The organism is Saccharicrinis aurantiacus (assembly GCF_947489045.1).
Lineage (GTDB): Bacteria > Bacteroidota > Bacteroidia > Bacteroidales > Marinilabiliaceae > Saccharicrinis > Saccharicrinis aurantiacus.
In genome coordinates this window covers 1-200,990 of sequence record NZ_CANLCN010000011.1, presented here as the reverse complement: position 1 = coordinate 200,990, position 200,990 = coordinate 1, and the positions used below count along the sequence as shown (strand labels likewise).

General features: G+C 35.0%; 147 protein-coding genes, 3 tRNA genes and 1 riboswitch. Of the genes, 80 read left to right on the top strand and 70 right to left on the bottom strand.

All coding sequences use genetic code 11. The annotated features are described in order from the left end of the window. The first annotated feature begins 410 nt into the window (after positions 1-410). Entirely contained in the window at positions 411-3,218 is a 2,808-nt protein-coding gene (locus tag QMO11_RS14085) for a VPS10 domain-containing protein (RefSeq protein ID WP_282037872.1), read from the top strand. Positions 3,219-3,646: 428 nt separating this feature from the next. After that, entirely contained in the window at positions 3,647-5,275 is a 1,629-nt protein-coding gene (locus QMO11_RS14080) for a sulfatase family protein (protein WP_282037871.1), read from the top strand. Positions 5,276-5,606: 331 nt separating this feature from the next. Here QMO11_RS14080 and QMO11_RS14075 read toward each other — a convergent pair whose 3' ends face one another. After that, complete coding sequence (locus tag QMO11_RS14075) at positions 5,607-7,127, bottom strand: tetratricopeptide repeat protein (protein WP_282037870.1); 1,521 nt, start codon at positions 7,125-7,127, stop codon at positions 5,607-5,609. 489 nt (positions 7,128-7,616) lie between these two features. Continuing rightward, positions 7,617-8,906: a tetratricopeptide repeat protein gene (locus QMO11_RS14070; RefSeq protein WP_282037869.1), complete on the bottom strand. Its 1,290-nt coding sequence runs from the start codon at positions 8,904-8,906 to the stop codon at positions 7,617-7,619. 281 nt (positions 8,907-9,187) lie between these two features. Here QMO11_RS14070 and QMO11_RS14065 point away from each other — a divergent pair, with 281 nt between their 5' ends. The 8 genes from QMO11_RS14065 (at position 9,188) to QMO11_RS14030 (ending at position 17,961) form a co-directional block, all read left to right on the top strand. Next, complete coding sequence (locus tag QMO11_RS14065; RefSeq protein WP_282037868.1) at positions 9,188-10,549, top strand: MATE family efflux transporter; 1,362 nt, start codon at positions 9,188-9,190, stop codon at positions 10,547-10,549. Between the two features lie 10 nt (positions 10,550-10,559). Further along, on the top strand, positions 10,560-12,878 hold the full coding sequence (gene gshAB / locus QMO11_RS14060; RefSeq protein ID WP_282037867.1) for a bifunctional glutamate--cysteine ligase GshA/glutathione synthetase GshB: 2,319 nt from the start codon (positions 10,560-10,562) through the stop codon (positions 12,876-12,878). A gap of 122 nt (positions 12,879-13,000) precedes the next feature. After that, positions 13,001-14,065, top strand: a complete 1,065-nt coding sequence (locus QMO11_RS14055) for a DUF3626 domain-containing protein (RefSeq protein ID WP_282037866.1) — start codon at positions 13,001-13,003, stop codon at positions 14,063-14,065. A 135-nt stretch (positions 14,066-14,200) separates the two neighbouring features. Continuing rightward, entirely contained in the window at positions 14,201-14,785 is a 585-nt protein-coding gene (locus QMO11_RS14050) for a Crp/Fnr family transcriptional regulator (RefSeq protein ID WP_282037865.1), read from the top strand. Between the two features lie 85 nt (positions 14,786-14,870). Then, entirely contained in the window at positions 14,871-15,392 is a 522-nt protein-coding gene (locus tag QMO11_RS14045) for a YceI family protein (RefSeq protein WP_282037864.1), read from the top strand. A gap of 363 nt (positions 15,393-15,755) precedes the next feature. After that, positions 15,756-16,781, top strand: coding sequence for a serine hydrolase domain-containing protein (locus tag QMO11_RS14040; RefSeq protein WP_282037863.1), 1,026 nt, complete (start codon positions 15,756-15,758; stop codon positions 16,779-16,781). 55 nt (positions 16,782-16,836) lie between these two features. Beyond that, positions 16,837-17,499 carry a hypothetical protein gene (locus tag QMO11_RS14035; RefSeq protein WP_282037862.1) on the top strand — a complete coding sequence of 221 codons (663 nt, stop codon included), beginning with the start codon at positions 16,837-16,839 and terminating at the stop codon, positions 17,497-17,499. Positions 17,500-17,550: 51 nt separating this feature from the next. After that, positions 17,551-17,961: a GNAT family N-acetyltransferase gene (locus QMO11_RS14030; RefSeq protein WP_282037861.1), complete on the top strand. Its 411-nt coding sequence runs from the start codon at positions 17,551-17,553 to the stop codon at positions 17,959-17,961. On the opposite strand, the gene QMO11_RS14025 is transcribed toward QMO11_RS14030, so the two are convergent. Further along, on the bottom strand, positions 17,958-18,716 hold the full coding sequence (locus QMO11_RS14025; protein ID WP_282037860.1) for a hypothetical protein: 759 nt from the start codon (positions 18,714-18,716) through the stop codon (positions 17,958-17,960). The two genes, QMO11_RS14030 and QMO11_RS14025, sit on opposite strands and share 4 nt — an antisense overlap. 346 nt (positions 18,717-19,062) lie before the next feature. Here QMO11_RS14025 and QMO11_RS14020 point away from each other — a divergent pair, with 346 nt between their 5' ends. The 8 genes from QMO11_RS14020 (at position 19,063) to QMO11_RS13985 (ending at position 27,565) form a co-directional block, all read left to right on the top strand. Further along, entirely contained in the window at positions 19,063-20,283 is a 1,221-nt protein-coding gene (locus QMO11_RS14020) for an ROK family transcriptional regulator (RefSeq protein ID WP_282037859.1), read from the top strand. Between the two features lie 64 nt (positions 20,284-20,347). After that, positions 20,348-20,782, top strand: coding sequence for an L-fucose mutarotase (gene fucU, locus QMO11_RS14015; RefSeq protein ID WP_282037858.1), 435 nt, complete (start codon positions 20,348-20,350; stop codon positions 20,780-20,782). Between the two features lie 26 nt (positions 20,783-20,808). After that, positions 20,809-22,134 carry an L-fucose:H+ symporter permease gene (fucP, locus tag QMO11_RS14010; RefSeq protein ID WP_282037857.1) on the top strand — a complete coding sequence of 442 codons (1,326 nt, stop codon included), beginning with the start codon at positions 20,809-20,811 and terminating at the stop codon, positions 22,132-22,134. An 82-nt stretch (positions 22,135-22,216) separates the two neighbouring features. Beyond that, the gene (locus QMO11_RS14005; protein WP_282037856.1) at positions 22,217-23,287 is read left to right on the top strand and encodes a zinc-dependent alcohol dehydrogenase family protein; all 1,071 of its coding nucleotides are present in this window, start codon (positions 22,217-22,219) and stop codon (positions 23,285-23,287) included. Positions 23,288-23,360: 73 nt separating this feature from the next. After that, entirely contained in the window at positions 23,361-23,861 is a 501-nt protein-coding gene (locus tag QMO11_RS14000) for an ureidoglycolate lyase (protein ID WP_282037855.1), read from the top strand. A gap of 94 nt (positions 23,862-23,955) precedes the next feature. Continuing rightward, positions 23,956-24,981, top strand: coding sequence for an aldo/keto reductase family protein (locus QMO11_RS13995; protein ID WP_282037854.1), 1,026 nt, complete (start codon positions 23,956-23,958; stop codon positions 24,979-24,981). 84 nt (positions 24,982-25,065) lie between these two features. Then, the gene (locus QMO11_RS13990) at positions 25,066-25,659 is read left to right on the top strand and encodes a LysE family translocator (protein WP_282037853.1); all 594 of its coding nucleotides are present in this window, start codon (positions 25,066-25,068) and stop codon (positions 25,657-25,659) included. Positions 25,660-25,984: 325 nt separating this feature from the next. After that, on the top strand, positions 25,985-27,565 hold the full coding sequence (locus QMO11_RS13985; protein WP_282037852.1) for a Na/Pi cotransporter family protein: 1,581 nt from the start codon (positions 25,985-25,987) through the stop codon (positions 27,563-27,565). An 89-nt stretch (positions 27,566-27,654) separates the two neighbouring features. On the opposite strand, the gene QMO11_RS13980 is transcribed toward QMO11_RS13985, so the two are convergent. Then, complete coding sequence (locus QMO11_RS13980; RefSeq protein WP_282037851.1) at positions 27,655-28,515, bottom strand: hypothetical protein; 861 nt, start codon at positions 28,513-28,515, stop codon at positions 27,655-27,657. Between the two features lie 91 nt (positions 28,516-28,606). Between QMO11_RS13980 and QMO11_RS13975 the strand changes: the two genes are divergently transcribed. Next, positions 28,607-29,437: an ATPase gene (locus QMO11_RS13975; protein ID WP_282037850.1), complete on the top strand. Its 831-nt coding sequence runs from the start codon at positions 28,607-28,609 to the stop codon at positions 29,435-29,437. Between the two features lie 59 nt (positions 29,438-29,496). Here QMO11_RS13975 and QMO11_RS13970 read toward each other — a convergent pair whose 3' ends face one another. The 8 genes from QMO11_RS13970 to QMO11_RS13935 form a co-directional block, all read right to left on the bottom strand. Further along, positions 29,497-31,266, bottom strand: coding sequence for a hypothetical protein (locus tag QMO11_RS13970; protein WP_282037849.1), 1,770 nt, complete (start codon positions 31,264-31,266; stop codon positions 29,497-29,499). Between the two features lie 99 nt (positions 31,267-31,365). Beyond that, complete coding sequence (locus QMO11_RS13965; RefSeq protein ID WP_282037848.1) at positions 31,366-32,100, bottom strand: lysophospholipid acyltransferase family protein; 735 nt, start codon at positions 32,098-32,100, stop codon at positions 31,366-31,368. 151 nt (positions 32,101-32,251) lie between these two features. Beyond that, positions 32,252-33,250, bottom strand: coding sequence for a thioredoxin-disulfide reductase (gene trxB, locus QMO11_RS13960; protein WP_282037847.1), 999 nt, complete (start codon positions 33,248-33,250; stop codon positions 32,252-32,254). A 150-nt stretch (positions 33,251-33,400) separates the two neighbouring features. Next, positions 33,401-34,327, bottom strand: coding sequence for a DUF4249 domain-containing protein (locus tag QMO11_RS13955; protein WP_282037846.1), 927 nt, complete (start codon positions 34,325-34,327; stop codon positions 33,401-33,403). A 3-nt stretch (positions 34,328-34,330) separates the two neighbouring features. After that, complete coding sequence (locus QMO11_RS13950) at positions 34,331-36,973, bottom strand: TonB-dependent receptor (RefSeq protein ID WP_282037845.1); 2,643 nt, start codon at positions 36,971-36,973, stop codon at positions 34,331-34,333. Positions 36,974-37,012: 39 nt separating this feature from the next. Further along, the gene (locus QMO11_RS13945; protein ID WP_282037844.1) at positions 37,013-37,987 is read right to left on the bottom strand and encodes a FecR family protein; all 975 of its coding nucleotides are present in this window, start codon (positions 37,985-37,987) and stop codon (positions 37,013-37,015) included. 27 nt (positions 37,988-38,014) lie between these two features. Next, positions 38,015-38,158 (bottom strand): hypothetical protein, encoded by a 144-nt coding sequence (locus QMO11_RS13940; protein ID WP_282037843.1) that lies wholly within the window; start codon positions 38,156-38,158, stop codon positions 38,015-38,017. Between the two features lie 108 nt (positions 38,159-38,266). Beyond that, entirely contained in the window at positions 38,267-38,836 is a 570-nt protein-coding gene (locus QMO11_RS13935; RefSeq protein ID WP_282037842.1) for an RNA polymerase sigma-70 factor, read from the bottom strand. 255 nt (positions 38,837-39,091) lie between these two features. Here QMO11_RS13935 and QMO11_RS13930 point away from each other — a divergent pair, with 255 nt between their 5' ends. Beyond that, a complete protein-coding gene (locus QMO11_RS13930) occupies positions 39,092-39,865 on the top strand; it encodes a S1/P1 nuclease (RefSeq protein WP_282037841.1) in 774 nt (257 codons plus the stop codon). A gap of 103 nt (positions 39,866-39,968) precedes the next feature. On the opposite strand, the gene QMO11_RS13925 is transcribed toward QMO11_RS13930, so the two are convergent. The 4 genes from QMO11_RS13925 to lacZ form a co-directional block, all read right to left on the bottom strand. After that, positions 39,969-42,254 carry a TonB-dependent receptor plug domain-containing protein gene (locus QMO11_RS13925; RefSeq protein WP_282037840.1) on the bottom strand — a complete coding sequence of 762 codons (2,286 nt, stop codon included), beginning with the start codon at positions 42,252-42,254 and terminating at the stop codon, positions 39,969-39,971. Positions 42,255-42,546: 292 nt separating this feature from the next. Further along, positions 42,547-43,734 (bottom strand): DUF4861 family protein, encoded by a 1,188-nt coding sequence (locus QMO11_RS13920; RefSeq protein WP_282037839.1) that lies wholly within the window; start codon positions 43,732-43,734, stop codon positions 42,547-42,549. 74 nt (positions 43,735-43,808) lie between these two features. Continuing rightward, positions 43,809-44,645, bottom strand: coding sequence for a 5-dehydro-4-deoxy-D-glucuronate isomerase (gene kduI / locus QMO11_RS13915; RefSeq protein WP_282037838.1), 837 nt, complete (start codon positions 44,643-44,645; stop codon positions 43,809-43,811). Between the two features lie 266 nt (positions 44,646-44,911). Beyond that, positions 44,912-48,088, bottom strand: coding sequence for a beta-galactosidase, LacZ type (gene lacZ, locus QMO11_RS13910; protein WP_282037837.1), 3,177 nt, complete (start codon positions 48,086-48,088; stop codon positions 44,912-44,914). A gap of 329 nt (positions 48,089-48,417) precedes the next feature. Here lacZ and QMO11_RS13905 point away from each other — a divergent pair, with 329 nt between their 5' ends. The 4 genes from QMO11_RS13905 (at position 48,418) to QMO11_RS13890 (ending at position 55,257) form a co-directional block, all read left to right on the top strand. Continuing rightward, complete coding sequence (locus QMO11_RS13905; protein ID WP_282037836.1) at positions 48,418-49,590, top strand: LamG domain-containing protein; 1,173 nt, start codon at positions 48,418-48,420, stop codon at positions 49,588-49,590. Between the two features lie 2 nt (positions 49,591-49,592). After that, positions 49,593-51,335, top strand: coding sequence for a sulfatase-like hydrolase/transferase (locus tag QMO11_RS13900; RefSeq protein ID WP_282037835.1), 1,743 nt, complete (start codon positions 49,593-49,595; stop codon positions 51,333-51,335). A 177-nt stretch (positions 51,336-51,512) separates the two neighbouring features. Beyond that, positions 51,513-53,015 carry a sulfatase family protein gene (locus QMO11_RS13895; protein ID WP_282037834.1) on the top strand — a complete coding sequence of 501 codons (1,503 nt, stop codon included), beginning with the start codon at positions 51,513-51,515 and terminating at the stop codon, positions 53,013-53,015. A gap of 412 nt (positions 53,016-53,427) precedes the next feature. Beyond that, entirely contained in the window at positions 53,428-55,257 is a 1,830-nt protein-coding gene (locus tag QMO11_RS13890; protein WP_282037833.1) for an arylsulfatase, read from the top strand. 840 nt (positions 55,258-56,097) lie between these two features. Here the strand turns inward: QMO11_RS13890 and QMO11_RS13885 are convergent. Then, complete coding sequence (locus QMO11_RS13885; protein WP_282037832.1) at positions 56,098-56,676, bottom strand: carboxypeptidase-like regulatory domain-containing protein; 579 nt, start codon at positions 56,674-56,676, stop codon at positions 56,098-56,100. 743 nt (positions 56,677-57,419) lie between these two features. Here QMO11_RS13885 and QMO11_RS13880 point away from each other — a divergent pair. Beyond that, positions 57,420-58,076 (top strand): PQLLE family protein, encoded by a 657-nt coding sequence (locus QMO11_RS13880; RefSeq protein ID WP_282037831.1) that lies wholly within the window; start codon positions 57,420-57,422, stop codon positions 58,074-58,076. A 175-nt stretch (positions 58,077-58,251) separates the two neighbouring features. Here QMO11_RS13880 and QMO11_RS13875 read toward each other — a convergent pair whose 3' ends face one another. Continuing rightward, positions 58,252-61,053 (bottom strand): carbohydrate binding domain-containing protein, encoded by a 2,802-nt coding sequence (locus tag QMO11_RS13875; protein ID WP_282037830.1) that lies wholly within the window; start codon positions 61,051-61,053, stop codon positions 58,252-58,254. Between the two features lie 539 nt (positions 61,054-61,592). Between QMO11_RS13875 and QMO11_RS13870 the strand changes: the two genes are divergently transcribed. The 8 genes from QMO11_RS13870 (at position 61,593) to QMO11_RS13835 (ending at position 70,611) form a co-directional block, all read left to right on the top strand. Further along, entirely contained in the window at positions 61,593-61,805 is a 213-nt protein-coding gene (locus tag QMO11_RS13870; protein ID WP_075603740.1) for a 4Fe-4S dicluster domain-containing protein, read from the top strand. 2 nt (positions 61,806-61,807) lie between these two features. Further along, positions 61,808-62,443: a ferric reductase-like transmembrane domain-containing protein gene (locus QMO11_RS13865; RefSeq protein WP_282037829.1), complete on the top strand. Its 636-nt coding sequence runs from the start codon at positions 61,808-61,810 to the stop codon at positions 62,441-62,443. A gap of 3 nt (positions 62,444-62,446) precedes the next feature. After that, positions 62,447-64,174, top strand: a complete 1,728-nt coding sequence (locus QMO11_RS13860; protein WP_282037828.1) for an FAD-binding protein — start codon at positions 62,447-62,449, stop codon at positions 64,172-64,174. 515 nt (positions 64,175-64,689) lie between these two features. Continuing rightward, on the top strand, positions 64,690-65,829 hold the full coding sequence (locus QMO11_RS13855; RefSeq protein ID WP_282037827.1) for a hypothetical protein: 1,140 nt from the start codon (positions 64,690-64,692) through the stop codon (positions 65,827-65,829). A 44-nt stretch (positions 65,830-65,873) separates the two neighbouring features. Further along, positions 65,874-66,671: an SDR family oxidoreductase gene (locus QMO11_RS13850; RefSeq protein ID WP_282037826.1), complete on the top strand. Its 798-nt coding sequence runs from the start codon at positions 65,874-65,876 to the stop codon at positions 66,669-66,671. Positions 66,672-66,784: 113 nt separating this feature from the next. Next, the gene (locus QMO11_RS13845; RefSeq protein ID WP_282037825.1) at positions 66,785-68,140 is read left to right on the top strand and encodes a TlpA family protein disulfide reductase; all 1,356 of its coding nucleotides are present in this window, start codon (positions 66,785-66,787) and stop codon (positions 68,138-68,140) included. Between the two features lie 653 nt (positions 68,141-68,793). Further along, positions 68,794-69,171 carry a cupin domain-containing protein gene (locus QMO11_RS13840; RefSeq protein WP_282037824.1) on the top strand — a complete coding sequence of 126 codons (378 nt, stop codon included), beginning with the start codon at positions 68,794-68,796 and terminating at the stop codon, positions 69,169-69,171. Positions 69,172-69,291: 120 nt separating this feature from the next. Then, on the top strand, positions 69,292-70,611 hold the full coding sequence (locus QMO11_RS13835) for a sigma-54-dependent transcriptional regulator (RefSeq protein WP_282037823.1): 1,320 nt from the start codon (positions 69,292-69,294) through the stop codon (positions 70,609-70,611). A 20-nt stretch (positions 70,612-70,631) separates the two neighbouring features. Here the strand turns inward: QMO11_RS13835 and QMO11_RS13830 are convergent, their stop codons facing one another. The 3 genes from QMO11_RS13830 to QMO11_RS13820 form a co-directional block, all read right to left on the bottom strand. After that, positions 70,632-73,097: an ATP-binding response regulator gene (locus QMO11_RS13830; protein ID WP_282037822.1), complete on the bottom strand. Its 2,466-nt coding sequence runs from the start codon at positions 73,095-73,097 to the stop codon at positions 70,632-70,634. A gap of 200 nt (positions 73,098-73,297) precedes the next feature. Then, positions 73,298-74,743, bottom strand: coding sequence for a RagB/SusD family nutrient uptake outer membrane protein (locus QMO11_RS13825; protein WP_282037821.1), 1,446 nt, complete (start codon positions 74,741-74,743; stop codon positions 73,298-73,300). A gap of 65 nt (positions 74,744-74,808) precedes the next feature. Then, entirely contained in the window at positions 74,809-77,943 is a 3,135-nt protein-coding gene (locus QMO11_RS13820; RefSeq protein ID WP_282037820.1) for a SusC/RagA family TonB-linked outer membrane protein, read from the bottom strand. A 279-nt stretch (positions 77,944-78,222) separates the two neighbouring features. Between QMO11_RS13820 and QMO11_RS13815 the strand changes: the two genes are divergently transcribed. Together QMO11_RS13815 and QMO11_RS13810 are read left to right on the top strand one after the other, a co-directional pair. Continuing rightward, positions 78,223-78,903, top strand: coding sequence for a pseudouridine synthase (locus tag QMO11_RS13815; RefSeq protein WP_282037819.1), 681 nt, complete (start codon positions 78,223-78,225; stop codon positions 78,901-78,903). 20 nt (positions 78,904-78,923) lie between these two features. Then, positions 78,924-79,652, top strand: a complete 729-nt coding sequence (locus tag QMO11_RS13810) for a nitroreductase family protein (protein ID WP_282037818.1) — start codon at positions 78,924-78,926, stop codon at positions 79,650-79,652. A gap of 81 nt (positions 79,653-79,733) precedes the next feature. Here the strand turns inward: QMO11_RS13810 and QMO11_RS13805 are convergent, their stop codons facing one another. Together QMO11_RS13805 and QMO11_RS13800 are read right to left on the bottom strand one after the other, a co-directional pair. Continuing rightward, positions 79,734-80,582 carry a response regulator gene (locus tag QMO11_RS13805; protein WP_282037817.1) on the bottom strand — a complete coding sequence of 283 codons (849 nt, stop codon included), beginning with the start codon at positions 80,580-80,582 and terminating at the stop codon, positions 79,734-79,736. After that, complete coding sequence (locus tag QMO11_RS13800; protein WP_282037816.1) at positions 80,557-82,689, bottom strand: sensor histidine kinase; 2,133 nt, start codon at positions 82,687-82,689, stop codon at positions 80,557-80,559. The genes QMO11_RS13805 and QMO11_RS13800 overlap by 26 nt, the downstream gene beginning before the upstream one ends. Positions 82,690-83,185: 496 nt before the next feature. On the opposite strand from QMO11_RS13800, the gene QMO11_RS13795 reads away from it, so the two are divergent. Continuing rightward, entirely contained in the window at positions 83,186-92,065 is an 8,880-nt protein-coding gene (locus QMO11_RS13795) for an autotransporter outer membrane beta-barrel domain-containing protein (RefSeq protein ID WP_282037815.1), read from the top strand. Positions 92,066-92,104: 39 nt separating this feature from the next. Next, positions 92,105-92,491, top strand: a complete 387-nt coding sequence (locus QMO11_RS13790; protein WP_282037814.1) for a hypothetical protein — start codon at positions 92,105-92,107, stop codon at positions 92,489-92,491. Between the two features lie 11 nt (positions 92,492-92,502). Here the strand turns inward: QMO11_RS13790 and QMO11_RS13785 are convergent, their stop codons facing one another. Further along, positions 92,503-92,715, bottom strand: a complete 213-nt coding sequence (locus QMO11_RS13785) for a hypothetical protein (protein WP_282037813.1) — start codon at positions 92,713-92,715, stop codon at positions 92,503-92,505. Positions 92,716-93,103: 388 nt separating this feature from the next. Between QMO11_RS13785 and QMO11_RS13780 the strand changes: the two genes are divergently transcribed. Then, a complete protein-coding gene (locus QMO11_RS13780; RefSeq protein ID WP_282037812.1) occupies positions 93,104-93,838 on the top strand; it encodes a carboxypeptidase regulatory-like domain-containing protein in 735 nt (244 codons plus the stop codon). Positions 93,839-93,910: 72 nt separating this feature from the next. Then, positions 93,911-95,182, top strand: a complete 1,272-nt coding sequence (eno, locus tag QMO11_RS13775) for a phosphopyruvate hydratase (RefSeq protein WP_282037811.1) — start codon at positions 93,911-93,913, stop codon at positions 95,180-95,182. A 132-nt stretch (positions 95,183-95,314) separates the two neighbouring features. Here the strand turns inward: eno and QMO11_RS13770 are convergent, their stop codons facing one another. The 4 genes from QMO11_RS13770 to QMO11_RS13755 all read right to left on the bottom strand — a co-directional run bounded on the left by QMO11_RS13770 (position 95,315) and on the right by QMO11_RS13755 (position 101,193). Then, complete coding sequence (locus tag QMO11_RS13770) at positions 95,315-95,542, bottom strand: VF530 family protein (RefSeq protein ID WP_282037810.1); 228 nt, start codon at positions 95,540-95,542, stop codon at positions 95,315-95,317. A gap of 100 nt (positions 95,543-95,642) precedes the next feature. Continuing rightward, complete coding sequence (locus QMO11_RS13765) at positions 95,643-96,992, bottom strand: TolC family protein (RefSeq protein WP_282037809.1); 1,350 nt, start codon at positions 96,990-96,992, stop codon at positions 95,643-95,645. 3 nt (positions 96,993-96,995) lie between these two features. Continuing rightward, the gene (locus QMO11_RS13760) at positions 96,996-100,073 is read right to left on the bottom strand and encodes an efflux RND transporter permease subunit (protein WP_282037808.1); all 3,078 of its coding nucleotides are present in this window, start codon (positions 100,071-100,073) and stop codon (positions 96,996-96,998) included. 19 nt (positions 100,074-100,092) lie between these two features. Next, a complete protein-coding gene (locus QMO11_RS13755; protein ID WP_282037807.1) occupies positions 100,093-101,193 on the bottom strand; it encodes an efflux RND transporter periplasmic adaptor subunit in 1,101 nt (366 codons plus the stop codon). 288 nt (positions 101,194-101,481) lie between these two features. Between QMO11_RS13755 and QMO11_RS13750 the strand changes: the two genes are divergently transcribed. Further along, the gene (locus QMO11_RS13750; protein ID WP_282037806.1) at positions 101,482-103,797 is read left to right on the top strand and encodes a TonB-dependent receptor; all 2,316 of its coding nucleotides are present in this window, start codon (positions 101,482-101,484) and stop codon (positions 103,795-103,797) included. An 11-nt stretch (positions 103,798-103,808) separates the two neighbouring features. Beyond that, positions 103,809-104,630 (top strand): DUF4249 domain-containing protein, encoded by an 822-nt coding sequence (locus QMO11_RS13745; protein WP_282037805.1) that lies wholly within the window; start codon positions 103,809-103,811, stop codon positions 104,628-104,630. Between the two features lies 1 nt (position 104,631). Here QMO11_RS13745 and QMO11_RS13740 read toward each other — a convergent pair whose 3' ends face one another. After that, entirely contained in the window at positions 104,632-105,582 is a 951-nt protein-coding gene (locus QMO11_RS13740; protein WP_282037804.1) for a helix-turn-helix domain-containing protein, read from the bottom strand. 182 nt (positions 105,583-105,764) lie between these two features. Here QMO11_RS13740 and QMO11_RS13735 point away from each other — a divergent pair, with 182 nt between their 5' ends. Continuing rightward, the gene (locus QMO11_RS13735; RefSeq protein WP_282037803.1) at positions 105,765-106,241 is read left to right on the top strand and encodes a hypothetical protein; all 477 of its coding nucleotides are present in this window, start codon (positions 105,765-105,767) and stop codon (positions 106,239-106,241) included. 64 nt (positions 106,242-106,305) lie between these two features. Here the strand turns inward: QMO11_RS13735 and QMO11_RS13730 are convergent, their stop codons facing one another. Next, the gene (locus QMO11_RS13730) at positions 106,306-107,415 is read right to left on the bottom strand and encodes a BamA/TamA family outer membrane protein (protein WP_282037802.1); all 1,110 of its coding nucleotides are present in this window, start codon (positions 107,413-107,415) and stop codon (positions 106,306-106,308) included. A gap of 142 nt (positions 107,416-107,557) precedes the next feature. Here QMO11_RS13730 and QMO11_RS21985 point away from each other — a divergent pair, with 142 nt between their 5' ends. Further along, positions 107,558-107,707 (top strand): DUF4469 domain-containing protein, encoded by a 150-nt coding sequence (locus QMO11_RS21985; protein WP_486660040.1) that lies wholly within the window; start codon positions 107,558-107,560, stop codon positions 107,705-107,707. Positions 107,708-107,999: 292 nt separating this feature from the next. Here QMO11_RS21985 and QMO11_RS13725 read toward each other — a convergent pair whose 3' ends face one another. From QMO11_RS13725 to QMO11_RS13660, 14 genes are all read right to left on the bottom strand, one after another. Continuing rightward, positions 108,000-108,383 (bottom strand): hypothetical protein, encoded by a 384-nt coding sequence (locus QMO11_RS13725; protein ID WP_282037801.1) that lies wholly within the window; start codon positions 108,381-108,383, stop codon positions 108,000-108,002. Positions 108,384-108,851: 468 nt separating this feature from the next. Further along, complete coding sequence (locus tag QMO11_RS13720) at positions 108,852-111,944, bottom strand: efflux RND transporter permease subunit (RefSeq protein WP_282037800.1); 3,093 nt, start codon at positions 111,942-111,944, stop codon at positions 108,852-108,854. A 115-nt stretch (positions 111,945-112,059) separates the two neighbouring features. Continuing rightward, entirely contained in the window at positions 112,060-113,154 is a 1,095-nt protein-coding gene (locus QMO11_RS13715; protein WP_282037799.1) for an efflux RND transporter periplasmic adaptor subunit, read from the bottom strand. Positions 113,155-113,274: 120 nt separating this feature from the next. Further along, entirely contained in the window at positions 113,275-114,543 is a 1,269-nt protein-coding gene (locus QMO11_RS13710; RefSeq protein WP_282037798.1) for a TolC family protein, read from the bottom strand. Between the two features lie 231 nt (positions 114,544-114,774). Further along, a complete protein-coding gene (locus QMO11_RS13705) occupies positions 114,775-115,140 on the bottom strand; it encodes a hypothetical protein (RefSeq protein WP_282037797.1) in 366 nt (121 codons plus the stop codon). Positions 115,141-115,412: 272 nt separating this feature from the next. Beyond that, positions 115,413-116,006: an alpha-ketoglutarate-dependent dioxygenase AlkB family protein gene (locus QMO11_RS13700; protein WP_282037796.1), complete on the bottom strand. Its 594-nt coding sequence runs from the start codon at positions 116,004-116,006 to the stop codon at positions 115,413-115,415. A gap of 127 nt (positions 116,007-116,133) precedes the next feature. Beyond that, positions 116,134-117,636: a methyl-accepting chemotaxis protein gene (locus QMO11_RS13695; protein ID WP_282037795.1), complete on the bottom strand. Its 1,503-nt coding sequence runs from the start codon at positions 117,634-117,636 to the stop codon at positions 116,134-116,136. Positions 117,637-118,856: 1,220 nt separating this feature from the next. Then, entirely contained in the window at positions 118,857-119,609 is a 753-nt protein-coding gene (locus QMO11_RS13690) for a hypothetical protein (RefSeq protein WP_282037794.1), read from the bottom strand. Between the two features lie 445 nt (positions 119,610-120,054). Continuing rightward, positions 120,055-120,528, bottom strand: coding sequence for a hypothetical protein (locus QMO11_RS13685; RefSeq protein ID WP_282037793.1), 474 nt, complete (start codon positions 120,526-120,528; stop codon positions 120,055-120,057). 225 nt (positions 120,529-120,753) lie between these two features. Then, positions 120,754-121,620, bottom strand: coding sequence for a hypothetical protein (locus tag QMO11_RS13680; RefSeq protein ID WP_282037792.1), 867 nt, complete (start codon positions 121,618-121,620; stop codon positions 120,754-120,756). A 176-nt stretch (positions 121,621-121,796) separates the two neighbouring features. Next, positions 121,797-122,735, bottom strand: a complete 939-nt coding sequence (locus QMO11_RS13675; RefSeq protein WP_282037791.1) for an alpha/beta fold hydrolase — start codon at positions 122,733-122,735, stop codon at positions 121,797-121,799. Positions 122,736-123,287: 552 nt separating this feature from the next. Beyond that, positions 123,288-124,973 (bottom strand): mechanosensitive ion channel family protein, encoded by a 1,686-nt coding sequence (locus QMO11_RS13670; protein ID WP_282037790.1) that lies wholly within the window; start codon positions 124,971-124,973, stop codon positions 123,288-123,290. 170 nt (positions 124,974-125,143) lie between these two features. After that, positions 125,144-125,797, bottom strand: a complete 654-nt coding sequence (locus tag QMO11_RS13665; protein ID WP_075603628.1) for a tetratricopeptide repeat protein — start codon at positions 125,795-125,797, stop codon at positions 125,144-125,146. A 236-nt stretch (positions 125,798-126,033) separates the two neighbouring features. Next, entirely contained in the window at positions 126,034-127,026 is a 993-nt protein-coding gene (locus QMO11_RS13660; protein WP_282037789.1) for a sugar ABC transporter substrate-binding protein, read from the bottom strand. Positions 127,027-127,341: 315 nt separating this feature from the next. Between QMO11_RS13660 and QMO11_RS13655 the strand changes: the two genes are divergently transcribed. The 3 genes from QMO11_RS13655 (at position 127,342) to QMO11_RS13645 (ending at position 131,784) form a co-directional block, all read left to right on the top strand. Further along, complete coding sequence (locus tag QMO11_RS13655) at positions 127,342-129,222, top strand: alpha-1,3-galactosidase-related protein (RefSeq protein ID WP_282037788.1); 1,881 nt, start codon at positions 127,342-127,344, stop codon at positions 129,220-129,222. A 792-nt stretch (positions 129,223-130,014) separates the two neighbouring features. Further along, positions 130,015-130,461, top strand: coding sequence for a hypothetical protein (locus QMO11_RS13650; RefSeq protein WP_282037787.1), 447 nt, complete (start codon positions 130,015-130,017; stop codon positions 130,459-130,461). 141 nt (positions 130,462-130,602) lie between these two features. Next, a complete protein-coding gene (locus QMO11_RS13645) occupies positions 130,603-131,784 on the top strand; it encodes a MalY/PatB family protein (protein ID WP_282037786.1) in 1,182 nt (393 codons plus the stop codon). 89 nt (positions 131,785-131,873) lie between these two features. Here the strand turns inward: QMO11_RS13645 and QMO11_RS13640 are convergent, their stop codons facing one another. Next, the gene (locus QMO11_RS13640) at positions 131,874-132,758 is read right to left on the bottom strand and encodes a DMT family transporter (protein WP_282037785.1); all 885 of its coding nucleotides are present in this window, start codon (positions 132,756-132,758) and stop codon (positions 131,874-131,876) included. Between the two features lie 392 nt (positions 132,759-133,150). Here QMO11_RS13640 and pyrB point away from each other — a divergent pair, with 392 nt between their 5' ends. The 6 genes from pyrB (at position 133,151) to QMO11_RS13610 (ending at position 138,738) form a co-directional block, all read left to right on the top strand. Next, complete coding sequence (gene pyrB / locus QMO11_RS13635) at positions 133,151-134,059, top strand: aspartate carbamoyltransferase (RefSeq protein WP_075603634.1); 909 nt, start codon at positions 133,151-133,153, stop codon at positions 134,057-134,059. Between the two features lie 16 nt (positions 134,060-134,075). After that, positions 134,076-134,534: an aspartate carbamoyltransferase regulatory subunit gene (gene pyrI, locus QMO11_RS13630; protein WP_083634517.1), complete on the top strand. Its 459-nt coding sequence runs from the start codon at positions 134,076-134,078 to the stop codon at positions 134,532-134,534. A gap of 112 nt (positions 134,535-134,646) precedes the next feature. Further along, positions 134,647-135,234, top strand: coding sequence for a flavin reductase family protein (locus QMO11_RS13625; protein WP_075603636.1), 588 nt, complete (start codon positions 134,647-134,649; stop codon positions 135,232-135,234). A 79-nt stretch (positions 135,235-135,313) separates the two neighbouring features. After that, positions 135,314-135,518: riboswitch (cobalamin riboswitch) on the top strand. Between the two features lie 24 nt (positions 135,519-135,542). Beyond that, positions 135,543-136,676: an ABC transporter substrate-binding protein gene (locus tag QMO11_RS13620; protein WP_282037784.1), complete on the top strand. Its 1,134-nt coding sequence runs from the start codon at positions 135,543-135,545 to the stop codon at positions 136,674-136,676. 1 nt (position 136,677) lies between these two features. Further along, positions 136,678-137,724: an iron chelate uptake ABC transporter family permease subunit gene (locus QMO11_RS13615; protein WP_282037783.1), complete on the top strand. Its 1,047-nt coding sequence runs from the start codon at positions 136,678-136,680 to the stop codon at positions 137,722-137,724. 12 nt (positions 137,725-137,736) lie between these two features. Further along, positions 137,737-138,738, top strand: a complete 1,002-nt coding sequence (locus QMO11_RS13610; RefSeq protein ID WP_282037782.1) for an ABC transporter ATP-binding protein — start codon at positions 137,737-137,739, stop codon at positions 138,736-138,738. A gap of 88 nt (positions 138,739-138,826) precedes the next feature. Here the strand turns inward: QMO11_RS13610 and QMO11_RS13605 are convergent, their stop codons facing one another. After that, a complete protein-coding gene (locus tag QMO11_RS13605) occupies positions 138,827-139,261 on the bottom strand; it encodes an FKBP-type peptidyl-prolyl cis-trans isomerase (RefSeq protein WP_282037781.1) in 435 nt (144 codons plus the stop codon). Positions 139,262-139,432: 171 nt separating this feature from the next. Here QMO11_RS13605 and QMO11_RS13600 point away from each other — a divergent pair, with 171 nt between their 5' ends. Further along, a complete protein-coding gene (locus QMO11_RS13600) occupies positions 139,433-139,984 on the top strand; it encodes a glutathione peroxidase (protein WP_282037780.1) in 552 nt (183 codons plus the stop codon). Positions 139,985-139,999: 15 nt separating this feature from the next. Beyond that, on the top strand, positions 140,000-141,277 hold the full coding sequence (locus QMO11_RS13595; RefSeq protein WP_282037779.1) for a cryptochrome/photolyase family protein: 1,278 nt from the start codon (positions 140,000-140,002) through the stop codon (positions 141,275-141,277). On the opposite strand, the gene QMO11_RS13590 is transcribed toward QMO11_RS13595, so the two are convergent. Continuing rightward, entirely contained in the window at positions 141,274-144,336 is a 3,063-nt protein-coding gene (locus QMO11_RS13590; protein ID WP_282037778.1) for an ATP-binding cassette domain-containing protein, read from the bottom strand. The genes QMO11_RS13595 and QMO11_RS13590 overlap by 4 nt on opposite strands. 54 nt (positions 144,337-144,390) lie before the next feature. Beyond that, positions 144,391-144,822: a hypothetical protein gene (locus QMO11_RS13585; RefSeq protein ID WP_282037777.1), complete on the bottom strand. Its 432-nt coding sequence runs from the start codon at positions 144,820-144,822 to the stop codon at positions 144,391-144,393. Between the two features lie 269 nt (positions 144,823-145,091). On the opposite strand from QMO11_RS13585, the gene QMO11_RS13580 reads away from it, so the two are divergent. The 8 genes from QMO11_RS13580 to QMO11_RS13545 all read left to right on the top strand — a co-directional run bounded on the left by QMO11_RS13580 (position 145,092) and on the right by QMO11_RS13545 (position 157,081). Then, positions 145,092-147,224: a S9 family peptidase gene (locus tag QMO11_RS13580; RefSeq protein WP_282037776.1), complete on the top strand. Its 2,133-nt coding sequence runs from the start codon at positions 145,092-145,094 to the stop codon at positions 147,222-147,224. Positions 147,225-147,317: 93 nt separating this feature from the next. Further along, positions 147,318-148,130: a hypothetical protein gene (locus tag QMO11_RS13575; RefSeq protein ID WP_282037775.1), complete on the top strand. Its 813-nt coding sequence runs from the start codon at positions 147,318-147,320 to the stop codon at positions 148,128-148,130. Positions 148,131-148,242: 112 nt separating this feature from the next. After that, the gene (locus QMO11_RS13570) at positions 148,243-149,226 is read left to right on the top strand and encodes a T9SS type B sorting domain-containing protein (protein ID WP_282037774.1); all 984 of its coding nucleotides are present in this window, start codon (positions 148,243-148,245) and stop codon (positions 149,224-149,226) included. A 5-nt stretch (positions 149,227-149,231) separates the two neighbouring features. After that, on the top strand, positions 149,232-150,158 hold the full coding sequence (locus tag QMO11_RS13565; protein ID WP_282037773.1) for a PorP/SprF family type IX secretion system membrane protein: 927 nt from the start codon (positions 149,232-149,234) through the stop codon (positions 150,156-150,158). A 94-nt stretch (positions 150,159-150,252) separates the two neighbouring features. Continuing rightward, positions 150,253-151,758, top strand: a complete 1,506-nt coding sequence (locus QMO11_RS13560) for a tetratricopeptide repeat protein (protein WP_282037772.1) — start codon at positions 150,253-150,255, stop codon at positions 151,756-151,758. Positions 151,759-151,862: 104 nt separating this feature from the next. After that, entirely contained in the window at positions 151,863-155,804 is a 3,942-nt protein-coding gene (locus QMO11_RS13555; RefSeq protein WP_282037771.1) for a T9SS type A sorting domain-containing protein, read from the top strand. A gap of 250 nt (positions 155,805-156,054) precedes the next feature. Next, on the top strand, positions 156,055-156,552 hold the full coding sequence (locus tag QMO11_RS13550) for an RNA polymerase sigma factor (RefSeq protein ID WP_075603651.1): 498 nt from the start codon (positions 156,055-156,057) through the stop codon (positions 156,550-156,552). A 76-nt stretch (positions 156,553-156,628) separates the two neighbouring features. Beyond that, positions 156,629-157,081 (top strand): GAF domain-containing protein, encoded by a 453-nt coding sequence (locus QMO11_RS13545; protein WP_075603652.1) that lies wholly within the window; start codon positions 156,629-156,631, stop codon positions 157,079-157,081. 18 nt (positions 157,082-157,099) lie between these two features. Here the strand turns inward: QMO11_RS13545 and QMO11_RS13540 are convergent, their stop codons facing one another. Continuing rightward, a complete protein-coding gene (locus QMO11_RS13540) occupies positions 157,100-157,498 on the bottom strand; it encodes a NifB/NifX family molybdenum-iron cluster-binding protein (protein ID WP_282037770.1) in 399 nt (132 codons plus the stop codon). 258 nt (positions 157,499-157,756) lie between these two features. On the opposite strand from QMO11_RS13540, the gene QMO11_RS13535 reads away from it, so the two are divergent. Together QMO11_RS13535 and QMO11_RS13530 are read left to right on the top strand one after the other, a co-directional pair. After that, on the top strand, positions 157,757-159,049 hold the full coding sequence (locus QMO11_RS13535) for a carboxypeptidase-like regulatory domain-containing protein (RefSeq protein ID WP_282037769.1): 1,293 nt from the start codon (positions 157,757-157,759) through the stop codon (positions 159,047-159,049). Positions 159,050-159,125: 76 nt separating this feature from the next. Next, positions 159,126-160,154, top strand: a complete 1,029-nt coding sequence (locus tag QMO11_RS13530) for a threonine aldolase family protein (protein WP_282037768.1) — start codon at positions 159,126-159,128, stop codon at positions 160,152-160,154. 258 nt (positions 160,155-160,412) lie between these two features. Here QMO11_RS13530 and QMO11_RS13525 read toward each other — a convergent pair whose 3' ends face one another. The 5 genes from QMO11_RS13525 to QMO11_RS13505 all read right to left on the bottom strand — a co-directional run bounded on the left by QMO11_RS13525 (position 160,413) and on the right by QMO11_RS13505 (position 164,971). Next, positions 160,413-161,063: a hypothetical protein gene (locus QMO11_RS13525; protein ID WP_282037767.1), complete on the bottom strand. Its 651-nt coding sequence runs from the start codon at positions 161,061-161,063 to the stop codon at positions 160,413-160,415. Continuing rightward, on the bottom strand, positions 161,047-161,553 hold the full coding sequence (locus tag QMO11_RS13520) for an RNA polymerase sigma factor (RefSeq protein ID WP_075603657.1): 507 nt from the start codon (positions 161,551-161,553) through the stop codon (positions 161,047-161,049). The genes QMO11_RS13525 and QMO11_RS13520 overlap by 17 nt, the downstream gene beginning before the upstream one ends. Before the next feature lie 14 nt (positions 161,554-161,567). Then, a complete protein-coding gene (locus QMO11_RS13515) occupies positions 161,568-162,461 on the bottom strand; it encodes a TraB/GumN family protein (protein WP_282037766.1) in 894 nt (297 codons plus the stop codon). 257 nt (positions 162,462-162,718) lie between these two features. Further along, positions 162,719-163,870: a BamA/TamA family outer membrane protein gene (locus QMO11_RS13510; protein ID WP_282037765.1), complete on the bottom strand. Its 1,152-nt coding sequence runs from the start codon at positions 163,868-163,870 to the stop codon at positions 162,719-162,721. Between the two features lie 219 nt (positions 163,871-164,089). Next, entirely contained in the window at positions 164,090-164,971 is an 882-nt protein-coding gene (locus QMO11_RS13505; protein WP_282037764.1) for a D-hexose-6-phosphate mutarotase, read from the bottom strand. Positions 164,972-165,426: 455 nt separating this feature from the next. Here QMO11_RS13505 and QMO11_RS13500 point away from each other — a divergent pair, with 455 nt between their 5' ends. The 4 genes from QMO11_RS13500 (at position 165,427) to QMO11_RS13485 (ending at position 172,838) form a co-directional block, all read left to right on the top strand. After that, positions 165,427-168,201: a TonB-dependent receptor gene (locus tag QMO11_RS13500; protein ID WP_282037763.1), complete on the top strand. Its 2,775-nt coding sequence runs from the start codon at positions 165,427-165,429 to the stop codon at positions 168,199-168,201. A 34-nt stretch (positions 168,202-168,235) separates the two neighbouring features. Beyond that, entirely contained in the window at positions 168,236-169,666 is a 1,431-nt protein-coding gene (locus tag QMO11_RS13495) for a right-handed parallel beta-helix repeat-containing protein (RefSeq protein WP_282037762.1), read from the top strand. A 128-nt stretch (positions 169,667-169,794) separates the two neighbouring features. Further along, positions 169,795-171,159: a purple acid phosphatase family protein gene (locus QMO11_RS13490; protein WP_282037761.1), complete on the top strand. Its 1,365-nt coding sequence runs from the start codon at positions 169,795-169,797 to the stop codon at positions 171,157-171,159. 956 nt (positions 171,160-172,115) lie between these two features. Further along, complete coding sequence (locus QMO11_RS13485; protein WP_282037760.1) at positions 172,116-172,838, top strand: DNA-binding domain-containing protein; 723 nt, start codon at positions 172,116-172,118, stop codon at positions 172,836-172,838. A 312-nt stretch (positions 172,839-173,150) separates the two neighbouring features. Here QMO11_RS13485 and QMO11_RS13480 read toward each other — a convergent pair whose 3' ends face one another. The 7 genes from QMO11_RS13480 to QMO11_RS13450 form a co-directional block, all read right to left on the bottom strand. Then, a complete protein-coding gene (locus tag QMO11_RS13480) occupies positions 173,151-173,816 on the bottom strand; it encodes a hypothetical protein (RefSeq protein WP_282037759.1) in 666 nt (221 codons plus the stop codon). Positions 173,817-173,956: 140 nt separating this feature from the next. Beyond that, a complete protein-coding gene (locus tag QMO11_RS13475; protein WP_282037758.1) occupies positions 173,957-174,505 on the bottom strand; it encodes a toxin-antitoxin system YwqK family antitoxin in 549 nt (182 codons plus the stop codon). 376 nt (positions 174,506-174,881) lie between these two features. After that, the gene (locus QMO11_RS13470) at positions 174,882-175,343 is read right to left on the bottom strand and encodes a leucine-rich repeat domain-containing protein (RefSeq protein ID WP_282037757.1); all 462 of its coding nucleotides are present in this window, start codon (positions 175,341-175,343) and stop codon (positions 174,882-174,884) included. A gap of 206 nt (positions 175,344-175,549) precedes the next feature. After that, on the bottom strand, positions 175,550-176,152 hold the full coding sequence (locus QMO11_RS13465) for a hypothetical protein (protein ID WP_282037756.1): 603 nt from the start codon (positions 176,150-176,152) through the stop codon (positions 175,550-175,552). Positions 176,153-176,398: 246 nt separating this feature from the next. Next, positions 176,399-176,845, bottom strand: a complete 447-nt coding sequence (locus QMO11_RS13460; protein WP_282037755.1) for a WapI family immunity protein — start codon at positions 176,843-176,845, stop codon at positions 176,399-176,401. A gap of 165 nt (positions 176,846-177,010) precedes the next feature. Beyond that, entirely contained in the window at positions 177,011-178,090 is a 1,080-nt protein-coding gene (locus QMO11_RS13455; RefSeq protein WP_282037754.1) for a Fic family protein, read from the bottom strand. Positions 178,091-178,370: 280 nt separating this feature from the next. Next, on the bottom strand, positions 178,371-180,014 hold the full coding sequence (locus QMO11_RS13450; protein WP_282037753.1) for a SulP family inorganic anion transporter: 1,644 nt from the start codon (positions 180,012-180,014) through the stop codon (positions 178,371-178,373). A 289-nt stretch (positions 180,015-180,303) separates the two neighbouring features. Between QMO11_RS13450 and QMO11_RS13445 the strand changes: the two genes are divergently transcribed. The 6 genes from QMO11_RS13445 to QMO11_RS13420 all read left to right on the top strand — a co-directional run bounded on the left by QMO11_RS13445 (position 180,304) and on the right by QMO11_RS13420 (position 188,932). Further along, positions 180,304-181,110 (top strand): helix-turn-helix domain-containing protein, encoded by an 807-nt coding sequence (locus QMO11_RS13445; protein WP_282037752.1) that lies wholly within the window; start codon positions 180,304-180,306, stop codon positions 181,108-181,110. Between the two features lie 111 nt (positions 181,111-181,221). After that, positions 181,222-183,813 (top strand): outer membrane beta-barrel protein, encoded by a 2,592-nt coding sequence (locus tag QMO11_RS13440; protein WP_282037751.1) that lies wholly within the window; start codon positions 181,222-181,224, stop codon positions 183,811-183,813. A gap of 446 nt (positions 183,814-184,259) precedes the next feature. After that, positions 184,260-184,619, top strand: coding sequence for a NifB/NifX family molybdenum-iron cluster-binding protein (locus QMO11_RS13435; protein WP_282037750.1), 360 nt, complete (start codon positions 184,260-184,262; stop codon positions 184,617-184,619). A 211-nt stretch (positions 184,620-184,830) separates the two neighbouring features. Further along, positions 184,831-185,427, top strand: coding sequence for an NAD(P)H-dependent oxidoreductase (locus QMO11_RS13430; protein ID WP_083634519.1), 597 nt, complete (start codon positions 184,831-184,833; stop codon positions 185,425-185,427). A 1-nt stretch (position 185,428) separates the two neighbouring features. Next, the gene (locus tag QMO11_RS13425) at positions 185,429-187,372 is read left to right on the top strand and encodes a monovalent cation:proton antiporter-2 (CPA2) family protein (protein WP_282037749.1); all 1,944 of its coding nucleotides are present in this window, start codon (positions 185,429-185,431) and stop codon (positions 187,370-187,372) included. Positions 187,373-187,522: 150 nt separating this feature from the next. Next, positions 187,523-188,932 (top strand): family 16 glycosylhydrolase, encoded by a 1,410-nt coding sequence (locus QMO11_RS13420; RefSeq protein ID WP_282037748.1) that lies wholly within the window; start codon positions 187,523-187,525, stop codon positions 188,930-188,932. A gap of 125 nt (positions 188,933-189,057) precedes the next feature. On the opposite strand, the gene QMO11_RS13415 is transcribed toward QMO11_RS13420, so the two are convergent. From QMO11_RS13415 to QMO11_RS13395, 5 genes are all read right to left on the bottom strand, one after another. Further along, positions 189,058-189,130: transfer RNA gene (locus tag QMO11_RS13415), tRNA-Gly, on the bottom strand. A gap of 14 nt (positions 189,131-189,144) precedes the next feature. Continuing rightward, a tRNA-Thr gene (locus QMO11_RS13410) sits at positions 189,145-189,221 on the bottom strand. 18 nt (positions 189,222-189,239) lie between these two features. After that, a tRNA-Tyr gene (locus QMO11_RS13405) sits at positions 189,240-189,322 on the bottom strand. Between the two features lie 23 nt (positions 189,323-189,345). After that, positions 189,346-189,840 carry a 6,7-dimethyl-8-ribityllumazine synthase gene (ribH, locus tag QMO11_RS13400; protein WP_075603678.1) on the bottom strand — a complete coding sequence of 165 codons (495 nt, stop codon included), beginning with the start codon at positions 189,838-189,840 and terminating at the stop codon, positions 189,346-189,348. Positions 189,841-189,919: 79 nt separating this feature from the next. Then, complete coding sequence (locus QMO11_RS13395) at positions 189,920-190,609, bottom strand: tetratricopeptide repeat protein (RefSeq protein ID WP_075603773.1); 690 nt, start codon at positions 190,607-190,609, stop codon at positions 189,920-189,922. A 336-nt stretch (positions 190,610-190,945) separates the two neighbouring features. Here QMO11_RS13395 and recF point away from each other — a divergent pair, with 336 nt between their 5' ends. Both recF and QMO11_RS13385 read left to right on the top strand, forming a co-directional pair. After that, a complete protein-coding gene (gene recF, locus QMO11_RS13390) occupies positions 190,946-192,055 on the top strand; it encodes a DNA replication/repair protein RecF (protein WP_282037747.1) in 1,110 nt (369 codons plus the stop codon). Positions 192,056-192,150: 95 nt separating this feature from the next. Continuing rightward, positions 192,151-192,441 carry a DciA family protein gene (locus tag QMO11_RS13385; protein ID WP_075603680.1) on the top strand — a complete coding sequence of 97 codons (291 nt, stop codon included), beginning with the start codon at positions 192,151-192,153 and terminating at the stop codon, positions 192,439-192,441. An 87-nt stretch (positions 192,442-192,528) separates the two neighbouring features. On the opposite strand, the gene ndk is transcribed toward QMO11_RS13385, so the two are convergent. Then, complete coding sequence (gene ndk / locus QMO11_RS13380) at positions 192,529-192,948, bottom strand: nucleoside-diphosphate kinase (protein WP_075603681.1); 420 nt, start codon at positions 192,946-192,948, stop codon at positions 192,529-192,531. Between the two features lie 261 nt (positions 192,949-193,209). On the opposite strand from ndk, the gene QMO11_RS13375 reads away from it, so the two are divergent. The 3 genes from QMO11_RS13375 to QMO11_RS13365 all read left to right on the top strand — a co-directional run bounded on the left by QMO11_RS13375 (position 193,210) and on the right by QMO11_RS13365 (position 195,581). Then, on the top strand, positions 193,210-194,232 hold the full coding sequence (locus tag QMO11_RS13375; protein WP_282037746.1) for a DHH family phosphoesterase: 1,023 nt from the start codon (positions 193,210-193,212) through the stop codon (positions 194,230-194,232). Positions 194,233-194,403: 171 nt separating this feature from the next. After that, on the top strand, positions 194,404-194,925 hold the full coding sequence (locus QMO11_RS13370) for an FKBP-type peptidyl-prolyl cis-trans isomerase (protein WP_282037745.1): 522 nt from the start codon (positions 194,404-194,406) through the stop codon (positions 194,923-194,925). Between the two features lie 62 nt (positions 194,926-194,987). Next, on the top strand, positions 194,988-195,581 hold the full coding sequence (locus QMO11_RS13365; RefSeq protein ID WP_282037744.1) for a hypothetical protein: 594 nt from the start codon (positions 194,988-194,990) through the stop codon (positions 195,579-195,581). Positions 195,582-195,769: 188 nt separating this feature from the next. On the opposite strand, the gene QMO11_RS13360 is transcribed toward QMO11_RS13365, so the two are convergent. Next, positions 195,770-196,273 (bottom strand): UpxY family transcription antiterminator, encoded by a 504-nt coding sequence (locus QMO11_RS13360; protein ID WP_282037743.1) that lies wholly within the window; start codon positions 196,271-196,273, stop codon positions 195,770-195,772. A 308-nt stretch (positions 196,274-196,581) separates the two neighbouring features. Between QMO11_RS13360 and QMO11_RS13355 the strand changes: the two genes are divergently transcribed. After that, on the top strand, positions 196,582-197,733 hold the full coding sequence (locus QMO11_RS13355) for a THUMP domain-containing class I SAM-dependent RNA methyltransferase (RefSeq protein WP_282037742.1): 1,152 nt from the start codon (positions 196,582-196,584) through the stop codon (positions 197,731-197,733). Positions 197,734-197,870: 137 nt separating this feature from the next. Here QMO11_RS13355 and serB read toward each other — a convergent pair whose 3' ends face one another. Continuing rightward, a complete protein-coding gene (serB, locus tag QMO11_RS13350; protein ID WP_075603687.1) occupies positions 197,871-199,094 on the bottom strand; it encodes a phosphoserine phosphatase SerB in 1,224 nt (407 codons plus the stop codon). Between the two features lie 304 nt (positions 199,095-199,398). Next, complete coding sequence (locus tag QMO11_RS13345; RefSeq protein WP_282037741.1) at positions 199,399-200,505, bottom strand: hypothetical protein; 1,107 nt, start codon at positions 200,503-200,505, stop codon at positions 199,399-199,401. Positions 200,506-200,990 lie beyond the last annotated feature (485 nt).

Genomic DNA, 200,990 nt, shown 5'->3' with positions numbered 1-200,990 from the left:
ATACGAGAGGTCGGCTACAACTGTGTAGATTGAATAACTAAGGTAAATTATTTTCACCCTGTCATCAATTCATTATGCCCATTTTTTTTGGGTGGTGGCTCGGAATGACGAGGTGCAAAAAGTACATCATTGCTATATGGTATTGTGTCCTTGGTGCGCAGGAAGCAATCTCAAGGCGAGCTGTAAATCATTAGTAACAATAAAAGCTTTCCATTTATCCACCTCCATCAAGGTTTTTATCCACCCTATAGAGTTTCAATTTGTCAGCTATTTAAATTACCTCCTACATCTAGCACAATATCATCTCTTCGTAGTACGGTTCTTTTTACATATTGCATCATCATAAATAAAAATAAAAAACCGGCTACAGTATGTAATTATTTAACACTGTCCGCTATAATATTTACAAAATGGTTAATAAGAATCAACTAAAGCAAAAGGCATTTTTGCTAGTGGCAATGGCGCTTTTACAATTCTCAAGTTTGAGTGCGCAGTTTCAAAAGAAACTCAATACAGAACGTGTAGAATCTGATCATATCTTAACATGGGAACAAGTGGGCCCCGGTAATGCCGGATATGCCAATTTATTGCGTTTTCATCCAACCATACCTGGTAAAATTGTTCAGGTGCCTGATATGTGGAATGCCTACCAATCGGACGATTATGGCAAAAATTGGTATAGTATTAAAGATTACGATGGAGATGGATCTTTTTACCACTTGCGCGATATTTATTATTCGCCAAAGAACCCCGATTTTGGTTTAGCCATTGGTACCTCAGAGTTGTTCCGAACCACCAATGGTGGCAAAAATTGGAGTGTAGTACCCAATTGCCCGTGGTATAAAAAGGATGTTGATGGTACTGATAAAGATGCCTGGCGTAAAAAAGTAGGTTCATTGGCTATCGATCCTAATAACCCAAATGTATGGTTTGTTGGCGGAGGTCAGAATGTACGCGGACAAATGTGGATGTCGATATACAAACATGTAACTGCCGAAAATCCGCATGGAAGAAAAGAACTAAACGAAGGAAAACTGTGGCGTACTGCCGATGGAGGTAAAAGCTGGCAGTTGGTGAACAATGGTATCCACCAAAAAGCGCAAGTAGGCCGAATTATTGTAAATCCGAATAACTCAAAAGAAGTATTTGCAGCATCAAACTTTGGTATGTATCGCTCAAGCAACGGTGGTAAAAGCTGGAAGCAGGTAGGCAAAAACCAGTTTGATAATAACATTATTATGGATATGGATGCCTATTATAACAAGCAAACAGGCAAGTTCACAATATATGCTATTGATCAAACGCAATATTTTGCCGATGGTAAAACTACCAAGTGTAGCGGCGGTATTTTCAAGTCAGATGATGCCGGAAAATCATGGGTAAATATAACTGGCAATTTGGGTTTAGATATCAATAGATTAACAGGAGGTGTGCCTGCTAATTACTACCAATACATTGCGCATTGGTTCGGAATTAAAAAACAAGAAGCTAAAACAAAATATCCTGAGTTACCCAAAGCTGCGCTTCAAAATTTTAACATGATAAGTGCCGATCCAAGCAGAGAAGGTGCAGTATATATAGGATTCACCGATCCGCAAACCAAGCAATCCATCACTCCTGGTCGACTATGGGTAACTACCAACGATGGCGAAAAGTGGATTAGTACGGCGCGTTTGTACGAAGAAACATGGGAAAAAGACAAGGCCTATTGGGAAGAGCGTGGTAATCCTTGGCATACCAATATGAAAGTGGGTCATCAGTCTCCGCACATGCGCTTTAAAAAGGATTATCCTTTACGATCGATGCGTGCACTAGATGTGGGTGTTGATGGAGCCGTTATGATTGTATCAGATCATAGTTCGATGTTGAGTAAAGATCACGGAAAAACATGGCAACAGATGGATGAGGTTTACACGCCTTCTGGTGCCATTGTGGGTAACGGAAATAGTAACCTACCAGGTTTAGTAATTGCTCAGGATAAAAGAAAAGAAACCACTTTGTTAGGTTCAGGAGAGCATTATGTTTGGATTCCGTCTGACGATAGTCCTAATGATCGTATTGCTGCCCGATATATCGAAAGCAGTCAGCCAACAGTTAGTAATATTGTTTACGACCCCTACAATGTTGATGAGGTTTATAATACTTCAAACCGCCAGGAAGACAAGCAGTATATGTTTAAAAGTAGCGATAGGGGAGAGCATTGGGCAAAGCATGGAACCGCTACACCGGCAACTAATAAATGGTTAGATGATTATTATACAAACGGCTTGGCCATCGACCCAATTAATCCAGAGTATATGTATTTTGGAATCACCAAAATTGTAAAGGAACCCAACGGCAAAAAAGGCGGATTCTTTCGTTCAGAAGATGGTGGCAAAACCTTTACACAAAGCAACAAGGGCTTACCATCGCCAGCTCGTATTAATGATGTACAGTTCGACCCGCGCGATAATAGCATGAAATCATTGTTTATAGCTGCCGAAAAGAATATACACAGCTATCACCTTCCATTATCCGAAGGAGGATTGTATCACTCAACAAATAGAGGCGAAAGCTGGAAGAAAGTAAATACACCAGCTGCCGTTGAGGGGGTTCAGTTTGTAAAATTTGATCATACCAACCGTATGTACATAACCACGGGATACCGAGGCGGAGGTGCTGGCGTGTGGTATTCTGACGATTTTGGTAAAAACTGGACGCAAATATTTGAGCATGCACCTACCGAGTGTATCGATATTTGCCCCTTCGATAATAATTTAATTGCCATAACAACACGGTTTATGTCGCCAAATCCAGGACTTTACATTAGTCGAGATAGAGGCCAAACTTGGGTGAAAGCCAATAAAGGTTTAGGCACACCGCATCAAATTGAAGATGTGAAATTCGATATTTTTGAACCTAGTAAAATGTGGTTGGCCACTTTAGGTTGCGGTTTTTATAGAGGAGAAATTGAAGGTGGCGATCAAATTAAGGTTGTAGATATGAGTACCGATGGTGTTGAGTTAAACAAAGGAGATCAATTGCAATTAAAAGCCTCTATTATTCAAGATAAATTTAAGGGCGAAAAGCTAGTATGGAAATCAGAAAATACTGCTGTAGCCAAGGTGAATAAAAAAGGAGAAGTAACTGCTGTGTCAAACGGATTAGTAAAAATATGGGCCACAACTAAAGATGGCAGATATGCTGACTATGCAATGGTTACCGTTAAACGAAACTAAGCCTTTATGATTATATTACAATAGCGTCTTAAATAATTTATAAATTCAAGCCTAAACTATTAACAAATGTTTTGTTTTCGGAATGTTTCTTTTCGCCAGTTTGTATTTAAGCGCCTTGTTGGGCTGGCCTCTTTACAAAAGGCTTTTGTTTTAGTTGGAGCTTTAGTAAGACTGGCTAGCTGAGAGCTTTGCTCTTAGATCCGCCAGCCGCACTTAAGCTACAGCTAAATAAGAAAGATTTTTGTAAAGCAGCCTTGAATTTTTTTGCTTCCGTTTCTTGCTTCAAGGCAAGAAATGAAGTTGGGTCTGCCGGCAGGCAGGTTTGGGCAAACAGCCCAATACGTAATATTATTTAATACAACATTGATTAAATTAAGATAAAGTTAGATACAGATAAATCAGTATAATTTAAATATCAAGCATAGTCTATGAAAAATTTATCTATTGTAGTTGTTCTAATGCTGTTACTTACAGTATCGTGTACAACTAAAAAAGCAAGTATTACAAAGCCCAATATCATCTACATTATGTCTGATGATCATTGCGCCCAAGCCATTGGTGCTTATAAAATGCGCCTGGCAGAATTAAACCCAACACCAACCATTGATCGCATTGCAAAGGAGGGGATACTGTTTCAAAATGCCTTTTGCACAAATGCCATTTGTACGCCATCGCGGGCAAGCATTTTAACCGGGCAGTACAGCCAAACCAATGGTGTAATGGATTTGAGCGGAAGAATAGGAGCCGATAAGCAATATCTGCCCAAAGAACTAAAAAAGTTAGGCTACGAAACTGCTATGGTTGGCAAATGGCACCTTAAGGAAGCCCCCGAAGCATTTGATTATTACAACGTACTTCCGGGTCAGGGCGATTACCATAACCCTACCTTATACGCCCGCACAGGCAATTCGCTTTCTACCATTCGTTTCGAAGAGGATTTGGTGCGTGATGTATATGCTACAAAATACGAAGGGCACTCATCTGATGTAATAACCAATTTATCTATAGATTGGTTAAAGAATAAGCGTGATAAATCAAAACCGTTTTTCTTGATGCATCATTTTAAAGCGCCTCACGATTTTTTTGAATATGCCGATCGTTACAATAGTTATCTAGAGGATACTTTTATTCCCGAACCCGAAAGTATGTGGGATAATAAAAATAATGGATCGCTTGCTACCAGAGGAATTAACGATTGTTGGATAGATACCATAGGTTCATCAATAGGGCATCGAAATGTGATTAGAAACATGGGCATGCACATGGAAATTGACCCAACTATTCCCGATCCCGAGTATAAACACCTGGCATATCAAGAGTATTTAAAACGTTATTTACGATGTGTTAAGGGTGTTGATGATAATGTAAGTCGCTTATTTCAGTATTTAGAGGAAAATGATTTAATGGATAATACCATTATTATTTATACCGGCGATCAAGGTTTTATGTTGGGTGAGCACGATTATATTGATAAACGATGGATGTACGAAGAATCAATGCGAATGCCATTTTTGGTGCGCTATCCCGAAAAAATTAAAGCCGGAACCAGCACCGATGCCATCATTAATAATGTTGATTTTGCACCAACTATTATCGATTTAGCCGGAGGTGAAACACCAGAGTATATGCAAGGCGATAGCTTTAAGGAGATATTGTTATCAGGCAAAGAACCCGAAGCTTGGAAGCAGGCCACCTATTATAGATATTGGATGCACATGGCCCACAAGCACAACAACCCAGCTCACTTCGGAATTAGAACCAAGCAATACAAACTGATTTTCTTTTATGGGCGAGATTATAAAGCGCGTAATACCGCTGCACAAAAGTGGGCACATAACCCCGAATCAATGTCCGATTTTGAAACCATCCCAGCATGGGAGTTTTACGATTTAGCAAACGATCCGCATGAGATGAATAACCTTTATGGCAATGAAACCTTTAAGGATGTTATTGCCGATCTTAAAACTCAATTAAAAGATATGCGTGCATCCATAAACGAGGAAGATGGCAATTACCCCGCCATACAACAAATTATTGACGCACATTGGAATGATTAAACTCTAATAGTCCGCATAAAAACAGGCCCCAAATCCGATAACAGATTTGGGGCTTTTTTTTTAGGATTACATATGCTTTAATTAACTAACAAGCCCAAAATTCAAGGCTTATATCTTAAACCAAAAAGATAATTTTTAAAATTAGGGCGTTACCCTGGGTATGTTAAAACAACTCTGAAAGCATAAATTTACTCGGGTCGTGCTTTTCGTTCATACTCCTCGCTGCGCTGTGGGGTATCCACTACAATCACTAACGCACACCACAATACCAATAATATAGTTCTAGCTGGCTGGTATTTTAAATCAAACACACCTTCAATTGGCTAAATAATTAGATTCCTGCAATAAAGTGTTCCAAATTATCCTCTCGGCTTAATCCTAATTTTTTACGTATTCTATGCCTCGAAATATGTGTGCTGTTGAGCGAAATATTCAGCAAGCGCGACATCTCCTTGCTCGAGAAGTTTAGTTTTATTAATGCGCAATGCTTTAATTCAGTAGGACTCAATTTGGGGAACTGAGCGGTTAAATTATCATAGAACTCGTTGTGTACTTCCACAAAACGTTTGTTAAACTCCTCCCAAAGGTCATCCTCGGTTTTTACCTGTTTTAGTAAGGTGCGTTTTTCAGCACTGTCTTTCACCTTGTCTTTTATAAAATCAATCAGTGTATTAATATGCGTTTCCTTGTCAATCAACTGAAGGGTGTATGAGGTAATTTCTTTGTCTTTAAACTCTTTTATGGCATCGGCTCTTTCTCTTTCAACAGCTGCTTTTAGTTCGCCTTGCTCTTTTTGGTGGGCATGCTTTTTCTTTTGGTAACTGCTCTTAATAATTAGTATTACAATAAACGCCAGCAGAATAACTATTAGTAACGAAAACTGAAGCTTCGTATTAGATTGCTTCTCTTTTTCAAGCATGGTATTCTGAGTTTTCAAAGCCTCGTTCTGAACTCGTATCTTTTCATTGTATCCATTCTTGAGTTGAAAAAGCTTACCCGAAGCACTGTTCTTTATATTAAACAAACTATCGGCCTCGGCTTTGCCTGCTTTTAAATATTTATAGGCCAGTTTAGCCTGGTTGGTTTGTATATAGGCCAACGATAGGTTTTCGAGAATATATATGCGGTGATCATTGTGCGTTTTAAATTTCTCAATTTTAGACAGAGCGTTTAAGTAATATTGTATGGCCTTTGAAGGTTCATTTTTTGCCAATGATAAATCGCCTAGGTATTTATTAATAATGGCTAAAAAGTTATTGTCGTTATTTTCAAAGTGTTTATATGCTTTTAGCAACAGTTTTTCAGCTTCCTTTATGCGTCCCATTTTTAATAAAACAGAACCACGCTCAACCATTAAGAAATAATTGTTTCTGCTAGCTGAGGCTTGTTTGCGTATTATCTCACACGAGTCGAGATATTGCATTGCAACCTCTAGTTTATTATGGTCTCTTTTTCTTAATCCGTACGAATAATAGGTGCTAGATAGGTTTCTATAATCTTTACTTTGCTTACACAGTTCTATGGATTTTTCATAAAGTTCGTTCGACTCTTTAGGCTGGTTAAAAATGGAATACATTAAGCCTAACTCGTTGTTAACCTTAATAAGCAGACTAGTATCCTTAAACTGTTCGGCTAAATAAAGGGCCTCCCATAAAATATCAAACGATTGGTAATATTGGCTCTTATTTTTTAGTAAATCTGCATTTAAATGCATGCACTTTAATAAGCCACTTGTATCGTTAATACTCACAAAAGCCTTTTGCGCCGTAGTTACTAATTTAAGGCTCGAATCGGGATTTTCGTTTAGCATCTCAAATGCCCCCGAGTATAATTCGTTGGCTATTTTGTTCAAGTCTTCCTTTTGGCAAAAGCTCGAAATATTAAAACAAAAAATGAGGCTAAAAATAAGTATACTTCTGTGCATGCGTAACTATAAATAAATATATACAGCAAGTTTAATTAATTATTAAGATAATTAAAGCCTAAGTCCTAAGATTTATTTAATAACTGTTTAAAGGAGGAGGTGCGTATTTGTTTGGCCGATAGTGTGTAAAGTGTAGTTGTAAAGTGTTTGAAAGAGAAAAATAATTACTGTAAAAATATTGCTAAGCTATTATGCTTGGTAAAACATGCTTGAGTAGATATTTTTGAGTAATTGAAAAAGGAGATAACACTTGAGGAAGTAGAAAAGTAAGCATGCCCATAAACCATAGATTCTCCCAAAGTAACTAGTTAGACCTATGGAGTAACGCAGTAGCTTAGTAACTAAATTTGCAATTAAGTCACCAAGTGTATTTAATTATAGGCTTGGTGACTTTTAAATGTTTTAGGGCTTAGGATGCTAAATTCCATTCTCAAAAAACGCATTTTCTTTCAGACTAATTAATCTGTTGTTTACAATTTCCTTAAGTTTTAAGGTGTATAGCTCATTTCCTTTCTTTGTGTCTTCATCTAAAGAATCAGGAAGGGCAGTCAAAAACGCTTCATATAATTCCATAGCCTTGCCTTTATTCTCAAGGTCATAATCGTAAATAGTGGCTTGTCGGTATAAATATTGAGCATTTTTAGGGGCATATTTATAAGCGTTTTGGTAATGTTTAATGGCAAATGCATAGTTTTTATTATCGAGATAAATATCTGCAATTTTATTATGTGATTTTTCCATTAATGAAGGTGATGGTTTTACCAGATCCTGCGCCAAAAATAAATATTGTAAGCCTTCAAGAGCTTGATTGGTTTTTCCATAAGAGGCTCCTAAAAAGTAGGCTACTTCAGGGTCGTTATCTTTATAATCCATGGCTGAATGTAAATAATCGATAGCCTTTTCATAATTATCGGTACGATAGTAGGTAAAACCTAAATGCTTTTTAGTTAAAAATGAACTATCTCCGCGTACTTCTAATCGTTTGAACATAACGAGTACATTGTGGTACGATCCATTTTTGAAGTTTGCCAAACCAGCTAACAACAAGAAATTCTTGTTATTTTCTATTTTATCGATAAAGGGCACACACAAATCGTGGCACTTAACATACTTTTTCTGGTTATAATAAAGCTGACCTAATTTTAGGGCAATTTTTTCGTTATCCGGATATTGCTCCATAATCATAGAATAGATCTCCATTGCTTCCACGTGCATTTTCGATTTCTGATAAGTCTCAGCCAATAGTAAATTAACGCTATAGTTTGTAGAGTCATTGATTACAAAATCGTTTAAAAGCTTAATATTACCTTCGTAGCTTTTATAATGATTATTAATCTCAGCAAGGCGAATGATATTGCTCACTTCATTAGGGTTTGCTTTGTAAATACTTTTACAAATAGGAAGTGCCTTACTATAATTACCTGTTGTTAAATAAGCTTTGCACAATAAATCTTTCTGTACTTTGTTTAAACTTGCGCTATCTCTCAACAGGCATGTAATTGCTTTATCGGGGTATCCACATTTGTGGTAAGCTATGGCCAAATGGTAGCGTTGCGTATTACTAAGCCCGTGTTCATCAGTTCCCAATTGTTTGATTACTTCCTGAAAGTTCCCTTGCGTTAATAATAGCCCGGATGAGCTTTGTCCGATTATAGAAAATTGAAAAAAAGCGAAGAGTACAAATACTAATGTTACTTTAAGATTCATAAGAATTAGGTTTTATGCCTATCAAAAATAGGGTAGATAGACTTTGTTTATTATTGTCTCCTTCAAATGTAACTAAAGTTTTAGTTGAATAATAGTTAAATTAGTTTAAATCATTTCACAAGTACTTGTGTTATAGAATGTGTGCATTGTTTGTTAGAACCTTTAACATCTCAATAACATCTTTTTGTTCGTAATTTTACGAAATTGGCATAATTAATGAAATAAAAAGTTTATCTAGATTTTTAGATATGTACTGACAGAAATGTCAAATTTTACAATTAATGGATAAAGATTTAACCCAAGGAAGGGTAATACAAAAGATAGTACAGCTGGCTTTGCCTATAATAGGCACTTCGTTTATGCAATTAGCCTATAGTTTTACCGATATGCTTTGGGTAGGTAAATTGGGCAGCGAAGCGGTTGCTGCAGTGGGTACTTCGGGTTTTTTCCTTCATTTAGGATGGGCATTGGTCTCTATTGTATTGGTAGGTTGTGGTATATCAGTATCGCAAGCTATAGGTAAAAAAGACGAGAGCAAAGCTAAATTTCTTTCAATTAATGCATTGGTAGGGGTTATTTCAATAACAGCCATTTATGTTTTTATTTTACAAATAGCACATGAGTACTTTGTAGGTTTCTTCGATTTAAATAATATCCAAACTGAGCAAATGGCATTTAGCTATTTACGTTGGTCATCAGTTGGGTTATTTTTCTTGTTTATTAGTCGTTTATTTTCAGGAATAAGTAATGCAAGGGGCGATTCAAAGTTGCCATTTAAAATTGCATCAATCGGAATAGTGGTAAACATCGTACTAGACCCAATATTTATATTTGTATTAGATTTTGGTGTTGTAGGGGCAGCCTGGGCAACTATACTAGCACAAATATTGGTAGCTACCTTATACTGGCAAAAGCGTTCGTTGGCCTTTTTAGGAAAACGCTCCACATGGAATTTATCGTTTCTTCCTATTCAAAAGATGATAAAGTTAGGCTTTCCGCCTTCTACTCAGTATATTATTTTTTCCTTGGTAGCTATTGTAATGGGGAAAATTGTATCAGGTTTTGGAAGCGACGCCATAGCAGCTCAGAAAATAGGACTTCAAATTGAATCCATGACTTTTATGACTATAGGTGGTATTAATGGTGCCATACTGTCATTTACCGGACAAAATTTCGGGGCTAAGTTGTATCATAGGGTTCGTCAGGGCTTTAATGCCGGAATAAAAGTTGCCTTTGTATTCGGAGGGGTAATGACCGCATTGTTTTTATTATTCCCAGAGAGTATGGTGCGATGGTTTGTTAACGATCCGGAAACAGTTACTATTGGTGCCAATTATTTACGTATTGTTGGTTTATCACAAATTTTTATGTGTATTGATATGATATCCACAGGAGTGATAAACGGCATAGGAAAAACTAAGCTACCCGCAAGCAGTAATATAGTAATGATATTAATAAGGATACCGTTAGCACTATGGTTATCGCAGCCTCAAAATTTTGGTGTAAATGGAATTTGGATGGCTATTTTAATAAGTAGTGTGCTCAGAGGACTTATCAATACCTCTATTTATTTGTATCTTAAGACTAAACTATTACCTATTATAAAAACGCAAAAAACAACTACCTTAATTGCGGAGGTTTAATATATATAGAATGAGTAATTCAGTAATAAACATCGACGCTATTTTAGCACAAAATAAATCCAGTCGTTTATTCGAAGGCGGCTTTGGTTTCGAAAAAGAAAATGTGAGAGTTACGCCCGAAGGTCGCTTGGCTCAAACGCCTCACCCTGCAGTTTTAGGAAATAAATTAAAGCACCCATACATCACAACTGATTTTTCCGAAAGTCAGATTGAGATGATTACCCCAGTTAGGCATAGTATTACAGAAGCACTTGGCTTTTTAGAAACCCTGCACGATGAAGTAAGCATGCATTTAGATGAAGAGCTTTTATGGCCGCAAAGTGCTCCACCTGAATTGCCTGATTCTGAATTAGAAATACCAATTGCTAAATTTGATGCTGAAGGTGCCGATTTAGAGGAGTATCGTCGCTATTTAGCCGACAATTACGGACGTAAAAAGCAAATGCTTTCAGGGGTTCACGTTAATGTTTCGTTCAACGAGGCTTTGCTCGAACATATGTATAAAAATTCTGGCGAAACATCGTTTAGCTATGATGCTTTTAGAGAACAAGTATACTTAAAAACCTTACGCAATTTTAAACGATATCGCTGGTTTTTAATTGCTCTTTTAAGCAATAGTCCTGCAGTTCATGCATCTTATGTAAGTGATTGTGTAAAGCATCTGTCGCCAATCAATACCGATGCTTATCATTTGCCTCATGCCGTTTCAATGCGCAATAGCATGTGTGGATATCGCAATAAGCAAAACCTGTTTTTAAATTACAATACCATTGCCGAATACAATAAAAGTATTAACGATGTTATTGATAGGGGAGTGGTTAAGCATGTAAAAGAAAACTATGCGAGTGTTCGCATTAAATCGGCTGATGCCGATAAAGATATCACTCATCTTGAAGTGCGCTTGCTTGATCTAAATCCCTTTGAAAAGATTGGTGTTAATGCCGATCATGTTCAGGTTATACATCAGTTTTTAGTGTATTGTTTGTTAAAACCAGAGTTGAATACTTTTGATAAAGCTGTACAAGAACGTGCCTGGGCAAATCACGAACAAGCTGCATCGTTCAGTTTGAAAAATGATGTGTCTATTATTGACGATAACGATGCATTAAAATCCATCAATGAGGCCATGTCTGAGTTGCTTAACGATGTATTAAAATATACTGCCGATATTTTACCAAAATCATACGAGAAGAGTTCTAGTATTCTGGGTTCCTTGGTGTATCATCCAAGTGAGCGACCGGCGTTTAAAATGATGAAGCAGTTACAGCAAACTACTTTTATTGATTGGAATTTGAATAAGGCCAAGGAATATTTAGAGCTAGGTAAACAGAAAACTTATAATTTTTATGGGCTTGAGGATATGGAGCTTTCAACTCAATTATTAATGCGAGAAGCTATTTTTAGAGGCGTTCAGGTGGATGTGATGGACAGAACTGAGAACTTCATAAAATTGAGCAAGGCCAATAAAACTGAGTATGTAATGCAGGCTACGCGCACTTCGCTTGATAATTATGCCAGTGTGCTGTTAATGGAGAATAAGGTAATGACAAAGAAGGTATTGCACTCGGCTAATATAACCGTTCCGCAGGGTTCAGAATATGATAGTCCATTGCAGGCGCTTAACGATTTTAGTTTCTATAAAAATCAAGCAATTGTTATAAAACCGAAGTCAACTAACTTTGGTTTGGGTATCACAATTATAAAGAATAATGATACCGAGGCCGTTTTTGAACGTGCCATACATATGGCTTTTGAGCATGACTCAACCGTTCTTATTGAATCATTTGTAAGCGGTAAAGAATATCGTTTTTTTGTGATTAAGGATAAAGTAGAGGGCATTTTGCATCGAGTTCCTGCCAATGTAAAAGGCGATGGAACAGCTACCATTGCTGAGTTAGTTAAAGAAAAAAATAAAAGTGCCTTGCGTGGTAAAGGATACAAAACACCGCTAGAGAAAATTGCCATGGGTGAGCCCGAGGAAATGTTTCTAGAGTCGCAGAACCTTGCATTCGATTCGGTTCCGGAGGCCAATGAAATTGTTTACTTACGCGAAAATTCTAATATAAGCACAGGTGGTGATAGCATTGATTTTACAGATGATATTCACCCTTCGTACAAGCAAATTGCGGTAGATGCTTCTAAAGCTTTAAATGTGCAAATAACAGGTTTAGATATGATGATTGATGATATTGCAGCGCCTGCTACTGCCGATAATTATTCTATTATTGAGATGAATTTTAATCCAGCAATTCATATTCATTGTCATCCCTTTAAAGGAGAAAATAGAAAGTTAAATGTAAAGTTATTGCAGGCTTTAGAATTGGTTTAATCGGGATATTTTATCTTTCGTGTTTGAATAAAAAAAGGCTTCTGATTGTAGCTGTCATTTGATTTTGAAGAAATAATTGATTGGCTAGATAAGAGAATTATCCAAATGAGATTATAAGCTTAATGGAATTAACAGCACCACAAAATATTGCAATTAAAAACGTTTCTGAATATATCAGTAAGAGAAAGAATAAATACATTGATATGATAGAAATGATTCTGCATCAAGCCAACATTGATGTAGAGGTGTATCAGGAATATTGTAAAAATGTGAAGAAGTATTCACAAATTGCCTTACATTTTCATCCTGACCGTATATTCTCAGAGGGTTTCAATGTAATTGATGGAATGCTTAAATCAGGGAAATACAAGAATCAGTTTGAAACGAATATATCTTCTGGGAGTGTTACTGCATTTAGTGGTGGAAATCGCGATAACTGGGAAAAAGATATTTTTAGTGATGCCTATCAATTTGCAAAACCATCAGAGCGTCCAAAATATGGTTCTCTCAATCTAACAATGACGGAAGACGGGTCTTCCCCTAGGTTTGGTTCGTGCTATTTTTTAGTAAAACCAGAGGTGAAGGAAAGAGCAACTTTTACCTACGGAGATACTTATGAATCACCCCGAGAGTTAGGAACAATCGATAATTTTGAATTAATAAATGCAGCAATATTAAAGGATTTGTTTACACGAGGAACAGCCTTAGGCGAAAAAGATACGAATGTAAATGACTTTCTGAAGTTAACGAACAGACTCCTTCCTCAAACTTTGGATTCCCGTGATTATAGAAGAGCGTCAAAAAATCTTGATTTTTACATAGAAGCACAGATTCATGGAGACATCTCATTATACAATGATATTGATAGCTTAGTAGTTGAATTTTCGTATTGGGGAACAGATATGGCGATTCAATTTGAAGCTCTGTGTGCAAAATATGATATTGAGCTAATTTGGAATTCAGGCCGTGAACTTAAGGTTTCAGAATTCCCAAATAACTTTAGAGGAGCTGAAGTTCCATCTTATGCCAAGAAGCTTGGAGTTGATGGGAAGTTGAATGCATTCTTAATTGGTAAAGCAGCAACGCAAATGAATAATGAGCATGATAATTTGCAAATGTTGAAATATCTGTGGCATTGTATTGTAAAGTTTGGGACTGAGATTAATATGTCAACTTCTAATAAATGATTGTAATTTAGGGTAATGGACAATGTATAAATCTAACGATGAGAATATTTGAGTTGTTACATATAAATAACAGTCTGTTATGTAACTATATTCTGTATTTTCACCATTTCTATAATTTTTAAGTAAATACCAAAAATGCCTGAAAAATTTAATATTATAACTCTCTTTAGTAGGAATTTCCAGCGCAAATTTACCACAGAAGAAGAACAGCTGATTTTAAGTTCTTTCTCGAAAGAAACCTTTACTAGAAAAGAACGAGTATTTATGAATGGTGATGCAAATACAAAACACTTTTTTATTGAGAGTGGTTTAATGAGGTTGTTTTTAATTGATAAATCAGGTCGTGAGTTTAATATCTTATTTGCCAAAGAGCACCAAGTTATTGGAGATTTGATTACACCTGAACCTACTAATTTTAACTTAGAAGCTATTGAAAAAACTACAGCTTATTCAATTAGCGAGAATAATCTATCTGTGCTCATGAACTCATTGAGCTTATCGCAAAAAACGAATCCCAACAGTTCTATCCGAAAATCATATATTAATATTCAAAAACGTTTGGTTTCTATTTTAACGAATACTGCCGAAGAAAATTATATTCTATTTAAGGAGAGATATCCTGATCTAATTCAAAGATTACCGCAGTATCACGTAGCTTCCTATTTAGGGATTACTGCTGAATTCTTAAGTAAGATAATTGCAAAAAGCATAAAAAAATAACTTTTCTCTATTTTCTTGTACTAGTTCAATTTTTCTCAATTTAGAAGGTTCTATTTTTGAGCCAATACAAATAAAAATTGAAACTATGAAACGATTAAGTATTCTATTAAGCTTTTTGATAATAACATTTTTAATTAATGCACAATCCATTAAAAGTGATGGTTCGTTGGTGAAATTTAAGGTTAGCAATATGAAATGGAAGACTGTTGAAGGGATGTTTACCGGAATGGATGGTAAGGTTATTTTTGATGCACAAAACCTTTCAGATGCAAATTTTGATGTATCTATTAATCCCGCCACTGTAAACACCGAAAACGAAAAACGAGATAACCATCTGAGAAATGAAGATTTCTTTCATGTTGATAAATATCCTAAAATCGGGTTTAAATCAACTTCTATTATCAAAACAGCAAAAGCATATAAAGCCATAGGAAACCTAACTATGCACGGGATTACCAAACCTGTTGAAATAAACTTCACTTATTCAAACAATAGCCTCGTTGGCAAGTTGCTTGTTAATCGATTAGATTATGAAATAGGTACTGATACAGGTACATTTATGGTTGGTGATGAAATAGAATTAGAGATTTTATGTAAGCTTCTCTAACTCACTATAACTGCACTGCTATTAACTTTCAGTTCATGGTGGTGTAGTTACAATATATGTGTTGTTACCCTTTAATTAAGCACACTTGTTGATAATATAGCCTTGAAATATTGAGAATGAATTGAGTTCTTATTTTAGATTTATAACTGTATAAATTATTTTCAGTCCTGCATTGGTATGGTTAATTCAAAAAGGCCATAAAAAGTCACTGAAACAATTTTTATTAAGCGTTTGTTTTCTATTGGATGATATAGAGTTGATTACCACTTTATAAATCCTTAAACTTACAATTGCCGATTATTTGAAAGAATGAGTCCGTAATAGTCTGTTTAAAGATAGTATAACTTCAAGAAGCGAAAATCTATGAGAAATAAAAAGTTACTCGTAATCAGGATACTTTTGGCAATTGGAACTGTAGTCTCTCTTTATTTTGTTCCTTGGATATTGGTATGGACTTGGTTACAACCGCTTCCGAATACCATACAGGAGCAGGTGGAGGAAACTTTAGGATATGGGTTTGGCGGTGCAATTGTGTATGTGGATAAAGCAGGAGAGGAGCCCGCTTTATATTCAGCAGGCTTTAAGGATAGTTATAATAATGTGCCAGTCGATCCTAACGCGTTGTTTAAAATTGCTAGCATCAGCAAACTATATGTGGCGGTTGCCATTACTAAGCTAGTAAATGAAAACCGCCTAAACCTAGATACCACACTTGCTTATTATTTTCCCGAGCTAGTCGGAAGAATTGAATATGCCGATAGAATAACACTTCGTTTAATGGTTCAGCATCGAAGCGGGATTCCTAATTTCACTGATCAGCCAAGGTTTTGGGAGGATCCGCCAAGTAGTACTCAAGGTGCTCTTGAGTTGGTTTTCGATTTGCCAGGAGAGTTTGAACCAGGTGAGGGTTATGTATATTCAAATACTAATTACTTATTACTAAAGGAGTTAATAAGTAAGACTATAGGCTATAATTATTTCCAGTACATTAAAGAGGAAATACTTACGCCACTTAAGCTTACTAATACCTTTGGGTCGTTAAGTGAAGTCAATCTTGATGATGTGATGAGTGGTTATTACGTTGGTTACGAATCGGATTTAAAAACAGAAGATCAAGGTATGCTTGCCACAGCTCAAGATGTAGGCATTTTTCTAAGGGCACTAAATGATGGTTCCATGTTTAAAAAAGGAGAGCAAGAAATATATTCCTCTATATATGTTTATGAGCACACTGGCCTTGTCCCCGGATATCAAAGTATCGCAAAATATCATAAAGATATAGATGCTGTTGTTATTCAATTTACAAATACAACTAATTTTAGTGGATATAACTGGAATCTTTCAGAGATTTCCTATAGCCGTGTTGTTAAAATCCTTCGTAAAAATTAGTATTACATCATATTGCCATATATTTAGTTTGTATTAACGCCTGAATTTTAACATTATGAAAACAGTATTTAAAACGTTAAAACTAGTACTTGTACTATGCCTACTTCCAATCGTTCCTAAGGTAACAGCTCAGCAAATACATGGGATAGTAAAATCTAAAACATCAACAATTCACTTTGAAGAATTTAGCTATGGAGAAAATCAACTACAAGGTGATATTCACTCTAATTTATCAGGAACTAAGTATACTGTAAATATGCATAATGGCTCAAAGAAGTTAGATGGGGTAATAAAAGATAAATACGCAAAGTTTAGTGTCGATCTAAGTTATAATGATAGCAAGATTGAAGGTGAAATTAAACGAAGTACGAATGGTACCAAGGATATTTGGGATGTTAATGTTCTAAATAAAAAGCTAAGTGGCAAGGTTGTCCATAATGTATTGAATACAGTGGATACTTACCAGTTGACTTATGGCAATAAAAATATATCAGGCAGAACTTATAAAGAACTGAATAAGCATGTTTACGAGTTACAATTTGGAGAAAAAACGATAATAGGGGATATGGCCTATAACGTAACTACAGTAAAACATACTTATAACCTAAACGGAGATGGTTTAACTGATGACGAATTTATTGTATTTGTGTTTATTGAATCTATCAAATTAATAAACGAAAGAATTGCTGAAATAGAAGGATTTCAGGGAGAAGAATAATTACGGGAATCCGTAATTGCAGGAAAGTGTAAACTAGGTTATTAATTGTATATGAGCATTGTTTTATCAGATAGTAAAGAATTAGATTCAGTTCAGGTAATTGAATTATATAAGAAAAATAACTGGTCGTCAGCAGATAAACCAAATGAGTTACTAAATGCTCTTAAAAATTCTCATGGTTTAATAAGTGCATGGGATAAGGATAAATTAGTTGGTTTAGCTAATGCAGTTTCCGATGGTTTCTTGGTAGTGTATTATCCGCACTTATTGATTTTACCAGATTATCAGGGAATGGGAATTGGTAGGATGATTATGGTTAAGTTTCAAGAAAAGTACAAGAATTTTCATCAACAAATATTAGTTGCAGATGGGAATTCAATTGATTTTTATGCTAAGTGTGGATTCGAACAGGCAGGCAAGTGTACCCCAATGTGGATATACAAAGGGGCTGAGCATGACTAAAAAAGCTTTGCCAATTCTTTTCTAATTGCTTTTCGTTCTTTTAAATCGGTTTGGTTATGAATTACTTTGTAGAACTGATAAAATTCACTGGCTAAATTTTGTCTAATTCTATTTTGATTATCGTATACAGTTCTTAACTCTTCTTTTGACGAATACTGTTTTTTTAGAATTTCGTTAGTCTCATAATTAATTCTTAATCCATCCTTAACAAGTACTCCAAGAGATTGCTTAAAACTTCTAAAAGCATCAATCAATATTTTCTGTTTTTCTTCATCTTCAATTTCTTTCTGGATAGATTCTTCTGTATTATCCATCACCTTTTTTACGGCTTCCTTAGTTTTTAAATCCTGTTTAGTAGTTTTTTCTTTTATTTTATCAGAGGGAGAAACTGCATTTTCTAATATGTAAACCCATTCTTCGGGTTTAATTAATTTCTCCATTTCTAGCCGTTTTGTAATATGGTAGTTCTGAAGTTCTATTCTTTTTTGCATATTATCCTTGAAGATCTGCTTGATTTCTTCCGATTGGTTAATATCATCCGACATTAGTTTCTTGATCTCAGAGTAGTTCTTATCTTCTATTTTATAAAAGCTTTTGGTTTCCTTTTCAGCATCTTTCAATAATATTAATAAAGAATCCTTGCGCACATCGTCTGAAACATGTGCCTTTATTTCTTTCTCTAGTTTTGGGATGGTAAAAGTTTCTTCACTACCAATCAGCTTCATCAGGGTAGTAAATAATAAGAATAATAGCATATGTTTAAATTTTAGGTACGATAGTAATCATCAAACTCGATGTAAACTACAATTAATTAAATTAACAATAAAATTAAACTTAGGTTTATTCGAAGTGGTGAATTAGTTTTTCATCTAATAGTGTTGTGATAGTTAATTATACTTCTCAGTACCGATTAATATAATTTATTAAATGCATTGTTTACATCTTTATTAATATAGATGTCCAGTAGTTTAGGCTAATACGCTAAATTTAATCTATTCTTAATCATTCTAAATAATTCGAAGTCATAAAAATTTGTTAATTATTGTTTGGAAATATCATAACCACCCCTTATTTTCGCAACGTTAGAAAGTAGCAACAATTATGACAGTAACACACCCAAAAGGAAATGCAGAATATATCAATCGCCTCAACAAGATTAAGGTTTTAAACCTGATCCGTGAGAGTGATAAGATATCAAGAGCTGAGATTGTGAAAACAACCGGCTTGAGTGCTCCTACGGTTACGCGTATTGTTGATAGCTTAATAAATGTTGAAAAATTGGCTGTTCAGGTTGGAGTAGGAGAGTCAAAAGGAGGGAGGCCTCCGGTAATTGTTAAGTTCAATGGAGCTGATGGTTACGTAATAGGAATTGACTGGGGTAGAACACATATTTACGGCGTACTATCAAATTTAAATGGCGAGATCTTGGTGAAAAAAGATATTGCTACCGATGCAGCTGATGATTTTGATAAAGATTTAGCTATAGTAGTTACTCTAGTAGAAACTTTAATTGCCAAATCAGGAGTTAGTCTTGATAATATATATGGTATTGGACTTGCAGCTTCTGGCTTTATAAACAGACACAGTGGTATAGTAGAATATTCGCCCAATTTTAATTGGAAGAATGTTGATATAAAGAAACCTTTGGTCGATCGTTTTAAAGTTCCGGTTATCGTAGATAATGTGTCACGTGTGATGGCACAGGGTGAGTTGCTATATGGCGTTGGTGAAAATTGCAAGGATTTTATTTTTGTTAATGTTGGATATGGAATAGGCTCTGGTGTTATTATTAATGGTCAACCTTTTTACGGTTTTGATGGGTTAGCAGGAGAAATTGGGCACAATAGAATTATTGGTTCGGTTGCGGCGGGTAAAGTTTGTAACTGCGGTAAGCTCGACTGTTTAGAATGTTATTCATCCGGACGTGGTATAAGTGCCACAGCACAAGAGCAGATTCAGTTTTATAGCGATTCATCCTTAGCTAAGTATGATACTATTGATACTCAAATAATAGCCGAAGAGGCAGCAAATGACGATTCCTTTTGTAAGGAGATTATGAGCCAAGCTGCAGAATATCTTGGTATTGCAATAGCTTCAATGGCCAATGTGTTTAATCCAGAGGCAATTGTATTAGGAGGTAAGGTAATGCGAAAAGATGGTTTCTATACCGAAAAAGTGAAACGTGTTTTTCAGCGAGAAACCTTGCAACAATCCAATAGAAAAATAAAGATTACAGAAAGTGTATTAAAAGATGAAGCTGCCGTTTTAGGTGCCGTATCATTAGTACTTCAGGAGGTTTTAAATTTTAGAGAGCCTCAATAATTTTTTTTGAATAGTTAATTTCAAACAGTTAGAAAGTAATTGTAAACTTAAAATATATAGAATTATGCTTAAAGGAATATCACCACTTATTAGTCCTGAATTATTAGAAGTACTTGCCCGCATGGGACATGGCGACGAAATAATCTTAGCAGATGCTCATTTTCCTGCAGAGTCTTTTAACGGGAGAGTATTAAGAGCCGATGGCTTACGTATTCCTGATTTATTAGCAGCGATTCTACCTTTGTTTGAGTTAGACTCTTATGTTTCAGCTCCATTAACTATGATGGCTGCCGTTGAAGGTGATGAGTTAGATCCAACAGTAGAGGAGGCTTATTTAAAAAGCATTCATATCACAAACCCTAATGTTGCTCCTATTGAGCGTATCGGTCGCTTCGATTTTTATGATAAAGCGCGTGGTGCATTTGCTGTGTTAATGACAGGTGAAACTGCCAAGTATGGTAATATTTTACTTAAAAAAGGGGTAACACCTAGTATATAATCTTAATCAAACAAAAAATCTACAATATGAATAAAATTGCAGCAAGAGTTGTCGAAAAGAAATATATAGTTCCATTTATACTACTTACAAGTTTATTTTTTCTTTGGGGTATTGCAAATGACTTAACAAACCCTATGGTATCTGCATTCAAAAAGGTGATGCCTGAGCTTTCAAATATGGAAGCAGCTTTGGTTCAAATGGCGTTTTATGGTGGTTATGCAACTATGGCCATTCCTGCAGCTTTATTTATACGTAAATTTTCGTATAAATCAGGAATCTTATTAGGTTTAGCACTGTATGCAACAGGCGCCTTATTATTTATTCCGGCAGCAAAACTTGAAATTTTTGGTTTTTACTTGGCATCGCTTTATATATTAACATTCGGGTTGGCGTTTTTAGAAACGACTTCTAATCCATATGTGCTTTCAATGGGAGCTAAGGAAACGTCAACACGACGATTAAATTTGGCGCAAACATTTAACCCATTAGGTTCTCTTTTAGGAATGTTAGGAGCACAAATTTTAGTAATCAAAGCATTGAAATCAGCAGATTATACGCCGGAGGCCTACAATGCACTTTCTGCAGCGCAGCAAGCAGATATTAGAACAAACGATTTGGGAGTTATTAGTACTCCTTATATCATTCTAGGGGTGTTTGTTTTAGTAATGTTTGTTGTAATTGCACTTTATAAAATGCCGAAAAAAGCTGAAGACCATGATGCCTTAAAGATTGGTGCAACTTTTAAAAAGCTATTCAAAAATAGAAGGTACCGTGAAGGTGTTATCACACAAGCTTTTTATGTAGCAGCACAAATTATGTGTTGGACATTTATTTATCAGTATGTTGATAATGTAAACGCCTCAAGACCTGCCGATGCCCAATTAACGGCCACTTGGTTTAATATGGCGGCAATGATTGCCTTTTTGGTTGGACGTAGTGCAGGTACTTACTTACTTAAGTATATTAGTCCGGGTAAATTAATGTTGAATTTTGCGATCGCAGGAATGACATTTACATTAGGGGCAATATTTATTGAAGGTATTGTTGGGTTATATTCTTTAGTAGGTATTTCTATTGCAATGTCAATTATGTTCCCAACTATATACGGAATCGCCCTAAAAGATATGGGAGATGAAGCAAAGCTTGGTTCAGCTGGGCTTGTTATGGCAATTGTAGGTGGAGCATTAATGCCCCCAATTCAAGGTTCGATTTTAGATTTAGGAGGACCAGGTTTCTCTGATATTAAAATTTTAGGGGTTTCGGAAGTTAATTTCTCGTTCATCCTACCATTGTTATGTTTGATAATAGTAGCTATTTATAGCTATCGTGCCGAGAAGGTACATTTAAAATAAAGAAAAAAATGGAGCAGACATCTGCTCCAATAAAATATAGAGTTTAAAAAATTAATCATTAATTATCTAAATAGTAAAACAAATGTGTAATTCATGTAGAACTTCAAAAGGTGCTTTCTTACCAGGTAACAGCACAGTAGTAATGAAAGATATTGAAATCCCAGCTCCAGGTCACGGACAAGTGGTTTTAAAAACTAAATCTTCAACTATTTGCGGATCAGATATCCGTGCTATCTACAACGAGCATTTAGGTAAAGGTCCTGAGGCTTATCAAAACAAAGTAGCTGGTCACGAGCCATGTGGTCAAATTATTGAGTGTGGTCCAGGAATGAAAAGATTTAAAGAAGGTGATCGTGTTGTAGTATATCATATCTCAGGTTGTGGTGTATGTAACGATTGTCGTCGTGGTTATATGATTTCTTGTACCTCTGAGCACCGTGCTGCTTACGGATGGCAAAGAGATGGTGGTATGGCTGAGTACATTATCGCTGATGAGAAAGATTTAGTATTACTTCCTGATTCATTAACTTATACTGATGGTGCGCAAATTGCTTGTGGGTTCGGTACAGTTTACGAAGGATTAGAGAAAATTGGTATTTCAGGTAATGACCAAGTATTAGTAACAGGTTTAGGTCCTGTTGGTTTAGCAGCTTGTATGTTAGCTAAGGCTATGGGAGCACAAAAAATTGTAGCTACAGATATCAGCGAAGAGCGTTGTCAAATTGCTTTAGATAAAGGTTTAGCTGACGAAGTATTTGTATCAGGTCCTGATTCATTAGAAAAAGCAATGGCTGCTTCAGATGGTTATGGTTACGAGAGAACTGTTGACTGTTCAGGTCATACAACTGCACGTCAGTTATGTATCCGTGCTAACCGCAAGTGGGGTAAAATGGTATTAATTGGTGAAGGTGGTACTTTAGAAATCAACCCTTCTCCGGATATGATTCACGACCAAAAAACTGTTTTCGGATCATGGGTAACTTCAATCTGGAAAATGGAAGAGTTAGTTGAGCGTATCGAGCGTTGGGGAATTCACCCAGAAGACTTAGTAACACACCGTTTCACTTTAGACCAAGCTGATAAAGCTTACGAGCTAATGGCTTCAGGTAAGTGTGGTAAAGTTGCTGTTGTATTCGACGAAGAAGTTAAGTAAGACTTATTAGATAAAAGATAAGAGACTTTAGTAATCTAGATGTCTCTTATCTTATCTCTAAAAATCTATTAAGATGAGAGAAGTAAAAGTAGAGCAATTAACGCTTGAGGCATATAAACCATTTGGAACTTACGCGAATTTAATAAATCCAACTGATGAAAAGTTAGGAGCTGCACCAGTTGAGTTTTTTCGCGATCAGTTACAAATGGAAGTTAGTGGTAACAATTCATATAGTTACTCATGCTGCCGTGTTCAAAAGCGCGAAAATATCATCGATGTATTAGAGTATCATACAGGATGTGGCGAAGTAGTGCTACCTCTTGATCAAGATATCCTTTTACAAGTAGCACCAGCTACAGCAAGCGAAAACGATATTCCTCTTGATAAAATGCGTGTGTTTTATGTGCCAAAAGGAACAGCAATCACCATTAAAGCAGGAGTATGGCATTGGGGTCCATTCGCAACAGAAGACACTCCGGCTAATATTCTTATCAATCTTCCTGAAAGAACTTATGCAAACGACTGTGTTGTAAAAGAGCTTGCAGCAGAAGATTATATTAAAATTAATTTTTAAAAATTAGTATAAAGACATAAGACAAAAGTATTAAGACAAAAAGTAAGTCTTTATACTTTATACTTTATACTTTATACTTCAATCTTTTTATAAAATGTCAGATATTTCAAGTCAATATACAGCTGTTAATCCAGCTGATGTTCCTGCGAAAATTCTTCGTTCAGGAGATAAGCTTCCAACTGTAGGTTTGGGAACTTTCGGATCAGACCGTTTTACTCATGATGAGATTGCGGATGCCGTAAAAAATGCCATTCGTTTAGGATACCGTCACATTGATTGTGCTGCTGTATACGGAAACGAAAAGCAAATTGGTCAGGCTATCGCTGATGTAATTGCTGAAGGAGTTTGTACGCGTGAAGAGCTTTTCATTACTGGTAAAGTATGGAACGATCGTCACCGCGAAACAGAAAAAGCATGTCAGGAAACTTTAGATGATCTTCAATTAGATTATTTAGATCTTTACTTAATTCACTGGCCATTCCCTAACTACCATGCACCTGGTTGTGATGGCGATTCTCGTAATCCTGATTCTAAACCATTCTCTGTAGAGGAGTTTATGGATACTTGGAAGCAGTGTGAGTCTTTAGTTGAAGCTGGTAAAGTACGTAACATCGGTACTTCAAACATGACTATTGCTAAATTCGATGCTGTTTGGGACAAAATGACTATTTACCCAGCAGTAAACGAAATGGAAATGCACCCATGTTTCCAACAAACAGAGTTATTTAACTACTGTATGAAGAATCAAATTCAGCCTATCGGTTTTATGCCTATTGGTTCTCCAACACGTCCTGATCGTGATGTAGCTGAAGGTGATGCAGTAGACATTGAAACTCCAGAGATTCAAGCTATCGCTAAAGCTCGTGGTGTTCACCCAGCTGTTATTTGTATTAAGTGGGCTATTAAAAACGGACAGGTAACTATTCCTTTCTCTGTTCACCCAGTTGAGTACTTAAGTAACTTAACTTCATCATTCCAAGATCCATTGACTGACGAAGAATTTGCTTCAATCAAAAACTGTGAGTGTGGTTCTCGTTTAGTAAAAGGTCAAGTATTCCTTTGGGAAGGTGCTAAGCACTGGAAAGATCTTTGGGACGAGGATGGCGTAATTGCTCAATAGTAAAAAGATATTTTTTAGTTTGTAAACAAGTCATCCTAATTCGTTGGGGTGGCTTGTTTTAGTATTACATTAAATCCAATTCGCATGCAAGTAGATTTATTCGCCTTTTTAACTTTTGCTGTTATCACATCAACTTCACCCGGACCTAATAATATTTCGGCCATGGCTTTTAGTATGAGTATGGGATATAAGCGAACACTTCAGTACATATTGGGTATCGTTTTGGGTACATTTACGGTAATGTTTTTATGTGCATGGATGTCGTTTGCATTGAATGAATTTGTGCCTAGTATTACCAAATACTTAAAATATATAGGTGCCGCTTACATATTGTATCTAGCTTATAAAACCTATCGTGTAAACTATAACGCTGATGCGGATGATTCTGTAAAGCCACAGTTTAAAGATGGAATGTTGTTGCAATTGGTTAACCCAAAGGCAATTTTTTATGGGATGACGGTTTACTCAACCTTTTTTGCATCTTTAGTCGATCATAAATTATGGTTAACCATTTCTGTTTTAGGACTGGCAACATTCACATTTATTACTGTATCTGTTTGGGCCGGCTTTGGTACCGTTATTAAGCATTACATGACAAATGAACGTATCAAACGCGCTTTCTCTATAGTAATGGTGCTTGGTTTAATTTATGCTGCGTATAAAATTTTGATGGTGTAATTTTCTTGCCATACAGTTCTTCATATTTAGAACGCTATTCCAGCTATCCGCTATAGCCTTTATAATTATATCTAATTATTGCTAAACAGTGCGTGTGCTCCTCTGGTCGCATCCACCTGTCAAGCATTAATAAGCTCTAATTTCAAAGGGCTGCCACTTCTATCTGGGCGCAATACTTCAGCAATAAACACTATTCTTTAAAAGGGTATTTGTTAATAATAAATAACAATATTTTTTCATTTATTTAACTGTCAATTAGTTTAATTTACTTTTAAATGCTAGCTATTTAATTACATTTGCAGCAATAACTATTACAGTATTTCAAATGGAATTAAATTGGGGATCGTTGTTGATCCAGACAATCGGAGGGTTAGCCATTTTCCTATACGGAATGGGCATCATGACAGATGGTTTAAAGCTAGTAGCAGGAAATAGGCTAAGAACTTTTTTAGCTAAAATGACCTCGAATAAGTGGAAGGGAATGTTCGCCGGGGCAAGTATAACAGCCGTTATTCAATCATCATCAATTACCACAGTTTTAGTGGTGGGTTTTGTTTCTGCCGGACTCATATCTTTTCAAAATACCTTAGGAATTATTTTAGGTGCCAATATTGGAACAACCATAACAGCACAAATTATCGCTTTTAAAGTTACAAAGGCTACCTTTGTTTTAATAGCAGCTGGTTTTCTTATGAATGCAATGGCCACGCGTAAAGCATTAAAAGACGGTGGTTTAATTGTTTTAGGTCTTGGTTTCGTATTTTTAGGTATGACCTTAATGTCTGAAGGAACTAATCCCCTTAGGACTTATGAGCCATTTATTGCTTTAATGCAAGATTTAGGTAATCCGTTTTGGGGTATTTTAATAGGTACCATATTTACAGCTGCAGTACAAAGCTCCTCGGCCACCACGGGTATTGTTATTGTTATGGCATCCCAAGGTTTAATAGATATTGATGGCGGAATTGCCTTAATCTTAGGTGCTAATATTGGTACTTGTGTTACCGCAGTATTATCTGCCATAGGTAAACCAAAAGTAGCACAACAAGTTGCCTTATCTCATATTCTATTTAATGTAATTGGAGCTTTGTTATGGATTTGGTTTATTCCACATTTAGGATCCTTGGTTGAACAATTCTCGCCTGATGATGTGCCACGTCAGATTGCCAATGCACACACTATATTTAATATATCAAACGCTCTAATTTTTATTGGATTTACGAGTCAACTGGCCAGACTAGTGGAGTATCTAATCCCTCTTGAAGATAAGAAAAAGAAAAAAGTAGGTGATTTGGATACTTATTTCTTAAATGACAGTACCACAGCCTTCGAAATGGCGCATAAAGAATTACATAAATTAGGAGTATTGTTGATAAAAATGATTGATACTGCGCCTAGTATTGTATTAGCTGGAGATGTTAAAAACCTAAAGCAACTTCGTAAAAAGGGGCAAGCAATAATAAATGGGCACTCTCGAATATTAGGTTATTTAGGAGAGTTACAAAAGCTAAATTTAAATGATGATGAACTAGATGAATTACAGCATCAATTGAATGTAGCATATGCCATTGAAGGAGCTGCAAGTACTATCTCAAGTCAGTTGGTTGAAGCTACAGAGAATAGGCTTAAAAAAGGGTTTGAGATGAATGATGAAACCAGTAAGTTATTCCTTGATTTATACGGTAATTTATCATTAATAGCGAAGGTGAAGCTAGTTGATAAAACGTTAGAGGAAAAAGCGACTATACCAACCAAAGCAGCCTTTACTAAGCAAATGAAGCAAGCGCAAAAACATTTGGTTCGTCAATTGGTAAATGAAAGTAAAGATAGGGTAGCTATTTATCGATTTGAAACCGATTTAATTGAAACAGCGGATAGATTATATACTCTAATTAATAAGATGTAAGTAGGGTATTAATTTGGGATAAAATAGAAAGAGGATGTTCATTATTGAACATCCTCTTTTGTTTTTTTGTCCTATCCTAAATGGGATCATTACTTCTGATCAACATGCGCAATAATCTCTTTTATGTGCTCATCATTGAATGAAACTTCATCACAGAGCTTTTTTAGGAAGTCTGCTGATGTATGCATAAATTCATCATGATTTTTCATGATAAATAATCCTCCCATTTCAAGTACACCTATAGGTATATCCCAAGCATTATTCTCGTCGTAATATTCCGAAGGTTTGTATACAGCTCGGGGTACTAATGCAATACAGAATTGATCATCCTCCATCCAAAGATACAGGTTAATAAAAGGGTGTTTGTTGTTGGCGTAATTAACCCCAATATGTTTTTCTAGCTCGTATAATTGCTCGGTTAGCTTTTCTTCATTATTACTTTTCAGAACCACAGCTCCACGTCCATAATGCTCTAGTTCTCCTATTTCAATGCCCTTTTTATTACTTATGGTTTTATAAAAATCAGGATTCGAACAACTATCCTTTAAAGGTAACTCCACCTGTTCGTTTAAAACATGGCAAGTAAAATGGAAATTTTTTATAGTAGAATTCTTGCTACCTCCGTATGCAAGTGTATGTTTATTGTGGTCTGCCAGAAAATCAAGTAAAAAACGAACTCGACCGGTTAAAAATTCCTCAGCATGTTTCTTCGCAAATAAAAGTTGATGACCTTCAAATAGAGAATGTGTAGTATCATCTAAAACATAATGGGGGTGGTCAAGTGTACTATTTATTTTATTGTCGATATCCTTACAAAGTAAACAGTCCTTTCTTGCAAATTCTTGCTGATGATAGCCTTTGATTTGAGCTTCGTTGCTATAGTATTGTAGTATGAAATTAATACCAGATTCTGTTACAACATTTCGTGTTGTCACTTTATTATTATCCATTTTATTGTTGTTATAGGTATTTCAAAGTAAAAAAACAGATTGTATGTCTGAAAAGTTTAATTTTGACTAAATATAATAATAAAACAACAAGATGATAGTAATTGCAGACAGCGGATCGAGCAAAACGCATTGGAGCTTTTTAAATGATGCTTATGCTGATATTTTCACTAAGGGTATAAATCCTTATTATATAAATAGTAAGGAAATTTATGAGGTTCTAGAGGGTGCGTTTAAAAATAAATTTGATTCAATAACTGAAGTTTATTTTTTTTCGGCAGGCTGCAATACCCAAGTCCATAAAAAGACTGTTGAAGATGCTGTATTACAAATGTGGCCCAATGCTATTGTACATGTTGAGTCTGATATATTAGCCGCCTGCTATGCAACCAGCATGCAAAATAAAGGTATATCATGTATATTGGGTACGGGTGCAAATTCTTGTTATTTCGATGGAGTAACAGTGCAGCAAAATATACCTCCGTTGGGATTCATATTAGGCGATGAAGGGAGTGGGGCATATCTTGGTAAGCAATTGGTAAATGCGATCTATAAAGGTAAGTTATCCGATGAAATAAAGGCACGATTTGAAGCTGAGTACGATTGTGATATGGCAGATATTTTAAATAAGGTATATAAACAAAGTTTCCCTAATCGGTATTTGGCGTCCTTCGTTCCTTTTATTAAAAGTAACATTAGCATCCCTGAATTTCGACTAATTGTTGAGAAAGGTTTCCGTCAGTTCTTAAAAAACAATGTGCTTCAATATCCCGAGGCAGCTTCATTACCCATTCATTTTGTAGGAAGTGTTGCTTATTACTTTAAAGATATTTTGGAAGCTCAAATAGAAAAAAAAGGCTTAATAATGGGTAAGGTACTTCGCTCTCCAATGGAAGGATTAAAGCTTTATTACAACTCAAAATAGCTGTATAAAAAACGCCTCAGTAATTAAACTGAAGCGTTTTAATAAATATATCTTTCTTATTAGGCAATTTCCTTTTCTAACTCAGGATACTTACTTAATAATTCATCTAATTCGGCAATAATAGCAGTATTGTTAGCCGCAAATAATTCTTTATAATAAGCTACTCCATCAAAAACGTTCTTTTTAAAAGCAATAAGTTGCTTTTTCTCTTTCGCGTTTTCAAGGTCTACCTCTTCAAGGCGCTCTTTATAAATATCAAGATACATATGCATCTCTTTAAGGAACATGTGCGGACGCGGACGATCATCTAACTGATTGGCTCTACCATAAATGTGATCCACCATTTCTTCCAAGCTCATTTCTTTAGAGAAATACGCCAAGTTAGGACCAGGGCAAACAGTAACTTTATCAGTAGCACTTCCCATGATGCCCTTAGATTCTAATAAGGAAACACCTAAACCAACACACAAACATTCTTTTTCAATAATTTTGGCGTATTGTTTATTATAAGCTGCTTCAGTAAGATCTAAAGATTTTATTTCTTCAAGCTTTTGCTTTTGGTATTGTTTTGATGCAGTACAGATTGGTTTATCAGTATACTCAGTGTTATACTGTAAGAATTTTTTAGTACAAGCTGCACCATGTTTCCCTGCCTCAGCATTTGCCAAACGAAGTTCGCTCATTGAAGCGCCGTAAACACTATTAAAAGGTACACCAAGAGGAGATAATCCACTAAAGTATAAATCCTTTTCTTTAGCATCAGCTAAAAGCTTTAAAGTAGTGTTATCAATACTAACCGCTTCAGGTACTAGCATAAATGGAGTTCCCCAACCAACACTATCCATGTTGTAGTGATCCATTAAAAAGTTGTGTTCTTCAGTTGTTCCAACACCACCTTGAGCAGTAATTAAAATTTCAGGCTCACTAGCCGGCTTATTTAATTCTTTTTTCTCAATAGCTGCTTCGTAAGCTGCTTTACAAGTATCAACTAAACGATCTTTGCTTTGTCTGAACTCCTCTAAGATAGGACCGAATAAAACACCGTTAGTAGGGAAGGCGTGTCCTCCACAATTAACGCCGCTTTCAATTCTGTATTCAGAAACCCAAAGACCTTTTGCAGCTAACATTTTACCTTGCACAAGTGCCGAACGAAAATCACTTACTTTAAGAATAATATTCTTTTTGATGATTCCATTTTCATCAGGATAAAAATCCTTGAAATTCTCAAGGTAACTATACAAACGCGGGCTCATACCTGCAGATAGTACCAATGAAGAATTTAGTTTGCTATTTGCAAAGCCTCTTAAAGCCGCATGCGCATCGTTAAACTCAATTGGTAGTTGCTCACCATCCTTATAGTTTACCTTATCTAATTTAGTCATGATGTTAACATCAATGCTTCCCACAGGTAAATGATCTTGAACCCAATTGATTAGTTCGTCTTTTAGCTGCTTGCTTTTTTGACTAAGATTAAATTTTTCTTTCAACGATGATACATCAGGTAAAAGTCTGAAATACTTTTCAAGTTCGCTTCCTTTTTCAAGAGTCGATTTTTTAAGTTCAGCAACTTTTTGGCTAACAACATCGTCAATCATATTAAGATATGATGTAACTCTTTCAGCTCTATAATCTTCAACTTTATCAGAAACAGCCTTAAATGGCATGTTGAATTTTTTGCAATAAACCTCTCTAACTTGTTCCATTAGTTTATCATCAACTAATGATATAACGGATGATATTCCGTAAGGAGCAACTTTAACAGGAGTATCTAGAGTATACCCCAAACCTAATACGGGTATGTGAAATGAATGTCTCTTTAAAATATCCATCTATTCTATTTTTTATTTTTGAGTTACCGAAGATACGTTAAAAAAGTAACAGTATACCTCGATATATTTAAATGTTCGTATTCGTTAAAATTATTTGGTTTATTGACCGAGCGAAGTTTTGATATTTTGCTCAATCTCAGCCACTAGTTCTTCAACATCTCTTCCTTTCGGATCAATAGCATCAAGTGCTGTATAGGTAATCTTTTCGCCACAGCTTAGCGGAAACATTCCATTTTTAATCACCTTGCTATGTCCATCTATGGCAAACGGAATAATAATGGCATCAGGCGCTGCTCTTAAAAGCGTATTAATACCAGGAACTTTAAACTTCTTTACTTTTCCATTTTTACTTCTTGTTCCTTCCGGGAATATGCAGGCAGCTTCGTTTGTTGATTGAATGAGCTTACCTAATTTGAAAATTTCTTTTATGGCTTGTGCAGGGTTCTTTCTGTCAATTAAGGCAGATTTACCTTTAGTTAAATTATAAGATATACTTGGTAAGCCTTTGCCAAGCTCTATTTTTGAAATAAACTTAGGTGTGTACTTTTTGAATCCTAAAATAATGGCAGGGATATCATACAAGCTTTGGTGATTGGATACAATTATAACAGGTCTGCCTTCTGGTAAATTTTCAAAGCCTTTAAATGTAATTGAGCTTCCCATAATACGCAAGCTGTATACCAAGAACCAATTAAGAACGTTTACTACCTTTTGACGCGCATTTTCGCCAAATATGTTTAACGAAATAACCTGTAATGCGTGAAAAATAACTAATAATAAGCCAAAGGCTAGATGACATAATGGGGTTAATAGATAATTTAGTAATGTTTTCATTGTTGGATATGCTTATTTATTTCGGTGGCAAAGAAAGATAAAATACCGCAAAAATCCTTGAGAGGGAAGGGATATATATAGGTATAAAATAAAAAAAGCACCTAGATAATCTATCTAGATGCTTTCTGTTAATCGTTTGTATTATAATGAATTATTGTTCACTTAAAAAGCGCTCAGCATCCATCGCAGCTTTACATCCTGAACCTGCAGCTGTAATTGCCTGACGGTATTGATTATCCATTACATCGCCACAAGCAAAAACACCCTCTACATTAGTTTTAGAAGTGTTAGCTTCGGTTTGAATATAACCTACATCATCAGTGTTAAGGTAATCTTTAAAGATATCAGAGTTTGGAGAATGACCAATAGCTAAGAAAAATCCATCCATCTCAACTTTTACTTCCTCTTCATCTTCTTCACCTTTGTTTTTCACAAGAGTAGCACCTTCAACCACTCCATTACCGAATAAACCTAAAGTTTGATGTTTCCATAGGATTTCAATATTTGGCGTATCAATAACGCGTTGCTGCATGACCTTAGAAGCACGTAACTCGTCTCTTCTAACAATTAAATATACTTTTTCAGCTAAACCAGCCAAGTACATTGCTTCTTCAGCGGCAGTATCACCACCTCCTACAACACCAACAGTTTTGCCTCTATAGAAGAAACCATCACATGTTGCACAGGCAGAAACTCCTGAACCAGCATATTTTTGTTCATCTTCTAACCCAAGGTATTTGGCTGTAGCACCTGTAGCAATAATTACCGATTCAGCCTCAATTACTTTGTTCGCATCAACAGTAACTTTAAATGGACGCTGAGAAAAATCGGCTCCGCTGGCATATCCAAAACGAATATCTGTACCAAAACGAGCAGCTTGTTCTTTTAAGTCTGTCATCATCTCAGGTCCTGTAATTCCTTTAGGGTATCCTGGGAAGTTCTCAACTTCTGTTGTAGTTGTTAATTGTCCACCAGGTTGCATGCCTTCGTACATCACGGGGCTTAAGTTAGCTCTGGCTGCATATATTGCAGCTGTATATCCTGCAGGACCCGATCCAATAATCAGTACTTTTACTTTTTCAGTTTCCATATCTTCTTTTATATTGTCACCTGGGGTTTCCAAGTTTTCTATTTTACCAAATAATGCCATAATTTTAAGCTTACATCTATTTATTTAGACTGTTTTGAGTCAAAAATTATACCTTTTGCTTAAGAGTACAAAAAAAGCAAATTTTGTCATAATAACAACTGACAAATTATCCTGTTCATCTACTTTGTTATAATATTTTTGTCTTAATGATTATTCGTTTAATATTATTCTCATTTTTGAGACAGATAGTCCGGCAACAGCACCGATTCCACCATCTACATTAGAATAAATATTGCTTGGTTCGTAAAATATATTATTCCGATTAGCTTCTTCAGCAATGCTAGATCTGAGATACGAATAGTATTCTTTACTAATCGAATATAAATGAAACTCTAACTCAGTATTAATAGATCCATCTTCATTTGTTAATTCACTTTTAGGAATTGACAATTTTAGCTCATAATCCATACCATCGATTAGTGCATCGTTAAAGCTTCCTTGATAATCGATACCTGCTAGCAAATCACTCTCGTTTTCTAGGTATATAAATACAGGATCGTCTTTAATGTAGTTTATAGTATAGGCGCTTGGAGAAGGAATATTGTTTTTAAATGCATCAACCCTAAGTTGGTAATAATTTTGTTCGTATTTAGGGTCAGAAAAATGACAGATGAATTTATAGTTAAGCTCATAAATGTCATCTTGTAATACTGTTTTAGAATTACCCTGTTCCAACTTAACTATTGGTGTAGCCTTTGGAATGGTTGTGTTTGAGCTTAGGCTATCTCCATCATTAGTTACTACTATTAGTTTGTAATTATTAAAAGCTTCACCCTTAATAGATGGGATAGTGAACCATTCTCTATTTTGCGGGTACGGACTAGTAAAAATGAGTGTGTCGTTTATATAGGCATCTAGTTGTGCGTTATTTAAATAGCTAAAAGAATTATTGTCGAGTATATCAGTTGTAAGACTAAGATGAACTTTTAATATACTATCCGGCATTGGAAATGAAAACAGAACAGGTTTAGCAGGTTGGTTATTTACCTGATAATCTAAACTTTTTTCGCAGGCACTAGATATCAGCACGAGAAGAATGAGCTTTAACCAATATATTATATACTTACTATTACACATGGTTTAAAATTTTATGGTGTATCTAATGTAAGGTAGAGGAAATGGAAAAATACTCAGTTGGTTTAGTTGGCGATCGACCAAATTACCCTCAGAATCATAATTAGAATCGAAATATAATGAGAAGGCATTTTGTCTACCATAAGCATTGTATAAACCCATACTCCAAGTTTGTTGTCCCCATCGAATTTCTTTGGTCATGTTAATACCAATGTCGAGGCGGTGGTAAACAGGCATTCTGTAGCCATGTATCTCGTCGATGTGTTCAGAGTAATCACCATTTTCAAGCGTTCCATTACTAGGTAATTGTGGTTTGTAATATTTTTGAGAAGGAAGTGTAACTGCGTTCCCCGAACTAAAGGCCCATGTTGCTGAAATACTCATGCGAGGATTTATTTTATAGTTACTGTAAATACCAACATCATGCCTTCTATCATTTAGCGTGGGGAAGTATTCACCTTTATTTAGTTCGCTAAATCTATTCATGGATTTAGACCAAGTATATCCGAACCAACCGGTTAGTTTATCGGTCTTTTTATGTACTAGAAACTCTATTCCGTGGGCATACCCATCACCAAAAATTGCACCTTCTTCAATAGATGAATAGCTATTTTCGGGGTTAATCATTAAAAGTTGCTGATTATCTTTATAATAAGCTTCTACGGTTAAGTCGAAACCATTTTGAATTTGCCAAGTTGAACTTAATGTATATTGATTAGAGTGCTGCGGTTTAATTTTATCTGTTACTGGGATCCAAATATCAGTTGGTAATGCAAGAGAGCCTGATGTAACCAAATGCATAAATTGCGTCATCCTTGAGAAAGAGGTTTTAAAAGCTAATTTGGGGGTGAGCAAGTAACGAGCAGAGAACCTTGGTTGTAATGAATGATAAGCTTGACTAGATGTGAAATAACTAGCAGAATGCAAGCCTACATTCATTTTTAGTTTTGGGGTTAAATGAAAATCATCTTCAACATATAAATAGAATTCATTACCATAAATATTATCGCCACCAATGGTTGAATCAATCACTGTTTCAATATTCTGTACCCGTTTAACAATGTCAATTCCAGGTTTAAAAGTGTGATAAGTATAGTTGCCACCAAATTTAATATGATGGTTGTTATTTAAGAAGTAATCAAAATCTACTTTGCTCAACAAATCGGTAATTCCGCTATTATACTTTTGCTCATAATAATTCCAAGTATTGGTTTCTATTTCATTTTGCTCAAATCCTATAAAGTAGCTGTATTGACTATAGGCAACTGTGATATTTGAGAATAATTTATTGTTGTATAGTTTGTTCCATCTTAAAGCAGCCATTTGATTAATCCAGCCTGAATTACTTTCATCATTAATATTTAAGGTTTCAGTACCTTCAGGAGGTTGATTTGGATTACGAACAGTGTTGTAATTGTATTTGGTAAAGAATTTATCTTTTCCGGCATAGAAACTTGCATAAACTTTATTTTTTGGTGAAAATTCATGACTCAACTTTAGGTTTGTATCATAAAAAAAGAAGGAGGATTTAGCTTCTGAGCCACTTTGGAATAAGGATGAGAATAAATCAAAGTAAGACCTTCGTGCAGAGAAATTAAAGGTTGTTTTTTCTGATTTAATAGGGCCATCTAAAGCTATTTTTGATGAGATAGCACCTATGCTAGCTGTACCCTTAATCTTTTCTTTATTGCCATCTTTCATTCGAATATCTAGTACCGATGATAACCGGCCTCCGTACCTAGCCGGAAAACCCGCTTTTGTAATATTAACACTGTTAATGGCATCTGCATTAAAAATAGAGAAGAAACCTAATAGGTGAGATATATTATAAATGGGTACATCATCAAGAAGAAATAGATTTTGATCAGATCCACCACCTCTAACATAGAAACCATTTAAACCTTCGCTACCACTATTAATTCCGGGTAATAGTTGTAAGGATTTGATAACATCTACTTCGCCCATGAATAAAGGCATCTCGGTTATTTGCTCAATTGGTACAGTTATAGTGCTGCTTCTTGTGGTGTTTATTTCTTCAGCACTCATGTTCTGAATAACCTTCACTTCTTCGAGGTTGTAGTTTAGTTCTAAGAAAAAGTTTATTGTAGTATCTTTATAGGCATTGATATGAATGTTTTCGGTTCTAAACCCAATAAATGATGAGAGAATTGAAGTTTCCCCTTTAGGAATTTCAAAGCTATAATATCCAAAAGAATTACTGCTTGTACCTAAAGTTTTATTATTGTGATATACCGAGGCTCCTATTAGAGCTTCTTTGCTTTTTCTGCTTTTTACAAATCCACTTACCCTAATATTATTACTTACTTCAGGGGGTGGTTTAGGTAGTAGAATAATTTTTCGAGATCTTATTTTATACTCTACTGGGCATTCAGAAAATATTTCCGATAAAAAATGGTCGATTGTATTGGTGCTTTCTGAGAGTAGTATATTTTCATTTAAGCATATTTTATTACTGTAGCTGAAAAGAATTTCTGCTTGTAGTTCAATCTCTTGAAGTAATTCTTTTGCAGATCCTTCTGTTTTTGTTAATGTGATTTGCCGATTAAGTACATCTTGGGCATTGGTGTTTATGGATAAACACAATAGGATGATAAACAGAAGGGTAGATGTAATCGGTTTTATGTGCATTAAAGTATTGACAAATAAAAGCGCTATAAGAAAGCGAATTTAATCAGAGATTGTCAAAACTTTACCATTGAAAGTGAATTTTTTTCCGAAATGAATGTGTAATTCTTCAATAACTTCCTTAAGAGTTTGTTGATTAAACGAAGTAGTTATTTTAATATCCGACTTCTTTGCATTAAATTTTATCGATTTAATTTCAGGATAAGCCTTTTGCAATGATTTGCATATTTCACTTAATGTTGCCTCTTCAAATATAAGTTTCTGGGTAAGCCAATATATGTCGTTTGTTGTATTGTTGTCTGCCTCGGTTAATTTACCATTATTATAAATGGCACTTTCGCCTTTAATAAGAATAAGGCTATTGTTATCAGGATCAGATACTTTTACCTTTCCTTTTGTTACCGATACTGTTGCAATATTACGTTTGTCGTTCACATTAAACTCTGTTCCTAATACTGAAACCAAAATATTATCGGTTTTTACAGTGAAAGGCTTTTGTTTATTATGGCTTACCTTAAAATAAGCTTCTCCATTGAGTTTAATCTCACGAGAATCTGTTTGATTAAATTTTTTAAGGTATATAATTTTACTATTTCTATTTAGAATAATTGTGCTCGAATCGGGCAGTGTTATTTCTTTTTTATTTTGATCTGTACTTGCAGTATCCCATCTTCCAAAACCGGGGGTAGTCCAATATAGACCAACTCCTGTTAAAATAATAGCAGGTAGTAAAACGGCTGCAACTTTTGAAAAGAATCGGTAGGGGCGATTAATTTTAGGAGTTTTTTTATTAGTAAGTTTGGCTTTAACCTTGCACCAGTCCTCAGAAGCATTAATCTGCTGAAACAGCTTTAAACCGCAAGATCTTTCCCATGTATCCACATATAGCTTAAATTCCTGTTCATTCTCAGAATTCTCATTCTTCCAATGGTTAAGGATCTCAAGCTCTTTATCAGATATACTCTTTGAGAGATAAGCTGCAATTAAATGCTCTATATTTTGTTCTGGTTTATTCAATGTGTACCCCTTATAATATTGTAACTTTTAATGAAAATGCATCATGCTAAAAAATTCTTCAGCTTCTGAATTTTCAAGGCTATCGTTTACTTCTGCAGTATTTTCTGATATTATCTCACCGTCTTCCTTATTGATAACTAATTCTGCAAATAATTGTAATAAAAACTCCATAAGATTTGATTTTTGTTTCTGTTAGACAATCCTAAAATATATAACACGTATAGAAATTGCAAAAAAATGCAATTACTTCAATTAAAGGTTGAGCAATTAGCTCATAATTTAAATAAAAACATGTAACACAAGCATTAGTATTTTAAGGTATGGAAGTAATTTTACCTTTAATTTTTTTAATGCATTGCTAATTTGTGTTTCAACTGTTCTTTTTGAAATAGATAACTCATCCGCAATTTCTTGGTTAGATTTACCCTGAAATCGGCTCATCTCAAAAATACGTTGGCATTGTTTAGGTAAGGTTTGAATTATTTTATTTAATTGATTTTCGAGCTCGGTTTCTTCCAATAAATCATTAAAAATTTCTTCTTGCGCTTTTTTTTCAACGAATATTGAAGAGTGGTGTGTTCTAATTATTTTTTCTCTTTTGAGGTGGTTTAAGCATTTGTTTTTTACCGATTGATACAAATGCGCTTTTAAAGAAGTATGAATGTTAAGTTCGTTATGCTTTTCGAAGAAATGAACAAGAACATCTTGTACAATGTCTTTGGCTAAATCTAAATCGCCAACAAGTTTGCATGCGAAAACTGATAATGGTTGATAATAAACCATAAATACGTGTTCAAATGCATCGGAAGACCCAGAGTGGATTTTATCAATTAATAACTTATCATCCATGTGATGCAAAACTATTAAAAAATGCTGTACGCTATTGTAAAAAGTAGTTAAACGTGATAATTGTTATATGAGTGGTTATTTTTTCTACATGAAATAACAGAACTTTATTTATAATCTGCTTATTGTTTATGTAAAGAGGGCAACTCCTTTTCTTAGTAGAACAAACTTTTTGTATACAGATTTAAAATTAAGATAAAATGCGATATTTTGTGTTGGCATAATTGTTGATATTTGAGCTGAAAAATACTATTTAAAATGAAGACTTTAAAGATTAGCCTCCTATTTTTATGTATATCCCTCTTAACGCAACAGGTTAGAGCATGGGGTAGCACAGGGCACAGAGCTATAGCAGAAGTTGCATATCAACAACTTAGTGAAAAAACGAAAGCTGAAATTGCAGCATTATTGGGAAACGATTATATTCCTATTGTGGCTAATTGGGCTGATGAAATACGTTCTGAAAAAGATAATAAACTGGGTAAACTTCCGCATTATGTAAATATGCCTTTGGATAAAGATTATCAGTCTTCGGAGAAAAATAGTAGTGGAGATATTGTTACTATTATTGAGGATATGAAGCAAACATTGCAAAGCGATAACTCTTCTGTTGAGGATAAAATAATTGCTCTTAAGATGCTTGTTCATTTAGTTGGCGATGCACACCAGCCGATGCACGTTGGTTTATCTGAAGATTTAGGAGGTAATAAAGTAGAAGTAAATTGGTTTGGTAAAATGACTAACCTTCATAAACTTTGGGACGAAGAAATAATTGATTATTCTCGCCTTAGTTATACCGAACTAGCCACTTTTGCATGTCAATCTAATATAGAATCAAAATCTGATTTAAAGCTTTTAAATACGGTTGATTGGGTTAATGAAACACATGAGATAACACGCCAAATATACAACTATCCTGGTGACAAAAATTATAGCTATGCCTATGTTCATAGTTTTAACCCTGTTGTGTTAGAACAAATACAAAAGGCAGGATATAGATTAGGTATTTTATTAAATAGCTTACTAGAGTAAATCGCTTGTGATTAATATATCCATTATAGTAATTACAGATCCGACAAAAAAAAGAAAGAGGGAATCCGAATTCGAATTCCCTCTTTACTATTAGATTCATTTTTTAATGTAAGGTATATGTAATACCTGCTCCAAACATATTTCCTACTTGTCGAGGATAAACGGTTTGTAACTGATTAACCGACTCTACAAATGGAGAAGAGAATACATCATTTCCGAAAATAAATAGGTTTAATGAATTATTCATAAATGACCTATCTATCCTGAAATTAAATACTGTTCTATTATCATTGGCACCAATTTCATTACCTGTTTTGTAGCCTTGTTGGTATAGAGGTTCAAACCTTTCCATATCTTCTTGATATGGAGACTCGATTCCGCCAAATCGGTTTCTGTAAGCTGTTGCATATAATCCGGTTAAGGTAACTTTAAAGTCGTATGGTAAATCAATATATGCTTTTGCTCTGAATACATTTTCAGGTACTGTAGGGTATTCATTGTCATCAATTCTATCATCTTTGAAATCGTCAATTTCAAAGTCATCATTATTTTGATAATATAATTCATCAATATATAATGAGTGAGATAACTCAAACAATAATTTACTATTGGCTTGATATTTAATAATGGATTCAGCTCCCCAGTTGTTACCTTTCATATAATTACCGTAGTAAAATGGCATTATATATAAGTCATCATAGTTGTTAGATTGAGTTAATCCAAAGCCAACAGGACTATTTATTAATCCATTTTTAATCCAAGTATAATATGCATTGGTTTCAAAGTGTAAATTATCAAGTATTTGCCACCTTACACCAAGTTCGGCAGTTCTGAAGCTTGATGGATCTGTATGAGATGAAGGTATAGCAGCAACACCTAAATCAGTTGACTCTAATACAGCTTGATAATATTCAATGTTTTCTTCTGTTATTTCAATTTTGTTTTCTTGTAGATACTGATAAAATAGCAGGTCATTCATTTCTGCTCTAAACATGTTGAGTTCAATATTTGTTTGATTATAGCCAGGAGTAGTGTATGATAGTGAATAGCCTCCCCAGGCAGTGAATTTGTTATTTGGCATGTAAACTATTTTAGCCATTGGAGAAAAGTAATATTTACTATTTAGTAGAGAGAAGTTCTCAAACTTAGCACCAATATAAAGTGAGAACTGATCATCCCAAAAAGTCATCTTATCTTGAGCAAAGAACGATGTCAGCGTCTCGGTATTTTCTTTATCAGTGTAGGCAATTGAATGCTCATGTGTAATATTATTAATGTCGTAATTTACCGATCTATAATTGACTCCAACAGAGAAATTATTAAAGGCTAGTTTAAAATTATCTTGTACTTCAACATCTATAATACCGTTATTGGTTGTGAAGCCACCTGCTGAAGGTTGATCAACATTTTGCCTATCTGTAGATACTCTCACAAATAAACTGTGATAATCAGAGAATTCATAATCAGCTCTTATGTTACCGATTAGATGGCTGTTATTTCTTTCGCCAAAAAATGCTACATCTTCTGAGGATAGTTGAAATTCACCAGTTGAAGGATCAACATCAATAACTGAACTTTCTATTGGAGAATAGGAATAATAATGATTTGATTGATATCCACTATAGTGAAACGCAGCAGATAAGTTTAATTTTTCGTTTGCTTTATAGGCAAGGTTAAAACCGGCAGAATACGTTTTAGTTGTATTGTCATCTTCGGTATACTTACTACCTTCAAAACCAGAATAGGCTTGATCGTACCCTCCAAAATGTTTGTAGTTTCCGTAATAAGCAATCTTTGTTCTTCCTCCAAATTGCTTTCCTCCGTTTACAGAACCTTCAGCATAGCTTGGCGATGCCATTTTTGCTGTAGCAGATATTGGAGTTAAGTTATCTGCATTTTTAGTTACAATACTTATTACACCTGTAGCAGAGTTAGCTCCATATACAGTACCACCTGAACCCTTAATAATTTCAATACGCTCAATCTGACTTAAGGGTAATTCAAAATTGTCGTAGTTAAATGACGAGTACATTAAGTCATTCATAGGTGTACCATCTAAAAGAACAAGTACTGATCCGCTGTAATCATTTCGCATAAAAGCAGAGGTGTTCATGTATTCATTCTGCACCCCCCAATAACCAGGTACTTCTCTGAGTAGTTCTGTTAAATTGGTTGCTGGAGATCTTTCAATGTCTGTTGCAGATATTACGTAAACAGAAGAGGGTAATCCTTTGATACTTTCCGATTTCTTTGAGGCTACAGAAACCTCCATATTCATTAATTGTTCTAGGGTGAGGTCAAATAGGTCTTCGCTTTGCTCTTGAGCAAATATGTTTTGAGCAAGCGATAGTAGCATTAGCATTGCTACCATTAAATTGTTTTTCTTCATTCCGTGTATTAATTATTCGTTTTATTCGTAAAGTTGAGATATAAAGTTAATTGTGGACCTATTCTCAACTTGCAGCTGTTACGGCATGATTAATGGCAGGTTATGTATTTAACTATCATTAACGATTCTGTTTTTCGTTTTAACAATTGAATGATGATTCATACTATATTACAGGTTATTGATGTAAAAAGTGTTTTTTATTTGCTTAGTGTGTAGGTTGATAATAGCAAAAGCGAAGGAGGCTGTTTTGATTATTAAAACAGCCTCCTTCGCTTTTTATTAATGACTTCGTTTAATCGAGTTTATATTTTAGTTGCTCCATAAAATATTCCGGTTTTTTAAACTTTGGGTCTTGTACTTCCCATCCAACATGGAAACTAAATTCAGTTGGTTGTTCTAACTTTAAATGGGTACAGAAAGTATGCGTAATCCCGTTCCCTTTTTTAGGAGCAGGTTTATTTTTAATAAACACATTTTTATCTACAGTTAAGGCCATACCTAATATTTCATCTTCGTAACCTTGGTTGCCATGTGTCATGAATATATGGTTTGTTTGGGTTTCATCAGCAATTAGTGGCAGATTGTGCAAATCTACAATACCTGTTACTAATTCCTCATCACCTTTTAAGCCTTCAACCCATACCTTGCTTTCATAACCATACTCACCAGCATAAATACTGATTTGATGTTTTATATTATAAACTCTATCTAATATTTGAACACTTTCATAATTTAATTCAAATATTGCTCTAACAGGGCCTTCGCAAATAAAACGATAAGATCCTTCTTTACAAGGACCTACTCGGTATATAGAGTCGTTTATTGCAATTGCAATAGCACCTGCTCCAAGAGAATTTCCTACTTTCAGAATATCCATTCCCCACCAATCTAAGGAGTGGTACTTTTGGCCTTTAATACCTACGCTATCCAATGCCATTATAGAGGTTCTTTTACCAAAAATGTCGATTCCATTTCTTGCATCGTAATAGTTTCTGAAACCTACAATATCATTTTCCCAGGCAGGACCTTCCATCTGAAAAATAGGTTGAATTAACTTACTCTCTGTAGAGTGCAATCTTTTAGCACTAGTAATCTCATTAAAGGGAGCTTTCTTATTCCCGAATCGAATGTTGGTTCTTTGAGGAAATAAGGCGAGTTCATCAGGTGTGGCAATTTTAAAATGGATTTGCTTTGTTTCATCAGCTTTGAGGTTGATTAAGAAAGTAATTTCGTCAATGTTTCCATCGCCGTTGATATCATCGTTTTGCGTTGCTAAAAAAACGCCATCAGAGTCAATAGCAATTATTTCATCTCCATTGGGATTGTTTAAATACTTTAAAGACTCATTAAAGCTCAAGGTAACTGCTTTATCTGTGATAGGATGGTTGTTGGAGTTTTTAACAGTTAGTGTTTGTGTTTTATCTGCGCAGCCATATATTATAATAGTGCATAATAATATTAAAAAGCTTATTATTCTCATCGTTTATTGTTTTTAAGATTATAATTGACCGTTTAAAAAGAAAGCCAGTTACTTAAATAACTGGCTTAAATCTATTATTTTAATTCATTAGGTTGGTGTGTGTCCATGTCAGTATAGTCCATATTTTCGCCTGCCATTCCCCAAATAAATATATAATTTGAGGTTCCTGCAGCACTGTGTATGCTCCAAGCTGGTGATAATACGGCTTGTTCATTTTGCATCCAAATATGGCGTGTTTCATCGGGTTGACCCATAAAGTGACAAATAGCTTGTTGGTCTGGAACTTCAAAATAGAAGTATGCTTCCATTCTTCTGTTATGCGTGTGAGCAGGCATGGTGTTCCATACGCTACCTGGTTTTAACTCAGTCATCCCCATTTGAAGCTGACAAGTTTCGATAACTTCTTTTACTAATAACTGGTTAATTTGTCGAGCATTAGATGTTTCTAAAGAACCTAATTGTAATACATTAGCATCCCCAAGGGTAATATGTTTTGATGGCAATTCTTTATGAGCAGGAGAGGAGTTGATGTATAAGCGAGCAGGGTTTTTAGCATCTACCGATTCAAAAACAACATCTTCGTTTCCTTTACCTAAATATAATGCTTCCTTATATTTTAAAGTGTAACTAGTACCTCCTGCACTAATCTTAGCATCGCCACCAACGTTAATTACACCCAGCTCTCTTCGATATAAGAAATAAGGAGCCTTTAACTCGTCATATGCCTCTAGTACAATTGGTTTATCTGTAGGAACAGCACCACCAAGAATGTATCTATCGTAAAAAGAATAAACCAAGTTAATTTCTCCCGGAACCATTACCTTTTCAACTAAGAACTCTTTGCGAATACGGTTGGTATCATAACTTTTTACATCTTCTGGGTGAACGGCATATCTTACTTCTAAACTCATAATAATATTTTTTTTAAAACTTGAATACTTAATTATTTACACGCTATTGCAATATAATACATAAACTTTTAATTCTCTGTAACTAAAGAATATGCTCTGTCGAATGCAAAAATACAAACGTTTGCACAAATATATGATTTACTTTGAAATTATAAGAAATCAGCGTTAATTTTTATAGAAATAAGGCACAAAAAAAGACAGTCTGCATAAAGCAAACTGTCTTAAGTTTTTGACTTACAATAAATCTATTTGAAATAGAGTAGGTCTTATTTTATTGTGATGCTATACTCGTATTTACCAGATAATAATTGGTATGGAGTAATTGGTTCTGCTTTAGGCGACCATGTATCGCAACCACCTACACCAGTTTGTACCATATCAATATTAAGGGTGTAGAAATCTTCTACTTTAACTTCGTTAGTATGTCTGGCGTTGAATAATGATTCAGCCGTCCAAGGCCATACAGAAACACTTAAAGGCTTATCTCCACTAAAGTGGATACCTTTACCTTTGCTGTTATTTAGTTGCATCCATCTTACTTCAGTATGGTTACTACACTCTTGTGGTTGTGCATACTCAAACACAAAATCGGTAACCGAACCAGAGAATACATTAACTTCAGCAGCAGTGTTTCTATCGCTATAGTTTTCCCACGGACCTTTACCATAGAAGCTCATTTTATTAAGCTGATTTGGTACTGTTGTAGTAAGTCCAACTCTAATTAATTTAGGTAATGATGTGTCGGCATCAAGTGCATAATCGACTTTCACTTCACCTTTACCATTAACCGTGTAGTTAATATTTAATTTAACCTTACCATCAATAGCATGTGTTGTTTTAATAACTGTTACACCCGCTTTTGGCTCTTCAATATTAAAAGAAGTAAGTTTTAAGTTGTTAGCCGCATCTTTCCAAAATGCTGAAACTTTTTGTGGTTTCCATCCTCTTTCATCATTATCAGTTAAAGGTCTCCAAAAGTTAGGCTTTAAAGCACTATTAATAGTTTCAACACCACCTTTTGTAAGCGCAGTAATATAACCCGATTTAGAATCGATTGTTAGCTTAAAAGCTTTATTTGATAATGTAACTGTATTACCAGATTCAGCTTTAGTAATTGCTGAATACTTAGCGTTGGCATTCACTACAGCTGGCTTTCCGATAGGTAGTTTAAGCTGCTCTTTAGCAATTTCGTATCCTTTAGGAGCCCAGAATTCATCTTTGGTGCTATGTGCGCTCACTCTTAACCAATACTCAGCACCTGCAACAATTTTTGGTTGCTTAAACGGAATTGTTACTTGAGCAAAATCTTCAGTACCAATATTTGGCTGAGCAATATTTCCTTTTTGTAAAAGCTTTCCATCTTGCCATAGCTCCCACTTAAAGTTGGTGCTGATAGAAGTGCTAAACCACTGACGGTTATTGATTGTAATAATACCTTTTTCAAGATTAACGGCATTAAATGTATAAGGCTGATACACATATTTACACTCAATAATTTGAGGTTTAGCCGTTCTGTCTGATGCAATAATACCATTTAAACAGAAGTTACCTGCGTTTTGCTTGTCGCCAAAATCACCACCAACAGCATAGTACTCTTTACCATTTTCGTCTGTTTGCAGGATACCTTGATCAATCCAATCCCAAATAAATCCACCAAGGATATTATCATAGCTATGAATCATATCCCAATATTCTTTCATGTTACCCAATGAGTTACCCATAGCGTGTGCATATTCACACATCATCACCGGGCGTTTAATATTTGGGTTATTAGCCATATCCTCTAATACCTCAAGCGATGGATACATTCTGCTTAAAACATCAACGTAAGCCGGATCTGTTGGATTTGCAGCATGGATGGCCTCACTGGCTTTCCATTCTTTTGAAAATACCTTTAAGTATTGCTTGTGGTTAGGATCGCCTTGCGCTCCCTCATAGTGCATAAAACGAGTAGCATCATAATCTTTTATCCAAGCGGCCATAGCAGCGTGGTTTGGACCAGTACCAGACTCATTACCTAAACTCCAGCTAATGATACTAGCGTGGTTTTTATCACGTTCAACCATTCTGATGGCTCTATCAACATAAGCTCCCGACCAGGTAGGTTGGTTACTCAATAAACCACGAACAGCATGTGTTTCGAGGTTGGCTTCATCCATTACATAAATTCCGTACTTATCGCAAAGGTCATATACATAAGGATCGTTAGGGTAGTGTGAAGTACGGATGGCATTTAAATTATATTGTTTCAATAATTTAATATCTTCTTCCATTGCTTCACGAGTCATTACTTTACCACCCACTTCGTCATGATCGTGGCGGTTTACACCGTATAGCTTAACTTTTTTACCATTAATAAGCATTACATTTCCATCGATGGTAACATCTCTAAATCCAACTTTTTGAGAGCGGATATCTACAGTTTCGCCTTTTTCATCTTCTAAAGAAAGAATCATAGTATATAAATATGGCTTCTCAGCAGACCATTTATGCGGGTTAACCACATTTTGCTCCATCAAGCCAAAATATACGTTATCGCGCTGTGGGTAGTATTCGTTAACTACTTTGTTTGCGCTTAGTTTTATCGGAGAAATAACTTCATTGCCATCAGCATCAAACAATTGAGCTACAACATTCATTTTATTACATGCTTTACCCGAAATGTTTGTAATGCGTGGGCGAACTTGAAATAATGCATCTTTGTATTGTTCATCAAACTTAGTGCGAACAAAAAAGTCGTTAAGTGATACTTTTGGTTGCGCTAAAATCATTACTTCACGGTGGATACCGCTTAAACGCCAATGATCCTGATCTTCTAAAAATGCACCAGTAGTCCATCTGTAAGCTTCAACAGAAACTGTATTCTCACCTTCATTTAAGTATTCTGTGATGTCGAATTCAGCAGGTAAGCAACTATCTTCGCTATAACCTACTTTAACACCATTTATCCATACATAGAATGCAGAGGTAACACCACCGAAATGCAAAATCACTTGTTTGTTTTCCCAAGAAGATTTCCAGTTAAAAGTTGTTCTGTATTGACCAACCTCATTTTCCCATGGATAGTGTGGTGGTTTTAATGATAAACCAAAATCTGAATTTACGTAAACAGGTTTTCCATAACCTTTCAGTTCCCAATTGGATGGTACTGCAATATTATCCCAAGCGCTTACATCAAAATCAGATTTATAAAAATCGGTAACTCTTTCATCTACTTTTTCAGAATAATTGAATTTCCAATCGCCGTTTAAAAACGTAATATCCGTTTTATTACGGTCTCCGTTTTTCGCATCTTCAATGTTTGAGAAAGAGTACGAGGTTGCTCTTCCGTTCATTTTGTTAATGCCAAAAACAGCTTCGTTAAGCCATTCTTTCTTTTCGAATTGAGCATAGCTACTACTGATAAAAAGTAGGCATGCTAAAACAATAGTTAGTTTCTTCATTATCTATGTTTGTTTGAATTTTCAGAAAGTGAATATACTGCGATATTGCTAGTTAAAACAGTCTTTTTAAGCTAAAAATAGGGTGTTTATTGAAATTGTAAGATCCTACCATGAGTTTCCTGAAATCTTCAGCAATTATAGTAGTGGTATATAAACTATAAAAAAGGGGTAAACTCAATATTAAGCAAATTGGCTCAATGTATCCCCAAAGGCTCAATGTATTCCTGAATAACTTACTTTTTATTTCACCCCCCATTTATCTACCTATAATCTCCTCACATACGCTTATGAGAATGATATCTTAGAGGTTCAAATTTAAGTACTATATCATGACAAGAATAACAAGTATCATTCTATTTTTTTGCATCAGTTTTGTTACAATTTCTGCTAAGCCTCCAAAACCACCTAAAGGTTACAGGTGGGTAATTAATGCGCAATTCTCCGATGAGTTTGATGGCAATGAATTAGATCAAAGCAAATGGATGAATGAATTTAATGGTGGATGGAAAGGAAGACAGCCTGCTTGGTTTAATCCCGAAGCTGTATCTGTATCTGATGGTAATTTGAAAATTAAGAGTGGGGCTTTAAGTAAAACTAAAAAGTTTGGCAAAGCAGAATATACTATGTACGGAGGTGCTGTTTCGTCAATAACAAAAGAGGCTCATTTTGGATATTATGAGTGTAAAGCCAAGGCATCAAAAATTGCGATGTCAACTACGTTTTGGATGTCGAACGATAAAGTACCGTTTACCGAGAATGACGATTGCGAAACAGATTCATACAGTCAAGAGCTCGATATACAAGAAGCCGTTGGAGGAAGTACAACTTTTGAAAAATTCCGTAACGGGATGAATTCAAATACCCATTACAGATATGTAAAGTGTGGAGAGAAAAAAGAAACTTTTATTTCAAAGGGATCTGATGTAAAACTAAAAAGCAATGTATACGATGCGTATCATATTTATGCTGCTTGGTGGAAAGACGCCCACGAAGTAACCTTTTATGCAAATGATGAGGAGTCGGAAACGGTTCAGTTTAGAACTGACATTTCAAAGAAACCTTTTGATAGACCAATGCAAATAAACATGGTTACTGAAACCTACAATTGGCAACCTGCACCAAGTGTAGCTGATTTAGAAAACCCAGAAATCAATACCGCTTATTACGATTGGGTTAGAAGTTATAGCCTAGTGCCAATTAATAAAAAAACAAAATGTAGCTATGCAGCCCAAGTTTTTGAAGCCAATGTTGAGGCTAAAACGCAATTGCAAGATGCTACTTTAAAATTAGATTATACCTACGAAGCTAACGAAGATTGTAAGCTGTATATCTCAGTAAATAATGGAGATGCTACACTTAAAAGCATAAAACTTAAAGCCTATAAAGGTTTGGGGAACGATGAATTAGAGTTAAAGCTAAAATCATCATCAGCAAAGCAAGTAGCAATTAAACTAGTATCGAATTCAGGTAAGGTATTAATCGAAAAAGACTTTAATATTTAACAATGTTGAGAGCTATAACAATTGTTTTGGTTTTATTGTTGGCACTACCTCTTAGTGCAGGCAACAAGAAAAAGCCCAATGTGGTATTCATATTAATTGACGATTTGAGTCATTTGGGTGTTAGTGCCTACGGGTGTAATAAAGTTGGCTCCCTATTGGGGCGTTTTGAAGATACTGAGACATCTACGCCCAATATAGATCAATTGGCCAACGATGGCATGTTGTGTAATAATGCCTTTGCCTATCCGCTTTGCGAGCCCACACGTATTGCTTTAATGAGCGGTAAGTATAACCAACGGAACTTTTTACGTTGTAAGTCGCAGCATAAGTCGGATGTTACTTTTGGCGATGTTTTTCAAAAGAATGGCTACAAAACGGGTATCTATGGCAAATGGAAACAAACTCGCGGAACCAAAGAAATTCCAGCTAAGGACTATATATTTGAGTTTGGTTGGGACGACTTCTGTTGTTTTGATGTAATTACCGAAGGCAAGCGATTCATTAATCCGAACTTAATTATCAATGGTGAGGTAAACGACTATCAAATGCGTACTGATTTAGATCCGGAAACGGGTAGACGATGGTACGGGCCAGATATCTGCAACCGCAAGGCATTACAGTTTATCGATGATAATAAAGAAGATCCCTTCTTTTTATATTACCCCATGTTATTGGTGCACGATGAGCATCAGCCTACGCCGGCAACCATGCCTCATAGTGTGTTTGATACCTATAACGAAGGGCGTAACGCCAAAACTACCAAAAAAGGAGACGACCATAAGTACTTTCCGGATATGATTGCATATATGGATATACTGATTGGTAGGGTAGTGGATAAGCTTGATGAGCACGGTTTAAGGGAGAATACCTTAATTGTGGTTATGGGCGATAATGGCACCAAAGAATCGTTTAAGCATATTTTGCCCAACGATTCTATTTACCCGGGACGTAAAGGTGGCACTAGCGATAATGGTTTGCATGTGCCTTTGGTACTCAATTATCCGAAGCATATTAAAAAATCAGAGCGTTACGATGGTATGATTGACATAACGGATATATACCCAACTATTGCTGAGGCGGCCGGTATTGACATTCCCAAAAGCGACGAGTTAGATGGCATCAGTTTTTGGCCACAGATGCTAGGAGAGAAGGAAGAAGCCCGAGAAGTTATATATACTTGGTACAATAATAATCAGCCTTATACCAGTGATGATGAGTTGCTAATTTATGCTTTTAATAAAGAGTTTAAACGTTATGCTCCATGCCCCGAGTATCCCGAAGGAAGGTTCTTTGATTTAAGGACTGATCCTTTAGAATTGGCAGGAGATAGGGTGTTTGAGCGCAGGTTTAAAATTAAATTGCACAGCGGACTTGATGTTAATAAACTAAGCAAGGAGCAACAAGAGGCCTACGATTATTTAGGCAGTGTAATTGATTCGTATGCCGAGGTTGATGTAAAAACTTTAGAGTTGAGTGGCATAAAAAAACCATTAAACGTTGGGGAAACCATTAGCCTTAATTGCGAGGTGTTACCCCATAATGCCACTCGTAAAAATATTATTTATGAGTCGAGCGATGAATCTGTGGCAAGCATCAATAAGTTTGGCGAATTAAGCGCTTTGAAGAAAGGTGTGTGTACTATATCTGTATATTCGTGGAGCGATGCTTTTCCCGTAGCTGCTAATGCAAAGGTTACGTATAGCAAAACTGGTATTTCCAATAGTATTATTATTGAGGTGAAGTAAATAAACATACAATTTAACTGGTATACTATTTAGTATGCAGTAAAATAAAACTATAATTAAATGAATCAATCATGATGAAGTTTTAAACACACAAGACTCTGATAAAGAAACTTTTTATAAGTTCTGTAAATGAGTCTTGTGTCTTGATACTTGTGTCTTGATACTAATTTTAAACACATGAAAAATTACTTGTCAATATGTGCTTTGGCTGTTTTAGCAGCATTCACATCGTGCCAACCAAAAACAGAAAAGGTGGTACTTCCTGAGAAACCAAATATTATATTTCTGTTTGCCGATGATCAGTGTCATAATACCATTAATGCACTAGGGAATAAAGAAGTAATAACACCTAACCTAGATAAAATGGTGGCCGAAGGGGTTACTTTTACCAATGCCTATAATATGGGTTCGTGGAGTGGTGCGGTTTGTTTGGCATCGCGTACCATGATGAATTCGGGTAAAAGTGTATGGCAAGCCAAAAATTATTTTAATAAGAAAAACGCGCCTGCTAAAACTTGGGGACAACGTATGCAAGAGCAAGGCTACGAAACCTATATGACGGGTAAATGGCATGTACATACCCCTTCAAAACAAAGCTTTAATCATGTGGTGCACGAGCGTCCGGGTATGCCTAGCGATTTTTGGGATCATGCCACAATGGTTCAAAACTTTAAGGATTTAAAAGCAGGTAAATACAAAAGTTACCTAGAGTTTATGCCTCAAGGCTATAACCGTCCGCTTAGTGTTGATGATCACTCGTGGTCGCCAACAGATTCTACCATGGGTGGTTTCTGGAAAGGCGGACAGCATTGGTCTGAAGTATTACGCGACGATGCCATTCAGTTTATTGATGCAGCATCAAAAAAGGACAATCCATTTTTTATGTACTTGGCATTTAACGCACCACACGATCCGCGCCAGGCGCCACAAGAATACCAGGACATGTATAATGTGGATGATATATCAGTACCGGCAAGCTTTCAAGCTTTGTATCCCGACTGTGAGAAAATAGGAAACGGTCCTGCTTTGCGCGATGCTATGTTAGCGCCATTCCCGCGTACCGAATTGGCAGCAAAAGTGCATACTAAAGAATACTATGCGAGTATCACGCATCTTGATGCCCAAATTGGTAAAATTATGGAAGCGCTTAAAAAGAGTGGTAAGGCCGATAATACCTATATTATTTATTCTGCCGATCATGGTTTAGCTGTTGGTAACCACGGTTTATTTGGCAAGCAAAATATGTACGATCATAGTATGCGTATGCCATTTATAGTGCTAGGGCCTAAGTTGCCTAAAAACACTAAAGTAAATGCAGATATCTACTTGCAAGATGCCATGGCAACAGCATTAGATTTGGCTGGCTTTAAAAACGATGGTTCAGTATTCTTTAATAGTGTTGTGCCACTACTAACGGGCGAAACTAAAGAAAGCGTTTATCCTGCTATTTATGGATGTTATCTTGATTTACAAAGAATGATTCGTAAAGATGGATATAAGCTAATTGTGTATCCCGAGGCTAACACCATCAAGTTATTCGATTTAAATAGCGATCCACTAGAAATCAATAATATTGCTGATGCAAAGCCTGAAATGGTTAAAACAATGTTTGCCGAATTAGTAGAACTGCAAAAAGAGTATCACGATCATCTTGATTTAACGCAGGTGTTTCATTTGTAGGGTAAGAGGGAAGAGAAAGAAGGCTGAAGACAGAAGGCAGAAGTGTGAAAAAATATAGTGTAGCTATGGTTTTTATTAAGCGCCTCGTAAAACGGCCTCTTTAAAAATGGCTTTTGTTTTATTTAAAGCTTTAGTAAGACCAAGAAGTTGAGAGCTGTGCTCGAAAATCACTTGGCCGCGCTTAAGCTTTAAATAAATAAGAAAGTTATTTGTAAAGCAGCCTTGATTTTCTTTTGCTTCTGTTTTCTTGCATCAAGGCAAGAAAATGAAGTCGGGCCTACCTGACGGCAGGCAGGTTTGGGATGAAATCCCAATACGTAATATTGTATATGACATAATAACTGTAACAAATAAATTAAGTGGATAGACTCATTATACTCTATCCATAAAAAAAGTAATAAAAATTACTCTTATGAATAAACTATCAATTCTATTCGCTTTTGTGGCACTAGTAGCGCTACAAGCCTGTAATAGTAAACCCAAAGAAGCTGAGAAACCAGCAAAACCAAACGTAATAGTTGTCATTACCGATGACCAAGGTTACGGCGATTTGGCCTGTAATGGCAACCCAATTATTCAAACACCACATATTGATAAATTCAATGGTGAAAGTGCCCGTTTTACCAACTTCCATGTGGGTACAACATGTGCACCAACTCGTGCCGGATTAATGACAGGGCGCAATGCTAACAGAGTAAATACTTGGCACACCATTGGCGGCTGTTCTTTATTAAATGAAGAAGAGGTAACCATTGCCGATGTATTTCAGCAAAACGGTTACGAAACAGCCATGGTAGGTAAATGGCACTTGGGCGATAATTACCCATTCCGTCCGCAAGATCGCGGGTTTACGCAAGCCTTTTACCACGGTGGCGGTGGAGTAGGACAAACGCCTGATTACTGGTTGAACGACTACATTGACGATACCTATTTCAGAAACGGTGTGCCCGAGCAAACCAAAGGACATTGTACCGATGTTTGGTTTAACGAAGCACAACGTTTTGTTGAAGCCCACCAAAAAGATCCTTTCTTTTTATACCTATCGTTAAATGCGCCACACGGACCTTATAATGTGCCCGAAAAGTATTTTAATATGTACAAAGATCGTACTGACTTGGCACCACATCAAAAGCGTTTTTATGGTATGATTACGCAAGTAGATGAACAATTTGGTAAGCTCGATGCGAAACTACAAGAATTGGGTATTGCCGATAATACCATTCTTATTTTTATGACTGACAACGGAAGTTCAGCCGCCTTAGCAGGAGGTAAAAAAGGGAAAAAGAATAAGGTAGCAGCAAAAACAACAGGCTATAATGCCGGATTAAGAGGCATGAAAGGTAGCCAGTACGATGGCGGACACCGTGTGCCATTTATTATGCGTTGGCCTAAGGGTGGTATAAACAAAGGAACCGATATTAACGAACTAACTGCTCATGTTGATGTTCTGCCAACCTTATCAGAGCTTTGTGGATTAGAGCTACCCGCGACAAAACCATTAGATGGTATGTCGGTAGTGCCATTAATTACAGGCAAAAAATCAAATACCGATTTTAATAAACGTATGTTGGTTACCGATACACAGCGTATTCAATGGCCAGTAAAAGGGCGTAACAGTTGTGTTATGACCAGCCAATGGCGTTTGGTTAATGGCGATGAGTTATATGATATTAATGCCGACCGTGGACAAACCAATAATATTGCAGCCGATCATCCGCAGATAGTTAAAGAAATGACTGCCTTTTACGATCAATGGTGGGCTAGTGCGGTTAAGGATATGCGTTACGCTAAAATTAAATTGGGTAGCGATGCTGAAAATCCAATGCAAATTACTTGTCACGATATGCATACCGATGCCGCTATTCCATGGAACCAAAGCTATATACGTAAAGGTATTGAGCTAACAGATGGCTATTTATTATGCGATGTAACAAAAGCCGGTAAATACAAATTTACAGTGGCACGTTACCCTAAAGAAAGTGGCTTGGCAATTGATGCTACCGTTGAAGATATAAAAGGATCAAAATGGTTCGATTATATTCCGGCAGGTAAATCCTTAAGTTTAAGCAAGCCATCTATTACCATTAACAATAAAGAATACCCTTGTAAGTTTAATGCCGACAGAACAGAAGCTATTGTTGAGCTAGACTTACCTGCAGGCGAAATTAAATATTACGGAGAATTTACAAACGCTGAAAAACAACGCGTACGCGGATACTATTATACCGTAGAAAGATTGTAACGCTCTTTTAGAGTGATAAAATAAAAGAATCCGAGCTGTCTGTATTGATGGCTCGGATTTTTTTATCCACAAAACCCCAAACAAATTCCATTACGGTATAGGGTACTTGTACGGGCCAAGCCATCTTATTTAGTTTGAATACAAATTAACTTAAGTAATTAAAGCATAATATAATTTTTGCTAGCTTCACAAGCCGAATAAACACCACTTATAAACTTATATTGACACCTTAGGTGAGTATACATAACATACGTTAGGATGATATACAGATATATGGTGAGTATATAAGTTAGTTGGCATTCATTTAGACCCGTCCTGAATAAAGGCTACATAATTTCAAACATCATGTACAAAAATGGCAAAGTAATCAGACGGTATTCAGAACCTTTTAAACTGGAAATTTTAGACGAACTTACAACTGGAAAACACACATAAAGCGAACTTTATAAACTTTACAATATTGCATCTACAACGTTGAATGGGTGGATTAAAAAGTATAATCGTAAAGACTTAATGAACACCAGAGTATAAGTGGGAACAAAAGACGAAACATATAGAATTAAAGCACTTCAAAAAGAAATATTTCAACATCATATGTAAAATCTTCTTCGAGAAACAATCTTGGGTGAGATCACCATAAAATCCTCTATGGAACAAAATTGATTGACTATAAAAGCGCTCGTAATGTTGTTTCCTTTCTGGAAATCAGAGATAAAAAGTAATAAGACGCTTTTAATACCTTTAGATTAGGCATATACACAAAGAAGCGAAGGCGAAAAAAACTTTGGTGGTTTTCATTTTAAATTTGTGATTTTTCTTCAGTACCGAAAAGGGTAGCTTTTAAGGAACCACAAAAGAAACGGCAGCCACTGTATTCTCATTTAGGTTGGGAAAAACCTGTCTTTCAAGATCTAAATCTTCATAATCATTGGAAAAACGAGAATCGCCATATATCCTTGAATAAACGGTAGTGCCAGATGGGAATCCCAATACTTCAAGTTCAGCAGCTGATATGGTAAACTCACCTGGATCAAACCTTGTTTCAATTGTCTCAGAGAAACTAGTGAACACCGTACCACTTACTGCGGCCTCATCATGAAAGAAAACCCGGTAGTAGCGTGAATCGTTAATACTAGCTGAAGGATCCATAGTTAATTCTAACGTAACTTCATTATTTGATACGGTAACCGATGTCGAGGTAATTGCGGTAGTGGATAATTGCCCTAAATTTGGGATATCCATAATATCCGTTAAGGCCGGATTGTTGTGCACCAGACCAAACTTTTTAAACGTTCCATGACCAGTTTTGCTAAAGTTCAAGGTATAGGTCCCAAATGGAACATCGCTAATAACGAATTTACCATTGGCATCTGAAATTGCTGATTTCAAGGGACTGGTCCCTTCGACGGTGATTGTCATTCCATCTCCAGAAAGTTGGGAAGTACCTTCATCGTAAAGTATTACAGATCCTGTTATATTCGAAGAAGTAATTGGGTCTGGAGTGGGAACGCTGTCGTTCTCACCACAAGAAAAACATACTAAGATGAACAACAAAGGCAAAAAATAGTATCTATTTAACATAACAATAGTATTTAACTTCAACTTAATCATGTAAAAAGCTTTTTTGTAATATAAAAAAATATTCCTAATAATAGATGAAATCTTATTTAAAATTTTAATAGAAGAGAATATTTAGGTAATGATTCTTTCCAAAGATACTCGTACCAAATGTTAGTACTAAATCTTATGCAGCACTGGGGAGTCGCAAATGTTGGAATCTCCTACCAATTATTAAAAAACGAAATGCCAACAATGGCTATAAGTAATTGCTTGGTCTGTTCTTACTCGGAAAATCCTGCGGATTTTCCTCTGGTTCGAGAACTTTTGCTAAATTAGTGACTTAAGCACGCAACTACTCATAGCCGAGACCGTTCACCCTTACATTTACACAATTCTATTGGGGATTTATACAAAACTGATGGGGAAAAGTCCATTTTGATGGGGATTCATTGAACTTGGTTGGGGATTTAGCCAAATTGGCAGGGATTTATTGAATTCGATTGGGGATTTAGCCAAATTGGCAGTAAAAAATAGAAAATTATTATTATCTTCATAAGCTCTAATTCAAAAAATAATAATCATAAATCTTAAACTCAAAAAAAATGTCTAGAAAATCACAAACAGAACTCCAAAGAATTGACCAAGGTAAAACCGCCATTGGAAACTCAGTTGCCAATGCTGAAATTTCAGAATTACTTGCAGAAGTAGGTTACGGAACCGAAAAAATGCAAGAAGGACAAAGCATACTCTCATCAGCCATTAGTGCCTACGATAATAATAAAGTAGAAGACACCGAAACCAACTTGGCCCACGATCTTTTTGATGATAAAAAGGAGGAATTAGAAAAAATATATGCCAAACATCGAAAACGAGCAAAGTTACGTTTCGACGAAGATGCATCTACATTAGTTAAATTAGAGCTTCATAAAGCTATACCCACTACGTATTTAGAGTGGCTCGAAACCGTAAAAGTATTTTATAAAGTGTTGTTGGGCGACGAAGCGCTCCAACTGTCGCTACAAGGGGTAAAAATAAGCCAAACAGAATTGCAAGAAACACAAGGCTTAATATCACAAACCGAAAAGTTACGTGAAGCTTACCTTAACGAAGACGGAGAATCGCAAGATGCCACAAAAATAAAAGATAAATCCATTAAGAACTTAGATAAATGGATGGTTATATCCTATTCTTATGCCGAAATAGCGTTGGAAGACAAACCACAGTTGTTAGAATCATTGGGTAAGTTTGTAAAAAGCTAACAGAAAGCCCAGTTAGCAATAAAGCATTAATAATAGCCTATCCGTAATAGCTCGGGTAGGCTATTTTTGCATAAAAGCAATAGAGGGCATCCAAAACATGGATACCCTCTACAAATTAACATGATGTATTTTATATCATTATCAGAAACCTGTTTATCATCCTTATAAGTATCAATTATAATTTTACAAAACGCGTTCCTACTCTAATCTCCTTGTTAGATAATACTATAACATATATTCCTGCAGGTATTTCATCAACCATTATTGTTGATTTTAAACTTGCTGCTGGTAGCGTGCCATTATTAACAATAGCTCCTGAAGCATTGTATATGGTATAGTTCATATCACTCATACTCATCTCAGAAGCCTCTATAAATATTTGCGCTCCATTTACCGGGTTGGGGTATAATCTCATGCCAGCAGCATATAAATCATCCACGTTTGAACTTATGGCACAACCCTTTTCATCTACTTCTACACCAGCCTCGGTATTTGGGCATTCATCCACATCATCCATAACACCATCGTTATCGCTATCCGTTTCGGATGGATCAGTAGCTGTAGAACAATAATCGCCCGGTAAGCCATAACAACCAAGTCCTGCAGGCCCTAGTTCAGGGTCCCAACTAATACCAGTGGTCCATTCTGTTGCTCCATATTCGTATGCACCAGCATCAGGACTAGCTCCAACAAAACCATCGGTAAAACCATCTATTTCTCTACCAAAATCTATGGGTTGCGTATTGGCTTTTAAAGTAAAGTCGCCAGCCTCTAAATCTGTAAACGGATTTCCGCTTGAAATGGTCAAGTTATTTTGCTTATCCGATTGCTCTTCCCAATCCGATTTATCAGATAAATTATTCCAAACATTCACATTGTAAAACTGCGTTCCATCTTTATGCCATGCACCCATGGTTGCAGAACCATTCCATAGGGTGTTGTTATAGATATTTAAATCCTTTCCATCCCAATTAATTTGGATGTTCGTCCATTCGGTATTACTTACCACATTGTGGTGTACATCAAAAGCTTCAGCATCATTATCTAAATAAATACCAGCCGCTTTACCATGAGCTCCTGGCGCACCATAATTGTCGTGAAAGTAGTTATGATGGATCTCAACATATTGAGGGCCTCCGGTTGTATAATACAAAGCACAGTCATCAACAATACCGTTACCGTACGAGATATCATTATAAGCATATTCAGCATTGGTGTGGTTTGCATTAATAATATCACGTCCGGCGTGGTGTAAAGTATTGTTTTTAACAATGGTATTCGAACCACCTCGTAAACTAAGCACAGCATCGTAACACCCTAAAGTATTAAAGTGATGAACGTGGTTATTTAGTATTTTATGCCCATTGCCCTCAGCTTTAATTCCATTACCAGCACCATAAGCAATTTCGCATTGTTCAATGGTGTTGTTAGAACCAGAAATCATGATGCTTTGGCTGCCAGAGTTAAATCCTTGATCAACCACTCCTCTGGTATGATTTCCAAACGTACTGGTTACTTGGTATATCAAATTGTTCGATGCCGATCCAGTAATATCAATTCTACCGCCAGTAACAGCTAGGTTTTTAATTTCAATATAACTTTTATTGTATAGGTTAATGGTTAGTTCACGTTTTCTCATGCTTATTTGACCATCTAACGGAACCGTTCCTCCATCTACTTGCAAATAAAGCGTCTTAGTACTTTCGTTAAAATACCATTCGTTATCAATATCAATAGCCTCTTTAATTCCTTCTAAAAAGAAATAACCCAAACTAGCAGGATCATGCCAAGTACGAATCCAGTCTGGGCTTTTATTTAGCTCAAAATTAACTTGTGTTGAGGTGCTTGCTTTAATCCATGATTTCCAAGCTATCCAACCACCGCCACCTTTGTTACCGTAAAACCAGATAGAGCCACCATCTTCCCAATTAAAAGAAGGGATGCCTTCGTTATAAGTAAGGTAAGCATCGAATATTTCATCAGATCCGCTACCTCCGCTATTTCTAATTCCATTAGGGGTAGATATGTCGCCATCGGTATCGTTAGGCCATCGGGCTAATGTCATTATTTGATCTCCGTTAAAAACCATATTCTTTTGTCCCAAACTCCAATCTACCGTTGTTTTGTAGATGTTACCTTCGTCTAAACTCCAATCGCTAAGCGCTTGCATGGCCGAAATAATTACCTTTTCGCCTGCCGCACCCTGATACACAATTGGGTTTGTACTAGTACCTGAGTTTTGAGGCGTTAATGTTTCCTCGTAAGTTCCCTCACCAATAGTTACTACATCGCCAGCTTTTGCTATGGAAGCAGCCTTTGTTATGGTTAAAAAAGGACTGTCTTCAGCTCCTGTATTAGTGTCATCACCCGTTTTGCTCACAAAGTAATTTTGTGGTGTTTCTGGTACCACCGCATCGTTGGTAGTTAACGAAAAATGATCGAAGTAGATAGTAGTCGCATTTCTAGCTAGGCTAAACGATAGGGCCAATTTACTAAAATCAGGCTCTCCAGCTAAAGCTGATGGCGTAAATATATACTCAAATCTGTGCCATGCTCCATCACCTTGGAATGTAATTGCCGGTTGGCTAAACGCAGTTCCCCATGCAGCACCATCCATGTTTGTATGCGAATAGATTGATAAATCAATGGATTCTTCGCTATCCGAATTACTTAATGCATAAAATACCAAGGTGTATTCTGAACTAGTTGATAGGTTTAGGTTTTGTTGGCGAAAAAATACTTTACCAGCATCTACATCAGCAGTTGGTATAGTAGCTTTGGCAGCTTTGCTTCCATCTTGGGCATAGTCAGCAGAGCTTTCTGCAATTACAGTTGGTCCGCCCCACGAACCAATCACCCAATCGCTGAGGTCAGTTTCAAAACTGGGATTATTTATTAAGTTTTGCCCCCTTGCTTGCACCAAAAAGCAGAGTAACAATATACTTAATATCGAAAATCGAGTAAAAATAGCATTCATAAATTTTATTTTAGTTTTTAGATATGTGTTCTAATAGAGGGATGAAACTTAATGAGCTATTTGATATATTCTTTTCCGTATCCCCACTCTTTATGGTATTACTTGTAACACGCTAAAAATAGGGCATACTATACATCTTTAGGTAGTAGATTTTGCAAACATTAGCGGGGGGATAATAATTGCATTAGCTGATAATAAAGTCGAAATGGAAGCTTTTTTAATGTAAAAAAAGACCAATTTTTATACGATGAATCCACTGTGTATACTACCGAATACTGCACATTATAATGTTGAATGATACCTATTATTTGATGGGGTTTTTGGTATTAATACCTGTGTTGAATTTAAAATAGCGGTAAGTCAAGATGGGATATAAAACATCAGTGCCAGTTTTAATATCGAAGTTTTTTTGCAAGCTTATAAACTGAAATGTCGTCTATTTTCTTCTTTTAATAGATAAAATCGGCTTGTCTGTATATTAAATAGCGCATCATTCTCAGGGTTTTGTAAATTTGGGTAAATGATATAAAATTTTTGATATGGCGATTAATAACATAAGTGGATGCATTGGTTGTGGCGTATGTGTTAAAACATGCCCTACAGATGTAATTCGATTAAATAGTAAGGGAAAAGCTGAAATTAAGTATCCAGAGGATTGTCAAATATGCCATTTGTGCAGAATGTACTGCCCTGTTGATGCTATTACAATAACACCAGAAAAGTCAATACCAGTAATCGTATCATGGGGGTAATTATGGAAAAAAGAGTAAAACAATTTATTTGGATATTCGCAATAGGTATTTTTATTGTTGTCCCTAGCTTAATTTATTCATTAGGATATTTCCCAAGAAGAAGCTTTTTAAAAGAGACGATATCATTACTTACACTGTTATCATTTTTTGTAATGATACTAATGTTTTATCTATCAAGAATAAACCGAAGTACATTAAAGCCATTTAAAATGGCAAAGGTGCTTAAATGGCACAAAGCACTGGGATATACTTTTGTTGGGATACTAATATTCCATCCTTTTTTCGTTATCGTTCCACGTTATTTTGAAGCAGGAATATCACCTGGAGATGCGTTTTCAGAGATACTCTCTAACTTAGATAAACAAGGCTTGCTCTTTGGTTTAATCGCATGGAGCACGATGATATTACTTGGTGTTACTTCTTTTTTTAGAGATAAATTACCAATGACCTACAAAACCTGGCGAATATTACATGGTATTCTTTCACTTGTATTTCTATTTCTAGCATCCCTTCATGTTATTCAAACAGGCCGACATATGAGTGTAACATTTATTAGTTTAATTCTTTTACTCTCGGGCATTGGTATTGCCATGCTAATAAGAAGATACATATTGGATTCAACTTCAGAAAAGTCATAAATCATGGGGAATAATATTAATAGAAGAGAGTTTATTAGCTTAACAGGAGGCTTTGCAGGAATGGCAGCCTTAGCTTCAATGGGTATTTCTGGTTGGGGTGATAATGAGGCAGAAGTTACTGTTGACGAAATTGAAAGTAAACAACATTCCTGTGATGTACTTGTAATAGGCGGTGGTATGGCTGGGTTATTTGCAGCCATCAAGGCTCATGATGCAGGAGCTAAAGTGCTGTTTGTGTCAAAAGGGCGATTAGGTTCTTCAGGACAAACTCCCTTTGCCAAAGGAATTTTTGAGTACGATCCTAAAAATGCCAAATTAACAATTGATGAGTTTGTTGAGAAAGTGAGCTTATCGGCCATTGGTACAAATAATCGGGTATATACGCGCCAATTAGCAGAACATTCAAAAGCTCGTGTAGACGAACTTCGTGAATGGGGCTTTTTTGAATCACCTTTATATAATAAGTCTTTTTCAAAACCTATTAATGAGCGGCAAATACCTTTAATGGAGCGTATCACCATTACCAATTTGATAAAAGAAAATGGAAAAATAGCTGGTGCAGCCGGATTTAGCATAGATGAAAAAGAAGTGCATTTTTTTAATGCAAAAAGTGTCATACTTTGTACAGGAGCCGGAGGTTTTAAACCCAATGGTTTCCCTATCTGTGATTTAACCCACGATGGAACAATTATGGCATATAATATTGGAGCCAAAGTAACCGGAAAAGAGTGGAACGATGGTCACCCAGCAAAAGAAAAGAATGCTGCTGCTAGTTTTGATGGATGGGGCGATATGTTTTTGCAGAAACCCAGTACAACGGATATTAATATTCGACACGATTTAGGGGTGGATATGAATTACCAAGCCTATGTAGGTGGAGGTGGCTCCATGCGCATGGGACCTCAGGGCCCCAATGGAGGCGCATCTGTAAAAGGTGGACCACAGAGACCTGCAGGCCTAGATAACCAAATGCCAGGTGGGCAAGGTTCAAAACCCGAAGGCGGTAAACGTCCACCCAAAGGTAAGGAAGGAGGAGCCCCTCCTGGAATGAGCGGTGGAGTAGTTGGTGGATCGTCGGCCGGTATGTCTATACACAAATCGGAAGGTTTAGTACCTATTAATGATAAATGTGAGTCAAACATTCCAGGTTTATATGCTGCAGGCGATGCCTTAGGGTCTCATATGACTGGTGGAATTTATACACAAATAGGTTCATCTTTGGCTGGCTCGGCAGTTCAGGGTGCCGTGGCAGGAGAAGCAGCGGCTGAATATTCAGGTAAAACAGAAATTCAAAAACTAAGCAAGAGTAAAATAAATACGATTCAATCAGAAATTTTTGCACCATTAAAAAGAGAATCTGGATATAGTCCTGCATGGGTAACCCAAACACTTCAAGGTATTATGATACCAAACTTTGTGCTTTATGTAAAAAAGGAAAGTATGATGCGTGCTGCTTTAGCTTATGTTGTAGAGTTACGAGAATCGCACTTACCATATTTAAGAGCAAAAGACTTGCACGAACTAAGATTAGTGCACGAAACCCGTAATATGATAATAACAGCTGAAATGAAACTTAAAGCCTCATTAATGAGGAAAGAAAGTCGATGTAGTCACTATCGTATGGATTATCCTGAAATCGATCATGAAAATTGGGATGCCTGGATTAATATTTTTAAAGGAGATAATGGGGAAATGCTTTTTGAGAAACAAGCATTTGATTCATGGAGTTAATGAGAATTACATAGTAATTGCTTAGTATCCTTATCCGAGTTGTCAGTATTGATGGCTCGGATTTTTTTTACCCCACAAAAACTCAAACAAATTCTATTAGCGAACAGCTTACTTGTAAGGGCTAAGCCATCTTATTTAGTTTGGATACAAATTAACTTAAGTAATTCATACATAATTTAATTTTTGCTAGTTTCACAAGCCGAACAAACACTGGTTAAGAATATATTATCACTTTTGGTGAGGATATAAGTAAATTATCGGATACAAAAATAGCACTGCAGATTGAAAGTATATTAAATGAAGCAATAGCGTCCTAAAGGATTTTTAAGTTTAAGGCTAAGCTGCTAATGAATAATTTGTTATTGTAAGGTGTTTTTTCGTAGGCTTGTATTTAAGCAGCCTTGATCTTTTTTGCCCTGCCTTTGCCGGCAGGCAGGCTTGGGCAAAGAGCCCAATAGATAATATTATTTAGGACAGCATTGTAAATGAAGCAATTATTAAAGCAAACCGTATAAATGAGAAACCTATTTATAATAGCATTTGTGGTATTTGTATCAAAAGCAAATGCACAATTATCAGACCCATTTGATATGATTCGTAATCCTATTAATTACGATTCTATAGTACATTTCATTAACGATAGTTCATCCTATAACAGCCCTCGATTAGAAGATGCATACCTTCAGAGCTTAGGTACATTGTATTCATTCATCGGTAATTATAATAAGGCTGAGGAGTTATTTATAATTAGGGATACCAAAAAGGGATATATACCAGAGCATAAAGAAGAACTACAATTGAAAGGTTTTGGTGTAAATCAGGATACTTTAGTAAAGCTTTACAAACAATATAACGTAGTAATGTTTAATGAAGCGCATCATATGCCACAGCATCGTGCTTTTTTATACTCACAGCTTGAGGTGTTGAAGGAATTGGGGTTTACACAATTAGCTTTAGAGGCATTAAATGATGAAGACACCGAAATTAGTACGCGAGCTTATCCGGTAAACAATAATCCAGAACTTATTACAGGCGTTTATATAAGTGAACCGGTTTACGGCAATTTGCTTAGGCATGCCATCGAGTTAGGATTTACACTTATCCCTTATGAAACTTTTAAGTTAAGACGAGAGAAGGGGCAGGCAAAAAACATATTTAGCCAGTATAACAAAGAGCAGGGTAAATTAGTAATTTTAGCTGGTTATGGTCACATTGAAGAGAAGTTCCCTATGATGGCGTATCATCTAAAAAAAATGTTGAACGAGGAACTTTTAAGTATTTGTCAGCATACAAAGTTCGATATTGAACCCGTATTTCCGAACTCCGATAATAAGGATTTCTATTTGCAAAAAGATCCCAATGAATGCTATGATTATTGTTTGTACCATAAGCCCCATGTGAGCGACTTTAACATTCCTTATTGGTATACTTGGATGAATTTTAAGCATGTCGATTTTGCTAATTTATATGATGAGGCAATAAACGGTTCATTTATAGTTCAATTGTTTAACCCAAATGAAGTAAATGGTATTCCTATATACCAATACTTTAGCGAAGAATCTACAGAAATAAAGATTGCCTATCCTAAAAGTGATACTTATAAGCTAAAGATACTTAGTAAAGAAAAAACAGTGGAGAAGTTAGTTAATCTATAAATGAGTAAAATACAAAGTATAACTCTGTATCAAAAATTAAAGAAATGAATATATTAATAACCGGGTCTACCTCAGGAATTGGCGAAGTAATTGCTCAACATTTGTTGCAAAATAAATACAATGTAATTGGTACAAGTCGAAACCCTGATGGCGTAGAAGCTAAATTGAGTTATCCATTATTAAAACTCGATATTACTTCCCAAGCATCCATAGATAATTGTATTAACGAATTAGAAGCCAAAGGCATCTCGATAGATGTTTTAATTAATAATGCCGGAATCGGAGTTTGTGGTTCAATAGAAGAAACATCTGATGATTTAGCACGAGAGCAATTGGAAACTAATTTTTGGGGAGCAGTAAACTTAACAAAAGCCATTTTGCCTCAAATGCGTAAAAATAAAAAAGGGAAAATTGTTTTTATAACTTCACTTGCCGGACTTATTGGAGTGCCGTATCAAGGATTTTATTCAGCATCTAAACATGCTTTAGAAGGCTTTTGTAAATCGCTTCGTCAGGAGGTAAAAGAATTTGGTATTTCCATCTCGTCCGTTGAACCGGGTTTCTTTAAAACCAATTTGCACAACTCGTTTAAGTATGCCCATCCAACTATTAACGATTATTCACAAAGCAGGGAAAAGGTATTGGGTGTATTTGCCTATTCAATTGAAAATGCACCAAAGCCAACTGCGATTGCAACAACAGTGCTGCAAATTATAAAAAGTAAAAATCCAAAATATAGTTATCGCGTTGGCAAGGACGGTAAAATGCTTCCTATTCTGCAATTTCTATTTAATTCCTTGTTTGAAAAAGGAGCGCGTAATAAATTCAAACTCCCATCTTAATGAGCAAATAATAAAAGCTATAATAGAGATGCTTACTAAATATTGTAACCTGATTTGATGCATGAACCTTATAAAAAACCAGAATCGCATAATACTCTCAAATATATTTAAACATGAAAACAACTCTTCTATTCTTCGCCTCATTATTTATTATTGTTTCTTGCACAAACAATAAACAGGTCACAATTAGTGTAAAAGCAGAATATACTGAAAGTGATACCTTAACCATAAGAGACTTAACATCCGATAAGGTATTGGCTAAATTTGCAAGCGACAATACAGGACTAACACATACCTTCAATATTGACTATCCGATAGCAGGGGCACTAAGCTCAAAAGTTTTAGATCAGGGATATCTTTTGTATTTACATCCAAATAAAAACATTGAAATTACCATTACTAATAACAAACAAATAAGTTCTAATAATGTCTGTGATTCTCTTCTGAATTATCTACATTTTAGTCAAAACGAATTTTTAGCCACGAATGGAGGTTTCGTATTTACGACAAATAATAATGATTCAATAGCTGCACTTTTCGATCAATTCAGATTAAAAAGAGAAAAAGAAATTTATAGGTTTAAAAATAAGCTAACTAAAGATGAGATAGGCTTTTTAGAATATCAGAATTCTGCAAGAATCTACTCTTTTTTATTCTACTTTGGGAGAGTTGCAAAGCAGCTCGATTTAAAATCTAGTTATTATAATTTTTGTAATAATATTCAGGGAGATAATAATTGGTGTAAAACGCTGCCTGATATTCTTATTTATAAATATGAAGTTGATTTTGTTCGAGAGTATGACTCGATAACTGATTTAGGGGCTTTTATTAAATATATAAAACTACATTGTAACAACAACGATTATTTAGACTTCTTTATTGCAACATATTTAGAAGGTTTAATTTCACATCCATCCTATTGGCCCCAACATGATAAGTGCTTGAATGCAGAGGTTTTGAATGCATTAGTTGAATCGGAAAAGGATAATAAATACTTTTCAATTATAAAGAAAACATCTGACTCTTATTTTCAATCACAGAAAGGGGAACATGCTTACAATTTTACAGCAATTGATAAGCAGGGAAACAAAGTAGAACTATCTGATTTTGAAGGAAAAGTTGTTTTAATTGATGCGTGGGCAACATGGTGTGGCCCCTGTTTAAAGCATAGACCAGCAATAAAAGATTTTGCCAAGAAATATCAAGACAATTCAAACGTGGCCATTCTAATGGTTTCAGTTGATGAAAAAAGAGACCGTTGGTTAGATTTTATAGAAAAAGACAATCCTAGCGGTAATGGTATAGACCTTTATATAAAGAATGGTAGAGAAACTAAATTTGGAGATTCATTTAATGTAAAATCAATTCCAAGATATATATTGATTGATAAACAAGGCATCATCCATAATGCAAACATAGCTGAACCATCAATAATTTTGGAGGAAATGATTGAAAAATTACTGAAATAGGGAGCTCATTAATGTATCAAACTTACTAGACAAATAGACCACAACAGTTCTACAGCAAAAACATCTAAAGATTAACTTTGAGTTTGCATAATTTTATAAATATGCACTAAAATCATTAAAAAAATAAGAATTTTCAGCATTTGTTTTATTAGGTGAATTAGATCCGATTTTCGCATGGGTTTTATTGGTCGATTTTTAAATGAATAGGCAATTAAGAGTATTGATACCATAAGAGTGCTTAAGCATAGAAAAAGCCCCTAAAAAGTTGTAAGAAGTAAATTCGGTGAGATCCTTGTTTTCGGGCATTTTTGGGGTTTTGGTCGGGACATCATCGGGGCATGGTCGGGTCTTGTTCGGTGTTTCTTTGGTCTCTTAGACCCAATGAAGTACCAATAAACAACCAATAAAGTACCAACGCTGGTACGTCTCAGTCTCAACCCGAACCCAATGAAAGGGTATAGGTACTGCATTTTAAAATTTTATTGGTAAGCAGAATCAATAAACTAGACATGGTGCATATTACCACTAAAGCAAGTTCTCTAATAATTTACGCAATGTGAGGGGCGATGTAAGGTGATAATATAAGAGTGATTTTTCTAAGTAGTGAAATGCTTTATACGTTAATCTTAGTATACCAAAAACAATTATAGATTATGAAGGTTCTAAATACAAACAAAGAACTAGTTATTATGAAAACAGCATCACTTACAAAAGAAGTAATCTATAAAGAGGGTAAGCCAAACATACAAGCATTATTGGAAACACCATTTAGCAAGGAAATAAGAATTGTGTTTAAAGCAGGTCAAATTATGAAAGAGCACACAGCTCCCGGGGCTATTGTGGTAGAAATGTTTGAAGGAGAAATTGATTTTGGCGTAGAAGGTGAAGTGCACCGCGTTACGAAAGGCGATTTATTGACTTTAGATGCAAAAGTACCTCATGATTTAAAGGCCATTAAAGATAGCATTGTAAGGCTAACCTTAGCAAAAACAGATAACATAAATAGGGTATTTAGTGTAGTGAAAGATTAGACAAGTTCAATATATAATTGCGTTGGAGGTATGTTTCTTTATAAAAAATTGTAAGACCATTTAATTGGCTTATTTTTGTGGGCAACTATCAGCATATCTCTTATTAAATTGTAGTGATAAATGTATAAGGTACTTATTATTGATGATGACATTACACTTTGTACAATGTTAAACGCTTTGCTCACAAAGAACGGTTATGAGGTACATTTTACCTACGAAGCTAAGGGTGTTTTAAAGTTGGTAGAGCAGCAGTTTTTTGATATAATATTAAGTGATATTCGCTTGCCCGATGCCGACGGCATGGATCTTTTAAAGGCATTTAATAAAATAACGCCGCAATCTCAGGTAATTATGCTTACCAGTTATGCCAATTACAATAATGCAGTGCGTTCTATCAAAGAAGGGGCGTTTAGTTACATACCCAAACCATTTTCGCCATCGGAGGTATTAAGCTTAATAAAAGAAGCTATTGCCGATAAAAAAGTAATTGAACCAGTTGAAAATAAACTAAAACAAAATCCGAATTATATTGAAGGAACCAGTGCTGCCGCCCTGCAATTGGCAAAACACATTCAATTGGTTTCACCCACTCAAATGTCTGTTTTAATTATCGGAAAAAGTGGAACAGGGAAGGAGTATATAGCCAAAAGTATTCATAAGCAAAGCACTAGAAGTGAGGAAGCTTTTATTGCTGTTGATTGCGGATCAATACCGAAGGAATTATTGGCATCGGAATTTTTTGGGCATGTTAAAGGGTCGTTTACAGGTGCCTACGAAGATAAAAAAGGCTATTTTGAGCTGGCCAATAAGGGAACTTTATTTTTAGATGAGGTGGGTAATTTGCCGTATGATAGTCAAATTCAATTGCTACGAGTACTGCAAGAACGACAAATAAAACCAGTAGGGGCCAGTAAGTGGATTAATGTTGATGTTCGTTTGGTGGCTGCTACCAATAACGATTTAAAGCAATCGATAAAAGAGGGCACTTTTCGCGAAGATTTATACCACCGCTTAAATGAATTTGATTTTGAAGTGCCTGCCTTATCGCAGCGTAGGGAAGATATTATGCAGTTTGCAAACTATTTTTTGTACCGATCTAATAATTATTTAAACAAGGATATTAAGGGTTTTACCCCTGAAGTAGTTCAAGCCTTTGAGCAATACGAATGGCCCGGTAACCTGCGCGAATTAAAAAATGTGATTAAACGCGCCACCTTATTGGCTACAGATTCAGAAATTACCATGAATTTATTGCCAGCTGATTTTAGGCATCTAAAACCCGTTGACGACTTTGTATTGAGTAATCCGGATACTGAAAAGGAAACAATAATAAAGGCACTTAAGGCTTCTAATAACAATAAAAGTAAAGCAGCTCGTTTGCTAAATGTTGATAGAAAAACCTTATATAATAAGCTAAAGCGCTTTGGTATTGATTTATAGAAACCTTTGCAAAAGCCTCTTTATCTTGTAGCGTACTCAAGTTTTAGTGTGTCAATATATTCTTGCACCAATTTTAGTGTGTGTGTAGCTTTGGCATAGTAAGTTTTTTTATCGCTGTTTAGTAGCGACGAATCTTCTAGTTCTTCCAACAAAATAGTAATATTACCCTGCTGTATTTGTCGGTAAATATTAAGCATTTTATGTGCTAAATTCACAATGGCAGCACCATCATTGGTGGCAATGTATTTCTCAAGCATCTTTATATTCGCATCTTCACTCTCAAAAAACGATGTTATAATCATTGATTCGAGTTCCTGATTTCCTTCGGCAAAAGCCAATAGGCTTTTTAAACTACCATTATCCGATTCGCTCATTTGCGACTGTTGCTCCGTAAATATTTTTAAGGCTTTGCTGATGGTGTTTTTCAGTTCATTTGGTAAAAAGGGTTTGCGTATAACCGCAAAAAACTGATCGGGATCAAATAAAGTACTATTCGTTTTAAGTCCTGTTGTTGCAATGGCAAGTATAGATGGATTACCCCTCGATTTTAATTTCAGTAATAATTCATTTCCATTTAGTCCGGGCATCTGAATATCGGTAACCAAAACATCAAAACATTGAGGCGTATAATCATGAAGCGCTTCAATGGGATTACTAAAGGCCTTTATAATTGCCCCCGTTTGGTTTAATGTTGCCGTCATCATCTCCAAAAGGGTTTGATCGTCGTCAACCAACCAAATAGTTTTGCCCTTTAAATCGTTAGAAATAGCTATGTTTTCATCTGTTTTTGGCGCCTTTTTAAGATTAAAAGTAATGGTAAATTGGCTTCCCTTATTGGCTTCGCTTTCTACCTTAATATCACCATCAAGTAGTTTAAGCAAATGTTTTGTTGTGCTTAAACCAAGGCCCATTCCTTTTATGTTTGTGTTGGCGGCTTTTCCGCGATTAAAGGAGCTGAAAAGCGATTGCATATCTTCTTTGTTTATACCAAGGCCAGTATCAGAAACAACTACTTTAATGCCATCTGTTTTTTCTCCAACAGCATCAATTTTGGCGGTAATAGAAACACTTCCTTTGGGAGTATATTTTAGGGCATTTGATATAATGTTGTTTAATATTTGCTTTAGTCTAATGGTATCGGCAAAATAATTCTCCTCCTTTATGCCTTCAATATTGTAAGTGTAATTGAGGCCTTTCTTTTTTGCCTTGTGTTGGTGTGTATTAAAAACCTCAGTAAGTAATGTTTTTAAATTTGTGTTGGTACTGTTTAGCTCTAGTTTGCCCTGTTCAAGTTTAGATAGGGTATGCAAATCTTCAATAAGCTGATGGATGTAAACCGATTCGTCGTTAATTTTTCGTAAATATTTTTTGTCCTTTTCGGAGTGAGTTTTTTCGCTTAGGATGTGTGCAAATCCCATAATGGAGCTTAAGGGCGATTTAATATCATGACTTAAGCTGTGCATCATCATTTCCTTGTTTTTAAGCACTTTTTCAATGGTTGATTTGGCTTGCTCTAAGTCATTTTTATAGCGTTGGCTTTTGGTTATATCGCGGAAAATGTTGATGATAAAAAACAAGATGATAAGGATGGCTATGGCAGCAAGTATGTAAATGTTAATGAACGATTGGTTTAGCTTCTCGCGTTGTTCTTCTATTTGTTGACTCGAAGAATCTAATTGCTCTTGTTTTATTTGATGAATCAGTGTGCTGATATCCGCTGAAATATCTTTATAGTTGTTGTAAATAATATCTTTTTGAGCTTTTTGTTTTTCTTCAATGCTAACTATTTCACTTCTAAACTCCGAAATAATATCAATTAATAAATTGCCAATTGAGTCTTTAACATCTACTTTATTTACCAAACTATCTAAAACCATTTGTTTCCTTATGGTTACCTGAAGTGTGGAGTCGTAAACGGTTTCAAGTGGTTTAGAACGTTTCCAAAAATTTCTTTTTGATACGGGAGTATAAGCGGTTTTTAGGTATACCGAATCGTATTGAACAGATGAGTTTTCGGTAATATTTATATTATAAGCCAACGAGTCTTGTTCGGTATCTAAGCGCTCAATGGTTTTAAAGTATAAAGAATCTATACTGTTGGGCGATTGGTATAACGAAAGCTGTTTCAGCTGACTTTGTTTAATTATTAAGAGCATTTTTACGCTATCTAAATGTTGTGTTAATAGCGTATCTACAAATGTGCTTTGAAGCGAATCAATAGCATGAACTATGCTATCGGTTAACTTTTGTTGCTTTAATTCCTGACTTTTATTGAGCTTGTTATGCGGTGTTTTATTAATTGCTTCAGACTTGTAAAGTTGGTTTAAAATATCATTAACCTGTCCAATTACTTGTGTGGTAGAATTGTCCTTATCAAAGCTTTCGCGATAGGATAATATTTCTTGACGCACAAAGTATCCTGCCGAAATAATAAGAATTAGAAAGGTGAAATAGGTAAAAAATATTTTAAATTTTAATTTAACCATTGATTGTGTTTGTTGCTTATAGAGCTTTGGCTATGCTATTTGTAAAAATAGGCTTGTGTTTTGAGGCTTCAAGAGCTGCAAATTACAAGCATATGCGGCACAATTTAAACTGCTTCAGGAGAGTAGCAAAAATGTAGCCATTTATTTTATTTAAATGGCTACGAATATACTTGTTTTCAATTTTAATAGGTCTCTGCCTATTAGTAACCTGGATTTTGAGCAATAGGATTCGTATTGAGCTCTGCTCTAGGAATGGGTAAAATGGCTTTGTTGTGATTGAAATCAATTTCCGATATTTCGCCAAAAAAGTTATCGTGGTCTCTTACTAGTGTTTCTCCATCGCGCAGGGCATCAAAGTAATTGTGTCCTTCGCCCACTAATTCTTTACGGCGCTCATTCATAATCTGTACCAATGAATAATCATCCAAAGCATAATAATCTACAAGCTCTGTTCTTTTCTCCACAAGTGTGTTCAGATACTCAAGCGATGTTTGTTTTTTATTTGTTTTAAACGCTGCCTCGGCTGCTATTAAATAAACTTCGCTTAAACGAGCAATAATATGATTGTTAACAGCCACATAATTGCTTCCATCTTTACCCGGATATTTTCCGAGATAAGCATCTTTAATGGCATCTGTTCTGCCAGAAAGAACAAAATCAGTATTTATTTGCGCTCGTATATCGGTATCAATCTCCTTAATTAGCGATAGGTAAGATGAGGATAAATGAAAGGCTCCATATCCATCGCTTGGCGACATAACATAACCCATCGATTCGCCACCTGCATTATTTTCAGATGTACTTACCAACTCAAAAATAGATTCTGAGGATAAACCAACCTTCCACGAATTTTCATAATCAGCGTAAGCAATTAGTTGGGCCTCCGTATTATCAATGATAGATTTAGCGATGTTGTATGCAAGTTCATCTTCACCCATATACAAGTATACACGTGCTAAAAGTGTGTTGGCAGCCTCTTGGGTAATGCGTCCGTTATGTTTTTCGTTTGCCAATAGCGTAATGGCTTCTTTAAAATCGCTAATGATTTGCTGATAACACTCTGCCACGCTGCTTCTACCTGGTTTTTCTGCAGGGTTTAATAATTCGGTAACAATCGGAACGCCTAATGAAGCTCCATTATCAGCCTTGTAAGCTTTACCAAATAAGCGTGTTAAATCAAATAATGCCAATGCTCTTAAGGCATATGCTTCTCCAATATAGGAGTTGAGTGTTTCTTGCTCGTTTTCTGTTTTTATTTCAATGTTCTCTTTCTGATATAAAATACTGTTGGTTGCCTTAATAACCACGTAGGGTTGAGACCATAAATCTGCGGATATATTATCGGCAGTGGACTGAAAACGGTATTCGTTTGATGTGCGAACACCAATTGAAGTACTCATCATATCATTAGCTCTAACATCGCCAATCCAAAGCATTGTACCACCATAATAATAATGATGTAACATGGCATTGTAGGCACCGTTAAGTGCATAATCAACATCTGATACTGACTTTAAGGCATCTTCTGCCGGTAAAGAATCAGAGGGGTGCATATTGAGCCAATCGTGGCTGCACGAACTGCATATTAGTGCTATTATAATTAGTGATTTTAGTTTTATTGATATGATATGATTTAATAATGTCATCTTAATTTGTTTTAAAGCAATTAACTTTCTGTTTTACGAACTCTTAGCGTGGGTGTTGTTTAAACTTAAAAGTCTACTTGAATACCAAACGTATAGGTTTTCATTGGCGGCAAAGTCCAATCGTTAAGTCCATTAACTTTTACCTCCGGATCATAAATATCATTGGCAGCCCAGGTCCATAAATTCATTCCGCTAAAGTATATTCTCACCCGATCCATATTGATGCTTCGCGTAAGTTGTTGCGGTAAAGTATAACCAAAGGTTAAGCTTTTTAGGCGTATAAAATCGGCCTTATGCATAAAGCGGGTAGAGGCTTCGCCCGATAAACTAGTGTTGCCATATACATAACGTGGTACATCAGTTATGTCACCAGGTTTTTGCCATCTGTCGGCGCCGCTTTCGCGGATAGGTACATACCAGTGTGCGCCATCATTTTCCGATTGATTTACACCACCTCTTGAGGGATCGGCAGCAGTTCTGTCGTAAGTATATCCGCCAATTCGGTAATTAAACATGGCTGATAAATCGAAGCCTTTAAGATGGAAGGTGTTGGTAATATTACCCTCTAATATAGGATCAGTTGAACCTACTATAACGGCATTGGCTTCGTTGTAATTCTCTGTTAATTCGCGACTAATTATATTGCCTTGCTCATCTTGCGTATTTGTGTACCACTGAGCGTTTCCATTTTGAGGATTAACACCAGCGTATTCGCGCAAAAATATAGAGTTAATAGAATAACCTTCGCGATAGATCTGAAAATTAGGCCAAGGAATCACATCATCGTATAATTTAGTGATGGTGTTTTTTACTTGCCCCATTACTACGGAAGTAGTCCATTGAAAATTTTTATTGGTGATATTATCTGTACTGATGCCTAATTCCCAACCTTTGTTATTCATGCCTCCATAATTAACCAAGGTGTTTTTAAAGCCTGTGGTGTGCGAAATGGGTACCGATAAAATTAAATCTTTGGTTTCTTTATTGAAGATATCGAACTCGATAGACATAAAATCCAGAATTCGGATATTGGTTCCAATATTTGCCGCATAGTTTTGTTCCCAACGTAAATTAGGATTGTTAATGCTACTATACATGCCACCAATATTGCCATTGTAATTATTGCCAAATGAGTATAATCCCTGACTTGCATACCAGTTATTAGGCAGGGTGCCGTTTGTTCCGTACGATCCTCTGATGCGCCAATCGGTTAGCCACGTTGCTGAACTTAGAAAGTTTTCTTTTGATAGGTGCCAAGAACCAGAAACAGACCAGAAGTTACCAAAGCGATTGTTCTCGCTTAGGATGGAACTACCATCGCTACGATAACTTGCAGATAAGTAATACTTATCATCAAACACATAATTTACACGTGATAAATAAGAAATTAAGCCTCTTTCGTTTTCCGAACTACTGGCAGCAGTTACCTGTCCTGCATTTTTAATATGGTATAGCTCACTGTTGGGGAAATCTATCCCAGTCATGGAGCTTACTCTATCTGTAGTGTGCTCCACTTCATACCCTGCTAAAACATTAATAGAATGCCTATCGTTAATGGTTTTATTGTAGGTTAAAATATTGGATGAGGTAATGGTTTGCCAATATTTACTATTCATTTGAGTTTTACCATTGGTAGCTCTACCATCGCGAGACTCGCTAGGATTGAATTGAGTAAAATCAGTAAAAATTAAATCGATACCCAATGTACTTTTAAAGTTAAGGTTGGGCAGTAAATCGTAACTGGCATTTAAACTCGATAAACTTCTTTTGGTAAGCGTTCGGTTAATATTATTTAATGATTGTTCGTAAGCAATATTAGGGTAACCATTGGGTAAATTTTCGTTGTAAGTACCATCAGTGTTATAAATGGGTAAAGTAGGACTTAAGAAAATATTCATGCCGTACACTGGGTTGGTAAAATAGCTAGTGCCATCGAGTATTCCGTTTTGCTCAGAGGCCGATAATGTGGTGTTTACTCCAAACGAAAGTTTATCGCTCACCTTATGGTTAATATTTACTCTACCAGATAGTCTATCAAAATCAGAACGCTCAACAACACCCTCTTGTTTTAGGTAAGATATAGAGGTGAAGAAACGGGTTTTCTCATTTCCGCCACTTGCCGAAAAATCGATATTTTGATTCACACCAACTCTAAAAAGTTCCGATTCCCAATCAGAATATCCTCCATTTGGGATAGGCGCAATGCCATCCAATGTTGGGCCGCTTATGCCTGAATTGCCATTACCATCAACGTGGCTTGCGGCTTCTTCGTACGAATAGCCATTGTCGGTATAATAGTTAATTAAACCTTCACGTTTTATTTCTCTCTCAGTATCTCCATCTACTTGACGTACCATAGGCATTGCAAAATCAGAAAAACCATATTCTGTTTTTAATTTAAACTGGGTTTTATTGTTTTGTCCTGTTTTGGTGGTAATTAATATAACGCCATTGGCAGCTCTCGATCCGTAAAGTGATGCTGCAGCCGCATCTTTTAGTACGGTTATGTTTTCAATATCATCAGGATTAATAGAGCTCATTACATTGCTCGACATAGTGCTTGATCCCGATAAATCGCCACTTACAACAGGCACTCCATCAATTACATATAATGGTTCTTTCGAACTTGATATTGATCCGGTTCCTCTAATTCTCATGCTCATACCGGAACCCGGTTGCCCACTTGTATTGCCAACACTTAAACCTGCTACACGTCCTTGTAAGGCTTGAGAAACATCGGCCACAGGTAATTCAGTGAGTTCTTTCGAACTTAAACTAGCTGCACTACCCGTAAACGATCGTTTTGAAGTGGAGCCGTAGGCCACCACCATTATTTGTTCTAGTTCTGTCGTCTCCGACTTTAAGAATACCTTAAGGGGTTTATTGATGTTTTTCGCATCAATTTTAAACGATTGCGGAACATGTCCGATGTATGATACATCAATTAGAACAGGTAAATTGGATAACTCTAATTCAAAATTACCATCAAAATCAGTTTGTATTCCATCGTGTGTGCCATTTATAATAACCGCAGCACCAACAATTACTTCACCGGTATCATCCTTAACATTTCCTCTTAACTTTTGCCCCTGAGCTTGTGCTGATATATTTACGGTAAGGCAGAGTATAATTAAAAGCATTAGTAAGATGCTTTTGTGTTGCTTTAATTTAATAGTGCTGCGAACGAGGCTCAAATTCATGTTTTATTTTTTTCAGTTATCTACTACTTGTTTAGCCTAAATAGTGCCATACTTCTTGCTTTAGGTCTAACTGATTGTAGCTTAGTTTTATGAAGTGTTTTTATTTGATTGGCACTGTGTGGATGTTGTGGAATTTACTGTGGAATGTGTGGAATATTTCTACAGTTTTGTGGGGTATTAGTGCTTTGTTATGAAATTAAATATTGTGCTATGTTCAAATTGCATTGCTTATGGAGATACATTACTATACATTTGCAAACTCATTTTCATTAATCTTTTATGCTTCAAATTATATATCAAGATGAACATTTGGTGGTAATAAATAAGCCGCATGGTTTGTTAGTGCATCGCAGCCCCATAGCTGCCGATGCGGAGGAGTTTGCGGTACAGATGTTGCGCGATCAGATTGGGCAGAAGGTATTTCCGGTTCATCGAATTGATAGAAAAACATCAGGCATTTTGGTTTTTGGTTTGAGTGGAGAAATTGCACGCCTGATTCAGGAGCAGCTCGAAGACCATGCTACCAACAAAACCTATTTAGCCATTGTAAGAGGGTATTTTCCTGAGTCGCTCGAATTGGATTATCCCTTAACTAACGATACGGGTAAAGTACAAGAAGCACTAACTCATTTTAAATGTTTAAAACATACCGAGGTGGATGTGCCTTTCGGTAAGCATGCTACCTCGCGTTATTCCTTAATTGAGGCTTATCCTAAAACAGGACGTATGCATCAAATCAGAAAGCACCTAAAACACCTGCGTCATCCTATTATTGGCGACAGGCCGCATGGCTGCAACAAGCAAAACCGTTTGTTTAAGGCGCAGTGGAATATGACTACTATGATGCTTCATGCTCAAAAGCTAAACTTAAGCCATCCCATAACAAATGAACCTTTGCACTTGGAGGCGCCTTTGTTTAGTACCTTTAAGGAAATGATTGGCACATTAAAATTAGATTGAATAGATATAATATCCCCAAAATGACAACGATAAATACTCCTTTTGAAGAAATAGTGCGATCACGACGATCAATGCGTCGTTACGACCAAACAGTATCTTACGATAAATCCATTGTAAAGAAGAGTCTAGAACTAGCCATGCTTTCGCCCAACAGCAGTAATATGCAATTGTGGGAGTTTTACCGAGTGACTTCTGATGAGGCCAAAAAGAACATTGCACATTTCTGTTTAGACCAAAATACGGCTAAAACAGCTAGCGAGTTGGTGGTTTTCGTGGCTCGCCCTGATCACGTTAAACGATCAATACAACACAATCTCGACTTAGTAAACGATGAAAATAGCTTTGAAAAAAAGAGTCATCGCGAGCGCAGAAGAACTTATTATAGTAAAACCATGCCTATGTTTTACTCAAACGATTTCATGTTTATATTCAGCCTGCTGAAAAAGTTATTTGTTACCCTTATCGGGATGAAGAAACCAATGGTTCGTGAGGTTACTGCCATCAATAAAAAAGTAACCATCCACAAGAGTGTAGCTTTGGCAGCACAAACATTTATGTTGGCAGTAAAGTCTTATGGTTACGATACTTGTCCGCTTGAGGGCTTTGATTCCAAGCGTATAAAAAAGTATTTAGGCTTACCCAAAGCTGCAGAAATAAATATGGTTATTACAGTGGGTAAAGGTACCGAAGAGGGCATTTGGTATCCGCAAAAGCGCTATGATTATGATGTGGTTGTAAAAGAGGTATAAGCGAAAATATTATAGCGGTATGCACAATGTATAGTTAATATTAACTAGCTGTGCATACCGTAATTTCTATTTTTATATATCCTAATATTGGGCTAAAAAGGAGTTTAAATTCTGGCTATGTTCTAGTCCTAATTTTTTTCTTAACCGGGAACGTGAAACTTTTACACTTTCAGGTTTTTGATGGAGAATATAAGCGATGTTTTTTATGCTCATGTTTAACTTTATTAATGAGCAGAGTTTAATTTCACTCATACTCATTCCTGGAAAATCGCTGAGTAATTTTTTAACAAAAAACGGATGGGCTGATTTAAACAAAAGTTCAAACTGAGTCCAACTGTTCATTGATGCCCTATCTTCTACTAGCTCAATAATAGAGCTTATCTGCGCCGAATCTTTTTTACGAAGTACTGCAGTTTCTGCAAAAGCCTTGAGTTCTGTTTTTAGCTTATGTAAGAATTCGTGAGACTTTTCTAAATGTAAGGCTCCCTGAATTAATTCTCTATTTTTAGAATTGATGTCAGATAAATGTTCATTATTGATAGTAAGGGCTGAGTGTATCCTTGCTAATAATTCTGTTTTATCAAAGGGCTTCCTCATATAATCGACTGCGCCTGCTTCAAAAGCCATTTTTAAGTCGTCGGCATTGCAATTAATACCTGTTAGCATAATTACAGGTATTTCTTTTGTAAGCGTATCCTCTTTAATGGATTGTACCAAATCAATACCTGATTTACATGGCATATCCCAGTCCGTGATAATTAAATCGGGATTCATCTCTATGGCAATGGTAAGTGCATTATTGGCACTATTGGTTTGATATATAGTGCATTCTGGTAATGAATCTTGCAATGTTTTAGCAAGTATCTCTAAACTCTCAATAGAGTCATCAACAATGAGTATCCTACTATTTAATTTGTCTATCCAATTCATTTAAGGTATCTGTGTATAGTTGTTCATCACAAAGTTTAACTGCTTTTTTTATTTCCGAAGATATTTCGTCTAACTGTTTATTATTAACATTCTCAAAATACTTAAGGCTCAATTCTATTTCGCTTACCTGATATATTTTTAATTTCTTAAGTTCTTCAAGAGCCCTGCTAAGGATCTCATGATATTCTTTATTGAATTTATAACCGGGTCTTTCTATTGTTATTTCTTTATAGTAGAACTCATCACTTATGGTAACATAGTCAATTTCAAAATTAAATGCAGCGCCTCTGTTAGAAATATTATTTACGCCCATTTTTCCACCATGCGCCTCAATTGCCATTTGGCAAAAGGATAATCCTAATCCTGATGAAAACAGTTTAGTGGGATGTATGGCCTTATTAATATTAAAAAGATCGGGAATTAATTCTTCTGGAATACCCATGCCGCTATCAGTAACAATAACTTTCAGTTTTTTATTGTTAGTGTCTATTTCTGATGTAATTGAAATAACGGTATTTGTAGGTGAGTTTTTAATGGCATTAGAAAGAAGATTAATTAATACCCGCTTTAATATTTCTTTATCCGCCTCAATTAAACAATCATTCTCAATGTGTGCTTTAAAGTTTATGTTATTAAATTTTAAAGGAACATTCATTTCCTGTATTACTAACTCTATTAAATTTGATAATAGAAAAGATTCTTTCTCAATAGATTCAATGTTGTTTTCAAATTTATAGATGTCCATTACATTTGAAATTAAACTTAACATGCTATTCCCTGCATTCTCAATCAAACTATACCTTAGTTTATCTGTACTAATGGTTTTATAATTCAGAATTAAGTTCAAAGGGTTTTTTAAGTCATGGATAATCATATTTGTTATCAACTCTTTGTGTTTCTGCAGCGAAATGATTTTCTTATTTTTCTCTATTAAATCATCATTCTGAGTTCTTATTTCTGCTAGCTGAATATCAATGATGTTCTCAAGATTTTTATTGATATGATCAATCTCTATTTGTGCCTTTCTCATTTTACTTCTTTGCCACAGAAGAATTACAATAGATATAGCCTCAATAAGCGCGAGTAATAGAAATACTGAAATTGGAATCCAATAATCCCAAATTGTTTTTTCTTTATTAATAATAACTGCTTCCTTGCTAATGTATTTTCTATTGATGTTGTATTTGTTTAAGGCTTTATTGTTATAAATAATTTCTGATGGGTTTATTTTATAATTCTTATTTGTAGATGTTTTACTAATTAGGGTACTATCTATACAGGCTCCAGATAGATATCCAACCTTTTCTAGGTTTGTGCAACTACCTCCCACAACATCATCTATAATAAAATGAGATATGCTCACAAACATTGGAATATTTCTATTTTTACTAATTCTTTCTAGTATGTGAATAGGAGCAATACCAACGTTGTTATTAATATAAACAGACAAATAAAATGCAGCAGAATGTTCTGGTGCATTATTGAGTATAGTTTTTATTTCGTCGGGGGTTCTATTATCGAGTATTTCAACATTAATATTAGATGAATGTAGCTGAAGTTCTTCTTTAAGTCGCAGATGGGTATACTTATCTATAATGCAATAAATATTTTCCACATCAGGAATCAATTCTTGAATTTGATTAAAAGAATTATTAAAGTTAGTTTGAGCTTCGATCTTAATAAAATGATCCGGAACCTCCTTAATATCATACATGCCGCCAATGTAAAACGTTGGGATAGATTTAAATTCTTCAGGAGCATAGTTCAATAGCCAATTAATTACATCGCGTTCTACACAAACAATTGCATCGGGTAAATTATTGTGATACTTAATCTCACAAAGGCTAGTAAATGTCTCATTATAATGATCAATATTTGCAGTTATTGAAGATCCATAGTTTTCATATAAGATGCGTGCATCTATTTCTTCATTGGCAAAATAGTTTTGAATGCCCAGGTTAAAAAGTGCTACCGCTGGATAGTTTTGAGGTTCGCTATGTATTACAAGTATATTAGTTGGTGCCTTGTTTGCAAATAAACTATTGAAGCAAAATAGTATAAGAATGCTTAAAATAAATGACACTTTGTTTCTTAAAATATTTATCACTTTAATTTTTATTTGGCTCTATTTTTTACGGCTGCAAATTTTAAAATAATACCTATAATATTCTAGCGAACATAGCTTTATTGCAGTTAGCAAAAGGTTAACAATCATTGTGCCGAAGTGAAACAATAACTTGTTTATTTTATTGGTTAACCTCTTGCTAACCTTTTATTTGTGCTGCTTTTAAAACAAGCATATACTTTTGTAATAGAATAAAGGTGGCTTTATGTTACAACAAACAGATTATTGGTGGAGGTACAAGCGTATATTTTCTATGTAGGGTTATGAATGGATAAGTGATATTTAAATTAGAGAGTTGTAAAGCGTTTGTTTTGTTTAAAACATTCTTAGCATCTGATGGAGTTTGTTAAGAATGGTTGTAATGTATGAGTCACCTTTATTTTAATAATCTTACATGTACATATAGTGTTTTGAACTGCAAAAGGCAGTAACAGTATATGGGCTTGTAAAGGTGCTCAAAATTTTAATGCCTTTTTTTATGAATATTAAATCATCAACCAGGTATTTTATTTACATTCTTTCCTTTTTCCTTTTTGTAAGTAAAATAGTAATTGCAGCAGATATTTCTACAGAAAATTCAGTAGTTCAGCTTGTAGATTCACCACAAACTTGGTATGCCGTAAAATCAGGAGTTTGGTCTGATTGGGAAACATGGACACTTGATCCTTCGGGTAACTTGCCAAGTAATTCACTCCATGAAATACCAGGATCAGAAGATAATATTGTAATCCACTCAGGGAAAACGGTTAGTATTCAACAATCAGATGGTTTAGTTATTTGTAAACGTGTAACGGTATCTGGTCGCCTTGATTTAACAAATACGAGTATAATTAATTCCTTTTCTGAAATTAGGGGGGCAGGGCGTATTCTATTGGCTTCAGATAGTTTCCCCTTGGGTGATGCCTCACATTTTAATTCCGAGGCAGGCAAAGGCACTGTTGTTTACGAAGGAGGCTCCTATAGTCTTAATTCTAGTTATACCTTCTACAATTTAGAGGTAAACCTTGATAATTCAAGTAATACGATTACTTTGTTGAATGATTATACTCTACAAAACTCTTTAATAATAAACTCAGGTAACTTATCTATTAATGATAATGCTTCAGGTAATACGATCCAAGTTTCTGTTGGTAATGATTTGCAAGTAAAGGCATCGGGTAAAATATCCGTTGGGGAGGGTAATACAATAGCTTCGTATCAAATACCTAATAATTTGCCTCCATTGGGCGAGTATCATAATTTATACCACCGTTTAAGTGTGGGTGGCGATTTATTAAATGAAGGATCAATTGTATTGAGCAATAGAGCTTATCCTGTTTACGATCAATTGGCGAGTAATGGTGCTGCTGTGCTCGAATTTACGGGTGAAAATAATAATAATGCAATATTAAAAGGCATCACTAAGTTACACGGACTTATTGTAAATAAAGGGATTGATAAAACATACAAAATAGCGATAAATTCAAGTGATGAAGATTATCTGCACCTTTATGGCGAAAACTGTTTAGGACGTAATACATCATTTCCATTTACTACGGCCAATCCTGAAGTTAGAAAAGCGTTATGGATTAGAAATGGAACTTTGGAACTAACAGGTAACATTCTATTACCAAGTTTATCCGAAGGAAATAAAGGAGGTGGTAATGGCGATTTTGCTATTGGTGCAAATGCCCGATTACATATTGCTTCTGATAATGTTAAGGTATATAGCACTGCCATTGCTCAAACAGATATACCAGGAGGTATGGCTCAAGGGATTTCTACATCAGGTAGTCACCAGGCTCTATCTGTATTTGGAGAATTACAAATAACCAATGGTTTATTAGATACACGTAATAGCGCGGGCTTAATCTTTTGGGGCGATGCAAACGGACAATTGAAAATGGAGGGTGGCGAACTACATGTAGGTCAGTTCCGCAGCCAATCTGGAGCATCAGGTGTTGTATCGTATATTCAATCTGGTGGTGAGGTTAATATTTGGGGTAATACAAAAAGTGCAAGTATCAGCGAAACCTTTCCTTTATTCGGACTGGATAGTGAAAATTCTGTAATTCAAATGAGTGGAGGAGAGCTAACTATTAATGATGCAATTGGAGGCACAGTACCTGATTTTAGAGTTTTATCAAAGGAAGGGAATCATGAAATTACAGGAGGTTTAATCAATATTGCAATGGACGATTCTGAAGATTTTGATTTTCAATCGACAGTGCCATTATATAACTTTACCTTACAAAGATTTGAAGCTAGTTCTGTTGATGTGACTCAGAAAATGGATAAAGCTTTCCGCTTAAAAAGCGAACTAATAGTTCTTCACGATCTAATTCTCGAAACGCCTAGTCATGTAAGTGATACCTCAGCAGAAGTAGTACGATTTTGTCATGATGGAAACGATGTTACAATAGGTCGTAATTTATATATTGGCAGAGGCGCCGTTTATCAGTGGACAGATGGAGATGGTGAATCATGGAGTGCTGGCGAAGACACTAAGAATTCGACCATATTTAATGGAAATGAAAATGGAGAACTATATTATACTTGGTACGATGATAAAGAAAATCATCAGGAACAGGTTTTCTGGAATCTTGTTGTAGATAAAAGTAATGATGCTAAATTGGTTCTTGCATCAGATGACTCGCGTTATTCTAATAATCACACATACAATAGTTTGTTTAGAACGCATGGCGAATTGAGCGTTGAAAATGGTACTCTTGATCAGGATTATTGGGTGGGTCGTGTAAAAGGATCCATTGTTAATAAAGGAGTACTGTTTACATATGACCATACAAAAGCCAGCACCGATGATAAATATCACCGCGCATATCTAGAAATAGGCGTGGCACAAGCTAATATTGAAACAGTTGATGGAGCAGAGTTTGGGCATATTAAAATGGCTTCGGATGGAGGTTTACTTTCTTTTAGTTCGGATGTTTATGTTAAGCGATTGGCCTATAAAACTGATAAAACAGGTGGAAGAATAAACATAGGTACACATAATCTGAAATTAGATTACTTTTTTGCATACACTAGTAACACCGGTAATAACAGTACGTCAGTAGCTACTAAGTTAGGCGCTTTTAATGATGAAAACCTCATTTATTCCGATGGTAATGCATCCGATGGTGGGTTAAGCCTTTTAGTTAGCGGAAATGGTGATTATGGTTATTTGATTGGAGTTTCCCAAAAACTAACTCGTACTCAAATGGAAGTCACTAATTTTAGTGATAGCGGTTATGTTACCATGATACCAGTAAATGAACAATTACAAACTACAAATTTAGATGGTGGAGATTTGTTAAATTACTATTGGAAGGTTGACTACGAGGGTTTCACCCAATTGCCAACTGTGGCTTATTTATTTCAATACAAACAAAGTGATGTAGTTGGTAACGAATCTAAATATGCATCAGGGAGAGTATTATCTGAAACACCATACACTCGATCAGGTGGAGGCACTAAAAATGTTGTTAAAGGACCTAACTTAATTTGGTTTGGTGTGCGAAATGGTGAATCTCCATTTGAATTAGAGAAGGCTTGCTATACTGCAGGTGCCGTGAATCGCTTTATAGGAAGTCCGGAGGTGTATTACTTAAATGCAGGTTCGGGTTATAACAATATGTGGAACGATGCTGATAATTGGACCACAGATAAAGAAAGGTTAAACACCGCAACAGATTATCCGCAAGCTGGAGACATAGCCATAATGCGCCGACAAGGAGATACCTACAGTGGCTTAGTTACTATTGATGATGAAGTTGAGGTGGCTAGCATAATTTTTGACGAAGATGAATACACAGCTTCAGGTTGTCCGCGTATCATATTTACGAACAATAATTATTACGATAGTTATAAATCGGTATTGAATACCATTGAAGTTGCAGATACACACTTGGGAACTTCTGTTCTTGAGTTTCAGCTTGATGAGAATTATGCCCAGGAATGGCCAGAGGGCGATTTTGGTAATGTAATGAAGAATGAAGAAGCATTGGTTATTTATGCTTGGGAAGGCGCTGTATCAAATGCAGATATCACCCTTTCAGATGCGCAAACAGATTATCCGGCCCTATGGTTCTCAGGAGGTAATAATGTGCGCAATATTAATTTCCCGAATACTGACGTTAATGTAAACGGAAGCTTTAGATTGCCACATAAAGTGATTGTAAGCACAGGTGAGGGTGATATAAATATTAAGGGCAATTTAGTTCTAGGGCATGCATCTTACAATAATGGTAAATTCATTTTCTCCAATACAAACGGTGCAGCAACGAATGTTACTGTTGATGGAGATCTTATTTTAAAGAATAAGAGTACTAATGCAGAAAATTCTTTTATTGGATTGGAGTCTTCCGCTACTGGAAATTTGCATCATAAGCTGAATATAAAAGGAAATATATTAATAGAATCAGTAAAGAGCGAAATCAATTTAGGATCAAGTACCAATAATACTTATATAACACTAGAACTATCGGGAGAGGGTAATCATAATTATACTGATGAATCAGAATCTATAACACCAATGTTTTCTAAAGTAATTATTGATAAAGGCGGATCTCAAGAACATTCATTTACATTTAATAATGCCTTTCAATTAACCGGCGAAGTAAATGGAGACTCTGAGGATAAAGCATTTTTATTAAAGAGTGGGTCGGCAATTTTTAATAACCCATCAATTGCACTCGCTTTAAATAAAGGAGGTGAGGATTTTAAAATTCCTGCTGAAGCAGCTTTAATTGTAAATGGAGGTAACTTAAGTTTCTATGGTGATGATAGTGGTATCTATTTAGATGGTTTACTAAAGGCCGGTAGCATGGTAAATGCTTCAGGAACACAAGTTCCGGGTGTTATCTTAGTTAACGATGATATGGCGGCTTTATTTGGTGATACCCCAGGTAATGGCAATAATTATATAGAGTATTCTGCATCAGGGTCAGCAACTATTGATGTTGATGGAGGTATGCTACGCGTGGGTTCTCAAGTTAGAAGAGGCTTAAATTCTGAGGAAGGTGTGCTTACTTATATTCAAAAAAGCAATAGTGGGGTTGTTATTGGCGATGGAGGTATCCCAGATAACAATAGAGGGGTATTTGAAATTTTAAACGCAGGAAGTAGTTTTACTCAAGAGGCAGGAGATTTAATTATAGCTAATGCAGCCAGTGGATCAAATGTGGCATCTCTGTACTTTAATCCAGATTTGTGCAGTATAAGTGAATCAACAAACATAAGTATCGGAAATTCTACCAACAGCGGTACGTATAATTTATATATCAATAAAGAAATAGAGAACCTACAGATTTTAGGAGAGAATACTACTGCAAAATTAATGGTGGTGTCCTTACATACAAACAACCTAACAATAGGTCGTAATAATAGTGGTGTTGCCGAATCATCAAATTTTGATGCCAATGGCTTAGATGTTACTATAGAAGGTAATTTTACTAATCATGGGAATTATATCCCGTCAGGAAATACAAGTATTTTTAATGGTGAATCGGAGCAATATATTGCAGGTTTGTCACCAACTTCGTTTGCATACTTACAAAAGGATAATACAAACACATTACAGTTAAGTCAATCTATAATAGTTAGTAATGATATTGAACTTTTGGTAGGTATTATTTCTGATAATGGGAATAGTATTCAGGTGAAAGGAAACGTTTATAATTATGGAGAGTTTGCTCATGCTACTTCAGGAGAAGGCCTGTTCTTTAATGGTGATGATCAACAGATTATTGAAGGTAATGGTGGTATTTATGGTAAAATTACCATTGATAATTGGGATGCCAATAACCTTTCAGGGGTAAAACTTAATACTAATACCGATTCAATAATTATTAAAAACGAACTGTGCTTTAAAGAAGGTGTATTTGACATTGGTGAGAATTTACTCGTAATGAATGCAGAGGCAAATTTTGTGGCAGAGAATACAATGGGAGCCAAATCTATGGTGCAAACCAATGCGTCGTTTACCGATAGTGGAATAAAAAAACATTTTAGCCCCGGAACTTATCCTTCTTTCGAATTTCCAATTGGATCAGACGGAAAGTATACTCCAGTAATAGCACAAATTAGTAATATTGATGGAACAGAAAGCGCTATTACTATTAAGGCAGCTAACGAAATGCATCCTTCTATTCAGGAGGATACAGAGGATCCTGATTATGAAATTGAAGACACCAAGAATGCGCTTAATTATTATTGGAGCGTTCGTACCGAAAGCATATCATCATTTAGTGGAACGATAAAAATGTACTTCCAAGATGAAGATGTTTTGATAAATAATGCCAATGGTTCTAACTATTCTTCGTCTGATTATATTCCTGCCCGATTGCTTAGTAAAGATATCTTATGGAATAAATATGATTGGGCTAATTTTAAAGAAAGTGAATCATACATGCAGTTCGAATTTGTTAGCGTTAGTTCAGCTGAAATAAATGGAGATTATACGGCCGGAGTACAACCAAATACAGCAACTCGTAATGGAGCAATCCCTGATAAAGTTCCCGTTTACGAATCGCTTAACTCTGGTACGTGGTCTTCTCCTTCTACTTGGGCTACCATTCCAAGTGGAGGAACAGTTCCTATTGGAGGACCTGTAGGTGCCAAGGTGATTATTAATGAGGGACATACCGTAAGTGTTGCTCAAAATTATAAATCATCCTATAAAACTGAAATTTTAGGTACCCTTGATATAGGTACTAGTTATGGAAACAGAATTGGTATTGTTGAAGGAACAGGAACCTTAGTTAGTGATGCGGAGACCTTACCAGCTGGTTTTTACGAATTATTCTTTTCTAATGTAGGAGGTACGCTTGAGTACTCAGGTTCTAATTCTTATGATATACTAAATAATATTTCAAGTATCAATAACCTTAAAATAAGCGGTACTGGTAACCGACGATTGCCTAATGTAGATATTGAAGTAAAGGGCAATTTAATTATTGATGGTACTTCCGCATTGCTCCTCGTTAAAAATGAGCACAACCGAAATATTGAAGTATTAGGAGATATTGATTTTTTAAATGGTTCTATTGATTTTGGAAGTACTGTGGGCGAAAGAGATCCCGTGGTTTTACTATCGGGTAGCCAGATACAATATGTAAAGGGTACTCAAAACTATAGTAATTCTAGTTCATTAAATAATTTACACGTTAATAATACTAAGGGTATAATTTTTCAAACCAACGTTGAATTGCGTAATAATCTTATATTAGAAAATGGAATTGTTTCCACGGCAGGTGATGCAATGCTTACATTATTATCATCACTAAATAATATTGTCGATGGAGCCAGTAATAGTTCATTTATAAATGGACCTTTACAAAAACAAATGGAATCGGGTAGTAGTTTTGTCTATCCTGTTGGAGAATCTAATACGTATTCGCCCACAAGCATAGCAACAGCTAATAATTCATCGGGATTATGGGAATTGCAATATTATAATACATCACCTGATAACCATACTAGAAACATGGACACTAAATTGTTTAGTGATCCGATAGAATATGTGAGTCACCAAGAATTTTGGCGCATTCAAGCACCTAATGCAACTGCAAAAGCACGCACTACTTTTATATGGGGAAGTCATAGTGGTATTGATAAATCTACCCTCGTTATGGGAGAGTGGGTGCCTGCAGGAGCAGATGGAATTTGGCAAGAGTTGGAGTGTGCAACTCCAACAGGTACTGATAATTCAGGTTCAATAGCTACATTAGATACAAATACAGCTCTGCGATGGAGTAATGAGGGTAGCTATTACACTTTTGCATCAAACGCATTAGCACAATTTTTATGGATTGGCACTAATAGCAATAATTGGACTTTAGCAAGTAATTGGAGTACCAATGAAGTACCGACATCGAGCTCTGACGTTTCAATAAAAACAGGAAGCAATTATAATGCACATATAAAAGGTGAGGTTCAAGTAAATAATTTAAATATTATAAGCGGAACGTTAACTGCCGAAGCCGGAAGTAAAGTAACCATAAACGGTAATTTATTGGGTATTGATAACGGTTTTACAATTGAAAATACAAATTTATTGCCATCCTCATTAATAGTAAAAGGATCATCAGAACCACAGATTACTTACAAGTGGGGATTAGAAAACCTGCGTTATTGGTATATTGGTATGCCTCTTTCTGGTGTTACAATGAGTCATTTTAACCAATCATTGGCTCAAGATGGCAACGCTTACGTGTTATATCACTATTTAAATAATTGGATTTCGATTGGTAACAATAATGCTTATACATTTTATACTGATGGTATAGATAGTTCGTCTCCTTTAGAAGGATATTCGCTTAATATAAAAGATGCCGCTTCAGTATTAGAATATTCGGGCACGCTAAATTCTAAGGCATCTTATAGTAAAAAAGTAAGCAATGCAGGATGGTATCTTATGGCTAATCCATATAGTAGTTATATTGATATTACAAAAGGTGTTACGTTTAATAGCTTTGTTAAATCATCCTATGTTCGAACAAATTTAAGCGCAGATGTAAGAGGATTCGCAACCTATAATGTACATTCAGGTCTAGGTCAGAATGGAGGAACCAAGTATATTATTCCGGGGCAGAGTTTCTGGCTTAGAACATATGTTGCAAATCAAACCTTATCTATTGCATCAAGTTCTCAATTGCATCACCCTACGCAGTTAGAGCTTAAAACAGCTTCAGTTAATGATGTACTGAGACTTCAACTCGAACAGAACATGCAAAAGGATGAATTGGTATTGGCCTTTAGAGAAGAGGGTAGTTTTGTACAAACAAAGTATGACTCAGAAAAGAGAATGGGGGATAGCAATGCAATTAATCTGTACACTAAAAAGGAGGATAAATTATTAGCCATTAGTGTTTATCCTGAGTTAAAGGATTCTATTATAATTCCACTCGATTATAGTATTGTTGATATAAATACTGACCTAAGTATTTCTGTTATTAACATAGCTGAACTGCCAACAGGTTGGACGGTTAAAATAAGGGATGTTAAAACAAAACAGGAGGCAGAATTAAAGCAGTCTTCAAAGTATGAAATTAATGCTCCTACGGCAACTGGTGAACACTTAGAGTTGATTGTTACTAATACTTCAATTCCCACTGATATAACCGAGCCTACAGTACCTTCAGAGAATAAAAATATAGTAATAGAAGGGCAGGATAATCTTGTGAGAATAAAATTAGGCGCTGCATTCTCAGAAAATGGATTACCTACAAAATACACGATTTATGATATAAACGGAAGGGTTCTTTTAACAGATATATTTACAGGATCAAGTTGCGAGGTGAGATTAACAGGTACTAGAATGTTAATTGTTGAAGTAATTAATGGCTCAGAAGTTTATAGGCAAAAGGTAATTATCTAGTAGATACAATCATTCAATATCAAACTATAAAAACCATTTATGATTACACATAATTATGATGAGGTAAATAATTTATTGGATCTTGTATTTATTGGAAAGAATGGTTTATCGGAGGTATATAAAGCTATAGATTTTATTATGGACCTACCTTTGATGCAAAAGAATCTTTATGTACGAATTATTATTCAGAAGGATAGTTTTGGGTTTGGAGTAAAAGAGTTAGCTAGTATACTTAAATATAACAGGAGAATTACTTTAAAGTATGAAAAGGTCATTGCAGCATTGGTAGTTAATGATCCTGTACAAACAGCGATTTCATATTTATTTAGGGATGGATTAGAAGGTTTAAACTACTACTGTAGAGTTTTTTCATCTTTTAAAGCAGCGACTAGATGGCTGTATATTGATATTAAACGAAAATGCTGAAATAAGTTCAATTAATAATTAGGTAAAGTGCCACCAAACGGATTATTCTCTGCAGATTCTTCTGAATTAAATATCCCGGGATTATTTTCCTCCGAAACAGTTTTAGCGAATGGATTAGGATCAGTTGGATCTACCGGAGGTAAACTAGCCATAACATTAGAAATTGTATAGTCAATCTCTATGGTGTTTATTTTTGGGCCTGTATATTCCTTCTTTATTCGCATTTAATAGTGTTTAAGTTTAATGCGAAAGTAGATAATCAGAATGGTTATAGATAGGGCTTGTTAACCCTTTGATAACCTGTGTGTAATATAAAAAATGAATAAGGTTGTTAATTTATATTATTGATAGGTCATTTAGTATCCTTTATAGGAATTAATAAATACCACCAATAAAGCAATAGTCTATCTTCTTATTCTTCTATCCGTAAATCAGTGCAGTTTTAGCGTTTACCAGTATGGTGCCATTTTCTGATTTTGTTTGAATATTTAGCCCTAGTATTAGGATTAGTTTAATTTTTAAAATTGCTTACGTTGCATCATGATATGCAAACAAAATACTTTAATAAATTGTTATAGGACAAAAAGTTATTAACTCATAAATTTTAAAACTATGAAATTGTATCATTTGAGCTTTGGATTAATCACCCTACTAGTACTCGCCTCCTGTAATAACGATAAAGATCCTGCCGAAGAACCAGCTACAAAAGCAAATATAATTGGCTCTGTAAACTTGTATGATGAAGGTGTTACACAAATCGATAATTCAGGTATGACAATTCAAGTCGAGGGAACAGAAATCTCTGCAACAACGGATGCCGATGGTGATTTTACACTATCTGATGTGCCCTTTGGGACTTATTCGCTTATCTATGAGAAATCAGGATATGGTACATACAAAAAGTTTGGAATTGAACACAAAGACACAGGTTCTTCTACAAAAATTATTCAAAACCCATCACTAGGGGAAACTTCTACTACTCAAGTTACTTTGCTTTCAACGAGTGTAATTGGAAATGACATTCAAGTCTCAATTACCACTGATCCTCCTGGAAATAACCAGAACGCTCGATATGTTCGATACTTCCTTTCTATAGATTCAAATGTTAGCAATGAAAACTATTCATATTACTCACCCGGCCTCGTGTCTCATAATAATCCACACTTAACTACTCTTTCACAAAGTGATTTAATTAGTGCTGGTTTTTCTACCGGTCAAACCGTTTATGTGAAAGCATATGGAGATTCATTTTATAGTAATGAATATGATGATTCTGATTTAGGTAGAAGGATTTTTTCAAACCTAAATACAAACGCTGCTGCTGCTGTATCATTTGTTGTACCATAATGAATATTATCACTTAACAACCTTAACTAGCATTGCACAAGAACTACTTATTACTTTAAAATATTAGTACTTATGAAAAAAACAATTAAATCAATTTCCGGGCTAGAAATTCTAGATTCACGAGGTAATCCTACGGTTAGGACTTATGTAGAATTAGAAGATGGGACAAGAGCTACATCTTCGGTTCCTTCTGGTGCTTCAACAGGTCAAAACGAGGCAAATGAATTGAGAGATGGTGACAAAAGGTATGGTGGAAAAGGAGTTTTAAAGGCAGTTGCAAACGTAAATGGTGCTATTGCAAAGGCTTTAATTGGGAAAAATGCAATTGACCAAAAGGATATTGATTATTCAATGATAGAACTAGATGGTACCGAAAATAAATCAAAACTTGGTGCCAATGCAATTTTAGGAGTGTCAATGGCTGTTGCTAGAGCAGCTGCAAAATCGAGTAACATTCCTTTATATGAGTATCTTGGAGGAACAGGGGCAGTTCGAATACCTGTGCCTTGTATGAATATTTTAAATGGTGGAGAGCATGCCGATAATAGTGTAGATTTCCAGGAGTTTATGCTTGTTCCTCATGGGGCTCAATCTTTTACAGAAGGTTTACGTTATGTTGCAGAAACTTTCCATGTATTAAAAGGAATCTTAAAGAAAAAAGGATTGGCTACAAGCGTAGGCGATGAGGGTGGATTTGCCCCCAACTGCGAAAGCAATGAAGCTGCCATTGAATTAATAATAGAAGCTATTGAGAAAACGGGTTATAAACCGGGCGTCGACCTCTCCATTGCTATTGATAGTGCAGCAAATTCCATTTCGCCAGATTTAGACAATAATTACAATTTAGCATGGTCTGGTAGAGGTAAAATGACAACTGATGAATTGATTAATCTTTCTGAAGATTGGATTAAGAAATATCCGATTATTTTATGGGAAGACCCTTTGAGCGAAGGTGATTGGGATGGTTTTGCAGCATTCACAAAGCGTTTTGGCGACAAGATTGAAGTTGTGGGAGACGACATTTTTGTTACCAATACAAAATATATCTCAAAAGGTATTGAGAAAGGTACTGCAAATTCGGCTCTTATTAAACTGAACCAAATTGGTACCGTAACTGAAACTATCGAAGCTGTTAGAATGTGTCGTGAGGCAGGTTGGAGGTATTTTTTATCGCACCGTTCAGGAGAAACTGAAGATACATTTTTGGCAGACTTTGCTGTGGCGATGGATGGAGGACATCTAAAAACAGGTTCGGCCTGTAGAGGAGAAAGAATTGCAAAATACAATCGATTATTAGAAATAGAGCATGAGTTAAAAGGACGCTCTGAATACCGTTGGAAATAACTTCTATATTTAATTAGAATAATTGCGGTGTTTGTAAGACCCTGCAATTATTCTGAATATCTAATATGCATTCATTTTTATTAACTTGAGATTGAGTTCTATGCGGAAACTTCCTGGTAGACAATTATTACATTATCCTTTAGATTGCACCATGCGTAAATATAATTGTTCTACTTTTTCACGTGCCCAAGGCGTTCTTCTCAGAAACTTGAGGCTCGATTTTATTGAGGGGTCAAAGTTGAAGCATCTAATATTGATTACCGCACCAAGTTGATCCCAATCATATTCCTCAACCAATTGTTCTAGCATATCTGCTAATTTTACACCATGTAAAGGGTCCTTATTTGTATTTTCGCTCATAGTTGGCAATATAATAGATTTTATAGAAGAGACAAGTACATACCGTAATCGGTGCTATGTTATTTGTCAATTATTCAAGCTTTCACGTTTAATTTAAATGCTAATTATCTAACATTAATAGGGTTTTTGTAATATCACCACTAAGTCTTAAAAGCTCATTTTCATTAAGCTTTACTGTATATAAGGCATCTAAATATCTGTTCGATGCTTCAGCATAGTTTGTTTGCATTTGTCTGAACTCTATAAAATCAGATCGCCCAACTTTATACCTATCCAAGGCAATGGTGGCATTTTGCTCCGCAATTTTTCTATTGTCACTTTCAAGATCTACTAATATTAGGTTGTTTTGGTAGTTCTGGTAAGCCAAAATAATTTCGTTCTTAAGCTGTAATTCTCTTTCTTGCATTGCCAATAGGCTGTTTTCGTGTTCTATTTGTGCCACCTTTTTTCTGCGTTTTACATTACTTCCATCATAAATATTCCATGATAGTGTAAAGGCATAAGACAGACCAAATTCTTTACTTAATGAGAGGTTACCATATGAGGCATCTGAGTACATATATCCATAATCAGCAGCAAAGTTAAGAGCCGGAAACTGTTCTGCTTGCACCTTTTTTATGCCTAAATAGGCGATGTTTTGTTCGCGTTGTGCTACTAATAAAGATGGATTATTGAGGCTTGAACGCATAATCACATCTTGAAGGTTTATCAGCTCAAGCACCTTAAGTGAATCATTAGTATTGTACGATACATTTAAATCGGCTTCAACAGCAAGCATGTTCAGCAAAGTGATCTTTTGTTGTTTTACCAAATTCTCTTGTCTGATTAATAAAGATTTATCCGCATTGTAATCCACTTGCGCAGCTAAGTGCTCTTGATACGAAGCTCTTCCGGCATCATATTTATCTTTCACAATCTTTTTTCGCTGATCCGATACTTCAAGCACTTCCTCTAATACTTTAAGTTTGGATTCTTCCACTACAATTGAATAATGCAAATCACTTACTGAAGCCACAATATTATCAATGGCAATTTTAGCAGTAAATTCACCCATTTGCTCAAACTCATTTAATTGTTGTTTACTCACAAACATTCCCATACCATCAAACAACGTCCAGTTTAAACCGCCTCTTAGGTCAAAAACATCTCGCTTACCATCTTCAATAGTTCTGATCTCATCGCTATTAAAGAATTTTTGCTCCACATCTTTATGTGCTGAAGAGTATGACGATTGAACACCAATGGTGGGTAAAAATCCCGCATTACCAAGGGTGTTATTGGTTTTATTAATCTCCATGTTATTGTTATTAATTCTGATGGAGAAGTTATTTTCTAGTGCTGTTGCAAGTACTACTTTTAAGTTTAAACTGTCATTTAAATCTTGTGCTAAAATAGGGGCACCAATAATAAATGATACTATTATTGTACTTATTGTTTTATAAAGTTGCATAGTTTAATTTTTATCAGATTCTAGCTCTTCAACAAGCGCTGTTTTACTTGATAAATAAGTGTAAATAGACGGTACAATGTAAAGGGTTAAAAGAGATGCGAAAAACATACCTCCTATAACTGCAATTCCCATAGCCTGGCGACTTGCAGCTCCTTCACCAGTTGCCATAGCTAAAGGTAGAGTACCAAATATTGTGGATAGAGCAGTCATTAATATTGGGCGAAATCGTGATGAAGCTGCTTCCATAATCGCCTGATTGCGATGCATGCCCGATTGCTTTTTTTGGTTGGCAAATTCAACAATAAGAATACCATTTTTAGTTACCAATCCAATTAGCATGATGGCCCCAATTTGGCTAAATATATTCAGGCTCTCGTTAAATAACCACATAGACGTTAAGGCACCAAAAATAGCTAAAGGAACAGTTAACAGGATGATGAATGGATCTTTAAAACTCTCAAATTGTGCTGCTAAAACAAGGTAAATTAGGGCAATGGCAAACAAAAATGCAAACAATAAACTGTTTGAACTTTCCTTTAATTCTTGCGCATTACCACGTAGTTTACTGCTAAATCTATCATTTAATACTTTATCCTTCACCCGATCTAGTGCATCAATACCATCTCCAAGCATGTAGCCATCATTTAGGTTGGCTTTAACAACGGCCGATATAAAACGATCGTCGCGGAAGCGTTTCGGTATATCTGATGATTCTTCGAGGTTAATAAAGTTATCTAATGAAATCAGGCGCCCTGTAGTTTGACTGCGCACATTAACAGCCTGTAAATCGTTGGGCGATGATCGTTTTTCTCTTTCAAGCTGACCAATTACTTCGTATTGGCGTCCTTCCATCAAAAAGTAATCGTAGCGCTGACCGCTTAAACCCAATTGTAAGGTTTCGGAAATATCCATTACTGAAACCCCTATGGTTTTAGCTTTGTCTCTATCGATTGTAAGTAGCAACTCTGGTTTAGAGAAGCTTAAATCGGTATCCACATAGGAGAATTCAGGTTGTAAACGAGCCTCTTCTATAAAGTCAGGTGCTTTCTCCATCAAGTCATCTAGAGTAGGGGCTAATAGGATATACATGATATCTGCCCCTCCACGCATTGAACCAATTGTTGGAGGCTGTACTACGGATGTTTTAGATCCTATTACGTTAGATAATCCCTTTTTTATTTTAGTTGCATATTCGGCTTGTGACACATCTCGTTTGGTAATATCTGCAAAGCGGATAGTTGTTCTCACTTGGTTGGTACCAGTTGAACCTGAACCCGGAGCAGTAGTCATTGTCACAGCATCGCGATCTTCTTCTGGAATTTGCTCTTGTATCATATTCCATAAGTCAAGGGCATATCTATCTGTCGACTCAAAGGTGGTTCCTTCTGCTCCCGTTGAGTTAACTCTTAATTCACTTCTATCTTCTAGAGGAGCCAATTCTTCGGGTATTAAATTGTACAATTTTCCGATAAGAACCGTACAAATTATAATGATTGGAATGGCCAGCCATTTGGCTTTCATAAAGGTAGTAAGCGATTTTGCATAGGCGTTTGTGAGGGCTATAAAAAAGGGCTCAGTCCAACTATAAAACTTTGTTGGTGTTTCGCGTTTTCGTAATAGTTTAGTCGATAGCATAGGTGCTATTGATAAGGCAACAAAGGAGGAGATAATAACCGCACTTGTTAAAACAATAGAAAACTCGCGGAATAAACGTCCTGCCATTCCATCCAAGAAAATGATTGGAAGAAAAACAGCTACCAAAGCAATGGTGGTTGCGATAACTGCAAAATAAATTTCTTTACTACCCCTTAGCCCAGCTTGCATTGGGGCTATTCCTTCTTCTATCTTTCCATAGATGTTTTCGAGTACAACAATGGCATCATCAACAACTAAACCAATAGCTAATACAATGGCCAGTAGGCTAAGCACATTAATGGAAAAGCCAAATAAGTACATGACAAAGAATGTTCCGATTAAGGAAATGGGAATGGTAATTAATGGGATGATACTACTTCGCCAATCGCGAAGAAATAAGAAAATGATAGCGGCCACTAATAGGAAAGCAATGAAAATACTATTTTTCACTTCCAATATTGATTTGCGAATATAGGTGGTGGCATCAAAGTCAATGTCTAATTTAATATCATCAGGAAGGTTGTTTCGTAGTTCTGATAAACGAAGGTAAAACTCATCTGCAACTTCAATACTATTAGAGTTTGGCAAAGGAATTATATCAAGGCCTGTTGCCGGAATGCCATTTCTTCGAAGAATGGTACGTTCGTTTTTTGCGCCGTAATCCACATGCGCAACATCTTCAAGTCGGATAAATTTATTGCCACTTTCTTTAAGAATTAAACGCTTAAAATCTTCGGGTGTATTTAACCTCCCTAAGGTTTTAATGGTAATTTCTATGGCTTCACCTTCAATTGCCCCTGAAGGTAGCTCTACATTTTCGCGTTTGATGGCATCTCGTATATCTTTGGGCGTAAGTTTGTGGCCGATTAATTTATACGGATCTATCCTGATACGCATAGCATAAAGTTGCTCACCAACGTTTTGCACCTCACTAACATCCTTTATGGTTTGTAGTTTTTCCTTAATTACATTATTGGCATAATGACTAAGGTCGAGCAATGATCTTTCGGATGAGGAGATAGAAAGCGATAAAATAGCTACTGCTTCGTCATCCGCTTTAGCAACAGTAGGAGGGTCGCAATCTGAAGGCAACAAACGCACAGCTCCTGAAACCTTATCGCGCACATCGTTGGTTGCTGTTTCTAAATCTACGTCAATATCAAACTCAATTTTCACATAACTCATTCCTTCTTTGGTGAATGAAATTAAGTTCTTAACCCCTGATATTCCATTAACAGCTTCCTCAATGGGTTCGGTAATTTGCGATTCAACCACTTGGGCATTCGCTCCATTGTAGTTGGTACGAACGGTAACAACCGGAGAGTCTGTACTCGGATATTCTCTAACGCCTAGAGATAAATAACCAACTACTCCAAATAGAATAATGGCAATTGAAAACACCGATGCTAAAACAGGGCGTTTTATACTTACTTCTGATAAACTCATGTTTATAATTCGCTAAAGGTTAGTTTTTTGTATTGGCAATAAGGTTAGTGGGCTTTACTTTTATGCCTGATCTCAAAGCATCTATACCTTTTACAATGAGTTGATCACCTTTTTCTAAACCACTTAAAACTTGCACTTCGTTGGCGGTTCTAATCCCAATAGTTATGGTACGTTCAACAGCTTTCGAATCTTCTACTACAAAAACCTTGTGTCTGTTTAGTTCAGGAATTACGGCTCCCGTTGGAATCATAATAGCATCGGTATGACTAACGGTAACCATATCAATGATAGCAAATAATCCGGCCACTAGTTTTTGTTGTTTATTATCGGCTTTGGCCCTAGCTATTAAAGTTCCGGTTTCTTCATCTAACTTTTTATCAACCGCATATATCTTAGCTTCAAAAGTTTCTGGTAAGGCATCTACGTTAAAATAGATTTTTGATCCTACTCCGAATTGCGATATATATTTAGAAGATACCCCAAATTCAAGTTTAATCGGAGAGTTATCGTACAGAGTAGCTATACTTTTAGTACTTGCCGAATTTAGGAAGTCGCCAACACTAGCATTTCGTAATCCAATATGACCCGAAAAAGGGGCATAGATTTTTAGTTGCTCAATTTCGGCTTTTATCTGTTCAATTTCAGCTTGTATATATTGTAGTTCGGCATCCGCAATATCATACTCTTCTTGACTAATAGCTCTTTTTTCAAGCAATATTTTTTGACGGTTCTCTGTTTCCAGATTCAATTTTAGTCGAGATTGACTTTTCTTAAGGTTGGCCTCAAGCAAGCTGGTATTCAATTTAGCCAATAGCTGACCTTTCTCAACATAGTCCCCTTCTTCAAAGTAGATATCCGTTAATATTCCTGAACCTTCAGGCTTCAAACTCACTTCTTCGTTCGAAAGCAGTTTTCCCGACATTTTTATTTTCTCTTCTAAAAACTGGTAGTGCACTTCTTTAACTTCAACTGTTATTGGTTTTTTCGAGTCGGGTTTAACAATTTGTGCAATGGTTTCAGCCTCATTATTAAAGAATTTAAGCAAATAAGGGAAGGCAATTATTAGTGCAGTAAGAAGAACTAAACTACCTAATAGGATTCGTTTTGTTTTTTTGTTCATGGTTATTTTTAATCGGTCTGTTAACGGAAATGGATATTAATATTTGTGTTTTGCTTTGCAAAAATAGTGCCCTTTAGTTGCTATATCCATTGTAAAATGTAAAAAAAATCAGAAGTAGTATAGAATAAAAAGAGGGTGTATGCTCAAAATTAAACTTGAGATCATAAAACGGTACTTGGTCGGATATGAGTACCTATTCATATTAAAAAAATAAGGTTTGATGGTTACAATTTAGGTTTTCTATTGAATAGTATATTTATTTGCGCTGTATTTATTGAAAAACAACACATGAACTCTATACTTAAACTAAAACTATTACTATTTATTAGCTTGATTTCCTGCGCTTCAATAGCCCAACAGGTTACCTTTAGCGGAACAATACGTGATGCCAACACTGGCGAGGAACTTATTGGTGCCACTGTTTTTGTTCAAGAAACTAGTGAAGGAGCTTCATCAAATACCTATGGATTCTATTCTTTATCGGTTAAACCGGGAGAGTATACTATAAAAGCAGATTATTTAGGATATGCCGCTCAACAGATAAAGGTTAGTTTATTGAAAGATAAATTATTAAATATTGAGCTAAAGCCTGAGACAACTAGTATTGATGAAATTAATATAGTTGGTACTAAAAGCGATAGAGATGTATCCTCAACAGATGTTGGTATGGAACGGATGCAAATGGCAGAGGTAAATAAGTTGCCTGTACTATTTGGTGAGCGCGATGTATTTAAAAGTATGCAATTATTGCCTGGTATTTCTTCGGCGGGAGAAGGAGGGAGTGGAATTAACGTGAGAGGAGGAGCAACGGATCAAAACCTTATTTTACTCGATGAAGCGCCTGTTTATAGCGCATCCCATCTTTTAGGATTCTTTTCAGTTTTTAATTCTGATGCACTTAAGGATATGACTGTTTACAAAGGCGGTATTCCTGCGCAATATGGAGGTAGAGCTTCCTCAGTGTTTGATATTCAAATGAAAAACGGTAATACGAAAGAGATTAAGGGTTCAGGTGGAATTGGCTTAATATCGTCGCGTTTAACCTTAGAAGGGCCAATTGCAGAAGATAAAGTATCGTTTATTGTAAGTGGACGAAGAACTTATGCTGATATTTTTGCCCCGCTGGCAACTGATGCTGAAGATACTAAACTATATTTTTACGATTTAAATGCAAAGCTCCGCTTTAAATTTTCAGATAAAGATCAGTTGTTCTTATCGGGTTATTTTGGTTCGGATAAATTTGGCTTTGAAGATATGGGTATGGATTGGGGCAATGCTACAGGTACTGCTCGTTGGAATCATATCTATAATCCAAAGTTATTTTCTAATACCTCTTTTATCTATAGTAATTATGCCTATAATTTTAAGGTAAATTCCGAGAGTTTTAATGATTTAAGAATGACTTCAGGTATTGTTGATTATAACCTTAAGCAAGATTTTACATGGTATCCTAATCCAAATAATACCTTAAAATTCGGTTTTAATGCCATACACCATAGTTTTGCACCAGGGGAATTGATAAGCGATGGTGAGTCAACCAATAATATAAAAGTTGATAGTAGGAAAGGGATAGAAACCGGATTTTACATATCCAACAAACAGAATATTAATGCAAGGTTAAATGCCAGTTATGGATTGCGCTTTAGCTCTTTTTCTACAATAGGTGAATTTACTGATCGCGACTATGATGATGAGGGGAATATAATTGATGAGCGGGTTTACGAAAAGGGAGATGTGGCTAGTACCTATTGGAATGTTGAGCCTCGTTTGGCATTAACTTATTTGCTAACGTCTAACACTTCGCTTAAGGCATCTTATAACTACAATACTCAATATATGCATCTGTTGGCCAATAGCACCACAGAGCAGCCAACAGATTATTGGGTTCCGGTAACACCCAATGTAAAACCATTAAAAGTACATCAATATAGTGGTGGCTTATTTCATAATACCGAAAATGGCGTATGGGAAATGTCTACCGAAGTATACTATAAAAGCTTAAATGATTTAGTCGATTTTAAAAATGGAGCCGAAGTGATCTTGAATGAAAACTACGAAGCTGAATTGGTAAATGGTAAAGGCTACTCAAAAGGTATTGAGTTTTTAGTAAGGAAAAATAAGGGTTTGTTTACAGGATGGTTTAGTTATACCTTATCGCAAACTATGAATCAGTTCGATGAAATAAATAACGGAGAGTGGTTCTCGGCACGTCACGATAAAACACACGATTTTTCTATAGTTGGCGCCTACCAACTGAGTAAACGAACTTCGTTATCGGCCACTTTTGTTTATAATACCGGAATTGCAGTAACTTTACCATATGGTGTTTATGAGGTGGATGGTAAAGTATTGCCTTTGTATTCAGATAGAAATGGCGGACGCATGCCTGATTATCATAGAATGGATGTTTCACTTAATGTGGATGGTAAAAAGCGAAAGCGTTTTCAATCGAGTTGGAACTTCAGCATCTATAATTTGTATGGAAGAGAAAATGCCTATTCCATTAGCTACCGCGAGAGCGAAAGCAAACCAGGCTCACTTGAAGCAGTTCAGTATGCCCTATTTAAATTTGTACCATCAGTAACCTATAATTTCACCTTTTAGTAGTTAATAATATGAAACGAGTATATAATTTTCAGAACTATATTATTGGGCTTCTTTTTATTTGTCTTTTTTCAGCATGTGAAAAAGTGATTCAATTGGATGTGCCTGATGGAGATGCCAAAATAGTAATTGAAGGAATTATTGTAAACGAGAGTGCTGCTCAAGTAAAGGTTAGTCGCTCATTGCCTTATGATGAAGTCTTAGGAGACCACTTGATTGATGATGCAATAGTTGTATTATCCACAAGTTATGGTGCCACCGAGCAGTTGAAATTAAAAAGCCCTGGCATTTATCAAAGCCGCTCCATTCTTGGTTTGGTGGGTGCTAGTTATACCTTATCAGTTACAGTTGACGAGGAAGAGTTTGTTGCCGAAAGTACCATGCCTAGAGTCACACCAATTGATACTATTTATGCTACTTATGATCCATTTCCTGAGGTATTTGACCGACCTGGAGATTACAGAGTAGACATTGATTTTAGCGATGATGGAGAAATAGAAAACTATTACCGCTTAAAGGGGTACGTAAATAGAGAATTGCTTAATGATGCAGATGCATTTTTGGTGTTTGATGATCAACTATTTAATGGCTTCACGTTTACCATAGGTATGGTGGCCAACAGGTTTAATTTAACAGATACTGTAAATTATCAATTGTTATCAATAGATAAAGATACCTATTCTTATTATACGCAATTGGGCGATATCATTGGTGGAGGAAGTAGCAGCATCCCTTATAATCCTCAAGGCAACTTTAGTAATGATGCTGTTGGGTATTTTTCTGCTCAGAGTAGTGCCATTTCTTCTATAATTCTAGAAGCTGACGAGGATTAAATTATTGGCGTAATGATTTTGGGGAGTACCCAAATTGTTTTTTAAAGGCACTACTTAGGTGGTGGATATGGCTAAACCCCAGGTCTATGCTAATTTCTGTAATAGTGCGACTAGAGTATTTGATTTGTCGGTGTGCTTCATCTAATCTATTCTGATTAAAGAATTGTAGTATGGGCATATGAAAAACTTCCTTGAAAGCTCTTTGTAGGCTAGTCTCACTCATGGCCATACTTTCACAGAGTTCCTTAATGTTTGGAGATACAGAATAGTTGGATAATAATCGGTTTTTCAAATTAATTATTTTTTCTATTTCACCTTGCTTCTTATTTGAGGATACCCCATATTTTACTTCATCTAATTTAACCCTTAAAATACCCAATATCTCAATAACTCGGGATAAGAATATGCTTCGCCTGAGTGTTTTATTATCCGAAACATCAAAAATAGTTCTTAAAGCATTTTCAATATCAGGGGTAATATTGAAATGCGTAAACCAAGGTTCTGGGTTATTAAAGAGTTTCTTTAGTTCAAAATCTTTTTCACTTGCCATTAAATCAAAGCTACTGGCGGGTATGCTTAAGGTAAGCCATCTAACTTTGGTGTTTTTATTTATTGTGAATTCCAGATTTTGTTGATTGTTGTATAATAGAATCTCATTTTGGCTTGTTTGATCATAACCATCCACTTTAGTAGAAACACCCTCCTGAAAAATTCTTAATAAAACCCTGTTTTCAGAGTCGTTATTATTCACCTTAAAAAATACACCATCTTTGGAGTTAATCTCAGCAACAGTTAAATAGCAGTTTTTAAAATAGCTGTATGAGATTAAGTTAAACTTACCATTTGCATTATCAGCAAGGAGCTCTTCACCATCCCACGAGCCATTTATCTGTTTGCTAAAATTGCTTAATACCTCTGTTAATATGCTTTCTTCGCCTCTAAATAGAATCATGCTACTTTATCATTTTAAACCACAGACAATATATAATTTTAGCTGTTAAAAGTATTGTTTTGTGTAAGTTTTTAAAGGTTTCTTGTAAGTATTCCTTTCGTTCAAAATGTAGTTTTGTATTAACAATAACGGAGTGTTAGGCAATAAAACTATTGCGAACAATTAATTTAAATATTTGAATGATGAAGAAAGGAATAATAATATTGAGCATTTTAGTGAGTAGCTTTATGGGTGCAAGAGCTCAATCAACAGATGCTTATTTTGATTTAATTTATAGTGTGCTTAAAACTGAAAAGCGAGCTACAGTAACACAAGTAATGGAGCTAACTGACGAAGAAAAACAGCCATTTTGGGAGTTGTACGATAAATATGAATTAGAACTCAGTAAATTGCAAAGTGCAAAAATAGAAGCGATTAAACTGTATGATACCAAACACAACGAATTAAATTTAGAAACAGCAGAAGAGATTTGGACTTCAATAATGAATGCGCAAATAAAGATTGCTAAAGTTGAGAAGAAATACTATAAGCAGTTTAAAAAGATACTCCCAACAGAAAAGGCTATTCGCTTTTTACAAACTGAGAATAAGATTAAAGCCATGTTATCAGCAAAGTTAGCTAACCAAGTTCCATTATTAGAGACTAATCAAGAATATTAATCATATTAATGGGAACTCTAATTCAGGGTTCCCATTTTTTTGTATTGATAAAGTCTATTGAGGTTTATCTTCCAAACGATTCACCAATTCTGAAATACAAACCCCAATCGTCTTTTCCTGCAGCAACATCAAATCCCACATTAATTCTTTCGGAAGGAATCATCATATATCTTAGTCCAACACCTGCACCAGGAAGCAAGCTAGTTGAAAACAAATCAGAAGCAGATTCAACGGCACTTGCAAGTCCTGCAAAACCCACCATGCCCCATTTTTTATAGAAGCGCCATCTGTATTCAGCCTGAAGCGCATAAATTTGATTGTTTCTGTACTTACCAGCAGTGTATCCTCTAATGTCATCCTGCCCAACTACACTTTGGCCTTGAAAAGGTACATCGCCCGAAGCAATTGAGGTTTTAAATCGGCTTACTATAATATTGCGTTCGTTTTTAATTGGATAGTAATGGTTGTACACCAATTCTATTTTATTAAAATCATTGCCACTATTCAGCCATGTTTTATAAATTAAGTTTTTAAACGATACATTAAAGCCACTATACGGATTCATTTGATGATCGCGCAAATCGTAATTTAAAAGGATGCCAATGTTATTCATATTTCTACTATCATACCTAATGCTATCGGGCACAAAATCGGGCAAATCAAAACCTGTTTCAGCCTTTGATAGCGTTCCTTCTACACCAAAGTACAGTTGTTTAAACACCTTTCGTTCAATGCGGGCTAAGGCAAATGTTGCATCTGTACTAAAATCAACAAAAGCACCATCGTTAATGGGGAGCTGTTGCCAATATTGAAAATTCATTTGACCAAAACCCGCAGCAACTTTAGCCCTCCACTTATCCTCGTTCCAATATAGATTTTGAAATAAAGCCGTGAAAAAGGTACTATTGGTGGTATAAATACCAAATAGGCCTGTTGATGAGGATGGTGAAATAGTATCCTGTGCATTTAATTTATAAAAAGCCTGACCTAAGGCCCCAATTAGTGCACCTTGCGAGGCATTGTAGTTAATAATTGGTATAGCAGCAATTTTTACTTTTTTAGTACTATCATTTTCTGTTTTTGCATAGGTCTCGGGTACCGAAAATAATAATAGTAATATGATTAGGACATATTTAAAGTTAATGTGGAGTAGAGCATTAGAGTTATTTACCATATAATTAGCGTTTCAGATTATAGTGTTGGGTATTACTGCAATAAAATAAGTTTGTTTAGTACTCATGAGGTTTAACGCATAAGCTTATAAGAATGTTTTCTGTAGCAAGTTCTGTAGTTACGACCGCACAAAATGCCAAGTTATAAGTAGCAAAAATAAAGAACTTATTATTTTGATTCCAGCCTTGCCTGCTGGCGATTATGAGTTTGAGGTGGTAACGCAATATTCTAAGGGCAAGATGTTAAAAGAGCCCCGATCTGAACATTTTGAAACTGTTTTAAGCGTAGGATAATATACGTTTTTTGCTTGGCGCAAATTTGCGCCTATACTGTCTACATATTGTTTCCTACTCGTACCTACAATTGTACCACGACTATGCGCAATAATACAGACAGTATAGAACCACCATAAAAAATGATAATGTAACTTGCTGGCTGATTTTTTCCACTAAATTTTACCTACAAAAACATTGTTCCCCATGATGTAAAGAAACGCCGTATACGAGAACCTTACGTACGTTGTTGTGAGAGGGTCTCCGCTAGGCTAAGTGCCAGGCGGCGCTCTTCTCGATTGTAGGTTGGCCTTTATTTATGATTTAAAAATATATTATCAAAACTTGTTCTAGGTTTCTCCAAAATCAAATATTCTACTTCTAACTCTGTCCAACTGACTAGGTGATATAAATGATTCGATTTTTCAGTTGTAAATATTTCCTTTTCTTTCCCATTCCTAATAAATGAATTATACTTTTCAAGTTTCGGATATTGCAAAGTAGATAACTTTATATCGTCAATTACTTCAATCAAACTAGTTAGTCTATCTGAGTCCTTTTTAAGTACGTAAACATTACAATTCTTTGGAAATTCTAATTTTTGTCCATTCTTAATTATATTTTCAATGTCACTTTCTAATAATATACGAGCGTCTTCAAATAAGCGTGAAGCTTCATTCTTTTCTTTATTAATCATGTAAATAGCTAACAGAATTATAGCTCCTAATAGAAATAATAGCATTTGTTATTCTTCTTTTTCTGCAGTTTATATTTGGCTAGCCCATAACTAAGATGTATCCCATCAAATGTGTAATTACATCTTTATGGTTACTATTTTTATACTCCACGAAAATATAAAAATTAATGGTTTATGTTTACCTAATGTTTTCAGTTTTGTGCTAAGCTGTAGTGTTTTAATCTTATTCGGGTTTAATTCCCCGAGGCTTGCCTCGCTCTTGCGTTTGTAAAGAGAACAGCGAAGCTGTTCTTTTTTGAAGGATGCCTCTGGGCTTGCCCCGAGGTAGTTCACTGTGTAGTTGGCATTATTGCAAACAACAAAGCCGCATTTTTTAAGTGCGGCTTTCTTGTTTTATGTGTTTTTTGTTATAATTCACTACTCTCGTAATTCATCTATAACCTTAAACAACTTCAGTTTATAAATATTCTATTTTGCTTTATTACGATAGAAATATCTAAATATTATAGGAAACACAAACAAGGTAAGTACCGTTGCCGATACCGTTCCCCATACAATTACTGTTGCTAATGGTTTTTGCGATTCAGAACCGATGCCTGTTGATAAGGTAGCAGGAACTAAACCTATAAAATCGGTACTAGCCGACATTAATACTGGGCGGATACGCTCGCGAACACCATCTTTAATAGAATCATCTAAACTAAGTCCGTCCTTCAGGTTTTCTTTAAACTTAGATATCAGAATTACACCATTCTGCACACTAATACCAAACAGAGCAATAAAACCAACGCCTGCCGATATACTAAAGTTGATATTCATAAAGAATAATCCGAAGATACCTCCGATTAATACAAAAGGCGTATTTAGCATTACCAATCCCGCATCGCCAGCATGGCTAAAAGTACTGTATAACACTAAAAAGATAAGCAGAAATACCAATGGTACTACTTGAGCCAAACGTTTCTGAGCACGTTCAAGATTCTCAAACTCGCCATTCCAAGCTACATGCATGCCGGCTTTTAAGTTTACTTGATCGTCGAACTTTTCTTGGGCTTCTTTAACTGTTCCTCCTAAATCGCGACCACGCACCGAGAAGGTAATGGCTATAAAACGCTCACCATCGGAACGGTGTATAAAAGCCGGTCCGGTTGTGGTACTAATATCAGCAATCTCCTTTAGGGCAATTCGCGTATCGTTTAAAGTAGGCACCATAATGTTACCCAAATCTTTCTCGTCGCTGCGATAATCTTTTTGGTAACGTAAGCGGATATCAAACTTTTTCTCTCCCTCGTATAATTCGGTTGCGGCTTTTCCGCCGATGGCCATTTCAATAACCGAGTTTGCATCAGCAGCTGTTACGCCATATAAAGCCATTTTTTGCTCATCGAGTTTAATGCGCATTTCGGGCTGACCCATTAATGGTACGATGGCTAAATCGGTAACACCCTCAATACCATTTAAAATATTATGAGCTTGTAAAGCGTAATCTTCCAACTCTACCAAATCGTTACCAAATATTTTAAGCGCCAATGAACCTTTTACACCAGAAACTGCCTCTTCTACATTATCCATAATGGGCTGCGAAAAATTAAATCCGATACCTTGATATTGGTCTAATTTTGCATTCATTTCCTCCACTAATTCCTCTTTGCTTACGTCTCGTTCCCACTCGTTATGTGGTAAAAGCTCCACATGAAATTCGATATTAAAGAAACCCGTTGGATCTGTTCCATCGTTAGGACGACCTGTTTGCGAAAGCACACTTTTTACCTCAGGGAAACTGCGTAAATCGGCACGTATTTTCTGGGTCATTTCGTACGACTGATCTAAACCGGTGCTCATAGGCATCATGGCACGTACATATATGGCTCCTTCGTTAAGTTGTGGTAAAAACTCCGTACCAATTTGCGAAGCTCCAACCAAAGAAGCTACCAAGGCAATACCTGTAATAATTACGGTTTTTACTTTGTTGCGATAGGCCAATTCAAAAACACCATAGGTTCTTTTTTGCATAAAACGCACAAACATATTATCGCGTTCGCGCACATTAACACGCAATAGCACACTTACCATTACAGGCACTAATGTTAATGCTAATATTAAGGCACCCAATAATGCAAAACCAAAGGTATAAGCCAATGGAGAAAACATTTTACCCTCAACCTCTTGAAAGGCAAAAATAGGCACCAAAGCAATTATGGTAACCAACTGAGAGGCAAATAAGCTTTTACCCAATTCTGATCCTTTTTTCTTAATCAGGCCGAGTTTAGATAATTTATTAAACTTTTCTGTTCCCAAGCGTTTGGCATGTTTATCGAGCATTACAAAAAGCCCTTCTACCATTACCACGGCTCCATTTACAATAATACCAAAATCAATGGCCCCCAAACTAAGTAAATTGGCCGACATACCTTTGAAGCGCATCATTACAAAGGCAAATAAAAGCGATAAGGGAATGATAATTACCACCATTAAAGTAGTACGCCAATTGGCCATAAATAGCAAAACAAAAATCACCACAAAGAAAATTCCTTCGGATAGATTCTTTAATACGGTGTTGGTTGTAAAGGTAATTAGTTCGTCTCTATCGTAAAAAGTAACAATTTTAACGTCTTCATCGAGCACGCGCTCATTTAAGTCGGCAATTTTATTTTTTAAAGCATCAATAACAATACCTGGATTTTCGTTTTTGCGCATTACCACAATGCCTTGCACCATATCGGGGTTATCATCTAACCCAACAATACCCAAGCGCTCGGCGTGCGTTTCGTGTACTTTTCCAAGATCTTTAACCAGGATAGGTGTGCCATCAATATTATCAACAATAACGTTTTCGATTTCTTCGATATTTTCGAGCAAACCAATACCACGCACAACAAATGCCTGTCCGTTTTTCTGAATTACATCGCCACCAACATTTACATTGCTGTTTTCAAGTGCTTCAAACAATTCAACGGCTGTTACATCGTACTTGGCCATGGCAACCGGATTGGCAGCCACCTCGTAAATTTTAACTTCGCCACCGAAACTAACAATATCGGCCACACCACTTACTGAACGTAACTGACGTTCCACCACCCAATCCTGAATGGTTTTTAACTCGCGTACGCTTTTGGTTTTAGACTCTAACACGTAGCGAAATATTTCGCCCGTTGGTCCGCTTGATGGTTCCATTTCAACATCAACGCCATCGGGTAAATCGAGGTTAGCCATACCATTCATAACCAACTGACGTGCCTTAAACTCATCCATATCGTCGCCAAAAGATATGGTTACAACCGATAAACCAAATAGGGATACCGAACGAACATTGGTTTTACCGGGTATGGCATTTAGCTCTATTTCAACTGGCAGAGAAACAAATTTTTCAATTTCCTCGGCACTTCTACCTTGCCACTGCGAAATAATACGAACCTTAGGGTTAATTACATCAGGAAAAGCTTCTATAGGGGTTTGTGTATAGCTGTATACTCCTGTAATAATCAATACCGCCGTCATCAGAAAAATGAAAAAGCGATTGTTTAAAGAGAACGCTATAATACTTTGTACTAACGATTTCATAATATATATTTTTAACGATGAAGTGCATGCTGAAATATTTATACCATTGGGTATAAAAAACTTAAGCCTAGCACTAAATACATAATGTTTTTACTCTACTAATATGTGCTTGAATTTAAGATTCGCCATATTTGGCTCTGTTTTCAAGCTCGCTAAAAATTAATAGAGGATACGTACTTACCACTTCTTCGTTTATCGTTACTCCTTTTTTAATGAATGCTTTACCGTCGTTTTTGCTCCAAACTTCAACGGCTCTATTTTCAAACTTATCGTGCCCTGTTTTTACCACAACATAATCAGCGCCCTCGCTAAATACAATTGCTTCAGATGGTACAACAGATAGCTCAGTTTCTGATTGAACAGAAACCACCGCCTCTAAAAACATTTCAGGAAGTAATAATTGATTGTTGTTATCAAGTATAACTTTAGCTTTTAATACCTTAGAGTCGGGATTTAGAACGCGAACAACCCTACTTATTTCGCCCTCAAAATTTAAATCAGGGTAGGATAGTGATTTCATAGTAACACTTAAACCTTCGCTGATATAACGAATACTCGATTCTGGAATATTGAGCTCAACCAATATTTGATCGAGGTTGGTGATGGTGAACATTGGTTCGTCTAAATCCTCAGTTACAAAAGAATTACTATTAATGTTACGTGCTTCTATAATTCCGTTAATTGGAGCCATTACTTTATACGTATCGCCACTGCTATCGCCTAAAATTGCCATACGTTGTTCGATGCTATTTAATTCGGATTGCGCAATTTTTAATTCCCCCTCGGCTGTATTCATCTCAAGGTTTGATAATAAACCCGACTCAAATAAATCAAGCGCTGCTGCATATTCGCTTTTTTCTCTGATTAAGGTATTTTGAGCCGTAATTAATTCATTTTTCAGTTCAGCCACTTCTGTTGAACGAATAATGGCTAACACGTCGCCCTTTTTAACTTGGTCGCCTCTGCTTACCAATACCTTAATCGCTTTTCCGCTTACAATGGCAGGGATATCTATGCGCGCATCCTCAACAGCACTTACCTTACCATTTAATTTTATATTATTGATACCAATACTTGATTCTGTTTTTGAAACGGTGATTAACTGTTCCATTTTTTCGGTTAAAAACGTATTGTTTTTCTCAGCTGTTTTTGGGGCTTCAGCACAGGCAAACAAAGTGGCTGCTAGCGCAAATGATATAATTGTTCTCATCTGTTTTATTTGTAGTAATGTGTTTATTGGGTCGTTTATTGCTTTATCTACAATCATCTAAAGTGATTGTATTACAAACGACCTTGTTCTATTTTATAAAATATCAAAAGTGATTCAGTGTTAATTTAACTTGCTAGAGTAATCCATACCCACAGTATAGTTTATCATCTCCACATCATTAAATAATTGAATTTTCATATCAAAATAATCTTCCACACTTTCGTTATACGCTTCAAAATAATCGATAAACTCTATTATACTTAGGTTTCGTTTTTGAAAACCCTTTATGGCGCCATCAATCATTTCATCCAAATCGGAAAGGTGAGAAGATTCGATATCTTCACAAACCAATTCTGTTTTTTGTAATTTAGAATAGGCTTCTAAAATTTCTGATTCCACCTGATTTTTTGCTTTCTGAATATTGACTTCAGCTTGTTCTTTACTGATTTTTGCTTTTAATATATCGCCTTGGTTGCGATTAAAAACCGGCAAATCAAAACCTAAGGTAAGACCTACATAATCCCATTGCTCAGCACCTCTTCTGTCGTACATTACTCCTAAGTCTAAATCGGGCACAGCTTCCGATTTACTCAACGAAATTTCGGCACTAGCCATACGAGATAAAGCTACTTCAACCTGATAATCGGAACGATGCTCTAAGCCCATTTGCATCAGCTCCATCAGCTTTAGCGACTCTGAGAATTTTACATTAGCCTCACTTTGATCTAACGATAGTTCAAATTCGACATTACTTGGTGCATTTAGTAGAATACGTAAACTACTATTTGCTTCAATTAATTCGTGATCAATAGTGAGTACTTCTTTTTTTAGCGAACTTAATAAAGAACGCAAACGAACCAATTCAACCTTGGAGAAATTACCTGCTTGGTATAATTTAGTATAGCCTTGTAATAAATCGCTTAACTGATTCATTCCTTGCTCCATTCTGTTTTTACGCTGATTTAGATAATAGGTATCCGCATAGAGCGAACGTAATTCCGTTTTTAAATTTCTAATGGCTTCGTAAAAATCCAGCCCAGAAATTTCGATATCTATATCTGCTACTGCAGTTCTTTTTTTACGTTTTCCGCCAAGTTCAATAAGCTGCGATACTTCGAATACACGTTGGGCATAATAATCGTTTCTGAACCATTTTTTGTCTTCGTAGTCCCACAAAGCCCATTCGATGCCCACTTCGGGATTTGGCCATAAGCGTGCTTGAATTCGCTCTGCTTCGGCCATTTTTATGTTGTATTTTTCTGCTACAAGCTCAAGGTTCTGCTCTAAAAATAAGTGCTCGGCTTGCTGCATAGTTATTGGCTGTTTTGTTTGTGCTTTGGTAAACTGAAAGGCACAAAGTAACAGCACTACACATACTATTTTTTGCATGATAATAATTGGTATAATAATAAATACAAGGATGTACTAAAGCAATTGAAGTATACTCGAATAGAGAACCTTCCGTAACTTTATATTTTTGTACAATCCTGATTTATAGTATTGATAAAAACTAAATTGGACAGTAAATGCCCTTAGGAATTTGTTTTATGAGCGCGCATATTTAATTCACACTGTATTTAAAAATAAACACACTGTAAAAAGGGCCTTCAATAAAACGAATTATACCAATTTAGGTGGAGGTGATTTGGGTAAGGGTAAATCGAATGAATAAAAAGAAGAAAGCTCTCTAAAATTGATTTCTTGAACCAATGGGGCTTCAATTTTAATATCTATAATATTCATAGTGTAACTATGAATTACTGGGGCAAACTGCGATGAATCTTCCATCTCGTCGGGGTAATCATTTAACTCATTATCGCTATGAATTAAATTTGCGATTAGCTCCACAAAACTTTCTATTCTATTAATTTCTTGAGCACCTGCAATCTCCTGATCATCGATATTCAACAAATTGTTGATCGATAAAACAAGCACAAACCAAAAAACTACTTTGGTTAATATACTATGTTCTTTCAGTGTTCTCATGAATAATTAGAAGCGTTGTTTATTTTTCTATTGAACAAACATAATAAATATTTGCAAAATACATTGTCAAATATTAAGCCAATTGTTACTTGTTTTTAAATGAATTTTCTTAAGGTTTTAAAATATAATCGTTAGGTGGCTTGCCTTGTTCTTCAAATCATCATATTAGATGTATGAAGGTTTGAAATAAGTTTACAATTGGGTCAAAAGCTTTTATCTCTACATTACTGTGCCGTGAGTGAAGCCTCTGGGCTTGCCCAGAGGTGGTTCGCTTATAATATCCTTCTAAAAGTAAGGTTCACACAAGGCGTTACTTTCTTTTTCGATTTGGCTACTTGGTGCACCCAAAAGTGCTGTAATTCGCCACGGGTTATTAGTATGCTTCCGTGCGTTAGGTTAATATCAAAGCTGCCTTTTTTATCTCTGTGGCGGAACTGAAATTTACGTGTGGCACCCAAATTCACATATACATTAGTGGGGTTTTCACCCAGCTCGTTAGCGGCATCGGTTTGCCAGTAGGTAGAATCGGCTTCGTTACGAAACTGATTTAACAATACGCTATTAAAATCGATATCAGTCACTGAAGCGATGCGCTCTTTTATCGATAAAATACTATCGCTTAAGGCTTGTGGATGGCGCGTTTCACCATTATAGGAGTAGCTCTTATTTACATCGCCACATCGGGCCGATAGCTTAGGGGCAATGGTTTCTTTACCATACATGGTTTTCGATTCTTGCTTCCACTCAATTTCCTCAAGCAGATTTTTCAATAATTCGTTGCCCTCAATCTTTGTAAAAAACTTTGGTATATAAAGGTATTCTCCGTTATTGATGCTTACCCACTTTTCTGATTTTTCAGCTTCCATTAGTTGTTGCTTTATTATGCAATGAGCCGCAAAGGTACAAAAGCAATTTGTTTTGCCACTATAATTATTTGCGCCTGGGTAAGGCTTTTTATACCAAAAACACCATCAAATAATAATGCCTTTGGTATTAGAGTTTAAAAAAGTGCGTAATCTCTTCTAACTCTTTGGCTTCAAATGCCATTTGCTCGGCACTACCTGCAATCTCTTCTGCTGAAGCCGCGGTTTGTTGCGTAATCATACTAAGTTGTTGAATTGCCGAGTTCACCTGATCTACACCCGTAGTTTGTTCCTGACTAGAAGTAGAAATCTCTTCAACCAAGTTTGAGGTTTCTAACACATTAGGGATAATAGAAACCAATTGATCGTTCGATTCGATGCTTAAAGCACTTCCTTCGTTGGCAATTTCAATAATTTCTTTAGCCGTTTGTTGACTGCGCTCGGCTAATTTGCGCACTTCTGCTGCCACTACTGAGAAACCGCGACCTTGCTCACCAGCACGTGCTGCTTCAACAGAAGCATTTAGCGCTAATATGTTGGTTTGTTCAGCTATACCTGATATAGCTACTATTTTTTGATTGATATTTTCTACCGCACTTAGGCTTTTTTCAGATGCCGACTTTACCGCAGTAATTGATTGTGACGATTGCCTCGCGAATTCTTGCGTTTTTAGGGCATTCATATTATTCTGCGATATGTTTGAGCCCATTTCTTCCATCGATGAAGATACCTCCTCGGTGGATGCAGCTTGCTGATTGGCTCCTTGCGAAATTTGTTGAATTCCGCTATTAACAGCCTGACTTGCTTTGGAAATATTATCGGCACCACTTCTAATATTGCCAATGATGCGTTTAAGCTCAATGGTCATTTGTGCAAGAGAATTCATTGCACCAACTCTATTTTCAGGTAATTGAAAGTCTAGCTCACCTTTTGCTATTTTAGTGGCAATATACTCCACCTCAGTTGGCTCTCCACCTAGTTGTTTGGTAATGGAACGAATAATGATGCGAGAAACCACAATGGATACAATAAATGCGATAACAACTAAAATAACCGAGCTGTATTTGGTTTCGTTAAATACAATATCAGATTCCTTTCTGATGGTATCCGCCTTATTTAATTGCATGCTAATTAAATCGCCAATTATTGCGGTATAAGGGTCAATGGTTTGGTATAAATCTTCTTTTATCAGTAAATCTAAGTCCTTAATATTGGCTTCTGATTCTCCCTTTTTGAGTATATCCAGAAGCTTAAAGTAAGTACGCTTTGATATTTTACGTTGCGCAATAGCTTTATCGCACAATTCTTTTTCAACACCATATTTAGGTATCTCCATATAGGCGTTCCAATTATCAGTAACCACAATTGTAGCCTCGTCCATTTCTTTTACAGCCACTTCCCAAGTCATTAGGCCATGCAATACCTTATGCGAAATATCTACCACATTAATGGCGTAGGTGTCTGATACTTTTTTTAAGTTTTGTAGCGGCTCAATACGTTGAAAGTACATATTGTTAACGCCTTCATTAACCTTGCCGAGGTCGAAAATTCCTTTAGCACCTAGTATTAAGGTAATTAATAATATACCGGCAATTAAACCATTTAGTTTGGTGTTTATTTTTACTGTATTCATAAATAGATTGAAGATTGCATGAGCTTATAATCGAGCCCCAATGATAATATATTAATATTGTTTAGGCTATGTGGAGTTTTCTATTTAACCTTCCTTAACTTATTGTTTGTGGGGTATGCATGCCTATTAAGGGGTGTGCTTTAATAGAATAGGTGTAATTAATGTGGGTTGATTTTATTTAGAGGGGGTGTGTTGGATAAATAGTGTTAATTGAGCACAGTTGGGTTGATTCTGATTGAGGACTTATGGCTAGACTGCTTCCCCTAATATCTGTTTACTTGACTGTTCTTTTTAATAAGGTATAGAGGTTTTTATCATTAAAAGCTTGCTTCCATTTACCAATTTCAATTTTCTGATCCCCAACTTCAAATAAAATAAGCTCTTTATGATAATAATAGGTTCCACTATTTCACTCTCCTCAATCATCGATTTAATGTTACCATAAATATGATACTCCTTATAAAAAGCTTTGTTTTTGCCCTTTCCAAACTAGTTTGCCTACATCGCTAAGCTCACTAATTTGTTTTTATAATACAGCATCTTATAATAGGTTAGCATGGCTTTAATGTATAGAAGTTGTTTAAAGTCGTGCTGAAAAACTGCGAGTAACATCTTGATTTCATTGACTTCTGCTAATTTTTATTCCGTAGCTAAGGCTATGCAATAAAAATTGAGCCTTGCCACTGAAAACTAATATGTCACTCTCGAAATTTCCAGACAACTTTAAACAACTTCATCCTGTAAAAATGAGAAAATGTATGCGGAAGAAGAGAAAATGTATATTAAACAAGAGAAAATATATACGGAAGACGAGATTATGTATTTTAAGTAGGAGTTTATGTATGCGGAGATGGAGGTAGTGTATTTTGAACTTGAGATAATGTTTGCGGAACTAGAGAAAATATATATTAAACAGGAGAAAATATGTACGGAAGGCAAGATGATGTATTTTAAGTAGGAGTTTTTGTATGCGGAGGAGGAGCTAATATATTTTAAGCTTAAGGAAATATATATTAAGAATTAGAGGGTAGAGGACTCTTGCGTCTTTATATCTTTTTGCCTTCAAAGTACAATAAAATGACTTCTTCTTTACTATCAAAGAAAATACATTGTTCCCCATGATGTAAAGAAATGTCGTATACGAGAATCGTACGTACGTTGTTGTGAGAGGGTCTCCGCTAGGCAAATAGTCTAGCGGCGCTCTACTCGATTACAGGGCGTTATTCTACTTTTTCCCAGTACCTTGGGTTAATCAGTATAGTATCTGTATCCACCATATTTCCAAAAAACTTTCTTATCTGCACAACTTCCTTTTTCTTTTCAGTATCATAAGAATCTATACTAATTAAAACCATATCAGTTCTCGGTTCTATGATTGTTGCTTTCAGATTCACAGATTCCTTTTTAATCAATCCAGGTGGAAAATGACTAAAATCATAACTTAATTTGTCACCGATTTTGAAAGAGTCAAATCCGATAATATTATTTTCTTTTAAAATTCCGTTTTCAAATATCAATTGTACATTATTTTTATTTTTTGTCCATTCATATTCCTCTTCAAGATACAATCCAGCATATCTATAATAACTCGGTGCTGAATAAATCAAAAGTTTTGCGCTAAACCAATCTGCATGTACATATCCATTTACGATTTTTAAGGAATAATTATTTTGCTTAAAGTAATCCTCGATGTTCAATTCTTGGTTTGTTGAGTCAACTTTCACAACTTTAATCAATGCAAGTTTATTGTCAATGATTTTCCATGTGGCACAATATCCTCGCCAGCAACCTGTGTGAGGGAAGTTAAATTCTCCATACGAAAAAGGCTTTTTTTCAAATTCAAGCTTTTCAAGAGGAAACGATTTCAAATAGATTGTATCACTTTCAATTATTAACAAATCCGACAACTGTTCAGTCGAATAGCAATTAAAACTGATTATTAATAATAGGAATATTGTAAGTATTTTATTCATATGTAGTATCTTTTTTTTAATGCCCTGTAACTTATCTGTATCCCATCATTTATGGGTATAAATCAACTCCTAATGTTATGAAATTTCGATTGTTATTTTAGCCGCTGTGCAGTATAATCATGGTTAGGGTTTTTAGATATTGTTTTCTATGCATGTCGAAAATAGGAAAAATAAGCCTTTGAGCACTAGTTTATTGTTTCTAGTTTAAGTTGGTGCCTTATTTTATAACAATGCTAAATTATGTATAGGTATGTGACCATAAGCGGCACTCAATGAGGAGTGGTAGAGGGGGCTCAGATTGGTTTGAAAATCAAACCACCAAACCACCACAGAGCCAATATTTTTATTACTTAATGCTTTCTGAATACAAATGAAAATATTGATGGCCTGTATGAATCCACAATACTTTCTAATCTATTCCAGATTGATGTGTCTAAGGCTTTTCTTAATTATAAGCAAATATTTGTTTTTCTATGCAATTTTTCTTTTTAATCACTATAGGTACATAATCCGTTTTTACAACCGGATATCTATTGATATGCATATAATTCCTAAAGTTTTCTTCATGAATATTTTTCACGTCGTTAAGTGATGGTGAAATTGTTTTTCCTGTATCTGAAATAATAGAACTTAGATGTAGGTTAAACCATTCTGGATAAAAACGCATATAGACGTATTCAACACTTTCTTCTTTTCCGTTTTCTAAATATTTGGTTGGGAATATAACAGCTTCTATTTCTCCTTGAATATTCTTCCCAATAAATATCTGACCAGATTCAACCATAATTGAATCACTCAACTTTAAGTTTGATATCTCATAAAAATCATTTTCATGATATTTTATTTTCAAAGTCAAGTCCAATAATACTATTATTGAAATAAAGATAAAAATGCTGATAATCGTTTTCTTGTTTTTCATAATTAAGGTATTTCAGGTTTTATTTTTGCATTAAATACAACGTTGATCTAGATGAAGCTGTAAGCGTTTTTAAAAGCAAACCACCAAACCAACACAGAGCCAACATTTTTATTATTGTTTAAACTTACTCCTTTCTGGATACAAATGAAAATATTGGTGGCCTGCATGAATCCACGATATTTTCAAATTTAAGCTGACGTTTGTTGTTTCATAGATTTTAAGCGATCATTTTTTATAGTATTTGTATTCAACTATGTAGTCGCAATTACCAGGAGGTCTTTCAGGACCAAAAGATTTAAGATAATGATTCTCACTTCGTATCAATCTACCTTCGTCATAATAGTTTTGCTTTATGGTAAACCCGTTTTCAATAACCTGAATCAGTCGGTTCTTTTCTCTATAATACTTCTTATCTGAAATTAGCTTTAGTCCTCTTGATTTTTTATAGGTCATCTCACGAGACAATTGCATACCTTCATACTCGTAAATTATAGACTTTGATAAAAAGTTTTTTGAGTAATAATTAAGTCTAATTATTTGGTCTTTAGGGTTGTAAATGTACTCTTCAGAGTACCTAAGAGTATGGTCTGAATAATATGATTTACTAACTAAGTTTTGCTCAATGTACTCGTATAGATAGTAAGAGTATGGGTTATCGTATGCATCATTATTTCGGTAGGATTTTTCTGCAATCATTCTACCTAAAACGTCATATTCTGTTATAAGTATTAATTCATTATCTCCATTAGTTTTTCTCTTCTCCAATAATATATTTTCATGGTCATAAAACGACAAGGTTTTATAGATAAGTTCATCATTATAGTTATAATAACACCTTTTTTTCTCATATCCATAATCATTATATTCAATTTTTTCATAATTAGATAGATATGATCTGCTATAGTTGCTCTTTTTAGTTAGTTTTCGATCAGTGTATTCATATATTATTTCAGATGTTGATTCAGGGTTCATTATACAATACTTTTTCTCTATATGTAGCAAATCATCTTGTGTCAAATTTGATTTTTGTGCTAGACATACCGAAGTTAAAAGTGATATAATGATGATGATATTTAAAAGATTAGGTTTCATTAATTAATATAAATTTAGGTGATATAATGCTTGCTAACTTATCCGTATTCCATCATTTATAGGTATAAATCTTTATAGCAACCTAACTACTAATGTTATGAAATTTTGGAGGACTGCATGAATCCACGATACTTTCTAATTTAAGCTGATGCTTAAGCTTTATCGGATTGCTGTACTTAGTTATTGATTTCGTTCAAGAATGTTTCAACTATTTCATTAAATTCTTGAGGCTTATCAATATTAGCACAATGGCCTGCGCCATTTAATATAGATAGTTTACTATTGGTTAATTTCGAGTCCCACTCTGTCGCCATTTTTTTATTAGAATCAAGGTCGTATTCACCAGTTAATATTAACGTACGAAAACGGGTTTCAGTTCTTTCTCTATCCTGCATTATTTTTATAATTCCAGGCATAACCATAGCTGATTTTCTTTCGTAATAACTAGCAGTATTATAGAATAAGGCTTTCCCTTTTTCAGTTCCACAGCACATCTCAGCCGCTTTCTGTCTGAGCGATTTAATTGAGAATATTGTGCGTATAATCATCCCAATATTTACAGATGCACTAATGTCGCTTTTCTTATTTATATCATAACCACCAAGAGCAGTTAACGACTTTACCTTTTCGGGATTATTGAGCGCAAAATATTGAGCAATCCATGATCCTAGAGATACCCCTACAAAGTGAGCACTATCGTAACCTTCAAGTTCAATAATTTCAGCAATGTGTCTAGAAGAAGCATCTAATTTATCTTGCGTCTCATTAGTCTTTGATAATCCATGACCAATTAAATCGATAGTTATTATCCGATAATTTTCAGAAAAAAAGTCTATCTGTTGGTCAAATGCCCTATGGTCTGAATATGCAGGATGTAGAAACACAATCAGATCGCTATTTTTTTTGCCCGATACATAATAGTGTAAATCATATCCATCTTGATTCAGTACTTTACTATCCACCAAACTATTAATCAGGTTATCTTGCAAATTCATCTTTCCAATACTATTTTCATAAATAGCATTTTCTACTCCAAAATAGGTTTTTAATACTACTACAGGAGATATGATAATTAATAAAATGATCAGAAATCTCTTTTTACGCTTGTTTTTCATTGTTTGTTTAATTTAGGGTATAAATTGTGTGTAATGACTTTTAGATTGGTTTGAAAAGCAAGCCTTCGAACTATCATAGAGCCAAATCTTTGTTTTGATTGTAGATTTATTATTTATATCAGCAGAGGAAAAGCTTCTGCGAACTAAATTCAAACCATTAAGTTGTAAACTATAGTTTCCTTTTTTTAATACATAATATGTGTCAATTATAGTGTATAGGGTATTGAATATTTAGCACTATTGTGAGTGTGGAAACAGCTCTTTAAATAATATTGACTACTACTAAGTATATGAAGTTTTAGATGCTATTTTAGCCGCTGTGCAGTATAATCATGGTTAGGGTTTAACTTGTTGTTTTTCTTTAGTTAACGAAAATAGAAAAAATACCTCGAATAGGATTCGTTTAACAATATAAATTTAGAGTTAAGCATTAATTTATATCAATACTAAATACAAGTGTGTATAGTTTCTGTGAGCAAATGAATAATAAGTTGAGCTATAATGTTAATTGTTTTACAAAAGGGTCGGAGAGAAGGGGAATCATAATGCGTATTATTCTCCCTCAGTTTTCTTATTAATCTTATCATTAATGTTTAAACTCTCTTCACTCTTTTCTTCAAACTTCTCGCTTGGTATAGTAATATCACTACCATCTCGGTTACTTTGGTAATGTGGCGACATAATTTCTACATCTGCCTTGTTAAAGGCATCAAGTATGTTTCTGTAAAGTTCTGATTGAATTCCGATATACTTATCAGCTTGTGCAATGTATGCGTTTATCTCATAAGCCACATAAAAATCATCTAAGCTCTTCTGAAGTACAAAAGATTCTTTGCCCGATTGCTCAATAACGCCATTGGTATTTTTTGCAGCGCTTATTAATAATTGATGCACAATACGCCAATCCACATCATAACCGATTGTTATGGTACAATGAATAATAAGGTTCGATCGTTCGGCTGCTGTGGTATAGTTTTTACTATGACCTGAAAGTATTTTAGAGTTGGGGATAGTGATAATCACGTTTTTTGGCGTTCTCACTCTAGTAATTAGTAAGTTTTTCTGAACAACAATGCCTGTAATGGTGTCTACTTCAATTCTATCGCCAAGTTTGAAAGGGCGCATATAAGTCATGATAATGCCGCTTAATCCGTTTGATATAACGGATGTGGACCCAAGAGATAATAGCAGTCCCACAAAAACGGTTACTCCTTTAAAAACTTCAGAACCTGAACCTGGTAATAACGGAAATATTATGGTGAGTAAGAATGCGTAAAGGATAAACTTAATGATATTACTTGTTGGTGTTGCCCATTCTTTATAAAAGCCTTTTATATTGATGTTACCACCTTTTAGTTCGTTAAAAAAGAAATTAAGGAGCTTTAAGAATGCTCTAAATATGATGAGTATAATAATAATTTTAATTAGGGTAGGGATGTAGGCAATAAATACCTGTAAAAAGTCGAAAAAAGGATCGATGATATAACCAAATACTTGTTCACCAACTTCGCTAGTATAGTGAAATATACTTAAGAAGGCAGGAAGCATTACATAAATAAGGAAACCAACGGTGAAATAATAAATCCAGGTAATTACTTTAATAAGGCTATTAATGGCATTTTCTTTATCCTCTTCTTTTAAACGGTACATTTTAAATAAGCGGGTGAGCTTATAGATGTATTTGTCATTTCGCTTAATCAGTTTTTTTGTCCAAATAAAGAGTCTTTTTAATCCTATGAAAAGTAGAATAAACAGGGCTGCAAATAGCACTGCTTTTATAATTTTTACCCTTAATAGTTTTGGTTGAGCTTTATCAAGGTAAGCACTAATCTTTTTAATATAGCCTTTCGAGATATCTGCTTTACTGGCTTTTAATTTCTCTTTTGTAATTTCGCTAAACTCCGTTAAGGTGATGTGCCCATATTTTATCAGTATGTAGTTAAGGCTATCAGCAACAGTAAGAGAATCTTTGTAAAAGATGTCGTGTTTTAATATGGTATTAAATCTATTGGCACAAAAATGGGCATGTTGAGCAATGGAGCTTGAGGAACCTTTTTCGTAGATATTAAAAACTGTATCTCTCTCAATTACCACGGGGAAGGCCTCTTTGTTTGCCTTTAGTTTATTGATACGCTCTTTGGTTGCTTGGTATTGCGCTTGAAAAGCGCTATCTGAACTTTGCGCATTGCTCGTATATTGTAGTAAAAGTAAACAAAGTAGTAGAAGGTATTTATGCATCGTGATTTAGGTAAATTAGAATTCAAATGACATACCATCAATATATCATTTATTTCCCAAAATATCTAGTGGTGCAGGTTTTGGTGGATATCTGGTTTTAAAATATTAGGCATAAAAAAAGAGCGTTTAAGATATACTTAAACGCTCTTTTAAAATATTATAGTTCAGAACTATTCTGCACTCTTTAAAGAAGTACAACCAGCTTTAATTGCTTTAGCATTTTTGTCATTAGCATAAATAGCTAATGCTTCATCACAAAAAGCAATTGCTTTGTCACACTCTTCAACTGAAGCTGCTTTTAAAGCAGGCCATTGATCAGCATTGTCAGATGTTCTAGCATTTAATTTAGCTTGAGCTTTCTCGTAATGACCTTTAGCTTTAACAACTAATGGCTTTGCTAATTCTTTTTTCATTGCACTAGCATACTTACCATTAGGGAAATTTTCAATACCAGCTTGTAATGTTTTGGTCATTTCCTCTGTATTACCATTGGCTTTATGAATTTTGTATTGGTAATAATAGCAAGCATCACCTTTATATCCTGCCTCTTGAGCCGTGGTATAATACTTAAACGCTTTGTCATTCATTTTTAACTTGTACGCACACGTTGCTGTGTTGTATACAGTTGCAGGGTCAACTTCCTCACCTTCAGCATCCCATGATGCAATTGCAGCTTCATATGAATCCAATGCTGTTTTATAATCTTTTGCTTTTAAAGCAGCATTACCTTCATTTTTCAATTCTGCAGCACTCTTCTCATCTTGAGCAACTGTAGTACCTAATACTGTAAATAATAATAATGTTAATGATAAAATGTACTTCATAACTTAAATATTAATTTTAATTGTTTTTTTACAGAGTTTAAATTTAAGTCCGTAAAAATAATAGTTTTTTTAAAAAACACTTATAATTACGCACCAAATGTAAGTTTATAAACTCATTATTTATTACACGGTAACAAATCAATAAGTGTGCCATTGTATCTGTACCACCCGCCAATTAAAATTAAGGTATTTATTATTATATACTTATATATTGATATTGAATGAATAGTGTACTTCTATCTTTTCTTAATCTCTTCCTTTTTTATAAACCCTTCTGAGATTACTGTCATTTCAATATTTTGCTTGTTCACAATCTGGGCTTGTAATAAAATAGCCGGAACCAAGCGTTTGCCATTATTTACAGTTACACTGCCATTGCTTGGAGCTATCCCTTTACTTATTTTAATAGCAGCATCTGCAGCGGCATATGATAAGGATTCAATAGGCTTATAAATAGTTATGGTTTGATTTCCGATAACTATGTTTTTAATGGCCTCAATATCTGCATCCTGACCTGCAACAAGTACTTTACCCTCAAGGTTGTGTTCTTTTAATGCCGATATAGCACCAGATGCCAAATCATCATTGCCAGCTATAATAGCATCAATATCCTCTGATTCTTGCAAATATTTATTTGTCATCTCATACCCTTCATGAATGCTCCAATGTTTGGTGTATGAATCAAATATTATTTCTATAGACCCATTATCTATTAATGGCTGAAGAACGTTCATTTGGCCTAATTTTAATAAATATGCATTGTTATCAGTAGTTGCACCACCAATAATTCCATATTTACCGCTAGGCTTAATTTTTGTGAGGTAATTTGCCTGTAATTCACCAATACCAATATTATCGGTAGAAATGTAGTAGTCTAAATTACAGTCTTTAATAAGGCGATCGTAAGAAATTACAGGAATACTGTTTTTGTGAGCCGTTTTAACAATTTCACAAGCCTTGGTTCTGTTTACTGGCACAACAACCAAAACATCAACGCCATCAGCAATCATTTTTAAGGCTTGTTCATATTGAACTTTTTCATCAGAATCTGCTACAGCAACTATAGCAATACCGCCAAGATCTTCCACGTTGGCTTTAAAGTTATCGATATCTTTTTGCCACCTTTCTTGTTCTAAATTGGCAACTAAAAATCCGATTGTAGGTTTCATTTCACAACTCAATAAAAATATTGAGAGACTAAGCATTAAAATTTGAGAGAGACTTTTCATGATACTAAATTTTAGAAGGTGAAGTATTAAGTCAATTATTAAGGGAGAACAGGCAAACGCCTCGGAACTACTTTAAGGTATGAAATAATTATGTCAATTGAAATATAAATTTAGTTGAGCTGTCTATTTTTTTGTAATGCCAGCTGATTAAGCTAAACGTGGGTATATTACTTGAACTACAGGGTAATATTAATGTGTTTGCACGTGTTGTGTACAGGCAGACACAATTATATTACGGATAGAATAAGCTTGTTATAGTATTTTTTAGATCATTGTAGCAGTGATTTGATAATTCTAAATAAAACTAAATAATTCATGAAGTATATAAGCTTAGTAATAACTTTGTTTTTAGGTTTTACACTGTTGGTTTCGGCAAATAATCCTAATGAAAAAAGTACGGTTTTAATAAAAACAGATGTAAAGGGTGATGCAAGTCCCCATGTATTAAAAGAGGTACTATTGGCAAAGGAAAACGGTATTACCGAAATTAAATTTGAAAAAGGGGTTTACCATTTTTATCCTGAAAAAGCTTTAGAGATGTTTTGTTACATTTCTAATCACGAAGATGTGGTTACTCGAACGGCATTTCCTTTAATCGACTTTGAAAATATTACCATTGACGGACAAGGTTCTGAGTTTATCTTTCATGGTTTAATGATTCCTTTTATCATTGAAGGTGGAAAGAATATTACCGTTAAAAATTTATCGGTTGATTGGAAGAACCCTTTCCATTCTGAAGGTACAGTAGTTGCAAATGATCCAAAAGCAAAAACAGTTGATATTGAGTATTCTTCTGATTATCCTTACGAGATCAGAAATGGGCAAGTACATTTTGTACACCCTTATTACGAACATACAATTGGTCAGTGTATATTCTTTGATCCTAAGCGTGAAGCTATTTTATATAAGAACGAGTCTTACTTACCTGTAGAGCTCAATTCAAAAACCGCCAAGCAATTTAATATTGATAAGTTATCTTATAAATATGAAAATGATCCTCGTACCCCTTTTCATTCTCGACTAGGATTTGAAAGTAAAATGAATGCGAAGGAGATTAAGCCAGGTGTTATTCGTTTTAGTAAAATTAAGAAAGAAGTACCTCCCGTTGGTGCAGTATTAGTAAGTAAGGGTAAAAAAGGCGATAATCGAATTGCTCCTGCATTTAGAGTTACCGGAACCTATGATTTAAATATACAATCTGTTACGGTTCATCATGCTGGTGGAATGGGATTAATTTGCGAGAATAGTGAAAATATTACACTTGATGGATTTAACACTATCCCTGCCAAAGGACGCGTTTTAAGTGCCTCAGCAGATGCAACTCACTTTGTGGGGTGTAGAGGTAAAGTGGAATTAAAGAATTGCGAATTGCGTTGCCAAATGGACGATGCTCTTAACGTGCACGGAACTTATCAAAAAGTGATGGATATTATTGATGAGCACACCATCGGAATTCACGTAGGGCACTTTGAGCAGCAAATGTTTTCCATTGGCCGTCCTAACGATACAATAGGTTTAGTTCGATTAAGCGATTCGTTTTTTCCATATAATAAGTTAACGCTTAAATCAATTCAAAAGTTAAACGGACGCTACCATTTGGTAACATTTAACGAAAAATTGCCAGCTAATATTAAGGCCGGTGATTTAATCGAAAACCTCGATGCGTATCCAGAAGTTACCGTAAGAGATTGCGAAATTAATGGTAACAGAGCACGTGGTTTATTAATTTCAACGCCTCGTAAAACTTTAGTTACCAATAATTTTTTCCACACGCATATGAGTGCCATTCTTGTTCCTGTTGAAAGCGGATTTTGGTACGAATCGGGCAGCGCATCTAACCTAGTTATTACAAATAACGTGTTTCAAGATTGTGTTCACGGAAGTAAAGGTAAAGCAGTTATTCAGTTAGAAACCGACGATGATAATGAGAATATTGCATTTAAAGATATTACCATTAGCAACAACACCTTTAATCAATACGATAATTTAATTTTAGAGGTTAAGAATACCGATGGTTTTACATTCGAAGGAAATACCATAACAAATTCACGTACATTTCCACAGCTTCATAGCGATAGACCAGCTATTATTGTTGAGTCGTCTATAAATGTAGTATTCAAAAAGAATAGCTACAAAGGTAATGCTAAAGAAATTTTGCATACCGATGGTAAAAGCGGTAAATTAAAGTTCAAATAAAAAGTACCTTAACAACATAAGTTAAGCGAGTTATCCATTTTGGGTAACTCGCTTTTTTTATAGCTTTACTTTTCGTTGTAATCCCAATTCTACCTAACTAGTGATTAGGGTGTGCCCTTGCAGGTCGCGCTTTGCACTATATCTTTGCTTCGCCATAATGGGCTCACAAAGGATGCCATTTCAATCGCTCACACTCCGTCTTCGGGCCAAGCACATGTTTGTGTGCATATGTTTTAACAACAATATTCCCAATTCCCCGAGAATCCTTCCTTATAGTATATTAAGTCTTATCAAACTTGTATTATAGTAATATTAGAGTCATATATAATTTATAGTAAACTTGAATTAAATTCAATAAAAATCGAATTTAATATGCGTTTAAATTGAGTTTAGTATGACTTTACTTTGAGTTTAATGTGATGATGATATCTATCTTTTACCTATCAGTTAAGCGTCTTTTATAAAAATGTAGATGATATACTAATCCGATTGTATTTGTGATTAAGGGAGTGATTTATAGTACTCTCGTGTAATTGGTAGCCTATTTAATGGCTAGATATGATTTCCTTGCTAACTGGTAAATATTTATGGAATAATTAGCATTTACCCTGTTGTTCATTGGTTTGTTGTAGTTATTTGTAACAAATCTAATATCAGTATATTATGTTTTTAAGTTCTACCTACCACTAAAAATAATACAGAACTTGAACTTAATTAGGCCTTTATATTATAGCTTGCCTTAAAAGCAAAATACTATATTTGTCGCAGTTTAAATAAACAATAATTATACTTATGAGAAAATTTTTATCAGTATTAGCAATCATGTGTATTGCAATATCTATTAATGCTCAATCTGCAAAAGATGAGGTTATTGCAGAGTTTGTAAAAGGAGCAGTAAGCTTTGAAGCTGCTGAATTAAGTAAAAATTCTCCAATTTCAAGTTTCAACAAAAAAGCAAGTGAGCAAGCCAGTAAGTCAATTGTACTCACTAAAGAAAATGTAAAAGAGTCGCTTAATGAGGCAAAAACATATTCAAGTTGTTTTATAACAGTAGGGGTTCATACCATTGTTAAGGTAACTGATTTTGAAAAAACAATAATGTCAGGTTCTTGGGGCACTGAAATGCCGTTTGGCGAAGGTTATATTCAAAAAGGAGAGCTTGTAAACAAACAAGATTATATCAATAATATTATTGGTATTCCTGATACCCAAAGACGCATGATGTTTTTGTTTAAATAACATTAGTATTTTTAAGATATGTAAAGGAGGCTTAGGTCTCCTTTTTTTTTATTTATACTATTTTAATAGGATATAAAGTACCTTTGTATGCTATATATCTAATGGTAATTTAGTTCTTTTGTAGGATAAAATATTTGAAACATGCACAACTTTGATAGGATAATAAATAGAGAGGGTACCGATTCTTATAAACTAGATTTGCGAGATGCTTATTTTGGCACAAACGAAGTATTGCCGCTGTGGGTAGCTGATATGGACTTTGCAGCTCCAAAGGAAGTTCAAGAAGCTTTAGCGCAAAGAGTAGATCATGATATTTATGGGTATACAATCCGTAAAGATGATTTTTCAAACTCAATTACATCTTGGCTCAGTAGAATGCATAGTTGGAAGGTAGGAAATGAAACCATTGAGTTTACGCCCGGAGTATTACCGGCAATTGTTGTGACTATTCATGAATTCACTAAACCTGAAGACAAAATAATTATACAAACCCCTGTATATCCACCTTTCTATTCTATAGTAACAGATAATGATAGAGAATTACTGAAGAATACTTTAGTTGAAACAGATGGGTATTATAATATAGATTTTGAAAACTTAGAAGAGTTAGCTCAAGATCCTAAAACAAAAATGTTTGTTTTCTCTAACCCGCATAATCCTGTAGGGAGGGCATGGAAGCGTGATGAGCTAGAGCGTATCGTGAAAATTTGTTCAGACAATGATGTAATGATTGTATCTGATGAAATACATAGCGATTTGTGCTTATTTGGCAATAAACACATTGTGTTGGCCAATGAATTTCCAGAGTACGCACACCAAATAATTACTTGCATGGCGCCAAGTAAAACCTTTAATATTGCGGGTTTTTCAACGGCATATGCTGTAATTACAGATAAAAAGGTGAGAACACAGTTTCATAAGAGGTTAGTGGGTTTACAAATGCACATGGGTAATCTTTTTGGTGGAGTAGCTTTAGAAGCAGCCTATAATAATGGTGATGCGTGGCTCAAAGAAATGAAAGCTTACTTAGAAGAAAATATACTAATGGTAGATGCCTTTATTAAAGAACATATGCCAGAAGTGGGCTTCGTGGTTCCTGAGGCAACTTATTTATTGTGGTTTAATTTTAAGGCCTGGGGTTTACCGCAATCTAAATTAAAAAAAGCCATGATTGAAATTGGTAAAGTGGGCATGAATGATGGCGTTTCGTTTGGCGCTGAAGGCAAGGGTTATCAAAGAATGAATATTGCCTCGCCTAAATCCATGGTTGAAGAAGGTTTGAATAGAATACTAAAAGTACGAAACGAAGTTTATAAGAAGTAAATTATGACTTATTGCTAAATAGTACTTCTAGTTGTTCGCGGTAATATTTTAAAAATACAATATTGGTCAAAATGCGCATTGATGAAACATCATGCCTTTTGGCCAATTCTTTTTTTATACATCGGGTAACAGAAAACAGATAATAATATGATTATTGTTCCAAGGTAAAAACCTGATGACATATATTCTGAATCACCAAAGAATAGAAAGGCTAATATAATTCCGTAAACAGGCTCCATATTGATGGATAGTACTACCGTGTAGGCAGATACAACCTTCATCACATCAACACTCGCAGCAAAGGCAAATGCAGTACAAACAATACCTAAAATAAGTAGGTAAACTAAGTCGTTTGTGCTCACTTCAAAAAATTGGCTATTAAAATTTCCCTTTAAGGCAATATATAAACTGATGCCAATAAAGCCACCAATCATTTCATAGAAACTAATTATACTCGGGGCAACTTTGTGAGTAAACGATTTATTAAGGATAGTGAATGTGGTAGCCAATACCGTTGAAATAAGCGCAACAATTATTCCGTTTACATATTGTAATTCATACCTGAATATAAGGTATAAGCCAGCAATTATTATAACACCAATCAATACCTCTAATCGTTTTATTTTAGTTCGGAAGAACAAGGGCTCTAGTATACTAGCGAACAATGTGCCTGATGACAGTGTGCCAAGTGTTACAGATACATTGCTAATTTTAATGGCATGAAAAAATGTGATCCAATGCAGCGCTACAACTATTCCTATTCCTAAGAGCTTAATAATTTGTTTTTTGCTAATTGAAATATCTAGCTTTTTAAAGCGTAGGTATATGAAAAGTCCAACTATTGCAAACAGCATTCTATACCACACAATTTGTATAGCATCTAAGGTAATAAGCTTACCTAGTATTGCTGTAAATCCGTATATGAATACAATAAAATGTAAAAGGATTAAACTATTTCGTAATGAATTCTTCAACGTAATATTTTATTAAAAAAAGCAGTATTTAACTATTGGCCTAAACTCTACTTACTATGAATAATTTTGCAAATATACATTTACATTGAATGTTCAACCTTGCCAAAAATCATGCTTTTATAATACCTTGATATAGTTTGTATTGGTATGGGGCCCTATTTTTTTTGAATAAAAAGAATATAAAGATTTAATAAATGTATTACCTTTAATTTTTGGAATGAGAGAAATGATAATAACATCCAAAATAGATAATTGTAATACTAATACATTCAGTACTTATGTATTTGCTATCAATTTTGTTATTATTTAATATGTAGGCCTGTAATTCAGGTCTTTTTTTTGCTCTAAATTCTGGCATTATAAAAATATTGAAAGTATTAAATACAATATAAATGAAGGATTTAAGTTTAGTTTCTATCAACGACTTCTCGAAAGAGGAAATTTTAAAAGTCGTAGAATTAGCAGCTCGTTTTGAAAAAGAACCTAATCAGGATTTATTAAAAGGAAAGGTTGTGGCTAGTTTATTTTTTGAGCCATCAACACGTACACGCCTTAGCTTTGAAACTGCTATAAACCGCTTAGGAGGCAGGGTTATTGGTTTTAGTGATGCTTCGTCTTCATCAACTACAAAAGGAGAAACGCTTAACGATACCATAAAAATGGTAAGTAACTATGCTGATTTAATTGTTATGCGTCATCCATTAGAAGGAAGTGCGCGATATGCCTCAGAGCAATCTTCAGTGCCTATTATTAATGCAGGTGATGGGGCTAATCAGCACCCAACACAAACGCTTTTGGATTTGTATTCTATTCAAAAAACGCAAGGTACATTAGAGGATTTAAATATTTTTATGGTAGGTGATTTAAAGTATGGTAGAACAGTTCATTCCTTGTTGCAAGCCATGTCGCACTTTAATCCTAAATTTAATTTTATTGCACCTGATGAATTAAAAATGCCTGATGAGTATAAAATTTGGCTCGACTCAAAGGGAATTCCTTACTACGAACATTCTGAATTTACGGATATCATCTCCAAGGCAGATATATTATATATGACTAGAGTTCAACAAGAGCGCTTTGTTGATCCAATGGAATATGAGAAGGTGAAAAATATCTATATCCTTAGAAATTCGATGCTTGATAATACTAAAGATAACCTGCGAATTCTTCATCCACTGCCTCGTGTTAACGAGATAAATACGGATGTAGATAGTAATCCGAAAGCATATTATTTTGAGCAAGCAGAGAATGGTGTTTACGCACGTATGGCAATTATTGCTTCTATTTTAGGTTTGGTATAACAGTTAAAATTTAATGATGAGCACAAAGAAAGAATTAAGTGTAAGCGCAATACAAGAGGGAACTGTAATTGATCATATTCCTGCTGAATACCTTTTTAAAGTGATTCGCATACTAGGTTTAGATAACTGTAGTAACCTGATTACTTTTGGAACGAACCTGGGAAGTAGCAAGTTTGGAAAAAAAGCTATTATTAAGGTTGCAGATAAGTTTTTTAAGGATGATGAGATTAATAAAATTGCTCTTGTTGCAAAAGAGGCTCGGCTAAATATAATTAAGGATTATGAGGTAGTTGAAAAAAAGCTAGTTCATATTGAATCTGAGATTATTGGTATTGCACGCTGTTTTAATCCTAAATGTATCACAAATAACCAAGAGGTAACTACACGATTATTGTTGGTTGAAAAAGAACCTTTGGCTTATAAATGCCATTATTGCGAAAAAATTACCACTGAAGAACATCTGGAAATCATATAAGATTCGAACAAGAAATACATAGTAACTCCCATGATATTTATTATTGTGGGAGTTTTTGTTGATACTAAAATTTCCCTGTACTATTTTTGCAGCGCATTAAACACAAGTAAATATGGCTAAAGTTGATTGGCGACCTGGGAACATGGTTTACCCATTGCCCGCAGTAATGGTAACTGTAGGTGATAAACCCGAGAATTATAATATTATAACAATTGCTTGGACAGGGACCATATGTTCCGATCCGGCTATGTGTTATATTTCAGTGAGAAAAGCCCGTCACTCTCATGCAATTCTAATGGAAACTAAAGAGTTTGTGATTAATTTAACTACTAAAGATTTGGCTTATGCTACGGATTGGTGCGGTGTAAAATCAGGAAGGAAGTACGATAAGTTTAAAGAAATGAAACTTACTGCAGGTAAGGCAAGTATTGTAAAAGCTCCAATTATTGAGGAATCACCCATTAGTCTTGAATGCAAAGTAACTCAAGTTATTGAACTGGGAACACATGATATGTTTATGGCCGAGATAGTTAATGTTAAAGCCGATGATAAATATCTTGATGATGAAACAGGTGCTTTTTCATTGGATAGCGCAAACCCTATTTGCTATTCCCACGGACACTATTTCGAAGTGGGGGATAAGTTGGGAAAATTCGGTTTCTCAGTTCAAAAAAAGAAGAAGAAAAAAACAAAGAAATAAGCTGCTATTGTTCAGTAAAATATAAATACTCTATTTATGTTGTACTACCAGTAGAATAGATCATAGCAAAGAATTGTTGCATTGAAAAGAATAATGTAGTTTTGCAAGCGAAAAGATAATAGGTAATGATTGAAAAATCTAGGGAATCCTGTGACTGTAAAAACAGAATTCAGGAACTGTACCCGCAGCCGTAATCAGCCAGTATGGCGAGCGTTAACCACTGATATATCGGGAAGGTGCTCATAAATGAAAGTCGGAAAACCTACTATTATCAGCATTCATTCACCTTTCGGGAAATAGAAGAAATAATGAGTAAAAGTATTTTAGTATTAGTGATTTTTAGTGCCTTATTATCCTGCACTAACTCCTCAAAAAAAACAAATAGTAGCACAGTTGATGTTGAGCCAGACTCAGTGTACGTGCCTACTTATGCAAAGCAGTTTGTAATAAAGTATTTTCAGGATTACAAAATTGTTGAGGTAAATGACCCATGGGACGATGCTGCTCCTAAGCATCAAATTGTTTTATCCTCCTCCTCTGAATATCTGAAGAAAAATATAGATGCCATCCAGGTACCCTTAAAGCGATGGGTTGCTGTTGCATCAACTCAAATTAGTTATGCCGATAAAATTGAGGGGGCTATGGATGCACTTGTTGGTATGGCCGAACCTCAATATGTTAGTAATCCAACAGTAGTAAACGGTTTAAAGACCGGTGCAGTGCGTAATATAGGCACTGCCTTTGCACCTGATTTAGAGTTACTCATTGATATTGATCCAAATGTTATGATGATTTCTCCTTTTAAGGAGGATTTTTATGGTCCAATCCGACAGGCAGGAATTAAGCTGGCGATGAATAGCAGTTATCTCGAAAATACACCGCTTGGTAGAGTAGAGTGGTTGGTATATGTTGCTGCCTTCTTTAATAAGGAGCAAGAAGCAATTGATGAAGTACATAATATTGCACAACGTTACAATAATGTAAAGTCATTAACCCAAGAATTGACAGATAAACCAACGGTTGTAAGTGGTAAAATATACCAAGGGGTTTGGTATGCAGCAGCAGCGCAAAGTTACAACGCAAATTATTACGCTGATGCAGGAGCAGATTATATTTTTAAGGATAGGCCGGGTACGGGTTCTTTAAGTTACGATTTTGAAACCGTTTATAATTCAGGGGCAGAGGCCGATTATTGGGTGTTGTTGGTAAATTATAACGGAAATTATTCTTACGAAGCTTTAAAAGATGAAGATGTTCGTTATAAGGATTTTGATGCCTTCAAAAATAGGAAAGTATTTTTCTCAAATACTGGGAAATCACTTTTTTATGAAAAGGGGTTGCTAGAGCCCGATGTTGTTTTAAGTGATATGGTTAAAGTTTTTCACCCTAATTTATTACCTAATTATACGCCATGCTATTATAAAATGATGACTAAAGAGTAATATGCAAGCTATTGATACTAAAAATAAAAAGAGTGTAATTTTTGGCTTGTTACTATTTCTGTTGCTGGCTTTATTTGTAATAAATATATCCTTGGGCTCAGTTTATATACCTGCCGAAAAAGTGCTTAAATGGCTAGTCGGTATGGGTATTGAAAAAGAAAAATGGCACAATATATTATTTAATACACGTTTACCACAGTCGTTAACCGCAGCTTTTGCAGGAGCAGGTTTAGCAGTAGGCGGACTGCAAATGCAAACCTTATTCAGAAATCCTTTGGCAGGCCCCTCCATACTTGGTATTAGTGCGGGTGCGGGTTTAGGTGTTGCTGTAGTTGTATTATTGATGGGTGCCATAAACGGAACGGCTTTGAGTGCATTCGGCGTATTCGGATCAGTAACAGTAACAATGGCAGCATTTGTTGGCGCAATGGTTATTTTGTTTATGGTTTTGTTTTTAGCTCGAAAGCTAAAAAATAATGCCATGTTACTTATAGTGGGTATTATGGTTGGGTATGCTTCAAATGCCTTAGTTGGTTTAATGCAATTTTTTAGTACCAAGGATGATATACAGGCTTATGTAGTATGGGGACTAGGCTCATTCGGAAATATATCATGGGAAAAACATCAGGTTTTTATACCCGTAATCACACTTAGCTTGTTGGCATCTCTATTTCTAATTAAACCATTAAATATATATCTACTTGGCGAGAACTATGCCGCCAATTTGGGTCTCAATGTTAAGCGCTCGCGTTTGCATATTCTCATTGTTGTAGGTATGTTAACTGCTACTATTACGGCTTTTTGTGGGCCTGTTGCTTTTTTGGGTTTGGCAGTGCCGCACATGACAAAAAACTTGTTTAAAACCGCTGATCACTCTGTTTTAGTACCTGCGGTTATGATTTTTGGAGCGGCTTTAGCTTTATTATGCAATGTTATTGCTCGCCTGCCAGGTTTCGATGGAACCCTCCCAATAAATGCAGTAACCTCGTTAATTGGTGCGCCTATTGTGGTTTCTGTAATACTCCGTAGAAGAAGATTAGTTGATTAATTTTAGAAAGTGATGAATAAAACTACAAAGCAGCAATTACTTTCATTAGTAAACCTATCGGTTGGGTACTCTAAAGATAATGCACTTCATTCTGGTATTAACGTATCGGTAAATGCAGGAGAATTTACTTGTTTGTTAGGCCCTAATGGGGCAGGAAAATCAACATTGATTAAAACCATATCGGGTTTTTTACCTAAGGTAGAGGGGGAGGTTTGGTTTGGAAAAGAGCGTATTGAAGATTTAAATGAACAGAAGAAAGCAAAGTTGGTAAGTGTTGTTCTTACTGAGCGAATTTCAGTTCCTAATTTAACTGTTTTTGAATTGGTAGGTTTAGGGCGAACTCCTTATACCGGATTCTTTGGAAAGCTTACAGATACGGATGTACAAAAGGTTTATGATGCTATAAAAGCCGTTGGCTTAGCTAATTTTGCGCATAAGAGTATTGATAAGATGAGTGATGGCGAAAGGCAAAAGGCAATGATTGCGAAAGCCTTGGTTCAGGAAACGCCTTTTATTATTCTTGATGAGCCTACAGCTTTTCTCGATTTTCCTGCAAAAATAGAAATCATGCAATTGCTCTTACAATTGTCTCGAGATCATAATAGAGGCATTTTATTGAGTACGCATGATTTGGAGATGGCTTTACAAATTGCAGATAAAATTTGGCTTATTGGTCCTGATAGGAAACTAGCAGAAGGTGTACCTGAGGATTTAGTGCTTTCCAACGATTTTAATGATTTCTTTGAACGTGACGGAATTCATTTTGATAAGCATGCAGGTAATTTTAAATTTCATAAATCAGTACAAAAGCCAATTCAAATTGTAGGTGAAGGCATTGAGCGATGCTGGTTAGAAAAGGCGCTCAATAGAATTGGGTATGTCAATTCTATTGAATCAAATGATTTAAAAGTAGAATTACGTAAAGACGACAATGCAGAGATAGAGTATCAATTAACAAAAACTGGTTTATCCCAAAACCATCAAAGTATTCAATCCTTAATTGAGCAATTATAGCAATAAAGCAAGTGTAAAATCAATTTATCACTAGCAAGTACCCTAGTAGCCAGTCTAATTTCTCTTATCTAACTTCTAGAATCTAATCTTAATAAAACTCAACCAAAGTTACATCGAAAATAACAACCGCATAAGGCCCAATTCTTCCACCAGATCCTTTTTTACCCCAGCCTAACTCAGGCGGCACAAAAAAACGATAGCGCGAACCCATATTCATCATCATTAAACCCTCTTGGTAACCTTCTATCACTTCGTTTAGTTTAAATTCCATTGTAGAATTTTCCTTATACGTATCATCTAACATTTTGCCACCTAGTAGCATGGCGCGCTGATGAACGGTGACTATACTGTCGGCATCAGGTTTAGGGCCATCTCCCGTTTTTATTATTTCGTATTGTAAACCAGTATCGGTTTCAAGTATATTTGCTTTTTTAAGATTCTGTTCTAAAAATTCTTCCGATTTTTTTCTGTTTTGTCCAGCAGAACCTCCACTTGGTTTCTTTCCTTTTCCTCCTCTTGCCATTGTTTAAATTTAGGATAACAAAAATAGCAAATATCCTTAATCTTCAATTTTATTGTATTAGAATTTAATTGTTGTAGCAGGCATATTTTAATAGAACAATACGCCAACTATACCGTTTGGCTATTATAAATAAACATTAAGGGTTAAGACCTAAAAAATAATTTAAATTTTATGTTACAAGTAAATAAAACAATACTGTTACTGCTTATTCTATTCTTATCTATTGGAGGAATTTCAGCACAAAAATCTTTTTACGATTATACTGTAAAAACCCTTGAAGGGGAAGAGTATTCGCTATCGCAACTTAAAGGGAAAAAAGTGTTGGTCGTAAATACAGCCTCAAAGTGTGGCTTAACTCCACAATATGAAGGACTGCAAGCTTTGTACGAGAAGTATGGTGGCGATGATTTTGAAATCATCGGATTCCCGGCGAATAATTTTATGAAACAAGAGCCCGGATCGGCAGAAGAAATTAGAGAGTTTTGTACACTTAACTATGGGGTTGATTTTACAATGATGTCAAAGATTTCGGTTAAAGGTGATGATATAGCGCCAGTATATAAATGGCTTACGCAAAAATCGTTAAATGGGGTAGAGGATAGCAAGGTTAAATGGAATTTTCAGAAATATTTAATTGATGAAGAAGGGCATTTAGTAAAGGTGATTTCGCCAAAAACTAAACCTGATTCGGATGAGATAATTGATTGGATTAAAAGTAATTAAAAAAATATTATTGTAATGAAGCATTCTTTCTTTTGGTTTAGACGTGATTTACGCTTAGAAGATAATACTGCATTGTATTCTGCTCTTGCCGAAAAAAAGAATGTAATCGCGGTTTTTATTTTCGATGACGCTATTTTGAATGAATTGCCCCGAGATGATTCGCGAGTTACTTTTATCTATAATAATTTAAAGAAGATACATCAGCAACTAAAAAAATACAATTCCTCATTATTAGTATTAAAAGGCGATGTACACAAAGTTTGGGAATCGCTGCTTAATGAATATGAAGTAGATTCGATCTATTATAATAAAGATTACGAACCATATGCCATTGATAGAGATTTAAAACTCAACTCCCTTGCCTTAAGTAAAGGAGTAGATGTTTTTTCTTTTAAAGATCATGTTATATTTGAAGAATCTGAGATTGTAAAGACTGATGGAAATCCTTATACTGTTTATACTCCCTATAAGAATAAATGGCTTTCGGAATATAACGGTGTTCGCATTTTGCCTAATATTCAGTTTGATAATTTTTGCTCAGTTTCGTTTCCTTTCCCTCTTATTGAGGATATAGGATTTAAAACTTCCAGAATTTGCGTTGAAGATTATAACATTGATGCATTAGATAACTATGCAATTCATCGCGATTATCCGATTCTAAATGCCACAAGTAAGCTAGGTGTGCATCTCCGCTTTGGTACAATAAGTATTAGGCAAGTGTTAAATCAGATATCTAGTAACAATGAGGTTTTTATTAGTGAGTTAATTTGGCGCGAATTCTTTATTCAAGTTCTATTTCATCATCCGAATGTTGTACATCATAATTTTAGAAGAAAGTATGATGGTATAACATGGCTAAATGAGCCGAATAATTTTGAACAGTGGCAAATAGGATTAACTGGCTATCCGTTAGTCGACGCGGGTATGCGAGAGCTTAATGCAACAGGTTATATGCACAATAGAGTAAGGATGGTAACTGCCGGCTTTTTGTGTAAACATCTTTTAATTGATTGGAAATGGGGAGAGGCTTATTTTGCGCAAAAACTACTAGATTATGAGTTGGCTTCAAATAATGGTAATTGGCAATGGGCTGCAGGAACCGGTTGTGATGCTGCACCTTATTTCAGGGTTTTTAACCCCGAGACTCAATTGAAGAAGTTCGATAAGGATTTAGAGTATGTTAAGAAATGGGTTCCTGAGCTAGGAACAGACAAATACCCAAAGCCTATAATAGAACATTCGTTTGCAAGAAAAAGAGCTATTGAGAAGTATAAAAAGGAGCTGTTGTGCTAGTTGCGTTTACATACCTTACTTATCTTATTAATAATGTATTTGGTGAAACCAAAGTATAGGGTAATAAACAGTGTTATATTTAAAAGCCAAATAATAATAGTATTCATTACTAATGTATCTACTTTTAAGTTACCAAACCTTTTAAATGGACTTAAGAAATGTGCTTTAATAAAGCCAGGTTCAGGCTCTTTGTAAATAGGATCAGATTTCTGAATTAATCTATTTTTATGCTCAATAATTTTATTGGTGAAAATATCATTACTGTTTGTTACAAATCGATTCAATTCAGTATTGGTATAATCTCTTTTAAGTTTATTAAAATCTTCTATTGATGAAGCCTTAATAATATCTTTCCTTTTTTGATCGAGAACAATATCTGTATTATTAAAAAGTCGTTTATAGAAACCTTTTTTCTTCTCTAAGTAATCATTAACCGAGGCCGAGACTTCGTTATTATAATCATCAGTATTAAGTAGAGAAATAAAATTTGATTTAGTTTCTGATTTTTTTTCCTCTTTTATAATTTCATCCTGTATTAAGCTTAATATAGAGCCTAATAATTGGGTGTTTTTATTTGTATATGCTTTATCAGCTGCAGTTACTTTAGCTTCTAACAAAGGAATCCAAAACTCTTTTTTAAACTGTGCTTTGCTTTTAATTTTATCGTAAACATAAAAGTTTCTTTCATACTTATTGTTAATGAATTGATCAACGCTTAATGCTTCAAAAGCCCATCGTGCAGTTATAATCTCGCCAAACCAAGGCACAATATCAGGATCTGATAGTTTAGGATTTAGCTTATCGTAGCTAATAAAAACTCCAGATAAAATGATTTGGGGTATTATTAAAAAAGGAATCGTAATGTAAATATTAACGGCATTTTTAAAGCTATCTGAAATGTTTAACCCAAGTAAATTGGCAAAAATAGAACAGCTAAAAAGTATAATCCAATATTCCCAGAATAGTCCTTTGAGCTCGATAATTGAATTTCCTACAACAACAAATAGTAAAGTTTGAATGGCAGAGATGATACTTAAGATGAACACCTTTGAAAGGAGATAGCTTAGGCGACTTAGGTTCAGGAATTTCTCTCGTTTCAGTATTTTTTTGTCGCGAATAATTTCTTCGGCACTAACAGTGAGACCAACAAATATGGCAATAATAACAGCCATTATTATATATACTATAATATTGGGGTTGTTTTGAAATACATAGGAACTATCAGTAGTTTCATCTATGTTATAGTATTTTATTATTGTGGCTAATATTAATGCTAGTATTGGGGTTTCTATTAGGTTAATTAGTAAATACTGTGTGTTTGAAATTTTTGATAATACATCGCGCTTAACGAATACTAGAAATTGTTTCAGTTTATTCGGAATCTTAAAAGAAATAGATGGGAGTACAGCAGATTTATCATCGTTCGTTTTCTGTAGTTTGGACTTAAATAAATCATACCACTCCTTTGGTTCACGCTTTCTTTTCTGAGTAAAACTTCCATATTCATCAACAACATTAGCCGATATAATATTTAGAATCTGCTCTGGGTTTACATTACCACATTTGCTGCATTCATTTTCTTCGCGATTGGCCAGATTTATGTTTGATTTGAAGTAATTTATACTTTCAATAGGATCGCCTTCGTAGGCGAGATAACCACCCGTATCAACTACTAAAAGCTGATTAAACATTTTAAAAATATCGCTCGAAGGTTGGTGTATAACTACAAATACTAATTTCCCTTTTAAGCTCAACTCTTTTAACAAATCGATAATGTTTTCCGAGTCTCTTGAGGATAGACCAGATGTTGGTTCGTCCAGAAAAAGAACTGCAGGTTCCCTTATTAGTTCAAGAGCTATGTTTAATCTTTTGCGTTGACCACCACTAATCTTTTTATTAAGAGGAGACCCAACAACCATGTCCTTGGTTTCAAACAATCCAAGGGAGTTTAATAGGTTTAATACTTTTTTCTTAATGTGAAACTCCGAATAACTATCAAAACAAAGTTTGGCGTTATAGTATAAATTCTGATAAACAGTTAATTCCTCCATTAAAAGATCATCCTGAGAGACATATCCGATTAAACCATTTACCTTTTCTTTTTCTTTATTGATATCAATTCCGCTAATTGACACCGTTCCTGATTGAGGTGAATTAATGCCGCTCAGAACATTTATCAATGTACTTTTACCGGCACCGCTACTACCCATTATACCAACAAGATTGCCACATTCTGCTTGAAATGACATCTTTTGTATCCCATTATTATTGTTCGGATATAGGTAGCTTATATCTTTTGCCTCAAAATTAAAGGATTGATGAAGGTTGTCTGTGTTAAATTTATTTACGATATCACTATAGTAAATAGGTTCAAGGTTTTTAACTCTAACAGAACTACCTGGTTTTATTACATGAATTCTATCAGAATTAGCTAATTGCCCATTAATGGTAAGTTCAGTTTCTTGCTCTGCTTTAAGTAGAAATACATTACCCGATGTAATATTAGCAACTTGAATTTCACTTTGTAGTAGGCTTATGTTTAGATGCTTGGAATGTTTGAATTTGGAGTAATCTAATTTGTTAACTAACAGTATGTTTTTATTGTCGAAAGGGTTGCTAAAATCATCAACAACAAAGTGTTCAATGAGTAGAAATTCCTCATTACTAATATTAAAAGATTCGGATACTGTTTTTATAAAATCCCTTTCGTAACTACTGATATCAATTCCTTTTTTAAGAAATTCAATAAGTCTTATTGTTACAATAAGTTTCTGAAAGTGAGTAAGTTCTTTATTAATCGCTTTTGCTATACGCAAAGCTTTAACCGAGTTGGCAGTTAAACTCGGTTTAAGTGGATCTTTCTTTTGGAGTCGTTCTAATTTAGCAGCATGAACTTGATAGTGTTCTTCATAAAGTTTAAGATACGCTTCAGCAGTGCTACTATTAAGTTGATTATTAAGAAATACTTTTACGATTTCGCGCCTTTGGTTATTTTCTTTATTCGGGAATGCAATTAAAGCAAATAACTGTACTAAGGCCTTTAATATTTCTTCACTCATTCAAAATTATTCTAAAACCCTTTTGATTTACCAAGTGGCAAATAATGCTGTTATTTATTCTTCATCTAATTTTTGGAAACCAATATACAATAAAGCCATTCCTGATGTTTTTTGAGATTCATCAAGTCTTGCTTCAATAATACATTCCATTGAACCAGCCATTTTAAAATCCCAATACTTTGCATTTTGGTAATCTGAATTTGAAAATAATAAGTTATGATTGGTATCGTAAACAGAAAATAAAATTGGCTCTTCTGAGGCCGAACATGCCGAAATACGGTAAACACTTCCACTTAAGAATGTAGTTTTAAATTCGGCTACTTCATCACCCGTTAAGAATGCTTGTAGGGGTTGACTATTTAAAATGAAATCTGAACTAATTTGGTCTTTACAGGCTTTAAAAGGGTCGTCTTGGCTATTGATATTCGATATGGGTAGTAAAGAAATTGCTACCGTTAATATTAATAATGAAATGGATCTTTTCATAATTATTTGATTTTAACTTCATTGATAAAGTTGTTTTATTCTTTATAAATGAGGCATTTGATTAATCAGTATTTAGTTATTTATTAAAAGTTCGTTGGGTTATAAATTGTTCATTGAAATGGAAATAATAGCCCAATAAATCAAAATCTAAATTAGAAAATATTTATGAATATGCTATGGTAAAACTCTTAACCTGACTAATTTTATCTTTTTTATTGATAAAATAACTCATATTTGCGATTTGAATTAATAAGTAAACAATAAGAACAATGAATAAAAAACTCTTAATAATTCCATTATTATTGCTAGCATTTCTTGTTAATGCGCAGAATGGTAAAAAGTTAGATTTAGAGGATGTTATTTCTGGCGGTAAGAATTATGCTCAATTCAGACCAGAATATAAAAAGTATAGTTTTTTAGGAACATCTGATATTATTACACGAAATTCAGGAGATACAATTTACAAGGTTTCTAAAGGGATTGAATCAATCTTGGTTACTAAGGCCAAAATTAACGAGGCTTTATCATCTCATAATATCGAAGAAAGTACATTGTGGAATATTTCGTGGTTATCCAATTCTGTACTCTGGAATAAAGTTAAAGGAGGATTGTATGCCTATAATATTGAGAGTAATAAAATAGAATTTGTAATTAAACTTGATTCTGACATCAAAGTTTATGATTTTAATGAAGAGAGTAGGTTATTGGCTTATGTTTTAAATGATGATTTATATATTTCAAATAGTAAAAATGAGCATCAATTAATATTAGAGGCAGGTGCCGATAACCGAGTGATAGGTCAATCGGTTCATAGAAATGAGTTTGGTATTACTAACGGTCTTTTCTGGTCTAATAAAGGAACCAAATTGGCATTTTACGATATGGATGAATCTATGGTAACAGATTATCCTCTTGTTGATATTACAACTCGTGTCGCCAGTGAGAAAGATATTAAATATCCAATGGCAGGGATGAAAAGTCATCATGTAAAAGTTGGAGTTTATGATACTGCTGCAAAAGAGATCTCTTATTTATCAACAGGAGAGCCAAAAGAAAAATATTTAACTAACGTAAGTTGGTCTTTCGATGATGCTAATATTCTATTAGCTGAATTAAATAGAGGACAAAATCACATGGAGCTTGTAAAGTACGATGCATCCACTGGAGATAAAATTGCTATGTTATTTGACGAGAAGAGTACTAAATGGGTTGAGCCTGAACATCCGGCTTATAGTTATTCTAAAGATCGTTTTATTTGGCAAAGTGAGCGCGATGGTTATAACCATTTGTATATTTATAATACTCAAGGAAAATTGATAAAGCAATTAACCAAAGGAGATTGGGTTGTTACAAAATTCTGTGGCTTGGATAGCAATAATAAGTATGCTTATTTTGAAGGTACAAAAGATGGTTCTTTAGATCGAAATTTGTATAAAGTATCTCTTTCATCAGAAAAAATCACTAAGCTTTCATCAGTAAGTGCGTATCATAGTTTTAGTTTGAGTAATTCAAAGAACTGGGCAATTGATATGTATTCAAATCAAAATACACCACGTGTTATAGGTTTGTTAAATACTAAAAATAGCAAGTTTACAGAATTGTTTAGAGCTGAAAATTCTTATGAGGGCTATGAGATTGGAGAGGTAAAGCTAACTTCAATAAAGGCTGCAGATGGAAAAACTGATTTAAATGGTAGAATTATTTTGCCTCCTAATTTTGATGCATCAAAGAAATATCCTGTAGTTGTATATGTGTATGGCGGACCACATGCGCAATTGGTAACAAATACCTGGTTGGGCGGAGCTCGTGCCTGGCAGCTGTTGATGGCTCAAAAGGGGTACATTGCTTTTACCATGGATAATAGAGGAACTCCTTATAGAGGAACTGAATTTGAGCAAGCAATACACCGTAGATTGGGCGAAATAGAGGCTGCAGATCAAATGGAAGGAATTAAGTATTTAAAGTCTTTACCTTATGTAGATTCTGAGAGAATTGGAGTGCATGGTTGGAGTTTTGGTGGCTTCATGACAATCAATTTAATGGAAAAGTTTCCAGATGTGTTTAAAGTAGGTGTTTCTGGAGGTCCTGTTACTGATTGGAAATATTACGAAGTAATGTACGGAGAGCGTTATATGGATTCTCCTGAAGAAAATCCTGAAGGATATGCAAAGAGTAATTTAAATACCAGGGTTGAATCTATTGAAGGTCGTTTATTAGTAATTCATGGTGCAATTGACCCAACGGTTGTATGGCAACATAGTTTATATTTTATCGAGGAGTGTATAAAAAAACGAGTTCAAGTAGATTATTTTGTTTATCCAACGCACGAGCATAATGTTCTTGGTCCGGATAGGGTTCACTTGATGGAAAAAGTAACACGATATTTTGATGATTTTTTATAGCGTAAAGTATTAAATTATCATACAAATGTTTTAATTTGCCTGCTTTGATGACTCAAGGCAGGCATTTTCATTTATTAGATTAATTAAGGAATCATGAAACTAGTTACAAGCAGCACTATATTTTCACTTCTAGCCCTATTAATATTCACTTCTTGTGGTCCTAATCCAACAGAAGAAGCCATGAAAAAATACAATAAGGCTGTCTCTTTATTTCAGGATGGATCTTATAATAGTGCTAAATTGGTTATTGATACTTTACTTGTTGATTACGAATCAGAAATTGAATATGTTGTTAAGGCAGAAAACTTACTGCGCGAAATTAAAATTGATGAGCAAAAAAGGAATTTACTATTTCTTGATACCGCTTTGCAAGAGCAACAAGTTATTTTAGATAAGTTGATGAAAAATTTTATTATATCTAAGGAATACGGATCGAAAGAAGTACTTATCCATAAACGACAAAAACCCCAAAACTCATACAATAGAATATATTTACGAGCGCATTTAGATTACAAAGGGAATTTTTATATTTCTAGCCGATACTCTGGCGATCATTATATAAATCATAAACAAATTAGGGTGTATAATCAAGGTCAGAGTGTAATCAGTTCTGAGGTTTCTCCCGATGGCTTTAATAACCGAAAATTTGAAGATAGTGGTTCATTTTGGGAAGTGGTGAATTATAAAGATGGTAAAGACAACGGAATAATAGACTTTATTGCACAAAATACCGATAAACCTTTAAAAGCAGTCTTAATAGGGAAGGAGTACTCTTATATAGTTCTTGAGAAATTCGATAAAGAAGCCATTAGAGATGGTTATGAGATATCATTTGTTCTGAAGGAGATTACGAGTATTAAGGAGCAAATTAGTAATGTAAATGCAGAGTTAAAGAGGCTAATGTAGAATTTCGTAATTTAAAATTACTGCTTAATCAAAAAAAAAAATCTCTTACAAAATTTGGTTCTATTTTTAAACTGAAAATATGTTTTACACATAGTTTAAAAAAGAGGAACCAATGTCCTATTCTAGAATACTCATAATTAGTCTAATTATACTGATTCAAAGTCTTTGTTTAAATGCTCAAAATAACTCTTTTGAGCATTTAAAAGAAGCCAATCAGAATATTACTGCAGAGGTAATACATTTTAATGATACCATTAATGTATTCAACGGCTATAGTGCTGAGTTTAATATCTTCGATAATGATACAATTCCTGAAGATACGGTATTAATAACTGAATTAATAAATCCAAATGATCTGTATGGGGTTATAGACGATCTAGGTGAGGGTAATTTTCGATATCAATCAATTGAAGATAATAAATGCCTTGAAGAATCTATAGTCTGTAGAATATGTGATCGTTCTGATAATTGTCAAGAATCGCTAATATATTTTATTGTAACGTTGATTGATTCTGACGGAGATAATATACCCGATTATATTGAACAAGAGTATTGGAATACAGATGGAGATGATTATCCTGATTATGGGGATACAGATTCTGATGGAGATGGAATACCTGATTTGATAGAAGGAGGAATCGAAGATCCTTGTAATTTTGATCCTAATATTTATCCTTTAGATACCAATGGAGATGGTATTCCAGATTATAGAAGTTTAGATTCTGATGGAGATGGTATTCCTGATTCGGTAGAAGGGATTGAAGATTGTGATGGTGATGGAATACCCAATTACAGAGACTACTATGATGATTGCGCCTCCCGATTGGCAGCTGTTGAAACTTTTTCTCCCAATAGAGATGGTGTAAACGATTATTTCACAATTAAAGGTCTCGCTGATTTTCCTGATAATGAATTATTTGTTTACAATCGTTGGGGCGGAAGAGTTTATTATATGCAAAACTATAATAATCAATGGGATGGTACATCTCAAGAGTCGGGGATAGGTACTGCAGATTTACCGGAGGGTACATACTTTTATGTATTAAAACTAGTTAATAACCAAGTAATAAAAGGCACAGTCTTTTTAAAGCGATAAAAAGGATGAATAAGAGAACTTTATACAGCTTAATAGTATTTGTGCTTCTAACCACACTGGTTAATCAAAAATGTAGAGCACAACAAGATCCCATGTACAGTCAGTATATGTTTAATACTTTGCCTATTAATCCTGCGTATGCAGGTAGTAGAGAAATGTTAAGTGCTCTATTATTAGGACGTCAACAATGGGTTGGCTTTGATGGAGCACCAAATACGGCCACGTTTTCTATCCACTCCCCTTTGTATAAAGGCTTGGCCGGAGGAACCTCAATTATTTATGATACCTATGGTCCTGTAAAAAACACAACCTTTAATATTGATTTTGCATACCATTTAAAAACAGGTGAGCATTCAAAATTGTCGCTTGGAATTAATGGAACTGCAAATTTTTATACCGTTGATTACACCCATTTAACTATGCAAACCGCAATGGATAATGCTTACTTAAATGCCGTTCAGCAAGAGTGGCTGCCCAATGTTGGTTTTGGCTTGTATTTTTATGCGCCTAATTACTATGTTGGTTTATCTTCTCCTCGAATTATTGAAAATACTTACGACTCAGACTCAGATAGTGAATCAAAAGAAGTGAGACACTATTATGCAATGGCAGGTTATGTGTTTCATTTATCAGAAACCTTTGTTCTACGTCCTTCTGCATTAGCACGTGCTTCAGAAGGTGGCCCATTTAATTTTGATTTCAACTTGTATGCAATATTTTACGATAAGTTATGGCTTGGAGCAATGTATCGATTAGATAGTGCTTATGGTGCAGCGGTGCAATATCAGATAAGCCCCCAAGTTAAGGTTGGGTATGCATACGATATGAGTACGAATGAGTTAAGTTCATATCATAGTGGGTCGCATGAATTAATGATAAGCTACGATTTCAATTTTAATAGAACCAAGATATATAATCCGAGGTATTTCTAGTTTTTGAAACATTAGAAATTGGGAGGGTATTGAGTAATTCTTATAGAAGTAATTAATTGACTAGAATTCTAATTCCATCAAACTATTTAATGCAATGAATAATAAATATATCCTACTACTTACATTCGTTATAATTTATTCAATCAATAGTTTTTCTCAGTCAAAAAAACTTATTGAGGCAGATTCATATTATAATGAGTTTAATTATTCAGAGGCTTTAAAAGCCTATAAAAAAGCTTTTAAAAAGAATGAATCAGTTTACTACATTTCTACTCGAATTGCCGACTGCTATAGTCGGTTAGGAGATTCTTACCAGTCTATTTCTTGGTATGAGAAAGCCACGGCTCTTCCTTCGGCTGATGAAGATGTTTTTCTCCGACTTTCATTAGAATATCGTAAAGTTAAAGAATATGAAAAATCCGATCATATTCTAGAAAAGTATCAAAAGAGAAAAGGTCTTTCTATCGATGATCAGTCTATAGAAGAGGGAAATAGTATTGATTACTTAATGAGTGATTCAAAATCCTATGAGGTTTTCCATTTAAACATTAATACGCCCTATTCTGATTTCGGACCAATGATTTATCAAGATCAATTAATTTTCTCATCGAATATGCCAGTTGAGGATGCTATAAATAGGTCTGATGTCCGGAATAAAAAAGGTTTTTATAAACTGTATAGCGCAAAAAGAAATAGCCTAGCTGCGTTTAGTAAAGTAAAACCATTTGATAAGGCCTTCAGAACTAAATATAACGATGGGCCAATATCATTTAATAGCGGTGCTACGGTGTCATTTATCACACAAAATAGTGAAAAAGAAGATGGTGCATCACATATGCATATTTATATGAAAAGGAAGGAAGAGGGAGAATGGCCTAAAAAGTCAATTCCAATTCCAATTGTTCAAAAAGGGTATTCTTTTATGCATGCCTCATTTTCAAACGAAGGTGATAAAGTGTACTTTGCTTCAGATATGCCTGGAGGTTATGGAGGTACAGATATTTATGTCTCTCATTATCATAACGGCTTCTTAAGCCCTCCAATCAATTTAGGACCCAATGTTAATACTCCGGCTAACGAATTATTCCCGTTTTGTAATTCAGAAGGGGTTTTGTTTTTTGCTTCTGAAGGACATTATGGTTTAGGTGGTTTAGATATTTTTTATGCTTACCCAGATAGTGAAATGTTCGGAAAAGCTAAAAATATGGGTTATCCAATTAATACTTCATCAGACGATTTTAATTTAGTTATCATAAATGGAAAAAATAGTGGATATTTCTGTTCTAATAGGGATGGAGGTAAAGGTGATGATGATATTTATGCATTCACCCACAACAAAGAGTTTAAGAATTATAAACTATCAGGTAAAGTTATAGCAGCAGCAGATAGGAGACCAGTTCTTGATGCTGAAGTTATGGTTTATACAAATGATAAATTAGTTAAAACTATAAAAACTACTCTTGAAGGAGAGTTCTTCTTCTATGTTGATTCTATTGATGATTGTAAGGTAGTTGTAAAGCATAAAAACTATGAAGAGGAAACATACACAATAGACTCCTCCTCTCTTGAAGATAGTTTTATTATCTATCTTATTAGGTAAAGGTTATGGCTTAAGTATATCCTTTATTACTTCTCATCTAAATCTGTTTATTCTCTATTAATGTGTATATTTGGCAGAGTTTTTCCAAATCTTTAACATTAATTATGAGACTAAGATACACTGCCATATTTGCTGTATTCATTATTATATACTTTATCATTGTTGCTGATTTTAAGGTAGTAAAGAAAGAAGGCAAGCATTATGGAATTTCCGTTGATGAACTACAGGCCAATTATAGAAATAAAAAAATTCAAAGAAGACTTAATGGTTACGCAAAGCCGGATAAGCCGGATAAGTATGTAGAATATTTTAATAATATTAAGAATAGAGAGGGTAGTGCAAATTATTCAGTTAACTATAAGCAACAGGCCTTAAAGTCTGCGCTTAAGCGAAGGCAATTACTAAAGTCTACTACAAATAAATTAGATTGGAAACAATTAGGACCTGCTAACGTCGGCGGTCGAACCCGAGCCATTATTATTGATCCCGAAGATACGAGTGGAAGTACCTGGTTTGCAGGAGCCGTAGCAGGTGGGGTTTGGAAAACAATTAATAAAGGAGAAACTTGGGATATTATCTCACCCAACTTACCGAATTTAGCTATTTCAAGTATGGCTATGGCTAAATCAAACCCTTCCGTAATTTATGCTGGTACTGGTGAGGGGTACTTCAATATTGATGCAGTTCGAGGAGATGGAATCTTTAAAACTTCCGATAAAGGTGAAACCTGGCAACAATTGGAGTTTACTGCAAATAATGAAGAGTTTAATTATGTAAATAGTATTGTTGTTAGTAATGAAGATGAGAATATAGTTATTTGTGCAACAAATAATGGTATTTATAAGTCTGATGATGGAGGGATAAATTGGTTAAAAGTGAATCTCATTAACGGACGCTACCAAAAACTAATTCAACACCCAATTGATACTAATATATATTGGGCTGCTTGCCACAATAATGGAGTTTTTAAAAGTGATGACGGTGGTGATTCCTGGTATCAAACAGAAACATTTGGAGGAGACGCTAATAGAATAGAACTAGCTATTTCTAGCAATAATCCAGATGTATTATTTGCCTTAACGGAAGACTCAAAAGTATATTTCTCTGAAGATGGTGGTATAGAGTGGGGAGAAGCAATTGACGAAGATGAAACCGATTTCTTAAGTGGTCAAGGTTGGTATAATAATGTAATTGCAGCTCACCCGAATAATACCATGTCTGGTTATATCGGAGGAGTTGATCTATTTTCCTTTACTATAGGTGAAGAAATTAAGACAAGCAATAGAGCTTACACAGTAAATACAACAAGTTCTGATTATTTTGAGCCTCATAATAGTGGGGGGAGTTTTCAAAATGGTGCAGTACTAGTATATGACGAGTATAATAAAATTAGTGATGAGATTGAAATTCAATTCGGAACAGGAAAATCTCAAAAGGCACATGTTTTTGTAAATAAAAACTTATCGAATAATTATTCGCAAGATATTAAAGATGATTTACAACTTTTAAAGTACGATTCGAAATATGTGACTGTTCCGTTTGAAGTAATTAATAAACGTACAAATACGAAACTTAACGCCTCTTTTATCGATTCTAATAAGAATGGGAAATTTGATTTGTATGATGATGCTTATGAGGTAATTATAGTTCATAATAGTACTTATTCAAATTCTTATAATAGCCAAATAGTATCAAAAAATGGAAACGAAAAGATATTAGGAACAGCTTCTTTAGCTTCTTCTAGTTGGGATGAAACCAATATTCCGAATTATTCAATTAGTATTAATCCTTATGAGTTAAGTAATAGAACACTCAAAAGTGAGCGTATAACCAGATGGAGCCTACCAGTGGAGGATGAAAAATATTCACATGCAGATCATCATAGTATTAATGTTATAAATAAGTCAGGAAATGATTTCGAAGTATTAGTTGGAAATGACGGTGGGTTAAGTCTATCGGAAGATGGAGGCCTTACTTGGAAAACAACCATAAATGGATATATAAGTTCTCAATTTTATGGAATTGATCGTCATCCATCAAAGTATTTATATTTTGGTGGGATGCAAGATAATGGAAGCTATATCTCTCCTGAAAATCCCGATATAGAATCAAATTGGAATGCAACTTTAAGTGGTGATGGATTTGATGTGGCTTGGCATAGCCGAAAACCTGACCATTTTATTGGTAGCTACTACTATAATATTCTTGAGAAATCGAGGGATGGTGGCGAGCATTTTCAGTCTCTAGAGAATGTAGTACCTGATGTTGGAGATGGAAACAAGGCTCCATTTGTAACTTGTTTGGCAAATTCAGATGTAGATCCTGATTTATTATTTGTTGGTGGTGTGTCTGGAATTAGTCGTTCTGATGACTTCGGTAGTTCGTGGTCTATTGCTGAGATGGGATCGAATTGGGGATATAGTATAGGTTATGCGCCAAAAATTGAAATCAGCCAGGCCAACCCCGAAATAGTGTGGGCTGGTGTTAAGTTATCATCAGACTCTAAACTTCAGTTATCAGTAGATGGAGGTAGAAGCTTTAAAGAAATAGCCAACCCTGTAAATAACTATGTTATATCAAATATAGTAACGCATCCGCTCGATCCTCAAACTGCCTATATTTTATTTTCGCATGCAAATTTTCCAAAAATACTGCGAACAACAGATTTAGGAGAATCTTGGGAAGATATTACCGGGTTTGGTATCTCTGGCAGTAGTACAAGTAGTAATGGATTTCCTAATGTAGCAACACTTTCGATGTTAGTAGCTCCTGAAAAACCAAATGAATTATGGGCAGGTACTGAAATAGGACTTTTTATTTCTAAAGATAATGGTACCTCATGGGAGTATTCTGATAATGGATTACCAGCAGTATCAATTTGGGATATGAAATGTAAAGGAGACGAAATAATTTTAGCTACGCATGGTTTAGGAGTTTGGACACTTAAAAGAGAAGGCGTTTCAAATACCCTTAAACACCCATATATCGTAGATGCAAGCTCAAATCCTAAGCAAGAATTAATAATTAGTTCTATTGCTGATGTTGACTATGATTCTGTACAAATATTTATAAATGATGAAATAGTTAATGTTGAGTATAATACACCTTCTGGAAGCAGACGTAATATTATAAATATTGAATCCTTAAATGATTTTAAGCTTAAATTTATTGGTTATATAGGAGAAGTGGCCTACATATCGAATACCAAATATATAAGCTTAATAAATATCAAGGAGCCAGTAAACTCTTATGTCAATAATTTTTCATATAAATTCGAAGATTTTTATGGTGATGGTTTTAAAGTCTCGCGGGGTATTTTAGATAATAATGCTATGCAATCAAATCATCCCTACGAAAAAGATGTCAATCTAACTTACCAATTGAAGTATCCAATTATAGTATCTGATGATGATGAAAGGGCATTTATAAAATATGAAGATATTGCCTTTGTTGAAGAAGGAGAAGTTGGCGCTACATTTTTAGATCAATCATTTTATGACTATGTAGTAGTTGAAGGTAGTTTGAATGGTATTGATTGGATACCAATTATTGAAGGATATGATTATTCCTATAATTCGGATTGGAAGAGTTCAGGAAGAAATGTAGACTCATCGCCTAAACAAAGTGATTATACAAAGCATCATATTAATCTCTTAGATTTCTTTAATCCCTCGGATACTATTTTGGTCCGTTTTAGATTGTTCTCAGATGAAGAAGTTACAGGCTGGGGTTGGGCTATTGATAACCTTAAAATTCAGGATTCCACATTTCTTAGAATCGATGATATCGAATTTGAAGTTCTGATTAAACCAAATCCTATTACAAATGGAGTGTTCCATATTGGCATAGAAGATGCTTATCAAGGAAACTTGCAGCTGAGGATTTATGATTTGTCGGGTAAAATTATTTATTCAGAACTTGTAAATAAAAATTTAGGCAGTTTTAAGCTTACTCGAAATATTAACTTCCCTGCCGATGGCATGTACATTGTTAATTTATTGATGGATAAAAGGAATGTTACAAGAAAGATACTTGTTACACATTAAGATAAAATTACCTTTGCGATATTAAACGGAAATTGTCTTTTACTTCTAAAAACTATTTCGTAATTTAGAATGAACAAATGTATTTGACTTTAGTTGTCTGAACTTGTGGTTTTTATATTAATCTTATTTAGATTGATTAAAAATAAAATAAAAAAAGACATATATATCTTTTGTTAGTGAGATAATATACTTTATATTTGTTTAATAATTGATCCTAGATTATAAACGAAACAAACAAAACGACGAAATAATGACTCCATCACAGTTCAACGAAAGCCTACTAGGCTTACAAGAAAAACTTAGGTATTTCGCTTTGAGTTTAACAGCAAATGAAGACGATGCTAGTGATCTCCTACAAGAGACAACCTTAAAGGCATTAACATATAGGAAACAATTTGTTTCAAATACAAATTTTAAGGCTTGGGTATTTACTATAATGAAGAATACCTTCATAAATAACTACCGACGTGTTCAAAAAACGCGTAACACTTTTGATTCAGCAGAAGATGCTTATCGAGTTGCCTTTAAAGGTAATTACGCCTCAGAAACACCAGAATCAGTGCAAGCGGTCAACGAAATGAATAATAGCATCGCTAAACTAGATGATGATTTTAGAGTTCCATTTACGATGCATACATCGGGTTATAAGTATAAAGAAATTGCTGAAAAACTTGAGTTGCCGATAGGAACAGTTAAAAGTAGAATATTTTTTACACGAAAGAAACTTCAAGGTATGCTTGAAGATTAATTAAGATTTTATTAATGATTATATACGGTGCAAATTAACTTTTTAGTTAGTTTGCACCTTTTTATTTTAAGATATTATGAGTGCTAAGTTAAAAAGATACGATAGAATTTATACCCAAGCTGCAGATCTTGTAGAACCTATAGATAATCCAATTTCCAGAATGTCAACTATTGCTTCTTTGTTGCATCATAAGATGAGTAATTTTTTTTGGACAGGCTTTTATTTAATTGATAAAGGGGAATTATTAGTAGGACCTTATCAAGGCCCCATTGCGTGTTTAAGACTCAAGAAAGATGTTGGAGTATGTTGGGCAGGCTTAAATACTTCTAAGACAGTAATAGTGGATGATGTTGAAACTTTCCCTGGCCATATTGCTTGCAGCTCATTAACAAAATCTGAAATAGTAGTTCCTGTTATTGATAAAAAAGGTAATACTATTGGCGTATTAGATGTCGATAGTAAAGAGTTATCAAATTTTGATGAGGATGACAAGCAGGGCCTAGAGAAATTGGTTTCATTAATATTTTAATTATTTATAAAAAAAGTATTAGCCACAACTACTTGAAGAACATGAAGAGCAAGAATCGGAAGAACAGCTCGATTTTTGCTCTATCATAGCTTCTGTAAAATCTTTTAGAGTGCCCTTTTTAAAGAAATTTATATTTTCTTCAACTACATTCCCTAAGCTCTGATATACTTCAATTTCGTTTTCGAATAGAATTTTAGCGGCCATTGGACGCAAATTAGGAGTTATAATAGCTTTAATTTCAAGTTTCTTTAACTCAGACATAGATAGATAAATGGTATTAGATGTATCTAGAGTATACACTTCCGATGAATTTTTGCTAATATCAGTGATGCAATAATGATTCGCTTTATAGAAATCATTCGCTAATAATTCCTTGCTTAGTCCTTTTTCTCCTAAAATTGGGATACATAATTTCATAATGATTTGCTTTAGGTTAATATCTCGTAATTTCTACATAATTGTAGCTTGTATGTTATAATTCTTACATATCAGTAATGATATCTTGATGCTTACTTGCTATAACTAGTTGTTTTATAATGAATTTCAATTATTATAGTTGTTTACAACTATATATAATCCAAGTTATATGCCAAGTTTCTTTTAGTTAGAGTGGGGGATATTCGTATTTACTTTGTCTTATAATAAACGATAAAGTTTAATGTAAAATCTACCATCATGAAAAATGTACCTTATACCACAGTAATAAAATCATTGATGATTTTAATTTGCTTATCAGCGATAAGTATTGAAACTTCTGCAAGATCTTACTTTGAAGATATTGGTTCTGATACAATTAATGTTGTTGAATACCGTGCTAAAATAATCGACGACGATTCAGGAGATCCACTAATGTTTGCATCGGTTGGTGTGGTAGCTTCAAATATTTCAACAGTTTCCAATTCCGAAGGCTATTTTGTTATTAAGGTGCCAGAGGGGATGAAAAATGAAGCTTCTATTAAGGTAAGCTATTTAGGATATGAAGAGAAAATAATTAAACTTTCTACGCTTTCTGAAAATAGAAATAAGATACGATTAACATCTATTTCGGTTTCATTAGAAGGAATTAATGTAGCTCCAAAAGATGCTGATGAAATTATGCGAAATGTTTTGAGTAGGAAGCATCTTAATTACATGCAGACGCCTCTACAAGTAACTGCATTTTACAGAGAAACCATTCAGCGACGCAGGTCTTATGTATCCTTAACTGAGGCTATAGTAGACATTTATAAGCAGCCATATAACAATTTTAGGTACGATGGTGTAAAATTATATAAAGCGCGTAAAGATGCCGATTATTCAAAAATGGATACATTAAGTTTTAAACTTCAAGGAGGTCCGTACTCCACATTAATGCTCGATGTAATGAAAGATCCATATGCTATACTTAGTTATGAGGATTTGGATTATTATATTTTTAATGTAGAAAATGTAACTAAGGTTAAGGATCGAATTATATATGTATTGTCATTTGTTCAAAAACCATATGTTACAACACCGCTGTTTTATGGTAAGCTTTATATTGATGCAGAAACATTAGCAGTTTCAAGTATTGCTTATAGTATTAATATTAGCGATAAAGAGGAGGCCTCTGCAATGTTTATTAAACAGAAACCTGCAGGTGCGGTTGTCTACCCTACAGAGGCAAGCTATTTGGTTAAGTACAAACAAGAGGGCGACAAATGGATGTATAGTTACTCTAGAGGGAGTATAACATTTAAAATTAATTGGAAGAAGAAGTTATTAAGCACAAATTATACTTCAACGATAGAAATGGCGGTTACCGATTGGAAAATTGCTGAGGTAAAACCATTTAAAGCTAACGAGAAGATTAAGAGAAATGTAATTCTTCATGATCAGGTTGAAGGCTTTAGAGATGATACTTTTTGGGGACAGTATAATGTTATTGAGCCAGAGGCATCTATAGAATCAGTAATTAAAAAAATTAAGAAGCGTTTAGATAAAAGATAAAATAATTACTTTTAGGGCATTGAAAACAGAAAAGCAAGCAATATTATTGCTTGCTTTTTTATGTAAAAATATATTGATGAGTTATATAAGAGGTTTTGCAAGTGATAATAATTCTGGGGTTCATCCAGATGTATTAAAGGCAATTGAGGCAGCCAATGTTGGGCATGCAATTGGTTACGGCGATGATGTGGTTACTCGTAGATGTGAAGAATTATTTCGTTCTATTTTTGGTTTAAAAACAGATGTGTTTTTCGCCTATAACGGAACTGGAGCTAATGTAATTGTGTTGCAAGCATTAAGTCGTACTTATAATGCTATTATTTGTCCTGAGACAGCACATATTAATGTTGATGAATGTGGTGCACCAGAAAAGCATTCAGGGGCAAAACTATTACCTGTTAAAACGGATAACGGAAAATTAACGGTTGAAGGTATTAAGCAATATATGCATGGTATTGGTTTTGAGCATCATTCACAACCAAATTTGGTGAGTATTACGCAGGCCACTGAGCTGGGCACTTTGTATTCGTTAAATGAAATAAAGGAAATTGCAGATTACGTTCATGCCAATAATATGAAATTGCATATGGATGGCGCTCGTATTTCTAATGCCGCTGCAGCTTTAGGTTGTAGTTTAAAGGAAATGACTGTAGATGTTGGTGTGGATGCCTTATCTTTTGGAGGAACTAAAAATGGTTTAATGTTTGGTGAGGCAGTGCTGTTTTTTGACTTGCCCACTGATGATGTAAAGTATATTAGAAAACAAACAGCTCAGTTACACTCAAAAATGCGATTTACAGCGGCTCAGTTTGAAGCTTTACTAACTAATGACTTATGGCTAAAGAATGCTTTGCATGCAAATAAAATGGCTCAATTATTAGCTGAAAAGGTTGGGGAAATTGAAGGAGTAGAATTAACCCAAAAGGTTGAAAGTAATGGTGTTTTTGCTATTATTCCGGAGTCTGTAATTGCGGATTTACAAAAAGAATTTTTCTTTTATGTTTGGGATGTTTCTCAATCAGAAGTTCGTTGGATGACATCATTTGATACACAAGAAGAAGACATCTATAAATTTGCAGATTTACTTCGATCTAAATTGGCCTAAAAGAATTTCTAGCATTAAAGAATTTTATTGGTTTAATGCTAGAAATTATATTACCAATTTAAATAGGATATAAGTAGGGAATGCGAATAGTTTTCTGACTTATTATCTATTTCAACACTAACATCGGCAGTATTACTGTAAAAGAAGCTGCACACAAGGTTGGCTATAAATCAAGTTCTAAGTTTACTGCTGAGTTTAAAAAACAATTTGGTGTTTTACCAAAGGATTTAGTAAGTGTATAAATCATTGAGGATGTTATCACTCATCCATAATATCTTCATGCTCTTCGGCTTTATTAATATCATTTTTTAGTTCGTCCAAATTTTTGATGTGTTTTAGGTAAATAGGGTCGTATACAAATCGAAAACATAGATACATAAATAGCAGCGTAACTACATAAACTAAGGAGCCAATAAATATTGGTGTTTTAAAAAAGGCAGTATGGTCTGGATTCTCAGAAACCGAATGCCTACTAATACATGCTAATGCAGAACAACATAAAGGCATAATGAAAATTGCAATCCATTTGAACTGGATGTATATTTTTTTTAGTATTGGTACCGTACTGTTTAAGAATGATGAGGTGGTGGTTTCAGATAGCTTTTTAATATTAAATAATCCCAACAATGGTATTATATACATAGTCAATATAACAAACACAAAAATATCAAAATGGACAGCAGATTTCTCGTCAAATTTAAAATTAGCGAATAGTAGAATTGCTATTATCAATACAAATGAAATACTATTTTCAATTATAAACTTACGTTTCAAACGATTTATTTCGTTTTGGCTTTTCTTGCGGGTAATAGATTCTATTTCTTTGAGAGTTAATTTCACTTTAAGTTGATCTCTCGTTTGTTTCTTCCAATTCTCCCTAAGTTTTTCAATACTAGTAAAGTCTTTCATCCTGCATCAATTTTTTAAGGGTTTTCTTTACTCTGCTCATTTTCACTCTCACATTAACTTTTGAAATTCCAAGTATCTCGCTAATTTCACAATACGAGGTCTCCTCTAAATAAAGAAGAACAAGTGTTTTATCTATTTCTGATAAATGGTTGATGGCTCTATAAAGGGTGCTAATCATTTCTGCTGATTCGGCCTCTAAATAAAAAGGAGATTCATCATAAATACAATCACGTTCAGGCATAGGGTCATTCTTCGAATGCTTTTTTTCTTTTCTAATCCATGATACAGCAGTGTTAATAGCTACCCGATAAATCCAAGTAGAAACTTTACTTTGGTGTTTAAAGGAAGCATAGCCTTTATAAAGCTGTATGCATATTTCCTGAAACATGTCTTTTGCTTCGTCGTCTGATTTGGCATAAACCAGCGCTACCTTGTGTATTAGCGCTTGGTTCTGTTGTATCAGTTCTTCAATAGTAAGGTTATTTTGCACGTTAGGTTATTGATTTATTTGTTCATAGAGCTTACTGTGTATCCTTTTTGTTTTAATAAATTTATGATTCCGTTGTCACCTGACAAGTGCGCTGCACCTACTGCAATAAATGAAGATTCATTTTGCATAATAGAATCTAACTTTGGAATCCAATTTTTATTTCTGTCTTCTAGTAGTTTGGCTTCAATGCTTTTATCATCATCTTTATCTAATTCTGCTTGCATAAATTGATGCAACGAATCAAGGTTCTTAGTTAAATAGATTTCCTTCAGTTCTTCAAACTGTTTAATCATAAATATTTCGTCCTTATTGGGGATGTACATATCTAATCCTGAGGCTTCGATAATGTTAAATTGTTCATCAATACTCTCTAGGGAATTAATGTTGAGCTTATTCTTTTTCGCGATTTTAGTAAATACCTGCTCATAGTTTTCAATATTATCATAATACTCCATACAGGCGAGGGATACTAAATTGAATGGTTTTAGTTTAAAATAGCGATCTATTTTACTTTCTTTTATTTGTAACGTATCTGCAAAGTAACTATAAAGTAAGTCGTAGTCTTCTTTGCTCATATAATCTTTTAAAGATTTCCCATCCGGAAGCATCAAACGTTGCGCCATTTTAACCTGCTCTTTTATGGATAGATCAATATCAACTTCTAGCGTTAAAGAGGTGGCTGATTTTAAGGTTTGTAAAGCATCTTCGCCAAGAAAGAAGTCCTTTTCGGGCATTAGGTGGATGGTGCCGTACAAATAGGATGGTTCAGTTTGTTTATCAGAAGATATTTTCCAAAGCAAGGTACCCGAATTTGCTGTTGTACTAGTGGGGGCTTTAAAATTTACTAATGTGAAAAATAATATAATTGCAACAATTACAACTGAAGAGCTTATTATTAGTTTTTTCATTTGTTTTGAGTTATTAGCTTATTAGAATTAAAAATAATTTGTTTGAGCTCAATTCATAAGTCGTAAACTAATGATAATTGTTACAAGAAAAACTGAAAAATATTATGAATGTATGATTTAAGGATTAATTGGAGCTTAGAATTGCGAGTGAAATTGCCATAGGCCATTAATCTCGGTATATAAATGATTACTTCAAAAAAGGGTCAAGTTTAGTGATCTTAACTATTACGTTACTAATCTTATGTACTGATTAGTCGTTAAAATGACTCTGTCATATTAAAGTATAAGAGCGTTTGATTGTTTATTGGGTCTTTACCTATATCTAATCTAAAATTCATGCGTGGTTGTACCTCTACTCTTAATCCTATACCATAATTGGGTAGGGCATGTATTTCTCCTTCAGTTTCCAAATCAACGGTTCCAACTCCAGCCCAAGCAGCAAAGCCAAGTTTAGATAATAGCTTGCGCATTTTTGTTTCATCTCCTAGGTTGAACATATGTCGGTATTCTGCAATTGAATAAACAGAATGTTTGTCTCTAAATTGGCCTTTATAATATCCTCTTAAATCGAAAGGTGATCCTACCATCGACAACTCTGTTAAGGGTACGTCGCCAACTGTAAATCTACCATTAACAGTCCATGCTAAAATTCTTCTATCGCCAAGGAACTTCAATTCTTTAAACTGTCGGTAATCTGCATTTATCACTGCAAACTCATTGGTGCTGCCAAAAGCCTTAGAATAATATGTGGCATTTAATTCCATTAACATTCCACTATATGCATTGGCTGGCAAATCGCGTGTATCGTAAAGTATATTTACTCCAATACCTACATTGGTATAAGTGAGGCCTAAAGAATCACCTCCAGCAGACATATAATCGGCGTTATTTACAATACCTTCACTTGGGTCTTTCATTTTATTATGGGTAAAATCAAATGATGTCCCCCAAAAAAGATCAGAATCTTTATACCTAAATAAGAACGTAGGATTAACCTGAATATTCATATCTCGGTATTCTGTGGTTTCAGTACCTCTCTCAATGCTAATGTTATCATCATATCCCACACCATAATAATGATTGAGCGTGTTCATGTATGATATTTGTCCAAAAATTCGAAATCTATCCTGATTAAAGAATAGTTGAGGTTTGATCATAAAACTACCGCCACCATTTGCCATGTAAGCAAATGCAAAAGGCAAAACGGAACGTTTTAAAAGCGAATCAGCAGGGTTTGTTGAGAAGGTTAATAAAGTACTTCCTCCAATTAATAAACCATAATCAGGGGTATAACCTGGGCCTCCGAGTATGCTAAATTTTAGATTTTTACTTTTTATTGAGTCTGTTTGTGTTTGCGAAAAGGTTAATGTGCTTGCTGTGATTAGTAGAAAAACTAATATATATCTCATTTCAATTCTTACATTTTACGATTACAAACTTACGAAATAACTATTTTACTATTGCAGACATTATAAATGAAGCGGCTAAAAATGTGATTGAAAAAAGGTATTTGCAGTAATGAGATACTTCGCTGTGTATTTTTCTATCCCAAATTAATTGGAATGGAAACTTTCACTTAAGCATTATTAAAAAAGTAAGAATAATGCTTAAATGAAAGTTATTGTAATTTATTGCTTATAAATATATGTGCTTAATGTATGTGTTTGATTTGGTTGAATAGTTATAATATTATTCAAACTATTGGTTGACTCAACACATAACATTTTTTTGTAATCGGTATCTCCTAGATCCGCCATCTCAATACATAATTCTTTACCTGGATTCCAAACTACAGTTGTTTCACTACCGTCCTTATCCATTACAATTTTCTTATTCGTATCGTCTATGATACAAGCATTATTTGTATTACAATAATGTCTATCTATTCGCTCACCAAAGCTTAAGATTGTTTCATTTTGAGTTTCATTTTCTTTGTTGACATTATTAAAATAGTCTTTTGAAGCAAGTCCTTCCAGTTTTGTGGTATTAATATCGTTAATTAAAAAGTAGGTATGTAGTGCAGCACTTACTTCAAAAGCCTTCGAATCTTTATTTGTTGTACTTAATGACACGCTTAGCTTTTTACCAACAACTACTTTAAGTTGCGCTTCGAACTGATGTGGCCAAACTTTTAAAGTGTTTTCATTCGATTTTAAACCAAGAACTAAAGTTACTTCATCATTAGCGATGGTCTCAATTACTTCCCACTCGGTTGTACGGGCAAAACCGTGCGATGGGAGAGAAGGGTCATTTGTATTTGCCCCAAACCATGGCCAACAAACAGGAATGCCACCACGTATAGCTTTTCCATTTTTAAAGATACATTCGCTACTCATAAAAAGTAATTCTTCGTTATCTTCATTAATGAAGCTTAACACCTGTGCTCCGTATAACGAAATTTTTGCTTTTGAATAATCACTTTGGATATTAGCGATGGTGGTATGTTCGTATTTAGCAAAACTAAGTTTGTTACTAATGCCAAATTCCTTATTCATAGCTTCTGTTTGCATACTTTTTACTTTAATAAATGTAGATACTAATTCAGATGATCATGATTGTAAATCACACTTTGCAAACATATAATATTTTTACAGAGTCTAATGTTAATTTATTGTTAGAAAGTGAAACTTTTAAAGCGAAATGTTAAGCTAAAACAATGCGTATTTGTTAAAAATACCTTCATTTTATGCGGAGGTATTATAAAAATTATTCCAAATAATAAGGTGCTCAGATATATATGTAATTGCGTTATTGGTAACTTTCTTTAAAGTATAGTTAATATTAAGGAAATATAAGAATTGATTTGCTTCCATATTTTTGCCATCGTTAAACAACACCAACCTACCGTTCTTTATTAAACTCTCTTCATTTGATCTTATAGATCAACAACACGCATACACACACACACACTACCTACAACATCTATGAAATCTGTTATTACAAATAATGATTTCAATTTTATTAAATGAAGCAGTTTTTATTACTAAGTCTTTTATTTTTTTCAATTACAGTTTTAGCTGAAACACGTGAGGTAAAAGGCCTCGTGTTAGACAAAGGAAATGAGCCTCTAATAGGAGCTACAGTTCAGCTATCGGGTACTCTTAAAGGTACTGTTGTTGGCTTTGATGGTTCTTTTAAACTCGGAGGTTTAGAGCCTGGTAAACACACCATCAATATTTCATTTATGGGATATAAGGAGCAAGTACACGTTATCAATATCCCATTTGATGAGGATATAGTTATTATACTTGATGAAGATGACCAGATGGTAGGTGAGGTTGTTGTTACCGGAACTATGGCAAAAAAAACAGCCACAAGTGCAAGAGCAACAGAACGTATGGCTAGTAAAGTAGTAAATGTGGTTTCAGCACAAACTATTGAGTTGTCGCCTGATTTAGATGTGGCTAATGTAGTAAAGCGCATTTCTGGTGTAAGTTTAGAGCGTAACAACTCTGGTGATGGTCAGTATGCCATTGTTCGCGGAATGGATAAGCGTTATAACTATACTTTAGTTAATGGCGTTAAAATACCATCGCCCGATAATAAAAACCGCTATGTTCCCTTAGATATTTTCCCATCTGATTTAATGGATCGTTTGGAAGTAACCAAAGCTTTAACTCCTGATATGGAAGGTGACGCTGTTGGAGGGGCCATTAACTTGGTAATGAAAGATGCACCTGATAAATTCGAAGGGCAGTTTAATATGTCGGTTGGTGGTAACACATTATTTAATGCTGATAATCCGTTTATGTCATGGGATCAGTCGGGTATGATGCAATCTCCGCCTACTTGGAGTGGTGCCAATCGTGCTACTGATGGAGATTTTTCTGTATCTCATATGAAAAATCAATACCAGAACTATGTACCTAATATTATTGCCGGTGGTTCAATAGGAGATCGCTTTTTCGACGATAAGCTTGGTGTAATTGTAGCTGCTAGTTACCAACAAACAGCTCGTGGATCGGAGAGTACGTGGTATCAAACAGGAATGCAAACCAATAACTCTACGCGTTTGGATAATATGGAAGAACGTAATTACTCACAGTTACAAAAACGTGCAGGAGTTCATAATAAAATCGATTTACGTATCAACCCAAATCATAAACTAAACTGGTATAATGCCTTTGTTTATTTAAGAAACGATCAGGTACGTGATGTAACCAGAACAAGAACATGGGGTAGTTACGATCCAATTAATGGAAATGCCGGTGAAATGAGTTTTAATACGCGTTACCGTAGTACTATTCAGCAAATATTTAATAGTACACTTTCTGGCGAACACAGAGTTGCCGATAAAGTAGTTGTAGATTGGTCGGGAGTTTACTCAAAGGCTACTAACGATATACCAGATAACCTTCGTTTTAGCCGTTCTGGAGAGATGAACAATTGGGTGGTTTCACCTGAGCGTATTGCTGAGATTAATGCATTAAGACGTAGATGGGATAAGAACGATGATCAGGATATTGCCATGTATGCAAATATTACAATGAACCCTGATGTAAGTTTTGCTACTAAATCGGAGTTTAAATTCGGAGGATTAGTTAGATATAAAGATCGTACTAACGATTATGAGAGCTTTACTTTTAGTGCAGGAAATCGTGCGCTAGTACAGGGTGTAGATTGGAATGATATTACTGATGTTGATTGGAAAATGAACGGAAATGGTAGTGGAGTTACCGCCTCACCAAATACTTATAATTCGCACGAAAACATTAAAGCAGCTTATGGTCAATTTCTATTTGATATAAACGATCGTTTAGAGATTGTTGGTGGTGTTCGTATGGAACATACAGACATTGGTTATTTTCTTCCAAATCCTACCATGGAAAATGAAGACAATAATGAGGTAGAGATGAACGAAACCTATATGGATTTTTTACCGAGTATACATTTTAAATATAAACTAGATAAAAATCAGAATATACGAGCATCTTACTTTAAATCGGTTATTCGCCCGGGGTTTGCAGAGTTTGTACCCATTAGCAATACCGATACTGAGGATGATTGGGAAGAAAGAGGAAATCCGAATGTGCAACGTACCATTGGACACAACCTTGATTTGCGTTACGAGTTTTTCCCTTCAGGATTAGATAAATTTATGATAGGTGGATTTTATAAGCAATTAATCGATCCTATTGAGTATGCCTTAAATCGCACAGCAGGTTATATTATGCCAGATAACTTTGGTACTGCTACCAATTGGGGTATTGAATTAGATGTAGTTAAATACTTCAGAAACTTTGGTATAAGCGGTAACTATACTTATACAAATTCAGAAATTACTACTGATAAATCGTATTACACACGTGTTGATCCAGACGATTCAAGCTCGGATCTAATTTTAGCAACACGCGAAGAAACAAGAGCCTTACAAGGACAGGCAGCACATATCGGTAACTTATCATTACTATATAAGGACAGCAAACGTGGCCTTGATATACAATTAGCAAGTGTTTATACAGGAGATAGAATCCATAGCCTTTCGGCCTTCTATAAAAATGATATGTGGCAACGAGGATTTTGGCAGCTCGATTTTTCAGCTGAGAAGAAAATAGGAAACGTAACTGTATATACTAAGCTGTATAACTTACTGAATAATGCTTACGAAATAGAAATTCGTCAGCCAATTACGTCCGATCAGGCGATGTTCCCTCAACAAGGTGAAACAGGAGATAATGTTTTAGTACGCCAGGACTTCTACGGACGTCAGTTTTTAATTGGATTGAAATATAAATTTTAACGCATATTACACTAACAAATTACACTATTAACAAATGATTAAAAGAAATTTTTTCGCAAAAGCAATGGTTGCTGCTGCTTTAATAGCTGCACCTGCAATGTTTACTTCATGTTCTGATGATGATTCTTCAAAACCAGGAGGAGGAGACGATATTGATTTAGATGAAGGTCGCCCAACAGGTTCTGTTGCAATTGGTGGTGCTTTAGATGAAGATATGACACTTATTTCAGATAGTATTTATTGGTTAGCCGAAAACTTGATTATTGGAGAAGGGGTTACTTTAAACATTGAGCCAGGAACAGAAATTCAAGTGAGTCCTTACACCAACCCTGAGATTGTTGTAGCCGGTAATATTTATGCTTGGGGTACTGAGCAAGCTCCAATTACTTTTACACTTTCTGAAAATCAACCAGAGTATTTCGAATACAATCGTTACAACTGGGGTGGTATTGTTGGTCGCGATATGGATGATCCAAACCAAGAAATTGGTATGACTTACGTTACTGTTGAGTACGCAGGTGGACCCGTAAACTCTAACTCAGAAGCAGTACGTAATGGTAAATTAGAGCCAGGTGAGTTAGGTTACTCTATTTTCTTTAACAACAACAAAGGACAAGTTTATATGGAGAACTGTACTGTTGCTCACTCTGGTGGAGATGCCATCTACATTGAGCGCGGTAAAGTAGCACTTTTTCATAATGTTGTTGCTTATGCAGGTACAACAGAAGATGAGGCTTTTAACTTTAAGCAAGGAACTACAGGAGACTGTGCTTTTAACTTAATGTATTCAGCTGCTACAAACGGTATCAAAATTAATAACTCTAAACCTATCGATGGTGACCCTCAAACAAACGTAAACATGTACAACAACACAGTTGCCTATTGTGGATGGAGACGTGATGGTGAGCGTGGTGGATCTATCAACATCGAAAAAGGAGCACGTGGTTTAATTGCCAATAACTTAATTGTTAACTCTAAATTTGGTACTAAGGTTGATGAAGGTGCCGACCTTCAAAACCTAACTGTATCTAATAACTATTACTATGGTCAAGTATTTAAAAGCGACCAAGGTGGTAATGGTTACTTACCGCATCATGGTATTCTTATTGGTGATGTAATTTACGAGAAAGACGAAGATGGTGAAGATACTGATGTAGTTTGGGCTACTTTTGATGATGTATTCAACTTCACTTGTAACATCTTTGAAGGGGAAGACCTTACTAGTGATTTAGAAAGTCCTCAGTTTGTAAATTTCAACGATCAACCAGCAAATGAACATGCTGATCCTTCTAAAGAGTTAGATTATAAGGATATGGATTTTGCCATTTCTTCAGCTTCACCAGCTGCAACACACGGAACAGAGGAGCAATCATTATTAGCCGATCAGGTAGTTGAATCAGTAGGTGGTAAAACTATTGTTCGTCCAGGATTATCGGCTGTTGTTGGTGCCTTTGGTGCTAAATAATACGCTATATTGATTACTTAAAATATCTTACCTCGGATGGCTCCTGGCCATCCGAGGTTTTAAATAATAAACTCCAGACTGAAGATTAACAAACTATTGCTACAATAATTATATAAAAATTTCATTTGATGAAAGCATTAAAAATATTTTTCAGCCTCCTAGTTATTATCTTTTCATCGTGCCAGCATTCTGCTGAGCAAGATCAATCGCTAAAACCCGATCGCATCATCCTATCCATACAGGAAGATCCTACTACACAAATGGGTATTACTTGGCGAACGATGCAAGAAACTCCAAAATCTCTTGTTCAGGTAAGTATTGAAAATTCAACGCCCGATTTAAAAGAAACGGCAAAAACATATACAGCCCAAACCTACAGTTATAATAATGGCAAGCAAGATGTAATTAGCCATAGAGTAACTATTAAAGATTTAGAACCCGCTACTGTTTATGCTTATCGTGTTGGCGATGGTAGTAACTGGAGCGAGTGGAATACTTTTGAAACAGCTGATAAAAACGAATCAAAACTATCGTTTGTATACTTTGGCGATGTGCAGTATGGGTTTAATACCGTATGGGGACGCGTATTACGTCAATCTTTAAAAGCATGTCCCAACCCTGCATTTTTTATGTACGCAGGCGATTTAATAACCACTGCGGGCGATGACTTAGAATGGGAACAGTTTTTTGAAGCTGGCGACTGGGTTTTCCGCACATTTCCTATACTTGCAACACCGGGTAACCACGAGCATTTTAAAAACAATGGTGCGTATGGTGATTTAGCACCACATTGGCATGCTAATTTTTGCTTTACCGAAAATGGCCCGAAAGGATTAGAGAATACGGTGTATTATACCGATCAGAATGATGTTAGGATTATTTCGTTAAATACAACTAATTTATTGACTCCAGGGGTAGATATTGATGAGCAATTAAACTGGTTTAAATCAGTTTTAGAAAATAATCCGCAGCGTTGGACAGTGGTAACCATGCACCATCCAATACATAACTTAAAAGGCGGACGTAATGATAAAACCATCAGTGAGATATTACAACCTATTTTCGAAGATTATGGGGTAGATTTAATTCTACAAGGACACGATCATGCTTATGGTAGATTGGTTGATACGCATAAAAAATCTGATAAATATGTTGGTCCTGCCTATGTGGTTTCTGCCGCAGGAGCAAAAATGTACAGCTTTAATTTTGAAGATTGGGCCGATCGTTTAGCTACCAATACACAACTATATCAGGTAATTGATATTGATGGTGATGAGCTTGTTTTTAGCGCTTATTTGGTAGATGGAGAAATGTTTGATCAGTTTAAACTAACAAAGCAAACTGAGGGCGAAAATATTTATACTACCAATTACCCGCGTCAGGCTGAAGACAGAATGGAACTGGGAAAACGCGCTAGAAAAGGAATGAGCGAAGAAGATATTGAAGCATATCAAACTAAAGTTGAAGCCTTTTTTGAGAGTAATAGAAAGTAAGCTCAATATCAATTGAGTTACTCTGATATAGTTTTTTTTATGGAGCCGAATGATATAGATTATCATTCGGCTTTTTATTTTTCTATTTAAGCGCCTTGCTGGGCTGGCCTCTTTACAAAAGGCTTTTGTTTTATTTGAGGCTTTAGTAGGACTGGCTAGCTGAGAGCTTTGCTCTTAGATCCGCCAGCCGCACTTAAGCATCAAATAAATAAAAAAGTTTTTTGTAAAGCAGCCTTGATCTTTTTTGCTTCGTTTTTTCTATCAAGAGAAAAAATGAAGTTGGGTTTGGGCAAACAGCCCAATACGTAATATTATTTAGAGTAATATTGGTGTTTTGGTATAATATCAATCGCATCCTAGAAGTTTTTATACAATGTGCTGCACGCCTTGTTTAGTATCGACCTCAGCCAGTGAACCAAAAAACAGGATTGAAATGACGGTTAAGAATTGTTTTTTGTTTGAGCGCTTTGAGGTACGAAAAAGGGCGAGTTTAAAACAATTCCAGTCATGAAACCTAGTTTTTTGAGTGAAGTGGGTGCAGTCGACGGTCTTTTTGCTTCCTTTTTTGACTGAAGAAAAAAGGAAGAGCCTTCACGGCTTGAGTGAAAAGTTATTTAGGACAATATTGGTTTTTAGTATAATATCAAGAAATATTCATGTGAATATTAAAGAAAAGCTGAATGATGTAAAATATCATTCAGCTTTTTTTGTGCCTATTTGTAAGCCCCAAAAACACTGTTTTATCTGTCTTTAATACAAGTAGGTTATTTCTAATTTTGTTAATTTAAAAATATGTACAGTAACGCGTAAAACTACAATAACTACCATTTAGTTAGTGATTTATATTTAAAAAGTTAATGTTAGGTTAAAGTTTTTGCGTATCATAATTCTTGCTCTATATTAGATTTATTGTTTCAAATATTTGATGCAACTAAACTTTAAAAACAGAAGAATTTATGGCAGAAGAAAAAAACAAAGTAGATGTTCAACTTTATGATTTAACGGTAACCGAAAATCCTACCGATTTTTTCGGACGTGTACGAAGCAAAGGTACTCTTGATAACTTTGCTATTGCTTCTCGTATAAAAAAAGAAGGAACCGAGTATCAGCTCGAATCTATGGTAGAGGTTTTAAACCCTGCCGACCGCATAAAATCTGAAGGCTTAGCCAGTGGTTATAACATTAACACTGGTATTATAAATGCGCGTTTGGGTGTGCAGGGCGTATTTTATAATGCCTCTTTTGATGCAAAGCAGCACACGCTTAAAGGAACGGTTAATTTAAGTTCTGATGCACGTGCTAAAATTGCTGACACTGGCGTTACAGTGCTAGGTCAGGCACAAGTAGGTACCCTTATTTACCGTGTGGTTGATAGCTTTACAGGAAATGTGAATAGCACCTTAACACCCTCAAACGCCGCTGTAGTAATTGGCGAAAAACTTGAGATTAAAGCCGAAGAGGCTTTTGCCGATGAGGTGGGCGCCTATTTTATTAGCCTAGCAGACGAATCGCGCACAAAATGCCAAATTATAAGCAGTAAAAATAAAGAACTCATTATTTTGATTCCAGCCCTGGCTGCTGGCGATTACGAGTTTGAGGTGGTAACGCAATGGTCGAATGGCACAATGTTAAAAGAACCGCGTTCAGAACGTTTTGATTCAGTATTAAAGGTTGACTAAATGGTTAATCTCATTAAACAATTACTTGCGTGAAATCTCACGCAGCCCTTGCGTGAAAATTTACGCAAGGGCTACTTAATAATCCAAGACGAGTGGCGTACAATTCTACGCCGAGTGGCGTGTAGTTTCACGCAAAGTTATAACAAATGAATTATCAAAGGTTTTTTTCTTTGTAACTATAAAAGTATAGAACCACCATATATGCTTAAGAAGAAAGCTCAGGAAGAGCTTTATACAAAAAGGACAAGCGAAGCGTAAGACGGTGGTGAGAGGGTCTCCGTTAGGTTAAGTGCCTAGCGGCACTCTACTTGATTACCTGCTGTTATTTTCCCGTTGATTATAGTCTTTCCATGTTTTGCTTTCAATAAGAGTGCAATGATAATTTATTGAACCTAACATCGACTTTTGATTCAAATGAAGTGCTGCTTTTTGGGCTTCAATATTAGCAAAAACTGCTTGTTCATACTTCCCTGCGCAATAAAGAAACCAACTATACTTATCCCATATAATGCAGTCATAATAATCATATTCTGATCCAGGGTATTCAATTGTTTTAATGTTTCTGTAGTAATAAATCTCGTCTGAATGAATAAATGAAATAGTAATGGCTAAGCAAATATAGGAAACAAGAATAAACTGAGATAAATTAAATTTTTGTCTATTTATAAAATACGTTCTTACCCATATAAAACTAATTAAACAACCAATTAGAAATAGTAAGGAAAATCCAAGTAAATCAGGTCCACATGGCCAATACAACAACCTAAATGAGATATAAGTTGTCCATATTGAAAACGTCAAATAAGATAAGCTACATGATAAATTAACTCTCCAATTTTTAATAATATGTAGAATACTATGCGTCAAAAGTAATAACGTTCCCAGCATTAGAATAAGTGCACTTCCTGGATAATGCATAACAATAAAGACTAATGCTATAAACAACAAGGTCCAAGAGGTAATGAGCAATTTTTTCATATTTCTTTTAATTGATTTCTGATTTTAATAGTTAAACTTATTAAGACATTTAATAGCAGGTAACGTTGACTGGATGAAGCTGTAAGCGGTTTGAAAAATCAAACCGCCCCACATTGTATATTCCAATTTGTTAGCTACCGTTATTCTTCGCTTTTAATAATTAATGAGTCGTTTTCATACTGTTCTATTTCAGATAATTTCCACTTTTCCGAATAAATAAATTTCTTAGTCAACTTAATTGAGTCACCGTGTTCTATAATTCTGTTAATTTTTCCATTCTCGTAAAATGATGTGTCTTGTCCAAATAAGCGATTATTACGGAAACTTGCATGTTGTGATAACTGACCTGTTGAATAAAAAATCATTAACTCCCCATTTGCTTTACCATTTTTATCATAAACTCTCATCATATGATTTTTACCATTAAAATGAAAAGACCTTACTGTGTCTATTTTTTTTCCATTGTCATATGTGACTATTTCACGCAATTGACCATTTGAATAAAAGGTTCGCCATGTTCCATGTTTTTCTCCATTTTCATTCACTTCTCCATCTTGATTTAATAGTCTCTGCTTAGAATACCTGTATTCTTGCTTCATTTCTTTAATCAACTTTGGTATTATTAGAAAACCAATGAAGAACAAAACTGGAATTAATAGATTTAGTATTTTTCTATTTTTATTATTCATGTTTATCTTCTATGCCTAAATGTAATATAAGTCACGAACCCAAATGGCAGCCAACTAAGATGTATTCGATCAATTGTATAATTACATCTTTATAGTTATTGTTTTTTTACTCCACGAAAATATAAAAACTAATGGTTTATGTTTACTATGTTACCCTAATATTTTCAGTTTTGTGCTAAGCTGTAGTGTTTTAAACGTAGTAAAGTTAAAACTGTAAGTTGCTTAAGGCGTGTTTGTACCTGTTATCCAAAGCTATTTTATCATTGAGCATTAGCTTATCACTTGACCTAGAGTAGTAATTGACTGCATGATAAGAGCCATATGAATTGAGAGATTTACGTATGGTGGTGATAGGAGTAGGGGTGTAATTCCCTTTTTACTTTGCTGAATATTTAAAATAAGCTAAACCATTCATACCTCTTATTGACATAGGTAGTTCATTAATCTTTGTGTTAACTACATCAACTAATTTAATTTTCTTGCACATGCCGAAACTTGGTAAATATTCGAGATTCTCATTATTTGTTAGGTAAATTTCTTCAAGGTTCTCACAATACATTAATACATCAACATCTCGAAGATTATTATTTCTAATTGACAAAGTCCTTAATTTTTTAAGTGATGTAAACCATCCCGGTATTTCAGTTAAGTTATTATCATCTAGAATTAACACTTCTACATCTGTGTCAATAATTGGAAGTTTTGTAAGGTTCTTATTGCTTAAGTCTGTCACATTACTTTGTGTTTGTCCGTTTCCACGATATACAATAACTGATTCAGTTGATTGTCCTGATACCAATAATGGAGCAAACAGTAAAATAAAGATGATCGTTTTCATAAAGTGATTTTCTAGTTAGTAATAGATTAATTTTTATTTAATAAAACGGATGTATTAAGTCCAATGGCTCTTGGGTGAGCAGATTAGAGATAAAACCTAAATCCACTACCTAAATCCTGCCGAGTCAAAGCTTGTTGTTTTATTTTAAGCCTTTCCAAAATTGAACCGCCCCACATTGTTTATTCCAATTTGTTGGGCTTTCGTGCTTATTTTTTAATTATATGTTCATAGTAAGGTTTATGGCAATCAGAAATTTCCTCTTCTCTAATAAATATATAGTTTTTCAATCTGTTGTCCGCATCAAATGCGTTATAGCACTCATTTGAAGCTGATACCAAATTATAAAAACCATATTTATTAGATCCTATTGATATTCTTTTGCCATACCTGCTTATATAATCTGATATTTCTTTCCTTGTGGTTAGTTGCCGCTTTTCTAATTCTCTCTCAATTTCTTTCCAAGAATAGAACTGAAGTGTATCGCTTTTTACTGTCCAGTATACTTTATCGCAAGTCCATGCACACCCCATACTAAAATATACTCCTGACTGATTTCGATATAAAACTATAAAATCGTTCAATCCGCACTCTGTCTTTCTATTCAAAACGGAATCTAACAATTGCATTTCAAGCACGCATGATATTTTCAGTTCTGAAGTGTCCACTTTTACGCTTCTATATCCAATTGCATAAACTTCCTGTATTTCATTAGTCTTCTTTGGGTCTAGTATCTCTTGCTTATTTTCAAGTTGAGAATAGGAGTCTATTCCGCAAACAACTAATAAACAGAAAAATACAATCACTCTCATAATTTGTTTTTTAAGTCACGTAAGGCATGAAATCCAACTAAGATGTATTCCATCAAATGTATAATTACATCTTTATAGTTATTGTTTTTTTACTCCACGAAAATATAAAAACTAATGGTTTATGTTTACTATGTTACCCTATTGTTTTCAGTTTTGTGCTAAGCTGTAGTGTTTTAAATGTAGGAAAGTTAAAGCTATAAGTTGCTTAAGGCGTGTTTGTAACTGTTTCCAAACCTACCTTTCCATTCATTTGTTTTTAATTCCTGTATTATCCCCATACTTCTCAATCATTGTCTCAAGTTCAGAAATGGTCGAATTTAAAAAAGACTGGTCACTTTTTAATTCAAATTCGAGAGTGTTTTCTTCTTCATATTTTTCAGTGAATTTTCCTCTCAAAATAGCATGTCCAAATTCATCATATGTAATTGTTGAGCGCAGATTATTCTCATACGAGAATAAACTTGCTTGTCCCTTTACCTTTTCTTGACAAATTTTAAGTTCTTGGTAAAAACTATACAAATCACCAGTTGTAATCCAAATGAGTCCTTTTATGTAATAATTTGAGCATTTAATTTCAATAACACTTTCAGTATCATATCCACCAAATGAACTTGTGGATTCTGGAAATCCATACATTTTTTTAATCTGTAGTTTAAGATATCCATTTTCTCCTTTAATCTCAATTCCTATCATAGTTGTGCTGCCGTGTGGTTAAATTACTGATAATGCTTCTAATAAAGGATGTAAGCTGATTTTGAAAAACCAAACCTCCAAAATTTTACTGAGCCGAAGCAAACTAAACCCTCGAATTCATACTGATTCGACTATTGTATATACAAAGAGTTAGGCTTTAGTGCTTTATTTCTTTAGTATTTGTATCAATTCTTTGTTTACATATAAAGTTTCTCGTCCGACTTTCTGAGATTCAAGCACACCAATACTTTCCAATTCTTTTAAATATCGAGATGCAGCTTTTCTTTCAACACCCAATTTACTAACAACAAATTCAATCTTTGAATAAGGTTGCTCAAATAGTAATTCTACAAGTTCTTTTCTATAAACTTTGGGTGCTTTTTCTTGAACTTTTATTATTGTTAAGTCAAGCTGGTTTTTAATCTTCGTTATTTTTGTAATTGTATTCTTTGAAGTGCTTTCTACGGCCTTAAGCATAAACATAATCCATTCCTCCCATTTTCCTAACTTGTTAGTTTGATTAAGGAGTCTATAATATTCAGCTTTGTTATCAATGATATAAGAACTTAAGTATAAAATAGGAACATCAATTAACTCATTCAGCATTAAATACAAGATATTCAAGATTCTACCTGTTCTACCATTTCCATCATAGAAAGGGTGAATGCTTTCAAATTGAAAATGCAATATTGCTAAATTAATCAATGGCGACAAGTCATCTTGTTTATTATAGTGATGAATGAAGTTCGTTAAAAGCTCTATTATCTCCACCTTATCTTGGGGTGGTGTATAAACAACTTCTCCAGTTGTGTCATTTTTTAATACCGTCCCTGGAGTATTTCTAATTCCAGCGGTATTATCAACTAATTGTTGCTGAATACTTACAATGTCGTTAACCTTTATAAATCCTTGTTTTTTTGCTAAGTCAAATCCATGAAATATTGCTTTTCTGTAATTAACAACTTCTTTAGTTTCTGCGGAAACTGTTGTTTTATTAACTGTTAAAGCTTTATATAATTCATCTTGAGTCGTAATAATATTCTCAATTTCAGAACTATCCTTTGCCTCCTGTAAAACTATCGCATTAATTAGCATTGCTTGATTCGGGATTGTCTTTGCAATACCTTTCAATTCAGCAAGTGCAGCAGTTGACTTATTCGTTTGTCGAAGTATCTCAATAGTTTCAACCTTTTCTCTTAGAGGAGGAAGCTTATCAAGTTTGTAATATGGTGCATTTTGTCCCATGTTCTTTTTATTTGTACCAAAAATACAATTTTAAGGACAAGTAGCAATGATTGTAGTGCTTTTTTGCATGAAGCCCAACTAAGATGTATCCCATCAAATGTGTAATTACATTTTTATATTCCACGAAAATATAAAAATTAATAGTTTATGTTTACTATGTTATCCTAATGTTTTCAGTTTTGTGCTAAGCTGCAGTGTTTAAATGTTGAATTGGTATTTTTGTAAACAACAAAGCCGCATTTTTTAAGTGCGGCTTTGTTATTTTATGTGTTATTGATTTTTACTCAAACTTACTAGGGTTTGCAGCAACATAATAACGCGGATCATCAATATCTCTAACAATGCGTTTATCTAAACCAGCATCAGCTTTCAGTAAAAGCTTAATACAGTCTTCACTCAAATGCTTTAAGGTAACATATTTGTTGGCAGCCTTATATTTATCTATAATGTTTGTAATAGCTTCCACACCCGAAACATCCGAAACTCTCGATTCAAGAAAGTCAATTTCTATAGAGCTAGGGTCTGCTTTAACATCAAATTTCTCATTAAACTCTTTGGTTGAACCAAAGAATAATGGACCCCAAATTTCGTAAATGGCCTTGTCCTCTTCATCTATTCTACGCTTGCGAGCACTAATGCGTTTAGCACTCTGCCACGAGAATACAAGAGCAGAAATAATTACCCCAACAAAAACAGCAATAGCTAAATCAAATACTACAGTAACAACCGATACTACAACTAATACAACCGCATCGCCAATTGGTATTTTATTTAAAATACGTAAACTCGACCATGCAAAGGTTTCAATTACCATAACAAACATAACACCTACTAATGCAGCAATTGGCACTTGTTCAATGTATTTATCTGCAAACAGGATGAAAAATAATAGGGTAACCGCCATGGTAACGCCCGATAAACGACCTCTACCACCTGAGTTAATATTAATAATGGTTTGGCCAATCATACCACAACCACCAGTTCCACCAAATAAACCACTAAGCATATTTCCTGCACCTTGCGCAATACATTCGCGGTTTCCGTTACCTCTGGTTTCGGTTAATTCATCCACTAGGTTCATGGTCATTAACGACTCAATTAAACCAACAGAAGCAGCCAAGAAAGAATAGGGTAGTATAAACTTTAAGGTATCCCAATTAAACGGAAGGTTTGCCCATAAGTCGGTATTTGGAGTTGGGAATTTACCTTTTAAACCTTCGCCACCACCTTCTCTAATATAAGAACCAACGGTTGATACATCTAAATCGGCAAAAATAACGATTAAGGTAGTAATAATAATGGCGGTAAGTGCTGCAGGTAATTTCTTGGTAGCCTTAGGTAATAAGTAAATAACTGCCATAGCAAATAATACCAAACCAATCATGGTGTACAGTTCTGGCCCGTGCATCCACACATCGGCATAGGTTTTTAATCCATCGGCAGCAACTTCTAAATGTTTGTGGGTAAACATTTTTATCTGCGCCCAAAAAATAACAATGGCCAAACCATTCACAAAACCTAACATCACAGGGTGGGGTATTAGTCGGATAAACTTACCTAACTTAAATACTCCTGATACAATCTGAATAATTCCCATTAGCACAACGGCAGCCAATAGATAAAAATAGCCCATGTTCTCAATAGGTACTTCCATTGCCATTCCGCGCGCATGGCCTTCGGAAATAAGGTGTACAAAAATTACGGCTACAGCTCCTGCTGCTCCTGAAATCAATCCAGGTCTACCGCCAAATAGCGCTGATATTAAACCAATAATAAATGCACCCGATAGTGCCACTAATGGATCAATCCTGGCAACAAAGGCAAATGCTACAACTTCAGGAATCATGGCTAATGAAACGGTAATTCCAGCAAGTACCTCATTTTTTACATTAGCTTTAGTAGCTAAGTTTTCTAAAAATCTCATATTATAAATTGTTTTATTTCTCGATAAGGGGGTATCCAAAATTAGGGCGCAAATGTAGTTAATAATATACTAATTCGGTATTGTATGTGGTTTCTTTTTACAAATAGAGCTTATGTATAATATTTTGTACTACAATTTAATATACCATGAAGTACATAAAAGGTGCAATTGTATACCTAAATACAACATTAGTCCCCTTTTTTTACATGCAAACACAACATATGTATAATATTACAATCACATATTTTTGTGTTTGCCTAGTTTTGCATGAGAAATAAAACACACCTAGATGGAAGAAATAAAAGTTAACCGTAAAATAGAGATCAATAAATTCTTTAAGATTAGTAGGATGAAGGAGGTAATTAAGCCTACTAAACCTCATAAACACGAAGGGTATTTCGAAATTATATTTTTATCAGAAGGAGCAGGAGTACATATAATAGATGAACACAACTATTCCGTTGAGCCTCCCTTATTGTTTTATATGAACCCCGGCCATGTTCATTGCTGGGAGTTTTCAAAAATACCGAAGGGTTATGTTTGTATTTTTAAAGAGGTGTTTTTAAGTGCCTATCCTGATATTAAATTGATATTTTCAAAATTAAGTACCAAATACAATCTGCCTCAAAAGAATATAAGCATTGAAAGTGATTTTAAGTTGATGCGCGAAGAATATGAACGAGATTACCCTGATTTGGATATTTTACGTCACTATTTAATTATTCTTCTATTAAAGATGAGTCACTTTCCTATACCTAAAGGCAATGTTCAAACAGAGGTAAACCCAACTCTATTCAAATATCGTCAACTCATAGAAGAGCATTATATAGAGGAAAAGAACCTAGAGTATTATGCTGATAAACTCAGCGTTTCAAAGCGCGTATTAAATAGCACCTGTAAAAAAGAAATCGGACGATCCGCCTCGTCTTTAATTAGTGAGAGAATTATAGTTGAGAGTAAGCGTTTATTGAAACATTCTAATAATTCAATATCAGAAATAGCTTATCATTTAAATTTTAACGATCCATCGCACTTTGCAAAATTCTTTAAGGGAAAAACAAATCTGACACCAGGTCAGTTTAGAGATAAACTTTAGAGAATATTTAAAGCTGAAGAACAAATGTACCCAAAATAGGTTAAATAGTACAAGAATCACGTAGGCCGTTACAATACATTTGCCTAACAGGAATAATCAAAAAAAAACGAAATGAACAAAATTTTATTACCATTAATGATGGTTTTTATCTCAATGTCAATTTTTGCCCAAAAAGGAGATATTAGAGGTTTTATAATAGATAAACAAACAAGCGAAAGTATTCCGTATGCAGGGGTTGCTTTGTATTTAGCCAATAGCACTGCGCCAGAGAAGGGTGCATCATCTGATATTGATGGTAACTTTATTATTGATAAAGTTAAGGCCGGTACCTATCGACTAGAAGTTTCTTTTATGGGATACGAAACAACAGTTGTAAAGGATATTGTTGTTAAGCAAGGTGATGTTAACGTGGGAGAAATAGCACTTGCACCTAATAATATCGAGATTGAAGGTGTTGAGGTTACTGCAATGAAAAAAACGGTGACCTCGAAAATAGACCGTAAAGTGTATAGTGCCGATGATTTTGCAACCGCAAAAGGGGGTACGGCTACTGATATTTTAGATAAGTTACCTGCAGTATCGGTTAGTCCAGATGGCGAAGTTGCTGTGCGTGGCGCTACCGATTTTATGGTATATATAAATGGTAAGCCAACACAAACCAGTGCAAGTGATATTTTAGCTCAAATGCCAGCAGAACAAATTGAGAATGTTGAAATTATAACAGTGCCAGGCGCACGTTATGATGCTCAGGGAAAAGGTGGAATAATAAATATTACTACGCAAAGAGGTGCCGCTGATGGACTTTCGGTGGTTGCCAACGGTATGGTTGGTGGTACGCCTTGGAGTAACGGTAGAGATGTTTATAGTAATCAAAAGCTTGATAACGATAGATACAATGCCAGCCTTAACCTAATGTATAATAAAGACAAGCTATCCATCACTGGAGCCTTTTCAATGCAATCGCGCAATAATAAAGGGGTAGGTATTATCGACCCTTACATTTATCAGCATCCAGAGGAATCTGTGAGCGGATATCCGGGGAGCTATTATGTACTAGATGGTGAAGGTTCGCGCCCTAAGTGGTACACAAATATTATGGGAAGTTTTGGTATTAATTATCAGTTTAACGAGAAATCGGATATTGCTGCCAGCTATCAATATTCACAACGTACCAGTGGTCGTACTGCAAACTATGTTTACGATGCCTATTTTGCCGATTCTCCTAAGGGAGAGCCTTATCCCGAAACTTTACAGCAAATTTATAACCCTAATGATATTCATAGAGATGGTTGGTTTAGTAACCTAGGCTTAGATTATAACTATAAGATTAGCGAGAAGTCAAAATTCAGTTCATCTTTTATTTACGAGACCTCTGAATTACAACAAACCATCGATAATAAAGAGTTCGCTTACGATGGTGATCGTTATTATTACGATGATAAACCAGATTTTCACTCTTTCCAGAGCGATGATACTCCATTAGATGCCTATCGTTTAAACTTGAATTTTGAGCATGCATTTGATAATGGAAATACTATGAATGTTGGAGTTCAGCCACAATGGGTGCGTTTAGAAGGCGTGTTTGAGTATGATACTATTGTTGGAAACGAGTATTGGGGCGAGCCTGAAAGCTACGATAACAACATTGATTTAAAGCGCGATATTTATGCCGGATATATTGATTATGCCGGAAAAGCCGGAAAGCTAAACTACGTAGTTGGCTTGCGTGCTGAGTATATGGATCAGCTGATGAATGTAGCAAGTACCGAATATTTTGAATATGTATACGGATACTTTGAAGAGGTGGGAGATGGTCGTGACTTTGACCAAACAGATTTTGAGCAACGTAAGTTCGATTTATTCCCAACCTTACATGCAGAGTACCAAATGAATGACGCAAATAGTATTTCGTTAGCAGCCAGCCGACGTATCAATCGACCGCCAGCCAAAGATATGGCGCCATTCTTATACCGCCGTCATCAGGAGATTTATGAGATGGGAGATCCATTATTAAAACCAGAGTATATCATTAACACTGAAGTTAACTATAACCGTAGGTTTGCTAAAAGTGATATGACAATTACAGGTTTTTACCGAGGCGTTAATGATGCCATTTACCGTGTAAACCGAGTGGCCTACGATATGGGTAACCCAGGAGGAGTTTTGTTACGTAGCTATACAAATGCCGGTAACCAAAGCGCTTTAGGTGTTGAAGCAGGTTTTAACTTCGACTTGTTTAGCAAGGTGAAATTATTTGCAGGTGGAGCAGTGTACGATTTTAGGGTTATTGCTGATGACGAGTTATTAGGTGAAAGTCGCAATAGTAGAAGTACCAACTGGAATGTGAAAACCAATGCATCATGGATGATTACAAAACCATTGAAGCTAACTGTTGATTATTCTATTAAATCGGCATCAGTTACACCACAGGGAGAAAGCATACAGTTCGAAATGTTAAATGCCGCTGTATTATACGCTCCTAAAACACTTGAGGGTTGGACCTTTTCTGCAAAAATGTTAGATGTTTTGGGGACCAATCAGGCCGGTGGTTATACTGCGGCTTACGAAGGCGATCAGATATTATTACGTCGCGACTATGTCTATGATTACGAAGGACAGATTGTTGAGTTAGGAGTTAGTTACTCGTTCAACAGTAAGAAAATAAAAAAGCAAAGAAAGCACATTGGAGATGATTATTTTTAAATCATTCAATAGTGTAGAATAATATTATTTGAACCGCGGACTAGTTAACTTAGTTCGCGGTTTTTTTATACCCCTTTTTTGTGGACAGACTCTGGTTTAATAGTAAAACAATCAATCGTTACTATCAAAGAGTCACGATTGATATAGAAAGAATCACGTGAGATACTTTTTACATCCACTTTAATAGAAAAACAATCAATCGTTACTATCAAAGAGTCATGATTGATATAAAAAGAATCACGTGAGATACTTTCTACATCCACTTTAATAATAAAACAGTCAAACGTGACTATCAAAGAGTCACGCTTGATATAGAAAGAACCACGTGAGATACTTTTTACATCCATTTTAATAGTTAAACAGTCAAGCATAACTATCAAAAAGCCATAGTATACTTAATAAGCTAAAAAAGATTACCTTTACCACTCCTAAATTAATAAACAACTATGCAAAAAGTAGCCATTCCCACTAAGGGAACAAACGTTGATGACCATTTTGGTCACTGCGAAAAATTTACAATCTATACTTTATCTGAAGATAGAAAGATTATTGCTGAAGAAAATTTTGGATCACCCGAAAGCTGCGGATGTAAATCAGATTTAGCCATCGATTTAGCGAAGGCCGGGGTTACTGTATTACTTGCTGGTGGCATGGGGCAAGGTGCTGTAAACAAAGTAAAGGCTGAGAATATTGAAGTCTTTATTGGTTATGCGGGCGATGCAAAACAGGCCTTAACCCAATGGATTAATGGCGATAAAGGCAATTGGTCCATTTGTCCGCCACACAGCGAAGAGTGTGCGCATTAGTTTACTTTACGATTTAAGCAATAAAAAGCGCGATTAAGATTCAGTCTTAATGGCGCTTTTGGTTTTTTATTACAAAACAATATAAACCTTAGTAGTGTTAGAATTATTATAGTACCAATTTTAATAATGCTTATTGTGACTTATTTTATTAATAAGTAGTATATTTTATTCGCAGTAATTTTGGTTTTATCCCCTACAAAAGATTTTAAAAATGAAAGTACTCATATTATTTGCACATCCTGCATTTCATAAATCCAATGTAAATAAGGTAATGGTAGATGGATTATCTGCTACTGACTCTGTTACATTTCACGATTTATATCAAGCTTATCCCGATTTTGATATAGACATAGAGCGCGAGCAAGAACTGCTGTCACAACACGATTGTGTTATATTTCACTATCCATTTTTTTGGTACAGTAACCCAGCCTTGTTAAAGGAATGGCAAGATTTAGTACTTACCCATGGTTGGGCATTTGGTAGCAAAGGAAATATGCTAAAGGGTAAATTATTCTTTACAGCCATAACAGCAGGAGGCCCCAAGGCGAGCTATACCAACGATAGTTTTAATGGCTACACTATACAGCAGCTAATTGCACCCTTATTACAATCTGCAATGCTTTGCAAAATGATTACACTACCACCGTTTATTGTTTACGGTACCCATGCCATAGAACTGCCCGAAGTAATGAAGCAAAAGCGAATATACTCTGAGTTATTACGCCAATTGGCAGAGGATGAATTTGAAGTAGAGGCAGCGCTTGAATATGAAGACTTAAACGATTACATCACCCACAAAATGAAATAATATGGAAGGCGATTTTTTTTATCAAGCATTTATATATTTAGGTGCTGCAGTTGTGGCAGTTCCGTTAGCTAAAAAGTTAGGCTTAGGTTCTGTGTTAGGCTATCTTATTGCCGGAGTTTTAATAGGTCCTTTTGTGCTCGGTTTTGTGGGAGAGGAAGGACAAGATATTATGCATTTTGCCGAGTTTGGTGTTGTAATGATGCTCTTTCTAGTGGGTTTGGAGTTACAACCTTCCTTATTATGGAAGCTTCGTAAATCCATACTAGGGCTTGGAGGTATGCAAGTGGGTATTACCGCCATAATTATAAGTGCTGTTGCATTAATGTTTACCGATTTAGCATGGCAAACAGCCTTGGCGGTAGGTTTAACTTTGGCCTTATCGTCCACCGCCATTGTAATTCAAACCCTCAACGAAAAAGGATTGATGAAAACAGAAGGAGGCCAGAATGCTTTCTCTGTGTTATTATTTCAAGATATAGCCGTAATTCCTATTTTGGCATTCTTTCCAATGCTAGCTGTTTTCGAATTACAACATATTGATAGTGGTCATCACGAAGAGTTATGGCTAAATTCATTACCAATAATATGGCGAACACTTGTAATGCTCGGAGGTATTGCGTCTATTATATTTGGTGGTAAATATCTAATAGGTCCTGCCTTTAGATTAATAGCTCAAACACGTTTGCGCGAATTGTTTACTGTAGCAGCCTTGCTCTTGGTTATTGGTATCACATTACTGATGACGGAAATGGGCTTAAGTCCTGCTTTGGGAACCTTTTTAGCCGGCGTGGTTTTGGCACAGAGTGAATACCGCCATCAGCTCGAAACGGACATTGAGCCCTTTAAAGGTTTATTATTGGGTTTATTTTTCATTGCAGTGGGAGCTTCCATCGATTTCAAGTTAATAGGTAGTAGTCCTGCTACTATTGCCATGTTAGTATTCGGTTTAATACTTATAAAGCTGATTGTTTTAATTGTTATCGGAAAGGTTTTTGGCATGCGCATGGATAATAATATGCTGTTTTCTTTTGGCTTGGCACAAGGGGGTGAGTTTGCTTTTGTATTGGTTTCCTTTGGACTACAGAATGGAGTTATGGATGCAGCAACAGCAGATCCTCTTATTGCAGCAGTAGCTATTTCCATGGCCTTAACACCGCTATTAATGATGGTTAACGAAAAGTTTATTCAGCCTAATTTCGGAACCAAAGAGGAAGATGATAGAGAAGCCGATGTGGTAGATGTACAGAATAACATTATTATTGCAGGCTTTGGCCGATATGGATCAATGATAGGGCGTTTTTTACAGGCAAACGGACAACAAGCTACTTACCTTGATATTGATCCTAATAATGTAGATTTATTACGAAAACTTGGTTTTAAGGTATTTTACGGAGATGCCTCGCGCCACGATTTATTGCATGCTGCAGGAGCGGAGGATGCCAGATTATTAATTGTTACGGTTGATGTGCCTGAAAAAGCCATCGAGATTGTAAAAACAGCCAAAGAGCATTTTCCACATTTAAAGATTATTTCGCGTGCCCGCTCATGGTCAAATTACTCTGATTTAATAGATGCTGGCATTACCAATATATATCGCGAGTATCTCGAGAGTTCTTTACGCATGGCTGCGGATGCATTAGCTTGTTCAGGTTTTAGAGCCTATCAGGTTGAGCGTGCCGTTAAAAAGTTTAAGCGTCATGATGAACGTTTGTTAAGAGAGCTCTCATCGCAAAAGCACGAGGACGGTAGTTTCTTGAGAGGTGGTAAACGAAATATTGAAGAGTTGGAAAAAATGATGCTTGAAGATATGGAGAATGATGCCAAGGATAAAGATTTGGGTTGGGATGTAGGCTCTGTTAAGGAGGAATATGCAAAATTCTTTAAGGCACATTTTGATACAGATACTCCAAGTAATTTCAGTAAAAGATATAAAGGTGATGAGTAATAAGACTTCATAAATATTGTTGTTTTGTAGGAAGTTAAGAGATTGTAATTCCGTATGAACCTATACTTATATCAAATGTATATAGATTTACATATACCAGTACAGATCAAATTACTTTCGTTGCAGTATTAATAGTAAAATAATATTTCAATGATAAACGCATATTTTTATTCTAGGATAAGTACCCTTATTCTAGGCTTTATTTTAATCAGTAGTGTGATCGGAGCACAGCCATTCCCCGCATCCGACCCAAATAACGAAGGTGGTTGGCAGTTAAATAAGTATGTTAGTGACGAATTTAATGGCACAGAGCTTGACAAGACTAAATGGTGGATATTAGGCGAAAATGGAGATTATCGTGCCAAGTGGAAGGGGAGAGCTCCTGCTCAGTTTGCCCCGCATAATGTGAGAGTCGAAGGTGGTGAGTTGATACTAACTTCTCAATGGGAGCCTGATTTTGATTTTGCAGCAAGTTCGCATAAAAATGAGGATGGCAAGGTAGTTAAATACGAGAATATAACGCAAGCCTGTATCATGAGTGAGCGTTTCTTCAAGTATGGCTATATGGAAATTCGCTGTAAAGCTGCAGATGCACCCGTTACTTGTGCTTTTTGGACAACAGGATATCAGTCGGAAATTGATATGACAGAAAATTATGGCAAGCGACCTATCGGAAATCCTAAAAATAAGCCAGAGACCTTAGAGCGTAAGTATCGTACAAATTTAATTAGTTGGGATCCTGATAAAGCAAAAGACCATAAACAATGGAAAAATGAAGAACTACTTGATGTAAGGGTTGCTCAAGATTATTATGTGTACGGTTTTGAGTGGGATAAAGATTATTTCAATATTTACTTTAATGGAGAATTATTAAAGAGTGCCACACGAGAAGAGCTAGAGGCTAAGGATCAATGGCGCCATAATGCAGCCCAAGAGCTTTGGATTGATTCCGAGGTTTTTGAGTGGTACGGTTTACCAACAATGCAAGATTTAGCTGATAATGCAGGGGAGTATAAAATTGACTATGTAAGAGTATGGCAAAAGGAATTGAATGGTCCATACTTTGATGCATTAGGCTTTGAAGGCCCTTTTTATTACAGTGGGCGCAGTGCCAATTGGTGGGCGCCAAGTGCAAGTTCTTGGCGTATGAAAAACGATAAGGCGGCAAGTGGTGAACTAAGTTTGCGCTATTTACAAACAAAGGAGGCTCCAAAAAATCAAACCATTTCTTCGCCAGCGGGTTCTTTGAACTTGCCTGCCGGCGCTAACACTTTGTCCTTTAAAATATGGATTGATGAGGATACCAATGTAGATCAGATATCCTTTATTCTTGATAAACCATGGCTGAAGCTCGACTTTGACATCAGTAAGGTAAAAAAGGGGAAATGGCTTACCCTAAAAAAGAACTTTAAAAGAAATAAGGCTTCAGATGCAAATATTAAAGATGGCGATCGCTTAAGAATCCAAGTAAGTAATCAGCATGTATCAGGCACCAATAACCTCTTTTATATTGATGATATTAAGTTTGAATTTGATAATACTCCAGAAGTAAGAAAATAGTTTAGATAGAATAGCAAATGCTTTTAAATAATGCCTTGTGTCTATGTGATGCAAGGCATATTTTTTGCGCCAAAATGTGGGAAATAAAAAAGCCAATTGAAAAATTTTCAATTGGCTTTTATTTGAGCGAAAGACGGGGATCAAACCCGCGACCCTTAGCTTGGAAGGCTAATGCTCTATCAGCTGAGCTACTTTCGCAATTCAATATTTTCTGGAGCCAATGGAGGGACTCGAACCCACGACCTGCTGATTACAAATCAGCTGCTCTAGCCAGCTGAGCTACATTGGCAACATTATTACTTTAGTGTGGGCAGAGCAGGATTCGAACCTGCGAAGTCGAAAGACAACGGAGTTACAGTCCGTCCCAGTTGGCCGCTTTGGTATCTGCCCTAAAGCGGGTGCAAATATAGAAATTACTTTTTCAAACTGCAAGCCATTTCCACCATTTTTATTGCGGTAATTGCCCCTTCATCCCCTTTGTTTCCGTGCACTCCACCTGCTCTGTCCTTGGCTTGCTGCATGTTAAGAGTTGTGATTACACCAAAAATAAAAGGTATATTATAATCTAAATTTAATTGAGTAATACCTTGAGTAACGCCATTACATACAAAATCGAAATGAGGCGTGTCTCCTTGTATTACACAACCCAAGCAAATTACAGCATCCACATCGGTATTTTCAGCTAATAGTTTACCGCCCATTGTAAGCTCAAACGTTCCAGGAACGTACTTTTTTACAATGTTATCAGCCTTAGCTCCATTCTCAATTAAAGTATTATATGCGCCTTCATATAAGGCTTCAGTGATTTCTTCGTTCCATTCAGATACAACAATCCCAAATTTCATGTTAGCAGCCGAAGGCATTTTGCTTTTATCGTAGTCCGATAAGTTTTTTAAACTAGTTGCCATATTGCTTTTTATTTTGCTACAAAAATAAAAGAGCTTACCAATATTGGCAAGCTCTTTCTAATATCTTTTATGTAATAAATTACTTTTTGCTTAGTAAATCAGCTCTAGTAATATATTTATCAATGCTTCTTGCTTCAGCGCTAGCTTTAAAATCAGTTTTGATTCTAGTGTAGGCCTCAAGAGCTTTGTTGTATTCTTTAGCATCCTCGTAAACTAATCCTAGTTTTAACAAGTAAGCTGGAGCCACAACAGCATTTCCAATTTTTGCAGCACTGCTGTAGTTGCTAATTGCTTTAGATGTGTTTCCTTTTTCAAGATAAGCATCTGCTAAAGCACCTTTACCCATTGCGTTAATTACTTCATCTCCGCACGAGAAACCTTCTAAATAATCAATAGCCTCGTCAAAATTACCTAAGTTAAGGTAAGAAACACCAGCGTAGTATTTAGCTAGTTTTGAAGACTTAGTTAAAGAGTATCCTTCAGCTATATCTAAAAAACCTTGGTTCATTCCATCGCCATTTAAAGCTAGGTTGAAACTATCTTTCTCAAAATAGTTTTGAGCAAAAAACATTGCGTTTTGTGCTTCATTTTCTTGCGGTTGAATATATAACTTCTTTGTTGCCCAGTAACCTCCAACTACTATAATAATAGCAAACATTATTATAGTAAGGGTTTTTTGGTTGTCTTCAATAAATTGTTCCGTTGTACTTAAAGCATGTTCCACATTCTCCATGCTTGCTTCCGTAGCGTATTCTTTTTCTTTCGACATGAATTCTTTATTATTATTGATTCGCAAATGTAATTCTTTTACTAAAAAATCAAAATAAGACATCGTAATTATTTCGACTTATTTTGGCTAAAATAGAGAATTCTTTTAAATCTAGTGGTTACAGATATGTGTTATAAAACGCTTTTATATCACCGAACTCTGGGATTTAAATTATTTAGCGCTCTTTAAAATTTAAACAACATTATAATGAGCTGTATTTTAGTATGGTAGTAGGTGTGCTGTTTTTTATCCATCAAAAAGTTACATCTATTTTATTTGGCAGCCTTAATATCATTAATGTTTAATTAATTTTGCCAACGCAAAACAGGTATAATTATGTATTTAAAGAATCTCCATCTTATCAATTTCAAAAATATCTCATTAGCTCAGCTCGATTTAGTTGAGGGGATCAATTGTTTTGTTGGACATAATGGAGCAGGTAAAACCAATTTGCTGGATGCTATATATTATATGTCGTTTTGTAAAAGTTATTTTAATCCGGCCGATAGCCAAAATATAAAGCATGAGGGGGATTTCTTCGTAGTGCAAGCTTCATATGAAATAAACCATCAGGAGGAGCATGTGTATTGTGGCATTAAAAAAGGCCAGAAAAAACAGTTTAAGCGAAATAAAAAAGAATACACCAAACTATCTAATCACATTGGCTTATTGCCTTTGGTTATGATTGCTCCGCAGGATGAATCGCTGATTACTGAAGGAGGAGAGGCTCGACGAAAGTATCTGGATACAGTTATTTCTCAGTACGATAAATCGTATTTAGATTATTTAATTAACTATAATAAGCTATTGGCACAGCGTAACTCTTTTCTGAAGTCGAAAACGCACATAAGCGATGAGGTACATTCTATGTTAGATGTTTGGGATTACCAGATGATGCACCTAGCTTATAAAATTGTAAAGGCACGCCAGGATTTCTTAAACGATTTAAATCCTATATTTCAAGAGTATTATCAATACATATCTAGCAATAAAGAGATTGTTAGCTTCAATTACAAATCGCATTTAAAAAGTGATACTTTTGAGGAGGATTTGAAAGAGAGTAGGCAGAAGGATTTAATTTTAGGTTATACCAGCAAAGGAATACATCGCGATGATGTAGTGTTTAAAATAGATGATTACGCTATTAAGAAAGTCGGATCGCAAGGTCAACGAAAAACCTTTTTAATTGCACTTAAATTGGGACAGTTCCGTTTTTTATCCGATCATAAAAAGGTAAAGCCACTTTTGTTGTTGGATGATATTTTTGATAAGTTAGACTCAGAGCGTGGCGACCGATTAATAGAATTGGTGGGAGGAGATCATTTTAAGCAAATTTTTATTACAGATACTCAGCTAAATAGGATAGAGCCTATATTAAAACAGCTGAACAAAGAGAGTAGAGTGTTTACGGTATCAGAAGGCGAAGTAGCAGTTCATCAGCAGTAAGTCGGCCATAGTCTGTCGAATTTTGTGAGCCGCAATTAGTATTTAAATAATAGAATTAAGGAAGTATTGTTGAATCAATACATTATATATACCATATGAAGAAGAAAGAAGCGCAACCCATACGTGATATTATTAAGCAGTTTTTACACGAGGAACACCTTGATCAGGGATTGATTGAAAACAGAGTGGTAAATTCTTGGGAGGCAGTTATTGGTAAAACAGTAGCACGTGCTACTACACATGTGAGTATTAATAATGGGATTCTGTATGTTAAAATTAACTCAAGTGTAATGCGCAATGAGCTAATGATGATACGCTCAAAAATAGCAGATGCCCTAAATAATCATGTAGGGCATCATATTGTAATGGATGTGGTAATTCAATAAGTAAGCAGTTTCCAGTTTTCAGTCAGTATTGAATATTTTTTAAATAGAATCACTACCGACTAATAGCTAAACCTCTACTGACTATATCTACAATCGTTCTCTTTTACTAAAGAAAAAATCACACTCGCGTTCTGCACTTTCATCACTATCCGAACCATGAATGGCATTATGTGCCTTATCTGTAGCAAACATTTTACGTATGGTTCCTTCTTTGGCTTCAGAGGGGTCGGTAGCACCAATTAAAAACCTAAAGTCTTCAACGGCATTTTCCTTTTCAAGTATCGCTGCAGTTACAGGCCCTGATGACATAAAATCGGTAAGTTCATCATAAAAAGGACGATCTTTGTGTTCTATATAAAACGCTTCTGCATCCTGCTTATTCAATTGCAGTGTTTTTATGGCACAGAATCGAAAACCCGATTCTTCAATTTTAGCCAAAATAGCTCCTAAGTTTCTCTTTTTAACAGCGTAGGGTTTAATAATAGTTAATGTTTTATCAGCAGCCATATATTGTTTTTTTAGTATTTAATAAATCTCCTTTAGTAACTATTAGGTATCCGAAAAGGTTTTCGTTTGTTATTATGATTTAACTCATCAATATTTGAGCGATCGCTATTGTGAGTTGCATAAAACGAGACTACATAATAGTGATATTTTAGCTGATCTCAAACATAAGTTTTCATAAAAAATAAAAAGAATAAGCTAATTGAAGTATTCTTAAGTAGAATTTATAAAATAGAATATCTTTGCAAGTCCAAAGTTTAAAATATGGTATCGGAGAAATTGATCAGTGCTTTTAAAACTAAAATAGAAGCCGCAAATACAATTAGTATAATTCCTCACTTAAACCCTGATGGTGATGCAATGGGATCGGCATTAGGATTAATGCATGCCTTGAAAAATTTAGGTAAGAAGCCTTCAGTTATTGTACCAACGGCCTTTCCTAAGTTTTTATCGTGGCTTAATGGTGTAGATGAAATTGTAGTATTTGAAGAAAATGAAGATCAGGCAAAGTCTACAATAACAGAATCAGATTTGCTTATTTATTTAGATTTTAACGCCTATAAAAGGGTTGGGGAAACAATGGAAGGCTTCATTGCTAATCTTCAACTACCCTCAATTATGATTGACCATCATCCTTATCCCGATGAAATTGCTGATGTGATGATAAGTGTAACGGCCGCATCTTCCACATGCGAATTGGCCTGTAATGTGCTTAAATTATCAGGCTGGAGTCAATATATTGATTCTAATGCTGCGGAGTGCTTTTATACGGGGATAATGACGGACACAGGTTCGTTAAACTACAATTCTTCTAACCCAGATACCTATAGAACGGTTGCCGATTTGATAGAGATTGGTATTGATAAAGATAAGGTGCACCAATTATTATTTCAGAGTAATTCCTTTAACAGGATGAGATTACTGGGTTATGTATTGAGTGAAAAGGTCACCCTAATACCTGAGTGCAAAGTGGCCTATTTATGGTTAACTAAAGAAGAGTTAGAAAAATATAATTTTCAACCAGGAGACACCGAAGGGTTTGTAAACTATCCATTGAGTATTGAAGGGATTAATGCTTCTGCCTTTTTTATGGAGAAGGATGAACAAATAAAATGTTCATTCCGCTCGCAAGGCGATTTTCCAGTAAATAAGTTCTCTGAACTATTTTTTAATGGAGGAGGACATAGAAATGCAGCAGGGGGTAGGTCTGATTTTGATATGGAGGGCTCGTTAAAACGTTTTCTCTCTGAATTCCCTAAGTTTTATCAAGATTTTATAAAAGCATAGGTGCTTGTATAGTTTAGTCACTAGTTTTTAGTAAATAGCAGAAGTAAAACGTGTAATGTTTTATAGCGTATTTTACTTCTTCATATACTATCAAACTAAATAGCTTGTATAAGTAATATCTATAATCACAAATCGAATCATCTATAGTTTAATTAAACCAAAAATATCGATATGCTAAAATCACTGATCGTTCCCTTTTTATTATTGCTTGTATTTACATCGTGTAAAACGCAGAAAAAGGAACGTGCTAAAAAACAAAGGATTACTACCGAAGATTTAATATCGGCTAATCGATATATGGTGGGGCAGGATGCTGCTGCTATCAAGAGCTATTTAGAAAGGCACGAGCTTGACTTTACTGAAACCCAAACTGGTTTATGGTATAAAATTGATGATGAAGGAAATGGTGCTTTGGTGAAAAAAGGAAATATTATACGTTTGTCGTATGATGTGTCTTTGCTCGATGGTACTCGGGTGTATGCTTCTAAAGAAGATGGAAATAAAGAATTTAAAGTAGGACAAGGTGGTGTTGAATCTGGCCTTGAAGAAGGGGTGTTGTTGTTGCGTAAAGGATCTAAAGCCCAATTTATTATGCCACCTCACTTGGCGCATGGTTTAGTTGGTGATGACGACGAAATACCACCGCGAGCAACGATTATATACCATGTTGAAGTGCTAGAGCTCAAAGAATAGATCACTTTTTTTTGATAAAAATTAATAAAGTACTTTCTTTGCAATTATTATAAAAAACGAATATGTTCAGATATAACAATATTATTAACAAGTTACTTTTGTTTACCCTTTTAATGGGCAGCATGGCTTGTAGTACCACAACAATAGAAAGTCCGCGTCAGTTGCTTGAGAAAGAGTCTCTTTTATTAGGGGAGTTTCTTGAGTTTGTAGACGATGGAGATCATAATCCTGATTTGTTAGGGAATCGCGATTATTTGGCTAAGGTAGCTGTCGATACTATTGACTTTTTAAATGTTAATGATATGACTGGTATTGCGTACTTTGAAATGGAAACAGGTACGGGCGATAGACCTATACAAGGTCAAGAAGTGGGATATAGATTTGTTGAGTACAGAATATTAAGAGATACATTAGAGCAACCTGTAGCAGGTGGATGGTCTAGCAATTGGGGATCTGCTGATCCTGCAGTTTTTACAATAGGAGAATCAACAAGCACACTAGCCCAAAGAGGTATTCCTGAAGGTGTTGCTGCTGCGGTAACCAATATGCGTTTGAATGGCAAAAGTACGGTAATTATGCCATCTACCTTAGTAGGATTAAATGACTATATTTCTCGTATGTACGAAGTGGAATTAACCTATGTAGACCCTCGTTAAGCGGGATAATAAAATATTATATAAAAAATCCTCAAGCTAAATTTAGCTTGAGGATTTTTTTTGATGGTATAAGTGTTTTTTTGTTAAATATCACTCACTAATGGAGTTTGTGCTGCTTGAACGACTACTGATTGCAGTCTTCAAACTACCTGCTATTTTAAATAGTAATTAGTGATAAAAACTAAGGCCTACTCAACTTCTACATCTTCCATATCAATTACAAGCGAGTAGCCTATATTTGAGATATCAATATATAACTTGCGGTTTCCTTTCACTTTCTTCACAATGCCTTTTACGCCAATTAGGGGACCCGAGCTAATGGTAATTTCTTTACCTTTAGTAATTGCGTTAGATTCAACATCAAAGGCAATCTTATTCTCAATGGTCTGTTGCATGGCCTTAATCTGATTATCAGGTATAGTAACTGCTCTGCCATTATGTGCAACATAGGCCACAACTCCATTTATTTCAAAAACCCAGTTGTACTGCTCTGGGGAAATATTTATAAAGATGTAAGAACTAATTGCGGGAGTCTCAACCCATTTTTTTCTGTCGCTCCATTTGCGTAATTCTCTTCTTAAAGGCAAATAGTTTCTTATACCTTTCTTATTAAGGTCTTCAGAAACCTTTTTTTCTGCTCTCGATTTGGTATATAGGGCATACCAGATCGAATCTGAATTGTTATTACTCACAATAATTTTAATGTTTGGTGGATTGCAAAAATAGTACTTAATATAATTATAAACAATGACAAAATTTACAGAATAGGTGTACTCATGGTGCGTTTTTAGGCATTCGTAAAAAATGTGAGATGAGCTAGTCGAGATGTATAAATATTATGTTCTTAATCTTCACTAATATTTATTTGTTTTCAGATTAATCGGCATTCATAATTGACTTTTGTTTTAATTCCTTTGTATAAAATTCAAATAGCATTAACTTCGCGGCGTATAAGAGAAGAACGTTTCTCTTCACTATTATCAACTAAAGAAATAAAATATTGAAACTGATTGCAAAAACATTTCATGGGCTAGAAGAGGTTTTAGCTAATGAACTTAATGAAATTGGCGCTCTAAATATCAAGAAAGTGAATAGAGCTGTTGAATTTGAAGGAGATTTAGAAGTCATGTACAAAGCAAATTTGCACCTACGTACAGCAATCAGAATCCTCCAACCTCTTTTTGAATTTAAAGCAAAGAATGATCAGGAACTATATGACGAGGTTCAGAAGTTTGATTGGTCAACTTTAATGACTAACAAACAAACTTTAGCCATTGACCCGGTTGTATTCTCTGAGATTTTTACACACTCGCAATTTGTAGCTTTAAAGATGAAAGATGCAATTGTAGATCAGTTTAGAGATAAAACAGGTATACGTCCTTCTGTTGATGTTGAGAATCCTGATATCCGTTTGGTCATTCATATGGCTAAAGATAAAGCTACCGTTTCATTAGATAGTTCGGGTGACTCGCTTCACAAACGTGGTTACCGAGTGCAAGGACACAAAGCACCATTAAACGAAGTATTGGCAGCCGGTATGGTATTACTATCAGGTTGGAATCCTAAAATACCATTGGTTGATCCAATGTGTGGTTCAGGTACTATTTTGATGGAAGCTGTTATGATTGCTAAGAAATTTGCCCCAGGATTAAACAGAAAGAATTTTGGTTTTATGACTTGGAATAGCTTTAATAAAGAGCTATGGAATAAAATTGTAGAAGAGGCAAAAGAGAAAGTAGAGCATCCACGCCTACATATTTATGGAAGTGATATAAATATGGGAGCCTTAGATATTGCCCGTGAGTCGGCATTGAGTTTCCGTTTTAACAGAGATATTAACTTCAAAGTATCTGCTTTTGAGAAGCTAGAGCTTGAACGTCCTAAGGGTATGATCATCACAAATCCTCCTTATGGTGAGCGTTTAATGAAGGATAAGGATATTAAAGATTTTTACAGAATGATCGGTAATCAATTGCAAGATGAATTCTTGGGTTATGATGCCTGGTTATTAAGTTCAGATACCAAAGCCTTGAATAACTTGGGTATTGAGGTTTCGGATAAAGTGAAATTATTTAACGGTGCCTTAGAATGCGGATTTTATCAGTATAAAATCAACTACGGTAAACTACCTAAGATTATCAAGTTTAGATAAGATAACAAAGGCTGCTCATTGAGCAGCCTTTTTAATTGTTACTTATTAGTGTTAAATGATAAGTTGTAAATAACAGCATGGCGCTTAACAATAGTTTGCTAAGCTCAGTTTATCATTTATAACTTAACACTTATCATTTAATAGTTTATCTCTCTATCTCTAAAGCCTAGCATATATAATATTGCATCTAAGCCAATGGTTGAAATTGAATTATCGGCCCCCGCTTTTACTTTAGGTTTAGCATGGAAAGCAATTCCTAAGCCTGCAAGTTGAAGCATTGGTAAGTCGTTTGAACCATCGCCAACAGCAATCACCTGATCTAAGTGAATATCTTCTTTAAAAGCTAATAAACGTAATAATTCAGCTTTACGTGCTCCATCAACAATGTCGCCCACATGCTTGCCCGTTAGTTTACCTTTCTTTATTTCAAGCTCATTAGAGAACACATAGTCAACACCTAATTTAGCTTTCAGGTAATTTCCGAAGTAGTTGAATCCTCCTGATAGAATGGCCGTTTTATAGCCATAGGTGTTTAAGGTTTTCATTAAGCGTTCAGCACCTTCAGTGATAGGTAAGTTTTCAGCAACTTCCTTCATCACTTTTTCATCCAAACCTTTTAATAGTGATACGCGTTTGATGAAACTCTCGTTAAAGTCGATCTCACCACGCATGGCTGCTTCAGTAATTTTTTTAACCTTAGCACCTACGCCAGCTCTCTCGGCCAACTCATCAATTACCTCAGTTTGTATTAAAGTAGAATCCATATCGAAGCACACCAAACGGCGGTTTCTGCGGAATATATTGTCTTCCTGAAAAGCAATATCAATACCAATTTTACGACTCAACTCCATAAAGTCGCTCTTCATTATTTCAGCGTCAATAGGTGTGCCTCTAACAAAAAACTCAACAACAGCTTTGTTGCTTTCTTCTTCAGCATTTAAGTCAATTCTACCAGATAAACGAGAGATAGTATCAATATTCAATTGTTGCGACGATATTATTCGCGTTACCTTAGCCAAGTGCTCGGCAGTGATTTTGCGCGCCAATAAAGTAATGATATAACGCTCTTTTCCTTGGTGTCCTACCCATTCACTATAACGCGCTTCGCTAATAGGCGTAAATTTAATTTTAACGCCTATCTCATACGACTTAAATAGTAAGTCTTTCAATATAGGTGCTGACTCGTAGGCCTGCGGTACCTCAAATAAAATACCTAGTCCTAAGTCATCATGTATTACAGCCTGTCCAATATCTAATATTTGAACATTATAATTTGATAATATTTCTGTTAATGAGGAGGTTAAGCCGGGTTTATCTTCTCCTGATATATTAACCAGGATTATTTCACGATTATTAGCCATGTGTAAAAATATATTTTCATTAACAAAAATAACAAATCGTTATTACCAAGCCCTTTTAAAGCTATCAAATATCAGTATTTTTACTTTTTTTAACAGTGTGGTTGTTTTTTTAGTTGATATAGGGGTGTAAGGATTTTAGGTTTTAGGACGCTACGCTTTAGGACGCTTCGCTTTGGGACGCTTCGCTTTGGGACGCTTCGCTTTAGCTACTAGGCGAATTGTAGAATCTAATAACTAGTAGCTAACACCTAATACCTAACACCTAAGCCCTAACACCTAAGCCCCAAGCTGCAAATCTCTACAACTAATAATCGCTACTTAAATTTTTTAAATAGGTGAGTATAGTACCTTCTTCAAGTATCTTTTTTCGGTTCTGCGATTTGATACAAATATATTTGTACATATGATGCACAAGGCTATTCATATCTTCTTTCCCATTGATTGTTGGCGAAAATTGTTCTTTAAAATTATAGAGTGCCAGCATAATATCTTTAACTCTACCCTCAAGTTCCATTCTTCCATTATGCTTTACCTTTTTTGTTTTAGCAATGAGTAACTTGTAGCAAGTATACACATCTGCGTAATAACTTAGTTTTTTATGATTTTTTGTTTGGAAGTGATCCAACTCAATCTCCCAGAAGTCTTTGCTTAAATGTGTTGTTATTTCGTTCAAATAGGCGTGCAAAAAAGATTGTATATTTGAGCTGTTTACAAGGTTTATCTTAATTAAGAAGGATAAATGATGTGCTTCTATATTTGTGTTCTTGTCTTTTTGAGATAGTAACCAGTCTTGAATGCTATTTTCTAAATAGTTGTCATCATAACGCGTTGAAGATTGGGGGAAGTAATCGAATAGTTTAGTAAATATTTCGCTATTGGTATTATTTTGAATTTCAAGGAGTACTAATTTGTATTTCTCTTTATAAGTATTGCTAAGTATATTGGTTTGAAGACCATGAAGCCAAGTAGATTGTGGTAGTTGCCCAAAAACAAGTTTCATTCTTTTATTAGCGATTTTTAACTTGGGTAGGCACAATTGTAATGAGGGGTATTTGTTGGCTTTAATGTAGCCCGAGAATAAGTGGTAACAGTTGCATAATATGGCGCTCAACATCAAATAAAAGTGCAGGTCGTTGTTAAAGCTATCGCTCATTTTTTTATCATAAGGAAACAACCACTCGCTTTTGCCTATATTGCTATGTAAATCTTTAAGGTTATAGATTAGTTTTTGAATTATGTTGCAAAGCTGTTCTTCTAGCAAAATGCGATCGGCATAATTGAACATTTGCTGCATAAATTCATCATAACATCCATTGCAGTCAAATGGCGAATAAGTATCAGGGGCGTTTTTCCAATTGTGTTTCTTTCTATATAGAACTTGTAATCCGTATGCATGTAGGTAAGATAACATAAGTAGATTGATAAAGTACCATTTATGGTATAGGTTAGTATTAAAAATGTTTTCGTAATGTTAATATAATAGTAATTATTACAATAACAAGGGGCTTGATTATGCGACGTATATATGGTGTAATTTGTTACTTTTAGGTTTTAGGACGCTTTGCTTTAGCTGTTAGGGATTAGCTTTTAGCCATTAGAATGAGGGCTGAGGGCAGCAGTGATTTGCAGCTCGCCTTAAGATTCCTTCGTTCCTCGGAATGCCGAACAGTATTTAAAACTGTAAATGATTATAAAGCAATAAACTCAGCGTCTCCGTGTTCATAATACTATATTGCGTCACTGCGACAGAGGAAGCAGTCTCAAGGCAGTTTTATTTAGCCACTAGAGTGAAGGCTTAAGGCAGCAGTGATTTGCAGCTCGCCTTGAGATTCCTTCGTTCCTACCAATGACAGCTTTATATTTTATCTGCAAAGTTGATGACTTTAAGGTTTAATT

Excerpts from the sequence above, each read along its gene's own strand:
- QMO11_RS14085 (WP_282037872.1), top strand. The coding sequence starts at position 411 with ATGGTTAATAAGAATCAACTAAAGCAAAAGGCATTTTTGCTAGTGGCA.
- QMO11_RS14080 (WP_282037871.1), top strand. The coding sequence starts at position 3,647 with ATGAAAAATTTATCTATTGTAGTTGTTCTAATGCTGTTACTTACAGTA.
- QMO11_RS14070 (WP_282037869.1), bottom strand. The coding sequence starts at position 8,906 with ATGAATCTTAAAGTAACATTAGTATTTGTACTCTTCGCTTTTTTTCAA.
- QMO11_RS14065 (WP_282037868.1), top strand. The coding sequence starts at position 9,188 with ATGGATAAAGATTTAACCCAAGGAAGGGTAATACAAAAGATAGTACAG.
- gshAB (WP_282037867.1), top strand. The coding sequence starts at position 10,560 with ATGAGTAATTCAGTAATAAACATCGACGCTATTTTAGCACAAAATAAA.
- QMO11_RS14055 (WP_282037866.1), top strand. The coding sequence starts at position 13,001 with ATGGAATTAACAGCACCACAAAATATTGCAATTAAAAACGTTTCTGAA.
- QMO11_RS14050 (WP_282037865.1), top strand. The coding sequence starts at position 14,201 with ATGCCTGAAAAATTTAATATTATAACTCTCTTTAGTAGGAATTTCCAG.
- QMO11_RS14045 (WP_282037864.1), top strand. The coding sequence starts at position 14,871 with ATGAAACGATTAAGTATTCTATTAAGCTTTTTGATAATAACATTTTTA.
- QMO11_RS14040 (WP_282037863.1), top strand. The coding sequence starts at position 15,756 with ATGAGAAATAAAAAGTTACTCGTAATCAGGATACTTTTGGCAATTGGA.
- QMO11_RS14035 (WP_282037862.1), top strand. The coding sequence starts at position 16,837 with ATGAAAACAGTATTTAAAACGTTAAAACTAGTACTTGTACTATGCCTA.
- QMO11_RS14030 (WP_282037861.1), top strand. The coding sequence starts at position 17,551 with ATGAGCATTGTTTTATCAGATAGTAAAGAATTAGATTCAGTTCAGGTA.
- QMO11_RS14025 (WP_282037860.1), bottom strand. The coding sequence starts at position 18,716 with ATGCTATTATTCTTATTATTTACTACCCTGATGAAGCTGATTGGTAGT.
- QMO11_RS14020 (WP_282037859.1), top strand. The coding sequence starts at position 19,063 with ATGACAGTAACACACCCAAAAGGAAATGCAGAATATATCAATCGCCTC.
- fucU (WP_282037858.1), top strand. The coding sequence starts at position 20,348 with ATGCTTAAAGGAATATCACCACTTATTAGTCCTGAATTATTAGAAGTA.
- fucP (WP_282037857.1), top strand. The coding sequence starts at position 20,809 with ATGAATAAAATTGCAGCAAGAGTTGTCGAAAAGAAATATATAGTTCCA.
- QMO11_RS14005 (WP_282037856.1), top strand. The coding sequence starts at position 22,217 with ATGTGTAATTCATGTAGAACTTCAAAAGGTGCTTTCTTACCAGGTAAC.
- QMO11_RS14000 (WP_282037855.1), top strand. The coding sequence starts at position 23,361 with ATGAGAGAAGTAAAAGTAGAGCAATTAACGCTTGAGGCATATAAACCA.
- QMO11_RS13995 (WP_282037854.1), top strand. The coding sequence starts at position 23,956 with ATGTCAGATATTTCAAGTCAATATACAGCTGTTAATCCAGCTGATGTT.
- QMO11_RS13990 (WP_282037853.1), top strand. The coding sequence starts at position 25,066 with ATGCAAGTAGATTTATTCGCCTTTTTAACTTTTGCTGTTATCACATCA.
- QMO11_RS13985 (WP_282037852.1), top strand. The coding sequence starts at position 25,985 with ATGGAATTAAATTGGGGATCGTTGTTGATCCAGACAATCGGAGGGTTA.
- QMO11_RS13980 (WP_282037851.1), bottom strand. The coding sequence starts at position 28,515 with ATGGATAATAATAAAGTGACAACACGAAATGTTGTAACAGAATCTGGT.
- QMO11_RS13975 (WP_282037850.1), top strand. The coding sequence starts at position 28,607 with ATGATAGTAATTGCAGACAGCGGATCGAGCAAAACGCATTGGAGCTTT.
- QMO11_RS13970 (WP_282037849.1), bottom strand. The coding sequence starts at position 31,266 with ATGGATATTTTAAAGAGACATTCATTTCACATACCCGTATTAGGTTTG.
- QMO11_RS13965 (WP_282037848.1), bottom strand. The coding sequence starts at position 32,100 with ATGAAAACATTACTAAATTATCTATTAACCCCATTATGTCATCTAGCC.
- trxB (WP_282037847.1), bottom strand. The coding sequence starts at position 33,250 with ATGGCATTATTTGGTAAAATAGAAAACTTGGAAACCCCAGGTGACAAT.
- QMO11_RS13955 (WP_282037846.1), bottom strand. The coding sequence starts at position 34,327 with ATGTGTAATAGTAAGTATATAATATATTGGTTAAAGCTCATTCTTCTC.
- QMO11_RS13950 (WP_282037845.1), bottom strand. The coding sequence starts at position 36,973 with ATGCACATAAAACCGATTACATCTACCCTTCTGTTTATCATCCTATTG.
- QMO11_RS13940 (WP_282037843.1), bottom strand. The coding sequence starts at position 38,158 with ATGGAGTTTTTATTACAATTATTTGCAGAATTAGTTATCAATAAGGAA.
- QMO11_RS13935 (WP_282037842.1), bottom strand. The coding sequence starts at position 38,836 with ATGGATGATAAGTTATTAATTGATAAAATCCACTCTGGGTCTTCCGAT.
- QMO11_RS13930 (WP_282037841.1), top strand. The coding sequence starts at position 39,092 with ATGAAGACTTTAAAGATTAGCCTCCTATTTTTATGTATATCCCTCTTA.
- QMO11_RS13925 (WP_282037840.1), bottom strand. The coding sequence starts at position 42,254 with ATGAAGAAAAACAATTTAATGGTAGCAATGCTAATGCTACTATCGCTT.
- QMO11_RS13920 (WP_282037839.1), bottom strand. The coding sequence starts at position 43,734 with ATGAGAATAATAAGCTTTTTAATATTATTATGCACTATTATAATATAT.
- kduI (WP_282037838.1), bottom strand. The coding sequence starts at position 44,645 with ATGAGTTTAGAAGTAAGATATGCCGTTCACCCAGAAGATGTAAAAAGT.
- lacZ (WP_282037837.1), bottom strand. The coding sequence starts at position 48,088 with ATGAAGAAACTAACTATTGTTTTAGCATGCCTACTTTTTATCAGTAGT.
- QMO11_RS13905 (WP_282037836.1), top strand. The coding sequence starts at position 48,418 with ATGACAAGAATAACAAGTATCATTCTATTTTTTTGCATCAGTTTTGTT.
- QMO11_RS13900 (WP_282037835.1), top strand. The coding sequence starts at position 49,593 with ATGTTGAGAGCTATAACAATTGTTTTGGTTTTATTGTTGGCACTACCT.
- QMO11_RS13895 (WP_282037834.1), top strand. The coding sequence starts at position 51,513 with ATGAAAAATTACTTGTCAATATGTGCTTTGGCTGTTTTAGCAGCATTC.
- QMO11_RS13890 (WP_282037833.1), top strand. The coding sequence starts at position 53,428 with ATGAATAAACTATCAATTCTATTCGCTTTTGTGGCACTAGTAGCGCTA.
- QMO11_RS13885 (WP_282037832.1), bottom strand. The coding sequence starts at position 56,676 with ATGACAATCACCGTCGAAGGGACCAGTCCCTTGAAATCAGCAATTTCA.
- QMO11_RS13880 (WP_282037831.1), top strand. The coding sequence starts at position 57,420 with ATGTCTAGAAAATCACAAACAGAACTCCAAAGAATTGACCAAGGTAAA.
- QMO11_RS13875 (WP_282037830.1), bottom strand. The coding sequence starts at position 61,053 with ATGAATGCTATTTTTACTCGATTTTCGATATTAAGTATATTGTTACTC.
- QMO11_RS13870 (WP_075603740.1), top strand. The coding sequence starts at position 61,593 with ATGGCGATTAATAACATAAGTGGATGCATTGGTTGTGGCGTATGTGTT.
- QMO11_RS13865 (WP_282037829.1), top strand. The coding sequence starts at position 61,808 with ATGGAAAAAAGAGTAAAACAATTTATTTGGATATTCGCAATAGGTATT.
- QMO11_RS13860 (WP_282037828.1), top strand. The coding sequence starts at position 62,447 with ATGGGGAATAATATTAATAGAAGAGAGTTTATTAGCTTAACAGGAGGC.
- QMO11_RS13855 (WP_282037827.1), top strand. The coding sequence starts at position 64,690 with ATGAGAAACCTATTTATAATAGCATTTGTGGTATTTGTATCAAAAGCA.
- QMO11_RS13850 (WP_282037826.1), top strand. The coding sequence starts at position 65,874 with ATGAATATATTAATAACCGGGTCTACCTCAGGAATTGGCGAAGTAATT.
- QMO11_RS13845 (WP_282037825.1), top strand. The coding sequence starts at position 66,785 with ATGAAAACAACTCTTCTATTCTTCGCCTCATTATTTATTATTGTTTCT.
- QMO11_RS13840 (WP_282037824.1), top strand. The coding sequence starts at position 68,794 with ATGAAGGTTCTAAATACAAACAAAGAACTAGTTATTATGAAAACAGCA.
- QMO11_RS13835 (WP_282037823.1), top strand. The coding sequence starts at position 69,292 with ATGTATAAGGTACTTATTATTGATGATGACATTACACTTTGTACAATG.
- QMO11_RS13830 (WP_282037822.1), bottom strand. The coding sequence starts at position 73,097 with ATGGTTAAATTAAAATTTAAAATATTTTTTACCTATTTCACCTTTCTA.
- QMO11_RS13825 (WP_282037821.1), bottom strand. The coding sequence starts at position 74,743 with ATGACATTATTAAATCATATCATATCAATAAAACTAAAATCACTAATT.
- QMO11_RS13820 (WP_282037820.1), bottom strand. The coding sequence starts at position 77,943 with ATGAATTTGAGCCTCGTTCGCAGCACTATTAAATTAAAGCAACACAAA.
- QMO11_RS13815 (WP_282037819.1), top strand. The coding sequence starts at position 78,223 with ATGCTTCAAATTATATATCAAGATGAACATTTGGTGGTAATAAATAAG.
- QMO11_RS13810 (WP_282037818.1), top strand. The coding sequence starts at position 78,924 with ATGACAACGATAAATACTCCTTTTGAAGAAATAGTGCGATCACGACGA.
- QMO11_RS13805 (WP_282037817.1), bottom strand. The coding sequence starts at position 80,582 with ATGAATTGGATAGACAAATTAAATAGTAGGATACTCATTGTTGATGAC.
- QMO11_RS13795 (WP_282037815.1), top strand. The coding sequence starts at position 83,186 with ATGAATATTAAATCATCAACCAGGTATTTTATTTACATTCTTTCCTTT.
- QMO11_RS13790 (WP_282037814.1), top strand. The coding sequence starts at position 92,105 with ATGATTACACATAATTATGATGAGGTAAATAATTTATTGGATCTTGTA.
- QMO11_RS13785 (WP_282037813.1), bottom strand. The coding sequence starts at position 92,715 with ATGCGAATAAAGAAGGAATATACAGGCCCAAAAATAAACACCATAGAG.
- QMO11_RS13780 (WP_282037812.1), top strand. The coding sequence starts at position 93,104 with ATGAAATTGTATCATTTGAGCTTTGGATTAATCACCCTACTAGTACTC.
- eno (WP_282037811.1), top strand. The coding sequence starts at position 93,911 with ATGAAAAAAACAATTAAATCAATTTCCGGGCTAGAAATTCTAGATTCA.
- QMO11_RS13770 (WP_282037810.1), bottom strand. The coding sequence starts at position 95,542 with ATGAGCGAAAATACAAATAAGGACCCTTTACATGGTGTAAAATTAGCA.
- QMO11_RS13765 (WP_282037809.1), bottom strand. The coding sequence starts at position 96,992 with ATGCAACTTTATAAAACAATAAGTACAATAATAGTATCATTTATTATT.
- QMO11_RS13760 (WP_282037808.1), bottom strand. The coding sequence starts at position 100,073 with ATGAGTTTATCAGAAGTAAGTATAAAACGCCCTGTTTTAGCATCGGTG.
- QMO11_RS13755 (WP_282037807.1), bottom strand. The coding sequence starts at position 101,193 with ATGAACAAAAAAACAAAACGAATCCTATTAGGTAGTTTAGTTCTTCTT.
- QMO11_RS13750 (WP_282037806.1), top strand. The coding sequence starts at position 101,482 with ATGAACTCTATACTTAAACTAAAACTATTACTATTTATTAGCTTGATT.
- QMO11_RS13745 (WP_282037805.1), top strand. The coding sequence starts at position 103,809 with ATGAAACGAGTATATAATTTTCAGAACTATATTATTGGGCTTCTTTTT.
- QMO11_RS13740 (WP_282037804.1), bottom strand. The coding sequence starts at position 105,582 with ATGATTCTATTTAGAGGCGAAGAAAGCATATTAACAGAGGTATTAAGC.
- QMO11_RS13735 (WP_282037803.1), top strand. The coding sequence starts at position 105,765 with ATGAAGAAAGGAATAATAATATTGAGCATTTTAGTGAGTAGCTTTATG.
- QMO11_RS13730 (WP_282037802.1), bottom strand. The coding sequence starts at position 107,415 with ATGGTAAATAACTCTAATGCTCTACTCCACATTAACTTTAAATATGTC.
- QMO11_RS13725 (WP_282037801.1), bottom strand. The coding sequence starts at position 108,383 with ATGATTAATAAAGAAAAGAATGAAGCTTCACGCTTATTTGAAGACGCT.
- QMO11_RS13720 (WP_282037800.1), bottom strand. The coding sequence starts at position 111,944 with ATGAAATCGTTAGTACAAAGTATTATAGCGTTCTCTTTAAACAATCGC.
- QMO11_RS13715 (WP_282037799.1), bottom strand. The coding sequence starts at position 113,154 with ATGAGAACAATTATATCATTTGCGCTAGCAGCCACTTTGTTTGCCTGT.
- QMO11_RS13710 (WP_282037798.1), bottom strand. The coding sequence starts at position 114,543 with ATGCAAAAAATAGTATGTGTAGTGCTGTTACTTTGTGCCTTTCAGTTT.
- QMO11_RS13705 (WP_282037797.1), bottom strand. The coding sequence starts at position 115,140 with ATGAGAACACTGAAAGAACATAGTATATTAACCAAAGTAGTTTTTTGG.
- QMO11_RS13700 (WP_282037796.1), bottom strand. The coding sequence starts at position 116,006 with ATGGAAGCTGAAAAATCAGAAAAGTGGGTAAGCATCAATAACGGAGAA.
- QMO11_RS13695 (WP_282037795.1), bottom strand. The coding sequence starts at position 117,636 with ATGAATACAGTAAAAATAAACACCAAACTAAATGGTTTAATTGCCGGT.
- QMO11_RS13690 (WP_282037794.1), bottom strand. The coding sequence starts at position 119,609 with ATGAATAAAATACTTACAATATTCCTATTATTAATAATCAGTTTTAAT.
- QMO11_RS13685 (WP_282037793.1), bottom strand. The coding sequence starts at position 120,528 with ATGAAAAACAAGAAAACGATTATCAGCATTTTTATCTTTATTTCAATA.
- QMO11_RS13680 (WP_282037792.1), bottom strand. The coding sequence starts at position 121,620 with ATGAAACCTAATCTTTTAAATATCATCATCATTATATCACTTTTAACT.
- QMO11_RS13675 (WP_282037791.1), bottom strand. The coding sequence starts at position 122,735 with ATGAAAAACAAGCGTAAAAAGAGATTTCTGATCATTTTATTAATTATC.
- QMO11_RS13670 (WP_282037790.1), bottom strand. The coding sequence starts at position 124,973 with ATGCATAAATACCTTCTACTACTTTGTTTACTTTTACTACAATATACG.
- QMO11_RS13665 (WP_075603628.1), bottom strand. The coding sequence starts at position 125,797 with ATGAAGTACATTTTATCATTAACATTATTATTATTTACAGTATTAGGT.
- QMO11_RS13660 (WP_282037789.1), bottom strand. The coding sequence starts at position 127,026 with ATGAAAAGTCTCTCTCAAATTTTAATGCTTAGTCTCTCAATATTTTTA.
- QMO11_RS13655 (WP_282037788.1), top strand. The coding sequence starts at position 127,342 with ATGAAGTATATAAGCTTAGTAATAACTTTGTTTTTAGGTTTTACACTG.
- QMO11_RS13650 (WP_282037787.1), top strand. The coding sequence starts at position 130,015 with ATGAGAAAATTTTTATCAGTATTAGCAATCATGTGTATTGCAATATCT.
- QMO11_RS13645 (WP_282037786.1), top strand. The coding sequence starts at position 130,603 with ATGCACAACTTTGATAGGATAATAAATAGAGAGGGTACCGATTCTTAT.
- pyrB (WP_075603634.1), top strand. The coding sequence starts at position 133,151 with ATGAAGGATTTAAGTTTAGTTTCTATCAACGACTTCTCGAAAGAGGAA.
- pyrI (WP_083634517.1), top strand. The coding sequence starts at position 134,076 with ATGAGCACAAAGAAAGAATTAAGTGTAAGCGCAATACAAGAGGGAACT.
- QMO11_RS13625 (WP_075603636.1), top strand. The coding sequence starts at position 134,647 with ATGGCTAAAGTTGATTGGCGACCTGGGAACATGGTTTACCCATTGCCC.
- QMO11_RS13620 (WP_282037784.1), top strand. The coding sequence starts at position 135,543 with ATGAGTAAAAGTATTTTAGTATTAGTGATTTTTAGTGCCTTATTATCC.
- QMO11_RS13615 (WP_282037783.1), top strand. The coding sequence starts at position 136,678 with ATGCAAGCTATTGATACTAAAAATAAAAAGAGTGTAATTTTTGGCTTG.
- QMO11_RS13610 (WP_282037782.1), top strand. The coding sequence starts at position 137,737 with ATGAATAAAACTACAAAGCAGCAATTACTTTCATTAGTAAACCTATCG.
- QMO11_RS13605 (WP_282037781.1), bottom strand. The coding sequence starts at position 139,261 with ATGGCAAGAGGAGGAAAAGGAAAGAAACCAAGTGGAGGTTCTGCTGGA.
- QMO11_RS13600 (WP_282037780.1), top strand. The coding sequence starts at position 139,433 with ATGTTACAAGTAAATAAAACAATACTGTTACTGCTTATTCTATTCTTA.
- QMO11_RS13595 (WP_282037779.1), top strand. The coding sequence starts at position 140,000 with ATGAAGCATTCTTTCTTTTGGTTTAGACGTGATTTACGCTTAGAAGAT.
- QMO11_RS13590 (WP_282037778.1), bottom strand. The coding sequence starts at position 144,336 with ATGAGTGAAGAAATATTAAAGGCCTTAGTACAGTTATTTGCTTTAATT.
- QMO11_RS13585 (WP_282037777.1), bottom strand. The coding sequence starts at position 144,822 with ATGAAAAGATCCATTTCATTATTAATATTAACGGTAGCAATTTCTTTA.
- QMO11_RS13580 (WP_282037776.1), top strand. The coding sequence starts at position 145,092 with ATGAATAAAAAACTCTTAATAATTCCATTATTATTGCTAGCATTTCTT.
- QMO11_RS13575 (WP_282037775.1), top strand. The coding sequence starts at position 147,318 with ATGAAACTAGTTACAAGCAGCACTATATTTTCACTTCTAGCCCTATTA.
- QMO11_RS13570 (WP_282037774.1), top strand. The coding sequence starts at position 148,243 with ATGTCCTATTCTAGAATACTCATAATTAGTCTAATTATACTGATTCAA.
- QMO11_RS13565 (WP_282037773.1), top strand. The coding sequence starts at position 149,232 with ATGAATAAGAGAACTTTATACAGCTTAATAGTATTTGTGCTTCTAACC.
- QMO11_RS13560 (WP_282037772.1), top strand. The coding sequence starts at position 150,253 with ATGAATAATAAATATATCCTACTACTTACATTCGTTATAATTTATTCA.
- QMO11_RS13555 (WP_282037771.1), top strand. The coding sequence starts at position 151,863 with ATGAGACTAAGATACACTGCCATATTTGCTGTATTCATTATTATATAC.
- QMO11_RS13550 (WP_075603651.1), top strand. The coding sequence starts at position 156,055 with ATGACTCCATCACAGTTCAACGAAAGCCTACTAGGCTTACAAGAAAAA.
- QMO11_RS13545 (WP_075603652.1), top strand. The coding sequence starts at position 156,629 with ATGAGTGCTAAGTTAAAAAGATACGATAGAATTTATACCCAAGCTGCA.
- QMO11_RS13540 (WP_282037770.1), bottom strand. The coding sequence starts at position 157,498 with ATGAAATTATGTATCCCAATTTTAGGAGAAAAAGGACTAAGCAAGGAA.
- QMO11_RS13535 (WP_282037769.1), top strand. The coding sequence starts at position 157,757 with ATGAAAAATGTACCTTATACCACAGTAATAAAATCATTGATGATTTTA.
- QMO11_RS13530 (WP_282037768.1), top strand. The coding sequence starts at position 159,126 with ATGAGTTATATAAGAGGTTTTGCAAGTGATAATAATTCTGGGGTTCAT.
- QMO11_RS13525 (WP_282037767.1), bottom strand. The coding sequence starts at position 161,063 with ATGAAAGACTTTACTAGTATTGAAAAACTTAGGGAGAATTGGAAGAAA.
- QMO11_RS13515 (WP_282037766.1), bottom strand. The coding sequence starts at position 162,461 with ATGAAAAAACTAATAATAAGCTCTTCAGTTGTAATTGTTGCAATTATA.
- QMO11_RS13510 (WP_282037765.1), bottom strand. The coding sequence starts at position 163,870 with ATGAGATATATATTAGTTTTTCTACTAATCACAGCAAGCACATTAACC.
- QMO11_RS13505 (WP_282037764.1), bottom strand. The coding sequence starts at position 164,971 with ATGCAAACAGAAGCTATGAATAAGGAATTTGGCATTAGTAACAAACTT.
- QMO11_RS13500 (WP_282037763.1), top strand. The coding sequence starts at position 165,427 with ATGAAGCAGTTTTTATTACTAAGTCTTTTATTTTTTTCAATTACAGTT.
- QMO11_RS13495 (WP_282037762.1), top strand. The coding sequence starts at position 168,236 with ATGATTAAAAGAAATTTTTTCGCAAAAGCAATGGTTGCTGCTGCTTTA.
- QMO11_RS13490 (WP_282037761.1), top strand. The coding sequence starts at position 169,795 with ATGAAAGCATTAAAAATATTTTTCAGCCTCCTAGTTATTATCTTTTCA.
- QMO11_RS13485 (WP_282037760.1), top strand. The coding sequence starts at position 172,116 with ATGGCAGAAGAAAAAAACAAAGTAGATGTTCAACTTTATGATTTAACG.
- QMO11_RS13480 (WP_282037759.1), bottom strand. The coding sequence starts at position 173,816 with ATGAAAAAATTGCTCATTACCTCTTGGACCTTGTTGTTTATAGCATTA.
- QMO11_RS13475 (WP_282037758.1), bottom strand. The coding sequence starts at position 174,505 with ATGAATAATAAAAATAGAAAAATACTAAATCTATTAATTCCAGTTTTG.
- QMO11_RS13470 (WP_282037757.1), bottom strand. The coding sequence starts at position 175,343 with ATGAAAACGATCATCTTTATTTTACTGTTTGCTCCATTATTGGTATCA.
- QMO11_RS13465 (WP_282037756.1), bottom strand. The coding sequence starts at position 176,152 with ATGAGAGTGATTGTATTTTTCTGTTTATTAGTTGTTTGCGGAATAGAC.
- QMO11_RS13460 (WP_282037755.1), bottom strand. The coding sequence starts at position 176,845 with ATGATAGGAATTGAGATTAAAGGAGAAAATGGATATCTTAAACTACAG.
- QMO11_RS13455 (WP_282037754.1), bottom strand. The coding sequence starts at position 178,090 with ATGGGACAAAATGCACCATATTACAAACTTGATAAGCTTCCTCCTCTA.
- QMO11_RS13450 (WP_282037753.1), bottom strand. The coding sequence starts at position 180,014 with ATGAGATTTTTAGAAAACTTAGCTACTAAAGCTAATGTAAAAAATGAG.
- QMO11_RS13445 (WP_282037752.1), top strand. The coding sequence starts at position 180,304 with ATGGAAGAAATAAAAGTTAACCGTAAAATAGAGATCAATAAATTCTTT.
- QMO11_RS13440 (WP_282037751.1), top strand. The coding sequence starts at position 181,222 with ATGAACAAAATTTTATTACCATTAATGATGGTTTTTATCTCAATGTCA.
- QMO11_RS13435 (WP_282037750.1), top strand. The coding sequence starts at position 184,260 with ATGCAAAAAGTAGCCATTCCCACTAAGGGAACAAACGTTGATGACCAT.
- QMO11_RS13430 (WP_083634519.1), top strand. The coding sequence starts at position 184,831 with ATGAAAGTACTCATATTATTTGCACATCCTGCATTTCATAAATCCAAT.
- QMO11_RS13425 (WP_282037749.1), top strand. The coding sequence starts at position 185,429 with ATGGAAGGCGATTTTTTTTATCAAGCATTTATATATTTAGGTGCTGCA.
- QMO11_RS13420 (WP_282037748.1), top strand. The coding sequence starts at position 187,523 with ATGATAAACGCATATTTTTATTCTAGGATAAGTACCCTTATTCTAGGC.
- ribH (WP_075603678.1), bottom strand. The coding sequence starts at position 189,840 with ATGGCAACTAGTTTAAAAAACTTATCGGACTACGATAAAAGCAAAATG.
- QMO11_RS13395 (WP_075603773.1), bottom strand. The coding sequence starts at position 190,609 with ATGTCGAAAGAAAAAGAATACGCTACGGAAGCAAGCATGGAGAATGTG.
- recF (WP_282037747.1), top strand. The coding sequence starts at position 190,946 with ATGTATTTAAAGAATCTCCATCTTATCAATTTCAAAAATATCTCATTA.
- QMO11_RS13385 (WP_075603680.1), top strand. The coding sequence starts at position 192,151 with ATGAAGAAGAAAGAAGCGCAACCCATACGTGATATTATTAAGCAGTTT.
- ndk (WP_075603681.1), bottom strand. The coding sequence starts at position 192,948 with ATGGCTGCTGATAAAACATTAACTATTATTAAACCCTACGCTGTTAAA.
- QMO11_RS13375 (WP_282037746.1), top strand. The coding sequence starts at position 193,210 with ATGGTATCGGAGAAATTGATCAGTGCTTTTAAAACTAAAATAGAAGCC.
- QMO11_RS13370 (WP_282037745.1), top strand. The coding sequence starts at position 194,404 with ATGCTAAAATCACTGATCGTTCCCTTTTTATTATTGCTTGTATTTACA.
- QMO11_RS13365 (WP_282037744.1), top strand. The coding sequence starts at position 194,988 with ATGTTCAGATATAACAATATTATTAACAAGTTACTTTTGTTTACCCTT.
- serB (WP_075603687.1), bottom strand. The coding sequence starts at position 199,094 with ATGGCTAATAATCGTGAAATAATCCTGGTTAATATATCAGGAGAAGAT.
- QMO11_RS13345 (WP_282037741.1), bottom strand. The coding sequence starts at position 200,505 with ATGTTATCTTACCTACATGCATACGGATTACAAGTTCTATATAGAAAG.